Here is a 230,686-nt window from a genome sequence, read left to right on the forward strand (position 1 = left end):
AACTAATATGAAATATAAAAATCATTAGTTTTACATATATAATTTACCTGCCATAATACCAATAAAATTAAAATTTGATGGAAAAAAAATGAAAAAAACAGCTCTATTGATCACATCTATAATCTTGTTTAATCAAGGATTCTCAATACACACTAATGATAATAAATTCTTTGAAGCTACCCAGCTTAATAGTAAAAATTGTAGATATGCTCATGAGGTGGGTCACAATTCATTCTCAGAGCCTGAAATGAATCTCGCGTGCAAGCCTCGTTCTTAATACTAGATAACTTAATTTTTAAGATAAAAACTACCTGTGTTTAAGAAAAAAGATACTTTAGTAAGAGTTTCCTCATCATGATGAATTTCACTATGATTTTTATTTAGAGTAATTCTGTCAAGACTGTTTATAGAAAACACTGATGATACCTCTACCAAACCATCATGCTCACTTCTCAGACATAACCTTGCTAAGAGATTAAGTTTTGAATACTTATTACCAGCAATAAGACCTACTGATACTTTGTCTGCTACTCGATTACAAATTTCTAAATACTTGTCTGTTACTTTGAGATCTTTATTTGGTTTTAGCACTCTAGAATAAAATGGAATCCTGTCACCGAAATTTGCAACTCTTGAGCCAGCAAATGGAGAAGCTATAAATACACACTTTTCAACATTCGTAAGCTGTAACTTATCAATAGTCATACATGATATTATCCCACCCATACTATGAGCTACAAATATTAACGACTTTGATAATGGAATATTTTCTATAATTTGACATAGTTTATTAACTGCTATATCAATACTTACGAATGTCGTTGGTAAGTCAACTGCTATAACCTCATCATAACCATCTTTCAAAAAATTAGCTAAAGATGACATGTCTTTACTATTTTTAATAAAACCATGTACCAAAATTACAACTTTATCTTTACTCATCGTTATATGTACTACTTAGAGATTAAAACCAAAACCATTTAGATTATCTTTTAGAATAATATTAGACTCATTAAATGTAATATAATCACTATACAAATCTTTAGCTACCCAGTCTAAAGGATCAAGATCAGCTACTGTAATACCTTCTGCTAATGCAAAACTCGCTGTAGCTAAAATACCTGCTGGTGACTCCATCATACACCCCACCATACATGATATACCTGCACTGTCTGCTAATTTCTTGATTTTTTGAGCTTCTAAAATACCACCTGTTTTTGCAAGTTTAATATTAATCATGTTACATGCTTGTTCATCTATAACTCGTTCTGCATCTTTGGCATCAAATACTGACTCATCTGCAACTACAGGAATATTACTAAATTTAGTAATCTCTGCCATTGCTTTTATATCGTAATATTTAACAGGTTGCTCGATTATCTCTACATTTAAACTATATTTGTTTATCTCCTCGATAAACTGCTTTGTTTGTGCTAGATTCCAACCTTGATTAGCATCAAACCTAAATTTAATGTTTTTACTAAACTCATTATCAAGAGCTTTAAGCAACTCGATATCCCTATTAAAATCAGCACCTGTTTTAACCTTAACAGCCGTAAAGTTAGCTTCGACACCATTTTGAATATTTTGTATAGTTTCTGCAACATTTCCACAACTTATAGAAACATCAGTTACTATAGAATTTGCCTTAGCTCCAAGTAATTTAGCAACAGATATATTTTGTTCTTTGGCTAATAAATCATGATACGCCAAATCCATAGCCATTTTAGCAGCGGAGTTAAACATCACTTTTTTAAAAGCTAGTTCTAAAGTTTGTTTGTAATCAGATAAATCTGAGCCAAGTATCACTGGAGCAAATATCTCACGAATAATATATTGCATACCCTGCAACGTATCTCCAGTAATCGTTGTGGTTGCTGGAGCTACACCATAACCTTTAACTCGATTATCTAAAGTTAACTCAACTGCTAAGGAATCAATATGGTTTGTACTTCGTACAGCTGTTATAAATGTTCTTTTAAGAGGTATTTTGATAATAGATGTTTTTATATCAATTATCTTACTCATATTGCAAATCCTGAAAGTATCTTAGCTACAATTAATCCACCTTGGGTACCAATCAAAAACCCAAGTAAGGCCATAACAACTGCGATAGATACCAAACTTCTAGTATATGCACTTGCTAATATAGGTGCTCCTGCTATTCCACCAATATTTGCTAAAGAGGCAATAGAGCATATTGCTAAATTCAGCCTAAATATCTTGGCAATTATTGCCATAAGTATAGCATGAATAACAAGAACCATAAGTCCACAAACTATGTATATCGGTGCTTGAGAAAACCCTTTGAAACTTGAGCCTGATGCTATAAGTGCGACCAAAAAATATAAGAAGATACTTGCAATAATACTATCACTTCTAATTTTGGCTAATGGAGTCATAGCACCTACAAACCCAAATAGTGTTACTAGCAGTATTGTCCAAGTCTTAGCAGATATTAAATCTGTAGCTGGTAAATAACTTGATAAAATCTTTGCTATATCAGTAGCAGTAAATGCCATTGCAATTAATACAAATATTCCAACAAAGTTAATATCGCCTTTGACATCATAAGGGTTATTGATATCTACTTTGCGTATATGTTCCTCAATAGATCCGGCTTTTGTCCATTTATCAAATATATTTGATCGAGAAATTAGCGCAAACAGAAAAGCAAACCAAATAGAATAACTAATAGAATCTGTCAATAGTATATAGCCCATCTGATTATCAGGAGTACCTAGAGCTTGCTTAACAGCGATCATATTACCAGTACCACCCATCCAACTTGCTGATAGAGCTGAGAACCCTTTCCAAACATCTAATGATATGTGCCTACCGACAGTCAAGTACATTATGATAAAAGCTATCATGATACTTACTGTAGCTCCAAAAAATGCTATAAGTAATTTTCTACCTAGCTTTATAACTACTCTAATATCACAGCGAATAAGCATCAAAAATAACATCACAGGCAATATTAAGTCTTGAAGCTGTAATCTTGTTTGAATAATTTCTGAAGATTTTGAATCCCAAAATCCCATAGCTGAAAGTACTACTATGACAAAATAAATAATTACAATCGCTGGAAAATATTCAAATAATTTTGATTTTGATTTACTTGATAACAAAACTATAAGACTACATATAAGTAATAAAGATGATATATAAGATAATGAAGTTGAAATCATATTTTAGAATTTAAAACAGAGATAAATAAATTATACAGATTTTTGAACTTAATCTTTAAGAAAATTCTCGATATCAGATATTAGATCTTCAGGAATTGTTTTAGGCGCATATCTAATGACAGTCTCACCATCTTTTGATACTAAAAATTTTGTAAAATTCCATTTTATACGTTCTGTACCTAGTACGCCTCTTGCCTTATCCTTGAGATATTCAAATATAGGTTCAGCATCTTTACCATTTACTTTTGTCTTTTTCATTATTGGGAAAGTAACATCATAGTTAGTTTCACAAAATTTTTTAATCTCTTCATCACTACCAGGTTCTTGCCCCCCGAATGAGTTACAAGGGAAAGCTACTATCTCTAAATCCGGATGTATTTTATGCAAATGTTGAAGTCCCCTGTATTGTTTAGTAAAACCACACTTACTTGCAACATTAACTATCAAAAGGACTTTATCTTTCGGTAAATAATATTCCGAACCATCGTTTTTAGTTAGTTTAAAGTCATAAATCGACATTCCATCACCTCTTATATACATTATTTAAAAACTACTTTGGTGTATTCTGATCCGGAGAGTTCAAAATACTAAAAATCTCATCCACAAGTTTAGGATTAACATTATACTCTATTGCAAAATTTGTACGCGTAGCTTCTAAGTCCTTATCTTGGAACGGATCTGAATCTGGTAAGTTTTGCTCTTTTTGTAAATCCAACATCTTACTTCTTAACTCCTGTCGCTCAGCTATACTCTTTATAATTTGCTCATCGGCGTGCATAATTTCAGACTCATATTTGCTTGCTGTAGGTTTAGCTATAAAGCTACTTGGTGTCATTGCAAATGACATACCAAATATTGATATACTCACCAACATTAATAGATACTTTTTCATATATAATAAAACTCCTAATATAGTAAAGATACTATAATGGTTTACAAAAACTTTTAAAAGCCCATAATATGTAAAAAATTAATTAATTGCCTTATGTTTTTTAAAAGTAAAATTTCTACTGATTCTTCAGAGCCTGAAAGCTCTGATAACATAGAAGATCATGCAAATATTATCAAACCAAAATTACTTAGATTATTTAACTGGTTGATATTCTGTTCGTTTATTTTAATACTAGCCTCTTACTTAAGTGCACAAATATATATTTTCTCTTTTATATTTTGCATTCTAGTAACTTTAATAATCAAGCTATATTTGTTAAACAAACTACCTCCCACTAATTTTAAAATCTACATTATTATTTTTCTGATAGTTTTTGTTTTATGTGAATATAATCATTTACAAATTGTTCATACAAAAACTATAAAAATTAGTAGTATAGATTATAGACACTTACTAACTGATCCTGGAATATTTGTTGGAGCTCTTTGCAATATTATCTTTACTACAAAAATTCATGTAGCAAATCAGTTATTCTTTAGTGAAAATTTTATACAATGGTTTGCTATATATTTTGATAAAACTCCAGAGCAAGCTTTAGTCTTTCTTGATGGTGTGTTTATGTATTCTTTTGGCTATGTTATTCCTATTTTCATCAATTTTATATATGCAATGTTAATTGGAGTAACTGTGATTAGAATAAAACAATTAATATTTAAAAATTAAGACCTAAGAAAGTGGCTTCCTACACTATATTTTCTATTTACTGCTTGTTCTACAGAAAGTTTAGCTAACTTGATTACTTTACGATAAGCCTCTAATTTTAAATCGTAATTTTCTAAATCATAATTATGGGCAATAGATTTTTCTAATACTTCTAGCTCTTTATAGACATTTATTAACTCATTTTGCTTTCTAACTAATCCAACACTATCCCACATTAACTGGCGTATATGAGTGATTTGTTTTGTATAATCACAATGAGATTCAGCTAATTTTAACTGTTGATTGTCCTCTAGATAAGTATCTTTTATATTTATTAAAATATGTTTACTAGCTGCAAGTGCATACACAATACACTCTAGTAGAGAATTACTCGCAAGCCTATTTGCTCCGTGAAGACCAGTACAAGAAACCTCTCCAACTGCATAAAGTCCATCGATATTTGTTTGAGAATATTTATCTACACTAATCCCTCCACAACTATAATGCGCTGCCGGAGATATTGGGATTCTATCATTTGTAGGATCAGTATTATTATCTAATAACTTCTGATATATATACGGGAAATTTTCTTGCCATTGACTAGAGCTCAAATGAGTAGCATTTAGGTAAATATCTCTTCCAGCTTGCATATTTATGTATATTTGTCGTGCAACAATATCTCTAGGAGCTAAGTCTTGTCTTTCATGGACTGACTTCATTATTCGTAAGCCCTTCTCAGTTTCTAGTACTGCTCCACTACCACGAATAGCCTCTGATATTAATACAGGATCTCCATTTCGAGCAAAAAAACATGTTGGATGAAATTGTGTAAATTCTAAATTCTCAAGCTCACAACCAATATCATAAGCCATTATCATAGAGTTTCCAGTGCCAGCTGTTGCATTAGTTACATATTTGTATAGCCCTGATGCACCTCCTGAAGCCAACATTACTTTCTTTGCAATAAACTTGGTCACATTATGATTTACGTCATGAGTATATAAGCCTATACATTTATTATCTTTTTTAATCAATTCAGTAACATTATGTTCAGAATATATAGTGATATTCTTTAATCTATCAAGATTTTCGTACAGCTTAGTAATAACAGCTCGACCAGTATAATCTTTAATATGCAAAATCCTTGCTAAGGAGTGCCCTCCCTCCAAATGTAAGCTATATTCACCATCTGACTTCCTATCAAACTCTACGCCATGCTCTTCTAACCACGATATTGCGGAGTTAGATTCTGTCACTACTTTTGTAATACTATCAAGATTTGCAATCTTACCACTAGCTATATATGTATCGTTTACATGTGATTGTATGGTATCTTCCTCAGAAACTATTGCTGCGATTCCACCTTGAGCATACGAGCTTGCGCTATGACTTAATTTTTGATCAAAAATCAAAGCCACATTTAATCCATGCTCAGCTAACTCAATAGTGGCTACTATACCAGCTAATCCTCCGCCAACTATAACTACATCATGTTTTCTAGTAATCATTTTTATAATTGAACCTGCATGGATAAATCTATCGCCGTAATATGTTTAGTAATTGCCCCAACAGATATAAAATCCACACCCGTTTGAGCCATCTTCACTATAGAGTTACTGTCTATATTACCTGATACCTCAAGCGCTACTTTACCTTTAGCAATCTCGACTGCTTTATTTATATCCTCGATTGAGAAATTATCTAGCATAATGATATTAGCACCAGCTTGAATCGCTTGATTTAACTCATCAAGATTAGTCACTTCAACTTCTATAGTTTTTGTAGGTTGTAAACGAGCAGCTTTTGAAACAGCCTTTGCAATGCCGCCAGCTGAGCGGATGTGATTCTCCTTGATCAAATATGCGTCAAATAAGCCTATGCGATGATTAAATCCACCACCACATGTAACAGCATATTTTTGAGCCATACGAAAGCATGGAATAGTTTTACGCGTATCAAGAAGCTTTGTCTTATGATCAGCAATCAATTTAACTAAATTATTTGTTGCTGTTGCTGTAGCAGAAAGCATCTGAATAAAATTAAGCATTGCTCTCTCTGCTGTTAAAATACTCCTAGCATTACCCCTAAGCTCAAAAATCTTCTCACCAGCAGATATTTTGTCTGCATCATCATAAAACCATATTATCTGGATATTTTTATCCACTTGATTTATAACTTCATTAGCAAACTCTTGGCCACATAAAACCATATCTTCACGTGTAATACAAAATGCTGTCGTATCTACATCTTCGGCAAGCTGCGCAGTAATATCACCATCTGCAATATCTTCGACTAAAGACTCTGCTACTAATTTTTTAATAACATTCTCTGGAACACTAGTAATCTGATTAGTATTTAACATTATTTCAGACATAATACTTCCTTAGAAATTTATCATTCTGTTTAGAGGAATAAGAGCTTTTTGGCGCACTGTTTCTTCTACGAATATCTCATTATCTTGATTAATCAAACAATCTTTTAGATTCTTAAGCTGATTTAGCTTCATCCATGGACATTTTGCACATGATTGACATGTTGCACCACGACCTGCTGTAGGTGCTGGAATAAATTGTTTATGCGGTGATAACTGTTTCATCTTATAAAACACACCTGTATCAGTTGCTACGATAAACTTATCATTGTCCATCTCTTTACTTGCAGCGATTAATTGAGAAGTTGATCCTACTGCATCAGCTCTTTTTATAATCTCAGCAGGTGACTCTGGATGTACCAAAACCGCAGCATCTGGATATTCAAGCATCAGATCATCAAGCGCTTGTGCCTTAAACTCTTCATGTACTATGCAACTACCATCATATAGTAGCATATCAGCTCCAGTTTGTTTTATAATCCAATCTCCAAGAAATCTATCAGGTCCCCAAAGTAATTTTTTACCTTGCTTATGCAGATGTGAACATATTTCCAAAGCATTTGATGATGTCACGGTCCAGTCAGCTAGAGCTTTAATCTCCGCAGATGTATTAACATATACAACAACCTCCCTATCAGGATTAGCTTCTATAAACTTTTTAAACTCATCATTACTACAGCTTAAATCTAGCGAACACTCAGCTTCTAAAGTTGGCATAAGAATTTTTTTCTCAGGACTGAGGATCTTAGCAGAATCACCCATAAATCTAACACCTGCAACCACGAGAGTGTCACATTCACTTTCAAGACCAAACTTTGCCATAGCAAGTGAATCGCCAACAAAACCACCAGTTTTTTCTGCTAACTCTTGTATTTCTGCATCAACATAATAATGTGCTACCAAGCAAGCATTATGCTGCTTCAATAGTTCTTGTATTTCATGCATATATTGTTGCTTTTCAGTATCTTTTATTTTCAAACTAGGTAACTCTTGTCTAGCTTGTGATATTTTGTCTTTTATAAGTTTTTGATTTAACATCCAAATGTCTCCTTAGTTATTAGCTTTGGATATTTTCTTCGAAATATTTACATAGTTGTTCTAATGATTGACTAAAATCATCATTTACAAGCTGATAATCGTACTCACCTGCATGAGAGATTTCAGACTCTGCTTGACTCATTCGATAGTCTATAATGTCTTTAGAGTCTGTGTTTCTAATTTCTAGACGCTTTCTCAACTCATCCATAGATGGAGGTAAAATAAATATACTCTTTGCCTTGTTTCCATATATAAATCTTGTTTGTTGGGCACCTTGCCAATCAATCTCAAGAATTATATTTTTGCCTTGCGCAAGTAATTTATCTATTTCAGATTTAGATGTGCCATAGTAATTTTTGAAAACTTTGGCATATTCAATAAAGCCATTAGCATCTAGCATCTTTTCAAACTCTATAATTGAAACAAAATGATACTCTTTACCATTAGTTTCACCTATCCGAGGATCTCTGGTTGTATGTGATGTTGCCACAGCAAAATTTTCTTTGCCAATTTCAGTTTCTAAAAAAGCTTTTAGTAAGGAGCTTTTGCCAGCACCAGAAGGCGCAGAAACTATAAAAATATAGTTACTCATTTATAGAAAAAATTATTGTATAGATAGTCCGATGAATTATACAACTTTAGATCAGTAAATAGAATAATACACAAGAAATTATTTATTTGAGAATGTAAGAAATCAGTATTATCTAGCTGTAAGATTTAATTTTTTACCTGCAACCCAAACTTTTCTGAGATGACTGATAACTTTTGGAGATAAGTTAGCTGGAAGATCTACTAATGTATGATCTTTTTGAATAGAAATATTACAAATATGCTTACTATCAATATTTCCCTCATTAGCTATTGCACCAACAATATTTCTAGGCTGAACATCATTATCGTGACCAACTTCAAGTTTATATGTCGTCAAATCAATATTTACAGCTCTACGAGGTTTTCTATCTGATCTTTCAAAACGGTTATTTCTATCACCGCGCTCACCTCTACGCTCAAATCTATCATTTCTACGACCATCTCTAGGATTATTTCTAGAATTCCTATCTCTTTGAGATCTGTCATCTCTAGCTTGAATTTCTCTTGGGAAAAACGACTTCTTACCTTGTGCTAATAAAGTAAGTACTGCTAGAAGTTCATCTGAATCTAACTCTAATTCATCGCGAATACCCGTGATAATTTCTTTGTATTTATCCAAAGACTTGTTTTTATCTAATGCTGAAGCGACTCTAGTTTTGAAGTGATCGATTCTACTTTGAGCTAAATCTTTGGCACTTGGCATAAATACTTCTTGCATTGGAGAGCCTGTAAATCTCTCTAAAGTACGCAAAAATCTCATTTCTTTTAGTGGAACTAGAGAGATAGATGTACCTTCACGACCTGCTCTACCTGTACGACCAATTCTATGTACATAAGTATCTGTATCATTTGGCATATCATAATTAATCACATGACTAATACGCTCAAGGTCTATACCTCTGGCAACTACATCAGTAGCCACTAAGATATCAGATTTAGCACTTCTGAATTGATCAACTATATACTCACGCTGAGATTGTTGCATATCACCATTTATCGCTGCGACTTTATAACCAAGAGCCTTTAGATTATCAGCTACTTCTATGGTACTTGTTTTAGTTTTAACAAATATAATAACTCCGTCAGTTTCTTCAACTTCAAGCAATCTATCTAAAGCATCTATTTTTCTAAAGCCTTTAATAACCATGAACTTCTGTGTCACAGTATTTGCTGTTTTTGTTTTTGCCTTTACTTGTATCTTACAAGGATTTCTTAGATATTCTTGGATAATATCCGCTATATCAGTAGGAATAGTCGCTGAGAAAAGCAATCTCTGACACTCATCTGATACATGACTTAGAACGTATCTAACATCATCAATAAAGCCCATTCTGAGCATTTCATCTGCTTCATCTAATACTAATGCTCTTAAATTATCTAGTTGTAATGTACCTTTTTCGATGTGATCCATCACACGACCAGTAGTACCAACTACAACTTTTACTCCTTGCTTAAGTGCTCTTATTTGAGAACCATATTCTTGACCACCGTAGATACATGTAACATCTAGGTTTGGTATATTTTTAGCAAAAGCCTCAAACTGTTCTGCTACTTGTATAGCTAGTTCTCTTGTTGGAGCAAGTACTAATACTTGAGGAGCTCTATCTCGAGATTCCATATCCATATTGTTTATTAAAGGTAATGCAAAAGCTGCTGTTTTACCTGTACCCGTCTGTGCTTGACCAAGCACATCTCTACCCGATAAGATATATGGAATAGCATACTGTTGAATAGGTGTTGGATTTTCGTATCCTAATTTTATAACAGTGTCTATAATATCTTGATTCAGCCCAAGCTGACTAAAATCTTTTTTAGTTTCAGAATTCATTTTTGTCCGTAAATTTTTATATGAGAAATTTATTTAATAATTTGAAAATTTTGAGAAATTTAAAATTATCCGCGAGATGTAACTTCTAATAAATGATAACCAAATTGAGTTTGAACAGGACCGTGAACTTTGTGAAGTTCATCGTTGAATACAACTTTATCGAACTCAGGAACCATTTGACCTTGAGAGAAAGTACCTAAATCACCACCTCTAGCTCCTGATGGACATAAAGAATGTTTTTTAGCTGCTTCTTCAAAAGTTATTTTACCTTCAGATATATCTTTTTTAATTTGTTGACACTCAGACTCTGATTGTACTAATAAATGTCTAGCTGAAGCTTTCATAATTATAGTTCCTTATTTTTTGATTTAACTATTAGTAATTACAAAGCTTAGGATACATTATTTGGTAGAAATATACAACTTTATTAAGAAGCGACTAATGACCTAAGTCACGAAGTTTTTTACCTGAAATAAGATTATTTTCAATTTTTTCCAAACTAGTGCCCTTAGTTTCCGGTACAAACATTTTTAAGAAAAATATAGCTGCTAAACAAAATGCTGCATAAACTAGGAATATGATAACATCACCAAATGCTACTTTTGTCATAATAACATTTGAATTTGCAATCACAAATCCTGCAAATGTCCAGTTAACAACTGTTGTAACTGTCATACCTATCTCTCTAGTTTTAATAGGGAAAATCTCAGAACAAAGGGTCCATGCAACCGGTCCCCATGAGCAAGCAAAACCAAAAATATATACCAAACAAGATATAAGCAATACATATTTGATAAAATCAGCTGGATCTTGAGTATGCTTAATGAAGTAAAAACATATAGCAGACACTATCAATGAAGACATCATCACAATAGCACCGACTGTTAACAACCTCTTTCTTCCCCATTTTTCGACCCATCTTATAGCTGGGAATGTAGATAAGAAGTTAACCAAATACACGGCAAGAGCTGCTACTAATACATTAAGTCCAACATCAGATAAAAAATGAGGTGCATAATAAATCATCATATTAATACCAACCAATTGTTGGAACATTTGAATAATTACACCAACGATCAATATTTTCCAGAAATATTTTTTAGTTAGACTCTCTACAACTGAACCATGATCTGTATTAAGAACTTTTTTGGTTTCAGCAATTTCTTTATCAATCTCATGAGCAGCCCTTAGTCTTGAAAGAACCTTATGAGCTTCACTGTCTCTACCTTTTGATAATAACCATCTTGGACTTTTAGGTAAGAAAAAACACCCAACAAACATCAAAAATGCGAAGAACGTAATAACACTAAACATCATAGTTAATGAAATTTCTTGATACCCCAACCACATCACAATAATAATATTGGTCAGAGAAATCAAAAATATACCAAAAGTTATCATTAGCTGAAATAGTGTTGAAATTGCTCCTCTAATCTTAGTCGGTGCTGTTTCAGCAAGGTATAACGGAGTAGCAAATGATGCCAAACCAACTCCAAAACCGAGTAAAAATCTACATGAAGTTAATATATCAATAGGTGGCAAAAAAGATGAAATCAAAGCACCTACTAGGAAAGCAAATCCAGCAATCATTAATGTATTTTTTCTACCAAAGAATCTAGTAAAAAAGCCACTACAAATAGTACCTAAAATACCTCCTGTTGCTAATATAGCATTGAAGCTACCAGCAGCATTTGGGTCTAAACCATAAAGCTTATTGAGAGTGTCACCAGCATTACCAATAAACCCCTGATCTAAACCGAATAGCAACCCGCCTAATGCTGCTATTGCCGCTATCAAATAAACTATTCTTCTATATTCTTGATGAGCATCCATACTTTAACCTCACTAGTTACTCAATAATTTACAAATTAATTACCAATCTTAGCTAGACGTTTGCCAGCTCTTAGATTATTTTCAATTTCCTCTAGAGATACATCTTTTGTCTCTGGTACAAAAAACTTCACAAATAAAACGCAAATTATACAAGATATAGCAAATCCAAAGAATGTACTATCTGGATGAAATGTCAGCCAAGTTAATGCAAAGTTACCAATAATAGCATTACAAATCCAGTTACTCATAGTTGAAGCTGTAACACCGAAGTCTCTACCTTCGATAGGCTGAATCTCTGAACATAAAATCCAAATTACAGGCCCCATAGATATAGCAAACCCAAAAATAAACAATAAACAGAAAATTAGAGCAGTCCATTGTAGTGTTTGAGATAAAACCATTGGTTGGCCATATTCAAAGTGAGCTTTAAATATAAATCCTACTACAAGACATGATGTAATAAGTAAACTTAATCCAAAGTATAAAATAGGTTTACGTCCAAACTTATCAACATACTTAATAGCTAAGAACGTAGTCAACATATTCAGTAAACCAATTACTATTGTTGATGTTGAAGGATTAGTAAATCCTGCTAGTTTGAAAATATCTGTTGAATAATACATAAAAGCATTCATACCAGTAAACTGTTGAAATGCCTGTAAAGCAATACCTAGTAATACTACTTTTATAAAAAACTTTTTCTTAAGTAGTGAAAAGACACTAACTCCTGTATGAGTTGTTTGCCTAATTTCCTCATGCTCTTCTAGAGCTTCAGCTTCACTTGATCTTATCTTTTTAAGAACTAATGCTGCTTCTTGATTATTGCCCTTTAAAACTAGCCATCTTGGGCTTCTTGGTAACGTCAAACACCCAAAAAACATTATCACAGATGGAACTGCTAATACAGCTAACATTATTCTCCATGAACCAGTACTTTCTAATGCGGAATTTGTCAAGAAAACCAAAAATAAGCCAATAGTAATCATTAACTGATACAAAGCTATAAGCGCTCCCCTAAATTCTTTTGGAGCAATTTCAGATAAATATAATGGAGCTATAAATGAAGCTATACCTACTGCTATACCTAAAACAAATCTTGATGAAATAAAGACTTCATAATTTGGAGCTAAAATACCCACGATTGTAAATATAGAGAATATAGCAGCTGCAATTAATAAAACTTTTCTACGTCCATAGTGCTTTGACAAAAAGCCACTACATAACGCTCCACAAGCAGCACCTAGCAACAATACACTAGATACATGACCACTCTCAGCAACACTTAAATCAAATGTCTGGGATATAAAATGTAATGAACCATTGACATACCCAATATCCATACCAAAAAGTAAACCAGCAAGTGCTGCTATTATAGCCACACGAATGACTACAAAATTTATTTTTTTCTCACTCTGCATACAAATTTCCTACATTAATTTTTACTAAACACTCCAATTACTCATGATATACTATACTCAAAATACAAAACAACATTTTTTTAATTATAAATGAAGATTTCGACTACAGTCTCACAACTAAAATCCTCCCATCGTCGTAAAAACATTTTGACTAACGAATGGGTATTAGTGTCGCCTCACAGACTGAATAGACCTTGGCAAGGTCAATCAGAAGAAACACAAAAGAACACCCTTCCTGAGTATGATGATAAATGTTATCTTTGTCCAACTAATACTCGAGCAAATGGAGAAGTAAATCCTGACTTCAAAGAAACTTTTGTATTTGAGAATGATTTCTCAGCACTTTCTAAGGAAAAGATAGACCCTAAACTTGAAATAAATGACAATTTATTTCAATTAAGTGGTGCTACAGGTATTGCTAAGGTTGTTTGTTTTTCTGCTAAACATAATCTGACAATGGCATCAATGCAAGAAGAAGATATAACTAAAGTTGTAGATTTATGGGCAGCCGAAGTTAGTGAACTCAGTAAAAAATATCAGTGGGTGCAAGTTTTTGAAAATAAAGGTTCAATTATGGGTTGCTCAAATCCTCATCCGCATGGACAAATTTGGGCTTGTGACTTCTTACCAACAGAGGCTCAAAAAGAGTATAAATCGCAACAACAATACTTTGAGAAAAACAAGTCTAATATGCTGTTAGACTATACTAATAGAGAAATAAATGAAAAAGACCGAATTGTTTATCAAAATGATGACTGGTTAATCGTTGTACCATTTTGGGCAACATGGCCCTATGAAACATTATTGCTACCAAAATTCAAATGCGCTCATATTAATCATCTTAATAATTTGCAAAGAAGATCACTTGCCAATGCTCTTAAAACATTATTAGTGAAATACGATAAACTATTTGACACTTCATTCCCATATTCAATGGGTTGGCACGGTTCAATAAATGCTACAGAATCTGATTACTGGCAACTTCATGCACATTTCTATCCGCCGTTGTTGCGTTCAGCGACAGTTAAAAAATTTATGGTTGGTTTTGAAATGCTTGGAGAATCGCAAAGAGATATTACTCCAGAGCTAGCAGCACAAGTTTTAAGAGAGCTATAATTATGATGGACTGTATCAAAAATAATCTAATCAATCGTTTCATTAAACTTTATGATAGAACTCCCCAAGTTTTTTTCTCGCCTGGCAGAGTAAATTTAATTGGAGAACATACTGATTATAATAGTGGTTATGTAATGCCATTTGCTATCAACAAAGGTACTTTTATATCTATAGCAACAAGAAGTGATAATGTTGTAAATGTCTATAGTGAAAATCTTGATGACTCAACTTCTTTTAATATCAGTGAAATAAACCAAGAAGTATCAAACACATGGCAAAACTATATAAAAGGCGTTATAAATATAATTAAATTAGATTTCCATAAAGATATCAGAGGTGCGGATATTTATATCTTTAGTGATTTACCTTTTGGAGCTGGTCTTTCATCATCTGCTTCTTTAAATACTGCATTAGCTTATGCTTATAATGAGATCTATAAACTAAACATCTCTAAACTTGAGCTTGCAGAAATTGCTCAAAAAGTCGAGCATGAATATATTGGTACAAAATGTGGAATTATGGATCAGATGGCTTGTTTATTTTCAGAGCAGAATGCTGCAACAATGATTGATTGTAATGATAATCATTGTAAGAACATACCTTTTGAACTTGACAATCTATCGGTGCTTATTTGTGATACAAATATCAAACATAATCTAGCAGACTCTGCCTATAACAAACGTCGTCAAATTTGTGAAGATATAGCTAAATTTAATAATATAAAATCACTGCGTGAGCTAGACATACAAAAATTAGAGCATACTAAAACTAATTTTAATAACGAAGACTATAAACTCGCATTGCATGTCTACACAGAAAATCAAAGAGTAATAGATGCTACTAATGCAATGATAAGTAAAGATTGGAATGATTTAGGTAATTTAATGTACCAATCTCATAACTCTTTAAAAAATGATTATAAAGTTAGTTGTAATGAACTTGATTACTTAGTCGAGCTATCTCAAAGTTTTACTGGAGTTTATGGAGCTAGAATGACTGGCGGTGGCTTTGGAGGCTCAACTATACACCTTTTACCAACTAAACTTTTGAAGAGTTATACAAAGTACTTAGAAAAAAACTATTTTGAGAAGTTTAATATAAAACCAACTTTTTATATTTCAAAAGCTTGTCAAGGCACACATATAATATGTGATAAAAATAACTGATATTCTATGAATTTCTAGAATGACTATTCTTGGTAAATTATTAGAGTCAAAATTGACTACAATTTATTATAAGATTCAGATATTTTTTTATACTATTATAGCTTTGATCACATCACACTTTTCTTTTGCTTCAGAACCTCTCCATGATGAGGATATACTTGATAAAAAAAGCTATTACAACGTATATAACTTTGATGATATCAATAGTAAAGATTTCGAACCCGCACCATTTGTAGGAGTTAGTGGAGGATGGGGGCAAGCTACGGCTGGATCTCCCAGTGGTATAGTATTTACGACTGTTGGATATAGATTTACAGAATCCTTTGGAGCTGAATTTGGCTATGCTGCTGCCATATCTAAGCAGTATTCTACTACATTAGTCAATAATAACTATATGGGCATCTTAAAATACTATTATAAAATAAATAATTACTTAAATTTAAGTGCTGGTGTAGGAGCTGGCCTTAGTCATAATAATATACTCAATATAGACAATGCGAATAATGCTCCTGAATCATATCTTAATAATGATAACTCTCAAACCGGATTTGTAATTTTCCCTATTAGCTTAGGAACACCTGTTAAATTTATCGATAACTTAAGTGTTGGTGTGAATTATATTTATGTCAGAAATTTTAACAATACATCTGTAAATATCGTTACAACAGGCTTAATATATTCATTTCTATAAACTTTAGTAGCTTATTAACCAATAGCTTTTATTTTTTAGCTAATATTTTCTCAATCGGCTGATAGTATTTTGAATCTTTAACAAGTATGTAACCAGTTTCACTATTAGAATCTGTAAGATAGGCATGTTCAAATATATTTGATTTTGTAAGTGGCTCATTTTTTGCATTAGCTATACCAAAATAGTAATTATAAATAACTCCTCTAGGATGTTCTTTTGATAATTCAACTTTAGTTTTGGAACCACCTTTATCTTTCAGCTCTTGAGAACTTAAAGAAGTTACGTGAATATAAAGCCCTTGTATATTATTACTATCTGTCAAATAACGTAAATAAGAATCAAGATTATAGCCAAACTCTATTGCTTTTGTCATACTCATAGGATTTTTAGGTTGGTTATAAATATCTATAACAATACTTTTAACTTTAAGTTGGCCTTTATATTTAGCAAACCATTCTTCTGCACTTAATAGCCAATTATTGTCTTGATTAAATATTTCATAAGTACGTTTATTTTTATAAGACAATCTTTCAAGATCACGATAGTTTTCTGATGAGTTATAGCTTATTTTTAAATGAAGACTTATAGTATCTAAGCTATAGTAATTTTTTATAAAGTTACTTTCTATGTACTTTTTGATTTTCGGCATTAGTATATTCTCACCACAGTTATCACTATTCACGTTGTACTTCCCATCTATGCTAGGCACAGTAGGGTTAGCATTCACAAGATTATTATCAAGTTGATTAGCCACAAATACAGTACATTCATTTACTTTTTTACTAGATAACCAGCCTGTATCAACATACTCTCCTAAAACTACAGATAATCCTCTATCATAAGTTCTCTCAACTTTATATTGTCTATTATATTTTTTTTCAGCATAGCTTTGGGCCATGTCTTTGATTTGACCACCTGTAGTAAGGGCAAAACTATAACAAAACTGTATAGGGATAAATAAAACTGAAACTGTTATTAATATCTTGTTTAATTTCATAGAAATTCAAGCCATTTAAAATAAAAAATTATTTACTTAATATTATAGCTAATTAATAATTTAAATGTTAACTGAAATAAATAGTATATGATGATTAATCAAGATTAATCTTACTAGAATATATTTTTGACTTTTTCTAATAAGTTATTTTTTTCTTGTTCAGTATATGCTTTAGACTGAATATTACCCCAAACTGGAGCTGGCCATACAGGGTCATTTTCAAAACGTCCTACTACATGAATATGCATTTGCTTAACTACATTGCCTATAGTAGCTACATTTAGTTTGTCTGTATTATATTCTTTAACTACAAAACTAGATAGTTTATTAATAATCTTATTAATATTATACTGCTGTGAATCATCAAGCTGATACCACTCTGTTCTATCTGTAAACGGTACAACTATAAACCAAGGCACTATTGAGTTATTCATTAGCAAAACTTTACAGTCTAAGTGTTCATAAATTTCAAATGTATCTGCCTCTAAACGAGAATCTAGTTTAAACATCAAACAGTTTCCTTACTTTTTCTAAATCTTGAAGCGTGTCAACACCAGCAGGAGTTGGTTTAGCTGATTGCTCAACAGCAATTTTATAACCATTATATAACACTCTTAGTTGCTCAAGAGCTTCATATTTTTCGATTGGTGATATTTCAAGTTCCGCATAGTGCTTCAAAAAACCAACTCTATAAGTATATATACCAATATGTCTAAAAAACTCAGATACACTAACTTGATGATTCTCTGAAAAACCTCTTTCAAAAGGGATTGAGGCTCTGCTGAAATATAAAGCATAATTATTTTTATCAAAAACAACTTTGACATTATTTGGATTATATATGTCTCCAGGTTCAGTAATTCTCTCACACAATGTCGAGACAACTGCTTGTGGCTTTTCGATTAATAATTGTGCTGCTTGCTCGATATTTTCAATTGGAATCAAAGGTTCATCACCCTGTACATTGACAACAATATCTTCATCAGCAAAACCTAGCTTAGTAACTGCCTCAGCTATCCTATCTGTACCAGATTCATGATCGTCTCCTGTTAAGATTACTTTTGCACCAAATTTTTCTGCAACTTCTTTTATTTCTTCTGAGTCTGTAGCTATGATTATGCTCTTAAATTTTGATTTAGCTACCTTTTCATATACTCTTTGAATCATTGGCTTACCAGCGATATCTGCAAGCATCTTGCCAGGTAGACGTGTTGACTTAAGTCTAGCAGGAATTACAACATGAATATTAGCCATATTTTTTTACCTCTTCTAGCGTTAGTTTTTTGGCTTCTTCAACTAACATTACTGGAATATTCTCACGAATTGGATAGGCTAATTTGTCAGCCTTACAAATTAAAAGCTGATTTTCTTTGTCATAATGCAAGCTTGAGTTACAAACTGGACAAACCAACACATTTAAAACCGAATGATCCACTATTTCACCTCTATTATAAATTCATATTTATCTGCTACTTGTTCTGCTTTGACAAGTATATAATCATTTACTTTACACCATGCTGGAATATCATGCATAGTCCCCGGATCTGTACAAACTACTTTTAGTTGTTGACCTGACTGCATGGCTTTCAAAGCATTTTGTGTTTTGATAACTGGCATTGGACAAAGAAGTCTTTCTAAGTTTAATTGTTGCATTATATATACCACTCTTTTTTAATCTCATCAGCAGGCATCGGCTTAACCACAACTTCCTTACTAGTACCGTCAAGATAGTTAAACACCATTGTTACGCTTTCAGCATTTTTACCCTGAGTAAATCTGCCTAAAATTTGTGCCGTAAAATCTTCATCAGCCTTATCAAAGTCGCCATCAATAAGAATTAAAGGACCCTGATGGGATGAGCAGTAAACATGTATAAATTGATTTTTATAGCCATTTAAATAATTATTCTCACCTTCTTCGCGACCGACTATAAGTTTATACTCAGGTTTATAACGAATATGCCTGCCTACTTTAAGAAGCATAATATCATCAAATTCATACTCTTTTGAGTTACGCGCCTGCCATAAATCAACTAGTTTATCAGAGTATTGTTTATCAGTGAGAAAACAACATCCTCCAGCAGGAGATGCATAATCTTCTATACCCCACTCACGCGCCATTCTCATTTGATCTTTTCTACCTCTACCAGTTATTCCCATTAGCTTAGATCTATCAACCCAACCTTCTCTTTCAGGTTTTGTTTCTGGCAAGTTTTTAGCACTTAGCGGCCTAAGCAATAAATCATCTACACCCGATTGTTTTTGAACAACTGGCATTGTACTTTTACGCTGTGACATTGGTCTTTGACCTATTACTTCACCTGTAATTATAAAATCGAAGCCATTTTCCTTTGCCCATTCTTTTGCTTTACGCACCATAAAAATCTTACAATCTAGACATGGATTCATATTCGCACCATAGCCATATTTAGGGTTTAGTAAGACATCTTTGTACTCTTCAATCACATCAATAATATGTAACTTAATCCCTAACTGCTCAGCAACCCATAGTGAATTGTTACGTTTTTGTTTTTCTTTATCTTGCTTACGAATTGCATGAGTATGTCCCTCAACACAAAAACCAGTAAAAAAATTTATACCTTCTACATGTATACCCTGCTCTAGCATCAGCTTTGTTGCAAGCATCGAATCAAGACCGCCAGAGATTAGTGATACTGCTTTAACTTGTTTCTTTTCCATTGTTATTTTGTCTAATTAAATCAAATATTAAATATTTGTAATAATTTTAACATATCGATATTTTATAACTATAGTTTTGTGAGATTTGTATTTCTATTTAAGACTGTTTAGTTTTCTGACTATAAGACCGGGCTGCATAATACCCAATTATTGATCCTAGCATTGATCCAGCAATTAAATCACTAGCAAAGTGGAAGTATTGTAACAATTGTGTAACCACGACTAAAAATGCCAACAATACCCAAAGCCATCTATATTTTGGAAATAAAATCCACATACTTACACTAAATGAAAATATAAATGTAGCATGACCAGATGGAAAAGAGTTGTTAATATTATCGAATGAAAACCAATTGAACCCATATAAATCATTTCTAATCAAAGAAGGATTATTCTTAAAAGTTTCCGTCCAATATCTACCAAAAATACCCTTTAAAATATCTTTGATAAATTGCCCAATTATAATTGCATTAGCTACTAGCAAGAATTTTGTATCAATATCTACTACTTTTTTGAGTATAAGCTTAATGAAATAGTATACATAAAATACAAATACCAAAACTTTTATAAATGAAATAATATCATCTGAGAAAAACTTCATAATCGTGTATTGTCGAGAATTATGCGCATATAGAAACCAAACAATTTGTCTATCGACAAAGTAGTAACAAAAGAGTATTGAAAATATTCCTAAAATAATTAGTAGCAAACCTTTTTTATTCATTTTCTTAATTTGATAGTTTTTAAAATGCGAATATTCTACGCCATTATGTTGCTGATGTTTAGTATTTTTTAATGAAAACATTCCCAAATCTCTTGGGCTAGTTTTTTACTAATCCCTTTGACTTTTGCGATTTCATCAACAGATGCTCTAGACAGCTCTTGCCAGCCTCCAAAATACATTATCAAAGCTTTACGGCGCTTTGGTCCAACGCCTTCTATTTCTTCAATAATTGATGATTGTCTATTTGCACTTACTTTTTTACGCTGACCTTTAATCGCATGATCATGAGCAGAGTCCCTAACTTGTCGTAATAATAAAAATCCTGGATTGTGCTCATCTAATGTATATTCGGTATCATCAAAACCTTTGTAGATTTTTTCTTTACCACTTATACGCTCAACACCTTTACCTAAACTTACAAGTTGGACTTTATCTTGAATTCCAAACTCTCTAAAAACGGCTTCTGCTTGATGAATCTGCCCTTTACCACCATCTATTATCATAACATCAGGGAGGTTGTCAGCTTCTAACCCTGAACTAACTCGACGCGATACTGCCTGATGAATTGCTGCATAATCATCTCCGGCTTTAATATCCTTGATATTGTATCTGCGATGAGATTTGCGGTCCTCACTTTCATCTGTATATACAACACATGATGCTATGGTTGCCTCACCTTGAAAGTGCGAAATATCAAAACACTCAATACGCTTAATATTTTTTTCTAACTCAAGAAATTCTTTGAGTGATTCTAAGCGTTTTTGATACTGAGATTTTGAACTTGTGTAGATGTTTAACTTTTGTCGTGCATTTACCTCAGCTAATTTCAACCATTTGAGATTGTCAGCAGCTGGTGCAACTATCCAATTTATGGCTTGACCAATTTTTTGAGAGATACTATTCATAAGATCAGTAATATCAGCAAACTCAACTTTTGATATGATTATATTTTTTGGCCAAATATTACGAATTTCATCACCTAAATAAAAATGAGATAAAAAAGCATGCATGATTGAGGTTTTATCCTGCCCTTTGGCATCTATACTCCAATGTCTATCTGCGACAACATCACCATTTTGAATTTGTAATAAGGCTATACTTGCATAGCTATCTTGCATATAGATACCGATTACATCAAATGTTTTATCTTCTTGAATATCGACTATTTGCTGCTGTTGTAGTTTGCGTAATATCACTAACTGGTCGCGATAAACTTGAGCCTTTTCATACTCCATATCTTCAGAAGCCTGATACATTTTAGCTGAAATTTCTTCTAAAACACTACTAAACTTCCCCGCTAAAAACTTCTTCAAAATAGCTAGCTGTTCATCATATTGCTCTTGAGAAACCAAGCCTACACAAGGAGCCAAGCATCTTTTAATCTGGTACTGTAAACATGGTCTAACCCTAGACTTATAGTATGAGTTTTCACACTGACGAATTGGAAAGATTTTTTGGATGATATTTAGAGTATTCTTAACTGATGATATAGATACATAAGGTCCAAAACATTGACCTTTTTTATATGCTGATTTACCACGATAAAAAGATACTCTAGGAAATTTATCACGAGAAATTACTAGATATGGATAACTTTTATCATCTTTAAATAGAATATTATATTTAGGACGATGTTGCTTAATGAGATTGTTTTCTAACAAATATGCTTCATAGTCACTAGGAGTAATAGTTATCTCAATTCGAGTTACTTGCTCTACCATCATTAGAGTTTTACTATCTTTCGCGCCTTTAGAAAAATAACTATTTACCCGATTTTTGAGATTTTTTGCTTTACCGACATAGATTATCTCTCCGTGCTTATCAAGCATACGATAAACACCGGAGTGTGTAGTCAAGTTAGCCAAGAAACTTTTTAAATCAAAATCTTTAGAATTATCAGCAATCATCTAATTTTATTAAACAATAAATCTATGAAAATGATAACATATACCTAGTTTAATCTACTACTTATTAATAAATACAAACTAATGTATGAAATATACCCTTTTATAACTGATAGAATATGGATTATTGAGTATCCAGTTAAGTATTCAGGGATAAAATTTAGCTCCCGTACAACACTAGTAAAGCTAAAGGATGATTCTATACTAATACACTCTCCATGTAAGATTGACAATAGTTTAAAGAATAGGATTTTAAAGATTGGTGACGTTAGCTGTATAATAGCTCCTGGAAACTTCCATCATTTACATGTCAAATCTGCACAAGATGCTTTTCCTAAGGCTAAAACTTATATCTGCCAAGGTGAGGATAAGAAACAGCCTGGCCTAAAATATGATAAGATACTTACAGATGAGCCTATCTCGGAAGAATTACTACAACAACCCATTCTGGGTAATAAAATTATGAACGAAGTTGCTTTTCTTCATAAAGACACCAAAACTCTAATATTAGTAGATGTTATTGAAAATATAGGTAGTAATACAAACAATATAGGCTGGGGTATAAAGATATGGTGGCTAATTCTTAGAATGTGGAACAAAGCTAAACCTGCTCCAGAATATCAAATCGGTTGGAGTGATAAAGAACTTGCAGCTCACTCTTTACAGAAAATTCTAGATTGGGATTTTGATAAAATCATTCTGGCTCACGGAAATTTAATCACCCAAAATGCTAAACAAATAGCCACCCTTGCATGGCGTAAACCTCTCAACAAATTAAAAAAATGATAATAGATACAAATAAGAAATTAGAAGATGTTGTAAAAGCTCTCAAAAATGCAAAAGAAATAGCTGTTGATACAGAGTTTTACTGGATGCGTACATATTACCCAGAGCTTTGTCTTGTACAAATAGCTACTGAAAATGAAATCTTCTTGATAGACACACTAGAAGATCTTGATTTTAGTAAACTTAAAGATATTTTTGAGGATACTAATATCCAAAAAATAATCCACTCGGCAACAAATGATATCCCAATTATAAAAAGATTTTTTGATTGTGAGGTTAATAATATTTTTGATACTCAGCTTGCGGCTTCATTTTTAGGTACTCAATCGCAGATATCTCTCAAGGCTCTACTCAAAGATATACTTGATATTGAAATGGAGAAAGAATCTCAATTTTCAGACTGGCGTAAAAGACCACTTTCTCAAAAGCAGTTTGACTATGCTCTAAAAGATGTTGAGCATCTTATAGAAATCAAATACCATCTTGAATCAAAACTTAATCAAACTGATTATAAGCAATACTTCCATGAAGAACTATTAGAGATACAAAAAACAGAGTTTAACACTATTGATAACATCCATAATAAAATTGGTAATATACAAAAGTTTAATGAAAAAACTCAAAAAAACGCCATATTGGTAGCTCAATGGCGTGAATCTATCGCTCAACAAAAAAATATTCCTGTTAGATTTATTTTTGATAATAAAATTCTCTATGCAATAGCTCATAAAAATCCTAAGTCTTTAAACTCATTTGATACTGAAGAACTAAAAAAACTTAAGCCTTGGATCAAAAAAAGCATAATAACAGTTATAAACTCTAAACAGAATCTAGAGCATATAAACTTAGAGCAAAAATCTGGAGCTAAAATATCCACCGAGATAAATGACAAAATAACTATTTTTTTTGATAATGAAACAAGAAACTTCAAATTCGATGCTTCACTAATAGCATCAAGAAAAGATATTCGCTCAGTAGCATACAATCTTAGTATCGATCCTAATTACTCGAATAATAAGCTATTAGTTAGTTGGAGATATGAAATAGTTGGTAAAAAATTAAAAGAGTATATACTTGATACCATAAAATAATATATGACATTTTCTCTGTTATCTAATTATGAAAAATATAACTCGAGATTCTAAATTATTCCCTATAGTACTGGCTTTGTTTGCTGCCCTTCCACCACTAGCTGTCAACACTTATGCTCCTGCTATTCCACTGATAGCTAATGACTTTGGTGTTAGCAATAGTACAGTTCTTACAACCTTTGCAACATATTTTATTGGCTTTTCATTCGGTATGCTTTTTTGGGGAGCTATCTCTGATAAATATGGACGCAAAAAGATTATTATCATTGGTAGCGTAATCTATATCATAAGTACTGTCCTATGTTCATATAGTTATAACTTCAAAATGCTTGAAATAATGCGTTTGATACAAGGATTATCTGACTCAGTAGGTGCTGTAATAGCCTTCTCAATAGCTCGTGATTGTTACAAAGGTGCTAAACTTACAAACCTTGTAGCATCAATAATAATAATATTGTTAATAGCTCCAATAGTAGCTCCAATAATTGGTACTATTCTTACAAATTTAACTCATACTTGGCAAAGTACATTTCACTTTTTAACTATATATGGTGTAGTTATGCTTCTATGTGCTTTTCTAATTGAAGAAACTCTAGAGCATAAAGATAGAAAGTCTAGTATTCTAAAATTAATACCAAGCTACTTTCAACATTTAACTAATCCTCGCTTTATGCTTGCCACAGTAGCAAGTGGTACTATTTTTGCAGCTCTTTTTATCTATATTTCATCATCAGCTTTAATTTACCTAGGTAGCTATACAACAGGATCTTTATGGTACTGTATATATTATGGTTTATGCTGTGTTGCTGCTATATTTGCAAATTACTTGATAAAAAGACACTCAAGCAAAGTTCAACAACTTAAATTCTTATACTATAGTGTCGCACTTATAACTATGAGCTGTATTATTTCAATTATCTTTAATAGCCTAAATTTTGATAATGCCTTTTTTTATACATTAATAATGTTTGTTTTATGTGGAAATGTAGCCTTTAGCTCAACTCTTATTTATTCATTTGCAATAGATCAAATTGATCATAGTTTTGGTACAGCTAACTCGATTGTTAACTTTATCAAAAATATGATTGCAGCAAGCGGAAGTTATTTTATAAGTTTCTATCATGATAGAGATTTAGTGATAGCATCTCCAATTTTTCAATTTATCTTTGCATTAGCAACAGTTATGCTACTTTTTGGAATTTATAAACTAAATAAAAAAGCTAATAGAAGCTAAACCTCTACAGAATGAGCCTTTTCTAACAGATATTCTTTCTTAACTACTTGTAGAGCTTTCTCATTAGTTGACTCAAGCACTACTTCTGGAGCTACTCCATTTTGATATGCCTCTAACCACCTCAACGCACATAGACACCATTTATCTCCAGCTTTAAGCCCAGGAAAATCAAATAAAAGATTAGGTGTAGACAAGTCATTGCCTCTTGATGCTGTATACTCTAGAAACTCTTTGGTCATAATGGCACATACAACATGTAAGCCATGATCATGATTATCAGTACGACAAAAACCATCTCTATAAAACCCAGTCTTAGGCTCTAAACAACACGGCTTCAACATACCACCTAAAACATTTTTTTGTTCTGACATATTTTTTAAAAAAAGATTATTTTATTAAATATAATAAAGCAGAAAAATAATGAAATAAATATTTTAAGATTAAAGTTTTGAAATATCAGCTACACCAACAAACATTTTATGAATAGTTGCAAGTAATGCAATTCGATTATCTCTGACACTGGCATCATCATCCATAACCATTACATTTTCAAAGAACTCGCTAATGACTTTATCAAGACAAGTTAGAAGCTCTAAAGCATAGCCATAGTCTCTATTGTCTAAATACTTATCAAGACCAGCACTTATTTCTTCGATACTATAAGCAAGTGCTAGCTCATACTCATTACCTATCGATTTAGCTAACTCAATGTTATAAAAGTCCTTATTCTCATCGGAAGCGTTCTTATTAAGAATATTAGCAACACGCTTATTTGATGCTATAAGGCTCTGCGCTTTATCTGAAGATAGAAAGCTAGTTACAGCCAATATTCTAGCTGCAAAATCCTTGATTGAATCATATTTAGTATTAATCACTGACTCAAAGATATTTACAGCGATACCTTCATCTTTATATAGATTTTTTAGTCTATCTAGACAGAATGATATAACTTCTGCTTTTATATCAGATCTAAACTCTAATTTATTTACTTCTTTATAGCTATCTAATGCAATTTCGATAATCTTTTCTAAAGCTATATCAATATTTGTATCTCTTAGAATACGTAGAATACCAATTGCAGATCTTCTTAGAGCAAATGGATCTTTGTTTCCTGTTGGTTTTTGACCAATTCCAAATATCCCAACTAGAGTATCTAACTTTTCTGCTAATGCAACACAAGCTGCGACATCAGTTTTTGGTAATTCTGCACCAGAATATTTTGGCCAATACTGTTGTTCTATAGCATCAGCGACGATATCTGTTTCACCATACGCTTTTGCATAATACTTACCTATGATCCCTTGTAGATCAGTAAACTCAAATACCATATCAGATATCAAATCAGCCTTAGCTAATAAACCAGCTCTGTAAGCTTGTTGGCTATCTACATCATTCAAATCTGCTAGTTTCTGTGCTGTATTAGCAATTCTTTGAGCTTTTTGATACATATTTCCAAGTTTATTTTGGAATGTAACATTTTCTAATCTAGGTAATAACTGTTCTAAAGATTTCTTCAGATCTGTATCATAGAAAAATGCCGCATCAGCTAATCTTGCGTTCATAACTTTTTGATTACCAGATGTTACAAGCTCAGGCTTCTTACTCTCAATATTTGAGATTGTAATAAAGTTTGCAACAAGATTATTATCGCAATCTAATAATGCAAAACACTTTTGATGCTCCTCCATTGAGGATATCAACGCCTCTTGCGGTACTCTCAAGAAATCATTATTGAAACTACATAGCATAGCATTCGGATACTCTACAATAGCGCAAACCTCTTCAACAAGATCATCATCCAAAACTACTTTATAGTTATTTTCTTTAGCTATCTTTTGGGCTTGTTCAATTAACATCTGCTTGCGTTGCTCCCAATCGACAAGAACTTTAGCTTCAGCTAATACTCCCTCATATTCAGAAATCTCATTGATATATATTGCATCAGGATGATGAAACCTATGCCCATAAGTAACATTAGAAGCCTTATGTCCTAGAATCTCAATATCAACAGCTTCTCTACCGTATAATGCCAAGACCCAATGCACAGGTCTCACAAATTCAACTACCGAATCACCCCAACGCATCATTTTTGGAATTGGTAGCTGTTTAAGCGCTTTTGCAATGATTTCTTGCAATAAGGAAATAGTTGGCTGACCAGACTGTGTAGTTTTATAATAAAGTTTGTCACCCTTTGGTGTTTCGATTCTATCTAACTGATCAAGCTCTACACCACAAGAATTTGCAAATCCCAAAGCTACTTTTGTTGGCTCACCATCTTTATACGCAATATTTACTAAAGGCCCTTGTTTTTCAATAACTATATCATCTTGAAACTCTGCTAAATTTTTAATTACAAAAGATAACCTTCTTGGTGACGCAAACCACTTAGTTTTACCAAAACTAACTTTTGCCTCTTGTAATTGGTTACTTACACTGTTTAACAGTGACTGTGCTAAATTTCGCAATGCTTTTGGAGGTAATTCTTCTGTACCTAATTCAAATAAAAAATCTTTTGTAACTTTGCTCATTTACAAACCCTATAGATAAATGTTTACTTTATTAATACTCTCTAGATGCTGGAAAGTATAATTATTATGAATATTGGGCTATATTATAACTTAATAACCCAAAGAATTTAACTAAACATCTATGTTTATTGATACGCATTGTCACTTAGATTTTACTATTTTTGATAAAACACGAACTACACTATTACAAAACTGTGATGAATTAGGTATTACTCACTTTATAGACCCGGCTACTCAAAGAAATAATTGGGACAATCTAATTCAACTTAATCAACAATATAATAATATCTCTATTTGTTTTGGCTTACATCCAGTATTTATTAATAATCATAGTATCTCTGACTTAAATGCTTTAGAAGAATATAGCAATAAACACTCAACTAAAATAATTGGGGAAATTGGTCTAGATAAAAGATTTGAAAATTTTGATAAACAGATAGAATTTTTTTCAGCGCAAATAGCTATTGCTAAAAATCTCAATAAACAAGTAATTATTCATGCTGTAAAATCTCATAATGAGGTATTACGAATCATTAAAGATTTAAAATTTACTAATTGTGGTATTATTCATGCTTTTAATGCAAACGATACTATCGCACAACAGTATATAGATCTTGGTTTTAAATTAGGCATTGGAGGAATTATCTCTCATCCACAATCAAAACTTAAACAAACTCTACAAAAAATCAATCCTAAAAATATTGTTTTAGAAACAGACTCACCTGACATGAGACTTTATAATAGTTATGAAGATATTAACACTCCAGAAAATATACCTACAATTTTTGAATTGCTTAAGGATATTTATCAATTAAATCCTGATATACTAAAACAACAAATTTATAATAACAGCTTAGAATTTATCTAAAAAATGTATATAGCCAACTTACGCTTACAAAACTTTAGAAATATTCCTTTTAAGAGTTTTGATTTTAAAAATAGTATAAACTTTATAGTTGGCAAAAATGGTTCTGGTAAAACATCTATACTTGAGTCGATATATTTTCTCTCACATAGTAGATCATTTCGCAGCTCACAGCTCAATCGCATAATTAATCATGATTGCGATGAGTTTATAGTATACACTAAAGCCTATAACCAAGATGAAGTAATCATCTCACTATCACGCAAGAAAAATAGTAATAATATTTCAAAACTAAACTCAGAAATTCAAAAAAATCACACTGAGATAACTCGAGTTTTACCTATCCAATTAATGAATCCTGAAAGCTTCAACATTATAAATTCAGGTGCTCAACAAAGATGTAAAGTACTCGACTGGGGAGCTTTTTATCTTGATAAAACATTTTTAAAAATATGGCAACAAACCAAATTTTTAGTAAAGCAAAGAAACTCAGCTCTTAAACAAAACTATCCTAAAACTTATATTAACGGAATAGATAAAAAATTATGTGAATTTGCAGATATATTGGATAAAAAGAGACATGCTTATTTCTCAAAATTAAAACCAAAGATCTATGAAATTCTATCGCAGTTTAACCCAAATTTGAAACTCGACATAGATTACTTCCGTGGCTGGAATTCACACAAAAGTCTAACACAGGTTTTAGAGGAATCATTTGAATCTGATAATAGATATAATGTAACTAATCATGGACCTCATAAGGCAGATATAGTCCTAACTATAAATCATAAGCCAATACAAGATATCTTCTCCCGTGGTCAACAAAAACTACTGATCTGTGCAATCAAATTAGCACAAGGAGAAATTCATAACCTAGAAAATGAAAATAAATGTATTTATCTAATAGATGATATAACATCTGAACTTGATAATATTCACACGCAGACACTATTTAACTATCTAAAAAAGCTAAAATCACAGGTTTTCATTACTACAACAGAAAAAAACAAAATTAATGACTTTCTTGATTTAGATAGTCATATCATCGAAATATAGGATATAAAATAATGCTTAGAATAATACTCTCACTATTTATACCAATACTAGTTTTTGCCAATAATTCAATATGTGATGGTAATACTTATGAAATTAACCAGTGCCTCAAGGCTCAAATGCAAACGTACGACAAAAAACTAGATTCTCTTAAAGGATCTAACATCAAAGATTTTAAAAGATACCGTGATAATATATGCTCAAACATTAGCTCTGCATATAATGGAGGAACTTATGAATCTATTAAATATGGAAACTGTATAATCTCTCTTAATAGATGGTTTTTAGAAGAGATGCAGCGATAAGTGCTTTCTAACTTGCACACCCGTATCCTAAACTAGAATCTATATTAGAAAAAGCAGCTCCTCCTGATGACTGAGTACATAGTACAGTATTAGGATAACTTGGGTTTCCGCATGTATTAGATAAGCTTCCCGGTGATCTAAATTTAACCCTTGATAATCCTGCCGAAGAACAAGCAGACCCCATAGCACTCCAACCTTTAAAGTCAGATGGTTCTAGATCTTTAACTGCCTCAACGAAGTTCTTTGCAGCTTCAGCTATGAAGCTATCAGAAGAGGAGGAGTATCTCTCTGCAATATTATTAACTATCTGATCAGGATCACCCTGACCCATAATTGAATCTTCAGGAACTTCAACAGATGGATAAAAAGCAAACATTTTATTACCTTCTGAATCCTCACCAACATAAATACCGCTATCTTCATCATTTACTTGAACTTGACTAGCATTCAAAAGACCTATCTGACTAAAATAGCTATCTCTTTCAGAGGGTGCTGATTCGTTTTCGCCTATAGGATTTGTAACTCCGGGCACCATATTTACAGGAATGTTTCCAGCGCTTTTGACAACTTCTAGATTTGTAGCATTCAATAATAAAGTACTAAAAAAATACTCCAAAAAATAATTATTACTTTTTTTATACTCATTATCTGTCTCCCAATTTTAAATTTACTCTACTATAGATAGGTCATACTGGTAATATGGATCTGTAACACTAGGTATTAAAGTTGGTTCAACATGTACTTCAATATATGCATTTTGAGCATCTACTTTTTCCTTACATACTTCTACAACACTACCTTTATTTACTTCAACACACCCCCAAAGCTCAGAATCATCATCAGGAAACTCGCCGTTTACGTTTGCATAATGAGTCATTTCATCAATATAGCTTCTAGCTGTCATATCAGTACCTGAAAGCTTTGCTCTAACTTGATAATTTGAATATAATGGCACCGCTGCAGCAGCTATAATAGCGAAAATAGCTACCACTATCATTAGCTCTGTTATTGAGAAACCTCTATTATTCATACAACTAATACAGATAAATAAAAACCTCACTGAGAATAACTCCTATTATAAAACAAATACATAGAAAAAAAAATAGCACCTATTTAAAATTGATTAGTAAAACTTTATTTTCATGAATAATTACAGTTTAAAAATCTTTATCTATTCGTTAATTTAATCCAATAATATATAATTAACTTTATTATTAACTGCTCTATGAATTTTCAGTTGTGCTAAAAAAAATCATATGCTTTATAAGCCTAGCTTTTATGCTCGTTGGTTGTAAAGACACCTACAAAAACAATCAATGGAGTAAATTCCATAGAGATTCGGCTACTAGTTCTAATCTACACTCAAGGCTTGTTGAAGTTCATAATCGTGAAAGTATCGGATTTAAATATTCACCCTACGGTGCAGATTTTAAGAATAAATTATAACCTAAGCTCTTTTACTAACTGCAACATTTGTCATATATACACCCAAGAACACTACTCCTCCAAAAAGTAGTGATAAGATCGAAATTGTTTCTCCGTATAAAACAAAACCAATCAAAATAACTAAGAATGGCATAGTATTTTGAAAAACTGCTGTTTTATAAACTCCAATTTCTTCAAGAGCTCTTAAGTACCATAAATAAGCTAATACCGTTGCAAATGCAGCTATGTATAACATACTCACCCAGAACTTAATATCTGTATTATCAAGTTGAGAAAAATCAGATTTAAATAAACTTACAACAGCAAACATTATCATGCCAACTATAGCTCCATAAGTATTGATTGTAATCATATCAACACCTTCTCTTACACAACATTTACCGAATATTGCATAAGCGGAGAAACAAACAACTGCTAATATACTTAATACTTCTCCAAGATTCATATTTACGCTAGTTGAACATTGTGAGGCAGCACTAGAAAACATAACAACACCAATTGTACCTAACAAAGCAACTAAGATACCTATTTTTGCTTGTTGATTAACTCTCATATTGAACATATAGCTTGACAGTATAGTTATTAAACATGGACTAAAAGCATATATAATTGCAACAATATTTCCTGATATAAGTTTCTCAGCCCATAAGAATGTTATGTTGTACAAGAACACTCCAAAGAACCCCACAGCTATAACATAAAGCCATTGTCTAAGATTTAAGCGTGGAAATAATGTTTTGGTGAAAATATAATGCACTACAAGAAAAATCAAAGACGCCATAATGTAACGAATAAGACCAACCATATATATATCGACATACTCTAATGGAATAGGTGCTATATGATATAAGCTAGCCCAGAAAACTAAAGCTAAGAATATTTTGACATACCCTTGAAATAAAGAAGAGCTCATGAGTTTTAGGTTATCTATTTTTTATCAGATACTCTACTATACTCGGATCTAAAAGTGTAGATGTGTCACCTAAATTATCAAAATCATTTGCAGCTATTTTTCTCAGAATTCTTCTCATGATTTTACCAGAACGAGTTTTTGGTAAATCTGGAGTAAACTGAATCACATCTGGACTTGCTACTGGACCGATCTCTTGTCTAATATAAGATACCAATGTTTTTCTGATGCTATCAAGATATTCATCTCCAGCACCCTTACCATCATGACCATCTTTTAGTATGCAATAGACATAAATTGCTTCACCTTTGATATCATGAGGCATACCAACTACAGCAGATTCTGCAACACTAGAGTGAGTATTCAATACAGCTTCTATTTCAGCAGTTGCCATTCTATGACCTGATACGTTAATAACATCATCCATACGACCTTCTATCCAGATATAGCCATCCTCATCCCTTCTAGCAGCATCTCCTGAGAAATAAAAACCTTTGAAACTACTAAAGTATGTTTGAATATATCTATCATGATCACCATAAATAGTTCTAGCCATACCAGGAGTCGCAGCTCTAATACACAAAGCTCCTTTGCCAACTCCTTCGATCTCTTTACCATCTGTATCTAATAAAGCCACATCAACACCAAAGAAAGGCTTAGATGCAGATCCTGGCTTCAACTTGTGTGCTCCTGGTAATGGTAGGATCATGTGTCCACCAGTCTCAGTTTGCCACCAAGTATCAACAAGAGGTGCTTGATTATTGGCACCCTTTTCTACAAACCAGTTCCATGCTTCTGGATTAATAGGCTCTCCTACAGATCCTAATACCCTCAATGAAGTTCTATCTGAATCTCTAAGATACTTATCTCCAGCTTTGATTAATAATCTAATCAAAGTTGGTGCTGTATATAGCGATTTCACATTATGTCTATCAACTTCTTTCCACATTCTAGAAGCATCTGGGTATGTTGGAACACCTTCAAAGATTAAGGAGGTACAACCATTAGCAAGCGGACCATAAACAGCATAACTATGCCCAGTAATCCAACCAATATCAGCTGTACACCAGTAGACATCATCTTCCTTCAAATCAAAAGCCAACTTATGAGTCATGCTTGCATAGACAAGATACCCTCCTGAAGTATGGACAAGACCTTTCGGAGTACCTGTTGATCCTGAAGTATACAGCATAAACAGAGGCATCTCTGCATCAAAGAATTCTATTTTATGTTCATCAGAAACTTTAGCACACTCTTTATCATAACAAAGATCTATATCGTTCCAAACCATATCCTTTGTCTTAGTCCTACTCACAACTAGGACATTTCTAACAAAGTCTAAACCAGAGATCGCTCTATCTACACTTTTTTTAAGAGGTATTCTCTTACCTGATCTAATACTTTCATCTGCTGTAATTATAAACTTACTATCTGCATTTATGACTCTCTGCTTAAGTGCTTCTGCTGAGAAACCTCCAAATACAACTGAATGCATAGCTCCTATACGTGCACAAGCTAACATCGCATATATTGCCTCTGGTATCATTGGCATATAGATGGTTACAACATCACCTTTTTTGACACCATTAGCTTCAAGTATATTAGCCATTTCACATACTCTATGATACAAGTCTCTATATGTAATATTTTTAGTATGATATGGATCATCAGCTTGCCAAACAAATGCAATCTTATTTGCTTTGTCTACTAAGTGCCTGTCAACACAGTTATAACAAACATTTAGCTCACCACCTTTGAACCACTGAATATCAACTGGATCAAAACTACTTGCATAAGCTTTATCAAATGGTTTATGCCAGCTAATATGATGGGCTTGCTTTGACCAAAATGCTTCTGGATTTTCTATTGATTCTTTATACATAACTTCATATTGCTCAGCATTGACATTAGCCTGGGCTATGAAGTCTTCTGAAACTTGAAAACTTGAGTACGGCATATTATTAACTTTAAAAACACGATTAAAATTTATATTAGCATATTTAGCTGAATTTTTGACTATATTTGCACTATCAATATTTAATAAGAATTATTAAATATTGATAAAGATTTATCTATTTTGAAGATACTCTTTAAATTTATCACCCAATTCTTTATGCTGAAGAGCTATTTCATAATTAGCAATCAAAAATCCTAATTTACTACCACAGTCATAACGAGTGCCTTTAAACTCATAAGATAGAATTTTTTCTTCTTGATCAAGAAGTTTAGCTATTGCATCTGTTAGTTGAATTTCCCCACCTGCACCTTCTGAAGTTGATTCTAAACATCTGAAAATTTTATTTGGTAGCAAATATCTTCCAACTACAGCATTTGTTGATGGTGCTTTTTCTGGAGCTGGCTTTTCAACTATTGCTTTTATAAGGTTTTCATTATCTTTAGCTACAATACCATAAGAGCTAGTTTCATCTCTTTTAACTTGTTGAGTAGCTATACAACCTCTAATATCAGTACCTTCTACAGCTTTGACCATTTGTTTAAGGGTACCAGTGCCACAATCATGATTATATACTAGATCATCAGGCAGTATTACAGCAAAGTCTTCGATACCCACAAGAGGTTTAGCACATAGCACAGCATGACCTAGCCCTAAAGCTTCGGGCTGACGAACGAAGAAAAAGCTCACATCTTTCGGGATTATATTTTTGACTAAATCTAGTAGCTCATATTTTTGTTTTTTCTCTAATGAATATTCTAGCTCAAAGTTTCTATCAAAATGATCCTCAAGAGACTTTTTATTTGAGCTTGTAACAAAAATTATCTCCTTACAGCCAGCTTCAATGGCTTCTTCAACTGCGTATTGGATCAATGGTTTATCGACAACAGTTAGCATTTCTTTAGGACATGATTTAGTTGCTGGTAAAAATCTAGTTCCCCAACCGGCAACAGGAAAAACCGCTTTTTTGATTTTCATTTAATCTCCTTAGTATTAGCTATCAGCTAAATTACAGTATAAGCTTACATTAATATTATATCCGTTTACAGAGAAGTTGCTCAATACTTTAGATAGTCTTTTTAGATCATTTGATCTTTTGACATATAGATCTACTAAAATTTCATTTTCAAAATAATATATAGACATCTTTTTATCTAAAATATTACTTTCTGGAATATTATTTTCATCAAAAATAGCTTTTATCTCAGATAGTATCTCCAAACGAGAAGGCTCAAAGTTCTCAAGCTTAATTACACCATCTTCATGATTTGTAACATCCACATGCACTGTAATATCCTTGATATTTTCGATATTATGATAAATATTACTCTTAACAATCTCTGCTATATAGTGACCCTCAGAAGCTGTACTAAACTTATCAACTAAAATATGTACATCCAATACAATTTTACCAGCCATTTTTCTAGTTCTCAAAAAATGAAAATCATGCACCCCTTCGGAATTGGTAATTATTTCTTTGATGCTTTTACGTGTTTCAGCATCAACACCTTCATCGATAAGCTCAGCAACAGCAGAGTAACCCCACTTGACACCCATCTTAACGATCATATAGCAGACTACTAGGGCAGCAACTGCATCCATCCATGGGAAACCTAAAAAAGCACCAAACAAGCCAACTAAAACAACTACTGAAGACCACATATCTGAACGGCTATGCCAAGCATTGGCCCTTAACATATCAGAATCAATTTTATTTGCAGCTCGCATAGTATACTGATAGATAAATTCATTGCCAAATATAGAAAAAACTGCTGCATACACAGTAAATCTATCTGGAGTTTCATATTCACCTAGTATCAATGTAGCTAACGAATGATATACAATCAAAAAACCTATAGATATAAGTAAACCAGAAAGCACTAATGTCGCTAGAGTCTCTAATCTTTCATGTCCATAAGGATGGTTGTGATCTTCGCCTTTATTAGCATACTTAGCAGCAAATAAAACCATAGCATCACTCAAAAGATCTGAAAATGAGTGTATGCCATCAGCAAACAATGCTGGTGAGCGTCCTATAATTCCAATAAATGTTTTTGAAATAGCAAGCAATGCATTAACAAACATCCCCACTAGAGTAACTTTTTTGGTGATTTGATATCTAGTATCTGACATTTTTAAGCCTCTTTTATTAGATTTAGCTAAACAAATTTTAAGCAAGATAATAATATGATGTATCAGAAATGTCTATTTATAAATATAGATTTATGACTAATCTTTAGTCATTACAAGTTTAAATAATAAGATATGCGCAAAGATTGAAAAAATTATTGTCCCTACCCACCAAGCTACAGGATTATCCAAACCATGTACTGTTACATAATAAGCTGCAAATATAGATATGATAAACTGTAGGCTAGCCATAACTAATCCAGGATTCCAGCTTTTACGCTTAACCCCTTCTGCAATGTGTGTTAAACAATTTATAATACTGAAAATTATAATCAACAATCCAAAACCAAGATTGATAAAGCTCAAAGTTCCAAAAACTGCAAATACTAACCACACCATAAGTATATTTATCCAAAATATCTTAATGTCTGTAAGTTTTTCTTGACCTTGTGGCAATGCCATAACTGTACGATTCATAAAATCTTTAAAGCCACCTGGTACATAGTGCTCCTCTGTCTGGTGGAACAAATACATAGGAATATTAATTAATCCCCAAAAATGTGGATCATATACAGAAAAATTAGCAAATAGTAATATTGTAAAGAATATACCAGCCCATGGAGCTATTTTTGCCCAGTTTTGATTTTTTGCTAAAAAATTTATCATCACTCAACCTTTAAATATAAGTTATATTATCGATAATATATTATCTTTTATAAAAGTTACTATATAAATCTTCAAATATCTTGGTATTTTTGTCAAAAATCGCCTTGCAATGCAGACAAATAATTGTATAATATACTCCATCAGTTCGGAGAAATGGCTGAGTGGTCGAAAGCGGCGGTCTTGAAAACCGTTGACTGTAACAGGTCCGGGGGTTCGAATCCCTCTTTCTCCGCCATATTAAAAGCTCACAGCAATGTGGGCTTTTTTTATGTCTAAAATTTGTAAAGTATTTTTTATCTAATAAGAGTAAAACTATTATACTGCCCTACCAAACTACACTTCTAAACTTTTTATTAAGCTTTCTTAAAGTTGATAGTAAAAAAAAGACCAACAGTCTTAGGATTAATAAGAATAAAACCTTCTTGCTTCTTTTTTAGCTCTACTTATAGCTGCTTTTTTAGCCATTTTTCTCTTCTGGGTTGGTTTTACGTAATGCTGTCTTTCTCTAAGCTCTTGTTTAATACCTGCTTTTTCACAAGCTCTTTTGAAGTTTCTTAGACTAATATCAAAAGGTTTTCTGGGATCGACTATTATTCTTGGCATATTATCCTCTCTTAATTTTAGAATATTAAGAACTATTAAAGTTCTTTTAGGGTTAAAAATTATTATTAGCAAAATAGCAATGAAGTATCTAAAGAAGATTTAGAGGCTTTATTTTATTTATACACTATCAATGTTAATACAAAGTATCCACTAAAAATACATATTATGGAGACATATACAAATATAACTAAGATTATGCTCTCATTTAAGAGTATAATAAGCATCTATTTAACAATATATATTTAGAATGATTGATCCCAAAAACACATTCATTAATTTTGAAAATAATAAAATGGTAGAAGTTATTTTTAGTGATATAACTGCTTTAGTCCAGAAAATATCAGAATCGAAAAAAGTAAGTATAGCTCAAGCAGCAGAGCTTAGTATATTCAATACTGAGATTATGGAACAGTTTATTAATTTAATAAACCATATGACGGATAGAGACTTTAGTGATAACAAAGAATCTTCGATGGTAGAAAGTTGTTTAGATTTTCAAGATTTATGCCTATATCTAAAAGACTTGGACAAATACGAAGAAGATTTTGATTTAACTAAGATACCTAGTTTTCATTAAAAAGCTTTCAATTAATACTTTTATACTATATGATTAGTGTCAGTTATTTATATTGTAACTTTAATTTGACTACTACGAAACTAATATAATCAGAAGTTTATTTCCAATAATCTATCCTTTATAAGTAAATCGTTAAAGTTTAAAACTAAGCCCAATGTGATTTAACTTATATAAGACAACAAAACAAAAGGAAATAAAACAATGAGACAAGGTACTATTAAATTTTTTAATACGACTAAAGGATTCGGATTCATAGAGCCTCAAGATGGTGGTAAAGATGTGTTCGTTCATATCAGTGCAGTAGAAAATGCTGGTTTAAGCACTCTACGTGAAGGCGAAAAAATTAGCTTTGAAGTTGAAGAAAACAGAGGCAAAATGGCTGCTGTTAATATCAAATCTATCTAATCTAAACCATCCTTATAACTATAAAGATAGTCTTTCTTAAGAAAATTAATTCATATTTTTATTCTTCAATTAACTATGAAAAGATAGCCATTTTTTAGATGGATAGCCTGGGATCTCTTTGGTTAATACAGGCACCATAAATCCTGATGAAATTTCAGACAGTTTTTTCATAATATCTTTAGCATTATCAACATTATAGTGTTTAGTTCCTGAAACAGTATCTAGTGAATGTATATAGTACGGAATCGCTTTAGCATTTATAAGTTTTGTACTCAAAGCATATAGCACATTAGCATCATCATTTATGTCTTTAAGTAATGTACTTTGATTTAGGATAATTATGCCATGATTGTGTATTTCCTTTAAAACCTCTCTAATACTATCATCTAACTCATTTGGATGATTAACGTGTATTACTAATACAGTATCAAGCCTATGCTCTGAAAGAATTTTCAAAAGTTTAGCAGTCATTCGCTCTGGTAATACTACAGGTATTCTTGAATGAATCCTAAGCCTTTTGATATGAGATATCTGCTGGATATTTTCTACAAAAAATTCTAATATCTCATCGTTATTTAAAAGAGGATCACCTCCACTTAATATGACCTCCTCGATACTACTATCATTTGCTATATATTCAAATGCTTTTAACCAATCTTTTCTACCAGGGATATTTTCTCTATAATCAAACTCTTTACGAAAACAATAGCGACAATGCACAGCGCAGCTTGTTTGTGATATCAGCAGAACTCTACCATGATATTTATGTAATAGTCCTGGCACTTTATTATAATTTTTTTCATCAAGTGGATCGCTACTATAGGATTGATCTATCACTTCTTCATCGATAGTTGGTAAAACCTGTTTGAGCAATGGATCATTGATATTACCTTTTTGCATTCTATTAGCGAATGATCTAGGCACTATCATTTTAAATCTCTTGGTTATATTTAATGAAACTTTGGCCTCTTCACTATCTATTTCCAAAAACTTTAATAATTCTAAAGGTGAGTAGAAAGATTCTTTAAGGGCTTTTTTCCAGTCATTAGTAGACATCTATTTATATTTTAAAATAAGATTTTTTGATCTTCGAATTCTCTCATATAACCATAGATTGTCAATTTGTTTATACTAGAAGATCTAATTGATCAATCTATTCAGAATATTTCACACCTATATCTGCTAAAATTTTAGATTTAACTTTTAAAAGCTCTTTGATATAAAAATCTTTATTTTCCGCATAACGATATTGAGGTACAAGAATAGAAACACCAAGACTACCTAAAAATGTATTTACAGCTACTGCCGTACTGACTATGCCCTCTATTGTTTTACCATAATCATATTCAACACCATCTTCTCTAATCTTAGCAAGCCTTTCAAACAATTCTTTATTATCTTCAATACCTTCATCCAGGATATCGATAATTTCCTCATCTGAGTACAGCGCTAACAAAGCCCTACCAGAAGCTGTATAGTAAATTGGCTTCTCAAGTACACCTATTCTTGGAATTACCTGCAGTTCCCTATTCGCTATGAACCTATGCATTATTATAAGATCGGTATTGTTTGATTGTGTCAGAACAACTGTTTCACGTATTTTTTCACTAAGCTTCCTTAATGTGTTCTGTGTCAAAGAGACTATATCTGCATAAGATGAAGATGCTAACTTAAAAACACCTGATCCAAGCAAAATCTTACCTGCCCCTTCGCTTCGTGTGAATCCTTCAGCCTCAAGAGCAGCAACTATTCTTTGAACTGTAGATCGAGGTAAGTTGACCTTCTTTGCTATATCTCCCAAGCTCATGCCTCCAGGCTCATTACTAATACTTTGTAGCACATTCACAGCTCTGCTGATTACTTGGATTTTTTTTTCATTACTCATAAAAAGTTAATAATTTCTGAGGTTTAAAAGTCTTTTGACTAATAATAGCTTTTTTCATATAAAATTGCCAAAACATTCTTGTACCATTTTGCGATACAGTGTATCATACATCTATCTATAGGAAAATTAGCCTTAATTTACCTCCAGAAATAAAATTAAAAAAATCTCGCACAAAATAAGGAGTCTGATATGCCTGTAATTACTTTTGATGGACTACTAATTTCTCCAATAATATTATTTTTAGCTATTGCAGCAATATTGACTATAACTACAAACCTAGCAATACCCAAAATCATACATGACTATGTAGATCTTAAATTATCTTGGTTTAATCTTGCATTATTTATCTGTTATCTAGGATTAAGCATGCTACTAATAGGAAACTAAAATGCCAAACAAAAGAACCAAAACTACTATTAGTGTTGTTATAATTTGCGTGGCATTGTTTTCTCTATATTCAATCTGGAGATACTATCTATACTCACCATGGACTAGAGATGGTCGAATTAGAGCTAATATCATCACTATTGCGCCAGATGTTTCTGGTTTTGTAACCAAAATATATGTATCTGATAACCAAAGAGTAAAAAAAGGTCAATTAATCTTTACAATAGACAAAGATAGATATGCAGCAACTCTAGATGAAAAAGAAGCAGAGCTAAAACATGCAATAATGCAATGGGAGCTAGCTGATCGTCAATATCAACGTAGAGAACAACTTGGAAAAGATGGCTCAATAAGCTTAGACACTCTCGATGAATATCACATGCAAGTAAAGCTAAAAAAGGCAAATCTTGAAAAAGCAAAAGCAGAGGCTAGACTCGCAAAGATCAATCTAGATAGAACAAGTGTTTATGCACCAGCTGATGGTACTATAAATAATATTGAACTACGACAAGGTAACTATGTTGTCGCAGCAAAACCAGTGATGTCTTTAGTTGAAGCTAATTCTTTCTATGTAACTGGATATTTTGAAGAAACCAAACTACCCAATATAAAAATCAATGATAAGGCTACTATCGAGTTAATGAGTGGTGGAGAACTACTACATGGACATGTAATAAGTATTGGCAAAGCTGTAGCAGACAACAATACAGATGTGAATAGTCAACTACTGCCAAAAGTACAGCAGACCTACGATTGGGTAAGACTATCTAAGCGAATACCTGTTGATATAGCTCTAGATGTGATACCTAAAAGTATCAACTTAATATCAGGTATAAATGCAACGGTAACAATACAATGATACAAAGACTATCAGATGAGCTAGAAGTAATTATAAATAAAGAAAATATTATTTATACAATCAAAGGGTGTATATCTTTGACTATGGCTCTATGGATATCAATGAGTTTGAATTTAGATAAACCGATGTGGGCTATGATTTCTGCACTATTTTTACAAACTCGACCAGAAGCAGGTTTTATCATTGAAAAAGCTCTTTTATTAATAGCTGTATCTTTTATTGGAGTGTTTGTTGGCTTTTTGATAGTCACATTTTTTTTGCCTTTTCCTGTATTAGCACTAATGGCTCTATGTAGCTTTATATCTATATCTATATTCTTCTCTGCCAACATGTCTCATCCAAACTTTATCTATGCCTTAGCATTGGCAAATGTTACCTGCATAATAATTGTTTTTTACTCTATAGCTAATCCTATGCTCACTACTGAAGAGACAATTTTTCATACCGGATTTTCTCGTGTAACTGAAATATCTATTGGCTGTATCTGCTCATGCCTTGTGAACTACTACATATTGCCAGTCAAAGTTCAGAAAACATTAAAGAATCACTCTAATAAAGTACTAGAGCTTACTATATATTATGTTCAAGAAATGTTTCTAACACAAGACTTCACTAATAACATAAAATATAATTCAAAAGTTGAAGCAATTCTTAATAATCTTATAACTCTTGGTAATGATTTGAGTGCAGCAAAATACGAGAGCTTGGATAAAGGTAATTATCTTATATTTTCAAACACTGTAGTTGAACTAATAGAAGCAGTACACTCATTAAGAAAATATTTAGCTAAAACAGAAAATAATTCTACCCTACAAAATCACTTAAAAACAATCGCAAACAATCTAAATAATATTGATAATAGTACAAGTAATAATCTAAACATCATATCTGACGATCATAAACTGAATAAGGTAATCTCAAAAATAGCTAACCTACTAGCTAGTTACAAAAATTTAGAAACCAAAAGTGATCAAAACAAGATAGTTTATAGTTTTATAACATATACTAACCCTATAGTTACACTAATTGCTATCGCTAGAACCGTAAGCTTGCTGCTTATCATGTACTTCGTATGGGTAAGTACAGACGGCAACTCTAGTCTTCTTATGATGATTATTCTACCTTGTGTCTTGTCTCAACTTTTTATATCCGTACCTAATCCCACAGAAACAGTTAAAAAAAATATCATAGGCATAATTATATCAATACCAATAAGTATTCTTATAACACTAAATTTACTATCTCAAGCAGTGGGCTATTTTGAACTGTTAATATTAATATTATTAACTGTACTACTCATTCCCATAGCAGCTCTTAACGTTCCTAAACTGCAGATGTATAGTCTTGGGTTCTATTTAGGTTTTGTATTTATGGTCCAACCAAGTAATCATATGAGTTTTGAAATCACTTCATCATTTACCATAGCTATGAGCTCAATTGTTGGATGCTTAGGTCTCTGGTTAGCATTTAAGCTATTTCCACTTACTCCTCACACTCTAAGTAGAAAGGTTGCTATCAGATCTATAATCAATGATGTTCACAAATTTCAAAGAAAACAAATATCTAAGGAGTGTTATCAAGCTACTTTAATCAAAAAGATTCTCAGTGTTTATAGAAATAGAAAAGAAGACTCATCATCCGAAAAAGATATTGAATTTGCTTTGCAGAGCCTAGCTAAAGCCAACTAATTTATTTGCTTGTTATAGTGACCTTTTTCAAAATCAACATTATAAACGATATCTCTATAGCCATGAGGATTTTCTATCTTTAATTTATGTACATCATTATATACTTGCTCTATAAGCCTTATTCTTTTTTCTCTGTTATGAGTTTTTTCACCGACAACATCAAGAATACTTAAATTATATTCCCATTGTTCATCTCCAAGCATATGATAATTTTTCAATAAGCGACTATCAAACTTAAAGCTATGCTTGTGAGTATTTATCATTTTTTCAACAATACTAGATAAGATATCTTGATTAGACTGCCACAACTTTGCCAAAAATATAGCTTGGCATTCTGATAAAACAAATGGTACCGTTTTCCATGGTATGCCAACAAAAGCAAGATTAAGATAATCTTTATGTAGTATCTGATTACATAATGGACTCACAACATTATCTTTTGTTGAAATAATATCTTGAGATAGAAAAGGAAAACTATATTTATAACCAGTACAAAAAATAATTTCATCTATCTCAATAGTATTACCATTAACAGTTGTAGCTATACATTTATCATTGCATTTATAATATTTGTAAATAGAAGATATAAGCTTAATATTTAGATTATTTTGTAGATTATATAGTTCTTGGTTCTTTTCTAATTCTCTAACAGAAACATAAACATCTCTACCACTATTATATAACTCATGAGATATATCCACACCAGATGAAGAATATCCTACACATAGGACTTTCTTAGCGTAGTTATCTACACTCCTATAATATTTGCTGTGTGAAGCACTACCTACAATATAATCAAAACCATTAGTATCATTTGGAATTTTAGGCTCATCATAGTGCCCATTAGCAATTATTACAAAGTCAAACTCTTCATTAAATACCGCGCTATTACTTATATAAGATAATTTCCATAATGGACTTTTCGATAACTTCTGGATAGGTTTCAAACCTATAACTTCAGCATTTAGGCAAAGACTATCATCTATTTGCCAAGCTTTGGCATTTGCTTCTAAGTAATACAAAACTTCTTTATGCTCTATAAACGATTTATTAGAGTTATAAGGAATTTTTTCATTTTCAAAAACCATTATTTCTTTGGGTAGATTAGTCTTTAGTGTTTCATATAATGCACCTTCTGACTCATCATAATTCCATACACCACAAATATTGTTCGTTTTTTCAAAGACTTTAACCTGAAAACCACCATCCTTGAGAACTTTTGCATTAATGAGTCCACTAGCACCGGCACCAATAATTGCGACTCTATTCATAATTTACACTGAAATAGTACATTTATACCCACTATACTTACGGATATTTATTACACCTGTATCAAATATTAAATACTGACCTTTTATACCCATGAGCTTAGCTTCTATAATAGGATTCTTATCTAAGTTAAATGATTTAATTTTTGTAGGATACTCAAGCACAGGATAATTTATAGTTTGAATATTACCCTCTACAGCTTCAACACTATTATCACCATATTTGGCTGTAATTTGAGCTATTTCATCACTAGACTTTTCGATCAGTTCATCTCTTAGATCCTCAAATTCAACTTCAGAACTTGGCTCACCTTGAAGCATTTTTCGCCAGTTCGTTTTATCTGAAATATGCTCTTTGATTGCGACCTCAACTAATCCTGAAATTAGTCTAGTCTCTACAGCAAAGATTGGAATAGCTTGACTAGCACCTTGATCTATCCAACGTGAAGGAATATTTTTAAGCTTAGTAATACCTACCTTAATATCTCCTGTATTTGATAGATATACAATATGAGTTTTCATGCAGTTTTCTTCACCCCAATTAGAATCTCTACATGTCCCTGCCGCGAAATGGCACAGTTCAGGTTTAACTATACAGATATCACACTCAGGTAACTTCCTCATACACATAAAGCAATGACCTTGAGAATAGCTCTTTTTTGTTTTAATGCCACATGATACACAATTAATTTCATCTAAAAATTCTATTCTCATATTTTTGCCAATGAGATCATTCATACAGATATCTTCTAACTCATATAGAGCATTATTATCACTATCTAATGTTGTTATCATTTTGTGTAAATTTACTGTTTTATTCATTAATACTTTTTTTAATAACTAAACTGCCTTTTAGGATAACAGACTTTAAAAGCAGTTAAAATCCTTGTTATTATTAGCTATAATCAATTTAATCAAACTAATTGGTTCTGATATGAGTGTAAGACTAGATAAATGGCTATGGGCAGCTAGATTCTACAAAACTAGAGCTATCGCAAAAAAAGCTATCGAAGGTGGCAAAGTACACTTTCAGGGACAAAAAACAAAAGTCAGTAAAGCTGTAAATATTGGCGATGAATACAAAATCCAACAATCACATATTAAAAAAATAATAATTGTCGAAGCTCTCGATGAAGTTAGAAAATCAGCTACTGAAGCTCAAAAACTTTACACAGAAACACAACAAAGTATCGAAAAGAGAGAAAAAGAAGCAACCATCAGAAAGACTGCTAACTTATTAAGCCCAGAAAAACCTACAAAAAAGCAACGTAGACAGATAATTGATTTTAAAAGAAATGATTGATCCACTATTAAACAATATAGATTATTAACGATTAATTACTAAACTTTTCTATCATCTTAAGCACAACGTAAATTATCGCACTGATTACTGCCGATATAAAACATACTTTAATAGCAATTGGAAATAGATTAATAAATATAGTAATAATAGTTACTATTATTAAAACACCTACAAATATTGATAAAAACTTATCCATTTTAAATAACCCCTTATTTTATAATAATTTTTGCAAATTTACGTTTACCAACTTGGAAAACATTTTCTGTACCTTTACCAAAAACAGCCTTATTATCAGCAGCCTTCTCACCATCTATTTTAACAGCTCCTTGCTTAATCATGCGAATAGCTTCTGAAGTACTTGCTACCAATCCTGCTTCTTTAAGCAAGTTTGCTATTGGCAATTCTTGACTTAATTCTACAACATTTATGTCATCAGGTATCTGATTTTTTTGAAATCTTTGGATAAAATCTTGATGCGCACTTTCAGCGTCTTCCTTAGAGTGAAATCTCTCTATTAACTCTTTTGCCAACTCTATTTTAATGTCACGTGGATTTGTGCCATTAGCAACATCTTGTTTTAAATTAGCTATAGTATCTAAAGATTTGAAGCTAAGTAATTCGTAATATCTCCACATCAATTCATCTGAAACAGACATCACCTTGCCAAATATATCGTTAGGTGCTTCTTCAATACCTATATAATTTTGGCTAGATTTTGACATTTTTTTGACACCATCTAAACCTTCTAGAAGTGGCATTGTTATGATAATCTGTGGTTCTTGGCCCTGTTGTTTTTGTAGCTCCCTGCCCATCAACAAATTAAATTTCTGATCTGTACCACCAAGCTCAATATCCGCATTCATAGCTACAGAATCATAGCCTTGTACTAATGGATACAAAAACTCATGTATTGAGATAGACTGGCCACCTTTGTATCTTTTTGAGAAATCATCTCTTTCAAGCATTCTAGCAACTGTTGATTTAGATGCTAGTTTGATCATATCGCTTGCAGACATTTTATCAAACCAGTCACCATTACGACGAATGACTGTTTTTTCTTTATCTAAGATTTTAAATACTTGTTTAGTATATGTTTCAGCATTTGCAGCAACCTCTTCTGCAGTCAATGGAGGTCTTGTCGCATTTTTACCAGTAGGATCGCCTATCTGAGCTGTGAAATCACCTATCAAAAAGTGAATTTCATGTCCTAAATCTTGCAACTGTTTTAATTTATTAATTACAACGGTATGACCAAGATGGATATCAGGAGCTGTTGGATCACAACCAAACTTAATCACTAATGGCTTGTTTTTTTCGAGTTTTTTAACTAATTCTTCTTCAATTAGGACTTCATCTGCCCCTCTTTTAATTATTTCTAAAGTCTGTTGTATCGTCGACATTATATTTTTGTATATAAAAATTTCTCTCAATAAAGCAAAATTATAGCACAAAACTCTTTTATAGAACCAATAAAACCTTATACTTACTACAAAGTAAAAACATTTAATGTCCCATGCATATATATATATCACAAAGTAATGATATTTATTTTAATTTAGCTTTTGAAAATTGGTTATTTTTAGAGAAACTACATCACGATAAAATTCTATTTTTATGGCAAAACTCGCCTTGTGTTGTGATTGGTAGAGCACAAAACCCATGGCTTGAGTGTAACCTTGAAGCAATGAATAACGATGGTATACCAATGGTACGCCGCCAGAGTGGTGGTGGAACTGTTTATCATGATTATGGTAATCTTAACTACACTATCATTAGTACAAAAAAAGAACATAACATCAAAGCAAACCTAGAACTAGTATGCAATACAGTCAAAAAACTAGGTATAGATGTATATGCAAATGAAAGAAATGATATTGTTGTTGATCATAATGGTCATACCTACAAAGTATCAGGTAGCGCTTTTCGAGAGAAAAAAGATCGTGCTTTCCATCATGGTACACTACTCATCAATGCTAATACAAAAAAACTCTATGACTATCTTCATCAACCAATAGATAAATCTTTAGATACAAAGGGAGTAAAATCTCATCGCTCAAAAGTAATTAATCTATCTGAGATAAAACATGATATACAAACTCAAGATCTCACAAGGTCTTTTATTAAAAGCTTCAGAAGTATTGATTTAAGCTTAATAAATGAAGAAACGCCATTAGAAAATAGAGAGCTAATAGACAAAGAGATAGAAACACTCAAAGAATGGAAATGGCGCTTCGGCAAAACTCTACCGTTTACAAAGACATACACCAAAGGTAGTGAACAAATCAAAATCAAGATTGATGCCGGTATTGTTACAGAGATTAATAATGTTTATAAAAATACAAACCTTGCTGATAAAAATATTCGTTTCGAAAATAGCTATGATTTTGATTTCTTTAAGAAAATTCTTACAGAATAAATTTTATTTAGAGCTTGTTGAGAAAAATGTCGCAACACTAATTGCAAAAATAAAAGGTAAAATAAAAGCATCAACAACTGTTACAATGATGTTTTGAATAGACATTTCTAATGAACTCATCTCTAGACCGAAGTTTTTCAACAGATATATCAATCCAAAAGTTACTAACGGTTTTATTACCATAAGAGCTAATATTGCTATCGATATTCTAAACATATAAAAAAAGTTACTTCTTATTATAGCGAAGTTGTTAGATATAGATTCAAAAACACCCTTTTGTGCCAATAACACAGCAGGCATAACTGTCAAGAATAATAATACTCCCAGAAAAATACCTATATATTGTAAAAACATAGTGAGTACTGTCATCACAATCATGGAAAGTAAAAATACTCCAAGAAATACAAATACTCTCTTAGAAAAGATTTGTAATGCTATTTTTAATGCATCGGACACTTTTAGCTCATGTTTAACCATTACACCTTGCAATATTATTATCATTGCATAAACAAATACTGTAGCTACTACAATCAACAAAAACATACTCGCTAGTATATTTCCCGATGGTAATTGCGAGATATCAGCTTCGTTACCACTTTGAATATAGTCTGCCATACCATGCTTCATTAAATATACAAAACAAAACTCTGATATAAATGACAGCATAAAAGCTAATACAAAAGTTATTTTAAAGGCTCTTTTGTATATATTTGTTGCTATCGAAATCGTTTCTCTAAAATTTAAATTATTCATCATAAATGCTCTAGTAAAAATAAAACAAGCTAAAATATAACATAAAATTTACTATTTTTGTCTTACAAAAATCAATAACGGCTTTAAAGCTTAAAAAAAATATAATAAATACTTGTAAAATTTTATATCAATACCATTTAGTAATATTACATAGATTATTTTAACAAACCTAACAAAGGATTTGATTATGGAAGCAATGAAAGGAACTACCATCCTATGCGTTAGAAAAGGTGATAAAGTAGTAATTGGCGGCGATGGTCAGGCTACATTAGGACATACAATAGCAAAAGAAAATATCATAAAAGTTAGAAAATTAAATGGTGGTAAAGTTCTAACAGGTTTTGCAGGTTCTACTGCAGATGCATTCACACTATTTGAAAAATTTGAACAAAAACTAGAGTTTTATCAAGGTAACCTTGAAAGAGCTGCTGTTGAAATGGTGCGTGAGTGGCGTTTAGATAGAATGCTGAGTAAGTTAGAAGCTATGATTATAGTTGCAGATGAAAAGCTATCTCTTCTAATATCAGGAGCTGGAGATGTTATGGCTGCTGACAAAAATGACATCATATCTATTGGTTCTGGGTCAACTTATGCTCGCTCAGCGGCAACAGCCCTTGTTGAAAATACTGATCTTTCAGCAGAAGATATAGTCAAAAAAAGTCTTACTATAGCTGCAGATACTTGTATTTACACAAACCATAATTTCACTATAGAAAGTTTAGAAAATAAAAAAGGATAGTTATACGATGACACAAGTGATGACTCCAAAAACAATTGTACATGAATTAGAAAGACACATTATTGGTCAAAATGATGCTAAAAAAGCAGTTGCTATTGCTCTACGTAATAGATGGCGTAGAATGCAACTTGATGATGAGATGCGTCAAGAAGTAACTCCTAAAAATATCCTAATGATAGGACCTACTGGTGTAGGTAAAACAGAGATTGCGCGCAGACTAGCAAAATTAGCGGATGCGCCTTTTATCAAAGTTGAAGCTACTAAATTTACAGAGGTTGGTTATGTAGGTAAAGATGTTGAGTCTATAATCCGCGATCTAGTGGAAACAGCAGTCAAAATGAAGCGTGAAGAAGCTAAGCAACAAGTTACAGAAAAAGCTGCTGTATTAGCAGAAGAGAGAATATTAGATGTTCTTATTCCGCCAGCTAGAGCTTCTGAGTCAAAAGTAGGATTTGCGAATGAGCCTGCTGAAGATGCTCACTCTAAAAAAGAAAAAGAAAATAAAACTCGTGAGATTTTTAGAAAAAAAATCCAAAATGGCGAGTTAAATGATAAAGAGATTGAAATCGAAGTATCTGTAGCTCCTAAAAGTATAGGTGTTATGGGACCTCCAGGCATGGAAGATATGACAAATCAGCTTCAGGATCTATTCTCTAGTTTAAGTAGTGATAAGAAAAAAACCAAAAAGATGCGAATCAAAGATGCTATCAAGCTAGTCCAAGATGAAGAAGCTGCTAAGCTGATCAATGAAGAAGATATCAAAGCTAGAGCTCTTGAGTCTGTTGAACAAAATGGTATCGTATTCCTAGATGAAATAGATAAGGTTTGTAAAAAATCTGGAAATTCAGGTGCAGATGTATCTAGAGAAGGTGTGCAACGTGACTTACTACCACTGGTAGAAGGTTCTACTGTCTCGACTAAATACGGTATGATAAAAACTGATCATATCTTATTCATAGCATCAGGAGCCTTCCATGTTGCTAAGCCATCTGATTTAATTCCAGAGCTTCAAGGTAGATTACCAATTAGAGTAGAGCTAAAATCTCTCGAGATAGAAGACTTTGTTAGAATATTAAAAGAACCTGACTGCTCTATCCTTAAGCAGTATGTCGCTCTAATGAAGACTGAAGGTGTTGAATTAAGCTTCGAAGAAGATGCTATTAAAAAGATTGCTGAAATCTCTTTCCAAGTAAATGAGGAAGTCGAAAACATCGGTGCTAGAAGACTTCATACTGTTATGGAGAGACTATTAGAAGAGATTTCTTTTGATGCCCCAGACTTAGAAAATAAATCTATAAATATAACAACAGATTATATAAATGAAAAACTAAGTGGATTAGTCAAAAATAAAAATTTAAGTCAGTACATTCTATAATCCTTTACTAAATTTGCTATTTCAGCTACTTTTTAGAAAAAAACATCTATAAAATCAATTTTACTATCTACTTTAGTTTTAATAAATTAATGGGTGTTACTCTAATTAAAAAGCCTCTAGGCTACTACTAATAACTCAGCTATTTTCAACTGTAAGCTTTGCTGTTCTTTACTCAACATTAGTCTTATTTATGACACAAGCTTTGGGATTCACCGTCACAAAAGCAAGTGCTGTAATGGGTGTTTTTGTTGCGTTTAACTATGGCTTACATATTCTAGGTGGATATATTGGTGGTCGATTAATTAGCTATAGAACTTTATTTTTAATAGGCATGGTTTTACAAATAATTGCTTGTCTATTTTTATCATTCCCAAGTACCGAGCACTTATATATTGCACTAGCCCTCTTCCTAACAGGCTGTGGACTAAATGTCCCATGTATAAACATGATGTTAACTCAGCAATTTGAAAATGATGACAATTCTCGGGAGACTGCATTTTTTTGGAACTATGCAGGCATGAATGTTGGATTTTTCATTGGATTTACAGTTGCAGGCGTATATCAAGCAGAACATAGTTATAATATACTTTTTCTTATTACAACTATTACAAATATAGTAGCTTTTCTGCTTGTAATAACTAGCTGGAAAACTGTAGCAGACAGAACCACTCCTCTTGTCAGAAAAATAAAAAACTCAGGAACAAATGTCCTATATAAAAATAGCATATATACTGTTATTTTGATTTTAGTTACTATAGCTATTTTATTTATAGCCTTACAGTATCCTCTAAATACCAACTATATTGCTTTAGGTATTGGAATTTCATTATTAGCAATGTTCGTACCTATTGCAAAATCACAAGATAATAAAGAGCAAAAAGAAAAGGTATACGCTTATATTATTTTAGCAACTTTTGGATTAGTCTTCTGGTCTGCTTATCAGCTTGCTCCAATGGCTTTGACTGTATTCACAGAAGCCAATGTTGACAAGCACATTTTTGGCTTCACAATCCAAACCCAGTGGTTTCAAAATGTAAATACTGTAGTAATAGCTGTGGGAGGTGTGTTATTACCTAGTCTTCTTATAATTATTCGTCGAAAATTTATATTCTCATTCCCTATGCAGTTTTGTTTTAGCATCGTATTTATAGGAATTGGATTTTTGATGCTAGTGATAGGAATTTTCTCAGCGAACAAACTTGGACAAACAGCTGCTATATGGTTAATTTTAAGTTATGTATTTCAGTCCATAGGAGAGCTTTTAATATCGCCAACAGGATATGCCATGATTGGCAAACTTGCTAATCCTCGACTACAAGGCTTAATGATGGGATCTTGGATGGTAGTCACCGGTAGTACATCTGGGGTTATAGCAAGCTTACTATCGATATTAGTTTCATCACCAAATATAAATGCAACCCCAGTTGAAACAAATCATAATTATTTAACTCTATTCGCTAGTCTAGCTATCATTGCTGGTATAGCAGGTTTTATTATGTATTTACTAATTCCAAAAATCCGAAGGTTAGCTCATATATAGTTGTATATTAACTGTATTTTCATCAATCTATACACTATAATCCTAAATATCAGTTTAATTATTTTAATATCATCAGTCTGTGACTATTAAAGAAAAATATTCCAAATATATTCCACTTTTTATATCTGTAACGATGACTCTAAATGGTTTTATAACTATTTTAGCAGTTGCAATACCTGTTATTAACAAGATTTTTTCTGTCAACTTAGATCCGAACATTCCTTCTGATCTTTATGATTTTGGTATGAAATATAATACTGGTTTGGGAATATTCTTGCCATTAGTTCTCGGTTATTTGATGATAATTATAGCTCGTGGTATTTATAATCGAAAAAGATCTTTTTGGTTTTTAGCTGTTGTTTTCATTAGCCTGTCAATTATTGGAGATTATGTCCAAGATAAGCACATATCATACGATATTGCATTTTTCACTCATATTTTAGAGATTTTTTTACTGGTTTACTTCAGAAAAACTTTTAATAGAAAAAATTCTAACACAATTACCTTCTACCAGTTTGTACTTTTAATTTCACTTCTTTTAGCTATTGGATATAGTGTAACTGGATTATATTATCTCAAAGATGAATTTGATGGAATTACAAATGTCTCTGATGCAATATATTTTACAATTGTTACATTTAGCACGGTTGGGTATGGCGACATACATCCTTTAACAGAAGAAGCCAAACTTTTTACTGTATCTATAATGATTATGGGTATAGGTTTATTTGCAACAATTATCACTGTAATGGCAGGTAGTGTCATCAGCAAGATTACAGAAAAGTTTAAACAAAAAGATGGAGCAGCTCTAATGAAAGACCATATCGTAATATGTGGCTATACAGAAATTACCAAATGTTTAATAAAAGACTACTTCAAATCTCAAATAGATAATATCATTGTAATCGAGAAAGATTATCATCAAAGGTTCATAAATACTGATGCAGAACAAGAAAAACACTTTATAGATGCAGAATCTTATGACTATGATGCTCTCAAAAAGGCAAATATTAGCAAAGCTAAAAGTATATTTATTCTCAATGAAAAGGATTCGGATAATATATTAACTTTATTATCAATAAAAGAAGTATTAAAAACTTCAGAGCAATCAGTAAATAATCTAAAGATATCTATTAAACTTGATAAAGATGAAAGCATTAATATCGCAAATAATATAGGAGTAGACCAAATAGTCTCTCCAACTAAGAAAATTGCTGAAATGCTAATAAAATATGAATAATTTCACCAAAAATAATTAACATATCTATAGACTATGTTATTATTTCGAGAATATATGTACCAATTTTTCCAAAAAATATATTGTGGAGTAAAACCATGGAATATAATTACGACATTATCATTATAGGTAGTGGTCCTGGTGGCGAAGGTGCTGCCATGAAAGCGACTAGAAATGGTCAAAAAGTAGCAATTATCGAAAATGATGCGATTGGTGGCGGTTGTAATAACTGGGGAACAATTCCGAGTAAAACTCTTAGACAACTATCACGTGAAGTTTGGTATAACAAAAAAAACTTTGATTTCCCTGAAATGCTTGACACTACATTCGAAGTAGTATTAAAACAAAGAGAGATCAAAAAAAATCGTTTTGCCAATAATGAAATTGATGTATTTTATGGTTTTGCAAGCTTTCTAGACAAAAACAAAATCAAAATCTCTCGTAAAAATGGTTCTACAGAAATCATAACAGCTAAGAAATTCATACTTTCTACTGGATCTCGTCCATACCAACCTGAAGATATAGACTTTACTCATCCAAGAATTTTAGATAGTGACAAACTTCTTGAGTTAAAAGATAAAAATATCAAGTCAATTACCATATATGGTGCCGGTGTGATCGGTTGTGAGTATGCCTCTATATTGGGCACTCTTGATATTCAAGTAAATCTTATCAATACTAGAGATAAGCTGATGTCATTCCTTGATGATGAGATTATAGAAACTTTAACAAACCATTTCACTGTTAATCAAAAAATCAACCTAATGCATAACGAAACTTACAAGAGTATCAAAGCTAAGGGTGATAAAGTAATTACTACATTAAACTCTGGTAGAATTATAGAGTCTGACTATGTGCTATTTGCTCTTGGGCGTGCCGGTAATACTAATGGTCTAAATCTTGATAAAATTGGTGTTGAATACAGCCCTCAAAGAGGCTTAGTAAATGTAAATGATAACTATCAAACAACTCAACCTAATATATACGCAGTTGGTGATGTTATAGGTTTCCCTTCACTTGCATCATCTGCTTTTAACCAAGGTAGATTTGCTGCTACTCATATTATTGATGGATCATGCAATGATAAATTAGTCGAAGATATTCCAACAGGTATTTATACAAGACCAGAAATAAGCTGCATAGGCAAAACTGAAGAACAGCTAACAGCAGAAAAAATTCCTTATGAAAGTGGTAGAGCTTACTTCAAAGATCTTGCTCGAGCACAAATTTCTGGAAGTGAAACTGGCATGTTAAAAATATTATTTCACAAAGAAACACTCGAAATCCTAGGGATTCACTGTTTTGGTCATAGGGTATCTGAAATTATTCATATTGGGCAAGCAATAAAATCTATGCCTGGTAAACATAATACTATTAGATATTTCTTAAATACAACATTTAACTACCCTACTATGGCTGAAGCCTACCGTATTGCGGGTATTGATGGTGTTAACAAGCTTAAGCCTAAAAATAAGCAATATGCACCTGAACACAAATAGATATGTATTACGATATATATATAATTTTCATATTTATATTTCTCTTTGGAGCAACTATTGGTAGCTTCCTGAATGTTTTGATATATAGAATACCTAATAAAATATTTGCAGATGAAAAAAACATAGCCCGCGAAATACTTGACCTACCTAAACAAGAGTCGGAACAAAACTTTAGTTTAATCGAACCATCTAGATGCCCAAAATGTCATAATAAACTCAAGTATCGACATAATGTACCTATTTTAGGTTGGTTTATACTTAAAGGTAAATGCTATTTTTGTAAGGAGAATATCTCTTTTGAATACCCTTTAGTAGAGTTTATTACAGCCATGGTATTCATAACTATATTTTATGTATTTGGACTTACTATTCAGGCGATAGCTCTTGCTGGTTTAAGTACATTCTTTATTCCTCTATTTTTCATAGATGCAAAATATCAAATTCTCCCAGACTCACTTACTCTTCCATTAGTATGGATCGGTATTGTTCTCAACTATTATAGTGTATTTACCACACTAGATCAGTCAGTCTGGGGAGCAATTATTGGATACTTATCTCTATGGAGTGTGTTTTGGGTATATAAACTTTTTACAGGTAAAGAAGGTTTTGGCTATGGTGATTTTAAGCTACTAGCTGCTATTGGTGCATGGTTCGGCTACCCTATACTACTTTATACAATTTTTGCCAGTTGTATCTTTGGAATATTTATTGCTATTGGCATTAATCTCATCGCAAAGCGTACTAATGTCATACCCTTTGGTCCTGCTATAATTTTAGCGACATTTTTTTATCTTCTAACGAAAGATAATCTCTATATATGGTATAATCACGTTATGCTTATTCAATACTAATTGTTTCAGATGCAAAAAAAATATTTCGCTTCACTTATAGTGTTTGTATTGTTTTTATTAGTGATTATATACTTTTTTAGTACCACCAATCTTAACAGATCACCTTTTAACAACCAACAAGGGCTATATATTGTTGAACATGCCTTCCCACAATACAAAGTAGTAAAGACTTTTGATACAGGTATACACCTTCAAGCTTATATACTAGAAGATAAAAAAGATCCTACAAAACGAACTGTTACTTTCACTAGTGAAAATGGAGATGTTATTGTTAATGGAGAACTTTTAGCATGGGACAGAAATCAAAATAAACTAACAAGTTTAAATCAAATATATGCTAATTATTTCACATCATCTACTCGAGCTAATAACCTTTATTTAGACATTAAGAAATATGCCACATATATTCAGCAAGGTAGTGACAATGCTCCACATAAGTTTTATGCTATAATCGATCCTAATTGTGGTTATTGCTCAAGTTTATTTGATGCATCTCAACCAGCCATTAAATCTGGTGACCTAGCAGTCCGATGGATCCCTTTAGGGAGTCTACACAATAGTGCAGATGTCGTAGATAGCATATTAAACTCAAAAGACCCATTACAAGCATTAATACAGTATCATGATACGAAAGTATATGATAAAAATTTAACTAAATCTCATGAAAAAGCTGAAAATAATATGAAGCTATCTACTGAGATCAACGGCTTTCCAACCATTATATATAAAACACCAGAAGGTGCTCTTAAGATATCTGGCGGAAATAAACTCCCTCTTACAGAGGCAAAAATTGCTGAAAAAGATAATATCAAAAAAGTTAATGAGTTCTTATTATTAACATCAAATAATTTTTAATTTTAAATATGAAAAAGATAATAATTCTAGTAACTACTCTTATTTTCTCAAGTATTGGTTTTTCTACTACCATAGCAAATATTCAAATATCAAATAGTTTACACAATCTAGAAAAACAATATGGCGGAAAAATTGGTGTATATACAATTAATAGGAACGATAATAGTAACTTCTCCCATAACCAAAGTTTCTATTTTCCCATTTGTAGCACTTATAAGTTTCTTGTCGTTGGTGCCATCCTCAAGCAGAGCATGACAAATAAGGATTTACTCAACGAAAAAATAAAGATTTTATCAAATCAAGTAGTTGGATACTCCCCTATTACGAAAGAACATATCAATCAGACAATGACAGTTAGCCAACTTAGTAGGGCAGCTATTCAAAGTGATAATACAGCCACCAATCTTTTAATAGAGAAACTCGGCGGTTTGAGTAACCTTAATAAGTTTATACTATCGCTACATGATCATGCAACAAAAGTAGCTGGTCTAGAGCCCATAGCCAATCAAGTTAATCTTACCACCAATCAAAACAAGACCACTCCTAAAATAATGGCTAGAGATATTAATAAGCTTGCTTTTAGTAATAATATTCTTGATAAAAAGCATCGACTATTATTTAAAAAATGGCTTTTAGGAAATGATTCCGATGATAATCGTATAGCAGCTGAAATTCCTGATGAGTGGGACGTTGGTAATAAAACAGGTACTTGTGCCTACGGATCAACAAATGATGTTGCAATTATTTGGCCTGATGATGATAGAGCTATAATTATGGCTATTTTTTATACTCAATCACAAGAAAACGCTAAACCAAATAGTAAAATTATAAGAGAAGTTACTAAAATACTTTTGGACAAGTTTGAACAACACAATAAAAGTAAAGATGCCTAAAATAAAAATGATTGTTGGCCTAGGAAATATAGGCAAGGAATATGAAAATACACGTCATAATGTTGGTGAATGGTTTATTGCAAGGATTGCTAAAGATAGTAATGAAAATTTTAGCCTAAATTCTAAACTAAATTGTAATATTGCTAAAGTAAGTATCGATTATAGTAACGTAATATTAGTATTTCCAACTACTTTTATGAACAACAGTGGTTTAGCTGTTAGTAAAGTTGCTAATTTCTATAAAATTGAGCCGCAAGAAATACTAGTAGTACATGATGAGCTAGATATCGACTCTGGAGAAATTCGCTTAAAAAAAGGTGGTGGACACGGCGGTCATAATGGCTTAAGAAGTATTCATCAACATTTAGGAACCAATGACTATCTTCGCCTAAGAATTGGTATCGGACATCCAGGGCATAAATCAAAGGTATCAAATTATGTACTATCAAATCCTTCTATAGCTCAGAGAAATGATATAGACAAGGCTATTGATAATAGCATATGTGTTTTAGATGATATAATAAACTACAAATTAGAACCTGCTATGCAGAAGCTACATACAAAATAAGACTATAAGGAATAAAATAATGGGATTTAAATGTGGTATTGTCGGTTTACCTAACGTTGGTAAATCAACTCTTTTTAATGCTCTTACAGAAGCTGGGATTGATGCAGAGAACTATCCTTTTTGTACAATTGATCCAAATGTAGGTATTGTTTCTGTACCTGATCAAAGACTTAATGAGTTAGCAAAAATTGTCAAACCAGAAAGAATACTTCCTACAACTATGGAGTTTGTTGATATTGCTGGTCTTGTTGCAGGTGCAAGCAAAGGTGAAGGGTTAGGAAATAAGTTTTTAGCAAATATTCGTGAAACAGATGCTATAGCACATGTAGTTAGATGTTTTGAAGATGATAACATTATCCATGTAAGTGGAAAAGTTGATCCTATAGATGATATTAATACTATTAATATGGAACTTATTTTAGCTGATATCGAGTCTTGTGATAAAGCTATTCAAAGATTTGCTAAAATGAAAAAGTCAGGTGATAAAGAGGCTTTAGCTAAAGCAGATTTCTATACAAAACTAAAAGAACATTTAGAATCAGAAAAACCAGCCAGAACATTTGAACTAACAGATGATGAAGCTAAGTGGCTTAAGCAAACTCCTCTATTGACTAACAAGCCTGTACTATATATTGCTAATGTCAATGACGATGGTTTTGAAAATAATCCATTATTAGATAAAGTTATAGAATATGCTCAAGCTGAGAACTCAAATGTAGTCCCTGTTTGCGCTGCTATGGAGCAAGAGATATCTCAGCTTGAGCCAGATGAAAAACTTGAGTTTTTAGCTGATATGGGGCTTACTGAAACTGGTCTTGATAGAGTAATTAAAGCTGGTTACGCTCTTTTAAATCTTCATACATACCTAACTGCAGGTGTTAAAGAGGTCCGAGCTTGGACAATCCCTGTAGGTGCTACAGCGCCTCAAGCCGCTGGCGTAATTCACACTGACTTTGAGAGAGGATTTATCAGGGCTGAAGTCATCTCGTATGATGATTATATTCAGTATAATGGCGAGAAAGGTGCAAAAGAAGCAGGCAAAGCTCGTCTAGAAGGAAAAGAATATATCATGAAAGATGGCGATGTTGTAAACTTTAGATTCAATGTATAACTAGTATCAATATATAATGCCTAAAAAAATAATTAATAACTGCTTAGTTTGGTTATCAGTCGTTAGTATAGTTGGATGCAATACTTCTTTTACCTACCCAAATTATCAACCTAGCGGAACATACTATAATCCAGACTATGATAAAGATGATCTGATTCATGGTTACTTTCAGCAAAGTGTTGAACAGATGGAAACTAGTCCATATACATATCAAGGTCAGTACTACGAAGAAACTGGCTTTACTCAGCCAAGCCCTTTTATGCAGAATATAAACTGGAACAGGATGAACGTTTAATAACAAAAATTTATTTTATATTTCTAGAGTGGTAGTTAATTTTATAGAAACTATTTTGTTATCTCTAATATTCGTTATTTCAAGTAAGATATTATTATATTTTATACAACAAGGTCCCTGTGGTAAGTTCTCAATTTCTTCTATTATAAGGCCTGATAAAGTTTTAGCATCTTCACTTTCAAACTCTATCCCTATATGGCGATTTATTTCTCTTAGTGTAGCGCTACCACCTATTAAATAACTATTTTCCTCAAGTTTGCGAATATTATTATTCATATCAAATCTATCAGAGAATTCTCCAACAATTTCTTCCATAATATCTTCTATAGTTACAGTACCACAAACATCACCGTATTCATCAACTACAATAGCAAACCGTTTACTCTTGTATTGAAAATTAACCAACTGAGTCTGTAAAGAAACAGTCTCAGGTATAAAATATGCTTGATGAGCAATTTTACGCAAACTTGCTTTTGTTATTTGTGATCTCTTTGTTGATATCAATAAATTAGTTATTTCTTTAAGCTTTATAACACCAATAACATTATTAACTCCATTTTCACATAAAATAATATTCAACGATTTCATTTTTGCTATTCTAGCCAAAATCTTATCTACAGAATTGCTCAGATCTATATATTCTATTTTATTAAAGTGAGTCATAACCTCTTGGACCAAAACTTTATCAAGCTCTAAGACACCTATAAGCATATTTTTATTTTTAGCACCAAGTTTTGCATTTGATTCATTTACAACAGTCTGTATTTCTTCCTTATCCAAAGACTCATTATTTACAGGCTCAATCTTTATACCAAAAAGCTTTAAGGTTACTTTTGAAACCATACTGAGAAAAACTACAGCAGGATATAGCAATACCATTATTATTTTTAGAGGTAATGAAAATGGAAAAGCTAACCTTTGTGGATATACGGCTGCAAAAGACTTTGGAATTATTTCACCAAAAACTAAAACTAAAACTGTAACAATAATTGTTGCTATCAATAAACCAATGTCACCAAAATGATCTTCTGAATATGATGAGATAACTGTTCCAGCGAATATATTCGCAAAAGTATTTCCAATAAGTATCGCAACTAGCAATCTCTCAGGATTACGAACTAAAGACAGACTTCTTTTAGCTGCTCGATGATTCTTTTTTGCCAAATGTTTAAGCTTATATTTATTCAAAGCCATCATAGCTGTTTCTGAGCTCGAAAAAAAAGCTGAAATACCAATAAGAATAAATAAAATAATAATTACGGTGTAAGTACTCATCTAATTAGATAATAATAAAGATAATGCGAAGTCTTATTTTAACATAAGAACTTTGATAATAAAAAATATAATCAGAAATGATTTGTAGAGAGAAGTATTATACTCTCATGAAGTCAGCGTGAACAAGCTTAACTTTATATGGATGTCTTTGGAGTGCTTTGATGATTACTTTTTCTTCTTGACCATCAATCTCTAAAGTGATTTCACTTGAGAAGAATGCTTTGTCTTCTGTAGAGTGTAAAACTTTATCGTGATCTAATACTATAGATACTGCTTCTTTGTCACCACCATATATAACAGCAGGGATTTTACCCGCTCTTCTTAGACGGCGGCTCGCACCAGATCCTAAATCTTCTCTTTTAGCTGCTTTCAAAACAAAATTTGCCATTGTTAAATTCCTTTATTTTCGTTTAAACAAATATATTAATCTATGCGACCCTAGATTAACTGAGCTATTATAGTCAGCTATAATAATAAATTCAAGATATTAATCAACTAATCCATCTATTCTGAAGATATCGCTCACAGACTCTTCACCATTAGTTTTTTCTACAATTTGTGCAAGTAAAGGAGCTAAGGTTATCACCTTTATCTTATTGCATGATTCAGCATGAGGCTTGAGAGGAATTGAATCAGTAACTATAAGTTCTTCAATAGCAGAATTTTCGATATTTTTGATTGCATCACCAGATAACAGAGGATGTACACAAAACGCAGAAACTTTAGCCGCACCACCCTTTTCAACTAGTGCTTTTGCAGCTTGACACATTGTTCCACCCGTATCCATAATATCATCAACTAATATACAATGCTTACCTTCAACATCACCAATTATATTCATGACCTCTGCTACATTTGGCTTAGGTCTTCTTTTGTCTACAACTGCAATCTCAACACCCAAATTCTTAGCTACGGATCTAGCTCTCACTACCCCACCCATATCAGGCGAGACTATTTTTATATTTTCGTATTTTTCAGGATTCTTGCGCACATACTCTAGAAATATTTTTGTCGCAAAGGCATTATCAAATGGAATATCGAAAAAACCTTGAATTTGTTCAGCATGAATATCAACGGATAATATTCTATCTAAGCCAACAGCTTGGAGAAGATTAGCCACTACCTTAGCAGATATTGGTACTCTTGCAGATTTAGATCGTCTATCTTGTCTAGCATATCCAAAATATGGCAATACAGCTGTTACTCTCTCCGCTGATGATCTTTTCAAAGCATCTATTAGAAGTATTAGCTCCATCAGGTTATCAGATGGAGGACATGTTGATTGAATAACAAAAACATCTTTACCACGGACATTTTCATTCAATACTACATGTATCTCTCCATCTTTAAATCTACCAACAGTAGCATTACCAAGAGTTGCCCCTAACTCCTTAGCAACCTCACAAGCAAGCTTCTTAGAAGCATTACCACTAAATATCATCAAATCTTCAGACATACCTAAACAACCTTTTAAAAAATTCACACACCTAACGCATCATAATTCTAATGTTTTTTAGATATTTTAAAAAGCCTAATAATGAGTTTTTATCTATTATTTTGCTATTTGCTAGATACTACCCTCTATTTTGAATTAAGATTGTGTCTTTGTTATACTACCCATACAACTAAAATCTAACATTTCTAATCTACATTACTTTATGAAATTCAAAATCTTTGATAATACTTTCCAAGCCGGAGAAATGGCTACCTTGGCGATGCCACTACCTAGCCAATACTCATGTGCACCTATGTATTTACCAATTAAGATTCTTAACGGCGTTAAAGAAGGTCCTTGTATACTAATTTTTGGTATGGTTAATGGCGATGAGTTTAATGGTATCGAAATAATTAACTCTGTTCTAGAAAAAACTAATCCTAAAGAGCTACACGGAACAATAATAGCCATTCCAGTGTTAAATGTCTTTGGTCTAGTACATGCTGCCAAACACAACCCAACGCTCGAACAAGCCTTCCCTGGTGATGAATCTGGTTCATACATGCATCGTTATGCATATAGAATAACTCAAGAAATAATCAAAAAAACTGACTATTCTGTACAAATTAAGACAGGTGCATTAAATCATGAAATACTGCCACAAGTATATTTTAATGCTGAAGATGAAGAGTCTGTCAAAATGGCTAGAGCCTTTCAAGCACCGGTTATTACTGCTGTAAATATGAATCGTTCTAGTATTCGTAAAATCCACCAAGATCTAGATATACCGTTTATATGCTATGAAGCTGGAGAAGCTAATAAATTTGGTGAAGAGGCTATAAATGTTGGTACAGCAGGTATTCAAAATGTAATGCGCAAAATTAATCTGCTAAAAGATCAGGATTTTATCCAGCAAGTTAAGCCTCTTGTTTCAGAAGATACGGAATGGACGATATCTGATAAACCAGGAATTTTAAGAACGGAAATAGAACTTGGCACAAGAGTTAAAGAAGATCAAAAGATTGGTAAGCTAATAGACCCTTTTGGCAATGATGATAGTGTTAGCTTAAAGTCTCCTATCGATGGAATTATATTAGGTATTAACAACTACCCTATGATTAAAGAAGGCGATTTAGTATTTAAAGTTTCTTCATTTCAAGATGATGAAAAAGCAGAAGCAAAAATAGAAGATTGGGAAGAAATAGCAAAAGAAAGTTTTAGCGATGAATAATAAATTATCTTTTTTAGCAATCACTATATGGCTTACTTGTGCTGTATTTTTTATGTACGAGTTCTTATTGAGAACTATACTGGGTACATTCGAACATCAGATAATATCCGACCTTGACTTAAGCATACTAACTTTTAGTATTCTTAGTTCTACCGCTTATCAGCTTACATATGGAATCATGCAAATTCCTGTAGGTATTATCACAGATAAGCTTGGGCTAAAAAAAGCTCTAACTCTTGCAATATTAGTATGTGCTCTAGGTGTTGGGCTATTCGCTTTATCAAGTAGCTTTGCAGCTGCTTTAATTTATAGGATTATGATAGGTTTTGGAGCATCTTTTGGCTTTCTTTGTTTATTAATTGCTGTATATGATTGGCTTCCACATAAACATATTGGTTTGTTTATAGGTCTTTCTCAATTTATCGGAGTACTAGGTCCAATGATTGCAGCAGGCCCTCTAGAGTCTTTGTCACAAGCTGGAGGTGTAGACTGGCGTTATGTATTTATTGCTCTAGCAATAATAGGAGTTATTTTAGCTGGAGTAACCATAGTTTTAGTAAAAAATAATGATCAATCTGGCGACTCTAGTAAAAATAGATTTATTATTCTAAATACTCCAACATCTGTGATGAAAGAGATTCAAAGTATATTCTCCAATAAACAAATTTGGTTAATTGCTGTTTTTTCAGCTACTACATACTTAGCTATAGAATATCTTTCTGAAAATGCTACAAAAAGCTTTTTATCTTTAAATGGCTTTGATGCTAAATTTAGTTCTTATTTGATCACCTTAGCATGGTTAGGCTATGGTATTGGCTGTCCTAGTCTTGGTGCAATATCTGATCGTATAAAAAGAAGAAAGCCTGTTATGATTTTTGCTATCTGCTTGACCTTTGTTTCGCTAGCTACAATTATTTTCTTCCCAATAAATCAAGCAATATTATATTTATCATTTATCTGCTTAGGCTTAGGGGCGAGTGGGCAGAGTATAGGATTCGCAATTATTGCTGAACAATCTAGTTCTGGATGTAGAGCGGCAGCATTAGGAGTTAATAACTTTCTTATCATGCTATCAGTAGGAGTTGGTTCGCCACTTATTAGTGAAGTTTTTGACTTATTTTCTAATCAAGGAAAAAACCCATCTGTAGTTAGCTACCAGACTAGTTTAAGCTTACTGTTGGTATTTACTGCCTTAGGTATTTTAATAAGTATATTTTTTATTAAAGAAACATTCTGTCGCTCTAAGAAAGAAGTAATATTTGTAGATATGAAATAAGATATTTTTAAAACTTGCTTAGTTTATCTAAACTAATCTCTCGCATTCTATATTTTTCTACAACCAATGAGAATATTATTAAAGTACTTATAAATAAAGGTACAATAAGATATAAAAACGCCCTATCAAAAACATTTATATCTACCTGTCCAGTTAACGGTCCTCCATTAAGATATACACTAATATAACTAATTAAGTATTGAAATATTGCTCCGCATAACCCTATGACCATATTAACAATAGCTAGAGCTGTTGCTTTAATCTGTGCGGGAAATATTTCTTCCACTACCGAAAAAGCTAAAAGCATACTAGAAACCGAGAATCCTATTATAAAGAATATAATATATAGGTAGCTAACTGTAATGGAACTTGCAAATATAATTACAGACGAAAATGCTAATAAAGTAATTAAATTACAAATTAACATCCATATTCTCTTTTCACCAAATAGACTAGCAATAAAACCATGCGATGGTCCACCAACTGCTATACCTACGAACATCATTACACTTATTTGTGCTGCTGTGTGCTGTGATAGATTATAAGCTTGCTCTAAAAATAAAACATCATAAAGCTCTGAAAATGAATTAACAACAATACCAACCATTAATCCCGCATAAATTGCTAATAACCACAGTTTCTTGTTTAGAAGCAATTTTAAGCTTTGTGTGAAACTTAAATACTTAAAACTCTTAGTTGAATTTTCAATATTTATTGATGATTTTAAGAATACAATAATTATTATGCTCCAAAAAATACCAAAATAGCCTATTAAGGCTAAAGCTGATTGCCAACCATGAAGGATCACTAAATGATTTAATAATACTTGACCAAATATACCACCTAGTACCCCGATTGTATTAGTTAGACCAACAGCAATAGGAAACACCCTCTCTGGCAAAACATCAGCAGCCACTTTTAATGTACCTATAAAGGCTACTGCAGATCCTATCGCAATAAGAACTCTACCTATTAGCATTGTGCTTAGATTTGGATCATATACAAATAATAGAATCCCCAGACTCATAATTAAACAAGATACTGATAACATTATCCTAGAACCAAACCGGTCTAATAGAATACCTGCAGGAACTTGAGATATTGCATAAATAGGAAAATATATACTCATCACATAAGCAATATCTTCTATACTCACTCCCATTCCAATAGATATTGGTTTGATTAAAACACTTGGTGCAGTATGCTGAAAATAGTCTAATCCATAGAAAATCGCCGCAACGATCCAAATTCCCCACCCCACTAGTAGACTATATTTATGAGTCTTCATTAGCCAATAGATATTATTATTTAACCATAACTTATAGGATATAGAAAAAAGCCCTGTTTTGCGATTAAATATCAAAACTTTTATGTTACTTGTAAAGCTTATTAATACAGTTTTTTACGCCATTAAGATATACAAATTTAAAATCCATAAAATTAATAATATACTGTTACATAAAATACAAATACCAATTTAGTAACATGACCTTAAACAATGAGCTTTTTTTGAACACTATAGATACAGCAATTATGGCTATCTTTATAACTATAATTGCTATAGTAGTATTTCACATATTGAAAAAACGTAAGACCTCTGAAAAACAAATTAGTAAGCTAAAATCTCGTACAATATACATAAGCATAATTATTTTTTCTCTTATAATAATAAAAATATGGCTTGGTGGAATCACTAATTTACTTACAATGTTAAGCTTAGTAGCTGCTGGTCTTATAATCGTTAATAAAGAAACTGTTATGAATCTAGTAGGTTGGATAATTATTAACTGGAGAAGCCTATTTTCTGAGGGCGACTATATACAAATCATGGGGTATCATGGCTGTGTTACTGAAATAAAACTATTTTATTTCAGAATGTATGATACAGTCGAACATGGAGATAAAAAAACTACCGGAAAACTATTAAAATTCCCTAACTCAATAATTATAACAAATGTTATATCTACTTTTACCAGTGAAGAGAATATTTCCTTAAATAAAATTCCTTTTTTGATAAGTACTGATAGTGATATTTTAAAAATTAGAGATTCTTTAAACTTAACTATCCGAGCAATAATTTCTGAGAAGTATTCGTTTAACGAAACTTTTACTCAAAGTGATTTAGTCACTAAGCATAAACTTAGGCAATATGGCATTAATGATTTCGCACCATATATTGAGATTAAAACTCTATCAGACAAAACAGATACCCTAAATATACAAGCTTATTTCTACTGTTTCTCGGACGATAAAAAAGAAATAGAACAACTATATCTAAACGAATTAGTAAAAATAATCAAACTTAACACTTCTTTTTAATAGTCTTATTAATAAACAAATTAACTCCACTAATCCATAATGGACTAAATAGTAGCGATAAAGATATAAGAGTAATACAGTACTGATAAAGTGAATTTGTCAGAATTCCAGAAACATAACCCATAGAAATAAGTACAAAACTAAACTCTCCAATCTGTGATAACATTGCACCACCAATTAAAGCCTCATCAAGCCTTTGTCTAAGAGCCTTAAAAATCAAGGCATTTATTGTAGTATTTAGTATATATGTTATCAAAAGAAGAGAGATAAAAAGTTCAATATGATTCCAAAATAAATTCAAATCAATAAGCATGCCAATAGATATAAAAAACAATGCCATAAAAATTGTTTTAACTGTTGATAAACTGTGGCCTACCCATTCTGTTTCTTCAACAGTTGACACAATCATCCCACCAATAAATGCTCCTAAAGCGGAAGATAATGCTAAAGATTCGGTAAATGCAGCCATCCCAAAACAAATAACTAAAGCGGCAAAAACTCGCATTTCTTCATCTTTACCCAGAACACTAATAAATGGTATTTTTAGATTCTTTTTAATCGCCATAAAGGTGGCTATTGATATAACAAAGACACCACCTAAAATTTGTATTAATATCTGACTTATAGACGGTTCTTCCCCACCAATTGTTCTCAATATTATCAACATTGGAACAACTGCTAAATCTTGAATAAGCAAGACTCCAAGTACATTTTGTCCCAAACGAGTTTTCATACTGCCACTATCATTAAGTAGTTTAAGAACAACTGCCGTACTACTTAAACTAATCACAGCGCCAAATAATAATATCTTTGCCAAGCTCCACTCTAAAACCATACCTACAATAGACACAATGAAACTGGTTATTACTATCTGAAGTATTGTACCTATAGTTGGAACTTTCCAATTTTCAGCAAATTTTCTAGGAGAAACTTCCATACCCGCAAAGAATAACAATAGTATTACACCAATTTCACCAAGTTGAGCAAGATTTTCTTGATCTTGAATTAGTTCTAAACCGTATGGTCCTAGCAAAATTCCTGTTAGTAGATATGCTACCACATACGGCTGCTTTAATTTTTTCAAAGTAATTGTTACTATCAAAATTCCAAGCATTACTAGAACAAAAACAAGTATAGAAGGATGGTTGTGCATATCATAAAATAGTAAAAATAATTACCTATATAATACTTGAAACAGTGGATAAATTACACTGGAATAATTAACTTTTCTTAAAAGTATAGATAATCTAATTTTTAATATACAGCCTTAGAAAATCAATTAAATAATTACAAAGTACATACTAAAAAATATTTTTTTTAATTTTTGTATTTACAAATAATTATTATGAAGTATAATACACGAAATAAAATACATATATTTAATTTCACATTTAGAGAGAGGAGAAAAATATGACTAGTTTAGATATAGATAACGCACTAGCTAAATGGAAAGATGGACTTCTAAAGATTTCTAGGACTTATAGAGAAGGAGGAGACTATAAGAAACTAGCTCACAACTTTATCAAAAATATGTATGCATATGATAATAGTGACGTTCTTTTTAAGCCCACTCTTGCTTCTAAACAAATGTTTAGAGGTGACTTAGATGGTGCAGTATCTTATTTTGTGGCTGGTAATGATAAATATCCAAAAGATAATGGTTTTGCTATTGGTCCATGGGCTGACTTACAGTTTGAAAATACTGGCTATATTGTTGAAGATAACATAGGTATAGTCATGGGTAATAAACACCTAACTCAAACTGATGGCACAAAGGTAATAGCTAATTACACCATGGGTTTCAAACTAAATGCTAATGGGGAGTTGCAAATTGTGCTTCACCATTCATCTTTGCCATATTCTCCAGTATAATTAACTAATTGATAATCTAAAGTATAGATAATGGCTACTAAGAAACAACAAAGTTGGACTTTTCTGACTAACCATTCACACGTGTTATGTCTCATTAATAGTAACCCAAACATAACTATTAGAGATATGGCTATCAAGGTTGGGATCACTGAAAGAGCAGTCCTAAATATTCTAAGTGACCTAACCGAGACAGCCTATTTAAAAGTAAAAAAAGTTGGCAGAAATAACCATTACAGTATCAATAAAGACAAAAACCTTCGCCATCCTATCGAAAATCATTGCACTATTGATGATTTTCTGAAGCCTTTATCAAAAAAAATTTCTTAATATTATTTAACTCCATTAATTCTATCTGGAAAGTATCTTTGTAAAATGTAGTGCAAAATACCCATTAGAGCATGAGCATAGATATATATCTCAACAGGATCAACTAGTGTTTTATGAATAGCTTTTAAACTATCAATATATGCTGACTGATAGTTCCAAGCTGTGAACCAAAAAAATCCTGTAACCCATGCCAGAGTTAAAGCTAATAAACCTAAACCTTGGACTATGGCAGCAAGACTACCACTACGAGCATTAGGTAATTTAAACTTTCTTAACTCTAGTAGATCTTCTTTAAGCGCTGAGAAATCACCATACAAATAGGGAAAATAGTATCTCATACCTCTTTTGTCTAATGACATAATAAGCAATAGTACGCTTAACACGGCTAACCCTAGCCCACTAAGCATATGAATATATGCCCATGAGTTAAGTCCATATTTAGTATGCACAAAATTACTATTTATAATCTGAAATAAAACAGCCATACCTACTACAATATGTAAAATACGATAATTCTTGTCTTGTGACTGACCAAGATACTGCCAAAAAGACTTTATAAAAATATATTCTTTAAAAATCTTCATTTTCCCTACTCACCATCACCCATAGCATTTTCAACTAAATTATTATCAAGCTCTTTTTTAGGCTTTATGTTAGATATTACTTTTAGCTTTTCAACTTGACCAATTAAATTTCCTCGACCAGTTTTTAACTTATTAAAAGCATTCTCATAAGATTTATTAGCATCATTTATAGATTTACCAACCTTTTCTAAATCTTCAACAAAACCTACAAACTTCTTATACAACTCTTCCGCTCTACTATAAATGTCTGTAATGCTTTGAGCTTGCTTCTCATAACGCCAAGTATTTTCAACAGCTCGTAATGCTACTAATAAAGTTGTAGGACTAACTAAGATGATCTTTTGTTTAAATGCTTCATCATAAAGATTAGTATCGTTATCTAATGCTAATAGCAAAGCCCCTTCTACAGGTATAAACATAAATATAAAATCTAATGAATTTATACCTTTTAAATTTTCATAATTTTTATTAGAAAGACCTCTAATATGCTCTCTAATAGAGCGAATATGGGCTTTTAAATGAGTTTGTTTTTGCTCATCATCTGCAGCTATATAATCATTGTACGCAAATAACGAAGTCTTGGCATCTATAATAATATCTCTATTATCAGGTAATTTGACAACCACATCAGGACGATATGCTTTGCCCTCATCATCAGTAGTATGTTTTTCTCTGAAGTACTCAAAGCCTTCTCTTAGTCCAGACTTTTCAAGAACATTCTCAAGTAGCATCTCACCCCAGATACCTTGTTGCTTTGTACTACTTCTAAGAGCATTTGTCAGATTATGAGCTTCAACAGTCATTTTTTGGTTTAACTCTTTAAGAGTTTTCAACTCATTTTGTAGAGCCCCTCTAGCTGTAGATTCCTTATCATAGACATCTTCCACTTTTTGCTTAAAGTCTTTAAGTTGCTCGCGTACAGGATTTAAAACACTACTTAAGCTCTCTTGATTACGCTCACTAAGTTTTTTTGAATTATCCTCAAAGATTTTATTAGCCAAATTTTCAAACTCAGTTTTTAACTTAGTCTCACTATTTTGTAGAAGCTCTAACTTATCTTGCATCGCATTATTCTGTTCTTTAAGCTGAGTTTCAAGCATTGATACTTGAGATTTGTAGTTTTTTATTTCTTCGATATAACTATAAGATTTTTCTCTCTCTTCTTTGAGCTCCTGCTTAAGCTCATCTATACGTAGAGTATTATCTTGCTTTAACTCTAAATTCTTTTGCTTTTCTTGATCTAAAAGTGTATCAAGAGTTAATTCTTTGCTACGCAAAGACAACAATTCTTGCTGTACTAAATTTTTGTAATCCTCAAATTGAGCACGAATATGCTTTGCTTCTTTAGATTTTTTATTAAGATTAAAAAAAAGCACTATGCCACAGATGACTAATAGCACTATCAATGCTATAGCTAATATCATTTTAGATTCCTTAGATTATTTATTTTTTGATCTTATAGACCCTTGAAGAGCCTTACGAATTGCCTCAGCAGCTGTTGTTGATTCTCCAATAGTACCACGAATCATTTTCTCTGCGTCTTTTTGTTTATAACCAAGAGCTAAAAGAGCATCTACTGATTCACCAAAAATTGAGTTTGAAATAGCTGCTGGAGTTTGGCTCTGTTGAGCACTACTTGTATTCGAATTTGTAGATGTATCAGATGATTGACTATAAATTTCATTTGCCATTTTCAATAGCTTGTCATAAATCTCAACAACTAGACGTTCTGCGGTTTTTTTACCAATACCAGGTACAGTAGCTAATAATCCATAATCTTTATTTTCAATACAATGCAGAAGTGTCGTAGAATCCATACCAGATAATATTGCAATAGCGGTTCTAGCACCTATACCACTTACTTTTATTAGCTCTTGAAAAACTTTTTTATCAACTTTTGATTTAAAGCCATATAACTGTTGAGCATCCTCACGAACTACAAAATGAGTATAAAGACTAATTTGGCTATTCAGCTCTCCTAAAGAATAAAACGTAGTCATTGGTACAAAAACCTCATACCCAAGACCATTTACATCTATAAGTAAAGCTGTTGGATCTTTTTCGATTAAAGTCCCTTTAATAAAACTAATCATTATCAGTTCCTTAGCACTTTTGAATTGTATTTAACTTCAAACTAACCATAAGTGCAACTAAGAATGCAACTGGTAGGGTCATAAGAGCAACAGAAATATCTAAATCAAAACTATTCACCAAAACTCCAACGACTAAAGGAACAACAAATCCTGAAAGCATAACAGCTGTATTGTTTATACCAAAAAATATCGACTTTGGTTTCTCTGCTCTGTAATTAGCAATTACTGTAAAAGATAACGTCTGACCTGCTGCTGCACATCCTATCAAAAATAATACTATCATGCTCATTAGGTGATTTAACTGTACAAGCAATAATACACAAACACAGACAAATCCTAGTAGAGATACCACGAACAACATATTGATTCTATTTTTAAACTTGTCATATAAAAACCCAAAAAATGGACTACCAATACCCAATCCTAACCATAAAAATGCAACAGAATATGATGCCTGAGTTGCAGTAAAACCTTTAGTTTCTAGCAAACTTACTCCCCATATAGCTCCTAAAGTAGGTATGGAACAGTAAATAAAGAAAGCATAAACGTATATAGTAATTAGATTCTTATTTAAAAGATTACCTTTAATTTCGCTATTTACTTCTTGTTTACTTAGAGTTTCAGCAGCTTTAGCGCCCTCTTTGACAAAAATTAAAATTAGAGCGGCCAAAAAAATTCCAATAATAGCAGATATTAGTATTACTAATCTCCAACTATCTAAATAGCTAACAAAAAACAATAATGGCCCACCAGCTAAAATTGGACCAAGAGTTCCAAGTATCTGCGTAGAGCCTGACAGAATTCCCATATATCTAACAGGGAACCATTGTGTTGAAATTATCAACAATCCTAAGAAACCAAACGCAGCACCAATACCCATTAAACATCTAGCAAAGATTGCAACATATATACTAGATGTAAGAGAAAATAATAAAGCACCTAAAGCACATGCAATAGTAGCAAAGAATAATGATTTTTTTATACCATATTTATCAAATATAAATCCTACTGGAACTTGCAAGGCAGAATAACAAAGATAAAAAGCTCCACCAAATAATGAAAAACTAAACGCTGTTGCTTGAAAACTATCAATAATCTCCTGATGTAATGAATTTGGTAATACTCTTAGGAAAAACTCATAAAAGAAAAATGTTGCACCAATAAGCCAAACTGTACAAGCTCTAAAATAGTATTTTGAATTCATTTTATAAAACTAATTATCATCTTAATAACGCCATTATAAGCACTGAAGACTATATAAACAAATATTTTATCAATCTATTAGCTATAAAAAGATCTTTTGATTTTGCTTGACCCATTTTTTAGTTTTTTCAGGTACTTCCTTATGATTAAACATTTGTTCAAAAAAGTTTAGTTTTAAACTATCTTCATTGCCAAACATTTCATTTAATAGCTGTCCAAACTGCTCTGCTACAAGACTATCTTGTTTAGTCTCCAGACCAATAAATATGCTTTTTAATCTAACTGAAAAGTAAGCTTGCATAGCTTTATCTATCCAATTAATGACTTTCTCAGTAACTATACTGCTTTCAAGTTTCCCAGTCATAAAACCTTTATTCCATACAGTATGTTTTAAGCCCGCATACCTCCTACCATAAAGATTATAAACAGCTGCATGAATTTTCTCACCCATCTTAATACCATACTCACCAGAAGGATCTTCATCTAAATTTAGACTAATTTCTTCGCAAAGAGTTTTCCATCTTTTGTTGAAAACCTCTTCTGTTATTTTTTTCTCTTGCTTTAACTGATTATATTGTTGTTTTTCTAAATCATTTAAAACCTCTTCAAGAGAGTTTTCATAAACCTCTAACATATTAGACTCCTTAATCATATTAAATATATTACTTATATCAAAAGGTTTAAAATCATCTTGCTCTGTAAATTTAGAAAGTATAGTTATTAACTCTTCAAGCTGATCTTTTTGCTTTTTCAAGGTATTTAATTGCAGTAAAAAACTCTCTTTAATATCTAACTTCTTATCTAAAATCTGTTTTATTTGCTTCAAATTAAAACCAAATGATTTTAGAACTATTATGTTTTAAAGTTTCAACAGATCTTTTTCAGTATAAATCCTATAACCATTTATATTACGTACAGGAACTATCAAGCCTAAGCTATCATAATGATGTAAAGTTTTGACAGATACATTTGTCAATTTGCTAATTTCTTTTCTATACCACTGCATAAAAAACCTTTTTCTTTTTGATATGTTGGAATATTAAGGTATTACCAAAGGTTAGGGTCAACTATTTTTTATACTATTTGATTCTTTTATGTACAACTCGACTAGCTCCAGCGATTCTAGCTAGAGATTTACTACTATGATAGTGACATATTGCTATAGCTAAAGCATCTGCTGCATCTTCTTGTGGCTTTTTACTTAAGCCTAATATTGACTGTATCATGTGTTGGACTTGAGACTTAGCTGCGCCACCTGTTCCAACTACGGCTTGTTTAACTTGCTTAGCTGAGTATTCTGATACTTCAAGGTTATTAATAGCAAGAGTACACATTGCTACACCTCGAGCTTGTCCAAGCTTAAGTGCTGCACCAGGATTTTGAAACATGAATATCTGCTCAATAGCAGATTCATCTGGAGCATAAATGTTTATAACTTCTGTGATACCATCGGCGATTTGTTTGAGCCTTTTAGCAGTACCGGTTTCCGTAATACGAATGCAGCCACTTGCCACATAGTATACTTTGTTATCTTGTATCTTTATAACTCCAAAGCCTGTTATTCTTGAACCAGGATCTATTCCTAGGATTACCATTTATAGATTTTTGTTGGACAAACTTAGAAGAATTTTATTATAGATAATTCTCAATAGATAGAAGCTTTTATAAATTATGTATAATATTTTAGAATAAAAACCATAATGTATTACTATAGAATATTTAGCCTAATTGCTCCATAATCTCTTGAGTGAAGTTGGCATTAGAGTATACATTCTGCACATCATCAAGATCTTCTAACTTATCAATTAGATTGATAACTTTCTCAGCCACTTCAATTTCCATATCAGCCTTTGTTTCAGCATCAAAAGTTACTTCAGCACTTTCAGATTCAAATCCTTTTTCTACCAATGCTTCTTGCACATCTGAGAAGTCATTAGGTGCTGTAAAAACATCAATACTTCCATCTTCATGAGTAATAATATCTTCTGCACCAGCTTCAAGGGCCTCTTCCATAAGAGCATCCTCGTCAACTCCTGGAGCAAAAGAGATGATACCCTTTTTTGTAAACATATACGCAACTGAACCATCAGTGCCTAAATTACCACCACTTTTTGTAAACGCATGACGAACCTCACCAACTGTACGATTACGATTATCAGTCATACAGTCTACTATTATAGCAACTCCACCAGGTCCGTAGCCTTCATAGCGCACTTCTTCAACATTAGCGCCATCATCTCCACCAGCTCCCTTTAGTATAGCTCTTTCAACAGTGTCTTTACTCATATTATTTGCAAAAGCTGTTGCTATAGCCGCTCTCAAACGTGGATTAGCATCTTTATCGCCCCCACCTAATCTTGCAGCAACAGTTATTTCTCGGATAAGCTTTGTGAAAATTTTTCCTCTTTTAGCATCTTCTTTAGCTTTTTTATGCTTAATATTAGCCCATTTACTATGACCTGCCATTTTTACACCTATTTTAATTTATATATAACTAACCACTTTTTCTACTAATTTATCAATACCTTGAGATGCTTCTAAAATATTTTTAGCACACATATACGCTGGAGTTGATACAACTTTTACAGACTCATCAACACATATATCTGTTGCATCCATAATAACAGCTTCTGCACCTTTTTTCTCTAAGATTCCTGATGTATTATCATCTGTTCCTACGGTTGCTTTTGTACCTTCTGGATAAACTAAAGGTATCATCAAAGGAGCAATACAGATATAACCTGCTGGCTTATCAGCTAGATAAAATGCTCTTGCAAAGGTTAATACATCTTCATCCATCTGATAGCTTTCATCACCCACAAATGCAAAATCCATAATATTTTTAGCAGCTCCAAAACCACCTGGAAAAATTACTGCATCATACTCATCACTATCTGCATCTGCAATATCAATAACATTGCCTCTAGTAATTCGTGCTGACTCTTCTAAAATATTACGCGGAGATGCCTTATTATCTACATTTTGATGCAAATGATTAATAACATGCTTTTGATTTTTATTAAGAGCAACTCCCTGCCACTCTACACCTTGTTTTTCTAAAGCTAATATAGTTAAAACAGTTTCTTGTATCTCTGAACCATCTAGATAGCCACAACCAGATAACACTACCGCTATTTTTGACATTTTAAACTCACCTTTACGTTTTTATTTACAAATCTAGATTATTTCTTTTGAAAACTCTATCAGCTCTATAACTTGATCTAACCATTGGGCCAGAGGCAACTTCTAAAAATCCTTTTTCAAGACCAATCTTACGATATTCTTCAAACTGCTGAGGAGTTACAAACCTCTCCACACTTAGATGATGCTTTGTCGGCTGCATATACTGACCAAGAGTTATTATATCCACTCCAACACTTCGAGCATCATCCATTGTCTTATAAATTTCTTCATCGGTTTCACCAAGACCAACCATAATACTAGTTTTAGTTAGTACACTAGGTGCTTTTTCTTTGACATATCTCAAAAATTCTAGTGTTTGCCAATATCCAGCTCTAGGATCACGTACAGGATGCGTCAAACGTTCTACAGTCTCTATATTTTGAGCTATTACATCAACTTTTGTATTAATGATTTTATCAACATTCTGTTTAACTCCCGCAAAATCAGGAGTCAAAGCTTCGACTTTTATATTCTCATCTAGTTTCTTGATAGCTGTTATTGTATCAGCATAATGTCCAGCTCCACCATCCACTAAATCATCACGATCCACGGATGTTAATACAACATACTCTAGATTCATAAGTTTAACACTTTCTGCTGTATTCTGAGGTTCTTCTTTATCTAGCCAACCTTTTGGGTTACCCGTATCAACAGAACAAAACTTACATGCTCTGGTACACACTGCTCCCATTAGCATAATTGTAGCTGTTCCATGAGACCAACACTCATTAATATTTGGACACTTTGCTTCTTCACAAACAGTTGCCAATTTATGTTTTTTGGTTATAGACTTAACTTTCAAATACTCTTTCGAATCTTGCTTCTTTACCTTTAACCATTCTGGTTTGCGTATATGTACAGAATTTTCTTTTTTGTTTCTAATACCATCTTTGACAGCGTGGAAACCATGGTCTGTAGTGTATTTTGTACCACTCTCAACTTTCACTTTTATACTAGATATTTCTTTCATGTAATTATTGAAACTTTTATAAATCCGTAATTTTGACTACATTATAAAATATAAACTCCTATTTATAAATATTTACTTTAAGATTATATCCTCAACAAAAATAACTTATCCAATATCCAAAAATCATTTCGCCTATAAATTTGCAGATGATGCTAAAAACATTTAAACTTAATCCGTAAATTATAAACAATGAGGAAAATGTCATGCTATCACAAAAATTATTAGATGCTCTAAATGATCAGTTCAATTATGAACTTGAATCAGCTAATCTTTATCTAGCTATGGCTGGATATACTGAAGATTTAGGCCTTGGTGGTTTTACTAATTGGTTTATGGCGCAGTATGAAGAAGAGCTTTTCCATGCTAAAAAAATTATGAAATTCATAAACGACAAAAATGGTCGCATAGAAGTTAAATCTGTCTCTGCTCCTCAGAATCATTTCAACTCATTGCTTGAGGCTTTTGAAGCAACTCTTGAGCACGAGCAAGAAGTTACTAATAGATTTTATAGCTTGATGGATATAGCACTAGAAGAAAGAGAACATGCTACTAAGAGTTTCTTACAGTGGTTCATTGACGAACAGGTTGAAGAAGAAGCTACTGTTAACGATATGATAAACAAAATTAAGCTAGTTAAAGATGGTGGTTTATACATGTTAGACCAAGAAGCTGCTAAAAGAAGCTTTAGCGCTCCTGACTTAGGCTAATACTTACACAAAATCTATTTTCCTTCTTTTCATAAATCTTATCAAAAAATATGCAAGTACAAGTATAAATATTCCTATAGACATAACACTAATACTTGTGTCAAAAAAATAAGTCTGATACAAACTAGCACTCTCTACTGTGCTGATTCCATCTTCTGGAAGAGCAACAACTTGGTTTAATAATCCTGTAATAGAATTTGCCATAGAAGCAGATATATACCATGCACCCATAGCAAAACCTATAGTCTTACCATCACAATAAATACCTATCATGCTAAGGCCAATCGCACTTACAAACAGCTCTGATATGGAAATCAAAATATATGATAAAGTAATATAGTTACCACTTATGATCCCATTATTATCATGAGAGAAACCATAATACATTACAAATAAACCAATAGCAGCTAACAAAACTCCTACTGCAAATTGGTAAGGTATATAAAATCTCGGTAACAATGGATATATTCTTATAAGTAGCATCCCACCAAATATTATCAAAATTGGATTAACCATTTGATAGCTTGCTGGATTGACACTAAAGCCAAACATTAAAAGATCAGAATTATTCTTTGCGGCCATAACAAGAGTAGATTCCATCTGATTATAGATAACAAAAAATACTACAGCTACAATTATTAATATCAAACCTACTATTTGCTTAATCCGTACATCTTCTTTTAAGAAAAAAATTGTTCTAAATAAAAATATCACTAAGCAAACTATACTAATACCTGCAACTACAACATTTGCATAATCTGGGTAGTGATAACAAACTACTGTAAAAATATATACTATGGCTAAATACCCTAAAACGACCTTCTTGGCTATGATCGTCATTGGACTTTTATCAGCTTCATCAACAACATTATCATAAATTTTATACCTATAAGAAAAGTTTGCTATAGCTATTAATTTACCAACAAAGACTATACCTAATACAGCTAGAGCACCAAATTGATATCCTATCAATGAGGGTGCTACTAAGTATGCTAACAAACTACCTAAATTAATAGATATATAAAACATAGTCATACCACTTTTTGCATGAACAGGATCTGTGCTATAAATTTTAGAAACCATTGCAGATGCAGTACCCATTGATAGTGACCCACAGACTGGAACCAAAGCAAATGTAAAAATAAAAAATTCATTACTTACATGGACCATGAAACCACTTAAAAATACAGCTAAGTATGCAAAAGCTAATAGCAAACTACCCCAGAATATTGATCTTCTCAAACCAAGGTACCTATCCGCAATATATCCACCAAACATAATAATTGCATAATTCATTGCTTTATAAATACCCTGAAATGAGTAAGCATGACTCTCAGAAAAACCAATACCATAATCTAGTACAGACTTTGTCAGATACAAAATTAAAATAGCATTGAAACTGTAAGTGGCAAACTGGCCCCAAAATGTTATAGCAGCAATTGTAAAGCTTTGTTTTGTTCTTAAATCTTTTAACATATAAACCCTTTAGAAAATAGAATATTTTTATACTATTACGTATTTAATAAAAAAGAAATATAGAATTATAGCGAAGAACTTTCTATTAAATAAAAATAAAGATTTAATTTTATATATTAATCATAAATTGTGATATCATCTAATAACTTTTAGAATAGTAGCTTACCTGCTTATCTGTAGATAATAATAACTAACCAGAAAACACTAAATAACTTATCATGACTTTACTCAGAAATATATTTTTAATACTATTAACTCTTACTCTTACTAATTGTTCTGTAAATAGGAATCCCGTCCCAAAAGAATATGCTCAAAAAGCAAATATAAAGGGCTATGAAACAGTTAGAGCTCACGGGTATGGTAAAAATCAATATTTCCAAAAAGATTTAGAGCAAAGTCTAGTAAAGTATTTATCAAGCCAAGGTAGTAATCCTAAAATAGATATTTTAGCGCTTTCAGGTGGAGGTAGTGATGGAGCATTCAGTGCAGGAATCGTTAATGGCTGGACCCAGTCTGGCAAAAGGCCTGAATTCTATTTAGTTACTGGTATTAGCACTGGAGCCTTAGTAGCACCATTTGCTTTTCTAGGTGAGAAATATGACCAAAGGTTAAAAGAAGCATTTACAACAATTTCAGCTAAAGATGTGTTTGAAATTAATGTTACTGATGCTATATTAGGTAACTCTTCATCTCTGGCTTCTACAGAGCCATTAAAAAAACTTATTGAGAAATATCTAACTGAAGAAGTTCTAATGGATATTATCAAAGCACATAATCAAGGTAGAAGACTATATATTGGTACGACTAACCTTGACAATCAAAGAGTCAATATCTGGAATATTGGAGAGATTGCGATTCAGCCAGATAAAGAAAAATCTCTAGCACTTATTAGAAAGATATTACTAGCATCTGCATCTATACCTGTAGCATTCCCACCGGTAAGATTTGATGTTAAGGTAGATGATAATGACTATGATGAACTTCATGTTGATGGAGGCATGATGACAGAAGTATTTTTATACGGTTTTAGTGTTGATTTTTCAGAAGCTCTAAATAAAATTGATTACCATAAGAAAATTGATAAGTCTCTGTATATTATTCGCAATAGTAAAATTCATAAAGACTATGTACCTGTTGATCAAAGCTTCTTATCAATAGGTACCAAAGCGCTATTTACCTTGACAACATCTCAGGGTATCGGTGACTTATTTAGAATATATTATCTAAGTGTTAAAGATGGTTTTAAATACAACTTCACTTATATACCATACAGCTACAATCCTGTATCTCAAGAGCCATTTGATAACTTAGAAATGAATCAATTATTTGAATTGGGTTATAAAATGGGAGAAAGTCAAAACTATTGGAAAAGCTCACCAGCTAACATAACCTTCTAATTTTTCTAAAATACTAAAATTTATAATCTGAAATAATATTAAGATTTAAAGACATTTACCTAACTTTGATAAGTGATATAATTACACATAAATTTTAATATTAGAAATATAAAAATTATGAAAATATATCTTTACCATCACTGTCCATATTGTATAAAAGTTAGATTAGTGGCAGATCTTAGCAATTTAGACTATGAGATGATAATCTTAGCGAATGATGATGAAAAATCTCATATAGACAGAATTGGCTCTAAGCAAGTTCCTTTTCTAGAGAAAGACGATGGTACTTTTATAATAGAGAGTGATGAAATCTGTAAGTTTATAGCCCGCACTCAAAATTTTGAGATAGCAGAATCAACGATTGATAATTACGCCAAAGAGTCTGTTGCTAAACTAGCTGAGCATTATCGTAGGATAGTATACCCTCGCATTCCTCATCACCCTCGTAATGAATGTGATTTCCCAACACAAAGTGCTAAAGAGTATTTTATAAACAAGAAATCTCAATACATTGGGGATTTTGATTCTTTACTTAAAAATCCTCCCTACGACTCAATTATAGCAATTAATAAAATCCTCAAAGAGATAGAACCTTTTGTCAAAACACCTTTCATCAATGGAGATAATTTTTCTTGGGATGATATAAATATTTTTCCAATATTCTTCATACTAACCATGGCTAGGGATTTACTTGAGGTTCCTGATAATATTAATAGTTACATAAAAAGTATAGAAACCAAAACAAATATAGAACTATATTAAAATGATTATATCCATAGAAGCAATAGATAAAATATTACCGCAAACACAGTGCCAAAAATGTACTTATGATGATTGCTATAGTTATGCTAAGGCTATTACGAATGGCGAAAATTACAATAAGTGTATAACCGGTGGAGAAAAGACTTTAAAAGAATTATCTAAACTTTTAAACAAACCTGAGATACCACTTGATGACTCACTTGGTCAACACAAACCTCGTGCTGTAGCAAAGATTGATGAGTCTATGTGTATTGGCTGTGAGAAATGTTTACTTGCATGTCCCGTTGATGCTATTGTTGGTTCAAAAAAACTGATGCACACTATAATTGAGTCAGAATGTACTGGTTGCGAACTTTGTATTGAACCATGTCCTATGGATTGTATATCTCTAGTTGATTTAGCCACAGATATGCAACCTGATAATCTTGATGAGAAACAATATACTCACCAAAAGAATCATTTCAAAGATAGATATGAGTACCACAAATATAGAGTAAGTCAAACAAAAGCCAAGCAAAGAGCTGTCTATAAAAATATTGCTACTGCTCAAGAAATAGATAAAAAGGCTTATATTGCAGCTTCATTAGCAAAATATAAAAATAGAAAAAAATCTACACCAAATAATGAATAGACAGAAAAGAATCCAAATTTTTGAAACTTGGAAACAAAATGATCCTAGTCCAACAACTGAGTTAGAATATTCATCAAATTTTGAACTATTAATTGCGGTTATTTTATCAGCTCAAGCTACTGATGTCAGTGTGAATAAGGCAACACAAGTTTTATATAAAATAGCTAATACTCCAGAGCAAATATACGCTCTTGGAGAACAAAAGCTAGCCCAATATATTAAATCTATTGGATTATATAAAACTAAAGCAAAAAACGTAATCACAACATGTAAAGATTTAATCGAAAAATTTGATAGCCAAGTTCCTGATAACTTCGATGATCTAATATCTCTAGCGGGTGTCGGTAGAAAAACTGCAAATGTGGTTCTTAACACAGCATTTAATCAACCAACTATGGCGGTTGATACTCATATTTTTAGGCTTGCAAATCGCATACCGTTAGCCAAAGGTAAAAATGTTAATGAGGTTGAAAAAAAACTTTTACATGTAATTCCAAAACAGTATCTTCAAGATGCACACCATTGGATAATACTACATGGTAGATATATATGCACAGCTCAAAAACCTAAATGTCGTAATTGTATAATTTTTGAGTACTGTGAATTTAAGGATAAGGAAAAATATTTATGATTCTCTCTCAAGACAGATATGAACTTCGTAAGCTTTTTATAGATAGTTGGACTAAGTTTTTAGATAAAAAACCACTCACAGCCATTGAAGAACAAATATCTAGAATAATAGAGTTACACCCTGAGTATCATAAACAAATTACTATTGAAAACATTGACAAAGATTATTCGCCTGAAATGGGTCAAGTAAATCCTTTTTTGCATATTAGCCTTCACTTAGCAATTATTGAACAAGTACAAACTAATCGCCCTATCGGGATAAATACCACATATCATCAGCTACTTAGTAAAAACAACAATGATGAGCATAAAGTACACCATCTTATGATAGACTATCTAGCAGAGGAAATGTGGCTGTCACAAAAATACAATACTCTACCAGATGAACAGAATTATTTAACTAAATTACAAGAGTTAGTACTTAAATAATGAGAAATATTAAAAAAATATCTCAAGTAAATATTCATTTTAAGCAACCTAAGGGTCTACATATCATTGCCTTTATGACATTTTGCCTGTGCTTATGTATTGGACCTTTCATGACTATTCTAAATAGTTATGGTGATATTGATTTATTCTATAATAGGAATGACTATCTCTTTGTCATTTTTTTTGCTGGAATTTTTGGCTGTATCAGCAACTACCTTTTTGGTTCAACTAAATCAATAGTTCATGGACTACAGCTTATAATTATAGCTATGATTCTCTCATTTATTGATAACATAACATTATTTAGCTGTTCTGTCTTATGGATTGGAATAGCTATAGTGATAGTTAATCTTCTTTTTAACTTAAGTGCTTTTTATCTAAAAACAGATTTACGTAGAATGTATGGGTTTATAGGCGTGTACTCTAGCGCTTTACTTGGTATAGCAATAGGTATTATCACCTATATTACAATATTCAAAAACTTATATAATTTTAAAATATTTTATTTATTCATAGCTATATTTTTACTAGTTTTTTTCTTAAAGAACAGCTACAAGCTTAACACATCTCTAACAAACCAAACTGAACGAATTGACATTAGCTTTTATGGAGTATTATTAATATTCTTTATATTCTCTTTTGTTTTATTTTACTTATTACAAAACCTGAATGTATTTAGTAGTATAAATTTGGTCATATTACCAATTTCTTTGATATATCTTCATATCCTTACCATCTCAAATAATAAAGAAAGTGGTACAAACCTCCTAAAATACATATATTTTAGTCTAGGACTTCTAGCAGCGAATAAAATCTTTTATCTTAGTTTTCTTAGATATGAAAATGTAGTAGATCCAAAATATCTTAACTCTCCTTTAAGTACATTCTCATTTTTATTAGCAGGATACTTTATATGCATAATCATATATTTTGGATGGCGATTCAAACTAATAACTTTACGTATAGAATCAATTACGAAGTCTCACATCATAAAGACAATGCTCTACATAGAAACCTTAAGAGTTTTTATTTTAATGATAGCCATTTTTACAAACAATACTCTTTTTTGTAACCTAGCTCTAATTGTGGCAACGATACTAGCTTTGGTTTTAAATATTTTTATTGTACCTATATACTTTTCATTAGGTAAAATACTTGCTGGTGGTAAAAACGAAGTTGTCACAACTAGTCTACTGTACCTAATATTTTCTTCTTTAATATTCGTATCCTTCTTATATGATATTTCTTTTAGCCTATAAATAATTATCTTGTAAATTTAGCTTCTCGCCCCATATTTAAGAATATACAAATATGCTATAATCAGATCTGATTGAATTTTATTCATATATAAAACACTTAAAAAAGGAGAAAAAATGAATAACTTTGAAAATAATACTCGTGTAATAGACTCCCTATCACAAGAGTCTGTACTAAGAGCTAATAGAGTTCTTAGAAATACATATTGGTTACTATCAATGACGCTACTATTTAGTGCATTTACTGCTTATATTGCTTTTGTACAAGCATCTAATGGTGCAGGATTTATGCTTAACCCCTTAATTTTATTGATAGCTTACATTGGTCTGCTATTTGGTATTAATGCCACTAAAAACTCGCCATGGGGGATTGTACTTACATTTGCACTAACAGGACTTTTAGGCTACTCATTAGGTCCAATTCTAAATTTATATATTCATCAGTTCTCAAATGGTGCTGAGCTTATAATGATGGCTTTTGGTACTACAGGTCTAATTTTCTTAGGTCTATCTGCAGTTGCTATGAGCCCTGCTAGAAACTTTAATAGAGTAGGATCATTCTGTGCTATAGGTGCTATTGTTGCAATAGTTGCTTTAGTGCTTAACATCTTCTTACAAATACCTGCTTTAGGATTTGTAATTTCGCTAGTGTTTGCATTTATCTCTGGTGGATTTATCTTATGGCAAACAAATGCTATAGTAAGAGGTGAAGAAACTAACTATATCCTAGCAACTGTTAACATATATGTTTCTCTATTTAATATCTTCGTAACTCTACTACAAATCTTTGGTGCTGTAGCTGGCGATAGAGACTAATTTATATTATTATTTATTCTAATAATTTCTAATCTACTAAATTTTAATGCTCAATAATCAAATATCTGCAAAAGATACTATTGTGTCTAATGCTTATGGTTCTTCTTTTAGCATTCTGTTTAATGAATATCTTAAACAAAATAGAGAATTTAATCTAATAGTTGCTGAAGACTCTCAACAAGCGCATAGAGTTTATGATGAATTAAAGTATCTAAATAAAGACTCAAAAATAGAAGTATTCTATTTTCCTAACTTAGAAATACTACCTTATGATAGATTCTCTGCAGCAATAGACATTATCTCAAGAAGACAAGAAATATTGCATAAACTTACACAGAATCCCAAAAATACTCTAGTAATAACAAGTATTTCAAATACATTAAGAAAACTTCCACCTGCCAAGTTTATCAAAGAACATAGTTTCATACTCAAGACTGGTGATACTCTAGATATAACCAAACAAAAAGTATTACTAACCGAAGCTGGATATACCTTAGTAAACAATGTTTTTGAAAAAGGTGAGTTTAGTATCCGTGGTAGTATTATTGATATTTTCCCAGTTGGATCAAAAGTAGCTTTTAGAATTGATCTCTTTGATGATGAAGTTGATACAATCAAAGAGTTAGATACAGAAACTCAACGCTCCGGCAAAGAAATAAAATCTATAAACATCATGCCTTCACATGAGCTGATTTATAATTCACAAAATACTTCTTTTGCATTAGAAAAACTCAAAATACAATGTGGCGAAAAATCGCAAAATTCAACTATTGCAACGTATATAAAAAATAATGAATACTTTAGTGGTATAGAATTCTATTTACCATTATTTTATCCTGAACTTGTTAGTCTATTTGACTACTTACCAAAGTCTGCAAATATCCACCTTATTGACAATATTAGCAACTCAATTGAAGCATTCTCAGAAGAGGTTAAATATAGATATAACGAGTTAAAGCATGATATTGATAGACCTGTTTTACCATATCAAGAACTTTTTTATTCACAAAAAGAAGTCAAAGATCTGTATGAAAAACATCAACATATCAAATGGTTCCAACAACCAAAATCTAAGTCTAAAACTCTAAATATAGATCATCTAGAAAAAATCTCAGCAAACTATAAATTAGCGAATCCTTTTAGGGATTTACAAAAATTAATAGATAGCTCTAATTTTGATAAAGTTATATTTTCAACTGATTCGAATGGACGTGGTGAAATACTTTTAGAACATTTGAATAAGTTACAGTTAAATATAAGAATTGCAAAAAGTTTTGACGATGCTCTTAAAATCAAAGATAAATTCTGCTTAATTATCTCACCTTTTCAAGAAGGTGTAATAATTGATAAGAAAATCATATTAATTACTGAATCAGATCTTTTTCCTGAGCATATTCAAAACTCTTCTAAAATATCAGAACATGATCATCACCCTACTGTTGACCTTAAAGATCTGACAGATCTAAAACCCGGAATGCATGTAGTCCATATTGACCATGGTATTGGCAGATACGAAGGCTTAGAAAGTATTGAATTAAATGGTAAAAAAGATGAGTTTATACTTCTAAGATATGCAAATGATGCAAAAATTTATGTGCCAATCACTTCATTAAATCTAATTTCTATTTATAACTCTTCTATTACTGAAAAAATAGCATTAAATAAACTTGGTTCAGATAAATGGAAAAAGCAAAAAGAAAAGACTATAAAAAAGATTATCGATGTTGCTGCAAATCTCTTAGAAATATATGCAAAAAGAGAAATGCGACAAGGATTCAGCAATTCTTTAGATGAAGAAGAATATTTACGATTCTGTGCAGATTTTCCATATGAAGAAACGCCTGATCAACTCTTAGCGATAAATGATGTCTTTAAAGATATGATATCTGCTAAGCCAATGGACAGACTAATTTGTGGTGATGTTGGTTTTGGAAAAACAGAAATTGCGATGCGGGCAGCATTTCTAGCAACTCAAAATCAAAAACAAGTAGCTATTCTAGTACCTACAACTATTTTAGCTCAACAACACTATAATAGTTTTAAAGATAGGTTTGCTAATACTGCTGTAAATATCGAGGTTATTACTCGTTCAAAAACAGCAAAAGCTCAGCAAGAGCTTTTTGATAATCTCAAAAAAGGTACCGTTGATATAGTGATTGGTACACACAAACTTATATCCTCAAAGATTGACTTTAATAACTTAGGCTTATTAATTATTGATGAAGAACATCGTTTCGGTGTTGCACAAAAGGAGAAACTAAAAGCTCTAAAGGCTGAAATAGATATACTAACTATGTCAGCCACACCTATTCCTCGTAGTTTAAGTATGGCATTCTCAGCACTTCGTGACTTATCAATTATTGCATCACCTCCTGCTAAACGTTTATCTGTAAAAACATTTGTCAAGGAATACGATAATAATATAATTCGTGAAGCTGTAAGTCGTGAAACCATTCGTGGTGGACAAATTTTCTATCTTTATAATAAAGTCGATACTATCCAAAAGAAAAAAGAAATTCTTGAAGAACTATTCCCACGTTTAAGAATAGCTATAACACATGGTCAGATGAGTGAAAAAGAAATTCAAAAAGTTATGTTTGACTTTAAGCATAATAAATATCATATATTACTTTGTACCACAATTATTGAAACAGGTATTGATATTCCAAATGCTAATACTTTAATTATCGAAGATGCTAATAATCTAGGTTTAGCTCAATTACATCAACTAAGAGGCAGAGTTGGACGTTCACACCATCAAGCTTACGCATATATGTTAGTTCCGAGTGAAGGTAGTATTACGAAAGATGCTATAAAAAGGTTAGAGGCTATTGGTAGCACTGATTCACTTGGAGGTGGCTTCACACTCGCAAATCATGACTTAGAGATTCGTGGGGCTGGAGAGATTCTTGGACAAGAACAAAGTGGTAATATTGACGGTATAGGTCTAAATCTATATATGGATCTCCTAGATAAAACGATTGCTAATCTTAAAGCTGGGAAGGAGCTAAATATTGAAGATGTCATTAACTCAACTGTTTGTGAAGTTGAACTTAATATCCCAACGCTAATTCCTGATTACTATATTAGTGATGTAAATACTAGATTAAATATTTATAAGCGAATTTCAAAAGCCGATCATAAAGAATTAGTAAATATAAAAATCGAACTTATTGATCGTTTTGGTAGGCTACCTGTTGAAGTGTTATATCTTTTAAAAATTGCTCACATAAAAATTGATGCTATAAATTTAGGTATTGGACAAATAAAAATGTTTGCCACATCTGGTAAGATTAATTTTGCTAACACTACTAAATTTGAGCCTCAAAAGCTGATAAAGCTAATTCAAGCTCAACCCGCTGATTTTAGAATCACGAAAGAACAAGATCTACTCATCACAAAAAGCACTAAAACCGCTGAACAAAGAATAGAGTTTATAGAGAAATTCCTAAAAAATATCTCACACTAATTAAATAATATATTTATTAATAACTATTGGTAAACCCTATAATCAGTAAAATCTTTATAAGATAAATATTAGAAACAGTTTTATGATTTAATTACTTATTAGGACAAAGAGATCTAACTGTTTTACCAGTTTGGCAAACTGCTATTTAACTTAGCTCTTCAAGCTCTTCAAGCTCTTTGCGATAATAGTCAGCATGACTATTTATATGAATAGTCCTTTGTGCTTCATTACCATTTTTCACTTCATTATATAAATCAGAGAATACACCTCTAGGCGTAGCTTTAACAATGTTGAATAGAAATTCGCCAACAACCCAATCATTTTCGATTACTTTATCCCATGACTTAGAATTCTCTCTTTATCCAATTATTACATTGGAATCATTATCTCTTAAATTAAGAGGCTGAACTAGACCCACAATCAATTGCTATAGTCTTATTCTTTAAAATTTCTAATGCCTTTTCAAAATTAGATTCTTACTGAGTTATATTTGTTTTTTTCGACACTGCAAAACTTCATCTATGTGATTTGTTATTTTCTCATAAATTTTAATATTAAGCTGCCTTTCTTTGACTAACTGTTCTCACACTTTGAGGAACTTCACTTACTACAGCTCCTTGCATTGGTAAACAGTTTGTAATATTAATATCTATTACTTCGATCACATTCGCTAGCTTTTTTACGATTTTCTCTATTTTTTCTTGTGTACCATGTACTACAAGATTGAAATGAGAAATACCCTTGTTTGCTGTTTCAAATACTGTTAGTTGCTCTATATTAACGCGATTACGTGATAACACAGAAGAGATTCTTTGTAACACACAAAGAGTATTTTCAGTATTCATTGTTATAAAATATATATTTTCACTCATAGCTCTACTCCTCTACACCAAGCTTTGTGTTACTAATCGATTCTCCAGCTGGAACCATAGGAAAAACATTTTCCTGATTTTCTACCATTACCTCAAGCAAATATGAGCTATCAGAGTTAAGAAATCTAATTAATGCGTCTTTTAGTTCTCTTCTTTCTTTTACTCTTTCAGCCTGTATTCCATATGCTTCTGCAACTTTTACAAAATCTGGTGATGATATTTTTGTATAAGAATATCTACTCTCAAAAAATAACTCCTGCCATTGACGAACCATACCTAAGAAAGAGTTATTCAATATTAGAACCTTAACATTAATACCTTCTTGGTTAAGTACTGCAAGCTCTTGGATATTCATTTGAAAGCCTCCATCACCAATTACAGCGACGACTGTTCTATTATCCTTAACACCCATCTTAGCACCAATAGCAGCCGGTAATGCAAATCCCATTGTACCTAAGCCACCAGAACTAATATGAGAATTAGTTTCTAAAAATTGGTAATATCTAGCAGCAATCATTTGATGCTGCCCAACATCAGATACTACAATAGCTCGTCCATTAGTTTCTTTTGAAAGTAAACTAATCACCTCAGCCATTTTAATTTCGCCTTCAACAGGCATAGTTTCATCATTGATGATAGCTTTGACTTCTTTATCATGCTCAGATGCAAACTCCTGATGCCACTCACTGTGAGAGTTATTAGCAATATATGGTAACAAACAATTTAGCGCTTCTTTTGCATCAGCATTAATACCAATATCTGCTTTAACATTTTTGTTAATTTCAGAGGGATCAATTTCTATATGAATAATCTTTGCATTTGGCAAATAATGATTCAAATCACCAGTTACTCTATCATCAAATCTCATACCGACTGCTATTACCACATCTGCTTCGTTACAAAGAACATTTGCTGCATAATTACCATGCATCCCTAACATACCCTTGTAAAGTTGATGATTATAAGGAAAAGCTGATAAGCCCAACAGTGTACTTACAACTGGTATATTTCCTTTCTCAGCAACTTTTAGAACAGCTTCCTCAGCTCCAGATAGCATTACACCATGTCCAGTGATCAAAATAGGCTTCTTAGCACTATTAATATATTCAGAAGCTTTTAAAATATCATCCATATTTATAGTTGGCTTATGCAACCACTTCCCTAACTTATTTCCAATAGCCTCTTTATATTCCATCATGCCAACTTGAGCATCTTTTGTAATATCAATAAGTACAGCCCCTGGTCTACCGTTAGAAGCTATCTCAAAAGCTTTTTTGAATACTTCTGGTATCTCATTAGGGTCTGTTATTTGATAATTCCATTTAGTAGCCGCGACAGACATTCCTATAATATCTGCTTCCTGAAAAGCATCAGTACCTAGTAATGGGCTAAAAACCTGACCTGTGATACAAACAATAGGAACCGAGTCGATCTGCGCATCAGCAATTCCTGTAATAAGGTTTGTTGCTCCAGGTCCTGAAGTTGCTATTGCAACACCAACTTTTTCAGTAGCTCTAGCATAACCTACTGCTGCATGTACTGCACCTTGCTCATGTCTAACCAAAACATGGTGAACTTTGTCCCTTGACTCATGCAAAGCATCGTACGTAGGCATAATAGCACCGCCAGGATACCCAAATATACAATCAACCCCTTGAGCTTCCAATGATTTCACGATGGCTTGAGAGCCTGTTATTTTCATACTTTAGCACTCTCCTTTTTTCAATATTATTCAACACTTAACTACACTCAGCAATGTTATTAAATCACTAAATGTTAAATCATTATAGACATGGACTTGAAATTTTTAAATAGAAAAAGTATATTTAGTAGTTTTTTTTACAAATTTTTAATCTAAATCTGTAACGCATCCTGTTGAAGCTGATGAAACTGTTTTTATATATTTCTTAAGCGTTCCTCTATTTGCCTTTTGCTTAGGCGCTTGCCACTTTGATTTTCTTTGAGCAATCTCTTGATCTGATAAGTCAACATTTATAACGTTATTAATTGCATCAATCGTAATTTTATCGCCATTTTCTAATAATGCTAACATACCACCTTCATAGGCTTCTGGAGCAATATGTCCTACAATAAAACCATGCGAACCACCTGAAAAACGTCCATCTGTGATTAAAGCGACATCTTGACCTAAGCCAGCACCCATTATGAGTGATGTTGGTTTAAGCATCTCTGGCATACCAGGGCCGCCTTTAGGACCTTCATAACGTATAACTATTACATCGCCTTTTTTAATGCTTCCCTCTTCAACAGCAACAACCATCTCTTCTTCTGAATCAAAAACATTTGCTACACCGGTGAAGATTTCTCCTTCTTTACCCGTTATTTTAGCCACAGATCCTTCCGGAGCAACATTACCTTTTAAGATTTGTAAATGACCAGTTTTTTTAATAGGATTGTCTAACTTGTGAATAATTGCATTATCCTCAGGCAGATCTGCTACACTCTCAAGATTCTCCGCTAAAGTCTTACCAGTTACCGTTAAACAATCACCATGTAACATACCTGCTTTTAGTAACATTTTCATTACAGCTGGTGTACCACCTATAGCATGCAAATCAGCCATCACATACTTACCACTAGGCTTAAAGTCTGCTAGAACTGGTGTTTTATTAGTTATTTCTTGGAAATCGTCAATATTCAAATCAACATCTACTGAACTTGCCATAGCCAATAAATGAAGTACCGCATTTGTTGAACCACCCATAACTGTAATAAGAACCATTGCATTTTCAAAAGCTTTACGGGTCATAATATCTCTCGGCTTAATATCTAGCTCTAAAAGATTTCTGATAGTTTCGCCAGCTTTATCGCACTCTTGTACCTTCTCAACAGAAGTTGCTGGAGTTGATGAGCTAAATGGTAAACTCATTCCTAAAGCTTCTATAGCACACGCCATAGTATTTGCAGTATACATACCACCGCATGCTCCAGCTCCTGGGCATGCTTTTTTGATAGTTTCTTGACGCTCTTGTTCTGTGATTTGTCCAGATATACAAGCACCATAACTCTGAAATGCTGTAACAATATCAATTGGCTTACCACGCATAACCCCAGCTTGGATAGTACCTCCGTAGATCACGAATCCTGGTCTATTAAGTCTACCTAAAGCCATCATACATCCTGGCATATTCTTATCACAGCCAGGTATAGATACTAGCCCATCATACCAGTGTGCAGACATTACAGTTTCAATTGAATCTGCAATAAGGTCTCTAGACTGCAGAGAATAACTCATACCATCTGTGCCCATAGAAATACCGTCACTAACACCTATAGTATTAAACCTCATGCCTTTGAGGTTCTCTTTTTCAACACTATTTTTGACAAATTGAGCAAGTTGGTTTAAATGCATATTACAAGTATTACCTTCATACCATACACTAGCAATACCAATTTGAGGCTTATGCATATCGTTATCACTCATCCCCGTGCCGTATAACATAGCCTGAGAAGCACCCTGCGATTTATCTTCTGTCAATCTTTTACTATATTTATTCAACTCTTTTTTCATTAATTTCACCTCAAATATTTTCTATGCATATGCAATATTATAAGCATCAATAAAAGCCTCTACTGAAGCTTGGATTATATCTGGAGAAACAGCTTTACCAATACTTTTAATACCTTCTTTTTCCAAGCTCATTTCTACATAAACAACAGCATCAGCACCCTGACCACGTATTTTAACCTTATAGTCAGTCAGCTTATAGCTAATATCACTAGGACAGGCTTTACATAAAGCATTTAAAACAGCATCTACAGGTCCAACACCAGAACTTGATGCAAAATATAACTGGTCTGCAACCTTAACAGTAACTTCAGCCACAGATTTTTGATCAAGCTCCACATTTACCTTAAATGACTGTACATCTAAGATATCTTTACTGATAGCATCTGCCATCTCAGTAGCATCTTGTATAATATCTTGTATATCAGAGACATTAATTGACTTACCCTTTACTAAGAATCTCTCAATCAATTCTCTAACCTTAGCCAAGAAATTCTTATCATAATTTGCACCAAACAATTCGCCTAGAGTTTTTTTAACTTCCTCAAGAGTTGGAACTTGATCAAATATTACTTCATTTTGCTCTATGAATAACATCGTTTTATTATCAAAGAAATGGCTATTATAAAGCCTGTCAAAATCTATCTCTGTCGGATATATAATTGGTGGTTGAATAGCAGATTTTAGTACTACCGCAGGGTCTTTCAAACCTTCTCCAGATAACACGCATACTACCGTACTTCCCTTTTGAAGCTTACCTTCCTCATATTTTTTGAGTAAGTGAGCAATAGTTGACGCTGATGCTAATTCTACAAATAACCCTTCTTTAGTTGACAGCAAGTATTGTGCTTCCAACATCTTCATATCTGTTACAGCAGTAGATTCTCCACCCGTGCTATATATTGCATCTATAGCTTTATCACCATCGATAGGATATGGCACAGCTATTGCAGTCGCAATTGTATTTGCTGTTTTTAGTGGCTCAATCCTATTTTGATTTTTCTGATATGCTCTAGCTAATGTATCAGCCTCTGTTGATTGAACACCTGTAAGCTTAGGAACAGATTTAATAAATCCTAACTCTTTATATTCACTAAATCCTTTATAGTATGCTGTCATATTAGTACCGCAACCTATAGGAACTATAACCTCATCTGGAACTTGGAACAGTAACTGATCTATAAGCTCAAATGCTGCTGTCTTCTGACCCTCTACCCTAAACGCGTAATCCCCAGCAAGGAAAAAATCTTTAGATTTTGCGATATCATAAGCTAATTTTGCTGCTTCATTATAGCTACCTTTAACTTGAACTATTTTCCCACCATAAGACATTACTTGAGCTAACTTAGAAGCTGCAACTCCTTCTGGCACAATAATAAAACACGGCATCTTCGCAGCTGCCGCATAACAAGCACATGAAGCCGCCATATTACCTGTGGATGCTAGTACTATCCCCTTAGCACCAAGCTCTTTTGCAACTGTAATATCAACTGCTGATCCTCTATCTTTGAATGATCCTGTAGGGTTTTTACCTTCGACTTTAAAATACAGATTAATTCCCAGCTCTTTACCAATAATTTTACTCTTAAGCAGTGGAGTTGCCGACTCTCTTAAAGATACAAAACTTGATGGATCCTTTATCGGCATAAATGGTATATATTTGGATAGACACGGTGATGCTTGAGTAAAATAATCTTTATTAATTTTCTTACTAATTTCATCAATATTCATCTGGATTTCCCAGGGCTCATTTTCCCCTGCAAAGACAAAACTATCTGTAGAAACTTCTTCTTTGGTGTAAAAGTTTAATATTTTATACATTCTTTAGAATTACCTCATATTTTATAAAAGATTTTAGATCTACTTTATACTAAAGTATTTTAACTTAGAATTGAATATTCTATACAGGCTATTTTAATTAAGTAACAATTGATAATCTATATAACAAAAGTATTTCTAGTATTATTGATACCAAGTATCAAGTCTTTCTTTTAACTTATCTAAACCCATTTTACTTAATGAAGAAAATAACTGGTATGAAATTTTATCTGTACGGATAAAAGTTTTTAAAAAACTCTCTATCATTCTATTTGCTTGGGCTCTTTCTTTATTATTTAGCTTATCTGCCTTTGTCAAAAGAATGTGTAAGTTCAAGTCAAAAGATATTGCCATTTCAATCATCAAAGAGTCAAACTCTTTTAAATTATGACGAGAATCTACCAAAAGTACGATACCACCAAGACATTTACGTAAAGTCAAATAGCTCTCCATTTCACTTTGCCACAGTCTCTTTATAGCTTCAGAAACCTTTGCATAACCATAACCAGGTAAATCAACTAAACGCTTATTATCTCCCAAATCAAATAAGTTAATTAACTGAGTTCTACCAGGGGTCTTACTTACTCTAGCAAGACCTTTTTGGTCTGTAAGAGTATTAAGAGCACTAGACTTACCTGCGTTCGAGCGCCCAGCAAAAGCTACCTCTATACCATTATCTTCTGGAAGTTGAGAAACTTTTGCAGCACCCATTATGTATTTTGCTTTAGTGTAATTCATAATTTATACTCTAACTTTATTTTTTCAAAAAGTCCGTGACAGGCAGTATCTATCATGAGGAATACCTTTTCAAAATTACTTTGATAATATGGATCTGGCACATCAGTCAACTCAATTGTTGGAGCATACTGCAACATCCTTGATACCTTTGAAAAATCAGCATTTGGAAACATTTCTCTCATTGTATCAATATTTTCTTGATCCATCGCAACTATATAATCATATTCTGTAAAATCAGTTTCCTCTAATTGCTGAGAAATCTGATCTGAAAGATTACAATCATATTTCTTAGCCGTATCTATAGAGCGTAAATCAGCTCCATGGCCTTCATGTCCCCACATACGTGAACTAGTGCCACAAGATGCAACATGAATATGATTCTCTAAGGCATTTTGTTTGACAATATCTCTAAAAATACCATGAGCAGTTGGTGATCTACAAATGTTACCTTTACATACAAAAAGCACTTTTACTTTAGTCATTTTTATTTTGCTTCCTTCATATCTTCTGCAAGCTTACTATCTGGTTCTAACTTAAAACCTTGGAAAAACTTACTATCTGGTTTTAGCATAAATACAACTTCATTTTTACCATTAAAGCTTTCTTTATAAGAGTTCATACTCTTTAAGAATTCATAAAGTGGTACGGACTTAGAATAAGCCTCTGTAAATATCTTAGCTGCTTTAGCATCAGCTTCAGCTCTTATGATCTTAGACTCTCTCTCAGCCTCCGCCATTGTTACAGTAACTTTAGCATCTGCTGCTGCATTAATCTTTTCAGCCAACTGTTTACCTTCAGCTCTAATAGAAGCTGCAACTTTCTGACGTGAAGATCTCATTCTTTGGTAAATAGAGTCCGTAACAGTATCTGGTAAATCAATTTGCTTAACTCTTACATCTATAACATCAACACCGATTTGCTTAGCTTGCTTTTGGACACTATTTGTCAGAGCAATCATTAACTTATCACGATTATTATTGATTAGGCTTTGAATATCATTGTTACCAACTTCTGCTCTCAAAGAAGACTCTAAAAACTGTTTCAATAAAGTTTCTGCTCTTTCTACACTTCCACTTGTACTCGTATAGAATTTTGAGATATTACTATTACTAACTTTCCACACAACATAAGCATTAATTAGAACATCTTTCTGCTCTTTTGTAACAACACGAGCTGAGTCTGCTTCTAATACTCTATTACGCATATCATAAATTTTGACTGTATCAATAAATGGAATCTTAACATGCAAGCCAGGCTCATACTCAATTGCTTTACCATCTTTATCTTTAACTAGCTCTCCTAGTCTTAAAATAACTGCCTCTGATCCTTCTTTAACAATAAATTTAGTACTCAAAACCACCACAGAAGCAACCACTACAAGTACTAAGAATATTTTTAGAAACTTACTCATCTTAGTTACCTCCTTGAGTATTTGGTAATAATGCTTGCTTTTGAGCATTATCTAAACCATAGAAAATATTTTTTGCACCATCACCATCTATTAAGAATATCTTATTGTGCTGAAGTACATTTGAAATAGTATTAAAATACATTTGATTCATAACTATATCAGGAGATTTTTTGTATATTGGTAATAATTGTTCAAACTGGGCAACTTCACCTTGAGCTTCTAAAACAATTTTTTGTTTATAAGCGTTAGCCTGATCAACAATTCTTTGAGCTTTACCTTGTGCAACTGGCACTACTCTGTTAGCATAAGCTTCAGCTTCATTTTGCTCCCTTTCACGATCTTCACGAGCCTTGATTACATCATCAAATGCACTTTTAACAGCATCAGGTGCTTGAGCTGGTTGCATAATCACTTCACTAATATATATCCCTGTATTATAAGACTTTAGTAGTGCTTCCATCTCTTTACGGACTTGTTGCGTAATCACAGCCCTATTGGTAGTTAATATCTGCTCTAGTTTATTTTCACCAACAACCTGTCTAACAGCACTTTCTAAAGCTTGTTGCAATAGTCGTGTTGTGTTTACATTAGCAAATAAATATTTCTCTAAATCTGCAATACGATATTGAACTGTAAAAGAAATATGAACAATATTCTCTTCAGATGTAAGCATATCACGCTTTAACGACGTGGTTTTAAGCTCTTGAACATTCTCTTTGTACACCTTATCAATACCAATAGGATGCCAGTGTAAACCAGGTTCTACCATATTTGAGAATTTGCCTAATCTAAGAACAGCAGCTTGCTCAGCAGGTTGTACTACATAAAAACCAAAACCTATCCATGCAACTATCAATACTGCCACAACTATAGATGCAATCTTAGCTACAGGAGGTTTATCAAACATAGGTTTATTCTTGTTAGCATTTTTTGAATAAATACTCTCATTCTCATCATCATTCTTCTTTGACTTTTTGCCAAAGAATTTTTTGATTATTTCCTCTAAGTCTGGTGGTCCTTGCTCCGAGTTTTTGCTCCAGAACCATTTTTCTTTAAGCTTTTTTATCATAAATAGTTATTCCTATAATTCCTAATCCAAAATAGTATTGAATAATTTTTATCCTACCTATTATATATAAATTTTCCTATATTTTTTGCACTATCTACAAATAAATATCAAATGCACAGTAAAGCTGTATTGAATAACTATCAATATAACTCTAAAATCTATAATAGAGATACATTTCTTAGGAATATGAAAATGAAAAGAATTGCAATAAATGGTACTGGCATAGCAGGTACAACTTTAGCATGGTGGTTGAGAGAGTATGGGTTCCAACCTACTCTTTTTGAAAAAGCTTCGGAATTTAGAACTGGTGGTTACCTAGTCGATTTTTGGGGTCCTGCCTGTGAAGTAGTGAGAAAGATGGGATTATTTGAGCAACTTAAAGAGAAATCTTATCAAATTAAGAATATTCACTGTTTTGATCAAAATGGTAGAAGATCTTCAAAAGTTAATATCTCTTCTCTTATCACTGATAACTATGATGACTTTCTAAGTGTCAAACGCGGAGATATTGCAGAAACTATTTATAAAGCCTGCGAAGGTATAGATATTAGGTTTGGTACATCTATCGAGAAAATAGAAGAAAAAGATAAAACTATAACTACTCATCTTAGCGATGGAACTAAAGAGGACTTTGATTTGGTTATAGGAACTGATGGCTTACACTCTCATATACGTAACATCGCTTTTGACAAGTCAGAATATCAAGAATATGAGTTGGATAAATATGTAGCAGCTCTTTCTCTCAAAAAATACGATCATTATGAGAAATATACTTATGCTCTGAGCGTAGGTGAGAAGCAACAAGTAGCAAGAGTATGTCTAGACCAAGATGAAACTTTGATTATGTTTACATTAGATGCTGAACTTGTGAAACAATTCCCAGTAACTTTAGAGCAAAAAAAAGAACTACTACAAAAATCTTTTCATGACTTTGGCTGGGAGACTCCAGATATACTTAACAAGTTAAATGATGTGGAGGAAATCTATTTTGATAAAGTCAGTCAAATACGCATGGATACTTGGCACAAAGGAAGAGTTGCTCTTGTTGGAGACTCTGCTGCTTGCCCATCTATATTAATGGGGCTTGGAAGTATATTTGCAATCGTTGAAGCTTATGTATTAGCTGGTGAACTTCATAAAGCAAATGGTGACTATAATATTGCTTTTGATCAATGGCAAAATAGATTAAAAGATATTATAGCTAGAAAACAAAAAGTTGGGCTTACCAACCTATCTGTAGCAGCATCTGATGAAATAGTTAAAAAATACTTATCGACTATTACAGTTAAAATATCATCTACTCCAGTTATCTCTAAATTCATAGGTGCTGGAATATTTAAAGATCCAATTGAGGTTCCTGAGTACAAATAAGATCAAAACTTATTTAACGAAGAACTCTTCTAAATCTAAATCAAACTCTCTTTTAAACCTTTCAAAATCATCTTCTGAAATTTTTATTTTAAGCAAATAGTTACCTTCTTCAGAAACACCTTCAGCATCAACAGCTCCAAGCTCATACATCATAGCTCTAACCTTTGAATATTTAGGTGGTAATTCTAAAGTTTCACTAACCCATGTTTTATTAAAAAATGTAGCCAACGCATGATAAAACTCTTCAATACCATCTCCAGTCTGAGCAGACAGGTACACTCTACCAACCACACTTGAATCTGAATCATCCATTGGAACAAATCCAGCATAAGCATTCTCAATTTTATCGATTTTATTATAAACACAGATCATCTCTTTATCTGCGATACCTATTTCCTTTAGAACTTTTTCTACTTGCTCGATATAACTTTTATAATCCTCATCTGCATAATCTATCACATGAACTAGAAGGTCTGACTCTATAGCTTCTTCTAAAGTTGCATGGAATGCTTCTACTAAATCATGAGGTAAGTTCTTAATGAATCCTACTGTATCAGAGAAGATAACTTCACCTAGTTTTGGTACAATTACTTTACGTAAAGTAGGATCAAGTGTAGCAAATAGTTGGTCTTTAGCTAAAACATCTGCATTTGTTATTTTGTTAAAAAGTGTTGATTTACCAGCATTGGTATAACCAACAAATGATATTGTTGGAATATTATTTTTCTTTCGTGAGGATCTACTTAAATCACGATGATGTTTTACTTTTTCCAACTTTTGAGTAATTTGTTTAATTCTTTGTCTAATTAGACGTCTATCAATCTCAAGCTGGGTTTCTCCTGGCCCACCACGTACACCAATACCACCTTTTTGTCTCTCTAAGTGAGTCCAACCTTTGACTAAGCGTGTTGACTGATAATTTAGTTGAGCTAACTCAACTTGAAGCTTACCCTCATGAGTTTTTGCTCGAAGTGAGAATATTTCAAGAATAAGCCTCGTTCTATCCATAATCTTACACTCAAGAAACTTCTCAATATTTCTCTCTTGGGATGGGCTTAATGGATGATTAAATACAACAAGATCAGCTTCTAACTCATCACGTTTATTTTTGATCATTTCCATTTTACCCATACCACAAAAATACTTGATATCAGGTTCAGGATGATTGAAATCTAAACTCTCCAACACAACTTTATCAGCTGCTAAAACCAAACCTTCCAGTTCAGCTAAGTCAGCATTTAGTTCGCGGCGATATTTAAAATTTATATTTACAAGTAAGCATTTACTACCTGCTTCATAAGACTCGAAAAATTCCATTAATTTATGTTACTCCAGAATGGAATTAAAGAAAAAAGAATATAAAGTTTGATTACTCAGCAACATTGCCTTGATTTTCTTGAGCTTCAAGATCATCAGAATGAATATCATCTACATTCTCATCTTGTTCATCATTTGAATTTTGATGATATGGGTTAAAAGAGCTATAAACCATTCTTACACTCTTAGCCGGTACTATAGTAGAAATAGCATGCTTATAAACCATTTGATTAACAGTATTTCTAAGTACGATACAGAACTGATCAAAAGCTTCTACTTGACCTTGTAGTTTAATTCCATTTACTAGATATACAGATACGCTAACTTTTTCTTTTCTTAGGGCGTTTAAGAACGGGTCTTGTAAAGATGATATTCTTGACATTGTTTCACTTCCTTTTAATTATTTTGTTATAGTTATTATTTTATCAAGTTTAACAATTAAACTTCGCGATATATTCTAACAATATTTAAAGTTATCAGCAAATCTTATTTATGATCAAAATATTCCCAGACTTGTTGTTCTTTATTTTGACTCTCCATCTCAATTAATTTAATCTCATCCTGCCAATTACGAATCCATGTAAGTTGACGCTTAGCAAGTTGGCGAGTGGCTACGATTCCCTTTTTAACGAACTCTTCATAACTAATGTCTCCATCTAAATATTCCCATGCCTGACGATATCCAACACTTCGAATAGCAGTAGTTTCTTTAGTAAGCTTAGGATTTTTGCGTAAACTTTGAACTTCATCTAGAAACCCTTGATTAAGCATCTGTTTAAATCTTAATTCAATATTATCATGTAGAATTGATCTATCATTAGGTACCAGGGCACATAACTTTAATTTCTCTTCTAATCCACCGACTTTAGATGTTTTAACAAGTTCAGAATATTTTTTACCAGTTATCATAATTACCTCTAAAGCACGAAATACTCTTTGCTGATCATTAGGATTAATTTTCTGAGCAGATTCTTGATCCATTTTATTTAACTGTTGATGTAAATATTGTAAACCTTTTGCTTTTCTTTCTAACTCAAGAGTCTGCCTCACTTCAGGCTGTGACTCAGGCAAAGATGATAAACCTTCTATCAAACCTTTGAAATAAAGCATCGTTCCACCTACAAGTAAGACCTCTTTCCCTCTACTCCAAATCTCTTTTTTAATCTTATTAACATTCGTTATAAAGTCAGCAACTGAAAAGCTTTCTGTTGGCTCAATTATATCTATTAAATGATGTTTAACACCTCCTTGCTCATCCAAAGTTGGCTTAGCTGTACCAATATTCATACCTTTATAGACGAGTGATGAATCAACACTAATTATTTCAGCATTAATCTTATTTGCAATAGATATTGATAAAGAGGTTTTACCAGATGCTGTTGGTCCAGCAAGACCATAGATTAGCTTATTCATTTAGATATTTTTGTAATTAACTTTAACAGGAACTTCTTGCTTAACTACTTGTAAATAGAAGTTTAACTCTTCTTCTTTGACTGTATTTAATACTTGCCTAGGTAATTTAGTATCTTTATTACCTAAAGGTTCAACTTTAATAACTTTATATATGTATATATCACCATTATCCGCTTGATAACTATGATACTGATTATTAGTATTAAACATCACATAATCATTAAACTCTTTACTAAATGACTTCGAGTTACTATCAATAGTTGCTTGCTTGAAGCTAACACTTACTTTTTTATCATTAACCAAGTCATCAAGTAGCTTTTGAGACTTTTCTAAAGATAATCTTTGAGATTTCTCTGCAATTACGGCTTTAGACACTTCACTCTTAACGTCTGCTAATTTTTGTTGGATTGATGGCTGAGAGTTATTTACCTCATATACTAAAAGCTCATTATCAGCAACCGGAATACTTGAGTACTTCTCTGTACTTACAAAGAATTGACTATTGGTTACCGTAGATATTGTAGATTCATCATTATTCACAATATTCGCCACCTTAGGGTTACCTAAATTCTTTTCAAGCTCAGTGAAACTAATACTATCAATATTCTGCGAGTAAGTATTAAATTTCTCCAAGGCTCTTCTATTTTGAATTATTTTCGCAATAGTAGTTTTAGCATCTTTGTTATAGCCTTTAAAAAATTCCTTATGAGTATCATAATATGATTTTATATCGCTTTCACTAATATCACTCTTAGATATAAAGCTATCTTTTGTGATTATAAAATAGTTAATTTTCTTTTTAGCTGGATTTATATACTCATTTTTATGAGCATTATAGTAAGCTTCCAAATCTTGTTGAGTAGGCTTAATTTGGGATTTGAAATCTGATGGAGATATCTTCAAATACTCTATTTTTTTATTAACTAGATAAATATTATCTAAAAGCTTCTTCTCATAATCAGTTGTTATTGTTGTATCCGCTATAGCCTTTGGAATCATTGTTGCCTGAATATTTTGAGTTAAGATTTGCTCTAATTTACTCATACCTCCAATATACTCTACAACTTGCTTCAACTTATCGGCTGAGAATTTACCCTCTTTGTTAAAAAACATGGGATTTGTAAATATCGCAGATTGTAATGCTAACTTAGATACAGCAATATTATGGCGCTGCGCATCTGCAAGTACTAAGTATTGATTTATCATCTGATCTAAAACTGCTCTCTTCTGTGCCTCAGTTGTAGCATTTTGAGCATACTGCTGAAACTGTTGCAAACCTATCTCATTATCACCTACTTTAGCCACATAAGATCTACTTGAGCCAATATTCGTGAAAAAAAATGTCATACCAGATATGACAAATATAAAACTTATAGAAATAATTATAATCCATGTAAATGGACCTTTGAGCCTATCATTGAAAGACTGTAACATTTTATCAACCTTAAATAATTACTGCTTTATTAAACTATAGATATTATAGATAAAAAAAAAGCATACTGTTAAGTATGCTTTTCAAAAAATCACTATTTTTGTAATTTTTCTTTATTTCACAGCGTCTTTAAGACCTTTACCTGCTTTGAAGCTTGGAACTTTAGAAGCTGCTATCTTGATTGTTTCACCAGTTTTAGGATTTCTACCTTCTCTAGCACTTCTTTCTTTTACTTGAAAAGTTCCAAAGCCTACTAGAGTAACGCTATCACCATTCTTTAAAGCTTTAGTTACAGCAGCAATAGTTGCATCCAGAGTATTACTAGCAACTTCTTTAGTAACATCTGCTTCTTTAGCTATAGCACTTACTAATTCACTCTTATTCATGTCTTAAACTCCTTTATTTATACATAGTCGACAAGTGTCATTTAATTTTATAACACTAAAAATGTAGTGTTTCAATACTTTATCATCAAAAAACTCTCTCTAACACCTCTTTTATACTATTTACAGGCGTTATTTCAAGTTTTTCAAGTATTTCTTTATCAACATCTGCTAAGTTTTTAACATTCTGTTTAGGAATCAAAACCTCTTTAATTCCACCTCTTAGCGCAGCTAAAAGTTTCTCTTTTAACCCTCCAATTGCTAAAACATCTCCACGCAAAGTTACTTCACCAGTCATAGCAATATCATTTCTAACTGGTTTATTTGTATATACAGAAACTAGAGCTGTAGTCATAGCGATACCAGCACTTGGACCATCCTTTGGAGTAGCTCCTTCAGGAACGTGTATATGTACATCTTTTTTCTCATAAAAGTCATCTGCTAGCTCATAGCCTTTTGAAATCGAGCGTACAACACTAAAGGCCGCATCAATCGATTCTTTCATGACATCGCCAAGGCTACCTGTGTACTTAACCTTACCTTTACCAGGCATCGCTAGAGCTTCTATAGTTAGTAGCTCACCACCTACAGAAGTCCATGCTAAACCTGTGACTTGACCTATTTTAGGCTTGGCATTTTTGATACCATAATCAAACTGATGAACGCCAAGATAGTCTTCAAGATTTTTTTGTGTGATAGATACCTTACCATGCTCAGGATCTTTAAGAAGATTTTTAACAGCCTTACGACATACGCCGTCTATCTTTTGTTGTAAATTTCTTACCCCTGCTTCTCTCGTATAATATCTCACCACATCCAAAATAGCCTTAGGAGTAAAATTAATTTCACTCTTAGTTAGCCCATTGTTTTCCAATGATTTTGGTACTAGATATTGCTTAGCAATTGCTTGCTTCTCAATCTCTGTATACCCTGATAAGTGTATAATTTCTAGCCTATCACGTAATGCAGGATCTATATCAAGTGAATTTGCTGTAGCAACAAACATCACCTTAGATAGATCATAATCTATCTCAAGATAATGATCGTTAAATGTACTATTTTGCTCTGGATCAAGCACCTCTAAAAGAGCTGCAGATGGATCTCCCCTAAAATCAGAAGAAATTTTATCTATTTCATCAAGTAAGAAAAGTGGGTTCTCCGTCTTAGACTTAATTATCTTTTGGATAATTTGCCCAGGCATAGATCCTATATATGTACGACGGTGTCCTCTAATCTCAGACTCATCTCTTACACCACCAAGAGCCATACGCACATATTCACGCCCTGTTGCTCTAGCAATGGATTGACCAATTGATGTCTTACCAACACCCGGAGGACCGACTAGACATAGAATAGGAGCTTTTGTATTACTGTCTCGTTTAATTTGAACAGCTAAATGCTCCAATATTCTTTCTTTAACTTTCTTAATACCGTAATGATCTTTCTCTAAAACTTTTTCAGCAAGATTAATATCTTTTTTAACTTTTGCTTTCTTACCCCAAGGTAATGAAAGTATAGTCTCAATATAATTCCTTGATACAGCAGATTCAGAAGATGAAGGAGGCATCGCTTTAAGCTTTTTAAGTTCTTTTAAGCATTTTTCTTTTGCCTCTTTGGACATTTTAGTAGTTTCAATTCTCTTCTTAAGAGCTGTTACTTCTGACTCTTCATCAGCCTCACCAAGCTCTTTATAAATAGCCTTGACTTGCTCATTCAAATAGTACTCACGTTGATTCTTATCTACTTGAGATTTGACTCTATCTTTAATTTTAGCCTCTAGCTCAAGAATTTCTAACTCTTCATATAGGCAAGATAAAAGTAATAACGCTTTATTTTTGATATCTGTAGCTTCTAAAATTTTTTGCTTTTTAGTAATCTCTGTATTTAGAATAGTTGAAATCTCATATATAAACTTATGAGGCTCTTCTGTATTTATAAGCGTAGCTAAAGATTCTTTAGACACTTTTCCACTAATATCAACAAACTTTTTGAGAGAATCACTAATCGACAATAAGATTGCTTTTAGCTCTTTATCAACTTGACTAGGATCATAACTATCATCAATATGAAGACTATCTAAGTTAGCAAATATACACCCATCAACACTATCATATTTAGCAACTAATCTTTTAGCTACACCTTCTACTATGATCTTTAAGCTACCATCAGGAAGCTTCATAATTTGAACAATTTTAGCTAACGTACCAATATCGTATATATTATCAACAACATCACCAGAACTTGAACCGTTCTTTTGAGTTGCTAATAAGATATAGTTATTATAACTGTTAGATGCCTGCTTGACTGCTTCAATTGACTTTTTACGACCCACATTTAAAGGTAAAGTCATTGATGGGTATATAACCACATCTCTTAAGGGAATAACAGGAACGACATTTAGGACTTCTGACATAAACTTACATTCTCCTGTAAATTTTTTAGATTATCTCTTTTAATTGTTTTTGCTGCTGTGATTTCATTACAAGAGTTGGCTCTTCTTGCTCTAATATTACTTTATCGTTGATAATAACTTTCTCAACATCTTCAGATGAAGGGACATGAAACATCACATCAAGAAGTATATTTTCAAGAATAGTTCTCAATCCTCTCGCACCTGTTTTTTTAGCTATTGCTTTTTTAGCTATTTCAACAAGAGCTTCATCACTAAACTCAATCATTACATCATCAAATTCAAACAGCTTAACATATTGTTTAATTAAAGCATTTTTTGGTTCCATAAGAATTTTGACCAAATCCTCTTCTTTTAACTCATTTAGCACAGTAACAATTGGCAAACGTCCAATAAGTTCAGGAATAAGTCCAAATCTAGTCAAATCTTCACTTTCGACTTTCTGCATCAATTTTTCAGTATCTAAGCTATTTTTTTGTTGTACCACATCCGCATTGAAACCAATACTAACTTTATCCATTCTATGCTTAACAACTTTCTCAATACCAGCAAACGCTCCCCCACATATAAATAATATATCTGAAGTGTCAACTTGTATCATCTCTTGATTAGGATGCTTTCGACCACCTTTAGGAGGTACGGATGATACAGTACCCTCTATAAGCTTCAAAAGTGCTTGCTGAACACCTTCTCCAGATACATCACGTGTTATAGAAGCACTTTCTGACTTACGTGCAATCTTATCTATTTCATCGATATAGATAATACCTTTTTGAGCTTTAGCAATATCAAAATCAGCATTTTGTAGCAATCGAACAATGATATTCTCAACATCATCTCCAACATAGCCAGCCTCTGTAAGAGTTGTTGCATCTGCTATGGCAAAAGGAACATTTAGAAGCTTTGCTAATGTTTGGGCAAATAATGTTTTACCAGAGCCAGTAGGTCCTAATAATAGAACATTACTTTTTTTAAGCTCAATATCATCATCTTTTGCAGTTTCGGAAGTGATTCTTTTGTAATGATTGTATACAGCCACAGATAATACTTTTTTAGCATTGTTTTGACCAATAATATAATCATCAAGATATTTTTTGATTTCGATTGGCTTTGGCAACTTCTCAAACGATACATCCTCTAGAGAAGCTCCTTCTGTGCTATGAATTTTATCTGCACATTTAGCAATACATTCATTACAGATATTACCATCACGACCTGCGATGATATGTTTAACTTCTTGTTGTGACTTACCACAAAAAGAACAGTATAGAATTTTAGCCATATTATTGAATTAGAATTCCTTTAATTATTTAATAATTGCTTCACGAGACTCTATTACATGATCGATTAGACCATACTCTTTAGCTTCTTCTGCCATCATGAAATTATCTCTATCAGTATCTCTAACAATAGTCTCTAAATCTTGACTTGTATGATACGCTAAAACTTTATTTAACCTATCTTTGATACGTAGAATATTTTTTGCATGAATTTCTATATCTGAAGCTTGTCCTCTAAAGCCACCTAGTGGTTGATGAATCATAATCTGTGAGCTAGGCAAACTATATCTTTTACCTTTAGCTCCACCAGCTAACAATAGCGATCCCATACTAGCAGCCAGACCAATACATATAGTATTAACGTCCGGCTTGATAAATTGCATAGTATCATATACACCCATACCAGCTGTAACCATACCACCTGGGGAATTGATATAAAAATATATATCTTTGTCAGGATCTTCTGACTCCAAAAACAACAACTGAGCGATTACAAGGTTCGCTGATTGATCATTTACCTCACCATTTAAAAAAACTATACGCTCTTTTAGTAACCTTGAATAAATATCAAAAGCTCTCTCACCACCAGCTGTTTTCTCAACGACAGTAGGAACTAAGTTATTAGTTATCATTTACATCCTCTCTTAATAAGCTAGCTTAGAAACCACCTTGCTGAGCTTGCATGTTTTCTTTAATAACTTCAAAGAAATCTTCTTGCTTTTCAGTTACTTGAGCTTGAGATAGTACCCAATCAGTCAGCTTGTTTTCTATAACTAAAGCTTTTAAGTTAGAGATTTCTTTTTCGTTCTTTTTGATTTGCTCTTTAGTTTTTTCTGGCTCTTCATAAGCTTGAACTAATTCATCTAATAAGCTCTCAACTTCAGCATCTTCTGCCTTGAACTCTTGAGATTTCATTACACTATCAAGAACTAAACTAGTATCAACTTTTTGCTTAGCGTTAGCTTCAAATAAGTTATCAGGCAATTGGTTAACATCAAAGTTTTGGCCACCACCCATTTGTTGAACTAAATTTTGCTTAGCAGCTTCTATTTCTCTTTTAATTAAAGCTTTTGGAGTTTCAAATTCAGCGATTTCTCTTAATCCTTTGAATACTTGATCTTTGATCTTTCTTTGTAGGATGAACTTAAGTTCACGTTGCATATTTTCTTTGATTTCGTCTTCAAAAGTATCTACCCCACCTTTCACACCAAACTTCTTAACGAACTCTTCGTCAACTTCTGGTAACTGAGCTTCTTGAATCTTCTTAACAGTGATATCAAAAGTAGCTTCTTGACCAGCTAAGTCTTTGTTTTGGTACTCTTCTGGGAAAGTAACTGTGATCGTTTTTTGCTCATCTTTATTCATACCGATGATACCATCTTCAAAACCTGGGATCATTTGACCAGAACCGATTACTAATTCTTGATCATTTGCAGAACCACCTTCGAAAACTTCACCATCTTTCTTACCTACGAAATCGATAACAACTTTGTCATCTTTTTGCACAGCTCTCTCTACTTCTGAGAATGTAGCCATTTGCTTTCTAAGGTTTTCGATCATTTGCTTAACTTCTTTGTCAGTTAGCTCAACAACTGGCTTTTGAATTTCGATTTTCTCAAAACCTGAAACTTCAAATTCTGGGAATAGCTCAAGGTTAGCTACAAACTTAAGAGGCTCGCCTTTTTTGTTTTCTTGAAGGTCTACCTCGATACCAGCTACTGCCAACTTCTCATCTTGTATAGCCTTAGTATACTTCTGAGGAATGATATCAGAGATCACTTCCATACGGATTTGCTCGCCATACTTTTTCTCAACCATACCAGCAGGTACTTTGCCAGGTCTGAAACCATCCATCTTGATAGTTTTTGCAGTTTTGTTAATCTCTTTAGTAACTACGCTATCAATCTCATTCGCTGGTACTTCTATCAATAGTGAACAATGGATACCTTCTTTCTTCTCTACAGTAACTTGCATTATTAAGTTTTCCTTTTATTTATTTAACAATTTTCTAGTAGCAAATTTTAACTATCATCTATTAGATTGTCTATATGTTTATTATTAAATATATGACAAGCCAAAGCATTTGCTGTAAAATCTAGCTATTTCTACAAATCTTAAGCGACTTATGGTAACTGTAATTATAAGTATTTGTTTATTAATATCACCTTTTATAATAGCTTTCTTACACTCTAGCATTATATACGGTAAACATCACGCAAATATCTACGCTAACTACTTTATTATTTTCAATATAAGCCTATATGCTTCTATCAACAGTTTTACATATTTAGTAGATGGGGATAGTATCAGTAAATTTCAAGGATGGATTTTTACTCCTGCTGTTTTTCAGATTGGAATCTTTGAGTTAGCCATCTTTTTATTCTCAATTTTGGCACTATTTAAAACTAGAGAATTCAAAGCAGCTTGTTTGATATTTTTTGCTATCTATACATTATTAGATGCTCTTACTCTATTTAATGGTCAGATTTATAGTCAATATGTCGAAGCTGTGTTCTTTATTAATATTACAACTGCTTTAATAGCTTATATTTTGTATAAAATATTAAATAGAAAAATCAAATTTCGTTAAAAACAATACTTCTAAAGAAGAATCTCAATTTTGCTTATTAGCTTTATTCAGAATACGACATTTAGGAGATTTTTAATCACATATATTTTATATAATATGATTAATGATAAGATTTCTCTATAAGAAAGAAGAATTACAATGAACAAGATTGAGTTTGACAATATCTAGATTTGATAGATTCGATAGCCTCGGCATACATAGCATCCATCTCAGCTCTTGAGCCTACACCACCACCGATTTCATACAGCTTACCATCGCCAATACCATATATAGAAGCATGAATAGTGAAGTTAAGTCCTTTTGCCCAAGCATCTTTCACAACCGTAGTTTTACATAGGTTAAGAGCTTGGTGGAGTGCATTTAGCTCACACATCATATCTACTTTTTTCTTCATATATTCGTCTTCATTATTCTTGTAACAAGCTAATGACTCTTCAATAAACTTTTTATTTTGCTCTTTGACTTCATGGATAGATGTCAACCAATTATCAATCAAGCCATAGCTCTTATCTTTAACAACAGTTTCAACACCACCACAAGCATAGTGACCACATACTATGATTTTCTTGACCTTTAAAACTTCGATAGCAAACTGTAATACTGATAAACAATTTAAATCGGTAAGCGAAACAACATTTGCAACATTACGATGTACAAAAACCTCACCTGGTATCAAGCCACAAACTTGGTTAGCAGGTACACGACTATCTGAACAACCTATCCAAAGATACTCTGGTGATTGACCTTTTGATAGTGTTTCAAAGAACTCAGGATTAGTTTTTTTGATTTGTTCAGCCCAAGCTCTGTTACCTTTTATTAATTCAGAAATATTACTCATCGTTTAGTCCCCTTGTTTATAAGTGAATTTTTTTTCATGTATCAATATACTATATTAGTACTATAAAATAAACAAATTTTTATAATTACTATGACAATGTTACTTCGCCATGTAAAGAAGTTTCAAAAGCTATCTTGGTCTCTTTTAGAGAAATACTTGGTTGACCTAATAAATAAAAAAGCTTAGCAAATGCTGCTTCATCAGTCATATCACGACCTGAGATCACACCAACATCAATCAGTCCTCTTGCGACTTTGTATGTAGCCATTTTGACACTACCATACAAGCACTGCGTACAGTTCACTATCACAATTCCCTTATCACTAGCCTTTTTGAGAGTCGTATAAATTTCTGGATCATTCATCATATTACCAGAACCATAAGTCTTGAGAATTAATCCCTGTAATGGTTGCTCAACAATAGCTGATAGCATATCACTATTCATACCAGGATAAATCTGTAATATCGCAATCTTAGGGATTGTAAACGTATCTAAACTTGGTATATTAAGTGACTTTTGTCTTTGCCACAATCTTTTCTGCTTGACTACGATATCTATGCCAACTTTTGCTAGAGTTGGATAATTCGGAGATCCAAAAGCATCAAAATCTGTCGCTGATATTTTCGTAGTTCTATTACCACGCATTAGCTTTTGATTAAAATATACACAAACTTCTTTGATATTATCATTACATGCAAAAATCAAACTATTAAGGATATTTGATATAGCATCTGACCTGATTTTGGAGATTGGTATTTGTGAGCCTGTAACAATAACTGGCTTATCAATTTCACCTAACATAAAAGATAATACCGATGCCGTATAAGCAAGTGTATCTGTACCATGCAAAATCACAAAACCATCATAATTAGCATAATTATCCAATATATCTTGTGCTAGCGAAACCCATCTTTTAGGGTCAATATTTGATGAATCAATAAGATCACTATACTCTTTGATCTCGAACTCTGGCATATCATAATGATAAAAATCTCTAATTCCAGCTATGGTTTTTGTCAGATAGCCTGCTTCAACATCATAGCCCTGTTCAGTACTAATCATCCCGATAGTACCACCAGTATATAAAACTAGAATTTTTTTATTAGAATAATTATCCATACTTATTTTCCTATCAATTCAGCGATTGCTTTATTTGCCAACTCATCAGCTTTTTCATTACCTTGATTACCACTATGACCCTTTACCCAGCTCCAAGTTACATTGTGTTTAGTTGTCAAACTATCTAGCTCTTGCCAGAGATCTTTATTTTTGACTTCTTTTTTGGCTGCTGTCTTCCAACCATTAGCCTTCCAATTTGCTAACCATTGGTTAATACCATTTTGAAGATACTTAGAGTCTGTATAGATCGTTATATCGCATTTTCTTTTTAGTGCTTGTAGAGTTTTGATTGCTGCCATTAGCTCCATTCTATTATTCGTTGTATCTTTTTCGGCACCATAAATCTCTTTATCAACACTATTATAACTCAAGATAGCTCCCCAACCGCCTATACCTGGATTACCTTTACATGCTCCATCTGTATAAGCAATTACATTATTTTTCTTTGTGAAAATTCCCATATACTTCCTTAGCACAACCACCACTATATATTTTAGCTACTTCAGACTTTGTAGGTTCTTTTATTAGCTCTCCGACACTAAGTGGATCAACGGAGAAATAATTATCCTTCTTAAAAACCACTACAAAATATTTACTAAAAATTCTTTTGAACATATTTACTATAAAGTTACCAGTATAGTTTATTAATCTCACTCTCTTGCTAATAAAACCATTTGAGATAAATCTTGATAATAAACTATATAGACTAATATTGCCTGAACAAGCGACAATAACTTCGCCATCATCAGCTAAACAGAAATGAAGCTGATTGAATATTGCTTTCATTAAAGCAGGACAATTTATAAAACTCTCATCTAATATGATAAGATCAAAAAACTTATGCTCAAAGGGCCAAGCTTCTACATCAAATACACACCCTAGCGAAGGCTCATTTTTTAGATAGCCCGAACAAGCCACCAGCTTTAGAACATTTATCTTATAAAAATAGCTCTGCTCTTTAGGCGTGATAATAAGAGCCTTCTTATACCATCTTTGACTTAAATATCTGGTAATAATACGCTCTTTATTTGTCATCACGAACCTACTAAGTTTCTCATTCTATCAAAATAGTCAGGGCATGTTTTACTAACCGCCTCTGCATTATTTATCACAACACCATCATATTTCAATCCTAATAATGCTAACGACATAGCGATACGATGATCATTATGACTATCAACTTCAGCTGGCTTAAATTTGCTTCTTGTTGGTGATATTAAAATACTATCTTGAGTTGTCTCGACATAGATACCAAGTTTTGTAAGTCCTTCTGCCATAGCATCAACACGATCTGACTCCTGTCCTCTTGTATGACTAAGTCCTGAAATATGAGTATCAGAATTTGCAAAGCACGCAATAGCAGCAAGTGTCATAAAGGTATCAGAAAAATTACGCATATTTACTTCTATACCACTCAAACTATCTGTACCTACAACTTCTATACCATCATCAAAGTAATTAACTTGGCAACCTATTCTCTCTAGTACTTCTAAAAATTTAATATCGCCTTGTTTAGATTTTTGCGTTACATTCATGACCTTAATAGCTGAGCCTGTAATAGCAGCAAATGCCCAAAAATATGATGCAGTCGAAACATCAGGTTCAACAACATATTTATCCGGGGAAACATAGTTAGAGTTATTTACACTATAAACACTTCCATTAATATCTACATTTATACCAAACTCCGCCATTACTTTAACAGTCATCTCTAAATATGGTTGCTTATGATCTGTGATAGAGTCTAGTTGCAGGCCCTTTGTCATATATGGAGCTGCCATAAGCAGACCTGATGCAAACTGAGAACTCTTAGCACCATCTACTTCGATATTATCTCCATCTAAAGACTTCGCTTTGATAGTAAGAGGCATAGCATGCTCTTTTTGATGATAGAGTGCTGATATACCTAGCTTTTCAAGAGGTATTAATTGATCAGCTAAAGGTCTATCCATCATTCTTTGCTTTGCATATACATAGTATTGGCCAGTAGCTTGCACTGCTAACATAGGGATTATAAATCTTGTCAAAGTACCCGACTCATTACAAAATATTTTTGCATTTGAGTTGGCAAATTCTCCACCACATCCTTGGATCACCAAAGTTTTAGATTCTTGATTATGTTCTAGTTGACAGCCTAACTCTTTTAACGCTCCAACACATGCCAGTACATCAGCACTATTAGGTAGATTTACAAACGCTGTTTGACCTTGCGCCATAGCTGCAATTATCAAAGATCTATTCGATATACTCTTTGAACCATCTAAATAAACTGAGGATTTTATTTTTGATTTTACCTTGGGTATAAAATCTTTCATCTAATAAGTAAATAAAACTATATTGTTGGTAATATTAACATAAGTAACACTATTTTTTTGAATAATTAACCATCAATAAAGTTAAAAGTTAGGACCTGTTTTTGATAGCTTTTTTAAGCTTAGTAAGTGCCTCTTCCTCAATCTGACGCACTCTTTCTGCCGAAATATTATACTTAGCTGCTAGATCTTGAAGAGTCGCTTTTGTATCAAGTAGATAACGCGACATAATAATATCTTTAGTACGCGTATCAAAACCACTTAATACATCTTTAACAATCATCTTAAAGTTATCATAATAATCTTGTTGCACTATTTGATGTTCTACATTTGATGATTTATCCTCTAAATATAGACTCTGTTGATTAGATTGCCCGCCTTCGTCATCAGTATATGGTAAATCAAGACTTGCATCACCTTGACACATTCTCTTTTCCATTTCTATAACTGTTTCTTCTTTGACACCTAATTCTTCTGCTAACTGCTTAATATCTTCTAAACTTAACCAGCCAATCTTATCTTTACTACTTCTAAGATTAAAAAATAGTTTACGCTGAGCTTTTGTAGTAGCAACTTTAACAATCTTCCAGTTTTTAAGAACATAGTCATGCATTTCTGCTTTAATCCAATGCACTGCAAATGATACTAATCTGACACCTTGATCAGGATCAAACTTACTTACAGCTTTCATTAGACCAATGTTACCCTCTTGGATAAGGTCTGCTATCGAAAGGCCATAACCTGAAAAATTACGTGCGATTTTAGTAACAAAACGCAAGTGTGACAAGACAAGCTGCTGAGCAGCATCTAAGTCTTTTTGATATTTATAGCGTTTGGCGAGCTCTTGCTCTTCCTCAAGTGACAGTATTGGTAATTTATTAACAAAATTTAGATAAGAGCTAAGGTTATTATCAGATACAACTGGTAATGATTTGCCTTTTGTAGCTGGTAATAATTTTTTTTTCGTCATATTGCTCCTATAGCAGACTATAAGTTACTATCTACGGTAGTAAGCTTGCTTCAGCTGATTAATTTGCATTTGCTGCTGCTCTATAATTCTGACAAGCTCTTGTTGTTGCTGCGTCATCATTGCATACAACTGAGCAATTTTTTGATCTTGAATTACCATATACTCTTCCAATCTTTTCACTGCATTTTTCTTCTGCATGATTTTAGCTGCTTTTTGTTTAGCTTGCTTTAATTGTTCTAAACTAACCCAACCAGTATCACCATTTTCTTTATTAACGACTTCGCACCAGCTATTTTGCTTACAGTAGAAAATATTATATTTATCTTGGTTTTTTAGGTCAATTTGTCCAGTTACGTCAGAAGAAGTATCATCTTTTGTATAGATATCTACAAGTTTACTTGACTGCTGTGAAACTTCACTAACTTTAGGAGTTTGTGCAGGCTCACTCTTTGACATTGCAAAGCCTGAAGTGAACCCTAAAGATATAGCTAATGAAGCCAATATTATTTTTCTCATTTATTAATCCTTTTTAAATTTATCCCTTAGAATTATACACCATTTAGCTATATAACTAACATTAATAAATATTAAAGTATTGGCATATCTTCTTTTGATACTTGCTTAGGAAGCAGAGATTCTCTATTTAAGCCCAGTGCTACAGCCACAACACCTGCAACATATATAGATGAGTATGTTCCAACTACAATACCCAAAATTAAAGCCAATGAGAAGTTATGCACAGAGCTACCACCGAATAGATAAAGCACAACTACAACTAGCATCGTTAACCCTGATGTTAAAATTGTTCTAGATAATGTATCATTAATACTTTTATTAACTACTTCAACTACATTAGCATTACGCATTTTTCTAAAGTTCTCACGCACTCTATCGTAGATTACAACTGTATCATTTAGTGAGTAACCTATCACTGCTAATATAGCTGCTAATACAGTCAAATCAAACTCAAGTTGAAATGCTGCAAATATACCTAAAATTACTATAGGGTCATGGAGTAAGGCAACACATGCACTAATACCAAATTTCATCTCAAATCTAGCGCTTATATAGATCAAAATACATACTAAAGCTATTATAATTGCTAATACACCATTACTAGCAAGCTCTTTACCTACTTGTGGACCTATATAATTCACACTCAAAACTTTAGTATCAAGAGAGCTCTCAACCTGTTGTTTAAGATACTGCTGGGCACTATCTAGACTATTAGTTTTTGAATTAACTTCATCTGGTGTAAATTTAATAAGATAGTTATTATTTTCGCCAAAAGTTGTAACTGTAGTATGTTCAAAACCAACTTTAGCCAATTTTTCAGAGATTATTGCTGAGTTTTGTAAACTAGTCGCTTGAATCTGTACCTGATAGCCACCTGTAAAATCTAGCCCTAGATTAAGACCTTTTGTAAATATAAAAAATAATGAAACAACAATCATTAAAACAGAGAAAGCTGTCGTATATTTTTTTATTCCTAAGAAGTCTATATTTGTTTTTTGTTTGAAAAATTCCATTATAAATCCAACCTAAAATTATATGCCTATAGAAATTTTTTCTAATTTCTTTCTCTTACCATACACAAAATTTGTCATTGCTCGAGAGACAGTTACAGATGTAAACATAGATGTTACAATACCTATCATTAGAGTTATAGCAAAACCTTTGACTGCTCCGCTACCTATGAAGAATAAAATAACAGCAACAATCAAAGTTGTAATATTTGAATCTACAATAGTTGTAAATGCTTTCTCATAACCAATATGAATCGCGCTTTGACGTGGCATACCTGCTCTAATTTCTTCTCTGATTCTCTCAAATATAAGCACGTTACCATCTATCGACATACCCAAGTTCAGTACAATACCTGCTATACCAGGTAATGTAAGTGTAGCACCTGGTATGATTGACATCACAGCAACAATTAACACCAAATTCATTACAAGAGCTATATTAGCTATAACACCAAAGACTCTATAGTAAACTAAGATAAAGACTATAACTGCAATCAGAGCTACCACAATAGATAGCATACCTTTTTCGATATTATCTTTACCGAGACTTGGACCAATTTGTGTTTCCTGTACGATATGCACTGGCACTTGTAGCGCACCTGATTTAATCATCAACGCAAGATTATTTGCTTCTTTTTGATTTAATCCTGTAATTTGGAACTGAGATCCTAGTGCTGACTGAATTGTAGCAACGTTGATTAGCTTTTCAGTTTTGTTTACTACATTTTTCTCTTTACCATCTTTATCTTTGACTTTTTCATAAGTTGTATTAACAAGCATCACACCCATTGGGTTACCAATATTCTTGCCTGTTATTTGCCTAAAGTGGCTTGCAGCACTTCTATCTAACTCAACCATAACAATAGGAGTGCCTGTCTGATGATCGATAGAAGGACTTGCGCCTATAATATCAGCACCACCAGCTACAGGTGCGCCTCTTAAACTATAATAGCTTTGATAACCTCTGCCATTATCTAAAGAATAAACCTTATAACCCTGCTCTTCTGCAGCTAACCTATCCGTAACAGGACTAACCAAATAAAAGCTAGCTGTGGATGTACCACCTAGAATTTGCTTAGCTTGAGTTGCATCTTGCATACCTGGTATTTCAATCACCACACGATTATCACCAGCCTGAGCTACAGATGCTTCTGCAACACCTAAAGCATTAATACGATTACGCATAACCGTCACAACTTGTGATATAGCATCCTGTCTAAGCTGTAAAATTTTTGCACTGTTATAAGATATAAATACCGTATTATCTTTTACACTATAAACTATATTAGGGTCTTGGGTCTTTCTAAATTCAGTATTCAAATATTGTTTTAGCTGATCAACACCTACTGAGTTTTCTAGAGTAACAGAAACAAAACCGTTATCTATGTAATCTTGCGGAGCTTTTACTATTGACTTCTCTTCGGCTTTTTTAGAGCTGACAATATTAATATTATTATCTTTCGCCGCACTAAGAATTGTACTTAAAGAATTATCTAACTGAGCATTAATCGCAGTATTTGTATCAGCTTCTAACATCAGATACATACCACCACGTAAATCTAATCCTAAGTTCATAGGGTTAGCACCTAGCGCAGATAACCAACCTGGAGAGTTTGAAAGCATATTCATAGCTATAATATACTCATCTCCCAGACTTTCTTTGAGAGCCTTTTTAGCTTTTAGCTGCTCTTCGACATCTTTGAAGATAATAGCAACATTACTCTTATCATCTGAGAGGTTAACTCTTTGGTAAACAATTTTGTCAGTACTTAGAGTATCTTCAATATTTTTGACAAGCTGTGTACTTACATCACCATCTTTCTGAGAAATCTGTAAAGCTGGACTTTTACCAAACACATTCGGTAAAGCATAAAAAAGTGCCAATGCTAATACAACAACTATCAAAAGATTCTTCCATAAAGGAAATTGATTTATAGGTAGGCTTCTGTTATTACTCATTGAAAATTCCTTTACATAAAAAGAAAAAAATTAAAAGACTTTATAGAAATTTAGCTTATTAAGCTTTTGTAGCACCTTTAGGTAAAATATTAGCTACTGCGTTTCTCTGAATTTTAACAACAACATTTTCAGCAATTTCCAATTCTACAAAAGACTCATCAATCTTAGCAATTTTCCCTATCATACCACCATTTGTGACAACTTCATCACCCTTTGAAAGCTCTGACAACATTTTACGTAGTTCTTTATTTTTTTTCTGCTGTGGTCTAATTAATAAGAACCAGAATATTGCAAAAAACACCACAAGCATTAAGATTGAGCTTAATGGGCTACCAGCTGCTTGTTCAGCACCTTCTGCAAATGAAGTTGATGTAAATAATACGATTGCAGATAATGATAATAGTAACTTTCTCATTTTTTCTCCCGAAAATTTTTAATTTTTAAACGTAGGAATTTTACATTAGTAGTAGTACTTAATCAATTAAAGACTAATAATAAGATTAGAATAAGTGTTTTATTAAAAAACTGGATATTCTAATTTGTGGCATTTATACAATATTATAATTACTAAATTTTTTAAGCGCTGTTGCTAATGAAGCTTTCGCCCAATTAAGTGGAGTAATAGGAGATGGCAAATAATACCTTTGCTCATCAAAAATAATAACATTTATACTCTCAGGTAACAGTTCTGCATTAACTGGCTGACCATCTGCAGTTATATAATCACCAGCTGTCATTTGAGCTAGAGCTCTTTTTAAATGCCATGCAATTTTGTTAAAATACTTATCCTTATTGAATTTTTGTGAATACTTATCATACAAATTCATCATTGCCAAAGCCAACATACTGTCAAAAAACCATTGCGCTTCAGAATCTTCAGATCTACCCTTAGCTCTTTTTGCAAATTCTTCTACACTTGAAGCATCATCTGTTAAGCTTTCTTTTGCTGTACTATCATCTTCAAACCAAAAATTACCAGATTGATAACTATCGCCTTTGTAACGTATCACTCCATAATCACGCACAAGATCTTCTACTAGAGCTAAAGTTTTTTGATATTCAGCAAATCCTAAATCATCACTAAAGTATGGTGTAAAAATATGCAACATCGCAGCATCACTTTCACGATAACAAATATCATCCGCATCATAAAGTGGTGATTCACCACCTCTAGCTATTTGAGTTTTAACTTTATTTATACCTAAATTACTTAACTGTTGTAAATCTACTGATAACCTAAGGTTTTTATTATCTAAAGTACTTTTCCATTGCTTAGCAGCATTTGCCACCAAAGAGATACTACTTGTATTTACCCTATCAATTTCCTCCCAAGCCCCTGCATCAGCATATTCATAATATTTTATTGATGCCAAGAAACCAAAAAATCGCTCTAAAAATACTACTAATGATGAATCGTCTACATTGAATATCTGTTTTTGATAAGCATCATTTAAAGCTAACAAAAAAAGTCCATGAGCATCCATCTGCTTATGGTTCCATACTTGTGGTTTACCATTTATCATCACATCATCATAGCAATTACTAGAGCTATCAAAACGGATATGAGGAACAGCCATTTTATCTGCTGCCAACTTTGGATTTGCTATAATATCTCTAAAGCGTTCTTGTTGTGCCGGCGAATCATAATATTCATAGAGCTTGTTAATTAGAGTTTTAGCATCATTTCCTTTAAATTCACTAAAGTAATAATAGACCCAAATTGCATCACGCACCCATACAGCATCATAGTTTGTAGCATCATCGTTTGTATCTCTTTCCGCTGCTTTAGGAAAACCTGTCTTAGTTAAACCCATATCAAAAGCTTTATGATATTTATTCAGTATGATTTTTGCTTGGGCAGATGTAAGTTTATTTTCAAGGATAGGCTTCAAATCCTCATTCATATAGTTAATACTACCACCCTCTGGTATCTCTATATTTTTGTATACATACTTTGAACTTTGAATAAATTTTTTTATCTGATCAGTATTAGACATAACACCCTCACTATTTCACGACTTTTAAATTGTGTACAATCACTACCAATGTAACCAATACCAAAAGCATAACTGGCCCTACTAACATTGCAGGCTCACGCCCTAATAAGTTACCAAGCATACCAGATAGGGATGTACCTAACGGAATACCAATTGCACCAACAGTTACTAAAAATGATGTTGCTCCACTTGATACATGTGGAAGTTTATCCATTGCATAACCTAAAACAGATGGATATATACATGAATCACTAAGCCCTAGTATAGCCATTAAAATTAGTACTAGCACAAATGATTTTGTATATATGAAAATAAATATTGCAAAAGCAAACACCAACCCTGACACCACAAGATAACGCTCAATCCTTACTCTAGGTAATAAGAATTTACCAAAAAAGATCCTACCCAAAAGCTGAGACCCTGTATAAACAGCCACTAGCAGACCTACATCTTTCATATTAAAGCCCAAATCAAAATGTAAATGCGGTTGATTATAGTAGTTCATTATCTGCTCTGTATAAACTATACAAAATAGTGCTATAGCCATCAAAACAATAGGCTTAGACAAAAATATAAATCTAGGCTGTGATGCATTTTCTGCTTTAGTGATTACGCCCTGTTCAATTTTCTCATTAATTTGAAGAGACAATAAAAATAATATAAATATGATAAATAAAACCATAACAACCACAAATACTGCCTGCCAACTAGTATAAAAAAGAATATTCCCAACTATAAAAGCACTAGATAAAAAGCCAAGACTAAAAAATACATTTAAAAGACTAAGTTTACCTTCAGATTCACCTTGTTTCTCTACAGTTCCCATCACAATATAGTTGCATGACACTAACACATAACCAACAGCCATATTGCATATAAAAGTCATTGCTGTATAAACATAAATATCTGGAGCAAATATCGATAAAATTGACCCTATAATCATAAATAACGCAGCAACTATTAAAGTATTTTTGCCTTTAAATTTTTTGATAAGGATGCCTCCAGTCGCCATTGCTAAAATCTGCCCCCATAAACCGAAACCATCAAAAAATATAATAGTATTAGAATCAATATTAAAATGCTGTGAAATCGGTACTGTCAACATGCCATAAATAGCACACTGAAAACCAGTAAACAAAAATGCCACAAACGTAAGAAGTATAGCCTTTTTACGGTCAATATCTTTATCAAACAAACTCTTCTTAGTATTCAGAGATATATCTATAGATGCCATAACAAACCCTATGCCAAATAAAATAATAGTTACTACCTGATACTATATAGTCAAATGAGAGCAACAGAAAGATATTTATGTAGCTGAATAGCTTTTATTTCGGATAACTTTTGAAAACATCAGTAACGACTACTATCTATAATAATCAACTTTTCGATTTGTTGAGTACTCAGACATTCTAGAACCCCGATGATAAACATTTACTTTCTCAACATTTTGCGTATCAAAGTAAGTCTGAAGGTATAGCAGATCCCTAGTGTCATTAAATGAGTAACAAAAGCAAAATAAAAAAATCAAAATTGCTACTCTAACAAAAACAAATATTAATTTAATCATATCATTCAACTCTAGATTTCGATACAGTGTATTATATCACGATACAAAAAATAAGAAACGATATTAATCACCAAACCACTCATCTTATGACTAAATAAATGCCAAAATAAAAAACTCTATGCCTAAGGCGTATACTTTATAAAGAACCTAAGAATCTTAGTGCTTCTAGTTTAAACCTTACCGAATGAACCAATGCAAGTTACCAACCAGAAGAAGAATATAAAAAATAAAAAACACCTAGATAAACTTAAAAAGAATTTTCAATTGTTTTTTTTGAAAGATTGATTATTGAAGTGTAACCCAGTAGCGCTGTAGAAACTAACACATATCAAGGTTTAGAGTGAACTTTATTCAAAGCAGAGTCCCTGATAAATTGATAAAGCAACTATCTGTAATCATCAACTTTCAAATTTGTTGAATACCTAGACATTCTAGAACCTTGATGAAAAGTATTAACTTTCTCAACATTTTGGTGATTATAGTAAGCCTGAAGATACAGCAAATTCTCAGTATCATTGAATGAATAAGAAAAGCTGAATAACGAAATCGAGACTAATATCCCAATAAGAACGGAGGTTATTTTATTCATATTATTTACTCTCTATATGCAATACAGTGTATTATATCATGGTACAGCAAAAAAGGGAGTAAGTTTAATTACCAAAACACTCTCCCTTTAACAAATTATCTACACATGTAATTTTAGCAATTTTATTCAGATTTGACAAACTCGCTTCATGCGATTCTTGGCTGCTAGCATTACAAGCATCTGCCACTACTGTAACGCTATAATCGCGATCATGTAATTCTCTAACTGTAGACTCTATCACATAACTAGTCGATACTCCACAAATAATAATATCTTGAATACTATTTGCTCTTAAAACAACTTCTAAATTAGTTCCATAAAGTGCACTCACACGATGCTTTGTTATTATAACATCATGCTCTTGGACATCCATATCTGGATGAAAATCTGTTGCCCAAGTATCTAACTGCAAAACACCATATTCAGGAGCTTGTTTAAACATAGGAGAAACTTTTGAGCACTCCTTATAATCTTTACTAAAACCAACCTTAACATGAGCAATCATAATATTATTTTCTCTTGCCCATGCAATTAATTGGTTTGCCTTTTCCATAGTTTTATCATCTTTAACTCTCTTAGCGTTATGAGCTCCAAAAACGCCTTTCTCATCAACTATCTCATTTATAAAGTCTGCAACAATCACGATTTTATTTTTCATTTCTTTTCCTCTTATTATTTTTTAACTAAAGACAATATGCTCGAAACACACACCATCAAAATTCCTATCATCTCCATATAACCTATAGAACTATCATAAAACACCACATCTAATATCGCAGCAACTATTACTGAAAAATACATAGCTGGGGCTATTAGTGAAGGATCTGTAGTATGCTTAAAAGCTTTTACTCTAAAAATCTGCGAACTAATGCCAAATATAATCATAGCTACTGATACCCAAATGACTACAGGCTTCATTGATACTGGATTCAAACTAGATATAACAGATATATTAAACGGCAGCAATAATAATAAAAATATTCCTATAAATGTATATATCCAAAGATTTATAATGAATACATCTTCTTTTTTGCTTGCATTGTATAAAACAACTTGAGATGCTGCATTTAAAACTCCCGCAAAAAGAGCACAAAGACTATATGTATTAACATTACCTTCTCCAACACCTAATATAAGATAAATTCCCAAAAAACTAATAATAATACAAGCAAGATTAAAGTAGCTAACACTCTGCTTATAAAACAAAAACCTAATAATCGGGATGAATAAAGGACTAGTATTAAATAGTAAAATTGTAATCAATAATGAGCTATTACTTAAACTTATAAAGAAAAATAATTGTGCAAATAGACTAAACACCACCCTAATAAATATTGAATACCAAGCGAAAGGAGCAACCCTTGAAAATGAAGAAATACTTACAATCCACCACATAAGTATGCCTCCACCAACAAATGAGACTAACATGGTTAAGTAGATCCCATCCATTTGTATCAGATACTTGCGTGCAAATGAGCCAAAAGCTATAAGAGCTGCAGAAGTCATCATAAACCATAAACTTATAAAGTTATTAATTCGGTTCATTTTTCTTTACTCCATGAATTTAAGATATAAGAATAATATAACTCTTGCACCAATCTGTAAAACGCTTTATTCTTACATTACAAGTAAGTTTTTCTTACATAATATGATTAAAAAAAATGACCTCCCTCCTTTAAATTCATTACCAGTTTTTATAGCAGTAATGAAAACACAAAGTTATACTAAAGCTGCAGAACAGCTATTTATGACTCACTCTGCTGTGAGCCAATCTATAAAAAAATTAGAAAACTACCTTAATAAAAAACTATTTATCACGGATAAACGAAATCTAGTCATTACTGACTTAGCCAAAGAGTACTACACAATGATAGACCCTCTAGTATCAGAAATTCACAATGCAACAGAGGTACTAAAAAAACAACGCACTAAAAAATTATCTATAAACTGTATGACTACACTTTGTGCAAATTGGCTAATACCAAAACTCGATGATTTAATAAATTCACTAGTAAATACAGAAATACAGCTCATTAGTCTAGGCAGAAGAGTAAATTTTGATTATGATGATATAGATATCAGCATAGAGTATGGTATCGACAGTGATTTTAGCAATAAAAACAAATTCAAACTAGCAGATGGTGAGTTAATACTAGTTTGTAATAATAAGCACTCTGGTAGAAGCCTCTCAGAAATAATATTAGAACAAAAGCTAATCTATGTTGATGATAAAATTCGCATTGATGATTATCAACTCTGGGCACAACACAACAACATCTCAAAAAAGTCTAACAAAAATATAATCTTCAAAAATTCTCTTCAAGCAATTCAAGCTTGCTTTTCAGGTATTGGTTTCTTTGTTACAGATAGACTTCTAATTCAAGAACACATCAAAAATGGATTTCTTTATGTACCACCTCAACAAGACTACATGACAGGAAAATCATATTATCTTTTAGCAAAAGATTCAGAGACAGATAGTTTTAGTATTATCAAAAAATTATTATCTTCATATTTTTGATTATACTTTCAATCTCATACTTAGAAGATCATATTTAATGTTTAGCCTTTATAGCTCTCTAGAAACTCTTTTCTAAACTCTTCAAACCTACTCTCTTCTAGAGCTTGGCGAATATTTTTCATTAGGTTTTGGTAATAAGTTAAATTGTGGATTGTATTTAATCTTGAACCTAATATCTCTTGAGTTTTATCTAGGTGATGCAAATAACTACGACTAAAATTTTGACAAGTATAACAGTCACAGTTTGGATCCAATGGAGACACATCATCCTTGTGTTTGGCGTTTCTAATTCTAACAACACCCTCTGATGTAAACATATGACCATTGCGAGCGTTTCGTGACGGCATTACACAGTCAAACATATCAACACCACGATAAACAGCTTCTACTAAATCCTTTGGCGTACCAACACCCATCAAGTATCTCGGCTTATCTTCTGGCATCTGATGAGCAGTATGATCAAGTATTCTAATCATATCTTCTTTAGGCTCACCCACAGATAATCCACCTATTGCAAAACCATCGAAATCTATTTCTTTTAAAGCTTTTAGAGACTCATCACGTAAATGCTCATACATTCCACCCTGAATAATTCCAAATAATGCAGATGGATTATCTCCATGAGCATCTTTTGATCTTTTTGCCCAACGCATAGATAGTTCCATAGAATCTTTTGCCTCTTTTTCAGTAGCTGGATATGGTGTGCACTCATCAAAACACATTACAATATCAGAGCCAAGATCTCTTTGGACTTGCATTGATATCTCAGGAGATAAAAAAACTTTTGAACCGTTAATTGGTGATTTAAATGTAACGCCTTCTTCTGTAAGCTTACGCATTTTACCCAAACTAAAGACTTGAAATCCCCCGGAGTCTGTAAGTATAGGTTTATCCCAACCGTTGAAATCATGTAAAGTACCATGTTTTTTGATAATTTCAGTACCTGGACGTAACCATAAATGAAATGTATTACCCAAGATAATATCAGCACCCATTTCTTTTAACTCAACCGGAGATAGAGATTTAACAGCTCCATAAGTCCCTACTGGCATAAATGCAGGAGTCTGAATATCTCCTCTTGGGAAACTTATTTTCCCTCTTCTAGCTTTACCTTCTTTTTTAATCAAGTCGAACTTCATTACAGTCATAAAATTTAACCTTTTGAAACAGATATTAATGAATAAGTTTTTTTAAGCTACTAATCCTATAACAAACTTATAAAAATAGCTAGCGAAGATATTGCCTAGATAGTATTATCTCTTATAATAACTCAAATAGTTTTAAAATCATCAAGGAAAACAATGAACTTTTTAAATTTTAGCATACTAGTGTTTGCTTATCTTTTGGGATCAATTAATAGTGCAATTATTGTCTGTTATATATTTAGATTACCATCTCCGAGAAGCGTTGGTTCTGGTAACCCAGGAACTACAAATGTTCTAAGAATAGGTGGTAAAGTACCAGCAGTAATAACTCTTGCATTTGATATACTAAAAGGTCTAGTGCCCGTAGTTTTAGCTAAAGTATTAACTGGGAATGAGTTTATAACTGCTTGTACTGCACTATATGCAATCCTTGGTCATATATTCCCTCTTTTCTTTGGCTTCAAAGGCGGCAAAGGTGTTGCAACTTTAATAGGTACACTATTTGGATTTAGCTGGATTTTGGGTTTAATATTTGTCATTACGTGGTTATGTGTTGCTGTGATTACTCGTTATTCATCTTTATCCGCATTAGTAGCTACTGTTATAGCAAGTTTTTCAGTAATATTTACATCTGATTTACAGGTGGCAACACCATTTTTGATAATAGCGATAATAATACTTGTTAAACACAGAGGAAATATTCAAAGATTAATCAGTGGTCAAGAAAGTAAAATCGGCGATAAAGCAAAGGCAAAAAATGATTCAAATTAAAAATTTAAAAAAAGAATACAGATCAAATAATACTAGCAACCTTGTGCTTGACAATATAAACCTTGATATTAAACAAGGTGAGATATTTGGTATAATAGGTCATAGTGGTGCCGGTAAGAGCTCTCTTTTAAGGTGCTTAAATCTTCTAGAACAACCTTCTGATGGTTCAATATTCATTGCTGATGAAAATATTACAAAGAAGAATCCAAAACAGCTTAGAGAATTTCGCAAAAAAGTTTCGATGATATTTCAGCATTTTAACTTGCTATCATCTCGCAATGTTTTTGAAAATATTGCCCTTCCACTTGAGATTCAAGGAATACCAAAGGCCGAAATCAAAAAAAGAGTTTTTGAGCTTTTAGAGCTAGTCGAACTGCCAAATAAAGCAAATGCATATCCTCAAGAACTTAGTGGAGGTCAGAAGCAAAAAGTTGCAATTGCTCGAGCTTTAGCTTTAGATCCTTTAGTTTTATTATCAGATGAAGCGACATCCGCACTAGATCCAACATCTACAAAACAAATTTTAGCACTTCTTAAAAGATTAAACAAAGAACTTGGCTTAACAATAGTTCTAATCACACATGAAATGGATGTCGTCAGAAAAATCTGTGATCGTGTAGCAATTATTGACAAAGGTCGTATTGCAGAAATGGGCAAAACATTAGATATATTCCTAGATCCTCAAGCTCCTGTAACAAAATCTTTTGTTGAAACAAGCATACACACAAAAGTTCCAGACTTCATAGCTAAAAGACTTTATGACAATCCTTATAGCTATGATGATACATACCCCGTAGTACAACTAACATTCTATGGAGATAAAGGTAAGATGCCTATCATTGCTGAGATTTCTCGTCAATTTAATGCTACAGCGAGTATTATCCAAGCGAATATAGAAACAATCCAAGAACAAATAGTTGGAATCGCCATTTGTCATATCACAGGTGAGCGTCAAGACTGGGAAAATGCATTAAGATTTCTTTCAAACCAAGATGTTAATTTAAAGGTGCTAGGTTATGCAACAGCAGACAATATTTAGTTTACATGAGCTTAGCCTAATAGCTCAATCAACATGGGAAACTATTTTTATGGTTTTCATAGCTACTTTAGTGGCTGTTATAGGTGGTATATTATTAGGCATATTACTGTATATAACACAAGATAGTAAAAATGTTGCTGTTAAAGGATTTAACAAAACATTCAGTATTATTATAAATATAACTAGAAGTATCCCATATATCATATTACTAATACTTCTATATCCTCTGACAAGACTTATAGTTGGCACAACAATAGGGACTACCGCTTCAATAGTACCTCTGGCTATTGCTGCTCTGCCATTTTATGCTCGACTAACTGAATCAGCTTTGCGTGAAGTTGATAACGGGCTTATTGAAGCAGCCAAATCAATGGGAGCAACTAAAAGGCAGATTATTTTTAAAGTATTACTTCCTGAATCAAAAAATTTGTTAATTGATGCTGCTACTTTAACATGTATTTCACTAATCGGTTTCTCAGCTATGGCTGGTATCGTTGGTGGTGGTGGCCTAGGTGATTTGACCTATTTCAAAGGTTACAATTACGGTAATTACACTTTATTACTTGGTGGTGTAATTATGTTAGTTATACTTGTCCAAATCACCCAATCATTCGGCAACTATCTAGTTACAGCCAAGAAATTGACTTCACTTTGGATTATTACTGCCATTCTATTGGCTGCAAGTGCTACACAGCTGTATGTGAATGCTGCAGCTACTACCAATACAAATGAAATAACTGTCGGATATATTACCAGTCCTCCTCAAGATAAAATCATGCAGCTAAGTAAAAAAATGGCTAAAGAAAAATATAATCTTGATGTAAATCTAGTAACATTTGGTGATTACAACATTCCTAATAGAGCACTTAATGATGGGGAGTTGCAAGCAAATGTTTTCCAACACATTCCATTCCTAGAAAATCAAATCAAACAGTTTGGTTATAAACTTACATATATTGGTAAGACTTTCTTATACCCAATGGGAATGTTTTCTAAAAAGTATAAAAATATCCAAGATATTCCAAATGGCGCTACAGTAGCAATCCCTAATGACCCTACTAACCAAGGTAGAGCATTAATGATTCTACAAGATGCTGGATTGATCAAACTTAAAGATGGTATAACTTGGAAAGCCACTACAGACAGTATAGCTAGTAATCCCAAAAATCTAAAAATCATAGCTTTACAAGCAGATCAAATCCCTAATAATTTAGGCGATGTAGATATTGGTATTGTAAATAATGACTATATACCTAAGGCAGGTCTAAGCCTAAAAGATGCTCTTTTTGTAGAACCTAAAGATTCTCCTTTTGCAAATGTTATTGCTGTTAAAGAGTCGCAAAAAGATAATCCTAAACTTAAAGAGTATGTACAAGCATTTAATACAGATGAAGTTAAACAATTAGCTGAAAAACTTTATCCGAATGGTGCTGCTATACCAGCTTGGTAATTATTTCTTTCATTTATTAATTTATAATCATAATTTTATATGTTTTAATGTATTCAAAGATAAAACTTACTATTCTAAAAATTGACAAGTATAAATAAACAAATTGGTAGTATCTTCTTGATTATAGGTACCTCTTTGGGCGGAGGTATTCTTGCTATTCCTATGATTCTTTCAAGCTTTGGTGTCGTTATTGGTTGCATCATAATGTTTTTGATGTGGCTTTTAATGACATATTCAACATTAGCTGTTGCAGAAGCCTGCCTGCACTTTGAAAGTGGAATTAGTTATCTAGGGCTTGCTCATAAACTTTTTAAGAAACCAGGAGTCATTCTGGTTTATATATGTGCTTTTGGAATACTTTACGGAATGCTTGCAGCATATATCTCTGCAATAGGCTCATCTTTTGAAAGCCTACTAGATATAAACTATATTATTATAGAGGTTGGCTTTGTTATACTTTTTGGTGGATTTATATTAAAAGGCACAGGGCCTGCTGAATGGCTTAATAGAATTTTTCTTACCGTAAAGCTTATTATCATATTATTTACAATACTTTTACTTTTCAAAACCATAAGCATCTCTAAGCTAGATAGCTATAGTTTTGGCACTCTAAAAGAGGTTATAGTTACTTTACCTATACTTGCCACAACATTCTCAGCTCACATAATTGTTCCTAGCGTTGTCAACTATGTAGGACCACACCCAAAAGATATTAGAAGAATTATTATAGTTGCATCTCTAATAATACTAGTAATATATGTATGCTGGATAGTTTCAATATTTGGCAATATAGCTATTTATGGTGATAAAAATAGTTTTGCTGAAGTCTTAAAATCTCTTAGCTCCGAAGATAGTGTCACTCAGCTTATTTATATTCTTAAAGCTAATATTCAGTCTTCTGAAGTTATAACTTTAATTTATACCTTTATTACAATTTCTGTGACAACTGCTTTTATAACTCTATCATTAGCATTAAAAGATCTAATACTTGATAGATTTAAAATGAACAACCTATCAACACTAAGCAAAAACATTCTTCTAAGCTTTCTGCTTTTCATGTTACCGATATTTCTGAACTATTATTTTAAAAAGCTTTTCTTAATCGCTCTTTCTGTTGTAGGTCTATTTTCTCTAATTATGCTTGTTTCATGTCCACTAAATATGGTTAGAATACTTCGTAACCGTAATTTTGAAATAATTTATAAATCAATGAAAAATAGCAAGCTTAACAACTTTGCTCTAGCTATTGCTATTATTATTATCATATTCCAAGTTATTGATTATATTCTTTAAATATTCTCTTTAAGCAAATAAAAATATAAAATATAAATAGTTATTTAATCACAAGGTATAGATATGCAACACACATCAGGTTTTTTAGATTTAGTAAACGATGCAAAAAGTAGAATACAAGAATGTACAGTTGACGATATCAACAAAATGAATGAAACAGAAACTCTTGATGGTTTACTTATTGATACACGTGAAGAGTCAGAGTTTGCAAATGGATATATTCCTAATGCTATTCATATTAGTAAAGGAATTATCGAAAGTGCTATTGAGTCAGCAGTTCCTAACAAAAATCAAAAGATGTATTTTTATTGTGGTGGTGGCTTCAGATCTGCTATCGTAGCTGATAAACTGCGTGAAATGGGTTATAAAAATGTAATTTCTGTTGATGGTGGTTGGAGAGCATGGAATGCTAAAGGCTATCCTACTAAATCACCTAATCAAGCTAGACCGCATGAGTTTTTAAAGCTTGTCAATAATGCTAAATCTGATATCAAAGAATGCTCTGTATCTGATTTATACGATAAGATAAACTCTAATGAACTAGATGGTGTCATTTTTGATGTTAGAGAAGATTCTGAGTTCAATAGATTCCATATCCAAGGTGCTACCCATCTTAGCAAGGGGCAAATAGAAGTCAAAATTGAGAGTCTAATTCCAAATAAAAATCAAAAAATATATTTATACTGCGGTAGTGGCTTTAGATCGGCATTAGCAGCTAAAAGCTTAAAAAGTATGGGCTATACGGATATTATATCTGTAGAAAGTGGAATCAATGCATGGTTAAATAATAACTTCCCTGTAACACAAGACTAGGAACTATATAATGTCATTTCGAATTGGTCACGGTTATGATGTGCACAAATTCACATCTTCAAAAAAAAATATCATTATTGGTGGAATTGAGATTCCATATGAAATGGGACTAGAAGCTCATTCTGATGGTGATGTATTAATCCATGCTCTTTGTGATGCTATTTTAGGTGCACTAGGTCTTGGAGATATAGGTAAACACTTCCCTGATACCGATATGGAGTATAAAAATACTGATAGTAAATTTTTCTTATCTGAAATAAAAAAAATGCTTGATGATAAGGAGTACGAAATCAGTAATATTGATTGTACCATAATTGCACAAGCACCTAAGATGCTTCCTTATATCGAAAAAATGAAAGCTTGTTTGGCAAATGTGCTTGAAGTTCAAACTAATCAAATAAATATTAAGGCAACAACCACAGAACGGTTAGGATTTATAGGTAGGAAAGAAGGCATTGCCACACACGTTGTATGCCTACTAAATAGATAACTGACTACTTCTGAGCTAGATTCTCAAGATAGTTTGCAACTTCCTCTAGCTCAGCCTGACAACAGAAAATGCCAATATCATCATCTTCAAGCTTGTCTAAGATATACTTCACACCTGTTAGCTCACCATGTGAAATATAAGTCTTTGAGATATCAAACCCTTTGCTCTGTAAATCACCTCGGATTAATGTCGGTAGCTCAAGAGGCTCAGCTCCTCTAAGATACTTCTCTGTTTCTTTAATGACCACAAAATCAATACCATGCTTAATTATAATGTCATTTATGCCAGGTATCAGATACTTCCTATCCCCAGTAGTACCAATCATCAAGTATTTCTTGCCACCTTTATCATAAGCTTTCATCATACTCAATAACGCATCCATACCAGCTTCATTATGAGCATAATCAAGAACCACAACCTTATTATCAAACTCAAAGATATTAGCACGGCCTCTATTAACTTTAGGATCATTCTTATAGCTTCTAAGAGCTTTTTCGATATTATCAAAACTAATTCCAAGCTTAAAAGATAAAGCTATAGCAATCATAGCATTTTCGATATTATGCTTGGCAAAACCTTTAACTGTCAATGGAGCATCAACAACTGGTAGTATTTCCTGTCTAGAGTCACTACTTATCCAAGTAAAGCTACCATTTTCAACAATACAAGCATAATCAGACTTTGATAAATAATAGTCCATATCGTGTTGCTCTGGATTTTGCGTCACGATAATTTTTGCACAAGTTAACTTATCAAAGCGCTCTTTCATATACGAATTATCTAAGTTGATAATAGCATGAGAGCCTTTGCCCATCGTACGGAACACAATCGATTTTGCTTCTGCTAACTCTGCAACAGTCTCTATTCCATCCTCACCTAGATGATCAGCAGAGACATTCGTAACAGCTGCTGCATCAACATAAGTTTCTATTAAACCTCTTTTTAAAAGTCCCCCTCGAGCAGACTCTAGCAGAGCTACTTCTACTTTCTTATTTGTAAGAACAAATTGATGTCCTGTTGGACCCGAGTAATCGCCCTCATCTATCAACTCATCATTTACCTTTACCCAATCAGTAGATGTATACCCTGTAAGTTTACCTGCTGTACGACAAATGTAATCAGTAAGTCTGACCGTTGTAGTCTTACCATTTGTACCTGTTACAATAACAGCCGGTATATCATAAACTTTTGACCAGTCAACATCTTCAATTTTATCGTTGTCTAAATCAAACTCATAACAGCCAGTACCAGAACCAACATAAGCTTTATTCTTATCTCTAAAAGCATTAAAACCTTTGGATTTAGCTAATTCATAAAGCTTTCTATAAGTTAAGTTTTTGTCTTCATTTATAAAAGGCATTAGCTCATCTTGTGCTTCTTGAAGTGATTTGAAACGGCCTGTTTCAAAACCTTCTCTCACAGAAAGCCAAATAAAGTCAATAACATCACACGCTGGCATTGTAATATCGACAGGGGCAATCATTGCATAACGAACACCATTATTAAAAAACTTATGAGTAAGTTTTATATCTTGCCAACCTAATACAGGAAGAATCCTATTAGCCTCTTGATAAAAAAGTTCTGTCAATTTATCGCGGTGCTCTATAAGTGGCACATCCAGAACCGTTCCAGTCTCTTTAAAAAACAAGTTAGGTCCAACAAGTCTACGTGAATAACCTTCAGGAATCATATAAAGGCTCCCTTAAAATAGTAATAAACAATTAGTCGTTATCTTCTTCATCAAAAATAACTCTAACACCACTCTCATCAGCTATAACACCTGCTTTTATAACTTCAGAAATTTCTTCTGATAGACTAGGATCCTGAGCAATAATAGAAGCAGAAAACATTTCTTTCTTTTCTTCTTTTTGTTCTTTATTGTCGTCAGCATCTTCTTTGTTAAAGTAAATAATCTGCTTCCATGTTCTTTTTAATTTATCTGCAAAAATAACTACCAGATCACCATCCTGAGCCATTGCCAGAGCATGATCCACAGCTTCTTGCTCACTCTCGATAGTTTCTATCCTATCGGCAGTCACACCAGCCTCTATTAAACCTTCTTTAAGCATTCTTGGAACTTCATCAGGAGCTCGACCTCTTAGAGTATCATCACGCTTACAAATAAAGTGATCGTAATATGGTGCAGCCGTTTTAGCTATTTCGTAGATATCTTCATCTCTTCTATCACCTGGTGATGCTAAAACACATATTTTCTTACCGGCAAACTCCATATTATCAACCATCTGGCTCACAAGCTTTATTGCTGCTGGATTATGTCCATAATCCATCAGTACTTTAAATGGATGTTCCTCAAACCAGTTCATACGTCCTGGCGCTTGGTAAAATGATGTTACAAATGTTCTCAATCCATCTCTAATATCATCTAAACTCATACCCATACTGTAAGATATAGCTATTGCAAACATAGAGTTTTGAACATTATGGATAGCTTTACCTTCCATTGTAGCTGGAATCAAATGAGTCCATAAAACTGGTATATGAACATGATTATCAAAAATTGTAATCATATCTCCATTAACACCCTTTTCAATAATACAAGCTTTACCGCCAGCACGTATATGTTGTTTAACTAAAGCATGCTCTGGATTCATAGTTACATATAGTATATATTTTGCTGTTACTTTAGCTGACATTTTAAGTACATTAGGATCATCAGCATTTAGAACTGCGACATCCTTTGCTGCTTGAGGAACTATACTCTTAACTTTAGCCAAATCTTCTAACGTATTAACTCCTTTAAGACCTAGGTGATCAGAGGATATATTTAAACAAGCTCCAACATTACAGTAATCATAGCCCATACCACTTCTTAGTAACCCTCCTCTAGCAGTTTCAAGGATTGCCATTTCTACAGAAGGATCTTTCAAAACCATTTGAGCTGAAGCTGGACCTGTAGTATCACCTGCTACAGTTAGTTTTCCGTTGATATAAACACCATCTGTGGTTGTAAGTCCTACTATTTTCCCAGCATTTTTCCACATATGAGCAACCATACGTGATGTTGTAGTTTTACCATTTGTACCAGTAATAGCAGCAATTGGAATCCTAGCATTACCATGTTCTTTAGGAATCAGCATATCTATTACTGCACCTGCAACATCTCTAGATTTACCCTCACTAGGAGCCACATGCATTCTAAACCCTGGAGCAGCATTACATTCACAAATAGCACCACCAATATCGTGATAAGATTGTGATATATCATCTATCAAGAAATCAACACCACCAACATCAAGACCTATAGCTTTTATAGCTCTTTCCGCCATATCTTTGTTGTCAGGGTGTACAATATCAGTGACATCAATAGCTGTACCACCAGTTGAAAGGTTGGCTGTAGATCTTAAATAGAAAACTTCTCCATCCTCAAGAATAGTATTTTCATCATACCCAGCAGCTCCCAATAAAGTCTTAGCTTGATAGTCCAACTCTAATTTTGTTAGAACTTTCTCATGTCCAACACCTCTACGTGGATCTTCATTTACAATATCAACTAGCTCTTTAATATTATGTTTACCATCTCCTATCACATGACCAGGAACCCTTTTAGCAACAGCTACAAGCTTACCATCAACTACCAACATTCTATGATCGAAACCAGTAGCAAACTGCTCCACTAAAACATATCTAGATACTTTATTTGCTTCAACGAAGGCATCTTTAATTTCTTGCATAGTTTTTAAGTTAATAGATATTCCACGACCATGATTACCATCCAGAGGCTTAACAACTAATGGGAAGCCTAAGATTTTTGCAGCTCTTAAAGCTCCCTCTTCAGTAGTTACCATCCTTTGCTTAGGCATAGGAAGCCCCAAACCTTGTAGAATAGTATTCGTCTGATTTTTATCACAAGATAAGTCAACAGCAATACTAGTAGTTTTACCTGTAATTGTTGCTCGAATTCTTTGTTGGTATTTACCATAACCAAATTGAACTAATGAATGGTCATTTAATCTAAGATACGGAATATCTCTTTTTTTAGCAGCTTCAATTAATGATGCTGTACTTGGTCCAAATTCTTTGCTTTGTGCAAATTTTATAAACCTTACTTTTTCATATTCAAAATCAAAATCTTCATTCTTATGAGCCACTTGCTTTTTAAGATCCTCTGGCAATAAAGATATCAATAAATCTCTAGCCAACTCCATAGCTCTTAGACCAACATCTTTTTGCTTATATTCATAGACCAAATTATAACAACCAAGCTCACCTGTCGATCTAGTACGACCATATGTTACATTACTACCAGCTATATCTTGAAGCTCTAGTATTGCATGCTCCCAAATATGACCCATCCAAGTGCCTTCATCCTCTCTCATTCTACGGATAAAACCACCCTTTTCTCTATATGAACAACCATGCTCTTCTAATCCTGGTAAACTATCCACAAGTCGATCTACAAAATCCTGACCAATCTTTGCAGATGGCCATTCTTCAAGCACTCCCAAATCAATTTCATGTTTAATAACAGGAAAGTTTGCATAGATGTTAGGTCCGACATAAACATTAGTAGATAGTATTTTCATTAAAGACTCCTTAGATATTCAATCTTGTATACACTTAATATATACTTCACAAATCATGATACATAAAAATCATGTCCAAGAATAGCGGATTTTAATAATTCTACAAAAATTTGTAAGGAAGATAATGAAATATGATTTCGGCTTTATAGCTATTGGCGATGAGGTAGTAGATGGAGATATAGTTAATACTAACTCCTGTAATTTTGCTAAATACCTAGTAAGTAATGATTTTGAAATAGGGTTTCATATATCGTGTAAAGATGATTATGAAGATATAGTTTCAAGTATAGAGTTTCTAAAGCAAAATCATAAAAATATTATAACTATAGGCGGCTTGGGTCCCACTGAAGATGACTTAACCACAGAGTCAATTGCCAAATATTTTGACAAAAGTCTATCTTTAGACGATGACTCATGGCACAAACTAGAAAAAAGGATGATTGAAAAATATGGTAGAATTACTTTGTGTACTGAAAAACAAGCTATGTTTCCTCAAGGCTCAGAAATCTTAATAAATCAAAATGGTACTGCAAACGGATTTAAACTAGAGTTTGAGTCTGGTCGATATATATATGTTTTTCCTGGACCTCCTAAAGAGTGCATTCCTATGCTTGAGGCATTAAATCTAAACAACAAAACAAGTAAAAAAAGAAAAATAGTTCGTAAAAAATGGAATATTTTCAATATTGGTGAAAGCCTGCTTGCAGAAAACTTAGAAGTGATTAAGGAAAAATATCCGTTTGTTACTTTCAAATATAGAATTGCAGAAGGCTTTATCGAGTTAAAGTACTTTTATCCTGAAGGTTGTCCTCATAGTGAAAGTATTATAATAGATGTAGAATATCTTTTAAAAGATTATCTAAAGACTAAGATTTAACTGTTCTTTCTTATCAATGAATATCGCATCAACCTGCCATTCAAGCAAGTGTTTAATTTCATCATCTGTATAAACAGAATAAACAAAAACTTTACCAAATTTACGTTTCAAATATTTAACTCTTGAATCGGTTAAGCAGCTATAATTTATTATGACTGCTATATATTTGTTTTTAACAAAGTCTTTATAAAAATCACTATCAATATATTCAAAATCCCTAACCCAGTTAACGGTGTAAAAAAGTTTACCTTGAGTAAAATCTTTATGTCTCCTTAACTCTCTCATTACCACTTTTGAGAAGCTCGACAATAAAATTTTTGATTTCATAGTTGGATAATGCTCAAGAAGCTCAATAACCTTAGCGACTAAAGTCTTTTGGTAGCTTATATTTTCATTACTTACTTTAATTTCAAGATTCAAAAAAGCATTATTATGCTCCGCCCACTCGATATACTCTTTCAGTGTTAATATTTTAGCTGTTGACTTTAACTTAGGATGAACAAGTTCTAAAGACTTTAAGCTAAATATTGACATATTAGTAACATTTTTATCAATATCAAAAAACCTTTTTGGAGTATCATCATGAAACAAGAATAACACCCCATCAGAACTCATTTGCACATCTGTTTCAAACCAATTAAACCCAGCATTCTTGGCAATTTGAAAGGCTTCTATTGTATTTTCTACAGCATCATTATTTGCGCCTCTATGAGAAATATATCTATCTACATGCATATATCAAAAAATTTATTAAACTCGGATTTGAATTATACATTAAAAAATATTATTAAAATAAATCCTTTTTATTAATTTATATTGAATATTTTGTTTTTTAATAATTATCTCAATCATGATATAATTTTTGTTAATTTTTGTGATTTATTTTAGTATAAATGATTGATAGTCCGTATATTAACAAGAAGCTAGCTTCTTTACTACTACATCGTAAGCTTATAACAAGAGAGCAACTTGAAGAGATAAGTTTAGATAAATCACTAGCCAAACAAGATCTCTTAGACTACCTAATTGATCATGAATTAGTTGATAGCAAATCATTTATGATTGAATCTGCAACTCTGTTACGTTTACAGTATATTGACTTAACTGCTATAAATGTAAATTTTCTACCGCAAGATTACTTTGATGCTGAGTTTTGTAATGAGAATAAATGTTTACCACTATTTAGAAGAAAAAAGAGCATTTATGTAGCAATAGCTAATCCAATAGATAGTCAAGAAATACTAAAAAAACTACGCAGTAAATATGATTATTCTTTTACTCCTATTGTAGGAGAAATTAATCTAATACGAGAAAAGATTGAAGAGTACGATCAATATCTCAAAGATGAAGGACACGTAGAAAGCGAATCAAAACTTGAAGAGCAGATGAATGCTGGTGGTGAGCTTGATATTGACTTTGTTGAAGAAGGTGAGCGTGAAGGAGATGCCATAATAGGAAGTGGTGAAGATGAAGAAGCTCCTATCATTAGATTCATCAACAATACTATTGTGGACGCAATACAAAAAGGTGCTTCAGATATACACTTTGAACCATATGAAAAAAACTTTCGTATTAGATACAGAATAGATGGCCTACTAATAGAGACTTTTAATACCAAAAAAAATCTTGGACCTAAAGTTATATCAAGACTTAAGATTATGTCTAGCCTTGATATCGCAGAAAAAAGAATCCCTCAAGATGGTAAATTTAAAATTTCTCTTTCAAGAGAAAAAGCTATTGATTTTCGTGTTAGTACATGTCCAATAAGTTTTGGTGAAAAAGTTGTACTTCGTATTCTTGATTCTAGTTCAACACAAATACCAATTGAACAATTAGGTTTCTCAGAAACTCAAAAAGAAACATATCTTAAATATATCAAACAACCACAAGGCATGGTACTAGTAACAGGTCCAACTGGTTCAGGTAAAACAGTTACTTTGTACACAGGTATAAACATTCTGAATAAACCTGAAAAAAATATTTCTACAGCAGAAGATCCTGTCGAGCTTTTTGTAAAAGGTATCAACCAAGTTAACGTTAATAATAAACAGGGGTTAACATTTGCTGCGGCTCTTAAATCTTTCTTACGTCAAGATCCAGATATAATCATGGTCGGTGAGATTAGGGATATTGAAACAGGATCCATTGCAATTAAGGCATCGCAAACAGGTCACTTGGTTATGTCAACACTACATACAAATAGTGCTCCAGAAACATTAAACAGATTGGTAGATATGGGCTTACCTAGATATAATATTGCTACTTCTGTAACGTTGATTATTGCTCAGCGTTTAACAAGAAAATTGTGCCCAAAATGCAAATTAGAAGATACTGATACCGAGTTTTCATTACTTGTTGAGGACAGTGGCCTAAATGATGAGATACTTATGAAAACATTCGGTACAAAACTTGAAAAAGTAAAGAGTGCAAAGATATACAAACCAAACCCTAAAGGATGTCCAAGATGCTTTAAAGGATACAAAGGAAGACTTGGTTTATATGAGGTTATGCCAGTTTCTAGAGAAATTGCAAAAATGATATTAGAAGACAAAAACACTATGGAGCTAGCAATACAGGCTCAAAAAGAAGGAGTTGCCACAGTTAGACAGTCAGCACTAGTAAGAGTTTCACAAGGGTTAACATCTATGGAAGAGGCTTACAGAGTAAGTTAAAGGATAAAATATGCTATTTGGAAATAAGAATAAAAACAAAATAACGATTACATCTTGGGGCTATAAGGCCAAGCTCAAAAATGGTAAAACCATAAAAGGAATCATAGATGCTGATACTAAAGAAAAAGCTGAGATTCAAATAAGACAAAAAGGCTACACTGATGTTAAAGTCAAAAAACAGCCTAAAGATTTACTTCCGAAAAAAATATCATATCAGGATATAACGGAAATGACTCGTCAGCTAGCTACAATGACAAAAGCAGGTATCCCAATTATTAAATCTTTTGAAGTCTTCATAATGGGTATTCGAAAACACCCTCGTCTAAAGATATTAGCCATCCAAATTAAGCAAGCTATCGAAGGTGGTGAATCATTTTCAAAAGCCTTGAGTAATTTTCCAAAAGTTTTTGATAAGCTTTATATAGGTCTCATAACTGCTGGAGAAGAATCTGGTAACCTAGATCTTATGCTTAATAAAATAGCTGACCAACGTGAAGCATTACAAAGTATTAAAAAGAAAGTTAAAAAAGCTCTTTCATATCCAATTGTTGTATGTGTTATAGCAGCTGGTGTAACAGGGATACTTTTAACTTTTGCGGTTCCAGCATTCTCAGCAATGTTTATAAACTCTGGAAAACCCCTGCCTGCGATTACTCAAGTCACTGTTGATGCATCTAACTTCATGCAAGATTCATGGTGGAAAATTATTCTTGTAATATTTATGTCACTATCAATATTTAAATCTCTGAAATTCAAATTCCCAAAGATACAAGTTGCTCAAGACCATTTTATGCTTAAAATACCCATAATTGGTGAGGTTATTTTCAAATCTGCTCTAGCACGATTTGCTAGTACATTAGAGATTACTGTTCAATCAGGTATGAGCTTAACAAGAGCATTAGATATGGTTTCATTAGCAACAGGTAATGCCAAGTATGACCAAGCCGCTATAGACATTAAAAAAAGTATCAGTGAAGGAGCATCATTTAAAGAAGCTATTGTTGAAACGGGAAGCTTCCCATTCTTAGTAGAACAGATGATAGCTGTTGGTGAAGAGTCAGGTGCTTTAGAAACGATGCTTGGAAACCTTAATAGAGTATATCAAGAAGAAGTTGATACACTTGTAGGAAGTTTGAGCTCAATGTTAGAACCTCTAATTATGATTGTGCTAGGTGGTGTTGTCGGTTTCCTTGTAGTAAGTATGTATATGCCAATGTTCCAAATGGGAGATGCTATAGGCTAGCAACCTTATTTGTCCATTTTATCCAAAATATTTTATCTAAGTTTATTACTATATTATTTTACAAAAATAGTATTATTCTCTTGCTCGTAGCACTTCCCAAGCATATTTCTTAAAGGCTATCGCTAAGATAATCTTCATGGTATGATAAAATTTACCAAAACACTTAGTAGGATATTTCCTACTTTAAAACAGACATTTATTATAACCTTCATAGAGAAACATATGATAAGTACCATAGTTATCTATAGACCCTTACTAATATAAGTTAGATGTACAATAAGAGATAGTTAATAAAATAGACTAATTGAGAGCCTTAATATTCACATTTTCTGATTCTACAACATGATGATATAAAAATCAGTATTTAAATATCTAAAATAAATTAAAAAATGATAAAAGAAAATTCGAGAGATTAATATTAATAAGTTAAGAAATTAAGCTTCTTCTTTTAAGGGAGCTGATACACTCGCTTGAACACGTTGGTTACGAGCATCTGACTTATGAATACCATCTAAAGTATTCTCATAACCAAATCCTTTAGTAATGATTTTATCATTATCTAAACCTAGTTGCTTCATGTACTCAGCTACAGCTTCTGCTCTCTTCTCAGAAAGTTTTTGGTTATATATCTCAAATTCACTTCCTGTTGTTCCTTGAGAAGCATAGCCTTTAACTGTTACTGTGTTAATATCACTGTTCTTGACAAAGTTAACAAAAGATGCTATGGCATCTTTGCCCTTACTGTTTAATTTTGAACTATCATAAGCAAATTTAGTATCTAAATAAACTGTTACATCATCGCCGTTCACAGTATAGCAAGCAACACCTTCTTTAGTTAAGTTGAAGTTACCTTCACACTGCTTAATACCTTGAGGTAAAACATACTTAGATTCATCAATTGTCGGCATAGCTGTAGTTTCTGCAGCTGTAGTAGCACCATTGTCTTGGATGTTGCCAGTATCATTATTATTATCATCTTTGCCACCAAAGAACCATGTAATACCACCACCAATCATGTTAGTACCCGCTCTACCTTGAGCACCTGACATACCACTTGGAGCCATTGTCTGAATATATCTATAATCAGCACTTACTTGAACATCTCTAGAAAGCTCAAATTTAAGACCTCCACCAACGTCCCATGCACCTGTAGCTTGACCAGCCAAATTAGCCCAACCAGCACCACCAGCAGCATATGGAGTGATCATAGTACTATTACTGAAATTAATAACACCCTCACCTAAACCTGCAAATACCCTACCAACTAATTGGTTATATTGAACTGCAAAATATTTATTGATGTTATAACCAATTATCATATTTGCGCCAGCTCCAGAAGGAGAGTTAGGCGTTCCAGCAAGACCATTAGCATCTACACCAAAGTACCACTGACCTGTTCTATCTTGAGGACCCCAAGTATTGTCTTTGTTAGTTAAAGAGCTATATGTATTAGCAAAAGGAGTAAGGAAACTATTTCCAGCACTACTTTGAGTAGCTGTTGAATTTGTATCTACTGACGTATCCATATTGTCAGAACCTGCAGCAAATGAAAACGTAGCCGTACCTAATAGTACTGTCGTAGCGATAACAATGTTCTTTAATTTCATCAAAAGCTCCTTTTAAAACTCTTTTTTAAACTAGTAGTAAATAAATAAGACTGAAGCATTATACAAAATTAGAATAAAGTTTCCAAGTTTTTTTTAATTTTTATGAAGTTAATATTCTATATTTGATTAATAACTCTTCTTGGCTTTCGATATTATTAGGGTCTGTTATGATACATCTTATTGGACATACCTTGGTACATTGAGACTCTTCAAAGTGACCTACACACTCTGTACACTTATCAGGATTAATTTCATAATACTCCTCACCTTGTGATATTGCCTCATTAGGACATTCTGGTTCACATATATCACAATTTATACAATCATCTGTAATCAATAGTGCCATACTAGTCCTTAGAATATTTTAGCTTTATTTTATTAAATACACACTCTGGTACAAATTCACCTACTCTTTGATAGTTATGAATAGCAACTGCCCTAACTAACGTAGATGATATACAAGAAAATTTTTCACTGGGAGTTAAAAATATAGTCTGAATATCGCTATTAAGCTTATTGTTCATACTAGACATCTGGAACTCATAATCAAAATCAGATACTGCTCTTAATCCCCTCACAATAGCACAGGCATTATACTTTGCGGCAGTATCTACCAGAAGTCCCTCAAAGCTAACAACCTTAACTCTACTATTATCTTTGAAAACTTCTCTAATCATTTGCTCTCTTGTATCTAAATCAAAGAGAGTTTTCTTACCATATGCGGTAGATGCTGCTACCACTATTTCATCAAAAATATTTAATGCTCTATCAACCAAATCAACATGGCCATTTGTGATAGGATCAAAAGTACCAGGATAAATTGCTATTTTTGTCATGACTCAATTAAAATAATCCTAACTCTAGTTTAGCCTCTTCTGTCATAAGTTCCGAATTCCATGGTGGATCAAAGACCATCACAACATCAACCTTATCAACGTTTGGCAACATTGCTACGCGCTTCTCAACATCAGTCATTAGTACAGGGCCCATACCACAACCTGGAGCTGTAAGAGTCATATCTATAATCACATGAAAATTACCATTCTCTAACTTTCTAGTAACCACATTATAAATCAAGCCTAAATCGACTATATTAACTGGAATTTCAGGGTCATAAACTGTTCTCATCTGATCCCAAACTGCATCCATATTTATAGGGTCTCCAGGCTTGATTTCATAATTTTCAACTGGATATTTAACTACCTGCTTACCTATTGCATCAGCATCCTTTCCATCTAAGTGGAGCAAATTACCATTTACGTTTAATGTAAAACTTCCGCCTTTATCTTGAGTTACCAAAACTTCCTGACCAGGCATAAGCTCAATCTCATTACCAAATGGAACAGCTACTGCTTTTACTTGCCTTCTTACTATAGTTACATCTGTTGTCTTCATTTTTTATATATTCCTAAATTGTAAAGCTTTCACCACAACCACAACGAGCTGATTCATTTGGATTAGTATATTCTAATTTGTATAGTCCAAAGTCATGTTTAACATAATCAATTTGCAAGCCATTTAAAAAACCCATGGACTTATTAGATACAAAAAACTTTAGACCATGCTTATCTACTATCGTTGTATCATTTGGCTGTTTAGTAACAAAATCTATATCATAAGCTAATCCAGAACAACCCATTAACTTTGTACCTATATATATACCTATGTTTTCAGAGTCTTTAGCCAAATGCTTTTCAAAATGCTTAGCAGCAGCTTCTGTGACCTCTAGAATATTATTAGGATCAAATACTTCGACCATATTATCTAACCTTTTCAGTTTATTGTGACTATTTTAATTGAGATATTACTTTTTTCAATGCTTTAATAAATAAGTCTATTTCTTCAACAGTATTATACATACCAAATGATATGCGCACAGTTGATGAAACACCCATTCTATTTAATAAAGGATGCGCACAATGCTTGCCTGTTCTAACACACATACCTTTTATAGCCAATAGCTCTCCAATATCACCAGCATTACAGCCATCAGCAACAAATGTTATGACTCCTGCTTTATTTTGAGCTTGACCAATTATTTTTAGACCTTCGATTTTTTGTAGCTCTGTTGTTGCATATTCTAATAACTGTTGCTCGTAGTTTGCTATATTTTCCATACCAATAGAATTAACGTAGTCTATAGCCTCACCAAACCCTATAGAACCAACTATATCAGGTGTCCCCGCCTCAAATTTGTACGGAGGTAACGCAAATGTTGTCTTATTAATTGTTACGTCATTGACCATATCCCCACCATAGTTATATGGAGGTAATTTTTGTAGCAACTCATATTTACCATATAGAACACCAACACCAGTTGGTCCATATAATTTATGACTTGAAAACACAAAAAAATCACAATTTAAATCTTGGACATCCACTTTTGAATGTATAATAGCTTGAGCACCATCAACAACTACTAATATATTTGTGTTAATCTTTTTAATGTCTTGTATTATCTTTTTGACAGGGTTAATAGTCCCTAAGACATTTGAGCACAAGGTTATAGCCACAACCCTAGTTTTATCTGTAATCAAAGATAAAAGGTTTTGAATATCAAGTTCACCATTATCATCGACTTTAGCCACTTTGAAAACTAATTGTTTTTCTTCACAGAGCACTTGCCATGGCACAAAATTAGCATGATGTTCCATTTCAGTAACAATAATTTCATCTCCCTCAGAAACAATTGACTTGCCAATAGAATTTGCTAGCAGATTAATTGACTCTGTGGTGCCTTTGGTTAATACAATTTCATTTGATGACTTAGCATTTATAAACTGCTGAACCTTTACACGTACATTTTCATATCTGTCGCTAGCTTCTTGGCTTAGCTGATAAACTCCACGATGTACATTAGCATAATTAAACTTATATGCATCAGCTACAGCATTGATGACTGCTTGTGGTTTCTGAGCCGAAGCCCCGGTATCAAAAAAAACAACAGGCTTGTCATTAATTACTTGTTCAAGAAATGGAAAATCTTTTCTAATTTTTTTCACATCATACATTGTATACTGCCTATTAAATATATAAATCAAACAAATTATACTAAATTAGTATAATTTTGTCAGTAGTAGAATTTTATGATTTATGTAGAATAATTAAAATGAATTAGCATACAGGGACATTGGTCGCTAAACCTCCTAGAGAGGTTTCTTTATACTTACTACACATATCCAGACCTGTTTCATACATAACTTTAATAACATAGTCTAATCCAACGAATCTCTTCTCGCCTGTATCTAAATGAGCTAATTTTGCAGCATTTATAGCCTGTACAGCCCCCATTGCATTACGCTCAATACATGGGATCTGAACTAATCCTCCAATAGGATCACAAGTCAATCCTAAATTATGTTCCATACCAATCTCTGCTGCTGACTCTATAGAGTCAATATCTCCACCAAGCAGTGCACAATAGCCAGCAGCCGCCATCGAACAGGCAACTCCGACTTCACCTTGACAACCAACTTCTGCAGCAGATATAGAAGCTCCTGATTTATATAAAATACCTATAGCGGCACATACAAGTAAATATTTATTAACAACTTTTGATAATTCATCTTGATTAATAATTTCATGAGTCTGCAGATAATACTTCAATACAGCAGGAATCACACCAGCAGCTCCATTCGTTGGTGCTGTAACCACCCTTTCACCACATGCATTTTGCTCATTCACAGCAATTGCAAAGGCGTTTAGATAGTTAAAGTCAGTATTAACAACATTCTGCTCTTTAAGTTTTTTTATCATACTTGGAGCTCTTTTCCTAACCTTAAGACCACCTGGTAATATTGCTTCCGGACAAGTTAAGCCTTTTTCTATTGATGTTTCCATAACCTGCCAAATTTCAGCTAATTTCTTCAAAGAATATTGTTCTCCATAAGCTGTTTTCTCATTTTCAAACATTATCTCAGCAATAGACATACCTTCTTTTTGACAAATATTTTTTAGTTCTGCCATGCTAGCGAATTTATAAGGCTTATTACACTCCACCTCTGTAGGAACTTCATCTTTTTTTATTTGTTTTTTATCAACGATAAAACCACCACCTATAGAGAAATATTCTTTTTGACAAAGAAGCTTATCATCATCAAATAACGAAAAACGCATACCATTAGAGTGCTCTGGAAGAAATTCATCATAATGAAATATTAAATCCTGATCATAATCAAAATTAATTTCAAATTTTTGACCTAAATTAAGTTTTTTTTGCTTTAAACAGTCGTCATAAAGCTGTTTTGCTAATTCAATATCTACAGATTCTGGCAAGAACCCCATTACACCTAAGATAACTGCATAATCTGTTTTATGACCTTTGCCAGTAAGAGCAAGTGACCCATATAAATCAATCTTAATTCTTGTGGTTTCAGTTAACTTGTCCTCATACAAACTAATAAAATTGCTGCCAGCTCTCATTGGTCCTATAGTATGAGATGAAGATGGTCCTACCCCGATAGAAAAAAGCTCAAACGTACTTTCCATAAAACTCCTCCAAAAGTTAAAACTGAAATAATACAAGATAATCAAATTATATCTTATTTTAATCTCTTTTCTCTAGCTTTCCAATCTGGCATATAGCATGAAATATAGTCATAAAACTCTTTGGAGTGATTAGGATGAGTCAGATGAGCTATTTCATGAAGCACCACATACTCTATAGCCTCTATATCTCTTAAAATCAGATTAAAACTTAGATTTATATTTTTTTTAACGTAGTTACATGAGCCCCATCTAGTTTTTGTCTTCTTTATTGTTACTCTATTTATTTCTTGATTAGTGATTTTCAGATATTTAGCCACAAGATTATTGAGAATAATGTCTGCTTGATCCTTATAGAATTCTTCCAATAGTTTTTGCTTAAACTCTTTATTATTGATAACACTAGAATTTAGTAAGAACTCGATATAATCATCACAATAATTAACCAAGTTATGTTTTGAACAAGTTATTTGAATAGGATATTGTCGCCCTAAAAAATAAATACAATCTCCATCATCCAAATTATAATTATTGTAGTCATATCTTTGATTGATCAGTAAATGTTTAGTATGCCTATCTATCCACCTTTTTTTTGTTTGTAAAAGCTCTAGAATTTCTTTTTTTGAAACTCCTTTGGGCGAGGTAACTGTAATTACACCGTCGACACTCAGGGAAATTTTTAGATTTTTAACATTTTTATATATTATATCAACTTCATATGACATAAGTTATTGTACTGTTATATTCTGCCAGCCCTGTTTAATATCAGCATTATTATTCGACCAATATTCAGTTACCATATCTCTGATAGTAATATTAGTGTCTTTATAGTTTTTAACATTATCAAAGATGAAACCATCTCCTCCAGTAGTTAAAAAATCAATAGTTGCAAGTTTATAAGTATTATTTTCGTCTAAAGGCTGATTGTCGATTAAAATCCTTTTTATTTGATTTGATTTATCTAATGTAATATTTAATCCAGCAAAAACACCTACCTGTTTATCTCCAAGTGGCTGCAAACTATGCTCAATCATTTTAAATAAATCACTCCCTTTTATATCCATAGTGACTACCATATTATCAAAAGGCATCGCCTCATATATCATACCATAGGTAATATTACCTTGTGGTAGAGATCTTCTAATACCATGTGAATTAACAAGAGCTAAATCCGAACCGGTTTGATTTTTAATAATATCTGCTAATGTATAAGTTAAAGGAATATTGTAGTAACCATCTTGTGCTTCGTCTGACATATCAGCAGGAGCCTTTGTTATGATCTTATCAAGCTCAGATTTAACAGAATTATTGTATTTAGCTATTATATTACTAACTTCCTTGTTAGGTTTAAGATTTTTTGTAGCCTGAGCTAAATTAATAACTTCAGGTGTTACTTTACATACATCGGATGTGTGACAATCATAGTGTAAAACACTTATATCTTTACCTTGGCTCTCTCCTTGCTCAACTACAACACCATTTTTCAAACCATTAACAAACTTATGGCTATGTCCCGTCAAAACAGCTGAGATATCGTCAACACCATTTACCACCGCATATATTTCTGACTCATCGCCCAAATCAGCCCTCTGTGCAAAAAAGATTTCAGAGTTCTGTTGATCAGTAGGAATATGAGTTAATAAGACTATTGTGTCTGGTTTTGGCAGTTTATGCTTATTATAGTTATTTATGTATTTAATCCATTTATTAGCGCTTGTAACAGGATTCATAAACTTCAAATTCGAGACATTTTTTTCTGCTGTAGTATCAGGAGTTTCTAAGGTAGCTAATCCTATAAAATATATTGTTTTACCACTTGGTAAGGTTTCATAGCCAAAAGGCTTAATATAATCTAATGAATTTTGCTCAGTATATTTCCTATAAAAATAGTCAAATAAAGAATCATCTTTATAACTAATATTCGCAGCTAAAAATCTAATACCATTCTTGTCATACCAATGCTTGAACCACTTCTGACCATAATCAAAATCATGATTCCCCACAGCAGAGTACTTAACACCAATGTAATCAAAAAAATCATTAACCACATCACCATGAGAAATATTTGATATACCCGTACCTTGATAGTTATCGCCAGCTGCAACCACTACCAGATTTGGATGTGTCTTTTTATAATTATCTATAAAACTAGCTAGTTTTGCTGCTCCAACCATGTCTTTATTGGGCTCAACCTGACCATGAAAGTCATTTAAAGATAAAACCGTTATATCATCTTGAGCATAAACAAATACAATACTAAAAAATATTAGTATAAAACTAAGATACCTTCTCATAATCATGTCCTTTAATTATAATGATAGCTTTTATATGAGCCCAAAACTTTCAAAAAAGTACTCTTTTTAAGCACTTCCAACAGAGCCTTTTGAACATTTTCATCATCTTCAGAGCCTTCAAAATCTATAAAAAACAAATAATTCCAAGCCCTATTTCTTGATGGTCTAGATTCTATTTTTGTAAGATTAATATTATGTTTACCAAAAACATTTAAGGTATTTACGAGTGCATTAGATTTATCTTCAACAGAAAAAAGTAAAGTTGTTTTATATTTACTATTATCTATATCAACCTGAATATCGTCATATCCCATTAATAGAAAACGTGTATAGTTAAAATGTTCATCCTCAAACTCGTTTTGAAAAATTTTTAACCCATAAGTCTTTGCTGCAAGCTCTCCAGCTATTGCTAAATTATCTTTAACATTCTTCTCAAAAATATACTTTGCGGCTCCAGCGGTATCAACAAAAGCCTCAGGAACAAGTTTTAGTTTATTAAGGCTTTTAGAACACTGAGATAATGCTTGAGGATGAGATATAACACTCTTAACATCAGAAAGCTGCACTCCCTCCAATCCCATTAAACAGTGTTTGATTTTTAAAACTACTTCAGCTTTTACTTTTAAATTACTCTTAATTAATTCATCATAAGCTGGCACGACTGATCCAGCCAATGAGTTTTCAACGGGAATCATAACAAAGTTTGATTTACCAGCTATAGTATGTTCAATTGCTTCAGAAAACGAGAAGCATGGAACTGTCTGAAAATCTTTAATATTTTGTTGATTTAAGAAATTAGTTATTGCTTGCTCAGAATAAGCCCCATGCTCACCCTGAAAAGATACTTTAATCATATTGTATTATTAATAAACTTTTCTAAACAATATAATACATTATGAGATAATAAGATAAAATTGTTTATTTAGATATAATTGTCGTCATTAATAGCTTTTTTGATTCCTTCTTGCATATCTTCAGCAGACAGACATAGATTCTTCGCTATTGTAATAACGATAAAACTAATCACAAGAACTATTGCTGAACTCCAGTATAAATCTAAATCCCCTGTTCCGCCAAATGAGCTAAAATAAGAAACTATTGTAACTAGTACAATATAAATCCAAAACCATATCGACTCTCTAAAATTCCAATGTATTTCTTCTGATCTATCTTTTCTAAAGGTTCTATAAACTCCAAGCATAATCAAAGCAATAATTAGAGCTATACCAGCTTTTGAAACTATTGCCCATCCACTCCATAGAAATACCAAAGTAGCTGCAAACATACCTAAAGTTGATAGCAAATAAGCACCTTTAAGCCTAAATGGTCTATGCATGTCAGGTAGATGATGTCTAAGTGCCATGGTTGATGTTGGACCAGTAATGTATGTAAGAGCTATCAATGACGTTAAGAAAGTAGCCATTTCTTTCCACCCAGGGAATGGAGCAAACATAACTAAAGCGATCAAGAAATTAAGTCCAATAGCATAGATTGGTTTTTGCATAATTGGGCTTAACTTCCCTAAAACACTTGGCAAGTAACCGTTATGCACCATAGCTCCCAAAGATTTTAGTGCAATACTAAAGTAAATTAGACCAGCCATAAGAGGGAATACTATAGCTCCAAAGTAGAGTGGGTACATAACCCATGTAACTCCAAAACTTTGAGCCATTACAGCAAATGGACCAAAACTAGATGAACTAGCTCCTGGCATAACAACACCTTGCCAATCATTATTGTGTACAAACTTTGACATTACTAATAAATACGCAGCCTGTAAGAATAGAAAAATAATCAAACAAATCAAAACTGCCCCAATCGTTGCAACTGGAATTGATTTCTTAGGGTTTTTTGTACTTCCTGCGAGTTCTACTATAGTTTTAAAACCAGTAAAAGCATAAGCAATACCACCAACTGAAACTGCAGCCAAAACACCATTAAACCCAAACGGCATAAATGATAATTCTTCTGCTTTCATATCTTTTAAAGCTGGTAAAGTAAAACAAAATATAACAAATACAATCGATATAAATATTGGTACAGCAACCTTAAATAAAGTAACAATATTATTAATTTTTGCTAACCATTTAAGTGAATAAAAATTAATAACACAGAATCCTAAAAGGAAAATTATTGCTAACGGTACTCCAGCCATCGACAAAGCACCATCTCTGCTAGCATCAATGAGTGATGGATAAAATACTGCCAAATATTGAATAACTGCCTGAACCTCAATTGGTGCTAAGACCAAGTATGATATCCATGTAATCCATGCGAACATATAGCTTGTCATAGTCCCATGAGTAATGTGAGGAATGCGTGAAGTAGACCCCTCAACTGGTACGATTGTACAAACCTCAGCAAACACTAAGGCTATAAAAATCATTAAAATTGCACCTATTATCCAAGAAAGAATAGATCCAGGACCAGCTTCCTGCGATGTATACTGCGCGGCAAACATCCACCCTGACCCCATAATAGCACCAACACCCATAGCTACCAAGCTAAGGGTAGAAAGACTCTTCTTTTCCATGTTATCCTTTAATTAACAAATTACTAAATAGTAATTAAGAGTTTACTGCGAATGATCTTACATGTAAATACTTCAGGAGTTATATAACCTCTCTTATAACTCTCTCGTTTAAGGTACTCATAATATCATACTCGATTGTATTGACTTGCTTAGCCATCAAAAAAGCACTATTCCTATTGCGTGGAATATCAGATATTAGTTCTACTACATCTCCTACTTTCACTTCGTGTTCATTATAGCCTAATGAAACCGTTAATCCATCCATACTCATTCTTCCAGCCATAGGGTATAGTACATTGTTGATACTCACAAACCCTCTATCACCAAGCTCCCTAGGAAAACCATCGCCATAGCCAATAGGTATTACAGCAACTTTCTCTCCATGCCCCCCCCTATATATCATAGAATAACCTACACCATCACCTTCTTCCAAATCAATTATCTTAACTACCTTTGATAATAGCCTTGCTATAGGCTTAATTTCTCTTATAGGTCTATCAACATAAAACTCTGGAAGAAAACCGTAAGTTACAATACCTGGGCGAATCATATCATAACAAATTTCCTTATCTCCTAGAAAACCATAAGAATTTGATAAATGACAAATTATCTTACGAGATAACTCTTTAGTATATTCAACAATTTCTGAAAATCTCTTTTTTTGCTTAGTATTTGTTGGATGATCTCGATTATCAGCACATGCTAAATGGCTATAAACTCCTTCAAGTAAAATCCACTGAGAGTCATGTGCTCTTTTTATAGTTCTACAAGCATCACTATAACACACTCCCATACGATTCATACCCGTGTTTATATTAATATGGGCATATACTTTTTTATCAAGCTCTTTGGCTATTTGCTCTAACTTTTCAATATCTTCATAGTCTTGAATGCTAACTCTGATATTTTCTGAGATCATTTTTTCAATATATTCATAGTATATTACTCCAAATACTAGCACTGGATTTTTAGCAACAGCTGTTACTCTAAAAGCCTCTAGAGAATTAGCAACAGCAAAAAAATCTACTAAATCTTGTGTATTCTCTACTATCTCTTCTATACCATGCCCATAAGCATTTGCCTTGACAGGAAAACACATCTTAGCGTTGCCAACATACTCTCGAATAACTTTAATATTATTCCTTAAAGTTTGTTTACTAATTTTTAAAATATTCATAAATTTCCCACACTATTTATAAATAACATTATTAATTTTATTTTTTAGGACTAGAAGTGAAAAAGCAGCAACTACAGTAACAATAGTAATCCACATAAATAAATTCTCATAACCCAGATAACTATTAATCTTAGTTTGCCCAATTAGCAAAGAGCTCTTTGAGTGTTCCAAGTCTTTACTTGCATAAAGTGAAGCCACGTATGCTCCTAGCTTAATACCAACTGCCCAAGTTAAAAACCACATCCCCATACAAAAGCCTCTGACCTTAGTCGGGACAAGTTGCGTTATCAAAGATAAGCCAACAGCCGTTGCCATAATCTCAGCCCAGGAAAAAAACACACCTACAGCTATGACTTCCCACCAAAAGGAAACTTTTGTAGAAGGATCATTAAAAACACACACCAAATATAAGAAACCGTAACATATCCCAGCACATAACAAGCACAAAGCAAATTTACTTGTTGATCTTAATCTATCACCCATTTTATTGAAATACATAGCAAGAAGTGGAGAAAAAATTAGAATCCCTGAAGTATTTAATAGTCCTGGTACAGTTTGCGAATTTAGCTTAATACCTAAAACATTCAAATCCACATGATGAACATTAAATAGGAAGAATGACGTTGTCTTTTGAGCATAAGTCATAAAAAATATTGTTGCATAAAATATAAATACTAATAAAAGTAGCATTTTTAAGCGATACTCTTTATCTTGCTGGAAAGTAACATTTATGAAATAACCAACAATAACTACTACCGCTAAAATAAGTACAATAATAATTAAATCACTAAAATACAATAAGCCAGTAACTACTGATATAAAAAAGACTATTCCTACTATAGCTAAAACCAACTGCTGAAAACTAAGTGTTTTTTTACCAACTGGCGCAGCTATTGTTGAAAATAATTTCTTATTCATAAATATATTGCCAAGAGCTAGTAATACTCCACAAGCGCACACCCCTAAAGCAATTCCATAATGCCTATTTTCTAAACCATATGAATCTGCACTGCTTAAATAAGGTATTAGAATAGCACCTGATAATGCTCCAATATTATTAGCCATATTAAAGTAAGCGTATATAGAGTCTAACTTTGCTGGATCTCCTGCATATAATCTAGATACACTGTTCAATGTCATTGGCACAAATAAACATGCTCCAACAATAATCATTGCCAACCCTATATAGATCGAAAAATTCATTAGCATATCACTAGTCGCTAACAATGAATATCCTGATAATAGACAAATACCACCTGCAATTAAAGTCCTTCTCACACCTAGGGCCTTATCAGATATAAAACCTCCCAAAGAGCTCAGAACATAACAAAGAGCAGTAAATGAACCAGCAAAGGTTGATGCGTAAGATTCTGTAAGATTTAACTTATTTATACAGAAAAATATTAAAATATAAAAAAAACCAAAAAAACTAAACCTTTCAAATAATTGTAATAAAAATAATGAAATGAAGTATTTCGTTCGTTGTTTTTCCTCTATATATTGCACTACACACCCTCCTTGTGTTCAAGTCAAATTATCTACAAGCTACTGAAACTCTCTCAAATAGCTCTTACAGCTTTATAATTAAGATCACCCATAAAGATATTACTTTATAGATCAAGATAGTTACCTAGATCAACAACTGATCTCAAATGATTCTTGCATATTTTTTATGAAATTATCAAGCTTTAGGCTAGCCAAAAAACTTTGTAACCTACGCCCACAACTTCCATCTGCAATATTGACAATAAAACTAAACACCACTAAATCTAGTAATGATAGCTTAGAATTGAAGAAATACTCTTTTTCACCTAAATAGTCTGCTATAGCTTGTAAATCACGCTCAGCTTTTAAATAAATTTCATTATTAGTTAAATTTGTTACACCAGCAGCCTTTAGTTGACGCAGAACATTTCTCTTAGCAACAGGATAAACTATACTCGCCATAGCCTTTGGTAGCTTGGTGGACTCTAGGAACTCTTTTTTCCATGTATAATTATCTTTATCAGCCCAACGACTATACACTCCGACCCAGTACAAGCTATCCTCACATAATCTTATAAATGCTGTAGATATGGCTTTTTGTTCAGGGTTTAGATGCTCATCCAAGTTATTATGATTTTGCTTATCTAACATTTCGATAATGAGATTGCTATCAGCAAATTTCTTACCCATAGTCTCTATATATGGCATTTTGCCTGTTGGTGATTTATTAAACTCTAAACTAAAATGATTTTGATAACTCAAATCAGTAGCTTTTAAATATAGCTCAAGCTTTAGACAAAAAGGACTACAACTATAACTCCTTCCTTTTAATTTCGGTAACTGGTGTAAATGAATAATCATAACTTCCCTTCTTCATCAAAATTTATAACATTATTTGCTGCTGACCCTGATTGAGTGTCTTCAAATTGCCTAGATACAATATTTTCTTTGACAATATCAGCTTTCTCAAACTCAGATATCACAATATCATCAAGTCTTCCATTTCTTATAACAATATACCCTCGAAACCTCTCATCAGATGATGAGCTATTATAATCAAATGAGTATACTCTATAAAAAACTAAACGCCTATTCTCAAGCTTAACATCTATTTTACGTAAACAAACAGTTTCATCTAGCAACTCTAAATCATATTTTGCCGTTGAACGTTGAGCAACATCTACAGCATATTCCTTATTTTTCATAAAATTACGCCATAAAAAAAAACATAATCCTAAAAAAATAATCGTATACAATGCTAACGACATATAACTACCTTGAAAATATCTTGTAAAATATCATTATATGTTAAAATCTACTCGTTAAAAACATACTTTTTGATCGCTTTGAAAATTTTAAAATACTTCTATGGTTCTTTCTTTGTAACTCTTATTGGTATCAGTATTGCTATATTTATTTATCCAACTGCTCCATTAGAAACAATATACTCGGTATTAATTCTGGCCATACTTGAAATTTCTCTTAGTTTTGACAATGCTATTATCAATGCTAAAGTCCTTGGCCAAATGCCTAAAAAATGGCAAAAGATCTTTATTTTTGTAGGATTACCTATAGCTGTATTTGGTATGCGTTTAGTATTTCCAATTTTATTAGTGAAATTAACTAGTGGCATCAACTTTATAGATGTTATGCACCTTGCTTTAAATGATCCTGCAAGATATCAAAAAATACTAGAACATTCGATGCCATATATATGTAGTTTTGGTGGTAGTTTTTTACTTATGGTATTTTTAAATTTTTTCCTTAGTGAGAATGAGGGGCATCATTGGATTCCTTTGATTGAGAATAATAAGTTAATTAGAAAGATTCGTGAATATGATGGTGGTTATATTTTTTTCGCGATAATTATTGGCCTTATCGTGATTTATAGTACAAGCCATACTTACCAAGGTGAATTAGCTATAGCATATCTTTTAGGAATAATCGTTCACGAAAGTTTAGGTTTACTTAACTCATTCTTTGATTCAGCTAAAATTGATACTTTAAATGTAGCTCGTAATGGTTTAATGGGCTTTATTTATTTAGAGATAATTGATGCTTCTTTTAGCTTTGATGGTGTTGTTGGAGCATTTGCAATTACTACAAACATAATAATAATAATGATAGGACTAGGTATTGGTGCTATGTTTGTTAGATCTTTGACTATACTTTTTGTTGAGAAGAAAACATTAGCTAAATATATATACCTTGAACATGGTGCTCATTATGCAATTGGCTTTTTAGCAACAATACTATTATTAAAAATATTTATTCATATTCCAGAGTGGTTTAGTGGTTCTATAGGTATTTTAGTATTAGCTGTATCATTCATACACTCAACTATCACTAATAAAAACTTAAAAGATTAAATCTTTTAACTGACTAATATCTTTAGCTATATTATTTGCAACATCAATAACTTTTTGTCTAGATACATGCTCTGTATATGCTATAAATCTATTAGCAAAGCCAGCCTCATATAATTGATAATCAGTATAACCATCTCCTACTGCAATAACTTCACCATTAATTAAGCTTTTAGCATTCTCAAACGCTTCTAATTTAGAGTCACAAGCACCATTAGAGTTATCAAGAGATACAAAGCTACCGTTGTCATCCCAGTTAATCTCAACCGCAAAGATACTTTGTCTAGCAATTCCTAGATAATCAGCAAAAGGCTCTATACTCTCTGTTAACCCTCCGCTAAATATCCAAATCTGATAACCGCTATGTTTTAATGTATCAATTAGCTCTGATATTCCTTGGGTTAATAGACTTGGACAGTATTTATAAGCAAAATCTTTTATACTCTGTTTAGTTGGGCTTGCTATAGCTAACCTTCTTTCTAGAGATTCTCTAAAATTAAGATCTCCTTGCATACCTAAATTTGTGATATTTTCAATTTCTAGTAGCTTCTCTGGAGAGTCTTTTAATAGAGGTTCTAAAATTAGCTCTAATGATTCTTTTTTTATTAAAGTTGAGTCAAAATCAAATATTATATTTTTCATAAAATTTCTACTTTAGATAAATCCCATGTAATGCTGGAGGAATTTGGATTGGTAAATATGCTTTATATATTAGACTTAAATCAGTAGCATTTAAATAGACAATATAACTTAGTTTTTTACTACTATCGATTACATTAACAAAAATTAAACCATCATCTTCATTAGTTGGTTCTGGGTTTGCAATAAAAATAGGCTCTGAAACATAATCATCACCAAAATCATGCTCAGAAACATTATTATTATATAAATCTATTTTTATTATACTGTTAAAAAACTCAGCTTGATCTTTACGATTTGCCAAATACATAAACTGATAATTTTTAGTTAAAAATTTCTCATTGATTCTCGCAAACTCAGCGTTTTTATCTACAATTAAACTTTATCAGCTAAATTATTTTCAAGGTCTATAATCACCCTACTAACTTGCATTTCAAGCTTACAATCGTCACTATTTATATTTTCAAAATAAAACTTTTTATAAGGCTCTAAGTTATCTGTATATTCTATAAAATCTAAATTAATTTTTTGGTCTTTTTCAAAAGCATTTGCACTATGCAACATAACAAAACTAGGGGCATCAATAAGTTTTGTTTCGTGTGTATTTCTATTTACTATTAGTAACTGACATTTTGCATTGTTATCATGAGATATAACCTCTGAAATTGGTTTAGATAGAAAGTCTATTGGATTAGCTCTTAAAGGACCTAAATATAGCACAACGTAATTTTTTGTTAAAAACAAAGTATGATTATAAATAAACTGTTGATTAGAAAACTGGTGTAATATTTCTCTTTCACAACTATCTTTTGAGACTTTATAAAGGCTATATTTACAATCTTTAGAAATATCAACGACGAAATTAAACTGCTCTTTTGTAACTGGATCAACCTGAGGATGTGCGCAACTAAACTGTCCTTTAAGTCCATCAGTAAATTTAAACTCTTCTAATGTCTGAAGATTTTCTCTATCAAACTCAAGCATTGTAGTAACTTCACTAGTAGCTAGTAATTTATTTTTTAAATTAAGAATATTTACATTAAAACTTGGCTTTTCAATTTGTAAACCAAAAATTGTCTTTATTATCGCAGCTATTTTACTAAGCTTTGATGGAACCATAGTACCAAATTCATCATATTTCATTCTGCCTTTTTTTGCAGCAAAATATTGCTCTGATTCTAAGTACTTATTTGAAAAGCAGATATCTTTTCCATTAGTGTTAAAGCTATATAACATCGCTAAACCATCAAACCAGTGATTTAACTTTATCTTCCCATATTCAAACTTAGCAGGTCCAATCCGTAACACTTGTCCACTAAACCAACTTGGCAAATTTGATATTTCAGGCTTTAATACATGGTTTAAGAATTCTTGATTGACACTAGTAAAAGCTGAGGATAATTTACTCATTGTTACTCACAAACAAAACATTATATATATTTATTATACCTTTAGTTATTAGGTTCTATGCACAAAAAATATAAATTAGATTGAAAATAGCTAAACCGTTGTTATTTAAAAGTTGAAAGACAATAAATACCAAGGGTTTAGCAAATGCATTATCATATAAAAGAAGTATTCTGGTCAAGTATTTTATCATTCTTAAAATCACAAAAGGGTATACATACCAATGATGAAGACAAATTAAGATTGTTTATTGAAGCTGTATTTTATGTGTTACGTACAGGCTGCCAATGGAGGATGTTACCATTTTATTATGGTAAGCATAGATCAATACATAAGCGTTTTAAAGATTGGTGTGATAAAGGCATATTCTCTAGATTATTTAAGTCAGTACAAAATCCTGATTTACAAGAAGTTATGCTCGACTCAACAATAACAAGAGCGCATGCCTGTTCTACAGGATATGATAAAGATAACAACCAAGCAATTGGTAGATCAGTTGGAGGGGTAACCACCAAGATTCATGCTATGACTGATGCTTTAGGCAACCCAATGGAAATATTACTATCAGAAGGTAAAACTCATGATAGTAAAGTAGCTATAGACTTACTACAAAATGTATATAATACAAAAGTTATTGCTGATAGAGCATATCATTCTAATGAGATTAGGAAACATATTCAAAATATATTCTCTGAAGCAGTTATTCCTTGTAAATCAAATACTATAAACCCTATAGATTTTGATATTCATATATACAAAGAAAGACATTTGATAGAGAATTTCTTTTCTAAAATTAAGCATTTTAGAAGAGTATTCTCTAGGTTTGATAAAACCATTTCAGCATATTTAGGATGATCAAATTAGCTTGTACTTTTATTTGGCTACGATGAGAATTTATTTTTGTGCACAGAACCTAATTAAGTAAGGTTTATATGATCAAGAGAGTTAAATATCAAAGGAGATTTTTTTAATAGGTTAAAAACTATTAAGTTTGTTATTTTTCCAAGAAAGTACTTTATCCATTCCAAAAGCTTCATTCATCTTTGGTATAGCATCCTTTAAATATTTTAGCGCTTTTTCTTTATCTTGTTTACTTGATTTCGGATCTTCTAAGATCTGAGCATTTTTAATAGCCGCAGCTATAGTACCTTTACGAATAAATACTCCATTAAAAGTATCTACATCAACTCCGTCTTTCAACATCTTTTCTGGTGTTGCATAATTACTTTCTTTCATGATAACTCCTTATATATTTATAAGCGTGTGATATTTTTAGCTCACTTAATAGATCAAATACAATAAAATAGTCTTACTAAAATTAAGTTTTGCAATTCTTATATATTTAATTTCATTCATATAATTTATTAATTTATTTTTAAACTACTTACTCTAGCAACACTTTGAATTAAAATTTGCTTTTTTTCTATATAAAAATTGCTTATTATTAAGCATCTTAACTAATTTGTATATAGAGCTAAAGATGCAAAAGTCTTCAAAAAAACCTTTGGTTTCTATAAAGAGCCTTTCGAAACAGTTTGATGATGGTCATTTAGCTGTTGATTCTGTTAATCTTGACGTTTACCCAAAAGAGTTTTTTTCTTTATTAGGTGGTTCAGGAAGTGGTAAAAGTACTCTTCTTAGAATGCTAGCAGGTTTTGAAAGACCTTCTGATGGAAAAATAATTATCGACGGTGTAGATATGTCAAATACTCCACCGTATAAAAGACCTGTGAATATGATGTTTCAATCTTATGCACTTTTTCCGCATATGAATGTTAAACAAAATATTATGTTCGGTTTAAAACAAGAGAAATCTCTAAAAAAAGAAGAAATAGAAAAAGCTACTGATGCTGCTCTAAAAATCATAAAAATGGATCATCTTGCTAAAAGAAAACCACATCAATTATCTGGTGGGCAGCGTCAGCGTGTAGCTCTAGCAAGATGTTTAGCAAAAAGACCTAAATTAATTCTCCTAGATGAACCATTATCGGCTCTAGATAAAAACTTGCGCGATCAAATGCAGTTTGAGCTTGTGGATATTCAAGAACAAACAGGTAGTACCTTTATAATGGTAACTCATGATCAAGAAGAAGCTATGACCATGTCTACTAGAATAGGTATTATGACCGATGGTTGGTTAGAACAAGTAAGTACTCCTTCTGAAATTTATGAATTTCCAAAAAGTCGATTTGTTGCAAGCTTTATCGGTAAAAGTACAATTTTTGAGGGTCGTGTAGAAGAAGTCGGAAGAACTAGAAGTGTTATAACTTCTGAGCAGGCGGGTACAGATTTTGTATTAAGAAGAAACATAGAAGCAATTGAAGATCAAGAAATTTGGGTCGGTCTTCGCCCTGAAAAAATTGTTATTAGCAAAGAAAAGCCAGAAGACTATGATCCCAACAAACCTATAAACTGTATCAAGGGTATTGTCGAAGATATTGCTTATATGGGGGGATTATCTACTTACCATGTTAGAACCACTAATGGTAATATAATGAAATCTACAGATTTTAATATTGAAAGAAATGCAGACCATCCATCTTGGGATGATGAAGTATATCTTACTTGGGAATCACAAAATATCATGGTGCTATACTCATAATGCAAAACTTAGAGAAAAGCTTTAGACACACATTAGTATACCTAGTTCCTTTTGTGTGGTTTATGGTATTTTTACTTATACCTTTTTTATTTGTTGTAGGTATTAGCTTTACATTGCCAGCGGACGGTACCCCCCCTGTTACTGCATTGATGACATTCAAAGATTCAACTCTAAACTTTACCTTATATCTAAGTAACTATATTGAGTTGATTCACTATAATCTAATATTCATATCTCTTTTAAAATCTTTTAAAGTCGCATTTATAACTACTGCTTTGTGTATTTTTATTGGTTACCCAATGGCTTTAGCATTATCTAGAGCTAAAAAAAATACACAAATTTTCTTTTTGGTATTAATTATTATTCCTTACTGGACATCATTCTTACTTAGAACTTATGCTTGGGTAACACTATTAGGAAATCATACTCTCAACCAGTTCTTAATGGATTTAGGTTTGCCAAGTATGGCCTTATTATACAATGACTTCTCAATGTATTTAGGGATGGTTTATTGTTATTTACCTTTTTTAATACTGCCACTTTATAGTACTTTAATAAAAATTGACCCAAGCATATACGATGCTGCAGAAGACTTGGGATCCAAGCCAGTTAATTCATTCTTTAAAATAACTCTGCCATTATCTATGCCTGGCTTGATTGCCGGTAGCTTGTTAATATTTATTCCGGCTATTGGTGAAGTGGTAGTACCACAGATTATGGGCGGGATGAATTCATTAATGATAGGAAATGTTATTTGGGAAGAGTTCTTCACATCTAATAACTGGGGTATGTCTGCTGCAATATCTGTAGTACTAATAGTCGTTCTAGTATTGCCTATCCTGTGGATGCAACGTATACAAGCTAAGAGAACTTTTGTTTAGGGGGTATAAGCAATGAAAAAATTTTCATTTAGTAGCATAATGCTTGTATTTGGCTTGGTATTTTTATACATACCTTTAGTAATCCTAGTAGTTTTCTCATTTAGTGACTCTCAGATTATAAACTTATGGGGTGGCTTTACTTTTGACTGGTATCATGAAGTAATTAATGATGAAGATATTATAAATGCCACTTTTACTAGCCTAAAGATAGCAACAATAACATCAATTATTGCAACAATACTTGGAACTATAGTAGCCTACGCTATGACTAGATTTAAATTTTTTAGATCAAGAAGTTTTTTATATGGTCTTGTAGCAACACCACTTGTTTTACCTGATATCATTCTTGGGGTGGCTTTATTATTAATGTTCTCAACATTACAACATATTATTGGCTGGCCTCATGAGAGAGGAACGACTACGGTGGTTATAGCACATGTAACAATGTGTACAGCTTATGTTGCAATAGTAATGCAATCACGTATAGCTAGTGTAGATATATCATTAGAAGAAGCTGCTCTAGATCTAGGTGCAGGTCCTATAGAGACCTTCTTTAAAATAACTTTACCTCAACTTATACCTGCACTAATTACATCAGCATTACTTACATTTACATTATCTATTGATGATTTAGTTGTCACAGAGTTTGTGGCTGGTAGTGACAACCCTACCCTACCAATGTACATTTACTCAACTGTCAAGAATGGACCTACCCCTGAAATAAATGCCCTAGCGACAATTATGATAGCAATTATCATAATAGGCGTATTACTTGGTATGTTTATTTCTGCTAAATTCCAAAAAAGACAAAGCTAAAAGGTTACTCAAAAATCATAAGTACTATTGAAAGTATAAGCAATATTCCTAGAATCAGGTTAAAAATTCGTAAATGATTTTCATTATTTAGAATTCTTTTTACTGAATTACCACCAAATAGCCAAAACCCAGTACATAAGAATGAAACTACCATATAAATAACAGTAATAATAACTACCTGAACTAACAGGCTCATATTAGCACTAACTACCGTATAAGTAGATACAACTCCAATTGCCATAATCCAAGCTTTAGGATTTATCCATTGAAATAGAGCTGCTTGAATAAAGCTTAGTGGTTTACTACTTTTTTCATCATCAAAATTGGATGATAAAATTATCTTAAAAGCCAGCCATAACATATAAATACCGCCCACAACTTTTATCACTGTATGTAGTCTTGGATGGCTTACAAAAATTGACTCTAAACCGAGCCCTATAATTAAAACCATAAAAGGAAAGCCAAGACAGACTCCTAGATAATGAGATAGAGTCTTCCTCACGCCAAATCTGATTGATGATATCAAAAGCATAAGATTATTTGGTCCAGGTGTAATAGTCGATGATATGCAAAATAAGAACAAAGGTATATAGAAACTCATATAACTAACTTTAAGTTTTAAAGTAAAGATTATATCTAGAAAATAATTAATTATGATATCTTTTTCAGCAAATAATCAATATGAAATTATGATATTCTCAAAAGATAGATAGATATAGATGGATTATTCGTCGATTGAAACGAACTTACGATTTAAAGCACCACCAACATGGAACTTAACAGTACCATCTTTAAGAGCAAATAAAGTGTGATCTTTACCACAACCAACATTTACACCAGGATGAGTCTTAGTACCTCTTTGACGCAGAATAATTGTACCTGCTTTAACAAACTCACCACCATATCTTTTAACACCTAAATACTTAGGGTTTGAATCTCTTCCGTTTCTAGTACTACCACCAGCTTTCTTATGAGCCATTTGTATACTCCTTAAATATTCTTAATAAAATTATAAACTAATAGATGAAACTTTTACCGCTGTAAAATACTGACGGTGACCTTGTTGCTTCATGCTGTGCTTACGACGACGGAACTTCATGATCTTAACTTTTTTGTTACGACCTTGCTCTACAACTTCGCCTACAACTTTAGCACCTTCTACAATAGGAACGCCTATTTTAACTTCGCCTTCTGCTGTCTGACCCATCAAAACTGTATCAAACTCAACTTTTTCGCCAATACCAAGATCGAATTTCTCAAGTTTAACAACTTCGCCTTCTTTAACCTTGTATTGCTTACCGCCATTTTTAATTATCGCGTACATTTATTACTCCATTTATTAGATTTTAAATCCTCAGAACTGCCTACAATCAATAGACTTCTGACTTTTTGTTATTATTCCATAGTACCTAGTTATAAAACTAGACACCATATTATAACAAAAAACCCAAAAATCACAAGCCTAATTATATTACGACTATGTATGAAATACTTCTTGCTTTAGGAAGGTAGTTATGAACTTTTAACTTTATAAATATATTCTTATATCTCTCTAGTATAACACCAACACTCAACCAGATGATCATTAACTAAGCTAGTTGCTTGCATATAAGCATAAATAATAGTTGGTCCAACAAAACTCATCCCTCTTTTTTTGAGATCTTTTGAGATTTTCTCACTGATAGACGTTGAGGTTGGAACTTCTTGATGAGATTTCCAGTGGTTTTTAATAGGTTTATTATTCACAAACGCCCATATATAATCACTAAAGCTACCAAACTCTTTTTGAATTTGAAGAAATACTCGAGCATTTTTTCTAACAGAATAGATTTTCAATTTATTACGGATAATATTTGAATTGTCTCGAAGAGCTTCAAGTTCAGAATCTGACATACTTGCAGCTTTAATAGGATCAAAATTATAAAAAGCATCACGATAACCTTGACGCTTTTTTAGAATAGTTTCCCAGTTAAGACCTGCTTGAGCTCCTTCTAATATCAAAAACTCAAAAAGTTCCTTATCATTATACTTTGGTATGCCCCATTCATTATCATGATAGCTTGCATAAAGCTCTTGATTAGGTTTATTACCAAAGCAACGATTTTTGTAAGCCATTTAAGTTTATATAGAATTATTCAACTTTACCATGACACTGTTTATATTTCTTACCCGAACCGCAAGGACATGGATCATTTCTTTTTATTTTTGGACCTTCTCTCTTAACTTGCTGAACTTTTGGTGCTTCTTCTTGCTCTTGCTCATCCTCTGATTGGTTATTATCGATAACACTTTCATGCTCAGCTTTGATTTCACTCATAGACTCTTTCCATTCTTCTTGAGCTCTTTGAGTTTCTTCTTCTGTAGCAATTCTTATCTTAGCAAGTGAAGATATAACCTCATACTTAAAGTTATCTAGCATAGTTGAAAACAACTCGAAAGCTTCTTTCTTATACTCATTTTTTGGATCTTTTTGAGCATAACCACGTAAATTTATACTATTGCGTAGATGATCTATTGAGCTTAAATGCTCACGCCAATGACTATCTAATGACTGCAATAATGAGAACTTCTCAAACTGCCTAACTGCTCCAACCTCTAAATCTTTAGTTTTCTCAGCAAACTCAAACTCTATAGCCTCTCTTACAAGCTTCTTAAGATCTTCTTCTCCTAAACTATCATTTTCCTGATAAGACTTTTGTAAGTTAAGCTCTATCAGAAAGTCAGACTTAAGTGCTTTTTCTAGACCCTCAAGATCCCATAATTCATGCATAGAGCCAGCAGGCACATAATCATGAAATAACTGTTCCGCCACGTCTATACGAATATCAGCAAGAATTTCACTAACATCATCAGAATCTAAAAATGCTTGTCTCTGCTCATAAATAACTTTACGCTGAGTGTTTACAACATTATCATACTCTAGTAAGTTTTTACGGATATCGAAATGATAACTTTCGACTTTACCTTGAGCTTTTGATATAACTTTTGACATAAAACCAAAAGCTAATGATTCACCACCTTTAAGACCTTTCTTAACTCTTTCTGCCATACTTTGAGAAGCAAAAATCCTCAAAAGATTATCATCCATTGATAGATAGAATTTACTCTCACCCGGATCACCTTGTCGAGCAGCACGACCTCTTAACTGATTATCGATCCTGCGTGAATCATGTCTTTCTGAACCAATAATACATAATCCACCAGCATTTTTGACAACCTCGTTACGCTTAATCCATTCTGCTCTAATTTTCTCAACATCATCTGCTGAAGGATCCTCAAGCTGTGCAATTTCAACTTCCAAGTTACCACCTAAAATAATATCAGTACCACGACCGGCCATGTTTGTTGCAATAGTTACATTACCTGGATAACCTGCCATAGCAATTATACTAGCTTCTCTCTCATGTTGCTTCGCATTTAATACATTGTGTCTAATTTTCTTTTTCTTCAACAAGGTTGATAAAACCTCAGATGCTTCAATAGAAGCAGTACCAACTAATACTGGCTGACCTTTGGATATCCTTTCTTTGATATCAGTAACTATAGCATCAAACTTCTCTCTTACACTGCCATAGATTTCATCATGATGATCTTTCCTAATTAATGGTTTATTAGTAGGAATAATTATCACTTCTAATCCATAAATTGAGTGAAGCTCAAAAGCTTCGGTATCTGCTGTACCAGTCATACCCGCTATTTTATTATATAGCTTGAAGAAATTCTGGAATGTAATGGATGCCATTGTTTGGTTTTCAGCATTGATTTTAACGCCTTCTTTAGCTTCTATTGCTTGGTGTAGGCCATCTGACCATCTACGACCTGGCATTGCTCTACCGGTACTTTCATCAATAATGACAATCTCTTGATCACGTACAATATAGTCAACATTCAGTTGGTATAATGAATTAGCTCTCAAACAAGCATTTAAATAATGCATTTTTGTAATATTATGAGGACTATACAAGTTATCATCTTCTTCAAGGATGCCCTCTTTTTTAAGCATACTTTCAATTTTTGCATAGCCTTTTTCTGTTAAATAAGCATTTTTAGACTTCTCATCAACATAAAAATCTTTCTGTTCTTGATCTTCTTCTAACTCTTCTTTTTCCTGCTTCTCTAAGTAAGGCACTAGTCTATTAAAAATATTATACATCTCAGAACTATCATCAGATGCCCCAGATATAATAAGTGGAGTTCTAGCTTCATCAATTAAAATTGAATCAACCTCATCTATAATTACATAGTTGCGACTTCTTTGGACTTGTTGCTCTTTATCATAAGCCATATTGTCTCTAAGATAGTCAAAACCAAACTCGTTGTTTGTCCCATATGTAATATCACATGCATAAGCTTCTTTACGTTGTTCTGGATTTAGGTCAGCTACGATTACACCTACTGATAAACCTAAAAATTCATAAATATCACTCATCAACTCAGCATCACGCTTTGCAAGGTAATCGTTGACTGTAATCACATGAACCCCATTACCAGTCAAGGCATTCAGATATGCTGGTAGTGTAGCAACCAGTGTTTTACCCTCACCAGTTCTCATCTCGGCAACCTTACCTTGATGAAGAACTATTCCTCCGATTAACTGTACATCATAATGACGCATATTTTTGGTTCGCTTACCTGCTTCTCTAACTGTAGCAAATGCTTCTGGAAGAATACTCTCTAAAGTCTCTCCTTTTGCCACCCTTTCTTTATACTCTTGAGTTTTTGCTTTTAACTCTTGATCACTAAGTTTCTCAAACTTAGGCTCTAAACTAGTAATTTTCTGAACCGTTTTAGAAACTTTCTTAATAAACCTATCGTTGCGACTGCCTATAATTTTCTGAACTAAATTTAACATTATTAATTAACCAATTCTCTTATAGTTTTAAATAAAAATAATAACCTAAATGTACATTATATAGAGTTTATAAGAAATTTAAATTAAGATAGATACATTAATTGTACGAATTGAATCATATAGTGTAATAATGAGATATTTTAAGCTAAAACTACTAGTGCTAATAATATTTAGTTTATCCGCGTGTAGTTATTCCAGAAATACTCAAGAAAAATATGATATTACCAAAAACACACCTCAGACACATAAAAGTATTAATAAACAACCTATGGTTAGAGATATAAATATTGAACCAGTTCCAGAGTGGTTTCTAACTAGTCAATCCAATACTGATGAAACTCTATATGGTTTCGGCTCAGGTAAGACCTTAGATCAAGCCACTCATAACGCTTTAGCAGATATGATTCAAAGACTACAGGTGACTGTATCTTCAACAACTAGTTTCAGCAGTATTGCTGACAATAATAAAATATCTCAAAAACTTATCAAAGAAGTTACAACCTCTACAGCAGATATTACAATTCCAAACTATAAAATAATAAATCAGTCTCAAACAAATCAAGCATTCTATATAGAAACTCAAATAGACAAATCTCAAACCATAGAAGATTTAAGTAAATTAATCATTAGCAATATCAACCAAGCAAATCAATTGCTAGCAACTACACATAATAAAAACTCTATCTATAGGCTTAACATAGCTCATCAAATAGATAAAAACATCAAAGTAATAAAATCAAGTTTAAGGGCATTAGTAATTTTATCTCCAACAATTAATATTAGTAGCTACATGGAAGCTCTAAATGATATAAACAATGAACTATTAAATATTAAGCGAACCATAAAAATATACATTGATAAACAGAATAGTGGCTTTTTTTATAGCTCTTTAGAAAAATATATACAAGTAAACAATTATCTAACTACAGATAATAGGAACTCTGCAAATATTAGTATATCTCTAAAATTGAAAGACTATGATAACCAGTTAGTGAAAAGCCAATACTGCATAAACACGGAAATTGAATTACAAATAACTGATAACTTAACCGGTCAACTAGCTTCTAAACCATATACCATTAAATCTTGTTCCGATAAAGGAAGAGACTCAGCCATAGACAATGCAATTGAAATATTCTATTCTCAACTAAGTAATGCAACAAATATATATTAAATTATGAGCATAAAAGTTATCCCAGAAAAAATAGCTAATATAGAATCACATAAGACTAGAAAAAAAATCACTGACTCAACCTACGCCAATAAAACACTTATCGCTAGAGCATCCAATCTAAAGACTACTGTAGAAGTAGCTAATAAAGAACTACAGAAGCTAAATATACCTTATTTAAAAGATACTAGTATAGTTTTTTATTCACCAGTTAAAATTATAGTTAAAAGTGATAAGGAAATACTAAAATCAAAAATAAAAGAACTTCATAGCCAGTTTATTACAAAATTAAACCAAACAACTATGTTTTCAAGAGTTGAGAAAATAGAACTTATTATAGAAAAACCCACCAACTTTTATGCAAAAACAAACAATAAAAAGCTAATAAACAAAGCAGCTAAAAAAGCATTAGAAAAGATAAAACAGGAGATTGGAGAATCAGAAAATTAGATATACTGCTATTTTTCAGTAATGGTACCTAAAGCAACTTCCATCATCTTAGTGAAAGATTGCTCTCTCTGTTGAGCAGTAGTGGATTCACCTGTTATAAAGCTGTCAGATATAGTTACAACTGCAGATGCATTTTTACCCAACTCATTTGCAGTTGCAAATAAAGCAGCAGTTTCCATCTCAACCAAATCACAACCATACTTTTTGATAACTTTTTTATAATCATCAGAGTTTTTTCTATAAAAAACGTCAGTACAATGTGCTTTTGCTTTTTTAAGCTCTATCTTTTGTCTTTTAGCTGACTCTTCAAGATCTTTATTAAGCTCTTCCGAAGACTTAACATCGCGAGCCTTATCACCTGTTACAATTTCAACAAAATCAGATTCACAGTAACTTTCTTCAACAAGTACTACATCATAGACTTTGAATTCTTCTTTATAAGAACCCGCTGAGCCAACCCTAATGATATTATCAACATCATAATACTTAAAAAGCTCATAAGCATAGATACCCATACTAGGCATACCCATTCCAGAACCCATGACACTTACTTTTTTACCTTTGTAAGTACCAGTATAACCAAACATATTTCTAACAGCATTAACTCTTGTAACATTTTCTAAATAGTTATCTGCAATATATTTTGCTCTCAATGGATCACCAGGCATAATAACTGTTTTTGCAAATTCTTCTTTTCTTAATGTTTCTATATGAGGAGTAGGTAATGACATATCTGTTCCCTTTATCTTAATTTCACTCAGAATATATTAGCATAAATTATACAAAAATCTTAGTTTTATAGCTTTTAATATTATTAACTTTAGTTAACACATTAACTTTAAAATTACTATTAATACATATTAGATTTTTACTTGAATATTTTTAGAATTAAGAATGATTTTAATTTAATATATATTTAGAGATCCTCTTTAGGGTTAGATTCATCAGATGTATCTGGAACATCCTCATCCGGAGCTGCAGGAGCTATAACCTTACCAACCTCGACATTTGGCTTGTAGCTATCTCCATACTCACCTGGTTCACGTACATCACGTCGTGCCATCAAATCATCTACCTGTAATGCATCTATAGTCTCATATTTCATAAGAGCATCTGCCATAGCGTGAAGGATATCAACATTATCTTCTAATAATTTCTTAGCCTTGTTATAGCTCTTATCAATCAACTTACGTACTTCTGTATCTACTTCACGAATAGTAGAATCTGACATTTTGACAGATTTACCACCACTTCCTCCAAATGGGCCATCATCTTCAACATCATAAAGTATAGTTCCCATAGCATCTGATAAACCCCAACGAGCTACATAGTTACGAGCGATATCTGTAGCAACTTGAATATCATTAGATGCTCCTGTAGTAACATGATCATACCCAAATATAAGCTCTTCTGCGATTCTGCCACCAAAGATACTACATAAACGTCCATGTAAAATAAGTCTACTTTGGCTAACAGTATCACCCTCTGGCATATACATAGTTACACCAAGAGCTCTACCCCTAGGTATAATACTTACCTTATAAACAGGATCATGTTCAGGCATCAGTTTACCAATAATAGCGTGACCAGCTTCATGATATGCAGTAAGCTTCTTCTCTTTCTCAGTCATAGCCATACTTCTTCTTTCTGAGCCCATCAAGATTTTATCTTTAGCCTTTTCGAAATCTGCCATACTAATTTTATCTTTAGACTCTCTTGCAGCAAATAGAGCTGCTTCATTTACAAGGTTAGCAAGCTCAGCACCAGAAAAACCTGGAGTCCCACGAGCTATCCAGTCAGCCCTAACATCATCGCCTAAAGCTACTTTTTTCATATGAACCTTAAGTATAGCTTCACGACCTTTAACCGTAGGTAAACCTACATTTACTTGTCTATCAAATCTACCAGGTCTTAATAATGCCTTATCTAAAACATCTGGCCTATTAGTTGCAGCAATTACTATAACACCTTCATTATCAGCAAAACCATCCATTTCAACAAGCATTTGGTTTAGAGTCTGTTCACGCTCATCATTACCGCCACCCATACCCGAGCCACGATGACGTCCTACAGCATCTATCTCATCAATAAATACCAGACAAGGCGCTTTTTTCTTAGCTTGGTCAAACATGTCGCGTACACGAGATGCACCGACACCAACAAACATCTCTACAAAGTCAGAACCTGAAATTGAGAAAAATGGTACTTTAGCCTCACCAGCTATAGCTCTTGCTAGAAGTGTCTTACCCGTTCCTGGAGGTCCTACCATTAAGACACCTTTTGGAATTTTACCACCAATTTTTTCATATTTTTTTGGCTCGCGTAAGAAATCAACAATCTCAGCTACTTCTTCTTTAGCCTCATCGACACCGGCTACATCTTCCAAAGTTACTTTGATTTCATCTTCGCCTAAAAGCTTAGCTTTACTCTTACCTACAGAGAAAGGCCCTCCCTTACTACCACCACCTGCCTTCATCATCATATAGAGAAAGAAACCAAAGATTAGTAACATAGGTAACCAATTTAACAAGAATGCCAGAAATATATTTGGCTTCTCAGGTGCTTTTGCTTTAATAACAGCTTTGCTATCTTCTAGCTTATTAACCAAGCCTCCATCAAGTAGTGGAGCATAAGTTACAAAGCTTTCACCATCTTCTGTTTTACCAGTAATAGTTCTACCATCGACATCTACTAAACTAATTTTATTATCTTTTAACTTACTAACGAACGATGAATAATTAATACTTTTAGATGAACTATTCGTATCATTGATACCATTGAAAAGCAGTAGCATCCCACCAATGATTAAAATCCAAAAAATAATATTTTTGAGCATATTATTTTTATTATCATTATTTTGTGCCATATATTTATTTTACCTTTTTCTTCCCTATGAAGTTTTAATACTAAAATCCAACTAATACTATAGTAAAAAATTCAATTATTAGCTAGTCATTTTGCCAAATTAACATATTATTAATACAATAATTTTTTTAAGTATTTACCTGTATAAGATTTTTTACATTTGACAATATCTTCTGATGTTCCCTCAAAAATTATCTGTCCGCCTTTACTTCCACCTTCAGGACCCAAATCCACTATCCAATCAGCCATCTTAATAACATCAAGATTATGCTCAATAATTACTACCGTATTACCTCTATCACGCAGATCCATAATTACTTTTAAAAGCTGATGAATATCATAAAAGTGTAGTCCTGTAGTAGGTTCATCTAAAATATATAAAGTTTTGCCTGTTGAGCGTTTTGAAAGCTCTTTAGCTAGTTTAACTCTTTGAGCCTCTCCACCAGATAAGGTAGTCGCGCTTTGGCCTAACTTAATATAAGACAATCCGACACTCATTAAAGCTTCTAATTTAGTCCTGATACTCGGAACAGCATCATAGAATCCTAGAGCATCCTCCACAGTCATCTCTAATACTTCGTATATGTTTTTCCCCTTGTACTGTACAGCTAGAGTTTCACGATTATAACGCTTTCCTTCACAAACATCACAAGCCACATATACATCAGCTAAGAAATGCATCTCAACTTTTATAACACCATCACCTTGACAAGCCTCACATCTACCTCCGCGAACATTGAAGCTAAATCTTCCTGGACTATACCCTCTAGACCTAGACTCCGCTGTAGCTGCAAACAGCTCTCTTATCGGTGTAAAGACACCTGTATATGTAGCTGGATTTGAACGAGGAGTACGTCCTATTGGCGACTGATCAATATCAATAACCTTATCAAAATGATTAAATCCTTTGTGTGATTTATATTCCATAGGTACAAGTGTACTTCTATTTAATAATCTTGATGCTAGAGGATATAATGTTCTATTAATCAAAGTTGATTTACCAGACCCTGATACACCGGTTACACAAGTCAAAACACCAACAGGAACTTTTAAGTTATCACCTTGTAAATTATTGCCAGTTGCTCCGTTTATTTCAATAAAACGATTCTTATAAGCTTTCAGCCTTTTATCTGGCACTTCTATTTTCTTGCGACCACTTAAATAATCAGCAGTCAAAGATTTTTTATTTTTGATAATAGTCTGGTAATTTCCTGATGCAACTACTTCACCACCATGAACACCAGCCTTTGGCCCCATATCAATAACATAATCAGCTTGCCTAATTGCATCTTCATCATGTTCAACAACGATAACCGTATTACCTAAATCTTTAAGATTATGCAATGCATCTAAAAGGCGTTGATTATCTCTCTGATGAAGACCAATAGAAGGTTCATCCAAGATATACATAACGCCAACCAATCCAGCACCAATCTGACTAGCTAAACGAATACGCTGTGCTTCACCACCCGAAAGAGTATCAGCCTGTCTTGAAAGACTTAAATACTCCAAACCAACATTTGCTAAAAATTCAACTCTTAGCTTGATCTCTTTAAGTAAATTCTCTGCAATAACTTTTTGCTGTCCGACAAACTCTAATTCATCAAGCCACTTCAATAAATCATCTATAGATAAAGCGCACACATCTGCTATATTTTTATCTGCTATAAATATGTTTCTAGCATATTCATTAATTCTAGTACCACTACAAGACTTACACTTAAGGTTACTCATAAGCTCATAGAGATCTTTTTTGACCATATCTGAGTCAGACTCATAGTATCTACGCTCAAAATGAGGTATGACTCCCTCAAATGATTTAACTCTAGTTTGTCTACCACCTCTAATTGAATCAACAGTCATCTTAATAGATTCATCACCAGAACCGTACAAGATTATTTCTTGAACTTTCTTAGATAATTTCTCAAAAGGCTCATCTAATAAAAATTTATAATGCTCAGCCAAGGATTCTAATTGTGAATAGTAGTATTGATTTGTTTTATTCCACTTAACAATTGCTCCATGCTTAAGCGAAATTGCAGGGTCTATTATTACTTTCTTCTCATCAAAGAATTCTTTGACCCCCAGACCATCACAACTACTACAAGCCCCTAATGGACTATTAAATGAAAAGATTCTTGGAGATAGCTCTTTGAGAGCATAATCACACAACGGACAAGCATGCTTTGATGAGAATAAGATATCTTCAGCATTTTCGTTAGTCATATCTGCTAATTTGACGATACCATTACCAAGATCTAAAGCGGTCTCTATAGACTCTGCAATTCTTTGCTCATTGTCTTTCTTAGGCTTAAATCTATCAACTACAACATCTATATTATGTTTCTTATAGCGATCTAACTCTGGATAATCCTCATCTAGATTAAAAAAATCACCATTTATACGAACGCGGATATAACCCTGTGCTAATATTTTATCTAACAAAGTATGGTGAGTACCTTTCTTCTGAGAAATGATCGGAGCAAGTATCATTAACCGAGCTTTCTCATCAAACTCTAAAATTTTATCAACCATCTGGCTAACTGTCTGTGCTTTAAGCTCAATATGATGTACTGGACATTTAGCAGTTCCAGCCCTAGCAAAGAAGACTCTCAGATAGTCATATATTTCTGTAACGGTCCCAACTGTAGATCTTGGGTTGTGAGATGTCGTTTTCTGATCAATTGAGATAGCCGGCGAAAGGCCCTCTATATGCTCAACATCCGGCTTATCCATCATTGATAAAAACTGCCTAGCATAAGAAGACAATGATTCGACATAGCGTCTTTGGCCTTCTGCATATAGCGTATCAAATGCTAATGATGATTTACCAGAACCACTCAAACCTGTAATAACAGTAAGCTTGTCTCTAGGTATCTCAACATCAATATTTCTTAAGTTATGGGTTTTTGCACCCTTAATGATAATTTTTTTCATAAAGAATTTTAGAGAAATATCCGTTGAATTTTAGATTATTTGTATTCTACTTCTAAGATTTCGTAAGTGACTTTACCTTTAGGCGTATCCAAGGTAACTTCATCGCCTTCTTCTTTTTTAATTAAAGCGCGTGCCAAAGGTGCAATAACAGATATTTTATGATTATCTATATCTGCTTCATCCTCACCAACTATCTGATATGTAGTTTCTTCTTCCGTATCAATATTCATAATTGTAACTGTAGCTCCAAATATAACCATACCATTGGCTTGAAGCTTTGTTACATCAATAACTTGAGCATTAGATAGTTTTGATTCTATATCTTTAATTCTACCTTCTATAATACCTTGTCTCTCTCTAGCAGCATGATATTCAGCATTCTCTTTAAGATCTCCATGATCACGAGCTTCTGCTATAGCTTCAATAATCGCAGGTCTTTCAGTTTTTTTTAGTCTATTTAGCTCTGCTCTTAATGCCTCTTCTCCTACTGGAGTCATAGGTACTCTATCATTTGTCATTATTTATTCTCTCCTTTTAATAACACAAATCAAACTATTCACAAGTAAATGCCCCACCACCATCTCTCGTAGGACTATCAGTATAAACTACTCTACCGACCAAGTTAATAACTAATGCTGCTTGATAATTATTATTTCTATCACAATATGTAATATTACCGTTACCTGTAGCCATAAAACCGTTAGGCGCAATTCTCACAAAACTAGAATCTCCTGCTAAATTTATATATATATGCTCACCATGGCCTCTTGGCAAATTTGCTATTATATCATCCTCAGCACTATATATTCCTGTACCATCATCACTCTCGAAGGCGACTACTGGGTTATCATTCCATTGATCAGAATTATCACCTCTTAGACAGCTAAAAGTATTACGATCAAGCTTACCATCATTAAAACTTACTTCAGCATCAGCTGCACAAACAATTACAGTCTTACCATCTGAACGAGCTTTGATAACACCATACTCAATAAGTTTTTGTAAATTAGTTAATCTAGTTTCGGCAAATGTTTTATAGTAAAAAGAAAAGGAACTAATTGCTGCCATCATCAATATAGTCATAATGACAATAACAACCATTGTCTCAACTAAAGAAAAGCCTTTTTTCTTACTAACAAACATTATTTATTTTTTACCTTTGCTATAAGCCATTTAGTTGACTCATCAAGATTCTGATACTCATCAGAAGAATCATCGCTCATTGCCTTTAAAATATTTTTACCAAGTTTTTTACCTAGTTCAACACCCCACTGGTCGTAACTATTCACATCCCACAGTGCTCCTTGAACAAATATCTTGTGCTCGTATAAAGCAACAAGAGCCCCAAGAGCATATGGGCTAAGCTCATCAAGTATAATAGTAGTACTTGGCCTATTCCCTGGAATTACTTTGTGAGGAGCTATCTTTTTTGCCTGCTGTTCACTTAGACCAGAATTTAAGAGCTCATTATAAACCATATCGTAAGATTGTCCAAACATTAGTGCTTGTGACTGAGCAAAACAATTAGCTAGTAAAGCCTGTTGATGATTATCATATCTATGATGGCTTGTAGCCACAGCTATAAAATCAACAGGAATAAAAACATTACCTTGGTGTAAAAGTTGATGAAAAGCATGTTGCCCATTTGTGCCGACACCACCCCATAACACCACGCCAGTCTGATAATTAACCGTTTCTCCAGCAAGATTCACAGATTTACCATTACTCTCCATATCAGCTTGTTGAAGATAGTCCACAAAATAACAGAGCCTTTCATCATAAGGAAGTAATGCTTGTGACTGACTAGCATAAGCACATGAATAGTAACTGGCTAACAATCCCATAATTACAGGAATATTTTTATCAAAGCTTGTTTCTCTAAAGTGCTTATCTACAGAGTATGCACCAGCCAACAGCTTCTCAAAATTATCATAGCCAATTGCAAAAGCTATCGACATACCAATTGATGACCATAATGAATAGCGTCCACCAACCCAATCCCACATCTTGTAGCAGTGTTCAAGATCTATGCCAAACTCTTCTACTTTATCTAATTTACTAGATATAGCTATAAAGTGATTAGCTACAGCCTTTTCATCTTCATAATGATCCAGCAACCACTCTCTAGCAGATATGGAATTTAAAAGAGTCTCCTCTGTCGAAAATGATTTAGATGCCACAATAAACAAAGTAGTCTCAGGATCAACAACATGTAAAGCTTGTAATAATGAATCCGCATCAACATTTGAAACAAAATGAACTTTTAGAGCTGTACAGTGATATGGTTGCAGCGCTCTAACAACCATTTTTGGCCCTAAATCTGAACCTCCAATACCGATATTTACAATATCCGTAATTTTTTTACCCGAAAAGCCCTTCCACTCTCCTGATGTTACTTTTTCAACAAGAGCTTTTACACGTTGCGTCTCTTCATTGACTTCTTTGCGAATATCCTGTCCATCTATGACTAGTGGAGAATTAGATAAATCACGTAACGCAGTATGCAAAACAGATCTATTCTCTGTAGAGTTGATTTTTTCTCCCGTGAACATCTGCAAAATCTTATTTTTAAGGTTAGACTGATCAGCTGCTTCTATAAGAGATTTTAATATAGCATCATTAACAAGATTTTTTGAATAATCAAAGTAAATACCTTCAAGCTTCAAAGATAATTTTTCAACTCTATGATCATCTACTGTGAACTCTTGTTTCAAGTTTACATTCTGTTGTTTTAGTCCCTTTCTAGAATTATTACAAAATGTCATTTAATCTATCCTTATATTTTGCATGCGATATAAATAATAAAATATCTCCATCTGAGTAAGATATTTCCACCCTATCTTCAATAGCATAGTTTCTTGCACCTGTACCAGTATCTATACTCAAGGTCTCACCAGATAAGGGATACCTGAGACCATTATAGTATATATTTTCTGCATATCCAAAAGGCATAACTGAAAACATCTTACCAAGCACACCGCCTATACTATACTTCTTAGGTATAAAAAAATATCTAGAGTAAGTATCTATAAACTCAATATCTAATCTTCGCATATAGTTTTTAGCAATACTAATATTGCATAAAAAATGATCCATTTCTCCCTCTGATGCTCCAAAGACATAAACCTTTGTAACACCCAAAGAGATAATATATTCTAAAGATTTTTCAAAATCTGTAGAGTACTGATCCTTATCAATAAGAAATAGCTCATCATCTAGAACAGCGAATGAATCAAAGTCACCTATAACTTTTTTAACTTTTGGACTTAAACAAGCAGATTCACTAATCTTTTTGTAAGCACCATCTGCACAAAATATATCGTAATTATTTAAAATATCTCTAATGTACTTTTCACAAAAAGACAAATTGATACTACCATTTAGAAACAGTATAGCTTCAGACATCTCTTTATATCTACTAAAAAAATAATAGTAAATTATAGCTTAATAGAACGAAAATAAAGAGCTTTAAGATTGATAATTAGGTGGTTCTTTCGTAATTGTAACGTTATGTACATGAGATTCTTTGAACCCAGCACCTGTAATTTGAACAAAAGTTGGCTCTGTACGCATAGTCTGAATATCCTTTGAACCAGTATACCCCATACTAGATCTTAATCCACCTATTAACTGATGTATAACTGCAGCAAGATGCCCTTTGTAAGGCACTCTACCTTCGACACCTTCTGGAACAAATTTTTTAGCATCAGTATTACCCTGGAAGTATCTATCAGAAGAGCCTTGTTCCATAGCACCTAGAGATCCCATACCTCGATATGACTTATAAGAACGTCCTTGGAAAAGTTCCACCTCACCAGGAGACTCTTCAGTACCACCAAAAAGACCACCAATCATAACCACTGAAGCTCCAGCTACTATGGCCTTTGCTATATCTCCAGAGAATTTGATACCACCATCCGCAATAACTGGAACTCCTGTACCTTCTAAAGCTTCAGCAACATTTGATATCGCAGTAATCTGTGGCACACCAACACCAGCAACAATCCTTGTTGTACATATTGAACCTGGGCCTATACCCACTTTAACAGCATCAGCACCAGCTTTAACAAGATCCTTCGCAGCTTCTGCTGTAGCAATATTCCCACCTACAACCTCAATTTTTGGATAATTCTCTTTGACCCAATTAACCATATCAAGTACACCTTGAGAATGGCCATGAGCTGTATCAACAACAATTATATCAACGCCCTCTGCTGCTAATGCCGTGACACGTTCCTTAGTGTCAGCCGCTGTGCCAACTGCAGCACCAACCCTCAAACGACCAAGCGAATCCTTACAAGCATTAGGCTTATTTTGTGATCTTTCAATATCTTTTGTAGTTATCAAACCAACTAGTTCGCCTTGCTCATTTACTACAAGTAACTTTTCTATCTTGTGCTCATGAAGTTTTTTCTTGATTGCACCTTGAGAAGCATCTTCAGCTACTGTTACTAACTGATCTTTAGGTGTCATTATAGAACTCACTGGCTCATCTAAATCTTTTGCAAATCTAAAGTCACGCTTAGTTACAATACCTATAATCTTATGAGTATCATCAACGACTGGAAAACCAGAGAAATTATGTTCTTTTGCAAGCTGCATGACATCTTTGATTGAGCTCTCTTGTTTTATGGTAATTGGATCAATCACCATCCCATTCTCAAATCTCTTAACTTTTTTAACTTCTTGAGCTTGAGCCTGTATAGACATATTTTTGTGTATAATTCCAATCCCACCTTCTTGAGCTATAGCTATAGCAAGGCGTGACTCAGTAACAGTATCCATAGCTGCAGATACTAAAGGGATATTTAATTGAATATTCCTAGTAATATTTGTTTTCAAATCTACCTGATGTGGAAGTACGTTCGAATATCTAGGTGAAAGCAATACATCATCAAAAGTGATCGCTTGTTGAGTAATTCTTAGCATTTTTAATCTCCGTAATTAAAATCTAAAAGAGGTGATATTTAATTACAGAAGTATTCTACCATACTAGAAAAAATATACTAGTCTAATGATTTAAATCCTAATATAATCCAGGTTATACTGAGCTACCAACCTAATTATTTATATGCACTCACAAAAACTAAAAGAAGATGCTATAAAATTCTTTTTCATGCCTACTATAATTGGCACGTTAATATTTATCTCCATATTTTTGATAAAAAAAATCCTTATACAGTAGCTCTTCTAATGGCTAACTTTATTATTTTTTTAATCATGCTTTTATTATTTTTATTCAAGAAAATAGAATTCTTTTTTGAAAATATCAAGATAAAAACACTAATTACAATTATATTTTTAATAATATACTCTATCGCACATTTGTTTGCTGAAAAAACCGTCAACATTATCATATATAACAGCACAGGCTTCCTTAGTGATAATTTCATTATTACTAAAGGCTTTCTTGTATTTTTATATAGCATCTTTTTTACTTCTTTACCATTCTATGCTTTATCATTACTAACTATCTTACTTACATCGTTAGGTATACCAACAATATTAGAACAAAAAAACAAAAGAAATCTTCAAAAAATAAAGGATTTTACTGTCTCTATAGTTATCCTACTAGGGTCTTTAAGCATCATCTTTGGCTATATCCTATTAATTGAAAAAATTAGTAGCTACATGACCAATAACAACATAAAAAATATCACTATTTTCTTAGATTTCTCAAGAGAAATAGAAGGATATAAAACACCTTTAACAGAAAGTTTAATATTGAAAAATGGCGATATACTAGTATATACTGCCATCGATGGCAAAATTCATAAAAGAAAGATTTTACAAAACGATAATAGAAAATATTAAATGCCTTTTACTTAGACTGAGATAATAAATAATGTATAAGTAATGGTACTGGTCTACCAGATGCTTTGCAATTTGCAAAATCTCCCATTGCCGATCCAGCGATATCAAGATGAGCCCACTCATAATCTTCTGTAAACTTTGATAAGAACAACCCTGCAACTATAGAGCCTGCTGATCTATCGCGACCACAATTATCCATATCAGCAACTTTACTTTCTAACTTTTTAAAGTATGGCTTATGCAAAGGCAGTCTCCATACTAAATCATTAGAGACATCGGCTGCTTGCTGAAGACTGTTGGCAAGTTTATCGCTATTAGCAAACATTCCAGAAAACGCATCTCCTAAAGAGATAATCATAGCACCTGTCAGAGTTGCCATATTAATAACTGCTTTTGGATTATATTTACCAATATAAGTTAAAGTATCACAAAGCACTAGACGACCTTCTGCATCTGTATTACTTACCTCTACCGTTATACCTTTCATACTCTTAAGTACATCACCTGGTCTATATGATCTAGCATCTACAGCATTTTCTGCAAGCCCCATAACACCAACAACGTTAATAGGAAGGTTCAGCATTGCTAGAGCTTTCATTGTACCCATAACAGCAGCAGCTCCACCCATATCCATTTTCATAGAATCCATTCCAGCAGCAGGCTTAATACAGATACCTCCATTATCAAACACCAAACCTTTACCAACAAGTACTATCGGGGCCTGATCTTCATCACCGCCATTATACTCCATACATACAGTATAATTAGACATATCTGAACCACGACCCACAGCTAATGCGCAGCCCATTCCAAGCTCTGCCATAGCATCCTGATCTAAGTAATTAAGATTAAATGTTTCATATTTAGATGTTAAATCTCTAGCTTCATTCAACATATAATCTGTATTACAAATATTTGCTGGAAGATTCTGCAAATCCTTGGCATAATTTTGGCCACACGCAATTGCTGAACCAACCTTAGCAGACTCTTCCAAATCTTGATTTCCTGAATATACTAATTCGATTTGCTCTAATGAAAAATTCTCTTTTTTAGATTTTAATTGATCAAAAACATAGGTTTCAGAAATCAATGCTCTAATGGTGTCTAAAGTAAACTGCTTCTCATTATAATTTGCAAAGATATAATCTATATTTACAGAAACCTCTTTTATGTTTAATTTTTTAAGCTGTTCGGCTATCTTTGCAATAATTTTATCGTATTCTGAAGCTATAAAATCTTGTCTAAGCCCAAGACCTAGCAGAACTACAACTTTATCACCATGTAGTAAAGGAAGAACCTCACCAGACTCAGCTTTAAAAACTTTTTTATCTAGTAAAGACTTTGAATTTGGACATTTTGTTCCTTCAACAAGTTTCTTAAGGTTTTCTTGAGCAACAATCAACACTTCAGCGGACAAAGTCGACTGATTATTTACAACAATTTTCATTAGAGATCCTGTATTTTTTGTAACATATTTTCAAACATAATATCAAAAAACGACATTTATCGCATTAAATTTAAAACCTAGTTATTCTTATTTACTGACTTTTGCTTATAAAAAATATAGAATTGCTACTAGCATAATTATTATATAAATATAGTGGCATACTTTGATTCTAGAAAAATATTACAACAAAGACATAGTTAATACATTCACATCTATTACTCTTTTTATAATATCTATTGTGTCTGCCAATTTACTTATTCGACTTTTTCAGCAGGCCTATTCACAGGGTCTTGGAATTGACTCTATTATAAAATTTGTAATATTAACAATACCTGGAAATGTAAGTCTTGTCGCGCCTATCGCAATATTTTTAGCTATTGTGATTTGTTTTGGTAAGTACTTTGCAAACAATGAAATGTTTGTAACGCTTGCCGGCGGTGTCACATGGATGCAAATTGTCAAAAACACTATGAAGCCTGTATATGCTTTAACCTTTATAACATTTTTGACAGTAATGTATATTAATCCGTTATCTAAACAGACGCAGGACATCTATCAAGCATCACTGACTGCAAAAGCACTACTATCATCAATAACAGATGACAAGATAATTAAAACTACTGATGGAAAAGTCATATATATAAAAAGTAAATCAGGGAACACGCTTAAAGACGTTTTCTTATATATGGGTACAGATAATAGTGATGAATACAAAGTTGTAACAGCACCTATAGCAAAGGTTATAACAGATAAAGGTGCAGCATACGTAGACTTCCACGATGCTCATATTTATACAAAAGAACCTAAAACATACGAACACTCTTATGACACTGCTAAGAATGCCATATACACTATTTTTGACACTTCTGACCGTGATTACAATCACGATAAAGTTGATAGGCTATACATGCACACATTAATAGAAAATTTTTCTGATAGTGACAACGGAACAGTTTCACGTGGGGAACTTTTTGGTCGTATCAACAACTCTATTTCTGTAATTGTAGCATCATTGTTGGCTCTTGCTCTTTGTCGATTAAGACCAAGACAAAATAAATATGCTAAACTGCTGCCCTCTGTTGTTGTTCTGGCCGTATACTTATGTAGTAATATGTTTGTTAACACTCTTATGGTTGGTGGTAAATTACCAATCTGGATAGGCTGCTGGCTTCCACATATCTTTTTTATAATTTATGCTATTAGAACAATAAGAAAAGATAATGGATCATCTAAAAAGGAAAAGTAAATGTTTTTAAACCGTATTGATCGTTACATTTTTAAAACAGTATTTAGCAGTTTTCTTGTTGTAAGTTTGATCTTTTGTATTTTATTTTTTATTTTCACATATCTAGCACAGGTAAGTAATAATGATACAGGCGCAAGTAACATAGAGCTTATTATAGTAACTATATATCAGTTACCAGGAATCTTATACACATTACTTCCTGCTTGTGCTATGGTGGGAGCACTAATGGGACTTAGCTTACTTGCAAACAACTCCGAAATAATAGTATTAAGATCTTTTGGTCGCTCTACTGCTCAAATTGCAAAAGGGGTAGTATTAGTCGGTATAATTGGCTCTATCATCACAATGGTTTTTGGTGGCTATATAGCTCCAGTATTACAAAAGCTTGCTGACTCAAACACCGTTGCATATAACACTCACGACTTGTGGCTCAAAACTTCTGACGGGTTTATGAATATCTCAAATATAGATCCTAATGGAGGAAAAGCATTCGGAATAAGAAAGTTTATAACCAGTGATAACCAAGTGCAACAGGTTAGATATGCAAAAAAAGCTGAATACGTAAATGATGCGACAGCAAATGTGTTTGATGTAAGTGTTGTAACATTCCCCAACAGCAATGCCAAACATATAAATGTCAAAGAAAATGTTTATAAAGCTATCTGGTCTAATCCAATACCAATATCTGTAGCTAAAGTTATTACCATCAACGATAATGACTATCTAAACTTTACTCAGTTAACTAAATATATGCTTTCCAATAGTCAGGCAAAGGACTCTATATCACTAAAATTTTGGCAAGAAATTTTTCAGCCTATAGCTTTAATGGTATTAATACTACTTTCTGTGCCTTTAAGTATAGGATCCACAAGATCATCAACCCTAATACTCAAACTACTTTTAGGAGCATTTTTTGGATTCGCATTTTTTATTATTAACCAAATATTTGGCCCAATTGCACTGATTCTGCACTTACCAACGATAATTGGTGCTGCAGGACCTACGGTTGTTGCATTAATATTACTAATTTATCTATTTATAAAATCTAAAGAAACATAAAATAATATATGAGCATTAACAAATATTCCTTAAACAATGATTTAAATATATACATTAAAAAAGATTTGAGAGCTCCCGTCACTCTTGCACAGATTTGGTATAAAGTAGGTTCTACATACGAACCCACTAAACTAACTGGCATATCTCATATGCTTGAACACATGATGTTTAAAGGTACTAACAAATACTCCAAAGATGAGCTTAATAGTATAGTGGAGAATAATGGAGGTGTACAAAATGCATTCACAGGTTTTGATTATACTGCTTACTACCAATTTTGGCATAAAAAAAATCTAGAACTAAGCCTATCTATTGAGTCATCAAGAATGTCTAACCTACTCTTTGATGAAAATGAATTTATCCCTGAAAGAAAAGTTGTACTCGAAGAAAGAAATCTACGTGTGGATGACAAAGCATTTAGCTACGCCTTTGAACAATTTATGAGACTTGCATATCAAAATAATTCACGACACACTCCAATAATTGGTTGGCGTGAAGATATTGAAAATTACACTCTTAATGATCTAAAAAAGTGGTATCAACAAAATTACGCCCCAAATAACGCTAGTATTGTTCTTGTAGGTGATATTGATGAATCATCGGCTACACCTATGATAAAGGATTACTTCGGCGGTATTCCTAAATCTAAATTAATTAATATAGAAAAAGAGCCAAGCTTAATAAATATTGGCTATAGACACTCAAAAGTACAGAAATCACCAAATGATACAGATGCTGCGATATTAGGATACATAACACCCTCGCTAACAACTGATTATCATGATAATGATCCTTTTGCCTTAATGATCCTAAATAATATTATTGGTAGTGCTGATGCATCAGTATTACAACAAGAGCTTGTTAGAGATAAAAATCTATGTTGTCATATTGATAGCGAATACTCTCCCTTCATAAAAGGTGAGGATCTTTTTATGATTACAGCTATAGCAAACCACAACCAAAGCTTAGATGAAATCCAAAATGAAATAGAGAATTCAATTATAAAGCTAAAAAGCAATGGTATAACCCAAGAGCAACTTGATAGAGCAAAAGTAACTATAAAAGCTGATAAAGTGTTTGCTATGGATTCTCTTGAAACTCAAGCAAATTTAATAGGTTCTCTTGCCAGTATAAATCTAGATGTTGACTACTATAAGTATCTTGAGAAACTTTATGATGTTTCAACTAGTGATGTTAACCGTGTACTAGACAGATATTTTGACAAATCAAACCTTACATCTCTTCACTTATTAAAGGATTAAAAATTATGATCCATAAATTTGATATAAATAATACAACAATATATTTCCAAGAATCTCCAAGTTTACCAATGATTGATATACAGCTTAACTTTAGAGCTGGATCTGCATTTGATGGTGAATTGAATGGTTTAGCTGATTTGGCAGTAGGAATGTTTGCTACAAAGACTAAGAAATCTAATGAGCAAGAACTTATAAATAAAATAACTGATAATGGAATATCTATACATTCAGAAACTACTAAAGAATTTTTTAATATAAAAATTCGCTTGTTAAATGATAATAATATTATTAGCAATACTATTAATATATTAGAAGAAGTTTTTACTATTCCAGACTTTGATCCTGATATATTAGAAAGAGAAAAAATTCAGACTCTTACTCATATTGACTATTTATATCAACAGCCCAATTACCTAGCATCACTTGAATTTTCAAAGCATATTTTTGCAAATAACCCTTATAGTAAGCCAACAATTGGCTACAAAGAAACTATCAAAAAAATATCTCAAAAAGATATTCAAGATTTCTTTGGTGAAAATATTTGTGCGAATAATGCTAATATTTGTGTAGTTGGTGCTATAGATAAATCTCAGGCTGAAAGTATTTCTCAAAAAATAATTAGCCTTCTACCAAAAGGTAAAAAAAATACGCAAAAATTTGCTCAACAAAAAAACAATATCGAAATAGTTAAAAACAAATTTCCAAGTAAACAAACTGCAATACTAGTTGGTCATCAATTATTACTCGAAATTAACGATCCATTATACTTCCCTCTAAAACTAGGAAATGAGATACTTGGTGGCGGCGGTTTAAACTCTTTGCTTTTCAATAAAGTTCGTGAAGAGCTTGGATTAGTTTATAATATCTCAAGCACAGCTAATATTAATCCTGATTATGGTAGCTTTGTAATATCTGCTCAAACAAGCAATCCAAATCTTGCCTTAGAAACTATAAATAGTGTCTATAGTAATTTCATCAACTCTACTATAGATGAACAAACTCTAACAAACTCTAAAAAGCATATTGAAGGCACACATTTATTAAGCTGTGTAAAAAATAGCTCTAAGCTAAATATGCTATCTTCAATCGCAAATAAAAATCTGCCTTTAGATTTTTTTGATACTTATGTTGAGCATATCAATAATGTTACTGCTACACAAATTTACGATGCTTACCAAGCTATACAAGAAAATAACATAATCACAGTAATGGTTGGAGATATCGAATAAGTGAAGACAAATACTATTCGTATAATATCTGGAAAATACAAAAATCGAAGACTAAAATTTCCCAATGTGAATGGCTTACGTCCAACTTCTGATCAGCTTAAAGAAACTATCTTTAATTGGTTAGCTCCATATATACATGATAGCATTTGCATTGATGCTTTTGCTGGTAGTGGCAGCCTAGGTATAGAAAGCATATCAAGAGGTGCTTCAAAAGCCATATTCTATGAACTTAATTTTAAAGCTTTGCAGCAAATCAAAGAAAATATTAATACATTAGAAATACAGAATTATGAAATATATAAAACCGATAGCATAAAAGCCCTTGCAAATTTTGATCCTTGCAATTCTAGGCTAATTATATTTTTAGACCCTCCATTCAATAAAAACATTACTCCAAAAGCTCTAGAGTCAATATTAAAAAATCAAAATATTCCTAATGAAACATTGATTTATGTAGAAACTGAAAAAACAGCTACATATAAACTTGATGGTTTTGATATATTAAAAGAAAAAACCACAAGTACTCTATCCGCCAAACTTCTACGTAAAAAATAAGTCTTTATATATTTAGACTTTTAAATAGCTCAATTATGCTACAATTTGTGAATATATTTTTAGTAGTACTTATCCTCCATTATGCGTATAACTCTCAAACATCTGAAAGTTTTTATTGAAGTCGCAAAAGCTGAATCTATCAGCGAAGGTGCCAAGTCATGTTTTATATCACAATCTGCAGCTAGTATTAGTTTAGGTCAGTTAGAAAAAATCCTTGAAATAAAGCTTTTTGACCGTAATAAAAATGGTCTAAGCCTAAATAGTGACGGTAAAGCCCTATTTAAGAAAGCTATTGAAATCATAGAAAAATCAAATGAGTTTGAATTATTTAATAAATCCAATGAAAACCTACAAGGTGACATTTCTGTAGCTGCAAACTCTGTGATAGCAACTTATGTACTGCCAAAACTACTTTATAAATTCCAGACAGAATACCCAAACATAAAGATTAATATTATTAGTGATAACCTTGATAAAACTTTCGCTAATATTGAAAATGAAATATGTGAAATAGGCTTTGTCGAGGGACGTGTTCTTTTACATGAAATGAAATCAGAAGAAATCATTATAAAAAAGTCTGAACTCAAAATAATCTGCAATAAAAACCACCCACTTGCAAAGTATGACTCTGTTAACATTGATGATGTTTTTGGATATAAATGGGCATATTATCATGACACTTTTACAACGCGAGATATTCTTATAACCAAGATAGATAAAAACTCAAATATCATGAGGAAATGGGCTGGTGACTACGATGTTAAAGAGAACATTGTTCTAGGAGATATAGTTTTTACAAAAAATGGTGACATGATAAAAGAAAGTACAAACTCTTTCATTGATGATGATTTCTATCTACCGAATATTGAAGCTGTTAAAGTATATGTCGCAAACAGCGATTTTCTTGCAACTGTACCTAATGTAAGCCTTAGTGAGATAGACAATAACTCACTAAAGGTTATTAATGTAAAAAATATTGTAATGACAAGAAATCATCGAATTATATTGAAGAAAAATAAGCACCACACGAAAATTGTTAAACTATTTTGTGATTGGTTGCAGAAACAAGAATACTAGTCTAGTCACAGAAAGTATCAGCTAAAGTAAATACTTCATCAAGAACAGTCACAGCTATATCCAGTTCTTCCTTACTAATTGTTAGTGGCGGCCCAACAAATATATGATTCCATCTTACAAAAGAGTGTAAACCTAGCTCTTTGAATTTACCTGCAATCTTAGTTGTAATACTAACATCTTTAGCATTATAAGGAACTAATGGTTCTTTTGTTTCTCTATTTTTGACAAGCTCAAAACAACCTAATAGACCTTTTGACCTATAATCACCAATACATTTATGCTTAACTTTTAGCTCCTCTGCTTTTTCACCGAAGTATGCAGACATTTTATTTACATTATCAAGTATATTTAGTCTTTCATATTCATTAATAGTCGCAAGACCCGCTGCACAAGATACTGGATGACCACTATATGTAGCACCTAGTACAAAAGCTGTTTCTTGAAATTTAGCCATAATCTTTTCAGAAAGCATACAACAGCCTAATGGTAAATATGATGATGTAATACCTTTTGCCATGGTTACGATATCTGGCACGATATCATAGTTCATAAAACCAAACCATTTGCCAGTACGGCAGAAGCCACTCATTACTTCATCAACGATTAGTAAAATACCGTACTTATCACATAACTCTCTTACACCTTCCATGTAGCCTTCTGGATATAAATAGCAACCAGATGTACCACTTACACCTTCGAGCATAATCGCAGCAACATTTTCAGCAGCTTCGTAATTAATTACTCTTTCTAAGTGCTTTAAAGCTTCTTCTGTTTGTTTCTTAGGGTTTTCATTATAGATGCCATCATAAGTAGATGGTATTTCAAAATGAACAACACCAGGTATACCATCTGCATCATGAGGAAGTTTTCTAGGATCACCGCCTAATGTCATAGTAGCATAACTACCACCATGAAAAGATCTATACCTTGTTAGTATTTTCTGTTTACCTGAATATGCTCTAGCAGCCTTGATTGCAGCTTCATTTGCACTAGCTCCACACAGTGTAAAGTAGGCTTTATTCAAATCACCTGGTAAAAGCTCTGCTAGTTTTTTTGCTAACTCACCTTTAACTTTAGTAGCATGAACAGGTGCAGGAAAAGCAATTGCCTTCATTTGCTCTGTTACAGCATTAATCACAGCTTCATTACCATGACCAAGGTTTACGCTAATTAAACCAGCCGTAAAGTCTAAAATCTTTTTACCATCATAATCATATATGAAAGAACCTTCTCCCCTTTCGATACATGCAGGATTTAAACCACCTTGTTTCACCCAAGTAAAAACATTATGATCAATATTATTCTGTTTAATTTGTTCTCTAACACTCATATCTCTCTCCTAAAAAATACAATATAATTTTTGTTTAAATACATTAGCCTAAGTAAATATTAGCTCATCCAATCTTTCTTATGCTTAGCATTCCATTTTGTTGTAATTTTCTTAGTTTGAGTCCAGAAATCTACCGGTTGAGATCCTGTAATATCAGAAACACCAAATTTAGAGTCTTTCCAACCACCAAATCCAAATGGTTCTCTCGGAACTGGTACACCAATATTCACACCACACATACCAGCTGTTAACCTATCAATAACATAAGTCGCAGCTTCACCATCTTGAGTATAGACAGATGCACCATTCCCATATATAGATGAGTTTTGAATCTTGATAGCCTCTTCAATATTTTTAACTCTAATAATAGTTACAACTGGACCAAAAATCTCATCACAAGACCATGGCTGACCAAACTCTGCACCATCGATAATAGTCGGGTTCACATAGTAACCACCCTCTTTACCTTCAACTACAGCATTTCTACCATCTAGTAAAATCTTACATCCAGCATCTTTTGCTTTAGTAATGTAGTTTTCTATTCTATCTTTAGATTCTTTTGTTATGATTGCACCAAGATTTACACCAACTTGTACATCCTTAGCTTTCTCCACAACTTTTTCAATAATATGATCAACATCACCAACTGCTATTAGTAATGATGCTGCCATACACCTTTGACCTGCACATCCCGTGAAAGATGCCACAATATCGCTTGATGCCATATCAGGATCAGCATCTGGTAATAACAATAAATTGTTTTTAGCACCTCCCAAAGCAATACATCTTTTGCCTGACTTAGCTGATCTCTCATATACGATCTTCGCTACAGGACTAGATCCAACAAATGATACTGCTTTAATATCTGCGTGATCACAAATACCCTCTACAATATCTCTATCACCTTGAACAATATTAAACACACCATCAGGTAAACCAGCTTGCTTTAATAGTTCAGCAGCTCTTATACAAGATAATGGTACTCTTTCAGAAGGTTTAACAATCATTGCATTACCTAAAACTAGAGCCATTGGAATAGTCCAATGAGGAACCATAACCGGAAAGTTTAATGGTACAATACTTGCAACAACACCTAAAGGAGTTCTTTGCTCTTTACATTCGATACCTGTACTAATAACTTGTCTTCTATCACCTAGCGTTTGAGGGATAGATACTGCAAGCTCACAAAGCTCCATAGCTTTTGCTATTTCTGCAGCACCTTCTGCAACTGTTTTACCATTCTCTTCAGCACAAAGCTTTGCTAGTGCTTCAAAATTTTCTTCCAAAAGCTGTCTGTATTTAAAAAATACCTGAGCTCTTGTCTTAAACGTAGTGTTTCCCCAAGCTTCTTGAGCCTCTTTAGCTATATTCACAGCATTGTTTAAATCTTCAACAGATGAACAAGTCATCTTGGCAATTACTTCACCAGTTTGAGGATTATCTATATCAATAACTATAGTTCCTGTTGGCTTAACTTGTTGACCATTTATAAAATTATTTGCTTGATATTTCATCATACTTTCCTCTTAGTTTTAATTTTTCTTATAATGTTTAAATAAAATGTTTTGTTACTGAAACTTATCTGCATTAGATACTTAAAAGAAAGCAAATAATAAATCAGTTTTATTTCATAATCACTTAGGAGTAGGCATAAAGCAAATTGATTTTTCTAATAGCCCGTATTTAAAAAATTAATTATCTTTAAACTTACGAATAAACCATAATCTTTAAATAAATACTTATTATGTTAGATATTTTGATAACTGCATAACAAATTTGAGGTTTTATATTTATATGCAAAAAAGTATTAGTTTGATTAGTTTAATCGGTATAGGGATTACTTCTTTAATAGGCTCAAGCTGGCTATTTACTGCCGAATATAGTACAAAAATAGCAGGTTATGCATCTATAGTTTCTTGGATTATTGCAGCAATAATCACTTTTGTAATTGCTCTATCCTTTATGGAGTTTAGTACACTTTTCTCAACGAATGGTGCTTCATCAAAAGTTCCAACCATTATATATGGTCCTATGACTGGATTTATATTTGCAGTATTTACTTGGCTTTCTTATATGATGTTTGTTCCCATAGAAAGCCATGCTATTATTCAATATTTAGCGGTATATTTCCCAACACTGCTAAAAAATCAAATTCATCACATGATAGCAGGTATAATTATTGTGGCACTTTCCTGTTTACTAAACTTCTTATCAATAAGCTTGATATCTCGTATAAACAGCTATTTCACTATACTAAAAATTATCATCCCAATATTTGTGGCTTTATTTATAGTGATTTTTTGCCTTAGTACTCCAGAACAAGCTACACACTATGTCGGCGATAGCTCACCACATATACTAACTTGGAAATGGTCAGAGATTTTCACAGCTATCACAATGGGTGGTATTGCATTCTCATTTATTGGTTTTAAAACGATTATAGAAATAGCTGGCGAAGCCCATAACCCCAAAAGCACCATTCCATTATCAATAATTCTAGTGATTTTAATATCTTTAATAATTTTCCTTCTAGTGCAAATCGCTTACTTCTACTCTGCTAAGAATTTTGATAATGTCTACGTTGGAACAAATGAGCTTGGAGCATTTGGTGTAGTTGCTTCAAATATAGGTTCAAGACTCCTAAGTACTATCTTATATTTTTCAGCTCTAACATTTCCATTTATATGTGGTGTTATGTATCTACGAGTTTCTGTCGAGTCATTGAATGTCCTAATAACAGAAAATATCTTACTGCAAGATGCCACAAAAAATAGAAAAGGCATGAAAACCTATATGTTAATTAGCTTTATCATTTCTTTATTTATTTTCTTTATATTTGACAACTGGGCAGAAGTATCTACATTTATTGCAGCACTTATGGCTATTACATACCTAATTGGCCCACTAGCCACTATGAACCTTAGAAAATCAATACCAGATGTAAATAGAGCATACAAACTAAAAGCTGCAGATGTCACTTGCTTCTTATCATTCTATTTCTCTAGTATTATTATCTTCTTTAGTGGCTGGAATACCATTGTTAATATTGTTATCTTTGCAATTATTTGTAGCACTATATTTATCATAATAGAAAAAACCCGAGTAAAAAGTCATAAGCTTCATTTTCTAAAGAGTTTATGGTTCTTTCTACATATTATATGCATAACTATTATATCTTTTTGCTATAACACCTACCCAGAATATTTTTCTTTAGTCTTAACTTTATTACTAATTTTTATATTTTCTCTTGTAACTTATATTTATGCTCTTAGCTCAAACCTGTCCATAGAAGAAATAAAAATAAGTTATACCAACCTAATAACAAAAAACCATTTAAATTCTAAAAATAATCTCTAAAATATATGCCAACTCTAGCTTCAGGAAATGAATCATGTATCACGTTGGAATATCAGGACCTTATATTTTTACAGTGATGTTTCTTATAGGAATAATTGCTGAAAGTATGACAGGTGTTATATCTTCGTCTCGAAGAAATATGGATGCTTTTGGAGTTGTAGCAATCGCTTTAACAACTGCTTTAGGTGGCGGTGTAGTCAGAGACCTAATCTTAGGTAATCTTCCTGTAACGATTATCCTCCACCCTTATTACATTGTTATATGTTTATTTTTCTCAATTATTGCTATCTTTACACAAAAATACATTAATAAGTTCTATAAAATATTTTTGATATTAGATTCAATTGGTCTTATTGCTTTTGCTTACATAGGTAGTAGCATTGCACACCAGATTTGTACTGAAGTATTTAATATGCAGTTCTTTAGTGTTTTTATAGTTGGTGTTGTTATAGCTATACTTAACGGCGTTGCTGGAGGTATCATGCGTGATATGATCTGTAATGATATCCCAGTTGCTTTTACAGCAGAGCTATACGCTTCAGTAGCAGCAGTTGTAGGAGGAATGAACATTATTTTCATATACCTAAATGTAAACCTATATATAAGTGCTGCAATAATTATAGGTTTTGGTCTGACAATAAGAATTATGTCAATAATATATAAATGGAAATTACCGATAATCTAGTAAAGTTAATAATCTATACCTAGATACCGCTATGAAATCTAAACTCTGAATCTGAAGATAATATAAGATCCTTTTCTATTTCACCTATTCTTTTGATATCTTCGCCAATATCTGTAGAAGAATATTTTTCTGCAAAATGCAGATATATCGTAAAATGTCTTTTTTCTGACTCTAATAATCCACTATAAAACTTCTGTAACTCAGAATCTAAATATGGAGCAACTTTTGCAAACCTTTCGCAAGAACGAGCTTCTATATATGCCCCAATTATCAAAGCATCAATAAAGCGTCCTTCTTTATCTGTCCTAGCGGCCTTGATTAATTGACTAGCATATCTAGATGCTGATATGGCTTTGTATTGAATATCTCGCTTTTTCATAATACGCAACACCTGCTCAAAGTGTACCAATTCTTCTCTAGCGATCTTAGACATTCTAGTTACCAGTTCATATTTGTCAGGGTGTCTATAAATATATGTCATAGCTGAAGATGCTGCTTTCATCTCACAGTGAGCATGATCTACAAGCATAAGCTCTATATTTACTAATGCTTTCTGTATCCATTGATCAGGCGTTTCACATAACAAAAAATTCTCAATGGTTGCAAAATTCGCGTACTGTTGCTTCATGATAATTTATAAATTTACTTTTTGCAGTATTATAAAAAAATTGCTTAATATATTCTATTTAAAATTATTAAGAGTAGAATGTTTATATGAGTAAATCTGAATATTTAAAGTTATGAGTAATATAAATATAGCTAATAAACGCGTGGCTAGAGACGAAGTGCTTTATCACATAGGATTAAGTGAAGAGATGATAAATAGTGCAGAAATCGCAATTCTTCCTGGAGATCCTAAAAGGTCAGAGCCTTTAGCAAGGATGTTAGATAAAAATGCTAAGTTTCTTGCTACTAATAGAGAATATACATCGTATTTGGCTAAAGTAGCTGGCAGAAATACTGTCATCATATCAACAGGTATGGGTGGTCCTTCAACAGCAATATGTATCGAAGAACTAGCTATGATAGGAATCAAAAAACTAATACGTGTGGGAACATGTGGTGCTATTCAAGAAAATATTGATTTTGGTGATTTGATATTAACCACTGCTTCTGTTCGTCTAGATGGAACTTCATATCATTATGCACCAATAGAGTATCCTGCGGTTGCTGACTTTAAGTTAAATAGTTCTTTATACAACTCAGCAAAATCATTAGATATAAATATTCACTGTGGAATTACAGGATCTTCTGACACCTTTTACCCAGGCCAAGAAAGAAGAGATAGCTATAGCGGTTATGTAAGAAAACATTTTAGAGAATCTCTAGATGAATGGAGAAAATTAAACGTTCTTAATCTAGAAATGGAGTCTTCTGCTTTGCTTACAGTATGTGCCACTTTTGGCTTGCAAGCCAGCTGTATATGTACAGTTCTAGCAAAGAGAACAACTTCAGAATCAGTCAATAAAAGCAGATATGATGAAGGTATGCAAAACATAATATCAATCATAAAACACTCAATTGAGAATAATTTTGAAAACTAAGGAAAAATAAACACTAATGAGCAATGATATTAACAACAAACTAATTGATGCAGCTATACAAGCAGCTGAGAATGCTTATACTCCATATTCTAAGTTTAATGTTGGTGCTGCACTATTAATGAAAGATGGCTCTATTTTAAAAGGTGCTAATGTAGAAAATGCTTCTTATGGACTATGCAACTGTGCTGAAAGAACAGTATTATTCTATGCTTATGCACAAGGCTATCGTAAAGAAGATATCAAAAAACTCGCAGTAGTTGCTGACACTCCGGAAGGAGTTTCTCCATGTGGAGCTTGCCGACAAGTTATGTCTGAGCTTCTAGATCTTGAGTGTCCAATTATATTATCTAACATCAAAAAAACAGATATAAAACAAACAAATATTAAAGAATTACTTCCATATATGTTTTCCTTATAGTTTAAGCATCATCACCAAGTAGTTTTTTGATAAAAAAGGTTGCTACAATGGTTATAACAAATGCAATCACAGCAATACTGATATAGATATTAAAACCATGTAAATATACATGTTTAAGTTCAATAATATTATTTATATTGTTATCAGATATGGCTGCAAAATTTGCAATAATACCTGCTACAAATCCACCAATACCAATATTTACTAGCCATAATCCCATATAAGCACCTATCTGTCCACGTGGAGCCAGTCTAGTTGCTAAAGACAATCCTATTGCTGATACAAAGAGCTCTGCAAAACCAAGACAGATATAGCATAAAGCAACCCAATAACCACTTACTAGGCTTTGTGTATCTACTCCAGATAGATGAATTCCTACTGCGACAGTCACATACATAAAGATTAATATAAACATCCCTATTAAATACTTATAGGTGTCTAATAAATTATATTTTTTCCATAAAAGTCCTAATAAAACACCTCCTCCTAATACTGTCGAAGTATTAAATATCAGAAATGACTGAGTTGGAATATTAACTCCAAAAATTCTATGATCAACAACTCTATCTATAAACAGATTTAACGACATAAATATTTGGTTATATAACGCCCAGAATGCTACAGCAACTATCAAAAATATTAGGTAGGATAATGCCTTCTTCAAATCTTTTGGATCTTTAGCACCCTTAAATATAACAAATAAACTAAATATGATAATTAAAATTAAGAACAAATTAGAAATACTAGGGTTGTATATAACAATTACACTTGCTAACCCTCCACCAATCGATATAGCTATAGCAAGAATCCATTGAAAAACGCTGACACTTTCTCTATACAATTCCAAACTTAATTTTTTGAATCCTAAATAAAAAGTTAAAGTTCCTATCAAAATCATTATCGCAGCTAAAACAAATATTGCTATATCTCCCATGGAATTATATATATAACCTGCTGTTGAAAAACCAAGCAACCCTCCTATATTTATCCCGACATAAAATATTGTGAATCCGCTCTGACGGTGATTATCTTCAGGCTTATAACTATGACCTAAATAGCTACCAACATTCGTTTTCAATAAACCTGTGCCACTACAGACAGCCCCTAAGGCAATGCAAAAGGTAAATAAGTCACTTGCAAACACAAGATATGTATAGCCTGCTATTAAGAAGACGCCTCCCAAAAGCACACTACGATAATACCCTATAAGCTTATCAGCAACTTGCCCCGCTAATACTGATGTTATATAAAGCATTGCACTAAATGAGCCAACTATAATATTTGCTTTACTATCATTTAAGTCAAACCTTTGGATCAAAATAAAAATCATTGTTGTTGCAATTATTGCATAACCAAATCTTTCCCACATTTCAGTAAGAAAGCAAATAGGTAAAGCTCTTGGGTGTTTTAAATTTACACTAGACATAGTAATTTTCTAACTTTTAAAGTATTAATATTATATTGGAACTTCCAAAATAATAATATTAATAAATAATTATTTACCTATTAAGTTTTTTATATGAAATATTTTAGGTAAATGGTGGGTTGTACAGGATTCGAACCTGTGACCAATTGGTTAAAAGCCAACTGCTCTACCGACTGAGCTAACAACCCATAACTACAAAAAAATTGAAGTAAGAGGTAAAATAAATGGTGGGTTGTACAGGATTCGAACCTGTGACCAATTGGTTAAAAGCCAACTGCTCTACCGACTGAGCTAACAACCCTAAAGATTTGATGTTTATTATACTGACTAGATTTTATGTGTCAACACTTTATGCTGTTTTTTTCTATTTAATTCCAATATCTCAACAGGATGTTTTATTGTATGTCCTTCCATACGTTTCACTTGGCACCTACAGGAGAATCCTGTGGCAATCACAGATCTTATACCACTTTCTTTAATTTTAGCTTTCCAACTCAAATTATAAATATGTTTAGAAGCATCAATATGTTTAGTCTCATGTCCAAAACTACCAGACATGCCACAACATCCAACTTTAACTGCTTTTGTCTCAACACCAAAATGCTTAAATATTTTTTGCCACTGTTCTACTGATACGACAGATAAAGACTTTTCTGTACAATGATTAAAAAGATTAAACTCTTTATCTAACATTTTTTGCATAGTAGGTAAAGTATCAAGTTTTGTTATCAACCATTCTTGTACCAGTTTGACTTTAAATCTTATTTTATCTCGACAAGCTTGTTTATACTCATCTCTATAAACCAGCGTCATAGCAGGATCAACCCCAATCATTTCGACTTTAGTTTCAGCTATTTGATTGTATAGTTTAGTAGCTTTTAGAGCATGCTTTTTAAAATACTTCAGAAAACCCTTCACATGAGAAGGCTTACCATTAACTCTAAACGGAGCAAAATATACTCTAAAGCCTAGTGCTGTCAAGAAATCATACAACGACAGAACTATATGAGTATCATACAGTGATGTAAATATATCTTGGACGATACAAACAGCTTTTTTCTTCTGTTCAGTAGACAAACTTCTCATTTCTTCGAGATTAAACTCTGGAGCGCCTCTTTTTTTGAGCTCTGACCTTAAATTTAACGAACTGATGATTGGAGTATCTGCAAAACCAACTAAATTAGTCAATCCAGCTCTAACAAACTGAGTATTAAAAATATCATTATATATTTTTGGCATATATAAGTTGATTCTCAACAGTGACTCACTATATTTAACGAAATAATCTAGACCAGGTCTCTTATACTTAGAATGATAATGGTATAAAAATTTCGATTTCATTGTAGGGATATCAACTTTTATAGGACAACCTGACACACAAGCTTTACACCCTAAGCATTTATCCAAAGAGTCATAAACTTGATGAGAGAAATCATCAGGATAATCTTCTATTTTATCGAAACCTGTATTATAGACTTTATCCTTTGTTGAATATCCTGCTGCCGAAAGCTGATTAAGCCACTCACGTAATATCGCTGATCTTCCTTTTGGTGAATATAACCAGTTTCTACTAGCTTTGGCTGATGGACATATTACAGTATCTAAATTATAGTTTAAACACTGCGAATTACCATTACAGTTATATGCTCCAGAAAATTGTTCGCGCATATCCTTAGGCACTTGCTCATCTGAATAACCTCTGAATGGCCCGTCTACTTTTACAAGCTTATCCTTACTACCTGTTGGAACAGTAATTTTACCCGGATTAAGTTGATTATGCGGGTCAAATACTTTTTTGATATGTCCTAATGAGTCATAAAGCTCTTGACCAAAGTACTCTTTAATATATTCACTTCGATAGCCGTGACCATGCTCACCACATAAAACCCCACCATACTTTCTAACAAGTTCACTAACCTTTTGAGTAATTTGTTTAACCTTCTGAGAATCTTCAGCTGAGGACATATCTAGTGCTGGTCTTACATGCAAACACCCTACATCAACATGACCAAACATCCCATATCTTACACCATAAGAGTCTAGCAACACTGTTAACTCTTTGATATAGTCTGCTAATTTTTCAGGAGCTACTGTTGTATCTTCAATGAAAGGTATTGGTTTACGATCTCCTTTCATTGCACCAAGTAAGCCTACACCTTTTTTTCTCAACTCCCAAAGACTATCCATATCAGTTTGGCTTTCTGTGAAATGAAACACTGATTGTTTTTCTAGTAATTGCCTTTCTAGACGCGAGGTCATATTATCTAACTCATGTTGACTATCAGCAATAAATTCAACTAAATTTACTGCTGCCACATTAATAGAGTTATTCTTTTCAAGCATATACTTTATCTTGTGATAAATCTCATCGCCCTTTGCAATTTCAATTATATTATTGTCTATGGTCTCTATAGCTGATGGCTTAGATGACAATAAATCTCTAGCAGCTCTCAACGCATCATCAAAACTATTGTATGAAATCGCAAACAGTGCTTTAAATTTAGGTTTTTTAGTTAGTTTAAGTTTGAGTTCCGTGACAAAAGCTAATGTTCCCTCCGAACCAGATATTAAGTAGCTTAGATTGACAGTATTGTCATCTTTGTTATAGGTTTTGGCAAGATTGTAGCCTGTTAAATAACGACTTAACTTGGGAAATTTCTCCTCAATTAATTCGTACTTATCTATAATATGTTCAACAACTATTGAGTATATATTTTTCTCAATGTCATTCAATTTATCTTCATTAAGATCACTTAATTTAATTTTTTTAGTAGATAACTTCTGCCCATTTATTAAAGTACACTCCAACTCTAAGACATGCGCACTTGTCCGTCCATAAATTCTAGAACCTTTACCACACGCATCAGTGTTTACCATACCTCCTAAAGTTGCTCTATTACTAGGTGATAAATTTGGTGCAAAGAAATATTCTGAATCAGTTAATGTATCATTAAGTTGGTCAAGCACAACACCTGGCTCAACTTTAACATATCCATTATCAAAATCTACTTCTAGAATATTATTCATGTATCGACTAGTATCTATGATGACCCCAGCACATAATGAGTGCCCTGAAGTACCAGTACCCCCTCCACGAGGAGCAAATTTAATTTCTTGATACTCCTTCTTACTCGCTAATGCAAAAACTCTATTAACATCATTCTTACCATATGGAAAAACAATAAGCTCAGGAACAACATGATATACACTGTTATCCATTGATGATGATATTCTTGAAGCATAATCAGAATGTATATCACCTTCAAACCCTTTACTCATCAACTCTTCAGCAAAAGCACTAATCAAAGCATTTAGAGCATTTGTATTATTTAAGACTGGCAGTTTACTTGTTTTCATATATAAAAAATTATCCTGGTTAATAAAAAGTAGATAATACCCACCTAGAATTATATAAGAAAATTAACTTCACATAAATAATATTAGGAAAATACATAAAAGATAAAAACATTTCATTTTTTTGTATCAAAGCAGACAAACTCCAAATATAAAGTTATAATGACAATCGTATTTAAAAATAATTTCAAAAGTTAAAAGTTTTTGAGGATAAATATGAAAAAAACTACTCTTTTAGTGATCTTGGATGGTTGGGGCTACAGCGAAAGTGATTACTTCAATGCCATCAGAAATGCAAATACACCTACCTGGGATAGCATTTGGCAAGATTTTCCTAAAACATTAATTAGCGCATCTAGCTTAGAAGTTGGGTTACCTAGAGGCCAAATGGGAAACTCTGAGGTTGGACATGTAAATATTGGCTGTGGTAGAGTGGTCTATCAAGAGCTTACAAAAATTGACAAAGCAATCGAAGAAAAAACTTTTGGTGACAATAAAGCCATCTGTGATGCTATTGACAATGTTATCCAAAAAGATTCAAACCTTCACTTAATGGGTCTACTCTCTCCTGGCGGAGTTCATTCTCACGAAGAACATATTTTTGAAATGATAAAAATTGCCAAGCAAAAAGGTGTCAAAAAAGTATACTTACATGCTTTCTTAGACGGTAGAGATACTCCTCCGCGCTCCGCTGAAGACTCTATCAAAAAAACAGACAAGTTATTACAAGACTTAGAAATCGGGTATATCGCCAGCGTCAGTGGTAGATATTATGCAATGGACAGAGACAATCGTTGGGATAGAGTTGAAAAAGCTTACAACGCAATAGTCAATGCAGATGCCGAGTTTGTTTGTAATTCTGCGCTTGAAGCTCTAGAGGAGTCTTATGCTAGAGATCAATCTGATGAATTTGTCATTCCAACTTGTATCCAAAAAGATGGAAAACTGATAAAAGTTGAAGATAATGATAGTGTTATTTTTATGAATTTCAGAGCTGATAGAGCTAGAGAAATATCTCATGCTTTCACAGATGAAAACTTTGATCATTTCCCGAAAGACAGACATTTAAACATAAACTTCACAACTCTTACAGAGTACGATTCAAAACTTAAATGCAGTGTAGCATTCCCACCGGATCAGCCAATAAATACTCTTGGCGAAGTGTTAATGAAGAATCATAAGACTCAATTAAGAATAGCTGAAACTGAAAAATATCCTCACGTAACATTCTTTTTTAATGGTGGTAAGGAAGATCAATTCGAAGGTGAAGATAGGATCTTAATTCCTTCTCCAAAAGTTGCCACTTATGATCTACAACCAGAGATGTCTGCTCCGGAAGTTACTGACAAATTAGTTGACGCTATCAATAATGGTAAATATGATTGTATAGTTTGCAACTATGCAAACTCAGACATGGTTGGTCATACTGGTAACTATGAAGCAGCAATGCAAGCAATTGAATATCTTGATAAATGTTTAGCGAGGTTAAAAGACGCAATACTTGAACATGACGGTAACATGTTCATTACTGCAGATCATGGTAATGCTGATATGATGGTCAATCCTAAAACACAAAAACCTCATACTGCTCATACTACCAGTCTGGTACCATTTGTATATGTTGGACACAAAAAAGCTCAAGTAGCTTTAGAGCATGGTAAGTTATCTGATATTGCTCCAACTATACTTAATGTGATGGATATTACTCAGCCTCAAGAAATGACAGGCAAAACTATTTTTAATTTTGAAAAATAAGGATTTCAGACAAAATGCTTGATGCTAAATATATTAAAGATAATTTAGAAGAAGTAGCTGAGAAACTCGCAACCAGAGGTTATCAGTTTGATATAGCAGAATTCAAAGCTCAAGAAGTAAAAAGAAAAAATCTTCAAGAGAGAACTCAAGAGCTTCAATCTCAACGTAATACTATCTCCAAAGAAATAGGTAAAAGAAAGTCTAAAGGTGAAGATGCTAGTGATATTTTTGCCAAAGTTAATGATATTAACGATGAACTAAAAGTAATCGAAAAAGAGCTAAAAGACCTTCAAGATTGTATAAACAACACTCTTCTTTCAATGCCAAATCTTCCAGCTGATGATGTACCAGTTGGTAAGGATGAGAGTGAAAATGTCGAGATAAAAAAATGGGGGACTCCTCGTGAATTTCATCCTGAAGCTCAAGCTAAAGATCATGCAGATATAGGTGAAATACTCAATATGATTGACTTCAAAGCTGCAGCGAAAATCACAGGTAGTCGCTTTGTAGTTCTAAAAAGTAAAATTGCTAAGCTTCATCGTGCATTGACACAATTCATGTTAGATATGCATACAGAAAAGCATGGCTATGAAGAATTATATGTGCCATATATGGTAAATAATGATAGTTTATATGGAACAGGCCAGTTACCTAAATTCTCTGAAGATTTGTTTAAATTAGAAGGTGACTTTGAATATAGCCTAATACCAACGGCAGAAGTACCTATCACAAATCTAGTAAAAGATGAAATCTTAGATACAGAATCTCTACCTAGATACTACACAGCACACACACCATGTTTTAGAAGTGAGGCTGGTTCTTATGGGCGTGATACTAAAGGTTTAATTCGTCAACATCAATTTGAGAAAGTTGAGATGGTCCATATCACTACAGCTGATAAAGGTGAAGAATCTTTGGAGCTATTAACATCTCATGCAGAAAAAGTACTACAAAAACTAAACCTACCATACAGAGTAGTCAAACTTTGTACAGGAGATATGGGCTTTAGTGCGAAAAAGACTTATGATCTAGAAGTATGGATACCTTCTCAAAATACCTATAGAGAAATATCATCATGTAGTTGGTGCGGAGACTTCCAAGCACGTCGTATGAAAGCTAGACACAAAAATCCAAGTATGAAGAAACCTGAATTAGTACATACTTTAAATGGTTCTGGTTTAGCAGTTGGTAGAACATTACTAGCTATTATTGAAAATTACCAACAAGAAAATGGATCTATCATGATTCCTGAAGCACTCATTAACTATATGGGTGGAATTTCTGTTATTAAATAATCCTATGACTTCTCTTTGTCAACTTCTTCTTAATCTAGAGCAATCTTTACTATCCTATGAAACTCGCTTTGATTATAAATATATATCTAGAGTTTTAATGGATGACTTTAAAGAGTTTGGAAAATCTGGATATTTCTATACAAAAAAAGACATTTTAGAATCCACATTCTCACCAGCTAAAATTAACATAAAAATAGTTAATGATAGCTTTGAGATTGATAAGCTTAATGAGCATATAGTATTGGTAACATATAAAACTATAAATTTAGATAGCCCTCAAAAACACCATAGATGCTCTATTTGGATTAAAGTAGATAATGATTGGAAAATGAAATTTCATCAGGGAAATATTATGGAAGATTAAATAATGTCAAAATTTATAAACCTTGTAAAACATCAGATATATATACTTAGAAGTAAATTGTGGTTTAAACCTGCAGCTTATTGTGTTGTTGCAACTTTAGCAATATATTTTTGTTATCTATTTCAGAAAATAGGTATAAATTTCTATTCTACAACTATTAATAAAGATACTGTTACTACCCTACTCTCTATAATTACAAATAGTATGATTGCAGCAATGGTTTTTGCTGTGGGTGCTATAGTTACAGCTTATACATCAGCTAGTCAATCCGGAACACCTAGAGTACTATCTATACTTCTAAGAGACAGCACCTCTCATAAAGCTACATCAACCTTTATCGGCGCTTTTATATATGGGGTTGTTGCTACTATTGGTCTTAAATCTGGAATTTTTAATCAAACAGGAATCTTTTTAATATTTATTATTACCATACTCGTATTTATATGGGTTATTCTTACGTTTATTGTATGGATTGACAATATTGCAAAACTTGGACAAATAAAAACTATCTTGCAAAAAACAGAGAAACAAGCTTTTTCTACAGTTAAACAATATACAAAAAATCCGTACATGTACTGTAATAAGCTGGATAAAGAAAGAATACCAGAAGAGGCACTACCAATTTACTCTGATCATTATGGATTTCTTAATGAAATTCATCTAGAACTTCTAAACAAGCATTGTGAAAAACTAAATGCAAAACTATACATTGTAAAATACAAAGGAGAACACTTAGCTAGCTCTGAAATTATAGCTTATATCAAATCTCCCAAATATTTATCTAAAGAGATGCTTAGCAAAATTACTGATAATTTTATTATCTCTAATGAAAAAAACTTTATTGAAGATCCAATATTTGGAGTAGAAACTCTCAGTGAAATCGCAGCTAAAGCTTTAAGTCCTGGAACAAATGATCCTGGAACTGCTATTAATATTATTGATTCGCTTAATCGTTGTTTGAAGTATCTAATTGATCATACAGACTCTACTACCAAAGTTATTTATAAAAATATTTATGTTGAGGGTATTGAGATAGATCGTTTTATAAAAAGTGGATTTGAATATATAAGAATTTATGGAAGCAATAATCTTCAGGTAGCAAAACGCATCCAAAAAAGTCTTCTTCATATTTCTAAACAACTGGAGAATGATAATAGCATTAATTTTATAAAAGGATATCTATCAAACTGTCTAGCTCAAGCTAATAATGAATTAAAATATGACTTTGAAAAAAAAGACCTGAAAATATTTACTGATAAATTAAAAAATCAAAAATAAACTTCTCAAAAACTTAATAAACATTCAATCAAATAATTCTAAAGTAAGCTTATCAGTGATACTATTTAGAATATTGAATACACTATTTAAATCAATTGATATGCATTTACTAGGTATAGAAGCTGGTGGAACCAAGTTTTTTACAACTATTGGTGATTTTGATGGAAATGTAATTGAACGTCATCGTACAGATACTACCACTCCTGAAGAAACAATGTCTGAAGTTCTTAGGATAATAGCAGGTTATCAAAACAACTATGAGATCAAAGCCCTAGGTTTGGCATGTTTTGGACCTATTGATATTAATACTAAATCTAAAACTTATGGATATATTACAAACACCCCTAAGATAGCATGGCAAAACTTTGATATCGTTGGAGCTATAAAGTCAGTATATAAAGGACCGATTGGTTTTAATACAGATGTAAATGCTGCGGCAGTTTGCGAACAACTTTGGGGTTGTGCTCAAGATTTAGAAAATCTTTTATATCTAACAGTTGGTACTGGTGTTGGTGGCGGTGTTATATGTAATAATAGATTAGTCCAAGGAGCTATGCATCCTGAGATTGGTCATCTTTTCATCCCACAAAATCCTAAAGATAAATTCGAGGGCTGTTGCCCTTTTCATGGCACATGTATAGAGGGTCTAGCTTCTGGTACAGCTATAAATAAAAGATGGCAAGTTGCTCATGCAGGAGCTCTTAACGATGATCATATTGCATGGGTATTTGAAGCAGAATATCTAGCAAAAGCATTGGTAAACTATATATGTGCATTTTCTCCAGAAAAGATTATTCTTGGAGGTGGTGTAATGCATAAAACAATCTTGTTTGATATGATTCGTAAAAATGTGAAACAATACTTAAATAACTACTTTGATTATCCTGCATTAAAAGATATGGATAGCTTTATAGTACCTGCTTCTTTTGGCGATAATACAGGCGTCAAAGGTTCTCTTGCTCTTGCACTAGAGACATTCAATACACAAACAAAGTAATCTAGTCAAAATTATCCTTATATTATCTGCTCTTTACTGTTAAAATCTTGTTAAATTAATTGAAAAATAAACTACTTAGCTAATCTTGATAAATAAAATACGTTCTAATCATATACTATCTAAATCTTTGCAAACAATGGTAGTTCAAGCTTTGGGTCAAGCATGTGCATTTATTACGGCTATACTATTGGCTCGCCACCTGAATATAAAAGACTATGGCTTTTATATCTTTGGAGTTACAGTTGCTACTATCATAGCAGTAATAGCAACTATGGGAGCCGGAGGCATATTAGCTAGAACTTGGGGTAAATCTGACCTAAAAAGCAACTTTGAGCGCCATAAAGAAACGTATCGAGTCCACAACTGGTACTTTAAACGAGGCTTTGCAATAGTAATCATATTGATTGCTCTAATAACTTTTTATAATCACTCTGAACACCATGATAATTCTATAGAAAATTTTGCACTCTTATTTGCCGTACCATTTTTTATGGCAAATATATTCCAATCATTCTTTGTCGCAAGAAGAGTCGTTGTTTTTGCCAATTTAATGCAACTTGGATTAAGACTTATTATGCTATTTTTAACTATAGCTTTTATAGTTTTATACATTAATGATACTGCAATGCTTATTGGCACAATGATGATTTTTATGACCATATATGTTACATCTATATGGCTTATCCAAACATCTAAATATAGTTTCGAAAGTGCCAAACCTGTTGGTAGCAATTTATCTTTTGCTTTGATGCAATGGGGATTATTACTTCTATCACAGATTGATATTATCATTTTAAAAGGATTATCAGGTCCTAGTGATGTAGCGCTATTCGGTGTTGCGCTACAGCTCAGTGCTTTAGTAAGCTTTGTATTAAATGCTGTCAACTCAAATGTTTTATCACAGATAGCAGATGACTACAAAAATAATTCTAGAGAGATATTTCAACAAAAGATATCATCATATACTAGAATAATATTTATTCTTTCTATTCTCGCTATTCTAGGGCTTATTATTTGTGGTTATCCAATAACTTTGATGTATGGAGAGCAATATACAGCATCATACTTTATTTTCTGTATTCTAATGATTGGGCAAATTATTAATGTCCTTTCTGGCTGTGTAGCAACTATTCTTAACATGGCAGGGTTTGAAAGAAGTACTTGCTTTGCATTTTATATTGCACTAATTCTAAATATCGTATTAGGAAGTATTTTTACAATATACTGGGGTGTATATGGATTAGCAATTGCCTCAAGCATATCAATGATATATTGGAATATTCATCTACTATATAAAGTAGTTACAAAAATAAAAATCAACCCTACTATTTTTACTTTTAGATAAATCTACAGCTATGATTCTATTGGGCTACTATTGCTTTTTGCTGCACTATTAAGTGACTTAGAGACATTATCCACAGCATTATTTACTTTTTCTTTAGCTTCTTTTACAGGTTGATTCTTCATATTCGCAACAAATAACAATCCACCCACTAATACTAGGAAAATAATTAATGGAACATTAATTTTCCCAAAAATTTTCTTAAACATTTTCATAAAAATTCTACTCTAACTATTTAAAAAACCATCGTAGCGCCGCTACTGGCTTGATTATCACTTGTACCTTCATCAAATCCTTTTTTAAAGTTTTGAACTTTTGTTTGGGCGCTATTAGTCATATCATTCAAAGTATCTGATGCATCACTTGCCTTTGCTTTTATAACTTCTTGACTTTTATTTGCCTGATCTACTATCTGATTAGCTGTTTCTGAAAATTTATTCTTAACATCATTATATGTTTGATTCATAGATTGTGAAGCATTGTTAGTCTTCTCAATAATATCCTGTTTTGCTTGAGTAACTGATTGACCAAGCTCCTTGCCCACCTGATAAGAATCTCCTTGTGAATAGTCAAAGTCATCGGCATATCCTAATGACAAAGTAGATAACCCCAAGGTTGCCATGGCAATTGCTATCTTAATTTTTTTCATAAAATAATCTCCTAATAGCTATACGTCAAATTTATTAAATTTAGCTAGCTGGTCAAACCATTAGCTGCATCATCAATATTACTAATTTCATCTTTCATAGTTTGAGTCTTACTGGAGTTATTAATAGTTGCTTGATTATTTTCAGACTCGACATCCGACAAAGTTTTGACAGTTTCTGATTGCTGTTGATTTGTACTACCATCATCACTTATATTTTGAGCTGGAGTATCCATAGAGGTAGCTTCAGGAACAGCCCCACAAAATAATGGTACTATTACTAGGCCCAATATAAATAAGTGTATATATCTTTTTTTCATCCCATAAACCTCAGGGTAATGAATTAACTATTATAAAAATTACCACAAAACTCTTTTTTTTACTATATTTCAGCACTAGTTTGACATGATAAACAAGTTTGTAATTCTATTGTGTTATAATTTAAAACAAAATAAAAACTAATGAATTTCTAATGCTATCAGATGCATCTAAAGAAGATAAGAAACTAGCAAGGAATTGGCTTAAAGATATCGCATCTCCTGCTAAAAAATGGATTAAATTAACTGTATTAATCGCTTTTCTTAGTGGCCTACTACTAATAGGTCAGCTGTATTTACTTGCTCATATTTCTTATGAAGCATATCTACAAAATTCAACCTTAGGTCAACTAAGTACTTATTTTGTTTTGATTATTGTAATTGTACTAGTTAGAGCTGGTCTAAGCTGGATCCGAGAAATAATAAGCTACAAAGCCGCAACAATGGTCAAAAAGCAAATTCGTGAAGATATCCTAGCTCATGTCAATAACCTTGGTCCTATTGAGCTTAATAAAACTTCTAATGCCAACATAATAACTAGTGCTATGGAGCAAGTTGAAGGGTTAACAGGTTTCTTGACTAAATTTTTACCTCAAATAACATTATCTGGACTATTACCACTGGCTATTCTAGTATTCATATTTCCACAAAGTATAGTCTGTGGGATTCTACTACTAATATGTGCTCCTCTTATACCACTATTTATGATCTTGGTAGGTTTAGGTGCAGAATCTGAGAGCCAAAAACATTTTAAAACACTTGCAAGAATGAGTATGACTTTCTTAGATACTCTAAAAGGACTTACAACTCTAAAACTTTTTAATAAAAGTAAATCTCACAGCGAGACTATTTACGAAGCATCTGATAACTATAGAATCCGTACAATGAAAGTTCTTAAAATTGCCTTTTTATCTTCGGCTGTACTAGAGCTTTTTGCCGCTGCTTCTATCGCTCTTGTTGCGATATATCTTGGTATGGGCTTTATCAATGCCGGCGCAGGTAATGATATTTGGTGGTCGCTAGAAAATATAACTTTACAGGGTGGATTATTTATTCTACTTTTAGCTCCTGAATTTTTTATGCCTCTTAGAGAGCTTAGCACTCATTATCATGCCAAAGCGGAAGCAGTTGGTGCTGCTCTAGAAATTTCTAAAATATTTGAGATGCAACCGTCTCATCAAGAAAGAAATGAAATATTTAGCGATAAAGTAAATTCTATAAACATTAAAGATTTGATAGTTAAGTATGATGATAAAATAGCTCTTGATAATGTTTCTTTAGAGATTAATCACAAACAAAAAATAGCTATAGTTGGAGCTAGTGGTGCAGGTAAAACTACACTGATAAATACACTACTAGGTTTTATAAAATATCAAGGCAATATCTTAGTTAATAACAATGTTGAGCTCAAAAATCTTGAAGAAAAATCTTGGCTTAGAAATATCTCGTGGCTAGGACAAAACTCATCATTATTTAAAGGTTCTATCAAAGATAATCTGCTACTGGCAAATGCTAGAGCTACAGATAAGCAAATAAATCAAGCTTTACAAAACACTGATTTAAATGACTTTATAAACTCTCTCTCAAATGGTTTAAATACGGAGGTTGGTGAGCAGAATATAGGAGTATCTGGAGGTCAAGCACAAAGATTAGCTTTAGCACGAGCATATCTAAAACCTCATGATATTCTAATTCTCGATGAGCCTACAGCGAGCTTAGATAAAAATAGTGAAGAAAAAATTATCAACTCACTTAAATCAAACTGGAATGATAAAACTGTGATTATGCTAACTCACAAACTAAGCTTCCTAGAGTGTGTTAACAAAATTGTAGTCTTAGCAGATGGAAAAATAGTTGAAACAGGAACATTTGAAGAGCTAGTTAGCGATCAAAATAGTGAATTCTATAACTTCTATAGAAATGAGGTAACAGCATGAGAAATCTAATACCATTTATAAAGCTGTTTAAAAATCAAACTCAATGGATGCTCTTAGGTACCCTACTTGCATGGTCAGCAATACTTATGGGCATAGGATTAATGTCACTATCTGGTTGGTTTATCTCATATACTGGTTATTTAGCTACTACTACCTATGCTATTGCAACTTCATTTAACTATTTTTACCCTTCTGCTGGTGTACGCTCTTTCTCACTTGGTAGAATACTAAGTAGATACGGTGAAAGAATACTAACACACGAAGCAACTTTTAGAATAATCACAGATATTCGTGTATGGTTCTATCAAAAGCTTGAACCACTTGCGCCTTCTCATTTGTACAAATATAAAAGTGGCGACTTACTTACACGTCTAGTCAATGATATTGGTGCATTAGATAATCTATATATTCGTATAATTTCCCCAACCGTTGTATTTGTCTTAGCAAGTATAACTATAGCTATATTATTTAGTTTTTTTAGCTTAAGCCTTGCACTACTTACATTTATAGCATTGCTGTTAATAGGCTTTGTGATACCATTGGTTAGTAGTCTATTAGCCATGAAAAAAACTCAAGATCTTAATCACACTAGTGCAGAATTAAAAACAAATATCACAGAACATGTTAACTCTCTAGCAGAGCTTAAAATCTTTGACTTAGAAGGCAAGCATTTTGAAAATATTAAAAAGCAAAATTCTGAACTACTAAACCAAGAAGAAAAAATCAGCTTCATAAGTGGTTTTGGTAGTGCTTTAATGACTTTGGCATTAGGCTTAACTGTAGTTATGGTAACAGTCTTTGCAGTCAAACTAACTCAAAATGGCTATATAAGTGGTGCATTTATTGCTTTGATATTCTTGGCGATAATGGCGATGTTTGAATCAATTATGCCATTACCACTAGCATATCAGTATTTAGGTAAGACAATTTCTGCTTCAAAAAGGATATTAAATATTACAGATGCTAAAGCAGATGTTGAGTATCCAACAAACTCTGACATTAGTTTAGATAACTATAGTATCAGCTTCAATAATGTTGATTTTGGATATAATGCAGAGCAATCAGTACTTAAAGATTTTTGTTTAAAAATCAAACAAAATGAAAAAATAGCACTATTCGCACCAACAGGAAAAGGCAAATCTACCATTATCAACCTACTTGCTAGATTCTGGGATGTTAGTAGTGGCGAAGTCACTATCGGCGATAGAAATATCAAAGAATTTAACGAAGACCAACTTAGAAACCTAATGACTGTGATTAATCAATCTCCACATATCTTTAACACAACTATTAGAGAGAATCTAAAGATTGCTAAGGATAATGCTACTGAAGAAGAGTTATTAGAGGCTTTAGAAAAAGTTGAATTAAAAAAACACGTTGAATCACTACCAAAAGGTCTTGATACTTGGACTGGTGAGCTTGGTAGACAATTATCAGGTGGTCAGCAAAAACGTCTAGCTTTAGCACGTGCATTCTTACAAAATAAGCCTATACTTATCCTAGATGAGCCTACTGAAGGACTTGATAAAGAAACTGAAAGGCTAGTTTTTGAAAACTTAGTTAAGCTTATGCAAAATAAAACTGTTATATTTATTACTCATAATGCTAAGCTTTTGGAAAGTTTTGATAGAGTTGTTAGACTGTAAGTTACCCTCTCAACTCTCTATTTAATTTATCAATATCTAATTTCTTCTGCCATTTGGATATTATAATTGTCCCAATAGTATTACCAATCATATTTGTAATAGCACGCCCTTCTGACATAAATCTATCTATACCCAAAATAATCACAATACCTGCAACTGGTACTACGCCCAAGGCGCTCAAAGTACTCGCTAATATAATAAATCCACTGCCTGTAACACCAGCAGCTCCTTTTGAACTAATCACCATAATTAACAGCATAAAAACCTGCTGACTCAAAGTAAGCTCTATACCTAATGCTTGTGCTATAAATATCGCAGCTAGTGATAAATATATCGCTGTACCATCTAAATTAAAAGAATATCCAGTTGGTATCACCAGACCCACAACCGATTTATCACAACCTAAGTTCTCAAGTTTCTCCATCAAATTTGGTAGAACTGTTTCTGATGATGAAGTACCTAATACGATAAGTATTTCTGTCTTGATATATCCAAGTAGTTTAAATATATTTATGCCACAATATAGCTTTAGTATTAACCCTAAAAATACTAAGATAAATATCAAACATGTAATATAAAAGCATAATAACAACCCCAACAATCCAAGCAGTGTACCTGCTCCATACATACCTATTGTATAACCAATCGCAGCACAAGCAGCTATCGGCGAATAATGCATTATCACATGAATTATCTTAAAAAACACTTTGGATAAGCTCTGAATACCATCTAGTATTGGCTTGCCTGATTCTCCATACATTACTAAGCCAACAGCAAATAATATTGATACAAATAGTACCTGCAAAATATCACCATCTGTAAAAGCTCCTACAAATGTATGAGGGATAATATTCATAAAGAAACCTTGAATACTCTCTACATGCTCAACATTACCCATATAAGCTTTTGCAGCACTAGCATCTAGAGTAGATGGATCAATATTAAGACCTAATCCAGGCTTTAATAAATTTGCTGTAAACATCCCAATGATTAGAGCAACTATAGTCATTGAGAAAAAATACAATAATGCCACTCCACCTATCTTACCCACTGCTTTTAAATCTTTCATTGCAGCAATACCAGATACCAAAGTGAGGAAAATAATTGGAGCTATCATCAGCTTGATTAATTTAACAAAAACATCTGCAAAAGGCTTCAAAGCTACTGCAAATTCAGGAGTCATAATTCCAAGTAAAACTCCTATAAATATACCAAGTAAAACCTGTGCATATAAATGACGAAATATTTTCATATTGATCTCAAAATTAAGAAGTCATAATTTCAATATATCTTATAAAGATATCCTAAGTAAATTGTTTTTACTAAAGTTTGCAAGTTATCATTTAAGAAATCATAATACTTCTAAGAGATAAAAATATAGGATTAGATATAATGACCAATGAACAAAAAGGCGTTTTACAGGGATTATTAATTGGAATAGTTCTATCTATTTTGATAGTTGCTATAGGATCAATATGTGATGTTTTTAATTTGGAAAAAATAGATAATAAAATTACTATAGCTTTTAATAGTTTAATAATTCCCGGGGTATTTCTTGTAATTGCCGTAGCAAGATTAGCAAAATATCGCTTCTTTCGTGATACTGATATAAATGGTAGCGGGTTAACACAAGGATCACAGCAAGCTAAAATCCTACAATCTTTAATACAAAATACTTTAGAACAATTATGTATAGCTTTTGTAGCATACTCCGCCTGGTCTGTAACCATGCCAGCTCAAAGTATGTCAACTATCATTTTCGCAGCTATCACTTTTGCTCTAGGAAGAGTATTATTCTTTGTCAATTATAGAAAAGGTGCTGGTGCCAGAGCTTTAGGATTCACTTTAACATTCTACCCTTCTGCGGTAATGATAATTACTGTCTTAGGCTTTAAACTTTATAATCTCTTACACTAAGAGATAGTATATTAGAAAATCATTACTCTGCTAAAGCAACCGCTTCTATTTCAACCTTCACATCTCTTGGTAACCTAGCTACCTCTACACATGAACGAGCTGGGAAATTACCATTAAAGAAAGAGCCATAAACTTCATCAATAAGCTTAAACTCTGTCATATCTTTGATAAAGATAGTTGCCTTGATTACTTTATCTAGACCTGAGCCTGCTGCTTCCAATACTGCTTTTAGATTTTGCATGACTTGAGTAGTTTGTTCTTTAACACACTCTCCAGACATAGTGCCATCTGCTTTTAGTGGTATTTGACCAGAAGTATATACAAAGTTTCCTACTTTTATAGCTTGCTCGTACGAACCTATAGCTTGTGGTGCATTAGTAGTATTTATTTTAGTCTTTTCCATTAGACATCCCTCGCGACTTTATAAGTTGGATCTATTTCTTCAAAAACACAGTATGGACCTGCACTTTTGAGTATTTTACGACAATCTTCACTTAGATGTTTAAGCGTAACTTTTTTACCTAGATCTAAGTATTTCTTAGTAATATCATCTATTGCTTCGGCTCCTGATATATCCATAACTCTAGAGTTAGCAAAGTCTAATATAACACTTTCTGGATCATAATTTACATCAAATAAGCTCTTAAACGAAGATGTTGAACCAAAAAATAGTGGTCCAAAAAACTCATATACTTTTGTATTGTCATCTTCTCTGTGAGTACGGCTATGTACTTGTGAACTTTTCCAAGCAAAAACTAAAGCTGAAATAATCACACCAGAGATAACAGCAATCGCTAAATCTGAAAATACAGTAATAACAGTAACTGCTACTAAAACCACCTTATCTGAATTTGGCATATAACGGATACGATTAACACTCTCCCACTCAAAAGTATTGATACACACCATAAACATAATACCAGCTAAAACCGCAACAGGAATATAAGATATATACCCAGATAGAGCAACTACAAAAGATATCAATAGCAATGCTGCTGTTAATGATGATAAACGCCCACGTCCACCATTTGTGAAGTTAATTATCGACTGACCTATCATAGTACAACCAGCCATACCACCAAAGAAACCACAAACAATATTACCCGTACCTTGAGCGATACATTCTTGATTACCATTACCACGCTTATTATCCATTTCATCAAGCACCGATAATGTCAGCAGTGATTCAATCAAGCCAACAAGTGCAACAATCACAGCATAAGGTAATACTATAAGAAATGACTGCATAGTCAAATGAATATTAGGCAATGCAAAACTTGGAAATGCTCCAGAGATATCTGCCAAATCTCCGACATTTTTTGTCTGTAATTTGAAGAATACTACTACAGCTGTTATAACAATAATTGCTACTAGACCTGAAGGCACTTTGTCAGTAAATTTAGGTAAGAAGTAAACAATCAGCATAGTTACACCAACTAGAACATACATTGCAATTCCTTCATCTCTAAATAATGGTATTTGCGCTAGCGCGATAACTATCGCTAAACCATTAACAAAACCATACATCGCTGGTTGTGGTACTAGTCTAATCAACTTACCTAAGCGAAGTATCCCAATTATAACTTGTATAACACCAGCCATAATCGCACATAACAATATGTACTGTAAGATATAACTACTCAATTCTCCTGAAGCTGTTAAGCTATGAAGCATCTCAGGAGAAAGTGATGCTTTAACTTGAATACCTAAGCTTACTAACACAACTGCTACCGCTCCAGTTGCTCCAGAGACCATTCCAGGCTTACCACCTATAAGAGCTGTTATCAAACCTAATATAAAAGCAGTATATAAGCCAACTGTAGGAGATACTCCAGCAATAAATGAAAAGCCTATAGCTTCAGGGATAAGAGCAACTGCAACTACAAAACCAGATAATACATCTGACTTAATGTTCCTGCCAACAAAATTCTCTTTATAATTTAACAAACTTATTTCCTAATTTTTTAGATTCTAATTTTTAAGCCTTAAAGATACCATAAAAGAAATTTGTATTTAAGTAGAATTAAAGTTCATCTAAATAATCTAAATAGTATTTTTGTATTTTTTAATACATATTATCGAAACCACTATCATAAAAATCAATAGTGGGTAAATACTATTGAGGATATCAAAGAATCCTCCTCCTTTGAGAAGAATTTCTCGGACAATATTTAGATAATGAGTTAATGGTAAAATATTACCTATGACTTGTGCCCACTCTGGCATACCATCAAATGGAAACATAAACCCTGACAGCAATATCGATGGTAAGAAAAAGAAAAATGTCATTTGCATTGCTTGTAATTGTGTGTCAGCAATAGTTGAAAATGTAATACCCACCAAGAGATTTGCAATAATGAAAGGAAAAGTTGCGATAAGTAATAGTAAAATACTACCAACTATAGTTATTCCAAATATTACTTTGGCAAATATTATAATAAGCAATAACTGAATATAGCCAACCACAATATATGGAGTAATCTTACCGAAAATAATCTCAAGAGATGTGACTGGCGTTGCAAGCAGAGATTCCATAGTTCCATACTCTTTCTCGCGTGTGATTGTCAAAGATGTAACCATAACCATAGTCATAGTCAAAATCACTCCTGCCAATGCTGGTACGATATTATTTTGTGTTTTACTCTCTGGATTATATTTATTATGGATTACAAAATTAAAAGGCTGTGGCTGAGGTATTTGTTTATTAGAAAAGTATTGACTGTATATCTCTTTGACCTTATCAACAGCTTGTAAAGCACCTGAGTTTGAAGTTGCATTTGCTCCATCTGCTATTATTAGAATATTCGGAGATTCACCACGATAAACTTGCTTAGAGAAGTTAGGCGGTATATCTATAATAAACTGTACCTTACCTTTACGCATTAGTGTTGTCGCATCATCTCTTGAGATGTCTTGATATTTGATATCAAAATAACCAGTATTATTAATTTTCTCGATTAGATAGTTTGTTTGTAGTGTCTTATCAGCATTAACTATTGCTGTACTTAGATGCTTTGGATTCATATTTATAGCAAAGCCAAATAGTATTAGCTGAATAAGTGGTATACCAATTACTAGTCCAATTGTGACTTTATCTCTAAGCATATGAATAACTTCTTTGAGAAAAATCGCATAGTATCTATTAATATCAAAATACTTCATGCAAAGTTATCCTTTTGGCTACTCATCAAATATATAAAAGCATCCTCAAGTGATGTTTCTATTGATTGCCATTCAAATTGATTATACTTTGTTTGAATGTGTGTAATATCAATATTATTTTTAACACTAAGATGTACACTACTGCCAAACATTGACACTTGCTCAATTTCAGTATTATCTTGAAGCTCTAACACAAGGCTATAGACATTTTTGCCTGAAATATTGTATGTTTTGATACCACAGCTATCAATAATATCTTTTTGAGTACCACTAGATAACAGCTTTCCATAAGCGATATATGACAACTTATTGCATCTTTCTGCTTCATCCATATAGTGAGTTGATACCAATGTTGTGATGCCTTTACTTGATAGTGTAGATATATAATCCCAAAACTCTCTTCGCGCCTTAGGGTCTACTCCGGCTGTAGGTTCATCTAATAGCAATAATTTAGGATCATGAATCGTAGCCACACCCAAAGCTAATCTTTGTTTCCAACCACCTGATAACTCATAAGCCTTTTGATTTGCTCTAGCTTTACCTATCTGTAAACTATCTATAGTCTTCTCAACAGCTTCTTTAATATTTTTTAAACTATGAAGTCGCGCAAAAATCTTGAGATTCTCTCTAACTGTAAGATCGGGATAGAGTGTAAATTTCTGAGTCATGTAACCAACTTGCTGTTTAATAATACTCGCGTGAGTACCTATATCATAACCAAGACAAGTACCCTCACCTTTTGTAATTGGAAGTAGACCACATACCATTCTTATAGAGGTTGTCTTACCTGAACCATTAGGTCCCAAAAAACCATAAATATCCCCTTGCTTAACTTGCAGAGAGATATTATCAACTACCGTTTTATCACCATAGACTTTGGTAAGGTTTTTGACATCTATTATTAGTTGATCCTCTTTGTCACTTATCATCCTAGCTCTACCTTTACAGGCTCTCCGATATGAATCTCAGAGCTATTTGCGGAGTAATCAACCTTAGCATGCACTTCAAAAGAAATCTCTGAATCAGAATTTATGCCATACAATAATGGCGGTGTATATTCAGCCTTTTGTGAGATATAACTAACTTTAGCTTCTAAACTCTTATTATTAGGTGTAATAAATTTAATAGTTTGGCCAATATGTAGGTTAGCTAAATTATCCTTTGATAAATAAAATACAATATATACATCTTTAGGATTAATAATAGTCATTACTGGACTATACGCCCGTACTTCTTCACCTTTGTGATAAAAAATCTGATAAACATAACCATTTTCTAGTGATTTAACATCTGCTGAACTGATTTTTTGTTGTAAATATTTAGAGTTGCTATTTATAAATTTTGACATAAAGTCAACCGCATTTCGCAAATCCTCTCGAGCAGGTAAATTATTAATAATTTGCATTACCTCTAATACTTCAACTTGATTATTTGCTTGGATATATTTACTTTGCGCCTGTTCAAATTCTTTTTGAGAAGTACTATCATCTTTTAATAACATTTGTTGGCGCTGATACTCTTTAGATGCAACGGCTAAATTTGCTTTAGCATTAGATATATCGATGGCTGTCTTTTCTATATATGGTTGTCTTTTACCTTTAGACATATTTTCTGAGACTGCCTGAGATATACTGTACAAAAATTTATTTGAATCTAATAAGGTCTGATTTTTTGATGAATCAATTAGAAATAATGATTGCCCCTCTCTAATATACTCTCCTTGACTTACATCTAATCTAAGAAGCCTACCACTTTCCTGTGAAGATATATATTTAACATCTGTATCAACGTAACCAGGAATTACTTTAATACTCGATCTACTAATATAATAAATAAATCCTAAGACAAAAATAACAAATATAATCGATACAATTATAATTTTTTTTCTAATCGACATCACTAATCAAAGATAAAAATCACTACGGTGATTATAAAGTAAACAACTATCATAAAAAACCATTTTTCTGATATAAAAATATTGCTATTTAATAATAAAAAAGTAATTATATTTGTGTTTTAAACCAAAACCACTTAAATCAAAATGTTTAAAAAAATCGCCGTTGCTACTTTTGCAGTATGTAGTGTTAGTATTGCTACTGCTGATGTTATAAATATTTATGCTCATAGAGGTCTTAGACCTATTGCTCCAGAAAACACTTTGCCCGCATATACAGAGGCTATGCGTGTTGGTGTCGATGTTATTGATATGGATATAAATATGACTAAAGACAAAGTTTTAGTTGTAACACACGATTTAACACTAAACCCAGATCTTACAAAAGATGAAAATGGTAATTGGATAACAGAAAAGACTCCAATAAAAGATCTCACTTTAGATCAAGTCAAAAAATACACAGTTGGATATATAAAGCCTAATTCTGCTACAGCTAAGATGTATCCAGACCATATTGGCATGGACAATGTTCATATGCCAACCTTAGAAGAAGTTATCAACTATGTCAAATCTAATGTTGGCAGTAGAGTTCGTCTGCAAATCGAGATAAAAACCAACCCTTATGATCCAAATGCAAGCTGGTCAGCAGAAGAAATGGCTGAAGCTTTAAATAAGGTTTTAGTTAAAACAGATATGACTGATAATGTTGAGGTACAATCTTTTGAATGGCAAGCTCTAGTAGATTTACAGAAATTAAATCCAAAAGTCAAAACAGCATACTTGACAGATCATACAACAGAGCCAATGAATGCTGAACAAGCAAAACAACTTACCGATTATCAAAAATGGACCGCTCCACTTGATCCTAAAGACTATAATTACAATTATCCATTGATGGTCAAAAAATTAGGTGGTACATTCTGGGAACCTTATGAAAAAGATCTAACTAAAAAAGATGTTGAAGAGGCTCATAAACTAGGTGTCAAAGTTGTGACTTGGGGCTGGACAGAAGATGAAGGTAGCGATTTTAATTATAAAGTTATTAACAACTTAATCGACTGGAAAGTTGACGGTATCATCACTGATAGACCAGATATACTAAGAGGTGTAGAAGCAGCCAAAGGTTTAGATTTACCACCTGCCTATCCCAATATTCCTTTTCCAAAAAAATTCTGATCATTATTTAAAACATTAAAATTAAACAGTTAATTTATATTGCCGAATACCAAAATTTAAACTAAACTAGCAAGCTATTATTGTTTAATATTTACTAATTAACGATGAATTTCCTTAAACCAGCAAAAGCTCTGCCTTTATTAGCTAAAGAGCAAATTCAAAAAGCATACCCTCATTGGCGTCTAAGAATGTTCTTGGTTGCATATATAGGTTACTTTACGTACTATTTTGGTCGTAGTAGTTTCGATGTATCAAAACAATATATTACAACCTTAACTCCAGATGAGCTTGGACTAATTGGAGCGGGTTTAGGTATAGCTTACGGTATAAGTAAATTTTTGATGGGAAATATCTCAGATAGAAGTAATGCAAAGATATTTTTGGCTATTGGATTATTTATCACAGGGCTTATAAACCTAATATTACCTAGCTTATTATCATTAGGCGTACTTGTGTTATTCATTGCCATGCTTATCAATGGTTGGGTGCAAGGTATGGGATGGCCAGCATGTGCGCGTATCATGACACACTGGTTTTGTGCTAATGAGCGTGGTACAAAAATGGGAATCTGGAATACTGCTCATAATGTTGGTGCTGGATTTTTAGCTATTGCAGTTGTACCTATTGGGCTACTAATATTTCATGATAACTGGCACGGCCTTTTTTATGTTGCTGGTGCAATGTGTATATTTGTATCTATTTTAGTTCTAATTTTTGGTGCAGATACTCCTCAATCAGTGGGTTTACCAGCTATAGAAGTATACAAAGGCTATACAACTTCAGAAGCTCATCATGAACAAGAGTTTTCAGCTAAAGAAATCTTCTTTAAATATGTCCTAAATAATAAATGGGTTTGGCTAATTGCATTTGCAAATGCTTTTGTTTATTGTGCTAGATATGGTCTTTTAAGCTGGTCAACATATTACCTTGTTCATGTTAAACACATGTCAACAACAACGGGACTTTTGGGATTTGCATTATTTGAGTTACCTGCGATTCCAGGAACTATAATAATTGGCTGGATAACAGATAAATATTTTGGTAGTCGTAGAGCTCCTATGGGTGTGATATGTATGCTTTTATTTATGGGTGCTTTGTTTGTATACTGGTACAGCGACACTGCTTGGATATTACTACTTTCACTATCTGCTATGGGTGTACTTATCTACGGACCTGTCGCTCTGATCGGAATATTAGCCTTGGACTTAGTCCCTAAAAAAGCTGGTGGTACTGCAGCCGGATTCACAGGATTATTTGGCTATTTCTTAGGTACAGTTGGAGCTCAAGCAGTGATTGGTATTATCGCAACTATGCTAAGTTGGGATGCTGTATTTATATTCTTATTAGGCTCTTGTGTAATTGCTACTGCATTATTAGCTATCTGCTGGAATCTTAGTTATAATCAAGCTTCTGAAAGTTAAATGCAAAGACTTTAATGTCTACAAAAATATTTAAATCATTATTATTTTTCATACTAACAATTCACTTAGCATTCTCATTTAACTCTGTAGAGTTAAATGAAAAACTAAATAACTCAATAAAATATCATAATCTTGAATCAACACTAATTGGGATCAAAATTATTGACTCTCAGAATAAAGCCATTATTTTTTCAAAAGACTCTAACAAAAACTTCATGCCCGCTAGTAACACTAAATTATTAACGGGCATCTCAGGATTACTATTTCTTGGTAAACACTTTAAATACTCAACTGCTATATATTATGATTATATTAATAATCATAGCGTTAATAATCTCTATATTGAGTTTTCAGGTGACCCTAGTTTTACTACCAGGGACTTGTATAAACTTTTAATGAGCTTACAAAAAAAACATATCCGCAACATAAAGAATATCTACTTTGTAAACCGCTACTTTAAGGGGCGTGATACACCTATCAATCAAAGCAATACTAGTTCTATATTTGGTTACGGAGCTCCAAGCTCAATATATAACCTGAATGAAAATGCAATAACCCTTCAGCTTACACCAAGCTCTAACTCCTTCAAAATAAAGCAAACTGATGGTGAAAAAATTAATTTTATGAATAAGTTAGTTGTAGCTAAACCAGAGCAACTAAAGACTTGCCAATTTAGCTCTAATTATGTGGATCATAAACTTGTTCTTAGTGGTTGCCTACCATTAAACAACTATACCTTTAGCTTTGCCATAGAAAATCCTCAACGACATATGCAACAAGCTGTCTTAGCTCAACTTGCACAGCTTAAAATTTCATCATCCAAACAAATAAAAGTCACAAATAAACTTCCAAAAAATCTAATATTTTTAGCAGATCATAAATCAGCTAATCTAACAAAGTTGCTAAAACATATGCTTTTAGTATCCGATAATCTTTATGCTCAGACAATCACAAGAACTATAGGCTATAAGTATAATCAAGTCGGAAGTATCGTATCCGGCAAAAATGCTATTGGTGAAATACTAAAAAGTAAGCTTAAAATTGACACTAGCCAAATTCAAATTGAAGATGGTGCTGGAATGTCAGATAATGATTTATTATCAGCTGATTTTATTAGTAATCTATTACAACAGATATCTCAGCATAAGAGTTTTGAGCTTTTTAGGAGTCTACTACCAATATATGGAGAAACCGGTACACTTAAAAATCGCTCAAGCGTCATATTAAAAGGCAAAGTTTATGCAAAAACCGGCACCGGAACAACTTCAGTTTCTCTATCTGGATATCTTTACACTAATGATAAGCAATATATATTCTCAATATTGATTAATAACCTCAAAGATTCACAAAAACAAGCTGCTATCGCTGTAGAAAGAGACTTGCTTGAGGGCATCTGCTAGAATTGCGATAAAATAATTTATTGAGCTTTAATAATGACTAAAAATATTTTAATAACGGGCGCTAATGGTGGGATTGGATCTGCCATAGCTTTAGCTGCAGCAAAAGCTGGTTATAATGTTGGTTTACATTATAATAAAAATCATGAGAATATTGATAAGCTAAAAACTCAGCTATCTAGCTATAATATCAATATATCAACATATTGTGCTGATATAGCAAATGAAGAAGATATCAAAAAAATGTTTGATGAGTTTATATCTGACCATAGCTCCATGTATGCGCTTATAAATAACGCTAGTACGATTTTTCATACTTCTCGTCTAGAGGATATGAGTATTTATCGTCTACAAAAAGTATTCCAAGTAAATGCTATTGGGAATATTCTATGTGCAAAACATGCTATAAAAAATATGTCGCAAAAATATGGTTATAGCGGTGGTAAGATTATTAATATATCATCTGGTGCATCTCTCTCAGGCTCGCCTAATGAGTATATAGATTACGCTTGTACCAAAGGTGCAATTGATACTCTTACAAAAGGTTTATCAAAAGAACTAGCTGATGAAGGAATCCTTGTAAACTGTATAAGACCTGGTTCTACATATACAGATATCCATAAACTATCTGGTGATGCTGCTAGAGTTGATAAAATCAAACACAAAATCCCGCTTAAAAGAGGTGGTTATCCTGAAGAGATTGCTAGTGGAGTTATTTGGTTATTATCAGATGGTGCAAACTACTGCACCGGTACTATTATTGATATTACTGGTGGACTGTAGAATATAAGATTATCAATTGCAGAACCCATTACAATATAAATTATATTAATCATAATTTATCTTAAACACATATTAAATTAATAAAATATTTACTTAATATATGCTATGATTTAAAGCACTTCTTTTATCTCATTTAAATAAGAATATGATAAAAAAATATATTAATGCTTACTCATTAGTTGAATTATTAGTAGTACTCGTAATCACAACAATACTTGCTATAGCTACTATTAGTTATTTTAAAATGGATAAATACTATCAAAACAATCAGATTAATGAAATTTATACTCTAATGAAAAAAGCAAGGATATCTGGACTACAAAATAATAAAGATGCAGTTATTTGCTCCTCAAATAATGGCATAACTTGCGATACAAATAATTTATGGACGGGCAAATTTATCATTTCTTTTATCAGTAACGATGGAACAAGTGAGTATAATTCTAAAGATGACTATTTACTTGGACATGTTGAGACACCTAACCCAAATTTTTATTATCAATGGAGTCGCTTTCCAACTACATCATTTATAAAAATAAAAGGAAAAGGCCATAGTTTAGATGGAACTCTAACATTATGTCAAAAAAATGATGCCTATAAGAGAATATTAATTAATTCTACAGGAAATATTACCATCGAAGATCCTCTAAATAATGATGCTTGTAATATTTAATATATTTTTGTAATCCCAAATGGTGATGGAGCATTAGTTATATTTATATCATCTAAATCAGATACTATACTAGTTTTATACATATTAGGGTCATACTCAACCCTTACATTCGAATCTGTTGTTAATGCATGACTATATACAGCTTCTCGCTTAGAAATACTATATACGTATGCAACTACAGAAAAATCAAATTTTTTCTCAATAATTACTAGAGTATTTTCATCCAAAGGTATTATTTTACTTATGTTCTCATAACTATCTACTGATAGTATCTCAGAAAGTGAATTATTATCTACATTTATTTCATAAATTTTTAAAGTATCATTATTAGAATTTTCATGAGATGCATATATAAGAAAGATACCCTTATTATTTTTTATAATAATAGGAATAGAGTTAATTTCTGAAGTTGCTACTATAGAAGTATTAAGATTTTGTAAATCAGCATCTAATATATCAATGGATGAAAACTTATCACCTGAAGTACCAGACTCCATTGGAATTACTATCACTTTATCTATAAACTGATTATTATTAATTGATATTGGAATAGTCACAATATTGTTTAAAGTAATGCCCGTATCTATTGAAATAGATGACCCCATATTACTATATTGATCATTTTGTAAAGATGTTAACTGTAAGTTTATGGTTGAAGAAGATTCCTTTTTTGTTATTAGATTATACATTCCACTATCAGTAGGAACAAAATTAATCTTTACAAATGCAAGCACCATATTAGGAATTATTATCAATAATATGTTTATAATAAAAACTCTATATATTATTCTCATTTTTTGATTAACCCCCTAAATATGCTTTTTATATTTTAATTACTTATCTGCTAATTTAATTTTATCACAACATTACCATTAATTATAAATTAATCATTTTTATAAACAAATATGTATTATAATTAAATTTATAACACAATAAAATTTAAAATTTATAGATTTAACAAAGTGTAATATTAATGATAAATTTGCAAAATTTCAAATTTCAAATATAATATGTGATATTAAATTAATATATAGTTTATTTATATTTATGAGATAACACAAAATGATTAATATTTTTTTAAGACATGAAAATATAAAAGGACTTTCCTTTGTTGAATTAATTATTGCCATGACTATTATATGTTCAAGTATACTAGCTTTTGAATTTGCATTATATAAAACTTTTGATACCGTAAACTCTATAAATAAAAATAAAAATTTAACGAATCTTATTAACAATAGATTTCATGAATTTATTATAACTGGAAGTTTAGATACTACTCCTACAAATAATATTGATATTCAAATATCAGGAAGTACCTGGATATTTCAAAGTAAAAATGATCCTAATTTAAAAATGAGTTTAAATATTTAAATGATTTATTCAAAAAAACATAAAGGAATATCACTAATAGAAGTTCTTCTTACTATTACAATTATGATGTTTGTATCAACATTAATTATACAAAGTCTTTATCAAATGCATACAGGCTATAAATCCTCTATAGAAAAATTTAATACATTTAATAGAAATATTGAAGCAAGAGCTATTTTTCAAAACTTAATAAATAATTCTTATATTAGTGGTAATATGATTTGTTCATTTTTAATAAAAAAAAATGTATCCGTAGATCAAACCCTAGAAATTAACCCCTTTGATTACCCCCTAATTTATGCACAACAAGCTCCATTAATTAGTGATAAAGATTATCCTACTAATGTACAAATTGGAACAGACATCTTAGTCCTTCAAACGATTGACTCACCACAGACTCTAACATCTCCTGTATCTAGGGGTGATCAAAGTATCTTAAGATTAGTTGATGATAATACCTCTAGTGTTGAAAATGGTACATTTATGATGTTAACAGATGGACAAGAAGAAACACTATTAAGTGCTAGTGAAACTGCTACTGATAATGATAGCCTCATTCACTTATCTAAAAAGATAGATCATAGTTTTCCATCTGGCTCGGTATTATATACAGATTATAGTTTCAAAATCATATACATTCGAGATACTGGTCAAAAAGAATATGCATTATATGAGATATTTTATACAGGAAACAATAAAGTTAGCGAACAAATACTACTTAAAGGTGTTTCTGATCTACAGATAAGTTATAACTTGAATAACACGTGGCAAAGAGTTGCTCCAGAACAAAATGCAAATGATCAATATAAAAGATTGTGGAATAGAGAAGTAAAAGGAATAAAAATAAACTATTTATTAGATGGCAAAGAACAAGAAGCCATAATCTCTTTTAACGAAGTTGGTGGACCATTTTAAAATGAGACGTAATATTAAACTAGCGAAATCACAACAAGGGGTAGCTTTAATAGCAGCTATAAGCATAGCAACTATTAT

228 protein-coding genes, 3 tRNA genes and 2 pseudogenes (1 of these 233 only partly in view) are annotated in these 230,686 nt (G+C 32.5%); 92 read left to right on the forward strand and 141 right to left on the reverse strand.

Translation table 11 applies throughout. The annotated features are described in order from the left end of the window. Nucleotides 1-88 precede the first annotated feature (88 nt). Nucleotides 89-277, forward strand: a complete 189-nt coding sequence (locus F7308_RS07360) for a hypothetical protein (protein WP_041263765.1) — start codon at nucleotides 89-91, stop codon at nucleotides 275-277. 11 nt (nucleotides 278-288) lie between these two features. Here F7308_RS07360 and F7308_RS07365 read toward each other — a convergent pair whose 3' ends face one another. From F7308_RS07365 to F7308_RS07385, 5 genes are read right to left on the reverse strand one after another with little or no spacing between them, the layout of a single operon-like run. After that, nucleotides 289-942 (reverse strand): alpha/beta fold hydrolase, encoded by a 654-nt coding sequence (locus F7308_RS07365; protein ID WP_013923233.1) that lies wholly within the window; start codon nucleotides 940-942, stop codon nucleotides 289-291. Nucleotides 943-957: 15 nt separating this feature from the next. Continuing rightward, entirely contained in the window at nucleotides 958-2,028 is a 1,071-nt protein-coding gene (locus F7308_RS07370) for a dipeptide epimerase (protein WP_013923234.1), read from the reverse strand. After that, a complete protein-coding gene (locus tag F7308_RS07375; RefSeq protein WP_013923235.1) occupies nucleotides 2,025-3,191 on the reverse strand; it encodes a DUF819 family protein in 1,167 nt (388 codons plus the stop codon). Before F7308_RS07375 ends, F7308_RS07370 begins: the two co-directional genes overlap by 4 nt. Before the next feature lie 48 nt (nucleotides 3,192-3,239). Next, entirely contained in the window at nucleotides 3,240-3,710 is a 471-nt protein-coding gene (locus F7308_RS07380; protein ID WP_013923236.1) for a glutathione peroxidase, read from the reverse strand. Nucleotides 3,711-3,741: 31 nt separating this feature from the next. Next, complete coding sequence (locus tag F7308_RS07385; RefSeq protein WP_013923237.1) at nucleotides 3,742-4,083, reverse strand: chorismate mutase; 342 nt, start codon at nucleotides 4,081-4,083, stop codon at nucleotides 3,742-3,744. Between the two features lie 93 nt (nucleotides 4,084-4,176). Between F7308_RS07385 and F7308_RS07390 the strand changes: the two genes are divergently transcribed. Then, the gene (locus tag F7308_RS07390) at nucleotides 4,177-4,806 is read left to right on the forward strand and encodes a hypothetical protein (RefSeq protein WP_013923238.1); all 630 of its coding nucleotides are present in this window, start codon (nucleotides 4,177-4,179) and stop codon (nucleotides 4,804-4,806) included. On the opposite strand, the gene nadB is transcribed toward F7308_RS07390, so the two are convergent. The 8 genes from nadB to F7308_RS07430 all read right to left on the reverse strand — a co-directional run bounded on the left by nadB (nucleotide 4,803) and on the right by F7308_RS07430 (nucleotide 13,864). Next, nucleotides 4,803-6,293: an L-aspartate oxidase gene (gene nadB, locus F7308_RS07395; RefSeq protein ID WP_013923239.1), complete on the reverse strand. Its 1,491-nt coding sequence runs from the start codon at nucleotides 6,291-6,293 to the stop codon at nucleotides 4,803-4,805. The genes F7308_RS07390 and nadB overlap by 4 nt on opposite strands. A gap of 2 nt (nucleotides 6,294-6,295) precedes the next feature. Next, nucleotides 6,296-7,159 carry a carboxylating nicotinate-nucleotide diphosphorylase gene (gene nadC, locus F7308_RS07400; protein WP_013923240.1) on the reverse strand — a complete coding sequence of 288 codons (864 nt, stop codon included), beginning with the start codon at nucleotides 7,157-7,159 and terminating at the stop codon, nucleotides 6,296-6,298. A 9-nt stretch (nucleotides 7,160-7,168) separates the two neighbouring features. Then, nucleotides 7,169-8,194, reverse strand: coding sequence for a quinolinate synthase NadA (nadA, locus tag F7308_RS07405; RefSeq protein WP_013923241.1), 1,026 nt, complete (start codon nucleotides 8,192-8,194; stop codon nucleotides 7,169-7,171). Nucleotides 8,195-8,213: 19 nt separating this feature from the next. Beyond that, nucleotides 8,214-8,786, reverse strand: a complete 573-nt coding sequence (gene gmk / locus F7308_RS07410; protein WP_013923242.1) for a guanylate kinase — start codon at nucleotides 8,784-8,786, stop codon at nucleotides 8,214-8,216. A gap of 108 nt (nucleotides 8,787-8,894) precedes the next feature. Then, the gene (locus F7308_RS07415) at nucleotides 8,895-10,613 is read right to left on the reverse strand and encodes a DEAD/DEAH box helicase (protein ID WP_013923243.1); all 1,719 of its coding nucleotides are present in this window, start codon (nucleotides 10,611-10,613) and stop codon (nucleotides 8,895-8,897) included. 65 nt (nucleotides 10,614-10,678) lie between these two features. After that, nucleotides 10,679-10,957: a peptidylprolyl isomerase gene (locus F7308_RS07420; RefSeq protein ID WP_013923244.1), complete on the reverse strand. Its 279-nt coding sequence runs from the start codon at nucleotides 10,955-10,957 to the stop codon at nucleotides 10,679-10,681. A 94-nt stretch (nucleotides 10,958-11,051) separates the two neighbouring features. Beyond that, nucleotides 11,052-12,446, reverse strand: coding sequence for a sugar porter family MFS transporter (locus F7308_RS07425; protein ID WP_013923245.1), 1,395 nt, complete (start codon nucleotides 12,444-12,446; stop codon nucleotides 11,052-11,054). Between the two features lie 35 nt (nucleotides 12,447-12,481). Then, nucleotides 12,482-13,864 (reverse strand): sugar porter family MFS transporter, encoded by a 1,383-nt coding sequence (locus F7308_RS07430; RefSeq protein WP_013923246.1) that lies wholly within the window; start codon nucleotides 13,862-13,864, stop codon nucleotides 12,482-12,484. A gap of 90 nt (nucleotides 13,865-13,954) precedes the next feature. Between F7308_RS07430 and F7308_RS07435 the strand changes: the two genes are divergently transcribed. The 3 genes from F7308_RS07435 to F7308_RS09905 are packed head-to-tail and all read left to right on the forward strand — an operon-like array spanning nucleotide 13,955 to nucleotide 16,837. Then, nucleotides 13,955-14,980: a UDP-glucose--hexose-1-phosphate uridylyltransferase gene (locus F7308_RS07435; RefSeq protein ID WP_013923247.1), complete on the forward strand. Its 1,026-nt coding sequence runs from the start codon at nucleotides 13,955-13,957 to the stop codon at nucleotides 14,978-14,980. Nucleotides 14,981-14,982: 2 nt separating this feature from the next. After that, the gene (gene galK, locus F7308_RS07440) at nucleotides 14,983-16,146 is read left to right on the forward strand and encodes a galactokinase (RefSeq protein ID WP_013923248.1); all 1,164 of its coding nucleotides are present in this window, start codon (nucleotides 14,983-14,985) and stop codon (nucleotides 16,144-16,146) included. A gap of 52 nt (nucleotides 16,147-16,198) precedes the next feature. Then, nucleotides 16,199-16,837 carry an outer membrane beta-barrel protein gene (locus tag F7308_RS09905; protein WP_198006045.1) on the forward strand — a complete coding sequence of 213 codons (639 nt, stop codon included), beginning with the start codon at nucleotides 16,199-16,201 and terminating at the stop codon, nucleotides 16,835-16,837. 28 nt (nucleotides 16,838-16,865) lie between these two features. On the opposite strand, the gene F7308_RS07450 is transcribed toward F7308_RS09905, so the two are convergent. From F7308_RS07450 to uvrC, 8 genes are all read right to left on the reverse strand, one after another. Then, nucleotides 16,866-17,834, reverse strand: coding sequence for a hypothetical protein (locus F7308_RS07450; RefSeq protein WP_013923250.1), 969 nt, complete (start codon nucleotides 17,832-17,834; stop codon nucleotides 16,866-16,868). A gap of 113 nt (nucleotides 17,835-17,947) precedes the next feature. Beyond that, nucleotides 17,948-18,343, reverse strand: a complete 396-nt coding sequence (locus tag F7308_RS07455; RefSeq protein ID WP_013923251.1) for an HIT domain-containing protein — start codon at nucleotides 18,341-18,343, stop codon at nucleotides 17,948-17,950. Then, nucleotides 18,336-19,088: a 3-deoxy-manno-octulosonate cytidylyltransferase gene (kdsB, locus tag F7308_RS07460; RefSeq protein WP_013923252.1), complete on the reverse strand. Its 753-nt coding sequence runs from the start codon at nucleotides 19,086-19,088 to the stop codon at nucleotides 18,336-18,338. The genes F7308_RS07455 and kdsB overlap by 8 nt, the downstream gene beginning before the upstream one ends. Then, nucleotides 19,081-19,269 (reverse strand): Trm112 family protein, encoded by a 189-nt coding sequence (locus F7308_RS07465; protein WP_013923253.1) that lies wholly within the window; start codon nucleotides 19,267-19,269, stop codon nucleotides 19,081-19,083. Before F7308_RS07465 ends, kdsB begins: the two co-directional genes overlap by 8 nt. Beyond that, a complete protein-coding gene (locus F7308_RS07470) occupies nucleotides 19,269-19,487 on the reverse strand; it encodes a sulfurtransferase TusA family protein (RefSeq protein ID WP_041263768.1) in 219 nt (72 codons plus the stop codon). Before F7308_RS07470 ends, F7308_RS07465 begins: the two co-directional genes overlap by 1 nt. Continuing rightward, nucleotides 19,487-20,533 carry a tRNA (5-methylaminomethyl-2-thiouridylate)-methyltransferase gene (locus F7308_RS07475; RefSeq protein ID WP_041263770.1) on the reverse strand — a complete coding sequence of 349 codons (1,047 nt, stop codon included), beginning with the start codon at nucleotides 20,531-20,533 and terminating at the stop codon, nucleotides 19,487-19,489. The genes F7308_RS07470 and F7308_RS07475 overlap by 1 nt, the downstream gene beginning before the upstream one ends. A 97-nt stretch (nucleotides 20,534-20,630) precedes the next feature. Beyond that, complete coding sequence (locus tag F7308_RS07480; protein ID WP_041263964.1) at nucleotides 20,631-21,257, reverse strand: phosphatase PAP2 family protein; 627 nt, start codon at nucleotides 21,255-21,257, stop codon at nucleotides 20,631-20,633. A gap of 68 nt (nucleotides 21,258-21,325) precedes the next feature. Further along, nucleotides 21,326-23,164, reverse strand: a complete 1,839-nt coding sequence (gene uvrC, locus F7308_RS07485; RefSeq protein ID WP_013923256.1) for an excinuclease ABC subunit UvrC — start codon at nucleotides 23,162-23,164, stop codon at nucleotides 21,326-21,328. 81 nt (nucleotides 23,165-23,245) lie between these two features. Here uvrC and F7308_RS07490 point away from each other — a divergent pair, with 81 nt between their 5' ends. The 3 genes from F7308_RS07490 to F7308_RS07500 are packed head-to-tail and all read left to right on the forward strand — an operon-like array spanning nucleotide 23,246 to nucleotide 26,272. Further along, a complete protein-coding gene (locus tag F7308_RS07490) occupies nucleotides 23,246-23,947 on the forward strand; it encodes a DUF4336 domain-containing protein (RefSeq protein ID WP_013923257.1) in 702 nt (233 codons plus the stop codon). Then, on the forward strand, nucleotides 23,944-25,038 hold the full coding sequence (locus F7308_RS07495; protein WP_013923258.1) for a ribonuclease D: 1,095 nt from the start codon (nucleotides 23,944-23,946) through the stop codon (nucleotides 25,036-25,038). Before F7308_RS07490 ends, F7308_RS07495 begins: the two co-directional genes overlap by 4 nt. 28 nt (nucleotides 25,039-25,066) lie before the next feature. Continuing rightward, entirely contained in the window at nucleotides 25,067-26,272 is a 1,206-nt protein-coding gene (locus F7308_RS07500) for a multidrug effflux MFS transporter (protein WP_013923259.1), read from the forward strand. On the opposite strand, the gene F7308_RS07505 is transcribed toward F7308_RS07500, so the two are convergent. Both F7308_RS07505 and glyS read right to left on the reverse strand, forming a co-directional pair. Further along, the gene (locus F7308_RS07505; protein ID WP_013923260.1) at nucleotides 26,269-26,643 is read right to left on the reverse strand and encodes a DUF2237 family protein; all 375 of its coding nucleotides are present in this window, start codon (nucleotides 26,641-26,643) and stop codon (nucleotides 26,269-26,271) included. The genes F7308_RS07500 and F7308_RS07505 overlap by 4 nt on opposite strands. 69 nt (nucleotides 26,644-26,712) lie before the next feature. Then, nucleotides 26,713-28,800: a glycine--tRNA ligase subunit beta gene (glyS, locus tag F7308_RS07510; RefSeq protein ID WP_013923261.1), complete on the reverse strand. Its 2,088-nt coding sequence runs from the start codon at nucleotides 28,798-28,800 to the stop codon at nucleotides 26,713-26,715. Between the two features lie 121 nt (nucleotides 28,801-28,921). Between glyS and F7308_RS07515 the strand changes: the two genes are divergently transcribed. From F7308_RS07515 to F7308_RS07525, 3 genes are read left to right on the forward strand one after another with little or no spacing between them, the layout of a single operon-like run. Then, entirely contained in the window at nucleotides 28,922-29,668 is a 747-nt protein-coding gene (locus F7308_RS07515; RefSeq protein ID WP_013923262.1) for a TatD family hydrolase, read from the forward strand. A gap of 3 nt (nucleotides 29,669-29,671) precedes the next feature. Further along, nucleotides 29,672-30,721, forward strand: a complete 1,050-nt coding sequence (gene recF, locus F7308_RS07520) for a DNA replication/repair protein RecF (RefSeq protein ID WP_013923263.1) — start codon at nucleotides 29,672-29,674, stop codon at nucleotides 30,719-30,721. An 11-nt stretch (nucleotides 30,722-30,732) separates the two neighbouring features. Next, nucleotides 30,733-31,023, forward strand: a complete 291-nt coding sequence (locus tag F7308_RS07525) for a lysozyme inhibitor LprI family protein (protein WP_013923264.1) — start codon at nucleotides 30,733-30,735, stop codon at nucleotides 31,021-31,023. 7 nt (nucleotides 31,024-31,030) lie between these two features. On the opposite strand, the gene F7308_RS07530 is transcribed toward F7308_RS07525, so the two are convergent. Further along, nucleotides 31,031-31,639 carry a hypothetical protein gene (locus F7308_RS07530; protein ID WP_013923265.1) on the reverse strand — a complete coding sequence of 203 codons (609 nt, stop codon included), beginning with the start codon at nucleotides 31,637-31,639 and terminating at the stop codon, nucleotides 31,031-31,033. A gap of 51 nt (nucleotides 31,640-31,690) precedes the next feature. Next, entirely contained in the window at nucleotides 31,691-32,053 is a 363-nt protein-coding gene (locus tag F7308_RS07535; protein WP_041263774.1) for a prepilin-type N-terminal cleavage/methylation domain-containing protein, read from the reverse strand. Nucleotides 32,054-32,262: 209 nt separating this feature from the next. On the opposite strand from F7308_RS07535, the gene F7308_RS10045 reads away from it, so the two are divergent. Then, nucleotides 32,263-32,469: a hypothetical protein gene (locus F7308_RS10045; protein WP_013923267.1), complete on the forward strand. Its 207-nt coding sequence runs from the start codon at nucleotides 32,263-32,265 to the stop codon at nucleotides 32,467-32,469. 1 nt (nucleotide 32,470) lies between these two features. Here F7308_RS10045 and F7308_RS07540 read toward each other — a convergent pair whose 3' ends face one another. From F7308_RS07540 to F7308_RS07560, 5 genes are all read right to left on the reverse strand, one after another. Further along, a complete protein-coding gene (locus tag F7308_RS07540; RefSeq protein WP_013923268.1) occupies nucleotides 32,471-33,382 on the reverse strand; it encodes a DMT family transporter in 912 nt (303 codons plus the stop codon). A 10-nt stretch (nucleotides 33,383-33,392) separates the two neighbouring features. Beyond that, nucleotides 33,393-35,336, reverse strand: a complete 1,944-nt coding sequence (acs, locus tag F7308_RS07545) for an acetate--CoA ligase (RefSeq protein ID WP_013923269.1) — start codon at nucleotides 35,334-35,336, stop codon at nucleotides 33,393-33,395. Between the two features lie 111 nt (nucleotides 35,337-35,447). After that, the gene (gene galU, locus F7308_RS07550; protein ID WP_013923270.1) at nucleotides 35,448-36,311 is read right to left on the reverse strand and encodes a UTP--glucose-1-phosphate uridylyltransferase GalU; all 864 of its coding nucleotides are present in this window, start codon (nucleotides 36,309-36,311) and stop codon (nucleotides 35,448-35,450) included. A gap of 15 nt (nucleotides 36,312-36,326) precedes the next feature. Further along, entirely contained in the window at nucleotides 36,327-37,466 is a 1,140-nt protein-coding gene (locus tag F7308_RS07555) for a cation diffusion facilitator family transporter (protein WP_013923271.1), read from the reverse strand. Between the two features lie 96 nt (nucleotides 37,467-37,562). Then, the gene (locus tag F7308_RS07560) at nucleotides 37,563-38,132 is read right to left on the reverse strand and encodes an HXXEE domain-containing protein (RefSeq protein ID WP_156796596.1); all 570 of its coding nucleotides are present in this window, start codon (nucleotides 38,130-38,132) and stop codon (nucleotides 37,563-37,565) included. A 144-nt stretch (nucleotides 38,133-38,276) separates the two neighbouring features. Between F7308_RS07560 and F7308_RS07565 the strand changes: the two genes are divergently transcribed. Next, nucleotides 38,277-38,364 (forward strand) — tRNA-Ser (locus tag F7308_RS07565). Between the two features lie 167 nt (nucleotides 38,365-38,531). On the opposite strand, the gene rpsU is transcribed toward F7308_RS07565, so the two are convergent. Next, nucleotides 38,532-38,732 (reverse strand): 30S ribosomal protein S21, encoded by a 201-nt coding sequence (rpsU, locus tag F7308_RS07570; RefSeq protein ID WP_013923273.1) that lies wholly within the window; start codon nucleotides 38,730-38,732, stop codon nucleotides 38,532-38,534. A 247-nt stretch (nucleotides 38,733-38,979) separates the two neighbouring features. Between rpsU and F7308_RS07575 the strand changes: the two genes are divergently transcribed. After that, nucleotides 38,980-39,309: a hypothetical protein gene (locus F7308_RS07575; RefSeq protein ID WP_013923274.1), complete on the forward strand. Its 330-nt coding sequence runs from the start codon at nucleotides 38,980-38,982 to the stop codon at nucleotides 39,307-39,309. 201 nt (nucleotides 39,310-39,510) lie between these two features. Further along, entirely contained in the window at nucleotides 39,511-39,714 is a 204-nt protein-coding gene (locus F7308_RS07580) for a cold-shock protein (protein ID WP_013923275.1), read from the forward strand. A gap of 69 nt (nucleotides 39,715-39,783) precedes the next feature. Here the strand turns inward: F7308_RS07580 and epmB are convergent, their stop codons facing one another. Next, on the reverse strand, nucleotides 39,784-40,770 hold the full coding sequence (gene epmB, locus F7308_RS07585; RefSeq protein WP_013923276.1) for an EF-P beta-lysylation protein EpmB: 987 nt from the start codon (nucleotides 40,768-40,770) through the stop codon (nucleotides 39,784-39,786). Between the two features lie 97 nt (nucleotides 40,771-40,867). Beyond that, nucleotides 40,868-41,599 (reverse strand): IclR family transcriptional regulator, encoded by a 732-nt coding sequence (locus F7308_RS07590; protein WP_041263776.1) that lies wholly within the window; start codon nucleotides 41,597-41,599, stop codon nucleotides 40,868-40,870. A gap of 189 nt (nucleotides 41,600-41,788) precedes the next feature. Between F7308_RS07590 and F7308_RS07595 the strand changes: the two genes are divergently transcribed. The 3 genes from F7308_RS07595 to F7308_RS07605 are packed head-to-tail and all read left to right on the forward strand — an operon-like array spanning nucleotide 41,789 to nucleotide 44,533. Continuing rightward, a complete protein-coding gene (locus tag F7308_RS07595) occupies nucleotides 41,789-41,986 on the forward strand; it encodes a hypothetical protein (RefSeq protein ID WP_013923278.1) in 198 nt (65 codons plus the stop codon). Between the two features lies 1 nt (nucleotide 41,987). Further along, on the forward strand, nucleotides 41,988-42,845 hold the full coding sequence (locus F7308_RS07600) for an efflux RND transporter periplasmic adaptor subunit (protein WP_013923279.1): 858 nt from the start codon (nucleotides 41,988-41,990) through the stop codon (nucleotides 42,843-42,845). After that, complete coding sequence (locus F7308_RS07605; RefSeq protein WP_013923280.1) at nucleotides 42,842-44,533, forward strand: FUSC family protein; 1,692 nt, start codon at nucleotides 42,842-42,844, stop codon at nucleotides 44,531-44,533. The genes F7308_RS07600 and F7308_RS07605 overlap by 4 nt, the downstream gene beginning before the upstream one ends. On the opposite strand, the gene F7308_RS07610 is transcribed toward F7308_RS07605, so the two are convergent. After that, a complete protein-coding gene (locus tag F7308_RS07610) occupies nucleotides 44,530-45,804 on the reverse strand; it encodes an NAD(P)-binding domain-containing protein (RefSeq protein ID WP_013923281.1) in 1,275 nt (424 codons plus the stop codon). The two genes, F7308_RS07605 and F7308_RS07610, sit on opposite strands and share 4 nt — an antisense overlap. Nucleotides 45,805-45,807: 3 nt before the next feature. Continuing rightward, a complete protein-coding gene (locus F7308_RS07615) occupies nucleotides 45,808-46,623 on the reverse strand; it encodes a DUF2797 domain-containing protein (RefSeq protein WP_041263778.1) in 816 nt (271 codons plus the stop codon). A 112-nt stretch (nucleotides 46,624-46,735) separates the two neighbouring features. Between F7308_RS07615 and F7308_RS07620 the strand changes: the two genes are divergently transcribed. Continuing rightward, entirely contained in the window at nucleotides 46,736-47,104 is a 369-nt protein-coding gene (locus tag F7308_RS07620) for an RNA-binding S4 domain-containing protein (RefSeq protein WP_041263966.1), read from the forward strand. Nucleotides 47,105-47,135: 31 nt separating this feature from the next. Here the strand turns inward: F7308_RS07620 and F7308_RS10215 are convergent, their stop codons facing one another. After that, the gene (locus F7308_RS10215) at nucleotides 47,136-47,300 is read right to left on the reverse strand and encodes a hypothetical protein (RefSeq protein WP_013923284.1); all 165 of its coding nucleotides are present in this window, start codon (nucleotides 47,298-47,300) and stop codon (nucleotides 47,136-47,138) included. 13 nt (nucleotides 47,301-47,313) lie between these two features. Then, a complete protein-coding gene (gene tyrS / locus F7308_RS07625) occupies nucleotides 47,314-48,504 on the reverse strand; it encodes a tyrosine--tRNA ligase (RefSeq protein ID WP_013923285.1) in 1,191 nt (396 codons plus the stop codon). 113 nt (nucleotides 48,505-48,617) lie between these two features. Here tyrS and F7308_RS07630 point away from each other — a divergent pair, with 113 nt between their 5' ends. Further along, nucleotides 48,618-49,520 carry a lipoate--protein ligase family protein gene (locus F7308_RS07630; RefSeq protein ID WP_013923286.1) on the forward strand — a complete coding sequence of 301 codons (903 nt, stop codon included), beginning with the start codon at nucleotides 48,618-48,620 and terminating at the stop codon, nucleotides 49,518-49,520. Nucleotides 49,521-49,523: 3 nt separating this feature from the next. Here F7308_RS07630 and F7308_RS07635 read toward each other — a convergent pair whose 3' ends face one another. Beyond that, nucleotides 49,524-50,273, reverse strand: coding sequence for a hypothetical protein (locus tag F7308_RS07635; protein WP_013923287.1), 750 nt, complete (start codon nucleotides 50,271-50,273; stop codon nucleotides 49,524-49,526). Nucleotides 50,274-50,460: 187 nt separating this feature from the next. On the opposite strand from F7308_RS07635, the gene hslV reads away from it, so the two are divergent. The 11 genes from hslV to F7308_RS07690 all read left to right on the forward strand — a co-directional run bounded on the left by hslV (nucleotide 50,461) and on the right by F7308_RS07690 (nucleotide 61,236). Further along, the gene (gene hslV / locus F7308_RS07640) at nucleotides 50,461-51,012 is read left to right on the forward strand and encodes an ATP-dependent protease subunit HslV (RefSeq protein WP_013923288.1); all 552 of its coding nucleotides are present in this window, start codon (nucleotides 50,461-50,463) and stop codon (nucleotides 51,010-51,012) included. Nucleotides 51,013-51,019: 7 nt separating this feature from the next. Next, on the forward strand, nucleotides 51,020-52,387 hold the full coding sequence (gene hslU / locus F7308_RS07645) for an ATP-dependent protease ATPase subunit HslU (RefSeq protein WP_013923289.1): 1,368 nt from the start codon (nucleotides 51,020-51,022) through the stop codon (nucleotides 52,385-52,387). Between the two features lie 130 nt (nucleotides 52,388-52,517). Then, nucleotides 52,518-53,927: a peptide MFS transporter gene (locus tag F7308_RS07650; RefSeq protein ID WP_083817030.1), complete on the forward strand. Its 1,410-nt coding sequence runs from the start codon at nucleotides 52,518-52,520 to the stop codon at nucleotides 53,925-53,927. 79 nt (nucleotides 53,928-54,006) lie between these two features. Then, nucleotides 54,007-55,167, forward strand: coding sequence for an ion channel (locus tag F7308_RS07655; RefSeq protein ID WP_232215345.1), 1,161 nt, complete (start codon nucleotides 54,007-54,009; stop codon nucleotides 55,165-55,167). A 95-nt stretch (nucleotides 55,168-55,262) separates the two neighbouring features. Then, nucleotides 55,263-56,663 (forward strand): Si-specific NAD(P)(+) transhydrogenase, encoded by a 1,401-nt coding sequence (sthA, locus tag F7308_RS07660; protein ID WP_013923292.1) that lies wholly within the window; start codon nucleotides 55,263-55,265, stop codon nucleotides 56,661-56,663. A gap of 2 nt (nucleotides 56,664-56,665) precedes the next feature. Further along, a complete protein-coding gene (locus tag F7308_RS07665) occupies nucleotides 56,666-57,514 on the forward strand; it encodes a prepilin peptidase (RefSeq protein WP_013923293.1) in 849 nt (282 codons plus the stop codon). Nucleotides 57,515-57,523: 9 nt separating this feature from the next. Continuing rightward, nucleotides 57,524-58,369, forward strand: a complete 846-nt coding sequence (locus F7308_RS07670; RefSeq protein WP_013923294.1) for a DsbC family protein — start codon at nucleotides 57,524-57,526, stop codon at nucleotides 58,367-58,369. Between the two features lie 8 nt (nucleotides 58,370-58,377). After that, complete coding sequence (bla, locus tag F7308_RS07675) at nucleotides 58,378-59,262, forward strand: class A beta-lactamase (protein ID WP_041263780.1); 885 nt, start codon at nucleotides 58,378-58,380, stop codon at nucleotides 59,260-59,262. After that, nucleotides 59,255-59,830, forward strand: coding sequence for an aminoacyl-tRNA hydrolase (gene pth, locus F7308_RS07680; protein ID WP_041263782.1), 576 nt, complete (start codon nucleotides 59,255-59,257; stop codon nucleotides 59,828-59,830). The genes bla and pth overlap by 8 nt, the downstream gene beginning before the upstream one ends. Before the next feature lie 19 nt (nucleotides 59,831-59,849). Next, on the forward strand, nucleotides 59,850-60,941 hold the full coding sequence (gene ychF / locus F7308_RS07685) for a redox-regulated ATPase YchF (RefSeq protein WP_013923297.1): 1,092 nt from the start codon (nucleotides 59,850-59,852) through the stop codon (nucleotides 60,939-60,941). 16 nt (nucleotides 60,942-60,957) lie between these two features. After that, nucleotides 60,958-61,236: a hypothetical protein gene (locus tag F7308_RS07690; RefSeq protein ID WP_013923298.1), complete on the forward strand. Its 279-nt coding sequence runs from the start codon at nucleotides 60,958-60,960 to the stop codon at nucleotides 61,234-61,236. 15 nt (nucleotides 61,237-61,251) lie between these two features. Here the strand turns inward: F7308_RS07690 and F7308_RS07695 are convergent, their stop codons facing one another. The 3 genes from F7308_RS07695 to F7308_RS07705 form a co-directional block, all read right to left on the reverse strand. Next, nucleotides 61,252-62,511 carry an HlyC/CorC family transporter gene (locus F7308_RS07695; RefSeq protein WP_013923299.1) on the reverse strand — a complete coding sequence of 420 codons (1,260 nt, stop codon included), beginning with the start codon at nucleotides 62,509-62,511 and terminating at the stop codon, nucleotides 61,252-61,254. A gap of 97 nt (nucleotides 62,512-62,608) precedes the next feature. Next, complete coding sequence (rplY, locus tag F7308_RS07700; RefSeq protein ID WP_013923300.1) at nucleotides 62,609-62,899, reverse strand: 50S ribosomal protein L25; 291 nt, start codon at nucleotides 62,897-62,899, stop codon at nucleotides 62,609-62,611. 99 nt (nucleotides 62,900-62,998) lie between these two features. Beyond that, a complete protein-coding gene (locus F7308_RS07705; RefSeq protein WP_013923301.1) occupies nucleotides 62,999-63,967 on the reverse strand; it encodes a ribose-phosphate pyrophosphokinase in 969 nt (322 codons plus the stop codon). A 202-nt stretch (nucleotides 63,968-64,169) separates the two neighbouring features. Here F7308_RS07705 and F7308_RS07710 point away from each other — a divergent pair, with 202 nt between their 5' ends. Next, nucleotides 64,170-65,177 carry a succinylglutamate desuccinylase/aspartoacylase family protein gene (locus tag F7308_RS07710; RefSeq protein WP_013923302.1) on the forward strand — a complete coding sequence of 336 codons (1,008 nt, stop codon included), beginning with the start codon at nucleotides 64,170-64,172 and terminating at the stop codon, nucleotides 65,175-65,177. Beyond that, nucleotides 65,170-66,453, forward strand: coding sequence for an MFS transporter (locus F7308_RS07715; protein WP_041263785.1), 1,284 nt, complete (start codon nucleotides 65,170-65,172; stop codon nucleotides 66,451-66,453). The genes F7308_RS07710 and F7308_RS07715 overlap by 8 nt, the downstream gene beginning before the upstream one ends. A gap of 7 nt (nucleotides 66,454-66,460) precedes the next feature. On the opposite strand, the gene F7308_RS07720 is transcribed toward F7308_RS07715, so the two are convergent. Then, nucleotides 66,461-67,741: an MFS transporter gene (locus tag F7308_RS07720; RefSeq protein ID WP_013923303.1), complete on the reverse strand. Its 1,281-nt coding sequence runs from the start codon at nucleotides 67,739-67,741 to the stop codon at nucleotides 66,461-66,463. A gap of 197 nt (nucleotides 67,742-67,938) precedes the next feature. On the opposite strand from F7308_RS07720, the gene F7308_RS07725 reads away from it, so the two are divergent. Beyond that, nucleotides 67,939-68,772, forward strand: a complete 834-nt coding sequence (locus tag F7308_RS07725; protein ID WP_013923304.1) for a mechanosensitive ion channel domain-containing protein — start codon at nucleotides 67,939-67,941, stop codon at nucleotides 68,770-68,772. On the opposite strand, the gene F7308_RS07730 is transcribed toward F7308_RS07725, so the two are convergent. Then, complete coding sequence (locus F7308_RS07730) at nucleotides 68,756-69,925, reverse strand: cation:proton antiporter (protein WP_013923305.1); 1,170 nt, start codon at nucleotides 69,923-69,925, stop codon at nucleotides 68,756-68,758. The genes F7308_RS07725 and F7308_RS07730 overlap by 17 nt on opposite strands. A gap of 257 nt (nucleotides 69,926-70,182) precedes the next feature. Here F7308_RS07730 and F7308_RS07735 point away from each other — a divergent pair, with 257 nt between their 5' ends. Next, entirely contained in the window at nucleotides 70,183-70,644 is a 462-nt protein-coding gene (locus tag F7308_RS07735; RefSeq protein ID WP_013923306.1) for a phosphoribosyl-AMP cyclohydrolase, read from the forward strand. 30 nt (nucleotides 70,645-70,674) lie between these two features. After that, the gene (locus tag F7308_RS07740; protein WP_041263787.1) at nucleotides 70,675-70,971 is read left to right on the forward strand and encodes a helix-turn-helix transcriptional regulator; all 297 of its coding nucleotides are present in this window, start codon (nucleotides 70,675-70,677) and stop codon (nucleotides 70,969-70,971) included. Nucleotides 70,972-70,973: 2 nt separating this feature from the next. Here F7308_RS07740 and F7308_RS07745 read toward each other — a convergent pair whose 3' ends face one another. The 10 genes from F7308_RS07745 to lipA all read right to left on the reverse strand — a co-directional run bounded on the left by F7308_RS07745 (nucleotide 70,974) and on the right by lipA (nucleotide 79,004). Further along, nucleotides 70,974-71,555 (reverse strand): cytochrome b/b6 domain-containing protein, encoded by a 582-nt coding sequence (locus F7308_RS07745; RefSeq protein ID WP_013923308.1) that lies wholly within the window; start codon nucleotides 71,553-71,555, stop codon nucleotides 70,974-70,976. Nucleotides 71,556-71,560: 5 nt separating this feature from the next. After that, on the reverse strand, nucleotides 71,561-72,979 hold the full coding sequence (gene rmuC / locus F7308_RS07750) for a DNA recombination protein RmuC (RefSeq protein WP_013923309.1): 1,419 nt from the start codon (nucleotides 72,977-72,979) through the stop codon (nucleotides 71,561-71,563). Nucleotides 72,980-72,994: 15 nt separating this feature from the next. Then, nucleotides 72,995-73,648 carry a Holliday junction branch migration protein RuvA gene (ruvA, locus tag F7308_RS07755; RefSeq protein ID WP_013923310.1) on the reverse strand — a complete coding sequence of 218 codons (654 nt, stop codon included), beginning with the start codon at nucleotides 73,646-73,648 and terminating at the stop codon, nucleotides 72,995-72,997. Between the two features lie 10 nt (nucleotides 73,649-73,658). After that, nucleotides 73,659-74,852 (reverse strand): MFS transporter, encoded by a 1,194-nt coding sequence (locus F7308_RS07760; protein WP_013923311.1) that lies wholly within the window; start codon nucleotides 74,850-74,852, stop codon nucleotides 73,659-73,661. 81 nt (nucleotides 74,853-74,933) lie between these two features. Continuing rightward, nucleotides 74,934-75,677, reverse strand: a complete 744-nt coding sequence (locus F7308_RS07765; RefSeq protein WP_013923312.1) for a hypothetical protein — start codon at nucleotides 75,675-75,677, stop codon at nucleotides 74,934-74,936. A 33-nt stretch (nucleotides 75,678-75,710) separates the two neighbouring features. After that, complete coding sequence (locus tag F7308_RS10050; protein WP_013923313.1) at nucleotides 75,711-75,857, reverse strand: MerR family DNA-binding transcriptional regulator; 147 nt, start codon at nucleotides 75,855-75,857, stop codon at nucleotides 75,711-75,713. Nucleotides 75,858-75,930: 73 nt separating this feature from the next. Continuing rightward, nucleotides 75,931-76,446 (reverse strand): crossover junction endodeoxyribonuclease RuvC, encoded by a 516-nt coding sequence (gene ruvC / locus F7308_RS07770; RefSeq protein WP_013923314.1) that lies wholly within the window; start codon nucleotides 76,444-76,446, stop codon nucleotides 75,931-75,933. Nucleotides 76,447-76,570: 124 nt separating this feature from the next. Next, nucleotides 76,571-77,317: a YebC/PmpR family DNA-binding transcriptional regulator gene (locus F7308_RS07775; RefSeq protein ID WP_013923315.1), complete on the reverse strand. Its 747-nt coding sequence runs from the start codon at nucleotides 77,315-77,317 to the stop codon at nucleotides 76,571-76,573. Nucleotides 77,318-77,335: 18 nt separating this feature from the next. After that, the gene (gene elbB / locus F7308_RS07780; RefSeq protein ID WP_013923316.1) at nucleotides 77,336-77,995 is read right to left on the reverse strand and encodes an isoprenoid biosynthesis glyoxalase ElbB; all 660 of its coding nucleotides are present in this window, start codon (nucleotides 77,993-77,995) and stop codon (nucleotides 77,336-77,338) included. A 25-nt stretch (nucleotides 77,996-78,020) separates the two neighbouring features. Continuing rightward, nucleotides 78,021-79,004 carry a lipoyl synthase gene (gene lipA / locus F7308_RS07785; protein WP_013923317.1) on the reverse strand — a complete coding sequence of 328 codons (984 nt, stop codon included), beginning with the start codon at nucleotides 79,002-79,004 and terminating at the stop codon, nucleotides 78,021-78,023. Between the two features lie 203 nt (nucleotides 79,005-79,207). Here lipA and F7308_RS07790 point away from each other — a divergent pair, with 203 nt between their 5' ends. Beyond that, nucleotides 79,208-79,711 carry a ferritin gene (locus F7308_RS07790; RefSeq protein ID WP_013923318.1) on the forward strand — a complete coding sequence of 168 codons (504 nt, stop codon included), beginning with the start codon at nucleotides 79,208-79,210 and terminating at the stop codon, nucleotides 79,709-79,711. Nucleotides 79,712-79,714: 3 nt separating this feature from the next. Here the strand turns inward: F7308_RS07790 and F7308_RS07795 are convergent, their stop codons facing one another. Then, nucleotides 79,715-81,187 (reverse strand): peptide MFS transporter, encoded by a 1,473-nt coding sequence (locus F7308_RS07795; RefSeq protein WP_013923319.1) that lies wholly within the window; start codon nucleotides 81,185-81,187, stop codon nucleotides 79,715-79,717. A gap of 218 nt (nucleotides 81,188-81,405) precedes the next feature. Here F7308_RS07795 and F7308_RS07800 point away from each other — a divergent pair, with 218 nt between their 5' ends. The 8 genes from F7308_RS07800 to mfd all read left to right on the forward strand — a co-directional run bounded on the left by F7308_RS07800 (nucleotide 81,406) and on the right by mfd (nucleotide 90,577). Next, entirely contained in the window at nucleotides 81,406-82,584 is a 1,179-nt protein-coding gene (locus F7308_RS07800) for a patatin-like phospholipase family protein (protein ID WP_013923320.1), read from the forward strand. 117 nt (nucleotides 82,585-82,701) lie between these two features. Further along, nucleotides 82,702-83,346 (forward strand): glutaredoxin 2, encoded by a 645-nt coding sequence (gene grxB / locus F7308_RS07805; RefSeq protein ID WP_013923321.1) that lies wholly within the window; start codon nucleotides 82,702-82,704, stop codon nucleotides 83,344-83,346. A 1-nt stretch (nucleotide 83,347) separates the two neighbouring features. Further along, nucleotides 83,348-83,977 carry an RnfABCDGE type electron transport complex subunit B gene (locus tag F7308_RS07810; RefSeq protein WP_013923322.1) on the forward strand — a complete coding sequence of 210 codons (630 nt, stop codon included), beginning with the start codon at nucleotides 83,348-83,350 and terminating at the stop codon, nucleotides 83,975-83,977. Then, entirely contained in the window at nucleotides 83,970-84,608 is a 639-nt protein-coding gene (nth, locus tag F7308_RS07815; protein WP_013923323.1) for an endonuclease III, read from the forward strand. Before F7308_RS07810 ends, nth begins: the two co-directional genes overlap by 8 nt. After that, the gene (locus F7308_RS07820; RefSeq protein WP_013923324.1) at nucleotides 84,605-85,036 is read left to right on the forward strand and encodes a DUF1841 family protein; all 432 of its coding nucleotides are present in this window, start codon (nucleotides 84,605-84,607) and stop codon (nucleotides 85,034-85,036) included. The genes nth and F7308_RS07820 overlap by 4 nt, the downstream gene beginning before the upstream one ends. After that, entirely contained in the window at nucleotides 85,036-86,295 is a 1,260-nt protein-coding gene (locus F7308_RS07825) for a hypothetical protein (RefSeq protein WP_013923325.1), read from the forward strand. The genes F7308_RS07820 and F7308_RS07825 overlap by 1 nt, the downstream gene beginning before the upstream one ends. Before the next feature lie 114 nt (nucleotides 86,296-86,409). Then, nucleotides 86,410-87,108: a Bax inhibitor-1/YccA family protein gene (locus F7308_RS07830; RefSeq protein ID WP_013923326.1), complete on the forward strand. Its 699-nt coding sequence runs from the start codon at nucleotides 86,410-86,412 to the stop codon at nucleotides 87,106-87,108. Between the two features lie 46 nt (nucleotides 87,109-87,154). Continuing rightward, nucleotides 87,155-90,577, forward strand: a complete 3,423-nt coding sequence (mfd, locus tag F7308_RS07835) for a transcription-repair coupling factor (protein WP_013923327.1) — start codon at nucleotides 87,155-87,157, stop codon at nucleotides 90,575-90,577. Between the two features lie 145 nt (nucleotides 90,578-90,722). Here the strand turns inward: mfd and F7308_RS10500 are convergent. The 9 genes and pseudogenes from F7308_RS10500 to hflK all read right to left on the reverse strand — a co-directional run. Further along, a pseudogene (locus F7308_RS10500) lies at nucleotides 90,723-90,848 on the reverse strand (ketol-acid reductoisomerase); the annotation flags it as partial. Nucleotides 90,849-91,131: 283 nt separating this feature from the next. Next, nucleotides 91,132-91,449, reverse strand: coding sequence for an acetolactate synthase small subunit (locus tag F7308_RS07840; protein WP_013923328.1), 318 nt, complete (start codon nucleotides 91,447-91,449; stop codon nucleotides 91,132-91,134). Between the two features lie 4 nt (nucleotides 91,450-91,453). Beyond that, nucleotides 91,454-93,151: a biosynthetic-type acetolactate synthase large subunit gene (gene ilvB, locus F7308_RS07845; protein ID WP_013923329.1), complete on the reverse strand. Its 1,698-nt coding sequence runs from the start codon at nucleotides 93,149-93,151 to the stop codon at nucleotides 91,454-91,456. A 147-nt stretch (nucleotides 93,152-93,298) separates the two neighbouring features. After that, entirely contained in the window at nucleotides 93,299-94,981 is a 1,683-nt protein-coding gene (ilvD, locus tag F7308_RS07850; protein ID WP_013923330.1) for a dihydroxy-acid dehydratase, read from the reverse strand. 21 nt (nucleotides 94,982-95,002) lie between these two features. Continuing rightward, nucleotides 95,003-96,799: a threonine synthase gene (thrC, locus tag F7308_RS10460; RefSeq protein WP_013923331.1), complete on the reverse strand. Its 1,797-nt coding sequence runs from the start codon at nucleotides 96,797-96,799 to the stop codon at nucleotides 95,003-95,005. A gap of 141 nt (nucleotides 96,800-96,940) precedes the next feature. Then, nucleotides 96,941-97,534 (reverse strand): ribosome biogenesis GTP-binding protein YihA/YsxC, encoded by a 594-nt coding sequence (yihA, locus tag F7308_RS07860; protein ID WP_041263789.1) that lies wholly within the window; start codon nucleotides 97,532-97,534, stop codon nucleotides 96,941-96,943. After that, nucleotides 97,531-98,016, reverse strand: coding sequence for a low molecular weight protein-tyrosine-phosphatase (locus F7308_RS07865; RefSeq protein ID WP_013923333.1), 486 nt, complete (start codon nucleotides 98,014-98,016; stop codon nucleotides 97,531-97,533). Before F7308_RS07865 ends, yihA begins: the two co-directional genes overlap by 4 nt. A 2-nt stretch (nucleotides 98,017-98,018) precedes the next feature. Further along, nucleotides 98,019-98,945, reverse strand: a complete 927-nt coding sequence (hflC, locus tag F7308_RS07870; RefSeq protein WP_013923334.1) for a protease modulator HflC — start codon at nucleotides 98,943-98,945, stop codon at nucleotides 98,019-98,021. 1 nt (nucleotide 98,946) lies between these two features. Then, nucleotides 98,947-100,014 carry an FtsH protease activity modulator HflK gene (hflK, locus tag F7308_RS07875; RefSeq protein WP_013923335.1) on the reverse strand — a complete coding sequence of 356 codons (1,068 nt, stop codon included), beginning with the start codon at nucleotides 100,012-100,014 and terminating at the stop codon, nucleotides 98,947-98,949. Between the two features lie 192 nt (nucleotides 100,015-100,206). Between hflK and F7308_RS07880 the strand changes: the two genes are divergently transcribed. Then, nucleotides 100,207-101,385 (forward strand): FAD-binding domain, encoded by a 1,179-nt coding sequence (locus F7308_RS07880; protein ID WP_013923336.1) that lies wholly within the window; start codon nucleotides 100,207-100,209, stop codon nucleotides 101,383-101,385. Between the two features lie 9 nt (nucleotides 101,386-101,394). Here F7308_RS07880 and hflX read toward each other — a convergent pair whose 3' ends face one another. From hflX to tig, 9 genes are all read right to left on the reverse strand, one after another. Further along, nucleotides 101,395-102,702 carry a GTPase HflX gene (gene hflX, locus F7308_RS07885; protein ID WP_013923337.1) on the reverse strand — a complete coding sequence of 436 codons (1,308 nt, stop codon included), beginning with the start codon at nucleotides 102,700-102,702 and terminating at the stop codon, nucleotides 101,395-101,397. Between the two features lie 52 nt (nucleotides 102,703-102,754). Further along, on the reverse strand, nucleotides 102,755-103,084 hold the full coding sequence (gene hfq / locus F7308_RS07890) for an RNA chaperone Hfq (protein ID WP_013923338.1): 330 nt from the start codon (nucleotides 103,082-103,084) through the stop codon (nucleotides 102,755-102,757). Between the two features lie 104 nt (nucleotides 103,085-103,188). After that, entirely contained in the window at nucleotides 103,189-104,115 is a 927-nt protein-coding gene (gene miaA / locus F7308_RS07895) for a tRNA (adenosine(37)-N6)-dimethylallyltransferase MiaA (protein ID WP_013923339.1), read from the reverse strand. After that, nucleotides 104,116-105,549, reverse strand: a complete 1,434-nt coding sequence (locus tag F7308_RS07900; RefSeq protein WP_013923340.1) for a SurA N-terminal domain-containing protein — start codon at nucleotides 105,547-105,549, stop codon at nucleotides 104,116-104,118. Between the two features lie 111 nt (nucleotides 105,550-105,660). Next, on the reverse strand, nucleotides 105,661-105,933 hold the full coding sequence (locus tag F7308_RS07905; RefSeq protein ID WP_004287553.1) for an HU family DNA-binding protein: 273 nt from the start codon (nucleotides 105,931-105,933) through the stop codon (nucleotides 105,661-105,663). Nucleotides 105,934-106,018: 85 nt separating this feature from the next. Beyond that, nucleotides 106,019-108,343, reverse strand: a complete 2,325-nt coding sequence (gene lon / locus F7308_RS07910) for an endopeptidase La (RefSeq protein ID WP_013923341.1) — start codon at nucleotides 108,341-108,343, stop codon at nucleotides 106,019-106,021. Between the two features lie 25 nt (nucleotides 108,344-108,368). Then, nucleotides 108,369-109,622: an ATP-dependent Clp protease ATP-binding subunit ClpX gene (clpX, locus tag F7308_RS07915; protein ID WP_013923342.1), complete on the reverse strand. Its 1,254-nt coding sequence runs from the start codon at nucleotides 109,620-109,622 to the stop codon at nucleotides 108,369-108,371. Nucleotides 109,623-109,646: 24 nt separating this feature from the next. After that, entirely contained in the window at nucleotides 109,647-110,252 is a 606-nt protein-coding gene (gene clpP, locus F7308_RS07920; RefSeq protein ID WP_013923343.1) for an ATP-dependent Clp endopeptidase proteolytic subunit ClpP, read from the reverse strand. A gap of 25 nt (nucleotides 110,253-110,277) precedes the next feature. Next, nucleotides 110,278-111,594 carry a trigger factor gene (gene tig, locus F7308_RS07925; RefSeq protein WP_013923344.1) on the reverse strand — a complete coding sequence of 439 codons (1,317 nt, stop codon included), beginning with the start codon at nucleotides 111,592-111,594 and terminating at the stop codon, nucleotides 110,278-110,280. A 151-nt stretch (nucleotides 111,595-111,745) separates the two neighbouring features. Here tig and F7308_RS07930 point away from each other — a divergent pair, with 151 nt between their 5' ends. After that, entirely contained in the window at nucleotides 111,746-112,210 is a 465-nt protein-coding gene (locus F7308_RS07930) for a DUF6790 family protein (RefSeq protein ID WP_013923345.1), read from the forward strand. Between the two features lie 133 nt (nucleotides 112,211-112,343). Here the strand turns inward: F7308_RS07930 and F7308_RS07935 are convergent, their stop codons facing one another. The 15 genes from F7308_RS07935 to F7308_RS08000 form a co-directional block, all read right to left on the reverse strand. After that, complete coding sequence (locus F7308_RS07935; RefSeq protein ID WP_013923346.1) at nucleotides 112,344-113,048, reverse strand: carbonic anhydrase; 705 nt, start codon at nucleotides 113,046-113,048, stop codon at nucleotides 112,344-112,346. 88 nt (nucleotides 113,049-113,136) lie between these two features. Further along, the gene (ansA, locus tag F7308_RS07940; protein ID WP_013923347.1) at nucleotides 113,137-114,168 is read right to left on the reverse strand and encodes an asparaginase; all 1,032 of its coding nucleotides are present in this window, start codon (nucleotides 114,166-114,168) and stop codon (nucleotides 113,137-113,139) included. A 2-nt stretch (nucleotides 114,169-114,170) separates the two neighbouring features. Beyond that, nucleotides 114,171-114,629, reverse strand: coding sequence for a ribonuclease HI (rnhA, locus tag F7308_RS07945; RefSeq protein WP_013923348.1), 459 nt, complete (start codon nucleotides 114,627-114,629; stop codon nucleotides 114,171-114,173). Next, on the reverse strand, nucleotides 114,604-115,203 hold the full coding sequence (locus F7308_RS07950) for a class I SAM-dependent methyltransferase (protein ID WP_013923349.1): 600 nt from the start codon (nucleotides 115,201-115,203) through the stop codon (nucleotides 114,604-114,606). The genes rnhA and F7308_RS07950 overlap by 26 nt, the downstream gene beginning before the upstream one ends. Then, complete coding sequence (gene aroA, locus F7308_RS07955; RefSeq protein ID WP_013923350.1) at nucleotides 115,203-116,483, reverse strand: 3-phosphoshikimate 1-carboxyvinyltransferase; 1,281 nt, start codon at nucleotides 116,481-116,483, stop codon at nucleotides 115,203-115,205. Before aroA ends, F7308_RS07950 begins: the two co-directional genes overlap by 1 nt. Before the next feature lie 88 nt (nucleotides 116,484-116,571). After that, complete coding sequence (gene rpoH / locus F7308_RS07960) at nucleotides 116,572-117,450, reverse strand: RNA polymerase sigma factor RpoH (RefSeq protein WP_013923351.1); 879 nt, start codon at nucleotides 117,448-117,450, stop codon at nucleotides 116,572-116,574. Nucleotides 117,451-117,477: 27 nt separating this feature from the next. Beyond that, on the reverse strand, nucleotides 117,478-117,966 hold the full coding sequence (locus F7308_RS07965; protein ID WP_013923352.1) for an SH3 domain-containing protein: 489 nt from the start codon (nucleotides 117,964-117,966) through the stop codon (nucleotides 117,478-117,480). Nucleotides 117,967-118,037: 71 nt separating this feature from the next. Further along, nucleotides 118,038-118,979, reverse strand: coding sequence for a protein translocase subunit SecF (gene secF / locus F7308_RS07970; RefSeq protein ID WP_013923353.1), 942 nt, complete (start codon nucleotides 118,977-118,979; stop codon nucleotides 118,038-118,040). An 18-nt stretch (nucleotides 118,980-118,997) separates the two neighbouring features. Further along, a complete protein-coding gene (gene secD, locus F7308_RS07975; RefSeq protein ID WP_013923354.1) occupies nucleotides 118,998-120,935 on the reverse strand; it encodes a protein translocase subunit SecD in 1,938 nt (645 codons plus the stop codon). 58 nt (nucleotides 120,936-120,993) lie between these two features. Then, nucleotides 120,994-121,350 carry a preprotein translocase subunit YajC gene (gene yajC / locus F7308_RS07980; protein ID WP_013923355.1) on the reverse strand — a complete coding sequence of 119 codons (357 nt, stop codon included), beginning with the start codon at nucleotides 121,348-121,350 and terminating at the stop codon, nucleotides 120,994-120,996. 133 nt (nucleotides 121,351-121,483) lie between these two features. Then, complete coding sequence (locus F7308_RS07985) at nucleotides 121,484-122,932, reverse strand: hypothetical protein (protein ID WP_013923356.1); 1,449 nt, start codon at nucleotides 122,930-122,932, stop codon at nucleotides 121,484-121,486. Nucleotides 122,933-122,942: 10 nt separating this feature from the next. After that, on the reverse strand, nucleotides 122,943-124,166 hold the full coding sequence (locus tag F7308_RS07990) for an MFS transporter (protein WP_013923357.1): 1,224 nt from the start codon (nucleotides 124,164-124,166) through the stop codon (nucleotides 122,943-122,945). A gap of 721 nt (nucleotides 124,167-124,887) precedes the next feature. After that, nucleotides 124,888-125,091 (reverse strand): hypothetical protein, encoded by a 204-nt coding sequence (locus F7308_RS10065; protein WP_083817032.1) that lies wholly within the window; start codon nucleotides 125,089-125,091, stop codon nucleotides 124,888-124,890. A 64-nt stretch (nucleotides 125,092-125,155) separates the two neighbouring features. Then, nucleotides 125,156-125,749 (reverse strand): cysteine hydrolase family protein, encoded by a 594-nt coding sequence (locus tag F7308_RS07995; RefSeq protein ID WP_013923358.1) that lies wholly within the window; start codon nucleotides 125,747-125,749, stop codon nucleotides 125,156-125,158. A 14-nt stretch (nucleotides 125,750-125,763) separates the two neighbouring features. Further along, entirely contained in the window at nucleotides 125,764-126,636 is an 873-nt protein-coding gene (locus tag F7308_RS08000) for a DMT family transporter (protein ID WP_013923359.1), read from the reverse strand. Between the two features lie 103 nt (nucleotides 126,637-126,739). Here F7308_RS08000 and F7308_RS08005 point away from each other — a divergent pair, with 103 nt between their 5' ends. Beyond that, nucleotides 126,740-127,612, forward strand: coding sequence for a LysR family transcriptional regulator (locus tag F7308_RS08005; protein ID WP_156796601.1), 873 nt, complete (start codon nucleotides 126,740-126,742; stop codon nucleotides 127,610-127,612). A gap of 41 nt (nucleotides 127,613-127,653) precedes the next feature. Here F7308_RS08005 and tgt read toward each other — a convergent pair whose 3' ends face one another. Continuing rightward, nucleotides 127,654-128,760: a tRNA guanosine(34) transglycosylase Tgt gene (gene tgt / locus F7308_RS08010; RefSeq protein WP_013923361.1), complete on the reverse strand. Its 1,107-nt coding sequence runs from the start codon at nucleotides 128,758-128,760 to the stop codon at nucleotides 127,654-127,656. 153 nt (nucleotides 128,761-128,913) lie between these two features. Here tgt and plsY point away from each other — a divergent pair, with 153 nt between their 5' ends. The 6 genes from plsY (at nucleotide 128,914) to ispF (ending at nucleotide 134,613) form a co-directional block, all read left to right on the forward strand. Continuing rightward, nucleotides 128,914-129,528 carry a glycerol-3-phosphate 1-O-acyltransferase PlsY gene (gene plsY / locus F7308_RS08015; protein WP_013923362.1) on the forward strand — a complete coding sequence of 205 codons (615 nt, stop codon included), beginning with the start codon at nucleotides 128,914-128,916 and terminating at the stop codon, nucleotides 129,526-129,528. Beyond that, nucleotides 129,515-130,567, forward strand: a complete 1,053-nt coding sequence (locus tag F7308_RS08020) for a methionine ABC transporter ATP-binding protein (protein ID WP_013923363.1) — start codon at nucleotides 129,515-129,517, stop codon at nucleotides 130,565-130,567. The genes plsY and F7308_RS08020 overlap by 14 nt, the downstream gene beginning before the upstream one ends. Beyond that, on the forward strand, nucleotides 130,545-132,017 hold the full coding sequence (locus tag F7308_RS08025; RefSeq protein ID WP_013923364.1) for a MetQ/NlpA family ABC transporter substrate-binding protein: 1,473 nt from the start codon (nucleotides 130,545-130,547) through the stop codon (nucleotides 132,015-132,017). Before F7308_RS08020 ends, F7308_RS08025 begins: the two co-directional genes overlap by 23 nt. 81 nt (nucleotides 132,018-132,098) lie before the next feature. Continuing rightward, nucleotides 132,099-133,310, forward strand: a complete 1,212-nt coding sequence (locus F7308_RS08030) for an amino acid permease (protein ID WP_041263791.1) — start codon at nucleotides 132,099-132,101, stop codon at nucleotides 133,308-133,310. 63 nt (nucleotides 133,311-133,373) lie between these two features. Then, a complete protein-coding gene (locus F7308_RS08035; protein WP_013923366.1) occupies nucleotides 133,374-134,123 on the forward strand; it encodes a rhodanese-like domain-containing protein in 750 nt (249 codons plus the stop codon). Nucleotides 134,124-134,133: 10 nt separating this feature from the next. After that, nucleotides 134,134-134,613 carry a 2-C-methyl-D-erythritol 2,4-cyclodiphosphate synthase gene (ispF, locus tag F7308_RS08040; RefSeq protein ID WP_013923367.1) on the forward strand — a complete coding sequence of 160 codons (480 nt, stop codon included), beginning with the start codon at nucleotides 134,134-134,136 and terminating at the stop codon, nucleotides 134,611-134,613. A gap of 4 nt (nucleotides 134,614-134,617) precedes the next feature. On the opposite strand, the gene F7308_RS08045 is transcribed toward ispF, so the two are convergent. Both F7308_RS08045 and cphA read right to left on the reverse strand, forming a co-directional pair. Further along, complete coding sequence (locus F7308_RS08045; protein ID WP_013923368.1) at nucleotides 134,618-136,303, reverse strand: Mur ligase family protein; 1,686 nt, start codon at nucleotides 136,301-136,303, stop codon at nucleotides 134,618-134,620. 31 nt (nucleotides 136,304-136,334) lie between these two features. Beyond that, the gene (gene cphA / locus F7308_RS08050; RefSeq protein WP_013923369.1) at nucleotides 136,335-139,157 is read right to left on the reverse strand and encodes a cyanophycin synthetase; all 2,823 of its coding nucleotides are present in this window, start codon (nucleotides 139,155-139,157) and stop codon (nucleotides 136,335-136,337) included. A gap of 124 nt (nucleotides 139,158-139,281) precedes the next feature. Here cphA and F7308_RS08055 point away from each other — a divergent pair, with 124 nt between their 5' ends. Then, nucleotides 139,282-140,034: a competence/damage-inducible protein A gene (locus F7308_RS08055; protein WP_013923370.1), complete on the forward strand. Its 753-nt coding sequence runs from the start codon at nucleotides 139,282-139,284 to the stop codon at nucleotides 140,032-140,034. Here F7308_RS08055 and F7308_RS08060 read toward each other — a convergent pair. Continuing rightward, entirely contained in the window at nucleotides 140,017-140,769 is a 753-nt protein-coding gene (locus F7308_RS08060) for a glycerophosphodiester phosphodiesterase family protein (RefSeq protein ID WP_013923371.1), read from the reverse strand. The genes F7308_RS08055 and F7308_RS08060 overlap by 18 nt on opposite strands. Nucleotides 140,770-140,927: 158 nt before the next feature. On the opposite strand from F7308_RS08060, the gene pilB reads away from it, so the two are divergent. Further along, nucleotides 140,928-142,706 carry a type IV-A pilus assembly ATPase PilB gene (gene pilB, locus F7308_RS08065; protein ID WP_013923372.1) on the forward strand — a complete coding sequence of 593 codons (1,779 nt, stop codon included), beginning with the start codon at nucleotides 140,928-140,930 and terminating at the stop codon, nucleotides 142,704-142,706. Between the two features lie 10 nt (nucleotides 142,707-142,716). Then, on the forward strand, nucleotides 142,717-143,949 hold the full coding sequence (locus tag F7308_RS08070) for a type II secretion system F family protein (RefSeq protein WP_013923373.1): 1,233 nt from the start codon (nucleotides 142,717-142,719) through the stop codon (nucleotides 143,947-143,949). Between the two features lie 434 nt (nucleotides 143,950-144,383). On the opposite strand, the gene F7308_RS08075 is transcribed toward F7308_RS08070, so the two are convergent. From F7308_RS08075 to F7308_RS08145, 15 genes are all read right to left on the reverse strand, one after another. Beyond that, nucleotides 144,384-145,556 carry an OmpA family protein gene (locus F7308_RS08075; protein WP_013923374.1) on the reverse strand — a complete coding sequence of 391 codons (1,173 nt, stop codon included), beginning with the start codon at nucleotides 145,554-145,556 and terminating at the stop codon, nucleotides 144,384-144,386. Between the two features lie 100 nt (nucleotides 145,557-145,656). Continuing rightward, nucleotides 145,657-145,902, reverse strand: a complete 246-nt coding sequence (locus F7308_RS08080; RefSeq protein WP_013923375.1) for a YfhL family 4Fe-4S dicluster ferredoxin — start codon at nucleotides 145,900-145,902, stop codon at nucleotides 145,657-145,659. Nucleotide 145,903: 1 nt separating this feature from the next. Then, complete coding sequence (gene coaD / locus F7308_RS08085) at nucleotides 145,904-146,392, reverse strand: pantetheine-phosphate adenylyltransferase (RefSeq protein WP_013923376.1); 489 nt, start codon at nucleotides 146,390-146,392, stop codon at nucleotides 145,904-145,906. 7 nt (nucleotides 146,393-146,399) lie between these two features. Beyond that, nucleotides 146,400-146,951, reverse strand: a complete 552-nt coding sequence (gene sufT, locus F7308_RS08090; protein ID WP_013923377.1) for a putative Fe-S cluster assembly protein SufT — start codon at nucleotides 146,949-146,951, stop codon at nucleotides 146,400-146,402. A 13-nt stretch (nucleotides 146,952-146,964) separates the two neighbouring features. Beyond that, nucleotides 146,965-147,315, reverse strand: a complete 351-nt coding sequence (locus tag F7308_RS08095; protein ID WP_013923378.1) for a HesB/IscA family protein — start codon at nucleotides 147,313-147,315, stop codon at nucleotides 146,965-146,967. Between the two features lie 28 nt (nucleotides 147,316-147,343). After that, the gene (locus F7308_RS08100) at nucleotides 147,344-148,567 is read right to left on the reverse strand and encodes an aminotransferase class V-fold PLP-dependent enzyme (RefSeq protein WP_013923379.1); all 1,224 of its coding nucleotides are present in this window, start codon (nucleotides 148,565-148,567) and stop codon (nucleotides 147,344-147,346) included. A gap of 103 nt (nucleotides 148,568-148,670) precedes the next feature. Continuing rightward, nucleotides 148,671-150,044: an L-serine ammonia-lyase gene (locus F7308_RS08105; RefSeq protein WP_013923380.1), complete on the reverse strand. Its 1,374-nt coding sequence runs from the start codon at nucleotides 150,042-150,044 to the stop codon at nucleotides 148,671-148,673. A 53-nt stretch (nucleotides 150,045-150,097) separates the two neighbouring features. Beyond that, nucleotides 150,098-150,766 carry a M48 family metallopeptidase gene (locus F7308_RS08110; RefSeq protein ID WP_013923381.1) on the reverse strand — a complete coding sequence of 223 codons (669 nt, stop codon included), beginning with the start codon at nucleotides 150,764-150,766 and terminating at the stop codon, nucleotides 150,098-150,100. 3 nt (nucleotides 150,767-150,769) lie between these two features. Beyond that, entirely contained in the window at nucleotides 150,770-152,335 is a 1,566-nt protein-coding gene (locus tag F7308_RS08115; protein ID WP_013923382.1) for a bifunctional metallophosphatase/5'-nucleotidase, read from the reverse strand. An 11-nt stretch (nucleotides 152,336-152,346) separates the two neighbouring features. Continuing rightward, nucleotides 152,347-153,189, reverse strand: coding sequence for a prephenate dehydratase (pheA, locus tag F7308_RS08120; RefSeq protein ID WP_013923383.1), 843 nt, complete (start codon nucleotides 153,187-153,189; stop codon nucleotides 152,347-152,349). A gap of 68 nt (nucleotides 153,190-153,257) precedes the next feature. Then, entirely contained in the window at nucleotides 153,258-154,868 is a 1,611-nt protein-coding gene (locus F7308_RS08125; RefSeq protein WP_013923384.1) for an APC family permease, read from the reverse strand. A gap of 79 nt (nucleotides 154,869-154,947) precedes the next feature. Further along, nucleotides 154,948-156,045: an alanine racemase gene (gene alr / locus F7308_RS08130; protein ID WP_013923385.1), complete on the reverse strand. Its 1,098-nt coding sequence runs from the start codon at nucleotides 156,043-156,045 to the stop codon at nucleotides 154,948-154,950. Between the two features lie 12 nt (nucleotides 156,046-156,057). Next, nucleotides 156,058-157,551, reverse strand: a complete 1,494-nt coding sequence (locus tag F7308_RS08135) for a peptide MFS transporter (protein ID WP_013923386.1) — start codon at nucleotides 157,549-157,551, stop codon at nucleotides 156,058-156,060. 129 nt (nucleotides 157,552-157,680) lie between these two features. Further along, entirely contained in the window at nucleotides 157,681-158,388 is a 708-nt protein-coding gene (locus F7308_RS08140) for a glutathione S-transferase family protein (RefSeq protein ID WP_146421477.1), read from the reverse strand. Next, nucleotides 158,388-158,798: a DUF3301 domain-containing protein gene (locus F7308_RS08145; protein ID WP_041263797.1), complete on the reverse strand. Its 411-nt coding sequence runs from the start codon at nucleotides 158,796-158,798 to the stop codon at nucleotides 158,388-158,390. Before F7308_RS08145 ends, F7308_RS08140 begins: the two co-directional genes overlap by 1 nt. A gap of 78 nt (nucleotides 158,799-158,876) precedes the next feature. Here F7308_RS08145 and F7308_RS08150 point away from each other — a divergent pair, with 78 nt between their 5' ends. After that, complete coding sequence (locus tag F7308_RS08150; protein ID WP_041263969.1) at nucleotides 158,877-159,899, forward strand: DUF475 domain-containing protein; 1,023 nt, start codon at nucleotides 158,877-158,879, stop codon at nucleotides 159,897-159,899. Here the strand turns inward: F7308_RS08150 and F7308_RS08155 are convergent. The 3 genes from F7308_RS08155 to F7308_RS08165 are packed head-to-tail and all read right to left on the reverse strand — an operon-like array spanning nucleotide 159,888 to nucleotide 161,945. Further along, on the reverse strand, nucleotides 159,888-160,538 hold the full coding sequence (locus F7308_RS08155) for an HAD-IB family phosphatase (RefSeq protein WP_013923390.1): 651 nt from the start codon (nucleotides 160,536-160,538) through the stop codon (nucleotides 159,888-159,890). The two genes, F7308_RS08150 and F7308_RS08155, sit on opposite strands and share 12 nt — an antisense overlap. Nucleotides 160,539-160,545: 7 nt before the next feature. Further along, entirely contained in the window at nucleotides 160,546-160,911 is a 366-nt protein-coding gene (locus F7308_RS10425) for a carotenoid oxygenase family protein (protein WP_083817033.1), read from the reverse strand. Then, nucleotides 160,911-161,945: a carotenoid oxygenase family protein gene (locus tag F7308_RS08165; protein WP_013923392.1), complete on the reverse strand. Its 1,035-nt coding sequence runs from the start codon at nucleotides 161,943-161,945 to the stop codon at nucleotides 160,911-160,913. The genes F7308_RS10425 and F7308_RS08165 overlap by 1 nt, the downstream gene beginning before the upstream one ends. Before the next feature lie 144 nt (nucleotides 161,946-162,089). Between F7308_RS08165 and F7308_RS08170 the strand changes: the two are divergent. Next, nucleotides 162,090-162,832, forward strand: a pseudogene (locus F7308_RS08170) (IS5 family transposase). Nucleotides 162,833-162,917: 85 nt separating this feature from the next. Here the strand turns inward: F7308_RS08170 and F7308_RS08175 are convergent. After that, nucleotides 162,918-163,178 (reverse strand): hypothetical protein, encoded by a 261-nt coding sequence (locus F7308_RS08175; protein ID WP_013923394.1) that lies wholly within the window; start codon nucleotides 163,176-163,178, stop codon nucleotides 162,918-162,920. Between the two features lie 244 nt (nucleotides 163,179-163,422). Between F7308_RS08175 and F7308_RS08180 the strand changes: the two genes are divergently transcribed. From F7308_RS08180 to F7308_RS08190, 3 genes are read left to right on the forward strand one after another with little or no spacing between them, the layout of a single operon-like run. Then, nucleotides 163,423-164,544 (forward strand): ABC transporter ATP-binding protein, encoded by a 1,122-nt coding sequence (locus tag F7308_RS08180; RefSeq protein ID WP_013923395.1) that lies wholly within the window; start codon nucleotides 163,423-163,425, stop codon nucleotides 164,542-164,544. Next, nucleotides 164,544-165,425: an ABC transporter permease gene (locus F7308_RS08185; RefSeq protein WP_013923396.1), complete on the forward strand. Its 882-nt coding sequence runs from the start codon at nucleotides 164,544-164,546 to the stop codon at nucleotides 165,423-165,425. Before F7308_RS08180 ends, F7308_RS08185 begins: the two co-directional genes overlap by 1 nt. Before the next feature lie 12 nt (nucleotides 165,426-165,437). Continuing rightward, nucleotides 165,438-166,241, forward strand: coding sequence for an ABC transporter permease (locus F7308_RS08190; RefSeq protein WP_013923397.1), 804 nt, complete (start codon nucleotides 165,438-165,440; stop codon nucleotides 166,239-166,241). 4 nt (nucleotides 166,242-166,245) lie between these two features. Here the strand turns inward: F7308_RS08190 and F7308_RS08195 are convergent, their stop codons facing one another. The 5 genes from F7308_RS08195 to secA form a co-directional block, all read right to left on the reverse strand. Beyond that, nucleotides 166,246-166,842: a LysE family translocator gene (locus F7308_RS08195; protein ID WP_013923398.1), complete on the reverse strand. Its 597-nt coding sequence runs from the start codon at nucleotides 166,840-166,842 to the stop codon at nucleotides 166,246-166,248. Between the two features lie 123 nt (nucleotides 166,843-166,965). Continuing rightward, nucleotides 166,966-167,220: a 50S ribosomal protein L27 gene (gene rpmA / locus F7308_RS08200; protein WP_004288034.1), complete on the reverse strand. Its 255-nt coding sequence runs from the start codon at nucleotides 167,218-167,220 to the stop codon at nucleotides 166,966-166,968. Between the two features lie 30 nt (nucleotides 167,221-167,250). Further along, on the reverse strand, nucleotides 167,251-167,565 hold the full coding sequence (gene rplU, locus F7308_RS08205; protein WP_013923399.1) for a 50S ribosomal protein L21: 315 nt from the start codon (nucleotides 167,563-167,565) through the stop codon (nucleotides 167,251-167,253). Between the two features lie 218 nt (nucleotides 167,566-167,783). Beyond that, nucleotides 167,784-168,356 carry a DNA-3-methyladenine glycosylase I gene (locus tag F7308_RS08210; protein ID WP_013923400.1) on the reverse strand — a complete coding sequence of 191 codons (573 nt, stop codon included), beginning with the start codon at nucleotides 168,354-168,356 and terminating at the stop codon, nucleotides 167,784-167,786. A 16-nt stretch (nucleotides 168,357-168,372) separates the two neighbouring features. Continuing rightward, nucleotides 168,373-171,093: a preprotein translocase subunit SecA gene (secA, locus tag F7308_RS08215; RefSeq protein WP_013923401.1), complete on the reverse strand. Its 2,721-nt coding sequence runs from the start codon at nucleotides 171,091-171,093 to the stop codon at nucleotides 168,373-168,375. Between the two features lie 130 nt (nucleotides 171,094-171,223). Here secA and F7308_RS08220 point away from each other — a divergent pair, with 130 nt between their 5' ends. After that, on the forward strand, nucleotides 171,224-172,267 hold the full coding sequence (locus tag F7308_RS08220) for an LPP20 family lipoprotein (protein ID WP_013923402.1): 1,044 nt from the start codon (nucleotides 171,224-171,226) through the stop codon (nucleotides 172,265-172,267). A gap of 3 nt (nucleotides 172,268-172,270) precedes the next feature. Further along, entirely contained in the window at nucleotides 172,271-172,714 is a 444-nt protein-coding gene (locus F7308_RS08225) for a hypothetical protein (RefSeq protein ID WP_013923403.1), read from the forward strand. Nucleotides 172,715-172,722: 8 nt separating this feature from the next. Here F7308_RS08225 and deoD read toward each other — a convergent pair whose 3' ends face one another. The 8 genes from deoD to guaB form a co-directional block, all read right to left on the reverse strand. Further along, a complete protein-coding gene (deoD, locus tag F7308_RS08230) occupies nucleotides 172,723-173,445 on the reverse strand; it encodes a purine-nucleoside phosphorylase (RefSeq protein ID WP_013923404.1) in 723 nt (240 codons plus the stop codon). 185 nt (nucleotides 173,446-173,630) lie between these two features. After that, entirely contained in the window at nucleotides 173,631-175,580 is a 1,950-nt protein-coding gene (gene ftsH, locus F7308_RS08235) for an ATP-dependent zinc metalloprotease FtsH (protein WP_013923405.1), read from the reverse strand. A 110-nt stretch (nucleotides 175,581-175,690) separates the two neighbouring features. Next, entirely contained in the window at nucleotides 175,691-178,516 is a 2,826-nt protein-coding gene (gene uvrA / locus F7308_RS08240) for an excinuclease ABC subunit UvrA (RefSeq protein ID WP_013923406.1), read from the reverse strand. 35 nt (nucleotides 178,517-178,551) lie between these two features. Beyond that, nucleotides 178,552-179,034, reverse strand: a complete 483-nt coding sequence (greA, locus tag F7308_RS08245) for a transcription elongation factor GreA (protein ID WP_013923407.1) — start codon at nucleotides 179,032-179,034, stop codon at nucleotides 178,552-178,554. 34 nt (nucleotides 179,035-179,068) lie between these two features. Beyond that, nucleotides 179,069-179,659 (reverse strand): GspH/FimT family pseudopilin, encoded by a 591-nt coding sequence (locus F7308_RS08250; RefSeq protein WP_013923408.1) that lies wholly within the window; start codon nucleotides 179,657-179,659, stop codon nucleotides 179,069-179,071. Beyond that, entirely contained in the window at nucleotides 179,659-181,281 is a 1,623-nt protein-coding gene (gene pgi, locus F7308_RS08255) for a glucose-6-phosphate isomerase (protein ID WP_013923409.1), read from the reverse strand. The genes F7308_RS08250 and pgi overlap by 1 nt, the downstream gene beginning before the upstream one ends. After that, complete coding sequence (locus F7308_RS08260) at nucleotides 181,268-181,921, reverse strand: thiamine diphosphokinase (RefSeq protein WP_013923410.1); 654 nt, start codon at nucleotides 181,919-181,921, stop codon at nucleotides 181,268-181,270. Before F7308_RS08260 ends, pgi begins: the two co-directional genes overlap by 14 nt. Before the next feature lie 63 nt (nucleotides 181,922-181,984). After that, nucleotides 181,985-183,445: an IMP dehydrogenase gene (gene guaB, locus F7308_RS08265; protein WP_013923411.1), complete on the reverse strand. Its 1,461-nt coding sequence runs from the start codon at nucleotides 183,443-183,445 to the stop codon at nucleotides 181,985-181,987. A gap of 264 nt (nucleotides 183,446-183,709) precedes the next feature. Between guaB and F7308_RS08270 the strand changes: the two genes are divergently transcribed. Beyond that, on the forward strand, nucleotides 183,710-184,330 hold the full coding sequence (locus F7308_RS08270; protein ID WP_013923412.1) for a hypothetical protein: 621 nt from the start codon (nucleotides 183,710-183,712) through the stop codon (nucleotides 184,328-184,330). 7 nt (nucleotides 184,331-184,337) lie between these two features. On the opposite strand, the gene F7308_RS08275 is transcribed toward F7308_RS08270, so the two are convergent. After that, the gene (locus tag F7308_RS08275; RefSeq protein ID WP_013923413.1) at nucleotides 184,338-185,777 is read right to left on the reverse strand and encodes a leucyl aminopeptidase; all 1,440 of its coding nucleotides are present in this window, start codon (nucleotides 185,775-185,777) and stop codon (nucleotides 184,338-184,340) included. 163 nt (nucleotides 185,778-185,940) lie between these two features. Between F7308_RS08275 and lptF the strand changes: the two genes are divergently transcribed. The 6 genes from lptF to F7308_RS08305 all read left to right on the forward strand — a co-directional run bounded on the left by lptF (nucleotide 185,941) and on the right by F7308_RS08305 (nucleotide 192,205). Beyond that, entirely contained in the window at nucleotides 185,941-187,023 is a 1,083-nt protein-coding gene (gene lptF, locus F7308_RS08280) for an LPS export ABC transporter permease LptF (protein WP_041263800.1), read from the forward strand. Further along, nucleotides 187,024-188,082 (forward strand): LPS export ABC transporter permease LptG, encoded by a 1,059-nt coding sequence (gene lptG, locus F7308_RS08285; protein ID WP_013923416.1) that lies wholly within the window; start codon nucleotides 187,024-187,026, stop codon nucleotides 188,080-188,082. It begins immediately after the preceding gene. An 8-nt stretch (nucleotides 188,083-188,090) separates the two neighbouring features. Next, on the forward strand, nucleotides 188,091-189,344 hold the full coding sequence (locus F7308_RS08290; protein WP_041263802.1) for a M16 family metallopeptidase: 1,254 nt from the start codon (nucleotides 188,091-188,093) through the stop codon (nucleotides 189,342-189,344). 5 nt (nucleotides 189,345-189,349) lie between these two features. After that, nucleotides 189,350-190,573: a M16 family metallopeptidase gene (locus F7308_RS08295; RefSeq protein ID WP_013923418.1), complete on the forward strand. Its 1,224-nt coding sequence runs from the start codon at nucleotides 189,350-189,352 to the stop codon at nucleotides 190,571-190,573. Further along, entirely contained in the window at nucleotides 190,574-191,128 is a 555-nt protein-coding gene (rsmD, locus tag F7308_RS08300; protein ID WP_013923419.1) for a 16S rRNA (guanine(966)-N(2))-methyltransferase RsmD, read from the forward strand. It begins immediately after the preceding gene. An 81-nt stretch (nucleotides 191,129-191,209) separates the two neighbouring features. Beyond that, nucleotides 191,210-192,205 carry a LysR family transcriptional regulator gene (locus F7308_RS08305; protein WP_013923420.1) on the forward strand — a complete coding sequence of 332 codons (996 nt, stop codon included), beginning with the start codon at nucleotides 191,210-191,212 and terminating at the stop codon, nucleotides 192,203-192,205. A 1-nt stretch (nucleotide 192,206) separates the two neighbouring features. Here the strand turns inward: F7308_RS08305 and F7308_RS08310 are convergent, their stop codons facing one another. Both F7308_RS08310 and F7308_RS08315 read right to left on the reverse strand, forming a co-directional pair. Next, nucleotides 192,207-193,535 (reverse strand): aminotransferase class III-fold pyridoxal phosphate-dependent enzyme, encoded by a 1,329-nt coding sequence (locus F7308_RS08310; protein ID WP_013923421.1) that lies wholly within the window; start codon nucleotides 193,533-193,535, stop codon nucleotides 192,207-192,209. A 59-nt stretch (nucleotides 193,536-193,594) separates the two neighbouring features. After that, a complete protein-coding gene (locus F7308_RS08315) occupies nucleotides 193,595-195,052 on the reverse strand; it encodes a CoA-acylating methylmalonate-semialdehyde dehydrogenase (RefSeq protein WP_198006046.1) in 1,458 nt (485 codons plus the stop codon). A gap of 277 nt (nucleotides 195,053-195,329) precedes the next feature. On the opposite strand from F7308_RS08315, the gene F7308_RS08320 reads away from it, so the two are divergent. Both F7308_RS08320 and F7308_RS08325 read left to right on the forward strand, forming a co-directional pair. After that, nucleotides 195,330-196,892, forward strand: a complete 1,563-nt coding sequence (locus F7308_RS08320) for an APC family permease (protein WP_041263803.1) — start codon at nucleotides 195,330-195,332, stop codon at nucleotides 196,890-196,892. A gap of 34 nt (nucleotides 196,893-196,926) precedes the next feature. Further along, nucleotides 196,927-197,577 (forward strand): trimeric intracellular cation channel family protein, encoded by a 651-nt coding sequence (locus F7308_RS08325; RefSeq protein WP_013923425.1) that lies wholly within the window; start codon nucleotides 196,927-196,929, stop codon nucleotides 197,575-197,577. Between the two features lie 19 nt (nucleotides 197,578-197,596). Here F7308_RS08325 and miaE read toward each other — a convergent pair whose 3' ends face one another. Beyond that, on the reverse strand, nucleotides 197,597-198,208 hold the full coding sequence (miaE, locus tag F7308_RS08330) for a tRNA-(ms[2]io[6]A)-hydroxylase (RefSeq protein WP_198006064.1): 612 nt from the start codon (nucleotides 198,206-198,208) through the stop codon (nucleotides 197,597-197,599). 109 nt (nucleotides 198,209-198,317) lie between these two features. Here miaE and udp point away from each other — a divergent pair, with 109 nt between their 5' ends. Together udp and cdd are read left to right on the forward strand one after the other, a co-directional pair. Continuing rightward, complete coding sequence (gene udp / locus F7308_RS08335; RefSeq protein ID WP_041263805.1) at nucleotides 198,318-199,121, forward strand: uridine phosphorylase; 804 nt, start codon at nucleotides 198,318-198,320, stop codon at nucleotides 199,119-199,121. Nucleotides 199,122-199,137: 16 nt separating this feature from the next. Further along, nucleotides 199,138-199,539, forward strand: a complete 402-nt coding sequence (gene cdd, locus F7308_RS08340; protein WP_013923428.1) for a cytidine deaminase — start codon at nucleotides 199,138-199,140, stop codon at nucleotides 199,537-199,539. A gap of 1 nt (nucleotide 199,540) precedes the next feature. Here the strand turns inward: cdd and F7308_RS08345 are convergent, their stop codons facing one another. The 4 genes from F7308_RS08345 to F7308_RS08360 form a co-directional block, all read right to left on the reverse strand. Further along, a complete protein-coding gene (locus tag F7308_RS08345; protein ID WP_041263807.1) occupies nucleotides 199,541-200,965 on the reverse strand; it encodes a peptide MFS transporter in 1,425 nt (474 codons plus the stop codon). Between the two features lie 112 nt (nucleotides 200,966-201,077). After that, a tRNA-Lys gene (locus F7308_RS08350) sits at nucleotides 201,078-201,153 on the reverse strand. A gap of 37 nt (nucleotides 201,154-201,190) precedes the next feature. Further along, nucleotides 201,191-201,266 (reverse strand) — tRNA-Lys (locus tag F7308_RS08355). Between the two features lie 26 nt (nucleotides 201,267-201,292). Then, the gene (locus F7308_RS08360; RefSeq protein WP_013923430.1) at nucleotides 201,293-204,322 is read right to left on the reverse strand and encodes an FAD-binding and (Fe-S)-binding domain-containing protein; all 3,030 of its coding nucleotides are present in this window, start codon (nucleotides 204,320-204,322) and stop codon (nucleotides 201,293-201,295) included. A 213-nt stretch (nucleotides 204,323-204,535) separates the two neighbouring features. On the opposite strand from F7308_RS08360, the gene gpmI reads away from it, so the two are divergent. From gpmI to F7308_RS08390, 6 genes are all read left to right on the forward strand, one after another. Next, entirely contained in the window at nucleotides 204,536-206,074 is a 1,539-nt protein-coding gene (gpmI, locus tag F7308_RS08365) for a 2,3-bisphosphoglycerate-independent phosphoglycerate mutase (RefSeq protein WP_013923431.1), read from the forward strand. Between the two features lie 14 nt (nucleotides 206,075-206,088). Beyond that, on the forward strand, nucleotides 206,089-207,369 hold the full coding sequence (gene serS / locus F7308_RS08370; protein WP_013923432.1) for a serine--tRNA ligase: 1,281 nt from the start codon (nucleotides 206,089-206,091) through the stop codon (nucleotides 207,367-207,369). 4 nt (nucleotides 207,370-207,373) lie between these two features. Continuing rightward, on the forward strand, nucleotides 207,374-207,733 hold the full coding sequence (locus F7308_RS08375) for a nuclear transport factor 2 family protein (protein WP_156796602.1): 360 nt from the start codon (nucleotides 207,374-207,376) through the stop codon (nucleotides 207,731-207,733). A gap of 3 nt (nucleotides 207,734-207,736) precedes the next feature. Next, the gene (locus F7308_RS08380; protein WP_013923434.1) at nucleotides 207,737-209,011 is read left to right on the forward strand and encodes a DUF2254 domain-containing protein; all 1,275 of its coding nucleotides are present in this window, start codon (nucleotides 207,737-207,739) and stop codon (nucleotides 209,009-209,011) included. A 100-nt stretch (nucleotides 209,012-209,111) separates the two neighbouring features. Beyond that, a complete protein-coding gene (locus F7308_RS08385; RefSeq protein ID WP_013923435.1) occupies nucleotides 209,112-210,008 on the forward strand; it encodes an ROK family protein in 897 nt (298 codons plus the stop codon). Nucleotides 210,009-210,093: 85 nt separating this feature from the next. Next, nucleotides 210,094-211,353 carry a lipopolysaccharide biosynthesis protein gene (locus F7308_RS08390; protein WP_041263811.1) on the forward strand — a complete coding sequence of 420 codons (1,260 nt, stop codon included), beginning with the start codon at nucleotides 210,094-210,096 and terminating at the stop codon, nucleotides 211,351-211,353. Nucleotides 211,354-211,361: 8 nt separating this feature from the next. Here F7308_RS08390 and F7308_RS08395 read toward each other — a convergent pair whose 3' ends face one another. The 3 genes from F7308_RS08395 to F7308_RS08405 are packed head-to-tail and all read right to left on the reverse strand — an operon-like array spanning nucleotide 211,362 to nucleotide 212,316. Continuing rightward, on the reverse strand, nucleotides 211,362-211,565 hold the full coding sequence (locus F7308_RS08395) for a hypothetical protein (protein ID WP_013923437.1): 204 nt from the start codon (nucleotides 211,563-211,565) through the stop codon (nucleotides 211,362-211,364). A 20-nt stretch (nucleotides 211,566-211,585) separates the two neighbouring features. Further along, nucleotides 211,586-211,999 carry a hypothetical protein gene (locus F7308_RS08400; RefSeq protein WP_013923438.1) on the reverse strand — a complete coding sequence of 138 codons (414 nt, stop codon included), beginning with the start codon at nucleotides 211,997-211,999 and terminating at the stop codon, nucleotides 211,586-211,588. Nucleotides 212,000-212,043: 44 nt separating this feature from the next. Then, on the reverse strand, nucleotides 212,044-212,316 hold the full coding sequence (locus tag F7308_RS08405) for a hypothetical protein (protein ID WP_013923439.1): 273 nt from the start codon (nucleotides 212,314-212,316) through the stop codon (nucleotides 212,044-212,046). A 152-nt stretch (nucleotides 212,317-212,468) separates the two neighbouring features. On the opposite strand from F7308_RS08405, the gene cydD reads away from it, so the two are divergent. Together cydD and cydC are read left to right on the forward strand one after the other, a co-directional pair. Then, complete coding sequence (cydD, locus tag F7308_RS08410; RefSeq protein WP_013923440.1) at nucleotides 212,469-214,250, forward strand: heme ABC transporter permease/ATP-binding protein CydD; 1,782 nt, start codon at nucleotides 212,469-212,471, stop codon at nucleotides 214,248-214,250. Continuing rightward, nucleotides 214,247-215,896: a heme ABC transporter ATP-binding protein/permease CydC gene (gene cydC / locus F7308_RS08415; RefSeq protein ID WP_013923441.1), complete on the forward strand. Its 1,650-nt coding sequence runs from the start codon at nucleotides 214,247-214,249 to the stop codon at nucleotides 215,894-215,896. The genes cydD and cydC overlap by 4 nt, the downstream gene beginning before the upstream one ends. Nucleotide 215,897: 1 nt before the next feature. Here cydC and dctA read toward each other — a convergent pair whose 3' ends face one another. After that, the gene (dctA, locus tag F7308_RS08420) at nucleotides 215,898-217,148 is read right to left on the reverse strand and encodes a C4-dicarboxylate transporter DctA (protein ID WP_013923442.1); all 1,251 of its coding nucleotides are present in this window, start codon (nucleotides 217,146-217,148) and stop codon (nucleotides 215,898-215,900) included. A gap of 140 nt (nucleotides 217,149-217,288) precedes the next feature. Here dctA and F7308_RS08425 point away from each other — a divergent pair, with 140 nt between their 5' ends. Further along, nucleotides 217,289-217,813 (forward strand): MAPEG family protein, encoded by a 525-nt coding sequence (locus tag F7308_RS08425; RefSeq protein WP_013923443.1) that lies wholly within the window; start codon nucleotides 217,289-217,291, stop codon nucleotides 217,811-217,813. Between the two features lie 22 nt (nucleotides 217,814-217,835). On the opposite strand, the gene F7308_RS08430 is transcribed toward F7308_RS08425, so the two are convergent. The 5 genes from F7308_RS08430 to F7308_RS08450 form a co-directional block, all read right to left on the reverse strand. Next, nucleotides 217,836-218,216 (reverse strand): RidA family protein, encoded by a 381-nt coding sequence (locus F7308_RS08430; protein ID WP_013923444.1) that lies wholly within the window; start codon nucleotides 218,214-218,216, stop codon nucleotides 217,836-217,838. Continuing rightward, nucleotides 218,216-219,760, reverse strand: coding sequence for a SulP family inorganic anion transporter (locus F7308_RS08435; RefSeq protein WP_013923445.1), 1,545 nt, complete (start codon nucleotides 219,758-219,760; stop codon nucleotides 218,216-218,218). Before F7308_RS08435 ends, F7308_RS08430 begins: the two co-directional genes overlap by 1 nt. 96 nt (nucleotides 219,761-219,856) lie before the next feature. Then, on the reverse strand, nucleotides 219,857-220,975 hold the full coding sequence (locus F7308_RS08440) for an ABC transporter permease (RefSeq protein ID WP_013923446.1): 1,119 nt from the start codon (nucleotides 220,973-220,975) through the stop codon (nucleotides 219,857-219,859). Beyond that, nucleotides 220,972-221,904 (reverse strand): ABC transporter ATP-binding protein, encoded by a 933-nt coding sequence (locus tag F7308_RS08445; protein WP_013923447.1) that lies wholly within the window; start codon nucleotides 221,902-221,904, stop codon nucleotides 220,972-220,974. Before F7308_RS08445 ends, F7308_RS08440 begins: the two co-directional genes overlap by 4 nt. Next, the gene (locus F7308_RS08450) at nucleotides 221,901-222,872 is read right to left on the reverse strand and encodes an HlyD family secretion protein (RefSeq protein ID WP_013923448.1); all 972 of its coding nucleotides are present in this window, start codon (nucleotides 222,870-222,872) and stop codon (nucleotides 221,901-221,903) included. The genes F7308_RS08445 and F7308_RS08450 overlap by 4 nt, the downstream gene beginning before the upstream one ends. A 138-nt stretch (nucleotides 222,873-223,010) precedes the next feature. Here F7308_RS08450 and F7308_RS08455 point away from each other — a divergent pair, with 138 nt between their 5' ends. From F7308_RS08455 to F7308_RS08475, 5 genes are all read left to right on the forward strand, one after another. After that, nucleotides 223,011-224,045, forward strand: a complete 1,035-nt coding sequence (locus F7308_RS08455) for a glycerophosphodiester phosphodiesterase (protein ID WP_408610314.1) — start codon at nucleotides 223,011-223,013, stop codon at nucleotides 224,043-224,045. Between the two features lie 104 nt (nucleotides 224,046-224,149). Beyond that, nucleotides 224,150-225,466: an MFS transporter gene (locus F7308_RS08460; RefSeq protein ID WP_013923450.1), complete on the forward strand. Its 1,317-nt coding sequence runs from the start codon at nucleotides 224,150-224,152 to the stop codon at nucleotides 225,464-225,466. A gap of 14 nt (nucleotides 225,467-225,480) precedes the next feature. Continuing rightward, nucleotides 225,481-226,866: a D-alanyl-D-alanine carboxypeptidase/D-alanyl-D-alanine endopeptidase gene (gene dacB / locus F7308_RS08465; protein WP_013923451.1), complete on the forward strand. Its 1,386-nt coding sequence runs from the start codon at nucleotides 225,481-225,483 to the stop codon at nucleotides 226,864-226,866. Nucleotides 226,867-226,899: 33 nt separating this feature from the next. Then, on the forward strand, nucleotides 226,900-227,646 hold the full coding sequence (locus F7308_RS08470) for an SDR family oxidoreductase (RefSeq protein ID WP_013923452.1): 747 nt from the start codon (nucleotides 226,900-226,902) through the stop codon (nucleotides 227,644-227,646). A gap of 145 nt (nucleotides 227,647-227,791) precedes the next feature. Beyond that, complete coding sequence (locus tag F7308_RS08475; protein WP_013923453.1) at nucleotides 227,792-228,319, forward strand: GspH/FimT family protein; 528 nt, start codon at nucleotides 227,792-227,794, stop codon at nucleotides 228,317-228,319. Here F7308_RS08475 and F7308_RS08480 read toward each other — a convergent pair. Then, on the reverse strand, nucleotides 228,316-229,113 hold the full coding sequence (locus F7308_RS08480) for a hypothetical protein (RefSeq protein WP_013923454.1): 798 nt from the start codon (nucleotides 229,111-229,113) through the stop codon (nucleotides 228,316-228,318). The genes F7308_RS08475 and F7308_RS08480 overlap by 4 nt on opposite strands. Nucleotides 229,114-229,381: 268 nt before the next feature. Between F7308_RS08480 and F7308_RS08485 the strand changes: the two genes are divergently transcribed. The 3 genes in view from F7308_RS08485 to F7308_RS08495 are tightly spaced (at most 1 nt apart) and all read left to right on the forward strand, a layout consistent with a single transcriptional unit that may run on beyond the window. After that, a complete protein-coding gene (locus F7308_RS08485; protein WP_013923455.1) occupies nucleotides 229,382-229,693 on the forward strand; it encodes a hypothetical protein in 312 nt (103 codons plus the stop codon). After that, nucleotides 229,694-230,608, forward strand: a complete 915-nt coding sequence (locus F7308_RS08490; protein ID WP_013923456.1) for a pilus assembly FimT family protein — start codon at nucleotides 229,694-229,696, stop codon at nucleotides 230,606-230,608. A 1-nt stretch (nucleotide 230,609) separates the two neighbouring features. Beyond that, nucleotides 230,610-230,686 carry the 5' portion of a hypothetical protein gene (locus F7308_RS08495; RefSeq protein ID WP_013923457.1) on the forward strand. It continues 2,299 nt past the right edge of the window, so only the first 77 of its 2,376 coding nucleotides appear in the window; the start codon lies at nucleotides 230,610-230,612; the stop codon falls past the right edge of the window.

The sequence above is a fragment of the Francisella salina genome (genome assembly GCF_000219045.1).
Classification (GTDB): Bacteria; Pseudomonadota; Gammaproteobacteria; order Francisellales; family Francisellaceae; genus Francisella; species Francisella salimarina.

Excerpts from the sequence above, each read along its gene's own strand:
- F7308_RS08470 (WP_013923452.1), top strand. The coding sequence starts at position 226,900 with ATGACTAAAAATATTTTAATAACGGGCGCTAATGGTGGGATTGGATCT.
- secF (WP_013923353.1), bottom strand. The coding sequence starts at position 118,979 with ATGGAATTTTTCAAACAAAAAACAAATATAGACTTCTTAGGAATAAAA.
- F7308_RS07610 (WP_013923281.1), bottom strand. The coding sequence starts at position 45,804 with ATGAATAGAGTCGCAATTATTGGTGCCGGTGCTAGTGGACTCATTAAT.
- F7308_RS07385 (WP_013923237.1), bottom strand. The coding sequence starts at position 4,083 with ATGAAAAAGTATCTATTAATGTTGGTGAGTATATCAATATTTGGTATG.
- F7308_RS07425 (WP_013923245.1), bottom strand. The coding sequence starts at position 12,446 with ATGGATGCTCATCAAGAATATAGAAGAATAGTTTATTTGATAGCGGCA.
- F7308_RS07470 (WP_041263768.1), bottom strand. The coding sequence starts at position 19,487 with ATGCAACAATTAAACTTAGAAAGACTTCTTTGTCCAATGCCAGTTATC.
- F7308_RS08320 (WP_041263803.1), top strand. The coding sequence starts at position 195,330 with ATGCAAAAAAGTATTAGTTTGATTAGTTTAATCGGTATAGGGATTACT.
- F7308_RS07800 (WP_013923320.1), top strand. The coding sequence starts at position 81,406 with ATGACTTTACTCAGAAATATATTTTTAATACTATTAACTCTTACTCTT.
- F7308_RS08020 (WP_013923363.1), top strand. The coding sequence starts at position 129,515 with ATGATTCAAATTAAAAATTTAAAAAAAGAATACAGATCAAATAATACT.
- F7308_RS07375 (WP_013923235.1), bottom strand. The coding sequence starts at position 3,191 with ATGATTTCAACTTCATTATCTTATATATCATCTTTATTACTTATATGT.
- F7308_RS08035 (WP_013923366.1), top strand. The coding sequence starts at position 133,374 with ATGCAACACACATCAGGTTTTTTAGATTTAGTAAACGATGCAAAAAGT.
- F7308_RS07390 (WP_013923238.1), top strand. The coding sequence starts at position 4,177 with ATGTTTTTTAAAAGTAAAATTTCTACTGATTCTTCAGAGCCTGAAAGC.
- F7308_RS07365 (WP_013923233.1), bottom strand. The coding sequence starts at position 942 with ATGAGTAAAGATAAAGTTGTAATTTTGGTACATGGTTTTATTAAAAAT.
- greA (WP_013923407.1), bottom strand. The coding sequence starts at position 179,034 with ATGACAAATGATAGAGTACCTATGACTCCAGTAGGAGAAGAGGCATTA.
- F7308_RS07615 (WP_041263778.1), bottom strand. The coding sequence starts at position 46,623 with ATGAATAAAACAGTAAATTTACACAAAATGATAACAACATTAGATAGT.
- nth (WP_013923323.1), top strand. The coding sequence starts at position 83,970 with ATGAATAGACAGAAAAGAATCCAAATTTTTGAAACTTGGAAACAAAAT.
- F7308_RS08125 (WP_013923384.1), bottom strand. The coding sequence starts at position 154,868 with ATGGAAAAGAAGAGTCTTTCTACCCTTAGCTTGGTAGCTATGGGTGTT.
- cdd (WP_013923428.1), top strand. The coding sequence starts at position 199,138 with ATGAGCAATGATATTAACAACAAACTAATTGATGCAGCTATACAAGCA.
- F7308_RS08430 (WP_013923444.1), bottom strand. The coding sequence starts at position 218,216 with ATGGAAAAGACTAAAATAAATACTACTAATGCACCACAAGCTATAGGT.
- udp (WP_041263805.1), top strand. The coding sequence starts at position 198,318 with ATGAGTAATATAAATATAGCTAATAAACGCGTGGCTAGAGACGAAGTG.
- F7308_RS07415 (WP_013923243.1), bottom strand. The coding sequence starts at position 10,613 with ATGAATTCTGAAACTAAAAAAGATTTTAGTCAGCTTGGGCTGAATCAA.
- cphA (WP_013923369.1), bottom strand. The coding sequence starts at position 139,157 with ATGAAAATACTATCTACTAATGTTTATGTCGGACCTAACATCTATGCA.
- F7308_RS07590 (WP_041263776.1), bottom strand. The coding sequence starts at position 41,599 with ATGAGTAATGAAAAAAAAATCCAAGTAATCAGCAGAGCTGTGAATGTG.
- F7308_RS08025 (WP_013923364.1), top strand. The coding sequence starts at position 130,545 with ATGCAACAGCAGACAATATTTAGTTTACATGAGCTTAGCCTAATAGCT.
- F7308_RS07475 (WP_041263770.1), bottom strand. The coding sequence starts at position 20,533 with ATGGAAAAGAAACAAGTTAAAGCAGTATCACTAATCTCTGGCGGTCTT.
- F7308_RS07420 (WP_013923244.1), bottom strand. The coding sequence starts at position 10,957 with ATGAAAGCTTCAGCTAGACATTTATTAGTACAATCAGAGTCTGAGTGT.
- lipA (WP_013923317.1), bottom strand. The coding sequence starts at position 79,004 with ATGAAAGAAATATCTAGTATAAAAGTGAAAGTTGAGAGTGGTACAAAA.
- F7308_RS07715 (WP_041263785.1), top strand. The coding sequence starts at position 65,170 with ATGAATAATAAATTATCTTTTTTAGCAATCACTATATGGCTTACTTGT.
- F7308_RS07450 (WP_013923250.1), bottom strand. The coding sequence starts at position 17,834 with ATGAAATTAAACAAGATATTAATAACAGTTTCAGTTTTATTTATCCCT.
- rpsU (WP_013923273.1), bottom strand. The coding sequence starts at position 38,732 with ATGCCAAGAATAATAGTCGATCCCAGAAAACCTTTTGATATTAGTCTA.
- F7308_RS08395 (WP_013923437.1), bottom strand. The coding sequence starts at position 211,565 with ATGAAAATGTTTAAGAAAATTTTTGGGAAAATTAATGTTCCATTAATT.
- F7308_RS08315 (WP_198006046.1), bottom strand. The coding sequence starts at position 195,052 with ATGATGAAATATCAAGCAAATAATTTTATAAATGGTCAACAAGTTAAG.
- gmk (WP_013923242.1), bottom strand. The coding sequence starts at position 8,786 with ATGAGTAACTATATTTTTATAGTTTCTGCGCCTTCTGGTGCTGGCAAA.
- F7308_RS07825 (WP_013923325.1), top strand. The coding sequence starts at position 85,036 with ATGAGAAATATTAAAAAAATATCTCAAGTAAATATTCATTTTAAGCAA.
- F7308_RS07620 (WP_041263966.1), top strand. The coding sequence starts at position 46,736 with ATGAGTGTAAGACTAGATAAATGGCTATGGGCAGCTAGATTCTACAAA.
- nadC (WP_013923240.1), bottom strand. The coding sequence starts at position 7,159 with ATGTCTGAAATAATGTTAAATACTAATCAGATTACTAGTGTTCCAGAG.
- cydC (WP_013923441.1), top strand. The coding sequence starts at position 214,247 with ATGAGAAATCTAATACCATTTATAAAGCTGTTTAAAAATCAAACTCAA.
- F7308_RS08155 (WP_013923390.1), bottom strand. The coding sequence starts at position 160,538 with ATGAAAAATATAATATTTGATTTTGACTCAACTTTAATAAAAAAAGAA.
- F7308_RS07515 (WP_013923262.1), top strand. The coding sequence starts at position 28,922 with ATGTTTATTGATACGCATTGTCACTTAGATTTTACTATTTTTGATAAA.
- elbB (WP_013923316.1), bottom strand. The coding sequence starts at position 77,995 with ATGTCAAAAATAGCGGTAGTGTTATCTGGTTGTGGCTATCTAGATGGT.
- F7308_RS07605 (WP_013923280.1), top strand. The coding sequence starts at position 42,842 with ATGATACAAAGACTATCAGATGAGCTAGAAGTAATTATAAATAAAGAA.
- ilvD (WP_013923330.1), bottom strand. The coding sequence starts at position 94,981 with ATGAAAAAAGAGTTGAATAAATATAGTAAAAGATTGACAGAAGATAAA.
- F7308_RS08185 (WP_013923396.1), top strand. The coding sequence starts at position 164,544 with ATGCAAAACTTAGAGAAAAGCTTTAGACACACATTAGTATACCTAGTT.
- F7308_RS08450 (WP_013923448.1), bottom strand. The coding sequence starts at position 222,872 with ATGTCGATTAGAAAAAAAATTATAATTGTATCGATTATATTTGTTATT.
- uvrA (WP_013923406.1), bottom strand. The coding sequence starts at position 178,516 with ATGAAAAAAATTATCATTAAGGGTGCAAAAACCCATAACTTAAGAAAT.
- cydD (WP_013923440.1), top strand. The coding sequence starts at position 212,469 with ATGCTATCAGATGCATCTAAAGAAGATAAGAAACTAGCAAGGAATTGG.
- F7308_RS08110 (WP_013923381.1), bottom strand. The coding sequence starts at position 150,766 with ATGTCATATGAAGTTGATATAATATATAAAAATGTTAAAAATCTAAAA.
- F7308_RS07900 (WP_013923340.1), bottom strand. The coding sequence starts at position 105,549 with ATGTTACAGTCTTTCAATGATAGGCTCAAAGGTCCATTTACATGGATT.
- F7308_RS08095 (WP_013923378.1), bottom strand. The coding sequence starts at position 147,315 with ATGGTCGAAGTATTTGATCCTAATAATATTCTAGAGGTCACAGAAGCT.
- F7308_RS08275 (WP_013923413.1), bottom strand. The coding sequence starts at position 185,777 with ATGAAAATTGTTGTAAATAATCAGTCGACTTTGTCCGCTGAAGTGTTG.
- F7308_RS08400 (WP_013923438.1), bottom strand. The coding sequence starts at position 211,999 with ATGAAAAAAATTAAGATAGCAATTGCCATGGCAACCTTGGGGTTATCT.
- F7308_RS07935 (WP_013923346.1), bottom strand. The coding sequence starts at position 113,048 with ATGAGTAATATTTCTGAATTAATAAAAGGTAACAGAGCTTGGGCTGAA.
- rpmA (WP_004288034.1), bottom strand. The coding sequence starts at position 167,220 with ATGGCTCATAAGAAAGCTGGTGGTAGTACTAGAAACGGAAGAGATTCA.
- epmB (WP_013923276.1), bottom strand. The coding sequence starts at position 40,770 with ATGTCTACTAATGACTGGAAAAAAGCCCTTAAAGAATCTTTCTACTCA.
- sthA (WP_013923292.1), top strand. The coding sequence starts at position 55,263 with ATGGAATATAATTACGACATTATCATTATAGGTAGTGGTCCTGGTGGC.
- hslV (WP_013923288.1), top strand. The coding sequence starts at position 50,461 with ATGGAAGCAATGAAAGGAACTACCATCCTATGCGTTAGAAAAGGTGAT.
- F7308_RS10050 (WP_013923313.1), bottom strand. The coding sequence starts at position 75,857 with ATGCAGTGGTATAGAAAAGAAATTAGCAAATTGACAAATGTATCTGTC.
- clpP (WP_013923343.1), bottom strand. The coding sequence starts at position 110,252 with ATGATAACTAATAACTTAGTTCCTACTGTCGTTGAGAAAACAGCTGGT.
- uvrC (WP_013923256.1), bottom strand. The coding sequence starts at position 23,164 with ATGATTGCTGATAATTCTAAAGATTTTGATTTAAAAAGTTTCTTGGCT.
- F7308_RS07725 (WP_013923304.1), top strand. The coding sequence starts at position 67,939 with ATGACCTTAAACAATGAGCTTTTTTTGAACACTATAGATACAGCAATT.
- F7308_RS08475 (WP_013923453.1), top strand. The coding sequence starts at position 227,792 with ATGATAAAAAAATATATTAATGCTTACTCATTAGTTGAATTATTAGTA.
- F7308_RS07435 (WP_013923247.1), top strand. The coding sequence starts at position 13,955 with ATGAAGATTTCGACTACAGTCTCACAACTAAAATCCTCCCATCGTCGT.
- F7308_RS08440 (WP_013923446.1), bottom strand. The coding sequence starts at position 220,975 with ATGAAGTATTTTGATATTAATAGATACTATGCGATTTTTCTCAAAGAA.
- F7308_RS07505 (WP_013923260.1), bottom strand. The coding sequence starts at position 26,643 with ATGTCAGAACAAAAAAATGTTTTAGGTGGTATGTTGAAGCCGTGTTGT.
- F7308_RS07490 (WP_013923257.1), top strand. The coding sequence starts at position 23,246 with ATGTATGAAATATACCCTTTTATAACTGATAGAATATGGATTATTGAG.
- F7308_RS08210 (WP_013923400.1), bottom strand. The coding sequence starts at position 168,356 with ATGGCTTACAAAAATCGTTGCTTTGGTAATAAACCTAATCAAGAGCTT.
- dacB (WP_013923451.1), top strand. The coding sequence starts at position 225,481 with ATGTCTACAAAAATATTTAAATCATTATTATTTTTCATACTAACAATT.
- F7308_RS07710 (WP_013923302.1), top strand. The coding sequence starts at position 64,170 with ATGAAATTCAAAATCTTTGATAATACTTTCCAAGCCGGAGAAATGGCT.
- mfd (WP_013923327.1), top strand. The coding sequence starts at position 87,155 with ATGCTCAATAATCAAATATCTGCAAAAGATACTATTGTGTCTAATGCT.
- F7308_RS08000 (WP_013923359.1), bottom strand. The coding sequence starts at position 126,636 with ATGAACCGAATTAATAACTTTATAAGTTTATGGTTTATGATGACTTCT.
- galK (WP_013923248.1), top strand. The coding sequence starts at position 14,983 with ATGATGGACTGTATCAAAAATAATCTAATCAATCGTTTCATTAAACTT.
- sufT (WP_013923377.1), bottom strand. The coding sequence starts at position 146,951 with ATGAAGACAACAGATGTAACTATAGTAAGAAGGCAAGTAAAAGCAGTA.
- tyrS (WP_013923285.1), bottom strand. The coding sequence starts at position 48,504 with ATGTCGACGATACAACAGACTTTAGAAATAATTAAAAGAGGGGCAGAT.
- F7308_RS07830 (WP_013923326.1), top strand. The coding sequence starts at position 86,410 with ATGAATAACTTTGAAAATAATACTCGTGTAATAGACTCCCTATCACAA.
- F7308_RS08195 (WP_013923398.1), bottom strand. The coding sequence starts at position 166,842 with ATGAGTTTCTATATACCTTTGTTCTTATTTTGCATATCATCGACTATT.
- F7308_RS08075 (WP_013923374.1), bottom strand. The coding sequence starts at position 145,556 with ATGAAATTAAAGAACATTGTTATCGCTACGACAGTACTATTAGGTACG.
- F7308_RS07880 (WP_013923336.1), top strand. The coding sequence starts at position 100,207 with ATGAAAAGAATTGCAATAAATGGTACTGGCATAGCAGGTACAACTTTA.
- F7308_RS07455 (WP_013923251.1), bottom strand. The coding sequence starts at position 18,343 with ATGTTTAAACTAGATTCTCGTTTAGAGGCAGATACATTTGAAATTTAT.
- F7308_RS08485 (WP_013923455.1), top strand. The coding sequence starts at position 229,382 with ATGATTAATATTTTTTTAAGACATGAAAATATAAAAGGACTTTCCTTT.
- F7308_RS07965 (WP_013923352.1), bottom strand. The coding sequence starts at position 117,966 with ATGAGAAAAATAATATTGGCTTCATTAGCTATATCTTTAGGGTTCACT.
- lon (WP_013923341.1), bottom strand. The coding sequence starts at position 108,343 with ATGTCAGAAGTCCTAAATGTCGTTCCTGTTATTCCCTTAAGAGATGTG.
- thrC (WP_013923331.1), bottom strand. The coding sequence starts at position 96,799 with ATGTATAAAATATTAAACTTTTACACCAAAGAAGAAGTTTCTACAGAT.
- tgt (WP_013923361.1), bottom strand. The coding sequence starts at position 128,760 with ATGACTGTAATGAAGTTCGACTTGATTAAAAAAGAAGGTAAAGCTAGA.
- F7308_RS08385 (WP_013923435.1), top strand. The coding sequence starts at position 209,112 with ATGCATTTACTAGGTATAGAAGCTGGTGGAACCAAGTTTTTTACAACT.
- acs (WP_013923269.1), bottom strand. The coding sequence starts at position 35,336 with ATGCCGTACTCAAGTTTTCAAGTTTCAGAAGACTTCATAGCCCAGGCT.
- grxB (WP_013923321.1), top strand. The coding sequence starts at position 82,702 with ATGAAAATATATCTTTACCATCACTGTCCATATTGTATAAAAGTTAGA.
- rnhA (WP_013923348.1), bottom strand. The coding sequence starts at position 114,629 with ATGGGAATTTTCACAAAGAAAAATAATGTAATTGCTTATACAGATGGA.
- F7308_RS07665 (WP_013923293.1), top strand. The coding sequence starts at position 56,666 with ATGTATTACGATATATATATAATTTTCATATTTATATTTCTCTTTGGA.
- clpX (WP_013923342.1), bottom strand. The coding sequence starts at position 109,622 with ATGGCTAAAATTCTATACTGTTCTTTTTGTGGTAAGTCACAACAAGAA.
- pheA (WP_013923383.1), bottom strand. The coding sequence starts at position 153,189 with ATGATTAAAGTATCTTTTCAGGGTGAGCATGGGGCTTATTCTGAGCAA.
- ruvC (WP_013923314.1), bottom strand. The coding sequence starts at position 76,446 with ATGGTAATCCTAGGAATAGATCCTGGTTCAAGAATAACAGGCTTTGGA.
- F7308_RS07690 (WP_013923298.1), top strand. The coding sequence starts at position 60,958 with ATGCCTAAAAAAATAATTAATAACTGCTTAGTTTGGTTATCAGTCGTT.
- F7308_RS07595 (WP_013923278.1), top strand. The coding sequence starts at position 41,789 with ATGCCTGTAATTACTTTTGATGGACTACTAATTTCTCCAATAATATTA.
- F7308_RS07555 (WP_013923271.1), bottom strand. The coding sequence starts at position 37,466 with ATGTCAGATACTAGATATCAAATCACCAAAAAAGTTACTCTAGTGGGG.
- pgi (WP_013923409.1), bottom strand. The coding sequence starts at position 181,281 with ATGACATTTTGTAATAATTCTAGAAAGGGACTAAAACAACAGAATGTA.
- rplY (WP_013923300.1), bottom strand. The coding sequence starts at position 62,899 with ATGGCAAATTTTGTTTTGAAAGCAGCTAAAAGAGAAGATTTAGGATCT.
- F7308_RS08480 (WP_013923454.1), bottom strand. The coding sequence starts at position 229,113 with ATGAGAATAATATATAGAGTTTTTATTATAAACATATTATTGATAATA.
- ispF (WP_013923367.1), top strand. The coding sequence starts at position 134,134 with ATGTCATTTCGAATTGGTCACGGTTATGATGTGCACAAATTCACATCT.
- F7308_RS08105 (WP_013923380.1), bottom strand. The coding sequence starts at position 150,044 with ATGGAAAGTACGTTTGAGCTTTTTTCTATCGGGGTAGGACCATCTTCA.
- F7308_RS08360 (WP_013923430.1), bottom strand. The coding sequence starts at position 204,322 with ATGAAAACAAGTAAACTGCCAGTCTTAAATAATACAAATGCTCTAAAT.
- yajC (WP_013923355.1), bottom strand. The coding sequence starts at position 121,350 with ATGAGAAAGTTACTATTATCATTATCTGCAATCGTATTATTTACATCA.
- F7308_RS08380 (WP_013923434.1), top strand. The coding sequence starts at position 207,737 with ATGTCAAAATTTATAAACCTTGTAAAACATCAGATATATATACTTAGA.
- F7308_RS07720 (WP_013923303.1), bottom strand. The coding sequence starts at position 67,741 with ATGAAGACTCATAAATATAGTCTACTAGTGGGGTGGGGAATTTGGATC.
- miaA (WP_013923339.1), bottom strand. The coding sequence starts at position 104,115 with ATGAATAAGCTAATCTATGGTCTTGCTGGACCAACAGCATCTGGTAAA.
- serS (WP_013923432.1), top strand. The coding sequence starts at position 206,089 with ATGCTTGATGCTAAATATATTAAAGATAATTTAGAAGAAGTAGCTGAG.
- F7308_RS07670 (WP_013923294.1), top strand. The coding sequence starts at position 57,524 with ATGCAAAAAAAATATTTCGCTTCACTTATAGTGTTTGTATTGTTTTTA.
- F7308_RS08070 (WP_013923373.1), top strand. The coding sequence starts at position 142,717 with ATGCTATTTGGAAATAAGAATAAAAACAAAATAACGATTACATCTTGG.
- yihA (WP_041263789.1), bottom strand. The coding sequence starts at position 97,534 with ATGAATTACACTAAAGCAAAATACATAATGGGTGCTGCAAAAGTTTCT.
- F7308_RS08100 (WP_013923379.1), bottom strand. The coding sequence starts at position 148,567 with ATGTATGATGTGAAAAAAATTAGAAAAGATTTTCCATTTCTTGAACAA.
- rmuC (WP_013923309.1), bottom strand. The coding sequence starts at position 72,979 with ATGATATTAGCTATAGCATTGATAGTGCTATTAGTCATCTGTGGCATA.
- F7308_RS08490 (WP_013923456.1), top strand. The coding sequence starts at position 229,694 with ATGATTTATTCAAAAAAACATAAAGGAATATCACTAATAGAAGTTCTT.
- rpoH (WP_013923351.1), bottom strand. The coding sequence starts at position 117,450 with ATGACGAAAAAAAAATTATTACCAGCTACAAAAGGCAAATCATTACCA.
- aroA (WP_013923350.1), bottom strand. The coding sequence starts at position 116,483 with ATGAAAGATTTTATACCCAAGGTAAAATCAAAAATAAAATCCTCAGTT.
- nadB (WP_013923239.1), bottom strand. The coding sequence starts at position 6,293 with ATGATTACTAGAAAACATGATGTAGTTATAGTTGGCGGAGGATTAGCT.
- pth (WP_041263782.1), top strand. The coding sequence starts at position 59,255 with ATGCCTAAAATAAAAATGATTGTTGGCCTAGGAAATATAGGCAAGGAA.
- F7308_RS07635 (WP_013923287.1), bottom strand. The coding sequence starts at position 50,273 with ATGAATAATTTAAATTTTAGAGAAACGATTTCGATAGCAACAAATATA.
- F7308_RS08165 (WP_013923392.1), bottom strand. The coding sequence starts at position 161,945 with ATGAGTAAATTATCCTCAGCTTTTACTAGTGTCAATCAAGAATTCTTA.
- F7308_RS08305 (WP_013923420.1), top strand. The coding sequence starts at position 191,210 with ATGCGTATAACTCTCAAACATCTGAAAGTTTTTATTGAAGTCGCAAAA.
- F7308_RS07540 (WP_013923268.1), bottom strand. The coding sequence starts at position 33,382 with ATGAGCTCTTCTTTATTTCAAGGGTATGTCAAAATATTCTTAGCTTTA.
- F7308_RS07525 (WP_013923264.1), top strand. The coding sequence starts at position 30,733 with ATGCTTAGAATAATACTCTCACTATTTATACCAATACTAGTTTTTGCC.
- F7308_RS08375 (WP_156796602.1), top strand. The coding sequence starts at position 207,374 with ATGACTTCTCTTTGTCAACTTCTTCTTAATCTAGAGCAATCTTTACTA.
- F7308_RS08260 (WP_013923410.1), bottom strand. The coding sequence starts at position 181,921 with ATGTCTGAAGCTATACTGTTTCTAAATGGTAGTATCAATTTGTCTTTT.
- ftsH (WP_013923405.1), bottom strand. The coding sequence starts at position 175,580 with ATGGCACAAAATAATGATAATAAAAATAATATGCTCAAAAATATTATT.
- F7308_RS08325 (WP_013923425.1), top strand. The coding sequence starts at position 196,927 with ATGTATCACGTTGGAATATCAGGACCTTATATTTTTACAGTGATGTTT.
- F7308_RS07600 (WP_013923279.1), top strand. The coding sequence starts at position 41,988 with ATGCCAAACAAAAGAACCAAAACTACTATTAGTGTTGTTATAATTTGC.
- bla (WP_041263780.1), top strand. The coding sequence starts at position 58,378 with ATGAAAAAGATAATAATTCTAGTAACTACTCTTATTTTCTCAAGTATT.
- ruvA (WP_013923310.1), bottom strand. The coding sequence starts at position 73,648 with ATGATTAGTTTTATTAAAGGGACTTTAATCGAAAAAGATCCAACAGCT.
- F7308_RS07990 (WP_013923357.1), bottom strand. The coding sequence starts at position 124,166 with ATGGCATCTATAGATATATCTCTGAATACTAAGAAGAGTTTGTTTGAT.
- pilB (WP_013923372.1), top strand. The coding sequence starts at position 140,928 with ATGATTGATAGTCCGTATATTAACAAGAAGCTAGCTTCTTTACTACTA.
- F7308_RS08080 (WP_013923375.1), bottom strand. The coding sequence starts at position 145,902 with ATGGCACTATTGATTACAGATGATTGTATAAATTGTGATATATGTGAA.
- gpmI (WP_013923431.1), top strand. The coding sequence starts at position 204,536 with ATGAAAAAAACTACTCTTTTAGTGATCTTGGATGGTTGGGGCTACAGC.
- F7308_RS07370 (WP_013923234.1), bottom strand. The coding sequence starts at position 2,028 with ATGAGTAAGATAATTGATATAAAAACATCTATTATCAAAATACCTCTT.
- F7308_RS07735 (WP_013923306.1), top strand. The coding sequence starts at position 70,183 with ATGACTAGTTTAGATATAGATAACGCACTAGCTAAATGGAAAGATGGA.
- hslU (WP_013923289.1), top strand. The coding sequence starts at position 51,020 with ATGACACAAGTGATGACTCCAAAAACAATTGTACATGAATTAGAAAGA.
- F7308_RS07705 (WP_013923301.1), bottom strand. The coding sequence starts at position 63,967 with ATGTCTGAAGATTTGATGATATTTAGTGGTAATGCTTCTAAGAAGCTT.
- hfq (WP_013923338.1), bottom strand. The coding sequence starts at position 103,084 with ATGTCAAGAATATCATCTTTACAAGACCCGTTCTTAAACGCCCTAAGA.
- F7308_RS07380 (WP_013923236.1), bottom strand. The coding sequence starts at position 3,710 with ATGTCGATTTATGACTTTAAACTAACTAAAAACGATGGTTCGGAATAT.
- F7308_RS08250 (WP_013923408.1), bottom strand. The coding sequence starts at position 179,659 with ATGTTTGTTAGTAAGAAAAAAGGCTTTTCTTTAGTTGAGACAATGGTT.
- F7308_RS07740 (WP_041263787.1), top strand. The coding sequence starts at position 70,675 with ATGGCTACTAAGAAACAACAAAGTTGGACTTTTCTGACTAACCATTCA.
- F7308_RS10065 (WP_083817032.1), bottom strand. The coding sequence starts at position 125,091 with ATGAATAAAATAACCTCCGTTCTTATTGGGATATTAGTCTCGATTTCG.
- recF (WP_013923263.1), top strand. The coding sequence starts at position 29,672 with ATGTATATAGCCAACTTACGCTTACAAAACTTTAGAAATATTCCTTTT.
- F7308_RS07775 (WP_013923315.1), bottom strand. The coding sequence starts at position 77,317 with ATGGCAGGTCATAGTAAATGGGCTAATATTAAGCATAAAAAAGCTAAA.
- F7308_RS08345 (WP_041263807.1), bottom strand. The coding sequence starts at position 200,965 with ATGTCTAGTGTAAATTTAAAACACCCAAGAGCTTTACCTATTTGCTTT.
- F7308_RS10215 (WP_013923284.1), bottom strand. The coding sequence starts at position 47,300 with ATGGATAAGTTTTTATCAATATTTGTAGGTGTTTTAATAATAGTAACT.
- F7308_RS07930 (WP_013923345.1), top strand. The coding sequence starts at position 111,746 with ATGGTAACTGTAATTATAAGTATTTGTTTATTAATATCACCTTTTATA.
- F7308_RS08145 (WP_041263797.1), bottom strand. The coding sequence starts at position 158,798 with ATGTCGTTAGCATTGTATACGATTATTTTTTTAGGATTATGTTTTTTT.
- F7308_RS07795 (WP_013923319.1), bottom strand. The coding sequence starts at position 81,187 with ATGTTAAAAGATTTAAGAACAAAACAAAGCTTTACAATTGCTGCTATA.
- F7308_RS07500 (WP_013923259.1), top strand. The coding sequence starts at position 25,067 with ATGAAAAATATAACTCGAGATTCTAAATTATTCCCTATAGTACTGGCT.
- F7308_RS07905 (WP_004287553.1), bottom strand. The coding sequence starts at position 105,933 with ATGAATAAGAGTGAATTAGTAAGTGCTATAGCTAAAGAAGCAGATGTT.
- hflC (WP_013923334.1), bottom strand. The coding sequence starts at position 98,945 with ATGAGTAAGTTTCTAAAAATATTCTTAGTACTTGTAGTGGTTGCTTCT.
- guaB (WP_013923411.1), bottom strand. The coding sequence starts at position 183,445 with ATGCTAAGAATTACTCAACAAGCGATCACTTTTGATGATGTATTGCTT.
- F7308_RS07360 (WP_041263765.1), top strand. The coding sequence starts at position 89 with ATGAAAAAAACAGCTCTATTGATCACATCTATAATCTTGTTTAATCAA.
- F7308_RS08060 (WP_013923371.1), bottom strand. The coding sequence starts at position 140,769 with ATGCATGTAGATAGATATATTTCTCATAGAGGCGCAAATAATGATGCT.
- hflK (WP_013923335.1), bottom strand. The coding sequence starts at position 100,014 with ATGATAAAAAAGCTTAAAGAAAAATGGTTCTGGAGCAAAAACTCGGAG.
- F7308_RS08175 (WP_013923394.1), bottom strand. The coding sequence starts at position 163,178 with ATGAAAGAAAGTAATTATGCAACACCAGAAAAGATGTTGAAAGACGGA.
- F7308_RS07950 (WP_013923349.1), bottom strand. The coding sequence starts at position 115,203 with ATGACAAATAAAGAGCGTATTATTACCAGATATTTAAGTCAAAGATGG.
- F7308_RS07865 (WP_013923333.1), bottom strand. The coding sequence starts at position 98,016 with ATGACTAAAGTAAAAGTGCTTTTTGTATGTAAAGGTAACATTTGTAGA.
- F7308_RS08270 (WP_013923412.1), top strand. The coding sequence starts at position 183,710 with ATGGCTAACTTTATTATTTTTTTAATCATGCTTTTATTATTTTTATTC.
- F7308_RS07480 (WP_041263964.1), bottom strand. The coding sequence starts at position 21,257 with ATGAATAAAAAAGGTTTGCTACTAATTATTTTAGGAATATTTTCAATA.
- galU (WP_013923270.1), bottom strand. The coding sequence starts at position 36,311 with ATGAAAATCAAAAAAGCGGTTTTTCCTGTTGCCGGTTGGGGAACTAGA.
- lptG (WP_013923416.1), top strand. The coding sequence starts at position 187,024 with ATGTTTTTAAACCGTATTGATCGTTACATTTTTAAAACAGTATTTAGC.
- F7308_RS08225 (WP_013923403.1), top strand. The coding sequence starts at position 172,271 with ATGAGCATAAAAGTTATCCCAGAAAAAATAGCTAATATAGAATCACAT.
- secA (WP_013923401.1), bottom strand. The coding sequence starts at position 171,093 with ATGTTAAATTTAGTTCAGAAAATTATAGGCAGTCGCAACGATAGGTTT.
- F7308_RS08220 (WP_013923402.1), top strand. The coding sequence starts at position 171,224 with ATGAGATATTTTAAGCTAAAACTACTAGTGCTAATAATATTTAGTTTA.
- F7308_RS07695 (WP_013923299.1), bottom strand. The coding sequence starts at position 62,511 with ATGAGTACTTACACCGTAATTATTATTTTATTTATTCTTATTGGTATT.
- F7308_RS07790 (WP_013923318.1), top strand. The coding sequence starts at position 79,208 with ATGCTATCACAAAAATTATTAGATGCTCTAAATGATCAGTTCAATTAT.
- F7308_RS08045 (WP_013923368.1), bottom strand. The coding sequence starts at position 136,303 with ATGATTCCTGAAGGTTATTCACGTAGACTTGTTGGACCTAACTTGTTT.
- F7308_RS08055 (WP_013923370.1), top strand. The coding sequence starts at position 139,282 with ATGAAATATGATTTCGGCTTTATAGCTATTGGCGATGAGGTAGTAGAT.
- F7308_RS08115 (WP_013923382.1), bottom strand. The coding sequence starts at position 152,335 with ATGAGAAGGTATCTTAGTTTTATACTAATATTTTTTAGTATTGTATTT.
- F7308_RS08405 (WP_013923439.1), bottom strand. The coding sequence starts at position 212,316 with ATGAAAAAAAGATATATACACTTATTTATATTGGGCCTAGTAATAGTA.
- F7308_RS07535 (WP_041263774.1), bottom strand. The coding sequence starts at position 32,053 with ATGAATAATAGAGGTTTCTCAATAACAGAGCTAATGATAGTGGTAGCT.
- F7308_RS07495 (WP_013923258.1), top strand. The coding sequence starts at position 23,944 with ATGATAATAGATACAAATAAGAAATTAGAAGATGTTGTAAAAGCTCTC.
- F7308_RS07575 (WP_013923274.1), top strand. The coding sequence starts at position 38,980 with ATGATTGATCCCAAAAACACATTCATTAATTTTGAAAATAATAAAATG.
- secD (WP_013923354.1), bottom strand. The coding sequence starts at position 120,935 with ATGAGTAATAACAGAAGCCTACCTATAAATCAATTTCCTTTATGGAAG.
- F7308_RS08290 (WP_041263802.1), top strand. The coding sequence starts at position 188,091 with ATGAGCATTAACAAATATTCCTTAAACAATGATTTAAATATATACATT.
- F7308_RS08295 (WP_013923418.1), top strand. The coding sequence starts at position 189,350 with ATGATCCATAAATTTGATATAAATAATACAACAATATATTTCCAAGAA.
- F7308_RS07630 (WP_013923286.1), top strand. The coding sequence starts at position 48,618 with ATGCATATATATATATCACAAAGTAATGATATTTATTTTAATTTAGCT.
- F7308_RS07730 (WP_013923305.1), bottom strand. The coding sequence starts at position 69,925 with ATGCACAACCATCCTTCTATACTTGTTTTTGTTCTAGTAATGCTTGGA.
- dctA (WP_013923442.1), bottom strand. The coding sequence starts at position 217,148 with ATGAAAATATTTCGTCATTTATATGCACAGGTTTTACTTGGTATATTT.
- glyS (WP_013923261.1), bottom strand. The coding sequence starts at position 28,800 with ATGAGCAAAGTTACAAAAGATTTTTTATTTGAATTAGGTACAGAAGAA.
- ychF (WP_013923297.1), top strand. The coding sequence starts at position 59,850 with ATGGGATTTAAATGTGGTATTGTCGGTTTACCTAACGTTGGTAAATCA.
- F7308_RS08445 (WP_013923447.1), bottom strand. The coding sequence starts at position 221,904 with ATGATAAGTGACAAAGAGGATCAACTAATAATAGATGTCAAAAACCTT.
- F7308_RS08005 (WP_156796601.1), top strand. The coding sequence starts at position 126,740 with ATGATTAAAAAAAATGACCTCCCTCCTTTAAATTCATTACCAGTTTTT.
- F7308_RS07820 (WP_013923324.1), top strand. The coding sequence starts at position 84,605 with ATGATTCTCTCTCAAGACAGATATGAACTTCGTAAGCTTTTTATAGAT.
- ansA (WP_013923347.1), bottom strand. The coding sequence starts at position 114,168 with ATGGATAATTATTCTAATAAAAAAATTCTAGTTTTATATACTGGTGGT.
- nadA (WP_013923241.1), bottom strand. The coding sequence starts at position 8,194 with ATGTTAAATCAAAAACTTATAAAAGACAAAATATCACAAGCTAGACAA.
- F7308_RS07995 (WP_013923358.1), bottom strand. The coding sequence starts at position 125,749 with ATGAAAAATAAAATCGTGATTGTTGCAGACTTTATAAATGAGATAGTT.
- F7308_RS08190 (WP_013923397.1), top strand. The coding sequence starts at position 165,438 with ATGAAAAAATTTTCATTTAGTAGCATAATGCTTGTATTTGGCTTGGTA.
- rplU (WP_013923399.1), bottom strand. The coding sequence starts at position 167,565 with ATGTACGCGATAATTAAAAATGGCGGTAAGCAATACAAGGTTAAAGAA.
- F7308_RS08310 (WP_013923421.1), bottom strand. The coding sequence starts at position 193,535 with ATGAGTGTTAGAGAACAAATTAAACAGAATAATATTGATCATAATGTT.
- deoD (WP_013923404.1), bottom strand. The coding sequence starts at position 173,445 with ATGTCATTACCTACTCCTCATATAGAAACATTAAGAAAAGAAGAATTT.
- F7308_RS08180 (WP_013923395.1), top strand. The coding sequence starts at position 163,423 with ATGCAAAAGTCTTCAAAAAAACCTTTGGTTTCTATAAAGAGCCTTTCG.
- alr (WP_013923385.1), bottom strand. The coding sequence starts at position 156,045 with ATGAATATTTTAAAAATTAGTAAACAAACTTTAAGGAATAATATTAAA.
- F7308_RS07985 (WP_013923356.1), bottom strand. The coding sequence starts at position 122,932 with ATGTCTAATACTGATCAGATAAAAAAATTTATTCAAAGTTCAAAGTAT.
- tig (WP_013923344.1), bottom strand. The coding sequence starts at position 111,594 with ATGCAAGTTACTGTAGAGAAGAAAGAAGGTATCCATTGTTCACTATTG.
- plsY (WP_013923362.1), top strand. The coding sequence starts at position 128,914 with ATGAACTTTTTAAATTTTAGCATACTAGTGTTTGCTTATCTTTTGGGA.
- F7308_RS07580 (WP_013923275.1), top strand. The coding sequence starts at position 39,511 with ATGAGACAAGGTACTATTAAATTTTTTAATACGACTAAAGGATTCGGA.
- F7308_RS07840 (WP_013923328.1), bottom strand. The coding sequence starts at position 91,449 with ATGAGTGAAAATATATATTTTATAACAATGAATACTGAAAATACTCTT.
- ilvB (WP_013923329.1), bottom strand. The coding sequence starts at position 93,151 with ATGAAAATAACAGGCTCTCAAGCCATCGTGAAATCATTGGAAGCTCAA.
- F7308_RS07430 (WP_013923246.1), bottom strand. The coding sequence starts at position 13,864 with ATGCAGAGTGAGAAAAAAATAAATTTTGTAGTCATTCGTGTGGCTATA.
- kdsB (WP_013923252.1), bottom strand. The coding sequence starts at position 19,088 with ATGGCTAATATTCATGTTGTAATTCCTGCTAGACTTAAGTCAACACGT.
- F7308_RS08460 (WP_013923450.1), top strand. The coding sequence starts at position 224,150 with ATGAATTTCCTTAAACCAGCAAAAGCTCTGCCTTTATTAGCTAAAGAG.
- F7308_RS07745 (WP_013923308.1), bottom strand. The coding sequence starts at position 71,555 with ATGAAGATTTTTAAAGAATATATTTTTATAAAGTCTTTTTGGCAGTAT.
- coaD (WP_013923376.1), bottom strand. The coding sequence starts at position 146,392 with ATGACAAAAATAGCAATTTATCCTGGTACTTTTGATCCTATCACAAAT.
- F7308_RS07810 (WP_013923322.1), top strand. The coding sequence starts at position 83,348 with ATGATTATATCCATAGAAGCAATAGATAAAATATTACCGCAAACACAG.
- F7308_RS07760 (WP_013923311.1), bottom strand. The coding sequence starts at position 74,852 with ATGAATTCAAAATACTATTTTAGAGCTTGTACAGTTTGGCTTATTGGT.
- hflX (WP_013923337.1), bottom strand. The coding sequence starts at position 102,702 with ATGGAATTTTTCGAGTCTTATGAAGCAGGTAGTAAATGCTTACTTGTA.
- F7308_RS08425 (WP_013923443.1), top strand. The coding sequence starts at position 217,289 with ATGACCAATGAACAAAAAGGCGTTTTACAGGGATTATTAATTGGAATA.